The sequence below is a fragment of the Paenibacillus sp. V4I3 genome, assembly GCF_030817215.1.
Lineage (GTDB): Bacteria > Bacillota > Bacilli > Paenibacillales > NBRC-103111 > Paenibacillus_E.
On sequence record NZ_JAUSZA010000001.1, the window covers coordinates 606200 to 836885 of the forward strand.

A 230686-nucleotide genomic window follows, 5' to 3' on the forward strand; every position below is an offset into this window, starting at 1 on the left:
ATACTGCGAATCAACAGATCATGTTTGCCAAAGGAAAGCGGCACCTCCACCTGAAAGCTGCCTTCTTCCGCGAGCTCCAATACCTGCCTCCCATCCAGCCAAACGGTTAACGGACCTGCCGTATGACCCTTCAACAGGCAGGATTCTTCACCTGAGCTTACTTTGTTCAGCTTCGTCCACGCGTACGCCTGCTTACCAGGCTGTAAGCCGAATAAACGCTCGCAAACAGGCTTCGCAGGCTCACTCTCACTCCACTCACAGGTCGGCAGCCAGCGAAGCCCGTACTCTTTCTCTGACGCCAAACCATCTGGCAGCGGCCTACCCTCGAATAGATCGGTGTCTACCGGAGCAGAGTACACCCATCCCGCCTGACCACTCCTTTCAGCAAACGGAGTAAGCACATTCAGAATCCGTACCTTGGCTTCATCAGATCCGAACAAGCAGCCGAAGCCTGCCGCCGTATGCTTAGCTTTGATAAAAAGTCGGTTCCAGCCTTTCACAAAGTTCAGATTAAGCTTAACGCTTGCATCTGGCTTAATTTCATCTATTACGTTGGAGCGATAGGTACGCTCATCATTGAAATAGAACTCAATTGGCCCCAAACAGCGGAACAACACATCCAGATTTCGTTCACCATCGCTCCATACTAAACCATAGGCATATGAAAATTGACCGGGTCTTGCTTCGGGAAATCTTCGCCCCAGATTAAAATCAAACATCCCTTCCTCGTTCTGCAAAATACCAGATCGGTAAAAGGCCCGAAAAGCAAACGGAACGGGTGGATTAGCCCCAATGTAGCGGTCCGCAAGCACCTTCAATGTTCGGTTATCATCGTCTCCTAAGCGGGACTGTATACTCTCTTGTTCATTAAAATAAGTCGTCATCTCCGACCTTCCTTTCTACAGTAGGCGAACCGTAAATGTCCGGTCGAACGGCGTCACCAAGTTCACATGGACGTATTTGCAGCCGGTTGGATGTTGATCTTCACGAAGCACAGGCAGCAAATGCTCGTAGGCGCCTGTTGAAATCTCTATTGCATCTTCATCCACTTCATATTTCACAGATCCGTTTTTCAAGAAATATTTTCCTGACTCGGCTTCAACGAGATCACTGCCGCTAACTGTACCCTCATCTCCCAGAATAAAGGATAACTGCGTGAAAACATCTTCTCGCTCATCGGAAAGGATACGAATCGTCCATTCCGCGTCTCCTTGTGTAATTTCTGCTTGAAACTCAAGGGTTTGCAGATGTGTCATCGGCCTATGCTGATGCGGAAGCAAGTACCAAGGACTGAGTGTCGATCTCTCCGCTGACTCCGGCAGAAATTGACGCGGAATCGGTCCGTTATATCCTTTTTCTAATACGATTCCTAGCTTATAAACGCCTTCCTCCGCAGTTAGATGTGCGAACTTCACAATCCCAGGTGAGAAAGATGTAGACAGCTTGATGCCCAGCAGCCTTACTTTGCCATGGCGAAGGGAGAAGAATGACGGCGTCAGCGGCATAATCGTGACGCTCTGGTCTAGCTCTCGAATGCGTACAAGCGGAGCGCCGAAGGCTAAGTGCATGCTGCTGTGCTCGATTTTCATATGGTGGCCCACGCCATCGATTTGCGTCAAATGCTCATTGATCGGATGGTGCTCATTGATAACTTGGACATAACGATCGGGAAGCGGAGTGCGCTCCAAATCGGAAATATCTGCTTCGGGATACAGCAATAAACCCAAGAGTGCATTGTTATTTACCGCTTCCGTATGCTTAATAAAGGTACCTGCATAGTCTGACATCGCAGCGAACAAAGGATCTTTATCATGCGCAGCCATTAAACGATAAATCAGGAAGTAAGTCGCCATATCAAACGTCTGCCCGAAATCCTGGCGTCCTGAATAATCCGTTACCACCTCACCAGACGGATGGATCAAATACACCATCATGCGCAGATTGCGGCGCACACATTCTAATAATTCTGGACGGTTTAGCACACGACCTGTGTGATATAAAGCGATATCGCTGACGGCATTATAGATGCCATTGCTACGCTCCGTCCATTCGCCGTCATGTGTGATATCCATACCTTCTGCCAACCATTCATCCGCTCTAGCTATCAGCTCAGGCATTTGGAAAATCTCATACAGCAATGAAAGTGCCGCTGTAATAACCCATCGATGATTCGGTGTATGACACCCGCCTGTCAGCATAGCGGGTATCGTACGCTCCAGAAAAAGCCTCAGCTTGGCGGAGGCAGGCTTCACAGCCGCCCAGTCATGCGCCTCAAGCAGTTGATAAATTTGTGTAATTCCACCTACGACAAAGGCTGTGTCTGGGGGGGAATTATAGTTTGTTGAACCTAACGATATCGTACCGTCGGCATGTTGACGGTTCAAAATAAAATCCGCTGCTTTATCGAATGCGGTCAAGAGTGTCTCATCCTGATAGTAACGTGAATCTGGATTAACTAATGCGGAAGCCCATACAGCCAAAACGCTCGGCGTGCTGAGATGATTGACACGGGCGATGCCCGTCTCATCAATAATTCCGCCAACATATTTCGATGTAGGATCCAGCACCTGCCGCTGCAGCATAGCTGCTGTATGTTCGTCATAAATGTGTACCAACTGTTTATAAGTAGCGTCCATGCTGATCACCTTTTAACCTTTCATAGCTGCAATTTTACTTGTAATAAGCTTGTGACTTTCGTCAATCTCGTCCGGCTGGCATACAGCCTTCAACTCATAGACTTTGACTTTGGCGAAATCAATCGCTTCAAGAAAATGATCAAAATATTGCAGATCTTTACTGTGTACATAAGGACACCAATGATCAGACAGTTCTAGTGTTTCATGGATGTGTACGCCATAAATATAGCGCTTAACTTCCTGCAGCTCCTTGAGATTGTCATACAAGCCCATCCGATCCATCATCATGGCATGGCCGATATCGTACCATAAGTAAACCGGACCGCCTTTCAGGTTCTCGCAAATGGTCTTCGCCTCCATTAAGGTCGGCATCTGATAAGACCTTGAGCGTGTTTCGATGCCAATGGCTACTGACCATCCTTGTTTGGCTGCATGCTCACTTACTTCCTCCAGACTGTCTTGAATTCGCTTGGTATAGAGTGGACTCAACCGCTCCCGTCTTTCGGACATGTCCTTCCACAGCTTTTGATATTCCGGTGAGTCCTTCCCATGATCCCTGTACAGCTTTTTCAAATCCAAATCAATATTATATTCGAAAGGCACTTCGCCTGGATGTACGACAACGGCCTTCGCTCCATAGCGGTTCGCATATTCCATAGACCGGATCAACAGCTCTACGGATCGCTTGCGCTTCACCTCATCATCGAAACCAAGCATGACGGAATCTGTATCGTAATCTTTATCATCGATGAAAGGGAACACATTGTGTACACTGGATACGCCAATTTCTCCTTTTTCGATCATCGGCTCAATTGTCTTCATCATCTCTTCCGTCACGTTATAGTTCAATTCCACCTGACGAAAACCGAGCTCCTTGATCTCCTCTATCATGTTCCTTCCAATCGTATGCTTCTTAATATTCCAACAGGTAGAAAATGAGTATTCCCCTTTGTCCAACATGTTTGTTCCTCCTTTGAGCTTTGTTGACATCATTTCCCTCAAATGAAGAAAAGCCAGATTACCCTTATTTCTTTGCAGGGAATGATCTGGCCTTTCTACAAGGAATCCTCTTTATTCCACCAGGTCACTCAGCCTACATACAGCACCTGAGCGTGCCGATAAAGTCGAAGCTTCCATTAAACGGGTCAAATCAAGGGCTATTTGAATATTTTCGGAGGCTGTCGTTCCATATGTAATATGGGAGACCCATTGTTCAAAAGCCGAAGGGAGACTTGGCAGATCCATCACTTCTTGCCACCCTTTTGCTGCCTCGCCTTCCAGCTTAGCGCTGCGTATCAACAGTTTGTCATCTGTTCTGGTGTACATCAGGCTGCCCTTGGTTCCTTGCACCTCGATATCGAATTGAGAATAACTGTTCACGAAACCAGCTTCCACTATGCCTAGCGCACCGTTCGGATAACGTAAGATAGCTACCGCACTATCCTCTACCTCCCGCTCCGTGATATAACCGAAGCTTGCACTAACACTTTCCGGTAAGCCTAGGAATAGGCGTGTCAAGTACATCGGGTGGCAGCCAAGGTCCATCAATGCCCCTCCCCCGCACTCCTCTAAGTTGAAGAAATGGGATGGGAGTGAACCATTCGGATTTTTCTCGGTTCGTAACGCGCCGTTATGAGCAAGCCGTATACGAACTGTTGTTATCGTTCCAAGCAGCCCCTCCTGAATGAAGTTGCGTGCTGCTTGCGTAAACCCCGTATACAGACGAGGAAGGGAAACCGTTAGCTTGACCCCAACCGTCTCAACCGCAGCCAATATCTCATTACATTCCTTCGTCGTGGTAGCTATAACTTTTTCTGTGAAGATATGCTTACCCGCTTTGGCTGCTGCGATGATGACGTCCCGGTGCCGATTCGTCGGCGTATCCACAATAACGGCATCAATATCAGGCTCTGCCAAAAGTTCATGCAAATCTTCGTAAAACTTAACGCCGTGCTCCTCTGCCTTCTGTCGTCCTCGTTCGGGAATTTCATCCCATACAGCCACGATTTCAGTACCCGGGTGCTCGGCAGCTAGACGTGCATAATCTTTTGCATGAACATGCCAAAAGCTCAACATCGCTACTCTAATCATGAAGGAATGGCCTCATTTCCGGTTATTTCAGTCAAAATAGACCGCTTCTCCCGTTCTATTGGATTCGTAAATTGCTTCAAGAATTTCGGAAACTACACACGATTGCTCTGGTGTTACAACGGGTTGTTTATCGTTGATTACGGCGTCAATCCATAGGCGGATTTCTTTATCCTGCATACTCTCTTTTTTGCCATCGTAGAAGTCTGCGCCTTTGGCTTCGAACTGAAGCTGGTTTACGTACAAACGACTATGGTTTTCACCATTAATGCGTAAGCCATCCTGCATGTCGGCTCCGCCTTCTGTACCGCAAAGTGTACATTTCGCTTCCTTCGTATCCAATGTATTCAAGGCCCAACTCGCCTCCACCATCACAGTCGCGCCGTTTTTCATCACGATCATCGCAAAGGCGGAGTCTTCCACTTTGAATTTCTCCGGATCCCAAGGACCCCAGGAATTAGCGGCATTTTCTTTCCGTGAAAGCTTATGATAAGCAGCGCCAAGCACCACCTTAGGTTCGTAGTTGTTCATCATCCACAGCGTCAAGTCAAGCGCATGTGTACCGATGTCGATCAGCGGGCCTCCGCCTTGTTTTTCTTCATCCAGAAATACACCCCAAGTGGGAACTCCACGTCTACGAACAGCATGCGCTTTGGCAAAATAGATCTCGCCCAGATCGCCGTCTTCGATTACCTTTTTCAAATACTGACTGTCCGCACGGAAGCGATTGTTGTAGCCAATAGTTAGCTTCTTACCTGTGCGCTTTGCCACCTCGACCATACGGCGAGCGTCTGCAGCGGTTTTGGCCATCGGCTTTTCACACATGACGTGTTTGCCTGCTTCCATAGCTGCGATCGAAATCTCTGCATGCGTATCATTCGGGGTACAGATATGAACGACGTCAATCGAAGCATCAGCAAGAAGCTCATAATAGCTCTCAAACACCTTCGCTCCGGGAGCACCAAACTTCTCGGCCGCTTGGTGTGCACTTGCAGGATTGACATCAAAAAAACCAATAATTTCCACTTGCTCAATTTTACTTAAGCTGGGCAAATGTTTACCTGTTGCAATGCCGCCACAGCCAATGATAGCTACCTTAACCTTATTCATTCCTAGTTCCCCCTATAATGCGATCACCGAATCTAAGCTGACGAATAATGAATGAAGCTGGACATCCAAGCGATGCCTGCATGACAGGCACTCGCATATCCATGTCCAGCTCCCTCATTTAAATCAGTTACTTCACTTGCTCCATTTGCTGTCTCGCAATTGCCATAATATCCTTAGCAAGGAACGCTTTATCTTTATTTTCCGCATACCATTTGTTCATAAAGTCTTCAAGCTGCTTGCCGCCGCCTTTATCCCATGCCGCTTGTGCGTCTTTAATGGCTTGTTCCGGGCTGTATTTCGCACCGCTGATGGTGGCCTTAACAAAAATGTCGGTTTGCTCTTTAAGAATTGTTGCGTTAATCGTTTGGAGATCAGCAGGATAGACCGGCATATGTTCCCCATGGGTCAATCCAGGGTATTGTCTTTGCGGATCGAAATAAATTTTCTGAAATTCTTTATACATGTCCGAACCGGCTTTCTGTTCAGGTACCGCAGTATTAAATCCGTTTAGAGTAAAGTTACACTTATCTGTTCCTCCAGAGTAGAACATTTCATAGTCTAAAGCATAGCCGACTTCATTTTTCGATTTCAATGGATCGATGGTCTCACGGCAGCCATTGGCGCTCTTCTTCCAATGTGTCCCTTCGTCACCGTTAATAACCTTCAAAGCGGTTTCCGGTTTCATCATGAAGTCAAGATAGCGACCGACAGCTTCCGGCTCCTTCGCCTTGGCGTTCACAACCGTCGTCATTTGCACTGGATTATCTAAAACACCGGTAAATGTCCCCAGCGGTGATTTCGGATAGCCTAACGGAGCAATTTCCGCACTTGCCACATTTTTCTTCAGCGTAGCAAAGTCGTTCATAACAAAGTCATACATGCCGCCGGAAAATTTAACGTAAATGCCGATTCTGCCGTTCAGGAAGTCTTGTTTGGCCTTGTTGCCGTCTTTATCATTGATATAATCTTTATCGATAATGCCCTCGTCATAGAGCTTCTTCTTGAAGGTCAGGGAGGCCAGCTGATTGTCCCACAGAGGGATTATTTTTCCATCCTTAGTTCCCCAGGCAATCAAATCCTTGGACGAATTTTCACCGAAAATCTCGTTGATGGCTTGTTCAGAATAGTAGCTCATGTTCATCCCGTACGTATCTTTCTTACCATTGCCGTCGGGATCTTGTTCAGCAAATGCCTTGGCTACTTTCATTAGCTCTTCCGTTGTTGTCGGCATGCTCAAATTCAGCTTTTTCAACCAGTCGGTACGAATTATTAACATGTGCTGTAGGACTGCTTCTTTTACTTTACCGACTTCATACAGCTTGCCGTCCGGTTTCGTTCCCGCTTTCTTCAACTGAGGATACTGGTCCAGCAGCTTCTGGTATTCAGGCATGTATTTTAAGATGTCGTCAATGGGAAGCAGCTGCTTTTGATCATACAGACTGTTACGGAAAGGCGTGTTGTACTCGTTTACTATATCAGGCGCAGAACCGGAGGCAAAAAGAACATTCAATTTTTTCGTAGACTCGCCTCGGAGGACAGGAATGTATTTCACATTCACAGGACCGTTTTGATTGATCCACTTGGTCCAACGATTTTCTTCGTAGCTCCCCTCCGACGCAGGTACACCACCCCGATCATACATGGAAACGGTAACATTTCCTCGTTTGGCTGGCGCTGACTCCTTCGGAGCATTCGTAGCCGTAGTACCGGCTGCCGCTCCTTCTTTCTTCTCGCTGCTGCAACCAACTAGCGTTGCCCCTAATGCTACGACCCCTATTGTCATGCCCATCCACAGCTTTCTTTTCATGCGCAAACCCTCCTGTTTATATTGAAAAGTTTTGGTAAACGTGGAACCCCATTTGGTTTAACCCTTAACAGAACCAAGCATAACGCCTTTGACAAAATATTTTTGCAGAAACGGATAAACGATCAGCATCGGAACCACCATAACGACAACACCGACAGATTTGACCATTTCAGTAGCAACCATTAGCTGCTCCTCTGGTGCCAGGGAAGGTGAATTCAGGATATCGTTTTTTTGCAGCATCGCTTGGACAATGACCGTCAAATTCTGCATGTCACTCTTATTGATGTACATCAGAACGCTCATAAATGCATTCCAATAGTTAATCCCATAGAACAGGGCTAAAGTGGCCAGCATCGGAAGCGATAGCGGCAATATGATTCGAATGAGGAGAGATACGTCGCTGCATCCGTCAATTCGCGCTGCTTCTTCCACTTCATGAGGAATATTCTCAAAGTAGCTTTTCATGAGCAGCATATTGTAGGTACTGATAAACCCCGTGAGCCACAGAGACCAATAGGAGTCGATTAAAGACAGGTTCTTTACGACGAGATAAGTAGGGATCAACCCTCCTGAGAACAACATCGTAAACACCATGGCAAGCACAAACTTGCGTCGTCCTATCAAATAGCTTCTCGACAACGGATAGGCTGCTAATACCGTCCCCGCCATACTAAGTGCAACACCGACAAGCGTAATGATAATGCTATTTTTAAATGCTGAGAGAGCCGGAGTTGTTAGGAAGAAAACCTTATATGCCGTAAAATCCAAGCCTACCGGCCAGAAGTAAACATGTCCCGAATCTACGGCCGAACGCTCACTCATCGATAGCGCTATGATATGAATAAATGGCAGTATACAGGTTAAGGCAATTGCCCCGAGCATAAAATAATTGACTGCGTAGAAAATTCTTTCACCTTTTGTCGCTTTCATGCGGACGCCCCTCCTCGTTATCAGAATAAAGCTTGGTCGAATTTGCGGGCGATCCTGTTAGCTACCAGTACGAGCGCACAGCCAATGACGGATTCGAACAGCCCCATCGCCGTAGTTACGCTAAATTGCGCATTTCCCAAACCTATTTTATAAATATAAGTACTTATGACCTCTGACACGTCAGCAACTGCTGAGTTCTGAAGGTTATATATCTGATCAAAGCCGACCTCCATCAATTGACCCATAGCCAAAATGAGCAGCAGGATGATCGTGTGACGAATGCCTGGAATCGTAATGTGCCAAATTTGCCTCCACTTCGAGGCGCCGTCCATACCTGCTGACTCGTAAAGGGCAGGATCTATGTTCGTGAGAGCGGCCAAATAAATAATTGTGCTAAACCCCATCTCCTTCCAAACCCCCGAACCAACGAATACAGCAACCCAGGATTTTGACTCGTAAAGAAAGGTTATAGGTTCAATATTGAATAGCTTGAGTACCTTGTTGATCGAACCGTAATCCGTTGCAAATAAGGATAACACGAGACCTCCGACGATGACCCAAGAGAAAAAATGCGGCAGATAGACGATCGTTTGAACCCATTTCTTGAACCATGTCTTCCTCACTTCATTAAGCAGAATGGCGAGGAAGATGGGAACCGGGAACCCGACAAGCAAATTCAAAAAGCTGAGCCAAAAGGTGTTCCATATAATCTGGATCGTACTGGCGCTGGAAAACAAAACTTTAAAATTTTTCAGGCCAACCCATGGACTGTGCAAAATACCATCAGCAAAATTGTAATTTTTGAAAGCGATCACAAGTCCGCCCATTGGCCAATATTTAAACAGAATGTAGTAAGCAAAGACAGGGACAAGCATGATAAAAAGCGGAATGTTTTGTTTCAATCTTCTTCTTCGTCTCAACTGCAAAGCTTTATGCTCACTTGTCGTTATGGGTAGTCTAGGAGCTTCATTGATATTTCCGTTCAAGGCTGCTTCACTCCTTACTTCAATGTTATAAACCTATAATATAAGTTTTGATCCCAAAAACCCTTAAAAAATTATAGGAAAATCTATAAATTCATTGGGTATGTGTCCAGATTTGCTTGCTATGCCGCGCTCCGTTTAATGTTGTATTTTCTACAAATTTAGGCATGTTTACCCGCGTTTTCCACGCAAATATTGCATAAAATACACAGTTTCAGCCAAAAATAGCTATATAGCCGTTAAAAAGGTTAAATTGTTGTACAACCTACAACAGCCCTAAGCTTGCGCAGAAGAAATCAAGGAAATTATTGTACGCTGTACAACTTGCATTCCTAGTTATCCATTTTCCCAAAAACTGAAAACAAAACACTGGGATAATAAAGCTACTTACCGAAAGCTAACCATACTAAATAGGGGCAAGCTCCGCCTCACACCCAACTATAAAAATAGGTGCTCTAATGAACACAAAAAAAGCTGCTTCCCACAAAAGGAAGCAGCCAAATAAGCTACATATAAGCTAATCACATTCCGTTGGAGCCGCAGTTGATTGCCTAACAATCAGCTCGGGACGCATCACAACACGTTGTTTGGCTTTCGATTCTTTCTTCAATTCCTGGATCAACAAATCGACGACCATTTTCCCCATCGGCTCAATCGGCTGAGCGACAGTCGTAAGCGGCGGATCTGTCACTGATGCCAGAATCGTGTTATCGAAACCGATCACAGACAGATCCTCTGGCACGCGCAAACCAAGCTGCTTAGCGGCCTGAAGCGCACCAATGGCGAGCAAATCGTTACAACAAAATAGCGCGGTCGGTCGAGCTGGGTTCGATTGTCCCAACAGTTCAAGCGCTTCACGCTTTCCATCCGCTACAACGTAGTGGCAGTTGCGTACGCGGTTTTCCGGCAGCCCAACCCCTGCTTCTTCCAGCTTACTCTTGAAGCCTCGCACCCTTTCACGGCTGCTGCTTACTTTCGAGTGCTCAGCCAGTATGGCCATGCGCCGATGACCCAAATCGAGTAGATGCGTTGCTGACAACGCACCTCCGATAAAGTCATCCACCACGACTGTATGAACGTCGAGATCAGGCATTTCCCTTGCAATCATAGCAATAGGGATCGCTCTCTCCATCAATGGAGTCAGCATGTCTTTATTGTCCATCCCCGTACCAATGATCATGGCATCCACGCTTTTTTGCTGTAGCAAATTAAGATATCGCTCTACCCGTTCATCTTTATTGTCGCTGCTGCAAATGACCAAGCTATAGCCCATATGATGGCCTTGGTCCTCAACAGCTCGAGCAATTTCCGCAAAAAAGGGATTGGAAATATCGGGCACAAGCAGACCTAGTGTATAGGTCTTTTTACCAGTTAGCGCTGACGCGATAACGCTTGGCTGATAATTGAGCCGCTCCATAATTTTTATGATTTCACCGCGCCGTTCTTCACTTATTTTTCCTTTGCCGTTCATGACCTGCGAGACCGCCGCAATAGACACACCGGCCTCTCTTGCCACATCATAGATGGTTGCCTTCATCCTACTACCCCATTTTTCTTGAAGGATACTTTTTTTCTTCCATTATGAAGGGGCTGACGGGAACTTGCAAACCGGCTTACGCTTCGCGCGGCTTCGTCATGATCCAGGCATGTTCCGGATCATTATGAAACTTCCATGTTCGAGTAGGTCCCGCCATAACGTTCAGGTAATACACATCATAGCCTGGAGGAGCAGAAACAGGGTGATAACCACGCGGAACGAGCACGGTTTCGCCATTCTTAACAATCAGCGTCTCATCAAGTGACCGGTCGTCCGTGTACACACGTTGAACCGCAAAGCCATGCCCCGGATCGACGCGATAATAATACGTTTCTTCCAGAAACGATTCGTCTGGAAGCGCATCGCGATCATGCTTATGTGGCGGGTAGCTCGACCAGTGCCCATTCGGTGTGAAGACTTCAACCACTAGCAAGCTATCCGCTGGCTCCTGCTCTGGCAATATGTTATGGATCTGGCGCTCAATATTGCCATAACCACGCGTTTCTACCCCAACCTGATTAGGTGCAATCAGACGTGCCTTATGGTTGCCAGTACCAGGAGCAGAGCAAATAGCAAGCTCAACCGCTGTCAGTGCAATAACTTCGTAGCGATCATCGTTAGGTACATAGACGGAATATGGCGGTATTTTCTCAAATACGCTCATCCGCTGCCCAATATTTGTCCACTCCGCTTGCTTGGTAGCCACATCGGCTTTGCCGCTAAGTAGGACAAGACAAACTTCCAGCCCAGCTGTCTCGCGGCTCAAGATTTGTCCCTCCGCAAGCTGTATAACTTCGAAACCAACATACTTCCATCCTGCTGATTCCGGAGTTACTGTTAAAAGGCTGCCTTCCTCATTCGGGGAGGAAGCAGGCGTTACAATCAGTTTGGACCTGTTCATGTCAACGTCTCCCTCCCTTACTGAGATACCGAGGTCTGTTTAAGCAAATCTAATGCCTCGCTCACTTTCACTGGCCGACCCAAACGGGAAGACAGCTTAGCGGCTAAAGCGATCCGCTCCGCCTGCATACCGTCATAGCCACTCACTGGTACAGGCTTATCATTCAATAGACAATCGATGAAAATTTGTGTTTCTTCCATATAAGCAGCTTGATAGCGTTCCAGGAAGAAATGCAGCGGCTTTTCACTAACAATAGCATCTGCCGTACTAACTACGGCCGTATTAGGGTGATCGTTGGCAACCGCTACACTGCCTTTGGAGCCAAACACTTCAACCCGTTGATCATAGCCGTATACCGCTTGACGGCTGTTATCGATGACACCGAGAGCACCGTTTTGGAACCGCAGCGTTACAATTGCGGTATCGACATCGCCGTGCTCAGCGAAAACGGGGTTAATGAGCACATTACCCTGCGCATACACTTCCTCAACCTCGCTTCCCGCTACATAGCGAGCCATGTCGAAGTCATGGATCATCATATCCATGAAAATGCCGCCCGACACCTTGATGTAATCAGCGTGTGGTGGATTCGGATCACGGGATGTGATTTTCACGATATGCGGATCGCCAATTGTTCCTCCTTGAACAACCTCGCGAACCCGCTTGAAATTGTGGTCAAATCTGCGGTTGAAACCGATTTGCAGCTTCACACCTGCCTGATTAACCGCTGCAATCGCCGCTTCGGTTTGGGTAATATCCATGCTGATTGGTTTTTCGCAGAAAATATGTTTACCCGCCAAAGCAGCCAGTTGAATGAGCGGGACATGTGTATCCGTGGATGAGCAAATAAAGATGGCGTCAATGTCTGGGTTATCAATAAGCTTATGGCTATCCTTTGTAACCGTCTGAATCTGACGTGAAGCTGCCCATGCCTCTAACTCAGGACCGGCAAACAAATCGCTCACCGCAATGATTTCAACCCCGGGTATTCGCAGCAAATTGTCTGCGTGGATTTTACCGATTCTGCCGGCACCAATAATACCGATTTTAATTTTATTCATCATGCGTTCCCTCCCGCTTTGCCCGTTGAACCGAACAATTGAATTTTGGCTCTAACGGAGGCGATGATCGCTTCCCGTGCCGGCACTAAATAGTTCCTTGGATCGTATGCTTCTGAATGATCATTCAAAAACGAACGGATAGAAGCTGTAAAAGCGATTTGATTATCTGTATTCACATTGATTTTGGCTGTACCGCAAGCGATCGCTTGACGGATCTCTTCATCTGGCAGACCGCTTCCGCCATGAAGCACAAGCGGCAGTTCAGTCAGCGTTCTAATTTCCGCCATTCGATCGAAACCAAGCTTTGGCTGTCCCCGATAAGGACCGTGAACGGATCCAAGGGCAGGAGCTAAACAATCGATCCCCGTCTCCCTCACTAAACGAACACAGTCCTTAGCAACAGCGTACATGCCTTCAGCTTCGTCTACGACTAAGTCATCCTCGCGTCCGGTAATCCGGCCCAGCTCCGACTCCACCGATACACCCAGCACATGCGCGGCTTGTGTCACCTGACGAGTGACCTCGATATTATGCTCCAGCGTATGATGAGAAGCATCGATCATGACAGAGGTAAATCCGGCGTGGATCGCACGAATACATAGGTCATAGCTGGTTCCGTGGTCTAGATGAAGAGCTACTGGGACGGTTACCCCATAGTGCTCAATCAGAGATTTCACCATTCCTACAATACAAGGCAGTCCACCCATATAAGGGATGTAAGCTTCACTAACGCCTAGAATGACAGGCGCTTGTTCCTGCTGAGCAGCCTGTAAGATCGCTTGTGTAAATTCTAGGTTATTCAAATTAAACTGCCCGACTGCATATTTTCCTGCCAAAGCCTGCTGCAGCATTTCTTTCATAGAAACGAGCGTCATGAAGTTCACCTCTCCTGTCGATAAGGTCTAACCCGCTGTTACCAGCGAGCAGTGACCATTTTCTTGCGCGTATAGAACTCCACGCCGTCCGTCCCATTCGCATGCAAATCGCCGTAGAACGATTTTTTCCAGCCAGAGAAAGGGAAGAAAGCCATTGGTGCGGGAACTCCTAGGTTAACGCCGAGCATACCGGCATCGATATTTTCACGGAATTGACGTACATTACTGCCATCCTTTGTAAAGAGGCATGCGCCATTGGCAAAATCAGAGCGATTGGAGAGCTCGATCGCTTCTTCAAGAGTAGCCACTCTAACGATGGAAAGAACAGGAGCAAAAATCTCATCCTCCCCAAATTTTCATACCGCACTCTACTTGATCAAAGATCGTAGGTCCTACGAAATAACCTTGTTGATCCGAAGCAGCGTCTTTGCGCCCGTCCCGGACCAGAAGCGCTCCTTCGGTTTCGCCGATTTCGATATATTTTAGTGTTCTTTCTTTATGCTGACCGCGGATAACAGGCCCTAAGAAAATGCCTTCCTCCAAACCATTGCCAATCGTAATCCGATCAGCGGCTTCAAGCAGCTTGCCTACAAGCGTATCGCCGACTTCTCCGACCGCCACCACGACGGAACAAGCCATACAGCGCTCGCCCGCAGAACCGAAGGCTGCATTGACGATTTCCTTCACAGCAATATCCAAATCAGCATCCGGCATAACGATTGAGTGGTTTTTAGCGCCTGCAAGCGCTTGAACGCGTTTCCCATTCGCAGAAGCTGTTTTGTAGATATATTCCGCAACTGGCTGGGAACCAACGAATGAAATGGCTTTAACTTCTTTATGTTCAAGAAGGCCATTAACCACGTCATGTGCGCCATGAACGATATTGAGAACACCAGCTGGTAAGCCCGCTTCATGGAATAGCTCAGCTAAGCGGTTTGCAAGATGAGGTGTGCGTTCAGACGGCTTCAGCACGAAGGTATTGCCGCAGGCAATCGCAAGCGGGAACATCCAGCAAGGCACCATCATCGGGAAGTTGAATGGTGTGATACCACCGATAACACCGATTGGATAACGATACATACCGGATTCAAGATTGGACGCGATATCTGGAAGCTGTTTGCCCATCATTAGCGATGGCGCCCCAGCGGCGAATTCTACACACTCGATGCCCCGAAGCACTTCTCCGTAAGCTTCATTGTAGCTTTTTCCGTTTTCTTGCGTAACGATCCGCGCCAGCTCATCCCAATGCTCCACCAGAAGCTGTTGGTATTTGAATAATACGCGGGCTCTACGTGGTACAGGTGTGCGGCTCCAGGTCTGGAATGCCTCTTGAGCTGTACGAACCGCCTGATCCACATCTGCCTTCGTAGAAATTGGAATAAGAGCAAGAATCTCTTCTGTAGCAGGATTATATACCGGTTCTGTTTGTGTGGATGTTGAAGCGACCCATTCGCCGCCGATCCAGTTTTTCAAAGTTGTTGTCATATGTGGACTCTCCTTTAATGGTTCGAATAAGTTAAGATGCTGTAATTTCGCCGCGGTTGCAGCGCTCGATATAGTCATTTACTTGATCAGTTGTCGGCATCGCATCGGAGCAGCTGTGGCTGGAGATCACGATACAAGCTGCTGCACTGCCGTATTCCATACTTTTTTCAATCGTCCAACCTTGCATAATGCCATAAATAAAGCCAGCTGCATAAGAATCGCCTGCACCAAACGTCTTGACAACCTTAGCTGGGAAGCTCTTGGCACGATGACCAACACCGTCTGGCGTATAAGCGATGGAACCTTCCTTACCATGCTTGATAATGACAATCTTCGCCGAGTAATCGAACCATTTAGCAGCCGTGATACGGTCATTTTTTTCTGGATTGCTCTCAAAGCGTTCCATCATATCGAATTCTTCACGGGTACCCAGAATGATGTCACATTTCTCAGCCGCCAGATTGTAGTAAACAGCCGTCTCTTCCGGAGTCGTCCATGTGTATGGACGGTAATCCAGATCAAAAATGATGACAACCCCATGCTTCTTCGCGTAATCCAGCGCCTGAAAGACGGCTTCGCGGGACGGGCTTTGCGCAAGTGCTGTACCAGAGATAAGCAATACCTTCGCTTCAGCAATCAGTGATTCTTGTACTTCGGCTGGTGTCAGCAGGAGGTCAGCCACATTGTCACGGTACATAAGAATGCTGCATTCCGTTGGGCTTTTGATTTCTGTAAAGGCCAGTCCTGTAACCGCGCCGGTATTATCTGTCACGACATTCGTTGTATCGATGTTGTTCCGCTCTAAATAATCAGCGATGAAACGTCCCATTTGATCGTTGGCGATTTTGCCAATAAAAGCTGTATTCATGCCCAATCTTGCCATGCCGATCGTAATGTTAGCGGGTGAACCCCCTACATATTTGGTAAACGTCATGGTCTCTTCCATGGGACGATTAATTTCATTCGCATTCAAATCTATACATAGTCTGCCAATGGCTACAAAATCCAGCGGCTTCGACTGTGAAAAGGAAACATAGGTCATAGGATCATTACCTTCTTTCTTGTGGAATGAGGGATTCTATATGTTGAAGTGCTTGCTTAGCGTATTCATAAGGGTTGTGTGCAGCCGGATCCTGCTCGCCTTCCAGCATCGCCCATCCTGCATATCCTTGTGCCAGCAGCTCCGCAAAAATAGGCGCAAAGTCGATACAGCCATCACCAGGAACGGTGAACACCCCTTTGCGGATACAAGTCACAAAGTCGACCTGCTCGGCGCGAGCTTCGTCTAACACGGATTGCCGAATATCCTTCAAGTGAATATAAGCGACCCGCTTCTCGTGCTTGCGCAGCACAGTGAGTGGATCCGCCCCGCCATAATAGGCATGACCAGTATCAAAGAGCAGGTATACGAGCGAAGGATCCGTGAGCTCCATCAGCTTATCGATTTCTTCCGGACTTTCAACAACCGTTCCACCATGGTGGTGATACGTCAGCTTCAGACCGTATTCCTGCGCGATGGCTCCCGCAAGGTTCAGTCCCTCGGCTAAGCTTTGCCAGCCGGCTTCATCTAAACGCAGTACTTCCTTCTCGTTCGGGGAGCGGCGCGGGTCGAAGTGGAGCGAGCCCCCAACTTCTGCTGTGCTAATGACCGTACTGCCCATTTCTTTGAGAAACTCGGCATGCTTCCTGTAGGCTTTCAGTTCCTCTTCCCTGTAAGCAGGATCAGAGAATAGCACGGACTTCCACTGTGACACGAGTCCTATCCCCCGCTTATCCAACTCCTGCTTCAGCACTGCAATATCGGTCGGATATTTACGGCCCATCTCGGTACCTTTCAGCCCCAACGCCTGAATATCATCTAGAATTTGTTCATATGTGGTATCCGCGCCATGCTCTTTGACGTCTTCTCCCACCCAATTAATTGGATGAATACCTAGCTTAAATGGCAGGTCTTTCATAGATATGTTCGCTCCCCTTTATCGTTAAATGGGTCTAGCCGCTTGTATGTTTTTCTTCATCTCTTCGTGCGCTGCAATCACTTTCTCGCTCTCGGAAACTTCAGGAACACCTACCTGCCACCAGGATTCATAACCCTGTGTGTTGGTTCCCGGAACAACAGGAATCTCGATCAGCGTCGTGACTGTTTCTTCCTTCGCTTTAAGCAGCGCTTCCTTTAGTTCTTCAGGTGTGTTTGCTTTGTACGCCTTCGCGCCTAAGCTGCGAGCATGCGCTGCGAAATCAATAGGCATATATCCACCTGTCAACTTGCCCGTAGCAGCTTCACGATATCGAAACTCATTCCCGAACCCGTCGCTGCCGTGACCCCTTTGCAGATTATGAATGCATTGGAAGCCATGATTATCGAACAGCAGCACAGTAAATTTCCTGCCCTCTTGTAGGCTTGTAACCATCTCGGAGTGCAGCATCAGGTAGCTTCCATCACCGACCACAGCATAGACCTCTCGATTCGGCTCAGCCAACGCTGCCCCGAAAGCACCGCTAACTTCATAACCCATGCAGGAGAAGCCATATTCCATATGATAGGTTTTAGGCTCCGATGATCGCCATAAGCGGTGTAAGTCCCCCGGCAAGCTCCCCGCTGCGCAAACAATGACAGCTGAAGGATCAATCGTTTGATTAATCACCCCAAGCGCGCGAGTTTGGGCAAAACCCTCTTCACATTCCGCATTGTACAAACGGTCAACCTCGCCATCCCACTCCGCTTTCAAAGAACCTATGTAACCGTTCTCGTAACCGCTAACATAGTGCTGTGCCGTCAAAGCATCTTTCAGTGCACTTAACGCTTCCTTCGCATCAGCCGTAATGCTAATCCCGCTCATTTTCGAAGAATCAAACCCACTCACATTTATATTAATAAACTGCACCTTCGGATTTGCAAAAGCCGATTTAGATGCCGTTGTAAAGTCGGAATACCGCGTCCCTACGCCGATAATCAGGTCCGCTTGCTTCGCCAGCACATTGGCTGCGAGCGCGCCCGTAACACCAATAGCGCCAACATTCAGCGGATGGTTCCAAGGCAGCGAGCTTTTACCTGCTTGCGTTTCTGCTACAGGAATCCCAAAGGCAGCTGCAAATTCCATTAATTCCTTCGTCGCATCTGCATAAAGGACTCCGCCGCCTGCAATAATCAACGGACGCTGTTTGCCTACTATGCAAGCCAAAGCACGATTCACTGCTTCTCTTGCTGGCGGACGTCTATCTAGATAGTGGACTTTCTTATCGAAAAAGGCTTCCGGATAATCGTACGCCTCTGCCTGCACATCTTGAGGTAAAGCTAGAGTAACCGCTCCTGTTTCTGCAGGGTCTGTTAACACTCTCATCGCCTGTACAGCTGCACTCATCAACTGCTCTGGGCGAACAATCCGGTCCCAATATTTACTGACCGATTTGAAAGGATCGGTGGCCGAAACGGTATAATCACCCACAACCTCAAGCTGCTGCAGCACTGGATCCGGCTGTCTTGTGGCAAAATTGTCTCCTGGCAGCAGCAGCACCGGAATTCGGTTGACTGTGGCTGTTGCCGCGGCGGTCACCATATTAAGAGCACCTGGCCCAATCGATGTGGTGCAGGCATAGATTTGCCTACGGTTTTGCTGCTTGGCGTAAGCCGCGGCGGCATGTACCATTCCCTGCTCATTTTTGCCTTGTATATAAGTAAGGTCGCCTGCGCTCCGTTCCAAGGCTTCTCCAAGTCCTGTCACATTGCCATGACCGAAAATCCCCATGACACCACGAACAAACTTGGTCTCTTGTCCATCCACTGACACGTATTGTTGGTCCAGAAAACGAAGCAGCGCTTGTGCCATCGTTAGTCGAATCGTACTCATGACCATCTTCCTTTCACGATAAGGTTAAGCGCTTAATCTATCGAGGTTAAGCGCTTAATCCGATAGTACAACATATTTATTTCGACCGCAATGCCTTTTACAAAAAAAACTTATGGACAAAGCAATGGCAATGGCAGGGTGTCATCCTGTAGCTCTTAAACTTATGATGACACCCTGCCATTCCTGTATTCCTTGGGTGACATTTGGAACTGCTGTTTGAAGACATTCGTAAAATAATTCGGCTCATCAAACCCGATGGCAGAAGCGATCTCGAATATTTTCATATCGGTATTTCGGAGCAGCAAAGCCGCCTTATCCATACGGAAACGGGTAACGAAGCGCGTAAAGCTTTCCCCTGTGGCTTTCTTAAATACGACGCTGAAATAGCTTGGATTTAAATGAATATGCGATGCCACATCGGTCAGTCGGCATTCTTCATTGTAGTGCTCCTCAATATACTTGACGGCTCTCTCGATTAGATTGTCACTTTTGGCCGCCTGCCAGTTGTTAAATTGCTGCAAGAAGTTCTTCACTTGCTCGGCAGCCCAATGAAGGACTTCCTCAGAAGTCCAATGCGTCTGCGGCATTTCGTTAGGGATCCCGGCTAGCGCATTGTTATCGTCGGGATCAAATTGCTTCTGTATCGTTCCAAGCAAAGCAATGGAGAGTGATAAGGCCCCTATTCGCATCTCCTCTGGCGATGAAAGAGATAGCTCTGCCAGCACCCGATCCAAAAGAAGCTGAAGGCTGTCCTCCTGACCGACCAGAATGGCAGACATCAGTTGAACTTCCATCTCTCTAACCCTCGCTTGGTTCAGCGATAGCATAATCCCGGATCCTGCTTCACTTCCAAGCTCAGGAAAGCTATCAACAGACCCGTAAACAACCCCTTTAGTCAACGCATATAACTCCGCCAACTCATTGGCTGAAGGGGCGAGCCCCATTGGAATCATATGCAAACGAATTTTCAAATACTCGAAAGAAGCACTTTGAATGGCTTCTTGCAAACTCTCTTCGACACCATGTTGTGCCGCAACCAGTACAAAGCTGTCATGTTCCACCAATAGCAGTTGCGCCTCCAGCCCCGCTCCATTCACCAGCTCTAGGGCGATATTGGAGAAAGCAAACTGCAGCAGACTCATGTCGCTTTTCCCATACGCTTTATTTGCCAAATCCTCACTGTTCATTTGCAGAAGCCACAGCTCCCTACCAGCCAGACCATCGGTTAGCCTTGCTGCTATGCTCTTCTCATATGGCAAGTCCAGTAAAGCAGCTCGAAGCTCCTGATCTTGCTGGAGCCGCAGCTGCACTTGCTGCTTCTGCTGCTGCGCATATTTAACATAGAACCGCTCGGATGCCTTATTCATCACCTGACGAACATCCTGTTCCGTGCATGGTTTGATCAGAATATCCAGCGCACCATGTCGAACGGCCGCTTGTGCATACTCAAAATTTTTGTATCCCGTCAAAATGATGACAAGCATGTCGGGATGATTCTGCCGCAAATGCCCTACGAATTCGATCCCGTCCATGATGGGCATTCGGATATCGGTCAACACCAAATCAGGCTTAAGCTCATCCAGCAGCGCTAATGCTTCCTGCCCGTTGCTAGCTTCGCCAACCACTTCCCAGCCCAATTCTCTGCCCTCTAACATCTTCATCAACCCTTTTCGAAAATTCGGCTGATCTTCCACTATCAATACTCTCCCGATTCTCATGCTACTGAACCTCCTGTCTCGACGTTGTTTACAAAAGGCAAAATAAGACGCATGGTGGTTCCGCTTTCAATCACGCTATTGATTTCCAGACGATTAGGCGTACCATACACCAGCTCGATTCTCCTTACAACACTGCGAACCCCGAGACTTTCTCGCCCATCTGAACGCTGCGGCAAAGATGAGCCCTGAAAGCCTAGTATCTGCGAAATGGCTACTTCGTCCATACCGCAGCCATTATCCGTTACTTCAATCTCTAGAAAGCCATCGCGACTGCTCGCTTTAATCAACAGCACTTTATGCGACACTTTGTTGCGAAAGGCATGCATAAACACGTTTTCGACTAATGGCTGGAGAAGAGATCGCATAACCTGGCCGTTCAGAACGTCATCATCCGCTTGAATAATCGTCTCCAAGTCCGTTTCGAAGAGCTCCTTTTGCACCTTCAAATAGTTACGGATCTGCTGAAATTCTTCCCTCACAGTGGTTAGGGTACGCACAGGCATCAACGAGTACTTGAGCATTTCCGATATGGCCGCGATCAATGCCGCCGTTTCGATCTCGTCTTGCAGATAAAGCTTCCAATAAATTTCGTTAAACATATTATGCAGAAAATGTGGATTCAATTGGGCCTGAAGCGCTTTAAGCTCTGCTTCCTTCTCACTTAACTGCGTCAAATACACTTCCTTGATCAGCCTTCCGACTTGTTCCGCCATTGCGTTGAAGCTCTCTCCGATATAAGCCAGCTCATCTTTGGTTCGAATCTCGATGCGCGTATCGAAATCACCAGATCTTACCTTGCGCAGACCCTGCAGCAAATCCTTGAGCGGCCGCAGCAGATTGCCTGTGGAGAGTACGATCAACACACTGGTAAGAAGGATGCTGATCAGGCCAGAGTATACGATTTTCTGGAATAAATCTCGATTCTTGCTTTGAATGGCCGTAAGAGAAGTTCCGCTGACCAGCTTGAAGGAAGTCACTTTCGACTGTGCTTGAACGAACAGATGATTATCCATTAGCTGAGTTTGATTCAAATTTTTCAGCCGTTCCCGTTTATCTACCGAGCTCTCCGGCGAATTGCTAAATAACAGCTCATTATTCTTGTTGAACAAATAGACTTCGCCCTCTCCATTCTTCGTCAGTTCCTTGAGAGAACCTGAGAAGAACGATTCATCAAAAGCCATCACGAGCACACCATACGTGTTCAAAGCGCTATTTTTCATCCATCGAGCCACAATGATTGTGTTTCTGAATCCGCTTGGCTCCACGGAGGATGGCAATGGCATATTAATCCATACGAGGTCCCCGTAGGTGTCGTTGACTTTAGAACGAATTGCGCTGAATACGCTCTCATTCGGCATATTTATTGCCGAGGTGGTATAACTGAAATATGAAGGATTTCCTTTGAGGTCATATAAGTACATACCAGTAATGTACGGCGCATCCGATTTAATCTGGAAAATCTGTTCTTCAATTTGCTTTTTATTGTAATACAGATTAAATGGATCGGAATCTTCGCTCGAATTGATCCGTGTTATGACCTTTTCGATTTCAGGATTAAATACGACCGTTTGTGAGATCCGTACAACCTCCTGTACTTTCAGGTCCATCTTCGCCAGTGCCTCTTCGTTCGTACTTGAAAACTGCTTACTGATTTCTTCTTCAAACAGTGTCAAGTTATAGCGATACGTTAAATAACCTGTTATGCCGAAGGTCAGCAAAATGATGACGGATAAGCTGAGAATCAGTTTTACCCTGAAGCTGCGGTTAATGCTTAGTAAAAGTCGACTCCATGATCTCATCTCATTTACCCCTATATCTTCGTATTGACCAATCCCTTGACGACATTATAGCAACTTCATTCGTGTTCTTGCTATCCTTTTAGTCATATAGGAAGAAATTGAAAAAAGTTTAGTTCATCGACCATGAACTAAACTTCTTGGTAAAGTGCTGTGTTCTACAGCTCTTCGAATTTATTTTCGAATTTATTTTCAACCGGTTGCAGGAGCTCATCATCGTTGTTGTCACGCACCGTTTTTTGGAGAACAAAGGAGGACATCGTCAGGAACAAGGCCGTAACAGCGTAATAGCCTTTGACAGAGAGCAACTGCTCTAGATTAATAATCCCGATAAACATACCCAGAAGCGCTAGAGCGAACGAGCTCCATGCCAAGAAGGTGAAAGCCGCTGTGTTGCGTTTGCGTGATCCGTAGCCATCCTCCAAATTATCACGAATGACCTTCTGTAAGACAAAAGCCGACATCGTGAGAAATAACGCGCATACTGCGAAGTAACCTTTGACACTCAGTGCTTCTTCCAATGTATAAATCCCGATGAACATCGCCAGGAATGCCCCAATGAAGGATGTCCAAGCCATAAAAGTAAATGCTGTCGTGTTCCGTCTCCGATTATCCATCATCTCAAAAGCCCCCTGTGGTTGCTGTCGCAACGCTTTAGTGTCTTGCTCTTGTGTCTTATTATAGGAGATAGTTCCCCTCCCAGATAGTACTATTTACCAATAGTACCCGAATGCTTCAGCATTTAAAATACAGCTCACCATCGTTCTTGGGCGGAGTGTGGTAAAATTGGCGCAAAGCACATTACGCTGCTCAAGGCGTAAAAGCTTCCTCTGGCTTATCCGGGTAATGTTGTACGTTGTACAACTTGCCTTCTTAATTCCCACTTTCCACTAAACAAACAATTATCAAATAATCAAATAAACAAGACAAACCAGACAAACCAGACAAGACAACCACACAAACCACCAACACCAAGAACGCATAGACACTTACTGAATAATTAAGCACGTATCCACAATCTCACTCAATCAACAAACAACTCCAACGCATAGTCACTCACTAAATGATTATGCATTGTCTCCACAATCTCACTTAACTCTGCAAACTCCATAGCTAAATAGGGGTAAGATTCCGCCTTCCCCGTACCCCAACACATCAAAAATAACCCATTCGAGCGTTGACTCGCACGGGTCTTCTTCTGGTTTTTACACAGCAAAAATTCATTCACATATGGCTACACCAAAGGCATGATGCTCCCAGAAGACAGCCTGAATTTGCTTGGTTTCCTCTTTGATGCAGGCGACAAGCACAATAACTTCCGTAATTTTGTCTCTGGATGGGAGATTGGCTTTCTTCTTTTTTTTATGAGCAATATCAATTAAGACTCCAATGATGAAACCCACAGCTGCGCCAATAAGGCCCCAAAGTATGGCCCCTCCCTTTAAAATAAAGCCATAGGAAGAGCCAATTACTGTGAGCGCCGTTGCCAGGGCAGTCCCGGCATCAAATAAACTAACGCCATCGGAGCGATGGATCGTGTCGAACATTTTCGGTTTGTTGGGTCTCCCTTGCAAAGAAACAGCATAAATGTGTTCTTTTGGTATACCCGCCTCTTCAAGAGCAGTAATCGCCAGCTCCAAATAGATCGAATGTTCAAATGATGCTATTACATGCATGGTGTCACCCTCATTTTCGAAGCGAAGATTTAGGAAATGGAAATTGGGGATACTGATAATCCTCTCGCAGCAAGATAGCCTGCTCATGATCAAATAGCTTGTTATATTCGACCGTATTTACATAAGCATCGTAGACAGAAAAACCGTAAAGAGAAGGTAAAAATATAAGCCAATGCATACTCACCACACTAGCCGACTGCGTTAAGTCCCACATGAGTAAATAATGAATTCCTTCGAGCAAATGTGAGAAATAGGCGAGCAAAATCCAGCTCACAAGTATAAAAAAAGCATTGATAATCCGATGCGAATAAAGCTGTCCCATTCCCGGCATCAACAAGGACCAGACCATCGCTAGCCATGGCGAGCGTTTATCTAGGTAGTTAATTTCCATACCCGACATTTTAAAAGAATCAACCGGAGCATTCTCCCTTTTGGCCAAAATAAATTGATGATTCAAATCCACGGAGGTTCGATAGCTGTCGTAGATCGCAAATAAATAAACTGGCACATAGAGTGACATCCACCGAATATTTAGCACTTCATTGGCTTTCTCGAATTGACCAGTGAAGGTGTAGACGATCGCTTCGTTCAAATGCATCTGGGTATTAATGAACATTTCCCATCCAATGAGGATAAAGCCGCGAAAATATTTGGATAGCAGTAAATGACCAAAGCCCGGAAAGGCAGCGGCCCACCATACAATAATGAATGGATTGCGCAAATGCAATTGGGTAATTCCTAATACACTGACAAAAGCAATTTGACGGCGAGGCTTGGTTCTCATGTGCAGCATCCTTAAGAATCAGTTTCCAATAATGCTATTATCTTCTTTCGCATGTAAGATATACATATCGGATTTGACAATTGATTTTTAGTACCCTATAGTACTATTTATGAAAAAGGAAAAGAGATTAACCAACCGTGATCTTGTGATTCAAGTGGCAACGGACTTGTTCCTGACAAAAGGCTATTTAGCAACCAGCATGGACGAAATCGTTGCAGTGAGCAAAGTGTCCAAAACGAACATTTATTATTATTTCAAACGTAAAGAAGACCTGTTGACCGCAATTCTCGAACAACTAATACACACCTATAACGAGATGATTCAGGAGACCGTGTCACGTTCGGGATTAAGTGTGCAGGAGCGCTTCACTGCTCTCTTACAAGTGCTGACAGGACTTGAATGGACTTCCTTAGGCGGATGCCCGTTTCTCACTCTGTACACACAGATGCCGCAGGATGCAAATGTACTACGGGAGAAAGTGAGCGTTTTTTTCCGGGACCAAATGCTTACGGTGGAAGCCCTGCTCATCGAGGGTGTTCATAACAAGGAGTTTTCATCCACCCTACCGACAAAAGCCACGGCTCAATTGATCGTTTCGACGATAGAAGGCGGGCTGTTCCTGCAGCATGCAAGCCAAGACCCAGCTATGTTGAGTCAAACTCTTTCTACTTTAGCCTTGTTGCTAAAGTAATTTTTTTAATCATCATTAGTACTATTTAGTACTAAAAAAATAATGAAGGGCAGGCAATTAGATGGCACATATTTTCATTACAGGCGGTACTGGGTTCATAGGTTCGTATACGTTAGAGCAGCTATCTCGTGAGGATCATACCGTTTCGGTGCTCGTTCGTTCCAAAGCTCGATGGGAGCAGATCCGCAAGCAATTAGGTTGGCTCAGCGGTGATGGTCAGAGGGAAACTAGCGTGGGAAATGAGCGATTTTCCCCGGTTATAGGAGATTTAAGCTTACCCGGCCTTGGATTAAACGCACCTGCCATGGCGTCAGTGCTAACGGCAGATGTAATCATTCACGCGGGTGGGCCGATGGATATTCGGATCGGGGAGTCTGAGGCCCGTGCGGTTTTCCTGCAAGCCGCCGAGGAATTGCTAAGTTTGGCTTCGCAAATTCAAACGCGTAAAGGTTTGCAGCATTTCATCCATATTGTCGGCTTTAAAAGTCCCTTTACAGAGGATAATTTCCACAATCCAGCACCTATTATCGCTAGTTTAGAGCAGGAATCTCCTTACGAGCTTATGAAATTTCTAGCTGATTTGCGCATTCGCCAAGGAGCGAAGCAGCTAAATTTTCCTCTATCTGTCGTCCATCCAAGCGTTCTAATTGGCAGCTCAAAGCACGGGGACACCCCGCAAACAGGAGGACTCGGTATTCTCGTGCGGGCCACCGCACGCAAGTTGATGAGTATTACACCCGGTGGTAACTCCCATTGGCTGCCCCTCTTTCATGTCAATCACGCTGCTGAGTTCATTAGCGCTCTGGCGAAGGAATCGAATCCCGTTAGCCAAACCTACTACTTACTGGATGAGAAGAAGCAAAGTCCCTCGATGACAGAGCTCGTGTCGGGCATAGCCAAGGAACTTCGTGTCAGTAATCCATGGGGAGCGATCTCACCTAAATGGTTGTCAAAGATTCTTGGGAGTCATCTTGGACGGAAAATCGGAATTCCTAAGGAATCCCTCGATTTTATCGTAAACGTCAATCAGGCTTATCCACTAACTGCCTCACAAGACATGCAGCGAAAGTACGGATTGGAGCACGCGATAAACTCCTCGATTATGCCCTATACCATCTCAGATCTCGATTTTCGTCTCGTTCATTCGCACTCTCAGGCAGATGGATATATACGGGGTAAAAGAGGGCCTTTGGCCACACTGGAACGGGCGGGATCAGCCAAAGGGAAGCCTCCGATCCTGTTCGTTCACGGCACTCTAAGCGGAGCCGATTGCTTGCTTCCGCTGGCCGAGCAATTCCCTGAGTTTTCCGTCTGCCTGGTCGATCTCCCAGGCTTCGGCCGTTCGCCCTATCACCACGGTGCGGATGTGATAGAAGGGCATATCGAATCGCTTGTCCAGGCGATTCGGGCTTTCGAGACCCCGGTTACGCTCGTGGGGCACTCGCTGGGCGGACTGCTCGCCGCCCACGCCTACGCTCGCGTACCGGAACAAATCCACAGGCTGCATCTGCTGCAGCCTGCTTTGCACAGCGCTGCGCGGAGATACCGCAGCGCGCGAATCAACGAAGCCGCGCTGCGCATGCTGCGTGCGCCCAGCTTGCGGAAGCAGCTTCAGGCGCAGAGCTGCTTCACGGACATAAGTGACATACCGCCCGCGTATGTCACTTATGTCCTGGCCGAGCTGCAGTCGCCGCGTGTGCGGAAGACGACTGCGGAGACCCTCTCTGCGCTGACGCGCGCAGAGAGCTTCACCCAGCTGCAGCCGGGTGCGCTGCTGCTGGGTGAGGCGTCGATCCTGTGGGGAACCCAGGATCGGGCGTACCACCTGCCGGAGCGCTTTCGCTCCGCCCGCACGGTGGAGATAGCGGCTTCTCACCACTTCCCTATCTCGCATCCGGCAATGACCGCTCAGCTCCTGAGGCAGCAAGGTCTATAATCTTTATCGCAAGAACTCGATTCTCCCTGCCGCAGCGAGGCAAGGATGTCAATCGAGTTCTTTGCTTTTTCCAGTAGACATACACCCATCTCCTTCCCTTCGAATAAGGTAAAGAAAAAGTAGGCTCGGATATCACGCCTTTGCTTACGAAGAAAGGGAGGAACCCTATGCAAATCCACGTTGTCCAGAAGGGACAGACGTTATACCGCATTGCGCAAACGTATGGAGTGTCGGTGGATACGATCACAACAGCCAATGAGATGACCCCAAGCCAATCCCTGGTCATCGGACAGGCATTGGTCATTCCGATTGTTGGCTCGTACTACTGGGTACAGCCCGGTGAAGGGCTCTATTTGATTGCCCGAAAGCTCGGAATCGACCTGCAGACTCTCGCCTCCGTCAATAGACTAACCATGTATCAATCTTTACCTGTTGGCTTTCGGCTCTATATTCCACCAACCCCTCGTACGCAGGCAGAAGTTAATGCTTATTTAGAGCCTCGCGGGACTGACGTATCGCCCGTTCTCATTCAATCCGCCAAGGAAGCCGCCCCTCATCTTACGTACTTAGCTCCATTCAGCTTCCGTATTAATCGGGACGGCACCCTCCAAGCCCCACAGTTGGACGATCTTCGCGGGATTGCCTCACAGCATGGCGTTACCTTGATGATGGTTGTGACCAATCTCGAACATGACCAATTCAGCGCTGAGCTCGGACATATTATCCTCACCGACGACACCGTTCAGAATCGTCTGCTTCAGACCATTAAAAGCACCGCCAAACAATATGGATTCCGCGATATCCATTTCGACATTGAGCATCTGTTCCCCGATGATCGTGACGCCTACACACGCTTCCTTCGGAAAGCGGCGGCACAACTCCATCAAGAGGGCTACTTGATGTCCACGGCGCTCGCGCCGAAAACAAGCGCCGCTCAAGCTGGCGCCTGGTACTCTGCGCATGATTACAGAGCGCATGGCCAGATCGCCGATTTCGTCGTCATCATGACGTACGAGTGGGGCTACAGCGGCGGCCCCCCTATGGCCGTCTCCCCCATCGGTCCCGTGCGCAAAGTGCTGGAGTACGCCATAAGCGAGATGCCCGCATCCAAAGTCATGATGGGCCAAAATCTGTACGGCTACGACTGGACGCTGCCCTATGTCCCAGGGGGCGCCTTTGCAAAGGCCGTCTCTCCGCAAGCGGCTATTGATCTGGCCCGCAAGTATAATGCGCAGATCCTATACGATTACACGGCGCAAGCCCCGCACTTCAACTACTGGGACGATGCTGGCAAGGAGCACACAGTCTGGTTCGAAGACGCACGCTCCATTCAAGCGAAATTCCGCTTGTTGAAAGAGCTTGGCTTACGCGGGATTAGTTACTGGAAGCTTGGTCTTAAATTTCCGCAAAACTGGCTGCTCCTTGAGGAAAATTTCAAAGTCGTGAAGCGATCATAACATCGGATGGAAGCGACGCACTTATAAAGAAATAAAAAAAAATAGCTTCCCCCGTCCTTGGTTGAGAGTGTTTATAAAGTTTGATGCAAAGCAATCTACGCCCCAAGTCAGCTAGAGAAGCATAGTTACTTACCGAATGATTATGCAAATCCACAATTCACTTAGCTAGCAAAGATCCGTAGCTAACTATCCTAAATAAGGTAAGCTTATTGACTAGTATGCTTATCTATTAAGGAGGATCCCATGACGGATCCTCCTTTTTCTAACCTCGACCTGCCTCTATAAAGAATAACAACTTGCTGCAACCTTTGTTTGCAGCCTCCCGTCTAAGCTTAAGTAATTTTTACCAATTGCATAGGTTGGACTTATATTCATCAGTAATCTGGCGCACAAACTTGCTGGCAATTGTGGAATTTAAAACTATTAGTCCATGGATGTATTTGGGAATTTATTGTGAAAAGTATTCACTTTCAGCCTCTAGATTCCGATAATAAACAGGTTCCATAATTTTCATATACATAATCATTGAGGAACATAATCGGAGGGAATCAGAGCAATGAAGTCCAGACAAAGCAAGTGGTTATCCTTGGTATTTATCTTTATTCTAGCTACGCAATCCTTAGTAACAGGAACCGCTTTTGCAGCTGATGAGATTTCTAAACTCGTCCTGAATAAAAACGAGCTTGCCTTGCAAGTCGGAGATACAGCCAATCTGACAGCAACCGCCATCTTCGTAAGCGGCTCCACCGAGAATGCAACCGTCAAAACCGATTGGAATTCAGGTTCAACCGATGTTGCCTCCGTCTATGCGGGTGTGGTGACAGCCAAAAAAGAAGGCAAGGCCGTAATAACTGCCACGTATATGGGTAAGACCGTAATCGTTAACGTTGATGTTACCAAAAAGGTAAAATCGTTAACCAAAGATAAACAGTCCCTGGCTCTTCGCCTTAATGCGACTGATCAAGTTAAGATTACAGCTTTTTACGATGACGGCACTTCCGAAGATGTAACGAGCAAGGCTGATTACACCGTTGATACGAGCTCTATTGTGACGGTAACGAATGGATTAGTGAAGGGACAAAATCCCGGCAGTGCAACGATTACGATTAAATACATGAATCAATCCCTGACATTGCCAGTCGATGTTGAAGTTGTAAGGCGTATTGATGCTGTGAAGTCCAGTATATCCCTACTTCTTAACGGAACAGAACCGATCGTACTGAACGCTACGTACCCAGATGGTACAGACGCAGACGTATCCGCCAAAGCCGTATGGACCACTGACAAACCGAACGTTGCTGATGTAATTAATGGTTCAGTTAAAGGTTACGGTGTAGGTACAGCTAATTTAACTGCCACATACGGTACTAAGTCGACAACGGTTAAAGTTGATGTGGACAGTACGTTGAAACTCACATTAGATCAACCAAATGTCTTAATGAAGAAAAATGCCATTAAAGATCTGAAATTAGAAGCTACCTACATCGACAGCGCTACACCCGTTGACTTTACAGATCGAGCCGAATGGGCTTCGAGTGATGAAGATATCGTCCAAGTCACCAAAGGTAAGCTAACTGCCATATCCATAGGTGAAGCGACGATTTATGCCAAGTACGGCGATAAAGTGATTACGGCTAACGTTGACGTTGAAGTTCCTCGCCGTTTAGTCGTTAGTACCGACCTTCTCTCTATGCAAGTAGGTCAAGTGCTTCCTGCCCTTACTCTGACGGCTACTTATGCCGATGGTACAAGCGATAATACCATCGCAGATAGCGCGGCTTGGAGCGTGGATAACGACGCCGTTGCATTTGTCAGTAAAGGTTTAGTTAAAGCTTATAAATCCGGTGAAGCCACTATAACCGCGAAATACGGTGGCAAAACAACGACAACCAAAGTCGAAGTCGATATCCCTACGACCATCAAAGCAAGTAAAAAAGCCGTTAATTTACAAAAAGGCGGGTCCGATAAAGTCACGTTGACCGCTTATTTCAAAGACAACAGAGAATTGGATGTCACATCCCTGGCAGAATGGACGACCGGCTCCAAAGATATCGCCGAAGCTCGCAGCGGAGACATTACAGGTATCGCTACTGGCGCAACAACGATCACAGCCAAATACGGTACACGTACAACCGTCATTCAAGTATCGGTAGGCGTATTAAAGAGTCTAACGGTCAGCCAAGAAAAGCTCGTTATGAAAAAAGACGATACGGTTAATTTAACAGCAGAAGCTATATATACAGATGATACAAAAAACAGTAACGCAGCCGCAGATGTCATTTGGACAAGCAGCAACGTCAAAGTAGCCACTGTTGACGGGGGTAAAGTGAAAGCTGTAGCTTCAGGAGAAGCCACCCTGACCGCTCAGCTGGATAGTAAGACTGTGACCATAACAGTCCAAGTCGATATGGCCAGTGATCTATCGGCGAATGTCGCCAATTTAGTTTTTGACTTAAATGAAACAAGATCCATCGTACTGACGGCTACAGATGCAAGCGGCGCAGCTCGCACTGTAACTAATGAGGCTGAGTGGAAATCAAGCAGCAGCACCATCGCGCTAGTATCCAAGGGTGTTGTAACACCAGTTTCCCGAGGTAAAGCAACCATAACGGCAACTTATGGCGGTAAAAGTGTATCCATTCCGGTTGAAATCGGTGTGATTCAGACACTAGTCGCTGATAAATCTTTCATCGTCACCAAAAGCGGCGATCAAGTTCAAGTGAAATTAACCGCTACTTTAGCCGACGGCACTACCAAAGATGTCACAGAAACAGCAACCTGGAAAGTCATGGCCTACAAGCTAGGAACCGTTACGGATGGGCTTTTCACAGCAACTGCTTCAGGTAAAACAACGATCACCGGGTCCTTCGGCGGCAAAATGGTCGCTATTCCCGTCGAAATCGATTCACTGAAATATTTGAAAACAGATAGCGTCAAAATCGAGCTGCAAGAAGGCAAAACAGCTAAGATTGAGGCGTTGGCTACCTACACAGACGGGTCTGAAGAAGATGTAACCAAGCCTGCTCTATGGACGTCATCGAACATCATGATTGCTGATGTGAAGGATGGTATCATCCGTGCAACCGGTAAAGGGACTGCTAGAATTACGGTCACGTATTCCAACATGAGAACGACCGTACAAGTGACAGTTACGAAGTAATACCAATGAAACCGTTGTTCCCAAATTGGGGAACAACGGTTTTTTTTCAATTTTACAGAAAGCAGCATAAGTTCTTGCACATAGGGGAATATATCCATACCTACACTTACAGAACCCATTCAACAAATCTTGGAGGTATGGATCATGGTTTCTAGATTTATGAAGTTGGGGATGGTTTCTTTTTTGTCAATCACAGCCCTCCTTGGGGCTCATCAGTATCATCGTATGCATTCTCCTGACCAGCAAATGATTTCGCAAGCAGATAGTAGGGAAGCTGCCAAACAAGGCTCACCAACTTTCTTTGACACGAATCCTTTCGGCATGCCTGGTGCGGATGGAAATTTGCGTACAATGGGCAGTATGAATAGTCATGCAGCTGCATATGGACTTACACCGCCAACGTCGATGAAGACTTTAACTGTCCATGCCCAGGCAGCAAGTGGAGCGAACGACGAAGCTCCGCCCTGGTGGAATTACCTCGGTCTGCTTGGTTTGCTCGGACTGCTCGGACTCCGCAAACGTTCCCGGACTTCTTAGTGTGAAATATGAGGATTGGTTTAAGAGCCTTGTTCCTGGTATAGGGGAAGGCTTTTTTCTGTTTCGTCAGATTGTTTACGGACATTTGTTTATACAATAGACATTTGTTTTTGTTTGCGTTAAACTAAAGGCAGTTATTCGTTTGAAAGGAGCTTTTCATGGATCGTGAACAGCAAATTTTAGCACTCATACGTCAAAATCCATTCATTTCCCAAATTGAAATTGCCAGTGTCATAGGTATTTCCCGATCTGCTGTTGCCGGCTATATTGCTGCGTTGACCAAGAAAGGTACGATCCGAGGCCGCGCCTATGTCACATCTGATGAGCAAACCATCATGTGTATCGGCGGCGCGAACCTCGACAGTAAAGCGGCCAGCAAGCAGGCCATTCGTCTGGCCTCCTCCAATCCGGTCACGGTCACCGAGTCCTGCGGCGGTGTTGCGCGCAATATCGCGGATACACTAGCTGGTTTATCCTGCCGGACAGCACTCCTAACTGTTGTCGGTGACGATAAGGCCGGCCAGTGGGTGCTTGAAGAAACACGTAAGCGCGGTGTTGATGTCAGCCAAACGATTGTCCTACAGGGCGAGAACACAGGTACCTACACGGCACTGCTCGATGCCTCGGGCGAGATGTTTTTGGCTTTTGCCAATATGGAAATTTACGATAAATGTACACCCCAGCTTTTGATGGACAAATGGTCCCATATTGCCGCTTCACAGCTCGTCATTGCCGATACGAATTTGCCTGCGGATACGCTCCAAGAATTAATTAAGCGCTGTAAAGAAGAAGGCATCACGCTATTCATTGACCCTGTCTCTTCCGAAAAAGCGAAAAAGCTCCCACAGGAGCTTCATGGTGTTACAGCAATCTTCCCTAACCTTGAAGAAGCCCGTCTGCTTGCTGGTTCCTCGGTAGATACTGATCAAGATTACGACAAGCTGGCTAGAGCTATTCAGGCACGGGGTGTGAAACACGTATTCATTACACTCGGCAGCGTGGGTGTCATGTATGTTGGCGAGGAAGGTGAGCAGCTTTTCCCTCCTATTCCTACCAAAGTCGTAGAAGTAACCGGCGCAGGCGATGCTCTCGTCGCTGGTATCGCATATGGTGTTATGCATCAACATACCTATATCGACGCCTGCTCCTATGGTCTCGCTGCGGCACATATTACGCTTCAAACCGATCAATCCGTAGCAAGCGAGCTAACCGAAGAACGACTGCAACAAACTATACTAACCATAACTAAAGGAGACTGATCCCTATTATGAATACTTCCTACCTGACATTTACCGACGAAGTGAAAGATGCTCTCGCGAACAATAAGCCAATCGTAGCCTTGGAGACAACGATTATTTCCCACGGAATGCCTTATCCGCAGAACATTGAAATGGCTAAAAAAGTTGAGCAAATTATCCGCGACAACGGCGCCGTTCCAGCAACAGTTGGTATTATGGATGGCAAAATCAAGATCGGCTTGAACGAGCAGGAGCTTGAGGCTTTCGCGACAACGGCCAATGTAGAAAAAGTTAGCCGTCGTGACTTCCCTTACATCCTATCATCAGGCAAAATCGGCGCAACGACTGTTGCTGCAACGATGATCGGCGCGGCGCTTGCCGGCATCGAAGTGTTCGCTACCGGCGGTATCGGCGGTGTTCACCGCGAAGGTGAAGTAACGATGGATGTCTCCGCCGACTTGACGGAGCTGGCACAAACGAACGTCGCTGTCGTCTGCGCAGGCGTGAAGTCGATCCTCGATATTGGCCGTACGCTCGAGTATTTGGAAACCCACGGCGTACCCGTGGTTGGTTACAAAACGAGCGAGTTCCCGTCCTTCTACGCCCGCGAAAGCGGCTACGGCGTAGACTTCCGTCTCGATGAGGCAGCCGATGTTGCGGCCATGCTGCGCACCAAGTGGGAGCTGGGCCTCGCTGGCGGCGCCATCATCGCCAACCCGGTCCCCGCGGAATCCGCGATGGACCATCTCGCGATCGAAGGCGTCATCCAGCAAGCACTGGCTGAGGCCAAAGATCAAAACGTGACCGGCAAGAAGGTCACGCCTTTCCTGCTAGCGCGCATCAAACAGCTGACCGAAGGTCGCAGCTTGGAGACGAACATCGCGCTCGTTTACCACAACGCGCAAACGGCCGCGCGGGTTGCGGTTGCGCTTAAGAAATAAGTTATGACACTCTCGTTGTCATAACAAGGACAAAAAAAAGACTATTTTTCACCGTTACACGTGAAAAATAGTCTTTTCTTATATTTGGGGCTATTCGCTTACCCAAATCGTCTTCTGCGCGAACGGCACCCGTGCTGCCTTCGGTATTTCCATGTCCGGGTAGCCGATGTAGATGAATCCGACCAGCTCCTCTTTTCCCACTAGACTGAACGTCTCCCGCATCTTCGGATGATAGGTAGGTGCACCCGTGCGCCATATCGTTCCTAGGCCTAGTGCGTGCGCTGTAAGCAGCATATTCTGCACAGCGGCATGCGCAGCCGCATATTCCTCGATCTCCGGAACTATTGGCTTCACTGAAGGTGTTACAGCCACGGCAATAACAACAGGAGCACGGAACGCTTTCTTCTCCTGAGCGCTTTTCAGCTTGGATAACTCCTCCTCAGAAAGTGTCGGATCTGCTTCTGCAGCGGCAACCTCCGCGTAGCCTCGCCCTAGCAATCTTCTGCCTTCACCGGTCATAACCCAGAATTTCCATGGCTCTGTATGACAATGGTTAGGGGCCCATATGCCTGCTTCAAGGATTTCTTCGATTAGCGGTTTGTCGACAGGATCCTGGTTGACCTTCCCGATACTGCGGCGATGGCGAATCGCTTCTTTTATATCCATGAATCTCACTTCTCTCCCTTTTGCTTATTCTATCTCTATTGTTGCACGACCCAAGCACCCTCTGCAAACCTACATTGGAAGCATCGTCCTAATAGCTATGAGCTTTTCCTGTACCTCAATGAATCATGCTTTCACTGCATTTTGCGGCAGCTCAATATCATGCAAATTCAGCTTTTTATCAGTCGGAAGAAGGCTGCTAACAATCCGATTAACGGTAAAAAGGCACAGAGCTTAATAACAAAGGTAATGCTTGTTGCATCCGCCAGCGTCCCCAGCACAGCTGATCCGATCCCGCTTAAACCAAAGGCCAATCCGAAGAACAATCCTGATACCGTACCCACTTTGCCTGGCAGCAGTGGAATTTTCATCCTATTTTTTACAATGTGACTTTTAATGTTCCTAAAAGATCTCGGTAAGCTTCCTTAGAAAAAATTAAGGAAATTGTTGTACGTTGTACAACTTGCCTTCTTAATAGACGACATGAAAAAAAGGACTTCATCGAATTTAACATTCGCGGAAGTCCTTTTTTACCTATATTTATAAGACTTATTTGTCTTTTTTAGCGTGTGAACCGTCGCAGTTACCTTCAGTGTTTTGTGTGTTTCCGCATGCGCATTTACCCATGATGTCAGCCTCCTCACTTGTTTGTGCGCTGAGGTAATTATATCCATTACACTTACATTTATAAAGCGAATAATTAAAAGTTGGTAATTGAGTTTACTTATCATTCTCATTGCACTCGTCCGCACTTTTTTAGCACTCTCCTACCGAGACTGCCAAGAATTTGACAATGACGTGCTCCATCATGCAAGGTATAGTTATAGCAACAGAACATGAACGATAGTTTGCTAGATTCAAAATTTATTTAATTAACCCTTGGGAGGTACTATGAAATCCACTAAACTCACGATGATCGCGACGGCCGCAATGGCTTTCTCCTTATTTACTTCAGCTGCACTTTCTCTTCCAGCTTCCGCTGCAGCCAAAACAAGTGCTGATTTTACAGATTTGGCCGGTAGTGATGCCGCGCTTAAAGCTAAGATTGATGCGATGATTGCAGCTGGTATTTTTGAAGGTGTCTCAGACAACACATTTGGCATTACGCAAAATATGACTCGTGCTCAATTTGCCAAAGTAGCCACTTTGATTTACAACATCACCGTTGATCCTGCCGTTAAGGTGTCCAGTTTCTCTGATGTTAATGCCAATGATGCAGCAAATGGATGGGCTATCCCTTATATTGAAGCAGCCAAAAAAGCAGGCCTCATAGACGGTGTTACAGACACCACTTTCGTGCCCGGCGATTCTGTAACAACAGCTCAGCTGGATACCGTACTGCTTAAAGGTTTAGGCAAAAAGATTTCCATGACAGGCTCACCTTGGTACGCAGATGCTGTGAAACAAGCAACAGAACTTGGTATTCACCCTATTAGTAAATCTGGCGACCAGCCTGCCAATCGCGCTGACCTTGTTCTAAGCTCTTACACAGCTCAGCAAGTTTTCGGGGATCAAACACGCATTTCGATTACGAAAACACAAGCCTCTTCTTCCGACAATAAGAAGGTTCAAGTTACTTTCAATAAAAAAGTGGATGTTAGCAAAGCAACGCTCACTTTGAAAAATGGTTCAACTGTCGTCCCTACAACCACAGAGTGGGCTAGTGATGGTCAATCGGTAACATTAACGGCTACTCTTGCGCTCGCTGCGGGCGATTACACAGTAACGCTTGGCGGACTCGATGCTTCCACTGTCCAAACAACAACTGGCAGCTTTAGCGTTACAGCTCCTAGCGCAGGGAACATTTCGATTAACGGCACCTATACACTAGCTAGTGTGCTCGATAGCGGTCTAACAGATGCAGCAACAGGATCAAACGGTCTAGTTAACAAAATAACTGCTGAAGATCCAACGCTCAGTAAATTAGCTAAAGAAATTGAAATTAAAGTGACATCCGCTAGTGGAGATCCCATTGCTATCCCTGGAGTTGTTCAATCCGTTCATTCCTCTGATTCTAGTATTGCTAAAGTAGGTCTTACTTCTGACCATCATGCTTACGTTCTAGGCAACAAGCCAGGAACTGCAGACATCAGTGTCCTTGTCCAAATTGGAAATGGCGAGGCAAAGCAATTACACGTTACTGTCACGGTTAAAAACGACGCGATCACTGCCAAGGAAATAAAAGCAGGACAAACTTCCATTGATAAGACGGTAATGACGGTAACAGGGGGCGTTTATAGCTTCAATGCTTATTCGGCAATGGACCTTACCATCACTGATAACTACGGTATTACGTATAAAACTGCGGACATTAAAGGCTATAATTTCGCACTAGGCACCCTTTTCATCACGAATGATATCAAAGGAAATGCTGCTGTCGGAGCTGTTGGAACCGTTAGTATCGATCCAGACGGTACCGTACGTGTAACTGGGAATGTGACTTCCTTCGAATTAACCGCGGTTACCTCAACAGGTGAAAAAGTAACAAGCTATGTGACGCTTAACTAAGTGTAGAACCAACGAAAGACCGTCAGGGACACCCTGACGGTCTTTCGTTAATTATGGCTTAAACGCCTGCAGTGCCTCTCTAACCTCGGCCGCCGTGTCCATCTCCAAAATCCTTTCAACTAATGCCTCGCAATCGCTATGGTTCAAATCCGTAATGACTTTCTTCACCTTAGAAAGCGATGAAGCCGCCATACTCCATTCATGCAGACCTAAGCCGAGCAATAGCGGTGCAGCAATCGGGTCACCTGCCATACTACCGCACATTCCACTCCATTTGCCTACAGCATTAGAAGCATCGATAACCGTCTTGATCAGTCGAATGACGGCGGGATGGAAATAATCGTATAAATAAGCTACCTTCTCATTCATACGATCGACAGCAACCGTGTACTGCACAAGATCGTTCGTCCCGATGCTGAAGAAGTCTACTTCCTTGGCAAATCTGGAAGCGAGCAATGCTGCTGACGGAATTTCAATCATAATTCCCAATTCTACAGAATCCGCATAAAGGATTCCTTCTTGGCTAAGCTGTTCGCGAGTCTGCTCATAGATTTCTTTGGCCTGACGCCATTCTTCCATACCCGAAATCATCGGAAACATGATTTTCACATCACCGTGAACTCCCGCTCGCAAAATCGCACGAAGCTGGGTAACAAGCAGCTCCTTACGGTCCAGACAAAGTCGAATGGCTCGGTAGCCAAGAAAGGGATTCATCTCCTTCGGCAAATCCAGATAAGGAAGCTCCTTATCGCCACCAATATCGAGCGTACGAATAACAACAGGACGTCCCTTCATTGCTTCTGCTACTTGCCGGTAAGCCTTATATTGGGTTTCCTCGTCAGGCATCTGAGATTGTCCCATAAATAAAAACTCTGTACGGTAAAGTCCTACCGCTTCAGCCCCTTGGCTTAGCAGGCTTGCCGATTCTTCCACCGTACCGATGTTTGCAGCTAGTTCCACACGGAAGCCGTCCTTCGTGACAGCGTCCCGTTCCACATAGGCCAGCAGCTCGGCCTTCTCTTCTTCATCACGCTGCATGAGATCGTAGTAGGATTCTTTGGTTGGCACCGATGGGTTTAAGATACAATTTCCAGTCGAGCCATCAATAAGAAGCTCATCTCCATGCTGAATCTGATCAATCCCATCCCCCAATCCTAAGATTGCTGCGATCCCTAATGAATTGGCCAAAATAGCGGTGTGGGAAGTCTTACCGCCTATACGAGTGACAAACCCGAGCACCAAATTTTTGTCCAACTGGACCGTATCGGAAGGTGTCAGATCATCCGCTACGAGAATGACAGGCTCTCCAATATCGGACAGCTGTGTTCCTTTGCGTTCACATAGCTGAGCGAACATCCTGTTTCCTACATCGCGAACATCTGCCGCGCGCTCCCGCATATATTCATTCTTCATACTTTCGAACAGAGCAGCAATCTGCGTGACAACTTGATGAATCGCGCTTTCTGCTGTCCACTGCTCGCCTACAATTAAGTTCTCCATGGGTGGATAAAAGGTTGGATCTTGCAAAAAGCTGATCTGCCCTTTCAGAATCACAGCCTTTTCTTCCCCAAGTGTACGCTGCGCCTTCTCAATCAAAACTTGCAGTTCTGCCTGGCAAGCAGCCTTAGCTTCCCGAAGCCGTTCAACCTCAGCGGTGGCATCTTGCGTTTTCTTTTTCTCCACGTCAGTTAGTCGCACTGGAGCGTAAACGAATGCTTTCCCTGTGCGAATGCCAGCGGATACCCCTAGTCCTTGCAGTACTCTCTCCGTCATGCTAGCATCTCCTATCCCTCAAGCTGCTATAAGCAGCTCTTATACTTCTCCAAAGCCACTTTCCACCAATTCAGCCAAAGCATCCAGCGCTGCTTGTTCATCCGGTCCTTCTGTTGTCAGGGTAATGACCGATCCCTTCTCCAACCCAAGCGTCATAAGACCAAGGATACTTTTCCCGTCTATGATCGCGATATTAGGTTCATTCTTATATTCAAGCTTTACAGTTGATTGAAAAGATGCCGCTTTTTCCGTAAACAGTTGGGCTGGGCGAATATGAAAGCCGGAATCGTTCCGGATCGTAAGTTCTTTTGAAATCATGATTTTCTTCTCCTCTTAGATGGTTTGTAGAATCGTTATTAATTGCTGCGCTTCGGTCACTTTCAACAAGCTTTCACGAAACTCCTCATGAATCAGCTTACGGGAGAGAGCGATTAAAATTTGCAGATGCTCATTACCTGCGGCGGCTTCCGGTACGGCGATCATAAAGACGATGCTTACAGGCTGATCATCTAGTGATTTCCAATCAAGAGGTTGTGTTAACTTGGCAAAAGCAACGCCCGGCTTACTGACTCCGTTCGACTTCCCGTGAGGAATAGCCACCCCAAAGCCTATACCCGTCGAGCCGGTTTCTTCCCGCTTCAAAACCGCCTCCAGGTATGCTGCCTTATCCGTAATACAGCCAGCGGCTGCAAGTCCGTCGATCATAGATTGCATGCATTCTTCTTTGCTTGTTGCTTCCAATGGGATCAAAATGCTTTGTTCATTCAGCAGTTCTTGAATATTCATATCCGTATCCTCCCTAAATATAAAGGGGGAAGAGATTCCCCCTGCGTGATTAGTTTTAATTTGTGTAAAGATTAGTCTTTTACTGGCTTCTTCAATATATTCAGCATAATGGCTGTAACAACCGTTCCTGCGACGATAGCTAAAGCATACAAAGCCAGGTGGCCAACGGCATTCGGGATTGGCAGAACGAAAATCCCTCCATGCGGCGCGCGCAAAGTAGCGCCGAACAGCATGGATAAAGCGCCTGTTAAAGCGGAGCCGACCATGATCGAAGGGATCACGCGGAACGGATCGCCTGCGGCAAACGGAATGGCACCTTCCGTGATAAATGAAATTCCCAGAACGGAAGCCGCTTTACCGGCATCCCGTTCCTCCTTCGTAAATTTCTTCGGAGCAAGTAACGTTGCCAGCCACAAACCAAGCGGAGGTGTCATACCAGCAGCCATTACCGCTGCCATCGGACCGTATACACTGCTCGCCAACAAACCTACAGCGAACGTATACGCCGCTTTATTCACTGGGCCACCCATATCGAAAGCCATCATCGCTCCCAGTAGAACACCGAGCAATACGGCATTCGTGGAACCGAGCGATTTGAGCCATATTGTCAAACCATCCATAATTGCTTTTACGGGTTCGCCAATCACGTATATCATTAAAAGTCCTGTAATACCAGTAGCCAATAAAGGAATAATCAGAATCGGTTTCAAGCCTTCAAAATTCTTAGGCATTTTGATATGATCTTTCAAAAGCTTCGCGACATAACCCGCAAGAAATCCGGCGATGATACCGCCAAGGAAACCTGCTCCCATTTTTGAAGCGAGCATCCCACCAACAAGACCCGGCGCCAAGCCCGGCTTTTCCGCAATGGAGAAGGCGATGAATCCCGCCAAGATCGGTACCATCAAAGCAAAAGCTGCTCCGCCACCAATATCCATCAAAGCTGCGGCAAAAGTACCCTGTTCTTTAAATGCCTCAATTCCGAATATGAAAGAAAGTGCAATGAGCAATCCGCCAGCAACAACCAATGGAAGCATGTTTGAAACACCTGTCATCAAATGCTTATACGCGCCTGTTCTTGAAGCGCTGCGCTGAGATTTCGACTGCTCTACTTGCTTCAGATAATCATCGGCAGAGGCCGCTTCTTTGTTCATTGCTTCATCGAGAAGGCCTGCCGGATTTTTGATCGCCTGTGCCACAGGGACTTTAACAACCGGCTTACCAGCGAAACGGGATTCTAACACATCCGTGTCCGCAGCTACAATAATGGCATGAGCCTCGGCAATCTCTTGCTCAGTAAACTCATTTTCTACACCGACAGCTCCTCTGGTTTCTACTTTAATCGAAATACCCTTTTCTCTAGCTGCTTTTGCTAAGGACTCAGCAGCCATATACGTATGTGCAACACCAGTTGGACAAGCAGTAACAGCAAGAATCTTTTTCATAGACGCCCCCGCCTTCAATTCGAATTTGTTGTTTTTGGAATAGACCATATGTTCACACTACCTAGTTTTTCTTCCACTTCAGCAAGCGTACAAACCTGTGTTCCTGGCTTCAAAGCCGTTACAGTTCCTGCAGTTGAGCTCCACCTTGCAGCTTCTTCCAGCGACATGCCATGCAGCATGCAATAAATGAGCGCGGCTACCATCGAGTCCCCAGCCCCTACTGTACTTAGGGGAGTAATTGGAGCAGGTTTGGCGCGAATGGCCTCCGTCTCCGTTACAAGAATCGATCCCTCTCCACCTAAAGAAACGGCCACATAAGCAATTCCTTTAGAGATTAATCTTCTTGCCGCATCGATAATCTCTTCATCCGTCCGGAAGGACTCTCCGAAGAACGACTCGAGCTCATGAATGTTCGGCTTGATCGCGTAGGGAACAGCCTCAATACCATGGACGAAAGGCTCACCATCGGCATCCAACACGGTCCGAACACCAGCCTCATTCGCAATCTGGATAAGTGTCTTATAGAAATCACCCGGTATTCCCTTTGGCAAACTGCCCCCCAGGACAACCAACGATACATGACGAACATCTGTTCTGAAACGATCAAGAAATTGATTTAAGACGTCATCGTCTACCGTGAATCCTGGCTCATTCAACTCCGTTGTTTCCCGGGTATGTTCGACGTACACCTTCAGGTTCGTTCTCGTTTCACCCTTCGCTTGAACAAACCAATTCGGGATGCCCAGACTCGAAAGTGTATCTGTCAGCACATTCCCCTGGCGCCCTGCACACAAGCCCCAAGCTGTTACATCAACGGAAAAATTCTTCAATACTTTGGCGACATTGATGCCCTTTCCTCCAGCATCCATTCTCCAGTCTTTAATCCGGTTCAATCCGCCAAGAACAAAGTTTTCTACCGTTACCGTTTTGTCTAAGGCCGGATTCAATGTAATTGTCAAGACAGGTAGCTTCATGACTTCCTCCCACCCGTCTGTACGACTGTAACGGTAACCCCAGCCGTATCTAGCTCCTTCAGTGCATTGTCCGATATACCGTCATCCGTCAGAAGCTGGTCAATCTCGGTTAATGCCGCAACCTTAGCAAAAGAAACTCTTCCATACTTGCTATGGTCCATGAGTAAAATCACTTGTTTGGTTGAACGGAAAAAAGCCCGTTTGGTCGAAGCCTCCAACATATTCGGTGTTGTCAATCCAATGACAGGATCCAGACCATTGATAGCCACGAAGGCTTTATCAACATGCACGGATTCCAATGCCTTCTCGGCTAACGGACCTACCATTGCCAGCGTTTCATGACGCAAGGTGCCCCCTGTAAGAATCAAATCGATTCCCGTGTTAGCAGACAATTCTTGAGCTACCGCAACGGAATTGGTTACCACCGTAAGCTTTTTGAATGTTTTCAATTCCTTAGCCAAATAATAAGTTGTAGTTCCCGAATCGAGTAGGATAGAATCGCCTTCCCGAACCATGGACGCGGCTTCTTTGGCTATCAGCTCCTTTTGTAAACGATAGCGATCTTCTTTTTCCACAAAAGTAGGCTCTGAATTGTCGCTGACAAAGGCTACGGCTCCTCCATGTGTGCGGCGAAGCTTGCCTTCTTCCTCAAGAATCTTCAGATCTCTGCGGACTGTTGATTCAGATACCTGAAAATGCTGCGCCAGCTCCTGAACGGACGCACGCTCTCTTTCTTGAACATAATCGGCGATCTTCTGCTGACGCTCTTCTTCAAACAGCATCACGATCCCCCCTATTCCACTCCATAGATTTTGTGCATATACGGTCATACATTTGATTGTTTGGTCTCATTTATGATTATATGTGATCGATATTTATTTGTAAAGCGCTTTCTAGAGGTAATTACTTTCATATTAGTCATATTTGATCACAACATAATAAGCTGTCGCGCATGAAAAACCCACCCTCGAAGGGTTGGGTTTTTAGAAGCTTCTATGATGAGGTCACTTTCGCTTTTCTCCGAGTTTGGGTTGAAAACGTCCAATTCACGAAAAAAATACCGATAAGGATGAGTGTTCCCCCTACATACACGAACCATTCTATGACTTCACCAAGCAGCAGCCACCCTGATACAACCCCGAAGAACGGGGCGAGGAATAAGAAGGCGCTCGTTTTACCGGGATCCCCTTGTTTCAATAAGAAGAACCATGAAGCGAATTGCACGATGGAGGCCATGATTGCAAGCCATAATAGAATCAACACAGCGGATACGCCTAGGATTAGCTTCGGAGTTTCTATGGTCAGACTCATAACAAGGAGAAGGAGACCGCCGAACAGCATTTGGTATGCGGTTAGGACCCACACATCGAAACTGGCTCCCCATTTCTTAACGAGCAGTGTGGAGATAGCCCACGAAATCGCAGATCCCATCCCAAGCAGCGTACCCGTTTGCAACTGCATGTGAACACCCAGCGTGATAAACACGCCAGCACAGCCGATCATGACTCCAATCCATTGGGAAATTCGGTATTTTGCACCTAGAAACAGCGTTCCCAGCACGATGACAAGCAGTGGATTGGTGAAAGTCAAAATCGATGACTCACCAGCGGTAATCGTGCGTAAGCTTAGAAAAATGCAGCCCATGACGCCAGCTGTTTGGAACAGCCCCACGCTCATGATTTTGCTCCAGTCTAGAAGATCACCTGGACGCGGCCTTTTTCTCACAAACAGAGCCATAACTAGTCCCGCCAGTGTAAAGCGACAACCTACCAACAGAAGAGGTGAGAAATAGGCCAAACCCATTTTACCCACAGCGAAGGAAGATCCCATTAGTGATGTTGTGACAACAACCATTAAGCCAAATAAATAGCGATTCATAGTATCCTCCCATAGGCTGCATACACTTTCAGGATGACTGTTGTCTTCACACTCAAATTTCGCTTATTATCGAAGTATGACTGTAAAAAAACTAACCTTTGTATATGATCGATTATAAACTGAATTGGTTTCGTTCTGTATCGAAGTATGATTGTATGAAGCGGAGGCTGATATGGATGTGTACGAATCCAAATATTGTGGAAGTGGCTTCACTGATAGGCGAACCATCACGCATCACGATTCTGCTGAATCTTCTCGGCGGCAAGTCGCTGCCCGCAAGCGAACTCGCGCGATTCGCGCGCATTACGCCTCAGACAGCAAGCTCCCACCTATCGAAGATGGTGGAAGGCGGTCTGCTCGTCCATGAGTCGTATGGACGGCACAAGTACTACCGGCTGGCGAGCGCCGAGGTGGCCTACGCTCTGGAGGCGCTGCAAGCGATCGCCTCCCCAAAGCCGATTCGCTCGCTGCGCGAATCAGATCAACTAAGGGCGCTGCGCTATGCGCGCACCTGCTATGATCATATAGCCGGCCAGATTGGCGTAGCCCTGACGGACCGGCTTCTTGAGTTAGGCCTGCTGCAGGAGGCAGGCAAGGATTTCATCCTCAGCACTGCGGGTAAGCAGCGGCTGGAACGATTCGGCGTCGAGGTCGAGGAAGACCGCAAACGCAGGCGCCATTATGCGCGGCAATGCCTCGACTGGAGCGAGCGCCGCCATCATATCTCGGGTACGCTTGGCGCTGCGCTCACACGCCGGCTGTTCGAACTTCGCTGGATTGAACGGCTGCCCGATAGTCGGGCTGTGCGCGTCACCCCTGAAGGTTTGCAAGGGCTTGCCGATGAATTCGGCGTTGTGCTGTGACTCCTGACAAATACATAAATTACAGGAACCACACCAGCCCCCATCCACATATATTGGTATAGCGCATTTCTGGCAAAAAACTTTAAGGAGATCATCCATGAATTATCCTCCTTCCTATTACACATCCCCCTATGATCGTCACCCTATTCCTGCTGCTTACTACCCTGCTCACTGGGCTTGGCATCGTGATTTCCCTCCTGTCGATACGAAAATACTTGTGCATTCCATTACCAGCTTTCAGCGTCTGGTGGAAGATGCCTCGCTCGTACTCAAAAAGCTTGCCGAACCATCCATCGCCCAACAAATAATGACGGCCGCCCAGACAGGCAATCAGAAGGAAGTGGATCGGATTGTTCACTCCTTCGGCTGTGAATCTGTCGTTACGACCAGCTACACACCCAGTAGCGTTCAATTCACGATATACCCACACGTGCAAGGAATGCCATGCTGCAACTTATCAATGTCAATGAAATGGGGCAAATAAAAAATAAGCAATCTAAACCAACTTGTGCGTTGGCTTGGATTGCTCTTCATAATTCTTATCGGACGTCCGCTGCATTCAAGAATGGCCATACTTTCCCCAGCCAATTAGCAAGAATGACGAGCACAATCCAATAAAAGATATAATAAACATCTAACATCGAATAGAAAGATACATAATAATAAGTCCGTTTTTTTTGCGCGGAAAAACGCTTCGCTTCCATTGCCACAGCTGTCCGGTGAGCGCGGCGTATGCTCTGGGCAAGCAGCGGAATGGCATACATTCGCAGCGTCGTATACCATCCAGTGATGGGATTACGCTTCTTCTTGCCCCGCACCTTCAGCGCATGGCGAAGAGTTTGGAATTCTTCGAGGATGAGCGGCAGCATGCGCATCGCGGCGAGGAAGCTGTAGGCGTATTTCGGCGCGACCTTCCACTGCTGCATCATGGCATAGAAAAGCGCAACCGGCCGTGTGGTCAAGCTGAACAGCAGCCCGACCGCGGCCACCTGAAGGCCACGAAAGCCCAGATGGATGCCGCGATAGAAGCTTTCTTCGGTGATTCGGATGAAGCCCATCTGGTACCACAGCGTATCTCCGCTGCCGAACATCATCATCCCCGTGGAAGAGGATAAGAAGATAAGCAGAAACGGTGAGGCATACAACAACAGCCGCTTCATTGGATGGCCTGTGAATAAGAAGAGCGGCACCAGTGCGGCCAAGGTCAAATATATCATAGCATTCAGATTATGCGTGAACACAACAACAATAAACAGAAATATGGACAGGATTAGCTTCACACCCGGATTTACCCGGTGCAGCCAGGTTTCACGATACGCGAATGTTATTTGCATAGCATCGCAGCTCCTTCCGGAGCATGTGCGGCGGAGGCCGGCAGATTCTCAGCCGGCCATTCCTCCACATGCCCATCTTCAACCTGCCAAACGCGCGTAGCACAGCGTTTCACAATCTCTAGATCGTGCGTGACCATCACGATCACAGTTCCGCTCGCCCGCAGCCGTTCCAGCTGCTGCAAGATGCGCATCGTACCGCGCGCATCAAGCCCGAAGGTGGGCTCATCCAGCAGCAGAATGCGTGGGCCGCGCACCATCGCGGATGCTACGCTTAAGCGCCGCTTCTGGCCCATCGACAACTGGAACGGATGCCTCTTGCGCAGCGCAAGCAGGTCGTATTCCCTAAGCAGCCGCTCTAGAGCCGACCGCTGCTCATCCCGCCCCTGCTCCGCCTCTGGCAAGGAGTAGGCCAGTTCTTCCTCCACCGAATTCGTGACGAATTGGAATTCGGGATTCTGGAACACAAAGCCGACTTGCTCCGCAAGCTGCTCGACTTTGCTGCCCTTAACCCCCTCGATCCAGCAGCTGCCGTGGGTCGGGATGAGCCGCATAATGGCTAACAGCAGCGAGCTTTTGCCAGCGCCGTTGGCACCGACAACGGTAATCCAGTCACCAGGATAGACGCTCAAGTTATCCACAGAGGTCTTGATCTGCCCTCCGCGTAACCCTACAAAATCGCGTAGGGTCATGACCGGCGCCGCAGTCTGAATGAAGGGGGCCGCTTTGTCCTCATTCTTGTCCCCAGACACTAACTCCATCTCATTATCGTCCCAAACACCAGGGTACCAGATCCCGTAGTCGATCATTTGCTGTTTGTAAGCTTCGAACACCTCTTGAGGTTGGCCATCCGCAAGCAGTCCTCCATCTGGCGACATGACGATCAAGCGGTCGATGAGTCCCAGGATGCCGCTTATTTTATGTTCCACGATAACCAGTGTCTTCTCAGCACTAATCCTTCGGATCGTTTCCCATACCTGCTCAGTGCCTATTTCATCCAGAAGCGCCGTAGGCTCGTCAAGGAACAGTACTTCCGGCTCTAGTGCGAGCACACTGGCAATAGCCAGCCGCTGCTTCATCCCTTGCGACAGATTCCTAATCAAGGTATGGGTATCTCCTAGTTGAAGTCCCACCAACTCCAGATAATACGCGATACGAGCAGGCATCTCCTCACGAGGGACTTGTAAATTTTCCAAGACGAAAGCAATTTCCTCATCCACATACGGCATGCAGAACTGTGTTTCCGGATCTTGAAAGACATAGCCTGAGCTGCTTGGGGTTTGAATGTTATCTGTCTTGAGCGGAATCTCAACAATATTAGGGACAATACCGCTTAACACTTGAAGCAGTGTTGATTTACCGCAGCCGCTCGGCCCTAGAAGCAGTACCTTCTCTCCAGGCTCAATCGAAAAGGAAACCCCCTGAAATAACAGGGGGGCGTCTTCTCCGGGATATTTTAACCTTAGATTCGTAACGCTCATTCCTTCGCTCATCACGTTACCCCAATGCGTCGTAATCTTTCTTCGAAACAGGACGTACAAGACTGAGCACACCGGTACGAGCCAATGCACCCGCTAAGTAATAAGCGAACACGCCAGCGATCAAAGCGCTGCCCAAGAGACGAAGTCCAATGAATAAGCAGTAATTCCAGAACGTGAGTTGATCAATATAGCCATAATAGTTATCCACGAGCAAGGATAACGCTGCGGATGCGAATGAGGCTAGGATTGTCACGTCAACGCTTGCACGGCGGTAAAGGAAAAGGGCAAAAACGAGTTCAGCACCAAGCCCCTGCAGCAACCCATACACAAGCGTTGATACACCCCAAGAGCCACCAAAAAGTGCCTCAATCGTCGCCGCCGCTACCTCAGCCAATAAAGCAACGCCAGGTTTACGAATAACGAGGAACGCGAAGGTCGCTGCCATAAACCACATGCCATAGCTCAATTGCTCCGCGTGAAGTCCGAATGGTTTCAAAATATCGTACATCGGCCCCCAAACGCGATAAATCACACCAAACACCGCTGCGATCACAATGGTGATCAAAATATCCGTCAATTTCAAACCCTTTGCTGCTGTTTCTTTTTGCGCCATCTGTTTGTTCGACTCCTTTTCATAGATAGATCTGTAAAATGAATAGGCGAACACGAAAAAAAGCCCACCGGGTAGCGGCAGGCATAAAATTAGTGCGGAAAGGCACTTCATTCTCTACGCTGGCATTACCCAGATCAGATTAACGGTCAGTGGCATGGGGCCACTATCTCAGCCTGACTTCATCAAGCACCCGTGTTGCTATTCATTTGGCTTAACTGTAGCGGATTACCAACTTTTTGGCAATCCTTTTTTTTGAACATTCGCTCTATTTTTCAATCAAATGCTGCAAATCATGCGCTGCAGGTTCTCCGCTTGTTCCATGACTTCAGCCGTATTATTGTTGATGACTTCGAACAACTGATCAACGTTCTCAGCTGATTTCTTAAAGCCTTTACCATGCTCACCTGCGCGAGCAGCCTCGATGGAATACGCAGAAATTGACTTCTAGGTAATAGTGTAACTACAATATGTAGTGTTGATATTTTAAATTTAATCTAAGAGGAGATCAATTATAATGGATCATTCAACCATGCAGCACGGACCTGATTTTACGGCTATTTTGCTCTATATAGGCTTGGCTATTTTTGTTTTGTCGATTATTGGCTATGTGTTGGCCGCGAAAGCGCACAAACAGAACACAAGTCGATTGAAAAAGGTGGAGAAACAGGTTCTGAAAAAAAAGCAAAAGACCTGGCTGCTTCTCTCTCACACTCTCGTTATTATCGCGATATGCTGTGTGGGAACCTCGCTTATTCAGCAAAATTCCAGCAAATACAGTGTAGAAAAACTGAATTTTAATACTCCTATCCAGGTTGTGACAGATAAAGATTACGGACGAGGGCATGCTGAGGGTACACTTTCCTATGAAATGAAAATCCCGACCTCCGGTACACACAGTCCACATGACTTAAAGTTCGGTTTTTATAAGGAAAGACCCTCTTATGAAATGCTTGTTCATAATTTAGAGCACGGCGATATCATCATTCATTACCACCCAGATGCTCCTAAGGAACTGCTAGATCGACTCGACTATTTAACGCATTTCAAGAAAGCCGGCGCCGGTGTACTAGCTGTACCGAATCCAGATGTACCTAACGATCAAGAGGTCGTTGTAACCGCATGGACGAAAACGATGCAGCTTACAAAGTTTGATGAAGCAAGTGTTGGAACATTCATCTACCAGAACATTGATAAAGGACCTGAACAAATCCCTTCCGAAGTACGCCGAGGCGGCGGTACGATGTAAGTAAAGTACTACTTGCGAATCGTTTCACGGTCGGATACTAAATCCGTTGGCACTAAGCCGGTTAGACGCCTGAATACACGGTAAAAATAAGACGGGTCATTGTACCCGATGAACTCGGAGATCTCGGTCACTGACAGCGCAGAATGTCTTAGCATGTAAATGGCCGTTTTGATCCTTGTGGCATGGACGAACTCGCTGATCGTTTGACCTGTCACTTTGCGAAAGAGTGCCGCCGTGTAGTTCGGAGATCGGCTTATGCACGCGGCAAGCTCGTCTTTGGTCACGTGCTCGCGGTAATGGTTCTGAATGTAGCCTTTCATCTGCTCCACTAGCTGCGCCGTAGCGGTAGTTGTTGTATCTTGGTCCCACTCTCTATGAAGATAGACAAACAGCTCTTTGAGCAAAGCTTCACACAGCGTTTGGTAATAGGATTGCTTGTCTTGCCACTGCTGATGGATAAGGCGCAAACGATCGACAATTAACTCGTATTTACCCGTTAAACGACTTGTGTAATGCGGCAGCTGGAGGAGAGGGAACTGTTCAGATGCTGCTCCGGCGATGAATTGAACAACGTACTTTTCATGGATCTGGGTCGGCACACTTCTTCCATAAAAGGGAGTTTTACTCGGAATAAGCAGCCATTGACCTTTCTCAACGACTTGCTTCTTCTCATTGATCCAATACACACATCGGCCATAGGTAACGAGAACGAGCGTCCAATGGGAGCATCCCTCCAACTCTTCCTTGTACCAATTACTGCTCTTGTCGTACGTAAAGGTTATTACCTGCATAATGGCACCTTCCTGAATACTATAGTACATACATCATACTATAGTTCATAGAACTTCGGCTCATTTAGGCATATAATGAAGCCAAAATTCATTCGTCATTATTGAAAGGAAGTTCTAACACCATGCGTAAAACAAAAATCATTTGTACCATGGGACCTGCTTGTGATTCCGTCCCTACTCTTAAAGAATTAATTCGCTCAGGCATGAGCGTCGCAAGATTGAATATGGCTCATGGCGATTTAGATGAGCACCGGGGACGCATTCAGCGCGTACGTCAAGCAGCTGGGGAGCTTGGTGTCATCATCCCTATTCTGATGGATATTAAAGGTCCGGAAATCCGCATCGGTCAATTGAAGGATGCTTCCTACGATTTGCAAAGCGGCGATCACATTGTGCTTACAACTGAACAAATTATTGGCGATTCCAGCCGTGTTTCCGTGAATTACCCTGGCCTTCCGCAGGATGTTCAGCCGGGGAATCTCATTCTTATCGATGACGGCTCTATCGAGCTGCGTGTAGAAATGATTGACGGTACTGAAGTAACTTGCAGCGTTTTGAATCAAAGTGTTTTGAAGCAGCGTAAAGGCGTTAATTTGCCGGGCGTGCGCACCTCCCTGCCCGGTGTAACTGAGCGCGATGTGATGCATATTAAGTTCGGAGTCGAAGAAAATATTTCCATCATCGCAATGTCATTCGTACGAAATGGAAACGATGTTAGAGAAGTTCGCGCAATTTTGGAACAGCATGGCGCAGCGTTTACACCGATTATTTCGAAGATTGAGAACGAAGAAGGCATGACGAACTTCGCTTCGATCCTTGAAGCTTCCGACGGCATCATGGTCGCGCGGGGAGATCTAGGCGTCGAGATTCCGACGGAGGAAGTTCCGATTGCGCAGAAAGACATGATTCGCGCTTGTAATTTAGCTGGCAAGCCTGTTATTACAGCGACGCAAATGTTGGATTCCATGCAGCGCAACCCTCGCCCAACACGCGCAGAAGTGAGTGACGTGGCGAATGCGGTGCTCGACGGCAGCGACGTTGTCATGCTTTCCGGCGAAACAGCTGCAGGCAAGTATCCCATCGAGTCCGTGACGATGATGGCGACGATCGCCGAGCGCGTAGAGCAAACCATGGAGCGCAGCTCCTTGATCGACGCGCAGCTTCAGTCGAACAACGAAGTGACTGAGGTGCTGTGCCAAGCGGTTGTATCATCCGCTAACAAGCTGCACGCTGCAGCGATCTTGACGCCAACGGAGAGCGGCTTCACAGCTCGGATGATCGCGAAGTACCGCCCAGTAGCGCCGATTATTGCTGTGACGTCCAATGAATATGCGATCAACTATCTGAGCATGGTGCAGGGCGTTATCCCGATCCTTGGCGAATTCTGCGACTCCACTGACGCGATGATCCGCTCTGCCATCGGGCAAGCTGAGACGCTCGGCTACGTGAAGAAGGGCGACATCACCGTCGTCTCCGCCGGTATTCCAGTGGGGAAATCAGGCACGACTAACCTGTTGAAGGTTGAGCGGGTTTAGTCATTTAGAACAACCGTCTGGTGTTTCATTCACCAGACTTATACGGAATGTTCTGCAAAAGACACCTCAGGGTGTCTTTTTTTGTTGGGTAGCTTGTGAAGAATCTCCCCTGAATTTCGCCCAAAAGGCTGAAAACCCTCGTAATCGGGAAAATTTGATGTAGGAAATGCAAATAATCTACGCGGTAAGTGCAGCTACCGTGAAATTTGATGTAGGTTTTGCAGCAAATTTGTTTGAACAAGCTCCACTTGGTCCCTGACGTGCTGGGCCTCCCCCGGATCGACGTCATGATCGAAGCCAAAATGAAGGATCTAACCTTGTTCCGGCTCGCGGAGCATCTTGGAAAAATTCGCGGCGTGAAACGAGTGGATGGTGGCGTTTTGACATGGTAGAACAAAAAACCGTTTCTGACCAACAATCAGAAGCGGTTTTTATTCGCTGTCGTATCCTTTTTATCCAATGGAACCGTATGAATCTGGCTCTTCACATGCCTTATCGCATTGATTTCACCGCCAATGATAATGATGAGCGCCGAAATATAGAACCACGTCATGAGCACGATAATACCTCCGACACTGCCATAAGTCGCGCTGTAGTTGGTGAAGCTGTTGACATAGAAGGAGAAGCCGAGGGATGTTAATTGCCACCCAACTGCCGCGAATATCGCTCCAGGAAGGATGCTTTTGCAGGTTAAGCACGTATTGGGCGCTATATAGTAAATACCGATGAAAACCACAAACACGATGACAAAGTTTACGATCCAGCGCAGGTTGTTCCATAAATCTACTTGCTTCGATGAAATCGAAATGTTGGCAAGTGTCCAATCCCCGATCCAATGGCCAAACACACTGAGCAGCAGCGCTGAAGCGATGACAATGAGCATGCCAAGCGTCAGCATCACGGCGAGCAAGCGCGAGTGAATGAAGCTTTTTCGCTCCGGCAGCCCATAAGCTTTATTAACGGCAATGACGATCGCGTTCATCGCTGCGCTGGCACTCACCAAGGCCAATATTAATCCGAAGGAAAGTGTGCCTCCTCTTTTCACATCAAGCAGATTGCTAAGCGTTTCCTCGATCCAGCCGGCAACTGCCCCAGGAATATATTCTTTAATAAGCCCTATGACATCGTCCGAAGAGAAGGGTAAATACCCCAATAAACTCAGAATAAAGAGCAGAAAAGGGAACAGGGATAGCAGAAAATAGTAGGCGCATTGGGCTGCAAGCCCTGTGGCATCGTGCTTTTCGAACTGATTCCAAAGCAATTTTAAGTAAGATATCCCCATATGTATATAGGTCCTTTCATCGGTCTATAAATGTGATAGAATAGGTAGTCCAGTATTGCTATGAAACAGGTGATGATTTTGACTTCTCTTTCTATTTACCCTACACCATTAGGTACGAAACAAACCACGGAGCGGCCTATCCCGCATGCGCGTATGGCGCTTTTAACGAATAGTTCTGATTTTGTGTCCGATGCCGATCGTGACGCTTACTTTTTCCGCGACTTGGAAAGCCATCAGATTCTGCTGAATGAAGCACAGGTTCAGGCTGTGCGCCATTTCAAAGGTCCCTTACTTACCCTAGCGGGAGCCGGTTCTGGGAAGACAACTGTTCTAGTGTGCCGAGTGGCTTACTTACTTCGTGTCCACCGGGTCCATCCGTCGAATTTGTTGTTGATTACTTTTTCGAAAAAGGCTGCCGAAGAGATGCGTGAACGCCTCACGTCCATGCCGGGCCTTGATCATAGTATGACCAATACGATGCAGGTGCGTACATTTCATGCTTTTTGCCTAAGATTACTGCGAATGAACGGGTTACAACAAGAGATTCTGAGTGATGGCCGATATCAGCAAATCGTCTTCAAACGCATCATGCTGGGCATGGGGCTGCAGGATACATACCAACCTGAAGTGCTCATTTCCTTGCTTTCTTCTTATAAAATGCAGCTGATCGAGGTCGACGACCTGCCTGAAGGAACGGAAGAAGATAAAGAAGTGAAGCGGATTTTCATGCAGTATGAGCAGTGGAAAATGGAACAGCAGAAGATTGATTTTGATGATATTTTGATCAAAGCCTACCACTTATTGCAGCAAAACGCGGATGTCCTGCGCTCGCTGCAGCGAAAGTTTACTTATATCAGTGTCGATGAGTTCCAGGATACGAATACCGTGCAATACGAAATCATTCAAATGATTGCAAAGAACCACGAGAATTTGATGGTTGTCGGTGACGATGACCAGACGATTTATTCGTTTAATGGTGCGCGAAATGAATTTATTCTACAGTTTCATGAGAAGTATCCTGCTGCCACGACGGTCACTCTTGATATTAATTACCGTTCTACTTCAAGCATCGTCGGTCTGGGGAATGCCATCATCAAACACAATGTGCAGCGGAAGTCGAAGACCCTTCTCGCCACGAAGGAAAGTGATCGGAAGCCGCAATATGTGAAACCCACGAATAGTGACGAGGAGGCCGATTGGTTAATTAACGATCTTCGGATCAAAGTAGCCGAGGGTGGCAGCCAGTATGGCGATTTCGCTATTTTGTATCGGACAGCCAGCAATAGTCGGGCGATTATCGAGCAGTTGATTCTTCATAATTTGCCTTTTGTGGATTACGGTAGTAATGACTCCTTCTACGATCAGTGGATGGTGAAGCCGATTATCGATCACTTAAGGCTTGCCCATGAGCGGCGCAATTTCGAAGCCATAGAAGGTGTCCTCCCTTCATTATATATAGGACGAGACCAAGGCATGCGGATTATTCAAGATCAAGAAGCGATTCAGGCGAAAAAGTGGCCGCTTATCCACCTGCTCGGTCTACCTCAGCTGAAAGATTTTCAGAAAGAAAAGCTCAAAAGCCGCATCCGTCTTATTAAATCGCTTGCTGAAATGAAGCCACTCGCTGCCGTTCAAGCGATTCGCAAGGATTTCTATGATGCTTTTCTAGAGACGAACAAGCGCAGCAAGCTGACGAGTCACAGAGAGATGCTGAAGGAAACGCTGGACGAGCTGGAATCTTCTGCCAAGCGGTTCGATACTGTGGAGCAATTTCTTTATTTTATCCATGAGGTCGCGGAAAAACGCACAGAAATGAGTAGGCTCCAAAAAGAACAATTCGCGAATAAAATTTCGCTCATGACGATTCATAAATCGAAGGGACTGGAGTTCCCGATCGTGTACTTGCTCTGTGCGATTGAGGGCAATATGCCGCATAGCTCGGCACTCGATGCCAGCCATCTGGACGATGTTAAGATGGCTGGAGTTGCGGTGCGCGACAAGGGAACCGCCGCGCTGGAGGAAGAGCGACGGCTGGCTTACGTCGCCGTCACGCGCGCCAAGGCTGAGCTGCTGATCAGCTCGCCGGCGTTTTATCGCGGGAAGAAGGCGGAGCCTTCCCGCTTCCTGCTGTCCGCGTTCCCTGGCGCGGACCCTGTTGTCAGCCGCAAGCCTGCGGCGGCTGTGGGTGGAGCAGCGGTGTGGCGCCCGGCCGCTGCTGGGAAACCCGCCGCCGCGACTGAGCGAGTCGCGGCGTGGATCTGCGAGCAGGCCGGCTGCAAGGCCTGGTCACGCATCTCTTCGCCGCAGGAAGCGAAGCTTGCGGCGAAGGCGTGCCCCTTGTGCAGCGCAGCTATGGTCAAGGGCAGCCGCATGGTATCGCTCACTCACTAGCTGAGCATTGCCTGCATGCTCCCTTCTAACAAGGGTAAAATTCACCCGTATCTGTTGAAGGGATTACCTGGGCTCCAGCTATCAGCTGGGATTCACATGTGAAACAATAAAACCGGCTTACGCCGTCCTTGGGCGAGAATGTTTGTTATAGACGTATTTGTTGAAACATCCACTTGCTCATCCGTGTAAAGTTGTACGTTGTACAACTTGCTTCCTAACCAGAAAAACCTAGTCACTCACCGAGCCGATGATTATGCATTGAATCGACAATCGCACTCAGCTTAGCAAAAAATCCATAGCTAAACATGCTAAACAGGGGGTAAGCTTCACCTTACCCACTAACTTAATAAAAGCAGCAATCCCTTTTGGGAATGCTGCTCTCTTTAATAACTCTTTTAAACAAGCACTCGCAAAGCCTCTAAAGCCGCATCATAATTCGGATGCTCCTTCATCTCTGTTAAATACTCCACATAACGAACTGTATTGTTCTCATCCAAGATGAATATCGCACGCTGATCGAGCTGAATCTCTTTAATCAAGACACCATACGCTTGACCGAAAGCGCGGCTTTTATAATCCGATAAGGTTACGACTTTATCAATGCCTGCAGCCCCGCAGAAACGACTCAGTGCGAAAGGAAGATCCACCGAAATCGTCAATATAGCGACATTATCTCCTAGCTTATCTGCTTCCACATTGAAACGCCGCGTCTGTGCATCGCATGTACCTGTATCCACGGAAGGGACGACCGAAATCAGCTTCACTTTCCCTGCATAATCCGATAGGCTTACCTCTGTCATCAAATCCTTATTTACCTTAAAATCTGGCGCTTGATCCCCAACCTTGATTTCCGGTCCCAACAATGTAACTGGATTTCCTCCAACTGTTGCTACCCCTGTGCGTTCTTGTACCTGTGTCATATACGTATTCCTCCTGTGATTTTATATGTTTTAAAACGTAGATTTGTTGTTTGTTATGCTTTCTCAATAACCGCTTTAAGCTTCTCTTTGGTTTGTACCCCAACCATCTGATCAACCAGTTGACCATCCTTGAAAACAAGCAATGTAGGAATACTCATGACGTTATATTTGGAAGCGGATTCTGGGTTATCATCCACGTTGATTTTTACAATCTTGGCCGCATCGCCGATTTCAGCAGAAAGTTCATCTAAAATGGGAGCGATTATTTTACAAGGTCCACACCAAGGGGCCCAAAAATCTACAAGTACAATACCCGCTTCAATTTCATTGTTAAAAGTGGCATCGGAAATTTGTTTAACTGACATGGCTAATTCCTCCTAAAGGTTCTTTTATATTAAAATGCATTAAGCATGCTGTTCTGAAATAAATCGTTCACAATCTAACGCCGCCATACAACCGCTTCCTGCTGATGTAATCGCTTGGCGATAAATGCGATCCTGCACATCCCCACAGGCGAATACGCCAGGTACTGTCGTTTGTGACGTTCCGGGAATAACCTGCAAATATCCGAGCTCATCGGTTGGCAGCTGTCCGCCTAGGAAGCTAGTATTCGGAGTATGTCCAATCGCCAGAAAAATACCGTCTGCCTCCAGCAGCTCTTCCTCACCAGTAACGTTATTAAGCACCTTAAGTCCAGTTACTCCAAGAGGGCCAGCAACGACTTCAAGCGGTGTCCGATTGAGACTCCAGGCCACTTTTTGATTGCCGCGGGCGTGATCCTGCATGATTTTCGATGCTTTCAGATCGTCACGACGATGCACTACGCGCACTTCAGAAGCGAAACGAGTTAAGAACTGCGCCTCTTCCATCGCTGTATCCCCACCGCCAATTACGATAATCTTCTTGTTCCTGAAGAAAAATCCATCGCAAGTTGCACAGGTGCTAACACCTTTACCAATATTGTCGGATTCGCCGGGGATGCCCAATTTCTTGGCCGTTGCCCCTGTGGAAATGATCAACGAATCCGCCGTCAATTGACTTCCATCCTCTAAAAACAAGGTGAATGGGCGTTTGGACATATCGACTTCTGAGACCCGACCCGATTGAATCGTAGCGCCGAAACGCAATGCCTGTTTGCGCATGTTGTCCATCAACTCCGGCCCCGTGATGCCATCCGGGAATCCTGGGAAGTTGTCTACTTCTGTAGTGGTAGTTAACTGCCCACCAGGCTGTATACCTTCTATGACTAAAGGCGACATGTTCGCCCTTGCCAGGTAAATTGCTGCGGTTAACCCTGCTGGTCCAGTTCCGATAATAATCGCTTTGTGATGCATAAGAACGCCTCCTCTGATGCTTCATGGTAATGTATGATTTCATTTTATTTGTTAGCAATTTAATTTGAAACAACTTTATGAATGAATCATACCAATTCCATTTATAATTGTCAACAATTAATTTGTATACAATTTAAATTCAGGGATGCCCCCTTTGTTAATGGCAAATTCAGCCTATCCATTCATCAAACTTTCAGTCAGCTTTCAAGTGGGCTTCAGTTTCAATCGGCATAATAGGCATCAGGTCAAGTCATTCAAATTACTGAAACCGAAGGGAGCATTCATAATGAATAAACATATATCAGCAAATCGTACATGGAAATGGGTATCTTCTCTCCTGCTACTCAGTCTTATCGCTTATCTCATCGTCTATCCACCTCTTAAGAAAACAGACCAGGCGGCATCAGCAGCCGTGGCTAAGGTTAATGGCGTCAATATCAGCACTGACCAGCTCTATGAAGCCATGCTAGTCAGTAGCGGTGACCAGACACTGGACTCTTTAATCACTGAGGAACTTATTAACCAAGAAGGACAGAAGACGGGCGTTCAAATCACAGATGAAGATATTCAGAAAGAAATCTCATTCATGCAAGGTTCCTACTCTTCTAATGATGAGTTTCAGCAAGCACTCACCTCTTATGGCATGACTTTAGACGATTTAAAGAAAAATATGAAGACTCAAGTTCTCTTGAAAAAAATTCTAGAACCTCAAATAACGATTTCCGATGATGAAATCAAACAATATTATGATGAAAATATCGAATCACTGAAGGTCCCTGAGCAAATTCAGGCTTCTCACATCTCGGTCACGACCATAGAAGAAGCAGATGCGATTCTAGCTGAGTTGAAAAAAGGTACTGACTTTGCCACGCTTGCCAAAGACAAATCCCTAGACACAGCAACCAAAGATACAGCCGGAGCTCTTGGTTACATCTCTAGCGGTAAAATGGAGGAAACCTTCGACAACGCGGCCTTCGCTTTAGCTGTAGGTGAAACAAGCAGTGCTGTTCAGACAAGTACTGGATACGACATTATTAAAGTAACCGACCATAAAGCGGCCTACACGCCTACAATGGAAGAGAAAAAGGAGGATATTAAAACATCATTAACCAACCAAAAGTTGTCTACCTTATCTTCTACATGGCTGCAAGAGAAGAAATCGCAATCGACTATTGAGAACTACTTGAACAAAGATACTTAATGTCGATATACACAAAAGAAGGATGCCCCGTACCAGGGCAACCTTCTTAGCTTTTATGGCGTCCGACTTTGCATCTCATCAAGACTCTTGAACTGGTAGCCCTGACTCTTCGCATCGTCAATGATTTTGGCCAGTGCCTCCGTGTTATCCTTGGATACCGAATGAAGCAAAATGACAGCACCTGGATGCAGCTGCGCCATCACATTTTTGTACGCATACTCCCAGCCCTTCTGACGCTTTGGTTCCCAATCGCGGTAAGCGACGGACCAAAATACGTTCGTATAGCCTAGCCCTTGGCTAACCGCTAACGATTGGCCACTAAATATCCCCCGCGGCGCGCGCAGATAGCGCATCTCCTTTTGTCCAGTGACGGCGCTGACCTCATCTTTCACTTGATTCAGTTCTTTTTGGATGCGTTCTGCTGAGATTTGACTCATATCCGGATGGCTCCAAGAATGGTTGCCAATTAAGTGACCTTCTTGTGCCATCCGCTTTAACAGTTCAGGCTCCGTCTTGATATAATGCCCCGTCACGAAGAAAATCGCGGGTACTTGCTTCTCCTTCAGCACATCCAAAATCTTACCGGTATAGCCCTGCTCATAACCATTATCGAAGGTTAAGTACAATTCCTTGATAGCTGGATCTCCTGTAAAAATAGCCCCTCGCTGCTTCAAAAGACCTTTGAAGCCTTCTTCATCAATCGACGGAGGCTGTCCGTTTACGCTTTTCTTAAACCCAAAATGATAAGTTCCATCGGCAGATGCCACCGTCGCTTGCCCGAGCAGCATAGCGAGCACGATCGTCAGAATTCGCATGTATTTCACGGTTAAACATTCACTCCTTGCCTTCTGTGGAATGGTACAGCCTACTTAGACTGTTACTAATATGCCACAAGTTAGACGAAGATTATGTGTTCTTTTTCAATCTATCACCTTCCCAAAAGCGTCCACAATGTCAGCTCGAAAAGCATGTCCGACTAGCTTCTGAATTTCAGCGTAAGCTTCGCGCTGCGACGTGGCTTGTCTATATGACCGCGGCGTCGTCATGGCGAGGAACACTTCCACTAAGCCGAGCATCTGCGAAAGCAGCGGTATCTGATCACCTGCAAGACGATACGGATAGCCAGTGCCATCTACTTTTTCATGATGATAAAGGAACGCTTTCTCGACCTCTAGAAAATCGGGGATGCCCTCACACAATTCCTTCGCCATGAAACAGTGCTCCTGCACCACTTCGTACTCGAACTCTGTCAATTCCTCTTCTTTTTCAAACATATAATCCGGCAGCTTGACCCTGCTTACAAAATGCAAGAGTGACAATAAATCAATCTCCCAATCTTGCACACGCAAGCTTCCATATTCATTCACAAGTGCTTTGAGCAGAACACTCATTTCACCTATTTCTTTACGCGATGTTTGTGTTTTCCGTTCTCCTACTGGGATGAAGCATTGCAAAATGTTAATCACTTGTTGTTTTTGCTGCTGAAAAGCTGCGGCCTCAACGCGCCATTTATGTTGATTAAAGGATGTAATAATAATTCCGCCTAAGATCACGCAGCCTAATGCATATACACCTTTTGTCGTCGCCATAATAATAGGAGAGAACCCGTCGTCATTCCCATACGTGGGACCAAAAATTTGAAAGAGTAAGAAATACAGTGAAAAAATGATAGAACCATATACATACACCCTAAATTCCACCAATAAACTGAGCATAACAGGGAAAAAGATAAGAGCAACCCACATTTGATGCAGAGCCACAGGGTTGTACAATGTGATAATAACAATTACTAAGAATAGTAATGATGGGGTTATCAGATTCACATATGGACTGTCTTTTGGCATACTTTTCTGAATCGCGTACATCGCCCAAGCAAAAAGAGAAACGGTAAACGAGGTCATCATATACAGCTTAGACTCGGAGTTACCGCTAACCAACCAATATGACAAGCCACTCAGTGCACAAATAGAAGACATACTACCAATGATAGCCATCAATAGTTGATGAACTGGCAGTTGGCCGAATCGTTGTAAATTCATCATAGTGAACTCCTTCTTGAATCAGGTTGATCGCTTATATTCTCCTTCGACTGGAAGATAGAGGCACCTTTCATGACATCCTCAATGGTGGATAGAATCACTTCAGGACTCGCATCTTTCATCAAGTACCCGTCAATCCCCGCTTTGAAAGCCCGATAAATATCCTCACTCTCATCAACAGCTGTTAAAATGATAATTTTCATGTGCGGATACATATGCTTAAGGGTCTTAGCCCCCACTATAATAGAAGTGCCGGGCATCTTCAGATCTGTCAAAAGGAGATCGGGTAATAACGCTAACGATTGCGCAATAGCTTCATTTCCGTTCGTCGCCTCACCCGTAACCGCGTAACTCCCACAGCTGTTGAGCAAAATATGAAGACCTTCTCTTACGATACAATGGTCATCAGCAATGACTACTTTATACATAGGCGATACTCCTTTCACGTGGGATGTAGGCTGTAACCGTCGTACCCATGACAGCTTCGGATTGAAAAAAAATCGCTCCATTCAAGGCTTTAATCCGATTCTCCATGCCTCTCAGCCCAAATCGCCCCTGCTCGTACACCTCGGATATCTGCATTCCGATGCCATCATCCTTAATAATAATCGACCATTGTATACTCGTGACTTCAATTCTCACATGGATATGTTTAGCTTTGGCATGTTTAATGACGTTGTTGGCTGCTTCCTCTACCAAGTGATAAATCGCTTCTTCGATATCAAGCTGCTCATGCGCTGCCCAACCGATGTTCTCAAAGATCGGCACCACCTCGGTATGTTCAGTAACACGGTGCAGCAGCTTCTCAATGGCACTATGGAGATTGAATTTTCTCTTCTCATCCTTAAGCTCGATGATGAATTGACGAATTTCACGATGACTTTCTTTCACTTTTTTCTCGATCTCTGTCACATAAGGAAGCGTCTCCTCGCGAACATCCGGGGGAAGCGCATTTTTCAATTGAAACAGCTGAATAGAGATAAAGAAAAGTTCCTGAGCGATACCATCATGAATATTTTGAGCAATAGCATCGCGTTCGAGGGCAACAGCAGTTTCTTGAGCATCTAGCAATTCCTCGTTGACGAAATGGAAAGCTTCCAGCTTCATAAGTATTAATTGAATATAAATTTTGTGTGAAATAGACAATTCGTTTTTGCCTGATTTAACAAGCAGCCAACCATACTTTTTCCCACTACGGTCCAGAAGGACTTGGATGTAATAAGGCAAAGCTTCACCTGTAGGTGATGGTAATTGGGTGTAAATCTTCTGGCTGCGCGGCCTATTTTGTTTCATATAATTCGTAAAATACGTATGCTTCCAACTTTGAACCTTTTCGTAACGAGAGGCACTTTCCACGCAAAGGATCACTTCCCGCTCATCTAAAATATGCTGAAGCAGTTCCTCTACATAGGAAATCGTTCCTTGCTTCATTGGCTGTGCGGTCATGTGACGAGAAGAATAGATCATAACTAGCTTACGAAATTGTTTCCATAGATTTTGCAGCACATAGTGCACTAGACTTACTACACAAAAGAAAGCGAATACGATAAAGCCGTAATCAAAATGAGCCAGCACATATCTATATATGAGAACATCTGACCTCATAGCAAACAGAATGGGGATACCGGTTACATAAAACAGGATAATCGGATAGTACTGTCTCCAGCTCACGAATTGTTTGACCATCCAGAGACCTGTAAAACTAAAGATTAAAAACGGACTGGAAAGGCCGCCCGTCTGCCCAAGCAAATAAATCCCAAAGGATAAATCCGCGATAGCGGCCATAATCGCCGCTTTTCTACGCATTTTATTTAACTGTAATAGGCTGTATATCGTCTGAAAAAGAACCGCGGCCAACAGCAGTCCAGGCGTTACACCGCCATCCTTTGAATAAAGGATGAGCCCATACAGCAGCAACGCCCATCTGCAGCCAACAAATAAATATAACCCTGTTCTGTTATGTAAAGACATGCCCAACTTCTCCTAAACTTTATGAATTCTTAATGGTCTTTTAGCATATTTTGTTATACAATGGAGCCAAATGATAAACGTAGGTAAATAGTAATAGGTATTTGGTACTATTTTAGTATAACATAGCTGAGATCTTTTTGGAGGGAACCCGCTTGGTTAATATGATTATCCTTGATGATCATCCGCTTGTTCGCAAAGGAATTCGTACGATTATATCATCCGGCCAATCGATGAATGTTGTTGGGGAAGCCACGAATGCGAAGGAGGCTCTACGGCTCCTTGAGCAGACAAAGCCTGACCTTGTACTCGTTGATTTAAATTTGGGGCACGAAAATGGACTGGACTTGATTCGAGAGGCTCGACGATCAGGACATACTTGTAAATATATCATTTTAACCTCATCGATAACCCGAAGTGAGCTTCAATTAGCACAATCCTTACAGGTTGAAGGCGTCTGTTTGAAAGAAGCATTTCCCGAAGACTTGTTATATGCGGTTGAAAGCGTTACCCGTGGTCGTAAATACTATGACCCTGTCCTAATGGGATCTATGATGGGTGATAAATCCCGCAGAGAAGAGCAGGAGCTCTCTGAACTAACACCTAAAGAGCTAGAAGTCCTTATGTCTCTGGGCAAGGGATTTTCTAATAAGGAAATCGCCAGCGCCCTCTACATTACAGAGTTTACGGTGAAAAAACATGTGAGTCAGGTGTTAGCTAAATTAGTTTTAGCTGATCGTACGCAAGCCGCCTTATATGCCCTATCCAAAGGACTAGTGCAATTCGAAATGCAGCGATAAATACAAGGAAAGATCCGGCGGGATAACCCGCCGGATCTTTTTGCCTTATAGGTCAAGCGGTTCCGTGATACTATGCATAGGAAGTAACGAGAAGACCGCATAACCTTTCACATCTTTGATATGAACAGGCCCTAATGAAGGATCCCGACTATCCTTGCTCTCACCCAAATTCCGATTATCTCCAACAACGAACAGGTGTCCACTCGGAATCGTCTGCAAAGCCATATCTTCCGACTTCCCAGCTGTATATAGCTCAGGCAGCGGAGTTTCGTTCACGAATATGACACCATCACGAATGAGTACGCGATCCCCTTGAACCGCTATAACACGTTTGATAATGCTAAAACCTAGTCGCTCATCCTTAATGACGACGACATCTCCATATTTGGGCGTTGAAAAGAACAACGATATTTTATTCATCAGCAGCACATTGCCGTTCTGTAGCGAAGGATTCATGGAATTACCCGAAACTCTCGTAAGCCCAATCATGTTATTAATCAAAATAAAGGCCAAAGTCAGGAGTAGAATGAATCGAATCCAACCCCATACTTCACTTTTTTTCTTAATTGCGGGCTGTTTAAGCTCCAAGATTTCTTCCGTCATATCTGCTCTCACCTCAATTATTGTTGGTTGTACGTGACATGAACCACGGTTGCTGGTTTTGGTTGCTGCCCGTAGACATCATCCGTTACTGTTGGCGGCTGTGGCGCAGGTACTGGTACTGGTACTGGTACTGGTACTGGTACTGGTACTGGTACTGGTACTGGTACTGGTGGTTGCATAGGTCCTGCTGGCGCAGGCAGCGGTGTCGGTGCCCCTGGTGGCAGAACTAAGACAACCGGCAGGCTCGGCGTGAACACGAGTGCAGGCGGAACAAAGCTGTTCGCTAATGTATCCATCGCTCCCTGTGCACTATCCACAATGGCTTGGAGCTTATTCAAGATTTGCTGACGATCTTGTGCGGTCTTGATATCCGTGCTGGCGAGCAAAGATTGCGCATACTGTCCAAGAGCCTGAAGACGAATTCGCTTCTGCTCCTCCGTGAATGATTCCAAAATTCTGGAAGATGCTTCGAGTCGAAGCTGCAATTCTTTCTTCAACAGTTCCTTCTGCGTTTCGGTCTCTGACTTCATCGATTGATCCAAGCCTTGGATGACTTGCTCTGTTTTCTTATTGAACCAAGAAGCCATGGAGCCCGCAATATCAATATCCGCATAGGAAATTCCGGCCGACGCCGTAAGTACAACAGTTAAAGAAACAATTCCAGCTGCGACAATCCGTTTGGATTTCAGGTTGCGTTGCTTTTCATTTCTGGTGACCATTTTAATTCCTCCTTCTCCTCTTAGTGAATAAAAGTAAGCTTGAGGCCCCGTCACCGGGACCTGTTCGCCTATGTTATTATTTCAATCCGTTGATTACGATATTTTCCAATGCTGTTTTACCAGCAGCTTCAAGGGAAACACCTTTTTCATTGATACCTTTTTTGTTTGCTTCTTCCAAAGAATCAGCAAGTGCTTGAAGTTCTGCTAATTTAGCTGTGATTTTTGCAGCTAAGTTGTCTTTAATTTCTTGGGATGCAGCTGTTCTTTCAGCAGCAAGCAACGTGTTCAGTTCTGTTTTTGTAGCTTCAATCTTCGTAGTCAAAGCTGTTGCTGCTTGAGTTTGAGTTGTACCTACAGCCGTAGTCAGGTTGTTGATGGATGTTTTTCCTTGATCATTAACATCTTTTTTGATGTCTGCTTTGCCAACTTCGCCAAGTCCAATTACAGCAAGATTATTCCAGAAGTTTGCAGTATCTACAACATTGTCATACTCTCCTGGCATGCTGCCTTTAATGCTTGTGTTTTTACTGTCGATAGCAGTCGTGTATGTGTTCAATTGACCGTTAATGGAACCTTGTACACGAGTCGTTTCAGCTGTTCCTGCTGTTTTCACATCGTTAACTGCTGTAGTATTAATATTTTTGTAATCCGTAACCATTTTTTCTTTGTTAGCAGCTACATAGCTTGCAACGTCTCCAGCGATTAATCCTTTTGTGATGGCTGATGCTGAGGAGTACCAGCTTTGAAGTTGGCCACCAGCGTCTGTTGCTGCGAATGCTGTACCCATACCTGCTACTAAACCTGTTGCAATAACACCAATTGCTAATTTACTTTTCAATGCTTTCATCATTCATCAATCTCCCTTTAAATAGTATATTGTTTCATTGCGCTCACCTGAAGTGAACCCATAACTCACCATGACTGACTAGTTGCCCAGCTTCGACGTTAATCCTTGAATCGTTTCCTGAGCCCATTGATCGATTTCACGGTCATTCGCACTTTTCGAAGCACTTACGTACTTGTCGAAATCTGCCGCTGCACCCGTCTTAGCAAGCTCTGCCGCGCTTTCGATTTGACTAACATAGAATTGGCGAGCCGCTTCTATGCTGCCGATTGCGTTATGACTAATGTCATCTGCCATCTTCTTCAAGTTGGCATTTGCCTTGGATGCCGATTCATTCACCGATACGCTCAAGGATTGAGAAGCTTCGTCCAACCCTTGTTGGACCATAGAATTCACTTCTTTCGTCCCCTGCTGGAAACTTGCTTTATACCAATTTTGCAGAGGCGTACTTACATCAGAGTAGGCGTAAGCCGTACCCATAACGAGGAAAGTTGAGAGGCCCAATGAAACGATCATCACTTTGCGTTTCAAACGAATCATCGTGCTGCCCTGCCTCCTTCTTGTTCTGATCTCGCTTACAAACCTATTGTATCCCGCCATACGATTCGTGACTTCGTCCTTTAGAGTAATTTATGCCTACTACTTTCGCAGTGTTTAATGGTATACTTTCGTACCAGATGTTTTTATAAATAAGCTTTTACAACCAAGAAACTACACGATACAATGCTCCTAACACCTAATCCACTATTAATGGGGGCTACAATCTTGAATCTATTAGAAGTGAACTACCTTGCCGTACTTGTGGCGACATTAAGTACCATGGTACTTGGTTTCCTGTGGTATTCGCCAGTCTTATTCGGAAACGCATGGGTCAAGCTGCGAAATATGAAAATGGAAGAGATGAAAGGCGGAGGCCCCATCACTTACATCCTCACGGCACTAACCGCATTAGGGGGCGCCTTTATCTTGGCACTTCTCTTGACGCTTGTCAGTGAGACAACTTGGTTGACAGGGCTTACGATAGGCCTACTTATCGGGCTGAGCATTTCGCTGAAAATCGGGATGAATTATTTATTTGAGAATAGCAAGCTGCAGTTGTATTTCATTACCATCGGCTACCACTTGGTATCCTATTTGATTGCTGGCATTATCATTGGAGCCTGGCAGTCTTAATGTTATTTAGATAGACTCAAAAGAGCGCCTCCCCGGGGAGACGCTCTTTTTTTATTGCCTCTAACTTGTTTCAAAATCGTCTAAATCGTTTATTCAGGTATATCCCCCCATTCCACTTGGCATTTACTCGAATATACTGGAGCACAAGATCTTTGGGGGTGGAGATAGTGCTTCAACTTAATGGAATCGTTGGCGGTAGCTCACCAATCTCGGTTGGCGTTGGGAAAACGATACTGCTGCAGCAAATACTTATTCGTGTAAAAAGTAAACAAAAGTTAATTTTGAGGGATATCAACTTCTTGTTTAACAACGAGGCCTTTGCTATCAAAATAGAGGCAGAACCTTCGCCGGGCGTCTTTATAGCCAGAGGGGGAGCTGGTGATTTAACGCCTCGTAAAGTATTAGTTAATAATACAACTGGCGAGGATTTGCTTATATTTCTACTCGTAAGTGCTGTAAATAAAGCCAAGAACTCACGATCCTTGAGTCGTTCAGATAGTTGGCACATGACCTTTGTACGGCGATAAGCATGATGACCAAATGTTTGATCAGTAGAAAAGAGGATACAATGAACCGGAAGCAAATGCTCCTGATCAGTACAATGGCCCTTACCTTAAGCATGGGTGGAACCACATGGATTGATCCTTTAAGAGTTAGTCCAATTGCAAATAAACAGAATACTGTTCCTATAAAAGAAGATCTGCTGCATGTACTGGGGCTGTCCTCAGAGGAAGACATTTACATTGCCCAGTATAATGGGTTATCTCTTGCAGATATTGCCGAAGCCAACAAGGTTGACGTTCAGAAGGTCATTGAGCTTCAATTAGCAGAGTTAACCGAGCAATTAAATTTACGGCTGTCCAGCGGCAGCATTACGCCTAAGCAATATGAAGCACAACGTGCAGAATTACCTGAAATTATTATCAAAAGTGTATACGCCATGTGATAAACGACTCCGTCATCCTACAGGGACAACCGTGTTTGACAACTAAAAAAGCGCCCGCTTGGGCGCTTTTTTATGTTACTAACTTGTTGTGAATACATATCTATGTCACTATCAAATAAAGAGAAGCTCATTAGGAAAGGACTACGACTTGATCATGAATTTTCATCAACTTATTATCGTACGTCGCGGACACATCACGATACTTGGCCATGATCAAGAACCAACCGTTTGTTCACAAGCCTATGCCTGCCATCCGGATCAAGGTGCCTATTCCATCCAAGTTCCCAAAACCAAAACCGCGGAGTACGTTATCATCACTTACCGAATGCTCCCTGACGGAAATACATGGACTTTACAAGGCCAACTCACCACGCTCAGCGAGATCAAAATTCACATAGCCGATGTAGATAACCGGAAATACCCACCGCAGCTCAAGTCCCACCAAACCTAGAAACTAGAACCAGTCCGGAGATAAGCGGAATTAAGATCTTCATGAGGCTTTCCAACCGAACCTTCGGGGAGTATCGCTGAAAAAGGATTCCCGCGCTCCAGAAACGGAACGGTTCTATGCGATGACGATTTCCTTTCAGATCATCTCTTTAAGGCGAACAGTGACAGATCTACTCCTTATTGGGATCTCTCATGCTCTTGCGTGCCACCCCTGTACGATAGGCAGCTTCAACAACAGCCTCCCTTACCTTTTCAACCACTTTCTGGTTGAAAACGCTCGGGATAATATAAGTCTCGTTCAATTCTTCATCGGTTACGACGGATGCAATGGCCTGAGCAGCCGCCAGCTTCATTTCCTCATTAATCTCACTCGCCCTGCAATCCAAAGCGCCACGGAAAATACCGGGAAAACAAAGAACGTTATTGATTTGATTCGGCTTATCAGATCTCCCTGTAGCCATCACTCTCACATATGGCTTGGCAAGCTCAGGATCGATCTCCGGCATTGGGTTCGCCATCGCGAAGACAATGGGGTCCCTCGCCATGGATCGGACATCATTTACCGTTAAAATGTTCGGAGCGGAAACGCCAATGAATACATCCGCATGCTGGATAACGTCGGACAAGCTCCCTGCTTCCAAGTTCGGATTCGTCATTTGGGCAAACTCGGTCCAATGCGCATTGTCGTACTGTGTATTTCGGTTAATAGCGCCATAGCGGTCCACTCCGATCAAGTTACGCACTCCGGCGGCTAGCAGCATCTTAGAGCAAGCGATACCTGCAGCCCCAATGCCGTTAACAACAACTTTAATGTCCGACATTTGTTTACCCGTTATTTTCAACGCATTCAACAAACCGGCCAGCAGCACGACTGCTGTGCCGTGTTGGTCATCATGAAACACGGGAATATCGAGTTCACGCTTCAGCCGTTCTTCGATCTCAAAGCAGCGAGGCGACGATATGTCCTCTAGATTGATGCCTCCGAACGCCGGAGCTATCGCTTTGATGATGCTGACGATTTCGTCCGGGTCCTTCGTGTCAAGGCAGATGGGGAATGCATCCACGCCCGCGAATTGTTTGAACAGCATCGCCTTGCCTTCCATCACCGGCATCGCGGCCAACGGTCCGATGTCGCCAAGCCCAAGTACAGCCGTACCGTCGGATACCACCGCGATCATATTCCGTTTGATCGTCAGCAAATAGGCTTTGCTTGGCTCTTCCGCAATAGCGGTACAAATTTGAGCGACCCCAGGGGTGTACACCCGGGACAAATCGTCACGGTTTTTGACTGGAATTTTCGAATTTATCTCAATCTTCCCACCTAAGTGGACAAGGAAGGTCCGGTCCGATACGTGAATCACCTTTACACCGCTTAAACTTTGAAGAGACTCGCCGATAAGCTGGCTATGTGTTTGATCGAAAACATTCACAGTAATATCGCGGACAGTACTCGTGCGACCAGAAGAAATGACGTCTATGCCTACAATGTCTCCCCCTGTCTTTTCAATGGTAGCAGCGATATCGCCGAGCGAGGTTAACTCTTTATCGATTTGAAGCCGAAATATCATATACGTTGTTGCACCGCTTGGAACTGACATGTTCCTGTTCACACTCCCTTTAATTTTGCTCTAATCGAGCCTTTCCTTTTAGCTTTATTGCTTGCCTTCCAGCAGCTCAGCTCCCGCGATCCCGGGGTTTGTCATCTCATACGGATCGAGAATAATCTGCAATTCCTCTTCCGTCAGAACATTGTAGATCAGACAGAGCTCTCTAACAGGCTTTCCTGTTAAAATGGCTTCACGCGCAATTCGGGCCACCACTTCATAGCCGAGATGTGGATTAAGCGCCGTAATCACGCCTACACTTTGTTCCACATATTGTTTGCAGCGCTCCTCATTAGCTTCGATCCCTTCCAAACAATGCACGCGGAATGCTTGGAATACCTGATTCATCATGCTAAGCGATTGCAATAAATTGAACACCAGCACAGGCTCCATCACATTAAGTTCAAGCTGTCCCGCCTCGGACGCCAGACATATCGTGTGGTCGTTGCCTATGACTTGGAATGCTACTTGATTGACGACCTCCGCCATCACTGGATTCACCTTGCCAGGCATAATAGAAGAGCCCGGTTGGCGCGCAGGCAGCTGAATCTCCCCGAGCCCGGCGCGAGGTCCTGAAGCGAGCAATCGCAAGTCGTTGGCAATCTTGGACATATTGATCATGCACACCTTCAATGCAGACGACACTTCGGTGTAAGCATCCGTATTCTGCGTCGCATCCACCAGATGCTCGGCATTGATAAGCGGTAGTCCACTCAGCTCGGCGAGCACTTCCACAACCCGCTTAATGTAGCGTGGATCTGCATTTAGGCCAGTTCCAACGGCTGTTGCGCCCATGTTGACTTCATATAAATGATCACGTGTTTGCTTAATCCGCTTAATATCGCGAGCCAGCACCCGGCTATATGCCTCAAACTCCTGTCCCAGTCGAATGGGTACGCCGTCCTGCAAATGGGTCCGGCCCATTTTGATAATACCGTCGAATTGAACGGCTTTGATGCAAAACGCCTCGAGCAGCTCTTCCATCGTCACAAGCAGCTTCTCAATCTGAGAGAGTGCGGCAATATGAATCGCGGTCGGAAACGCATCATTGGTTGACTGAGCCATATTCACATGTGTATTGGGACTTACTGCAAAATAATCTCCCTTAGTACCCCCGAGCAGCTCGATAGCACGATTGGCGATGACCTCGTTGGCATTCATGTTAATGGACGTACCTGCTCCGCCTTGTATCGGATCGACGATGAATTGATCGTGCCATTTACCATCTATAATCTCCTGTGCCGCTTGAACGACAGCATTCCCGATTCGAGGGTTCAACTGCCTGATCTCCATGTTCGCTACTGCTGCCGCTTTTTTCACAGTCGCCATCGAACGAATTAATTCTTCATGAATGCGGTAACCTGTTATCGGAAAGTTTTCGACTGCACGCAGTGTTTGAATCCCGTAATAAGCATCTATAGGCACTTCCTTTGAACCAAGAAAATCTTTTTCCACCCTTAACTGAGCTGTTGTCATTGTCTTATCCCCCAAGTGATTTCAATTACGCAGCTTTTTTAACAGATTCTACATATTGCTTGCCTTTTTTCTTATCGTACTGCCCTTCCCACTTCGCCATGACAACCGCGGCAATGGAATTGCCGATCACATTGACTGCCGTGCGGGCCATATCCAGAATACGGTCAATTCCTGCGATAAAAGCAAGTCCTTCGAGCGGAATCCCAACCGATCCCAGCGTAGCCAGCAGCACGATAAATGATGCACCCGGCACACCAGCAATTCCTTTGGATGTGAGCATAAGAGCAAGCATCAAGGTGATCTGAGCGCTGATCGACATGTCAATGCCATACATTTGAGCAATAAATAGAGCAGCTATGGCTTGATACAGCGTAGAGCCGTCCAGGTTGAACGAGTAGCCCGTAGGAATGACAAAAGAGGTGATAGCCTTCGGTACACCGAATTTCTCCATTTTCTCCATCATCTTAGGCATTGCCGTTTCGGAGCTTGCTGTAGAGAAAGCGAGGATCAGCTCGTCTTTTAGAATGCGAATAATGGTCATTACACTGGTGCCGCAAAGCTTCGAGATCAAGCCGAGCACGACGAACACGAACAGGAACATCCCAAGGTACACAGCAAGCACCAGCTTACCCAGTGGAACCAAGGAGCCTACCCCGAATTTGGAAACCGTCACACCAATCAATCCGAAAACACCAAGCGGTGCGAATTTCATAATTTGGTTGGTCACCCAAAACATCGATTCTGAGAGTCCCTGAAAGAAGGATAAAACCGGCTTCCCTTTCTCACCAACTGCGGCAATACCCAAGCCAAGAAATACCGAGAAGAAAATAATGGCCAGCATATCACCTGCAACAAAAGATTCAAACACGTTTCTCGGAACGATATTGACGAACGTATCAATGAAGCTATGGTTGGTCATCTTCTCCGTCGCTTCGACGTACTTGTTAATATCCGTCTTGGCAAGCGCAGACATATTGACGCCCGCTCCAGGCTTCAACAGATTGGCCACGACTAATCCAAAAATAATGGCGATCGTCGTTACGATTTCAAAATAAAGAATCGTCTTTCCGCCGAGCTTGCCCAGCCTTTTCATATCCCCAACGCCCGCTACTCCGACAACAAGCGAAGAAACGACGATAGGAACGACAATCATTTTAATCAAACGGATGAAAATATCGCCCAATGGCTTTAAGTAGCTCTCAACAGTTGGGTTTCCAAAAAATATAGCTCCTACGATAATCCCCAAAATGAGACCAAACAAAATTTGAAATGCTAATCCGAACTTTTTCATGATGATTCCCCCTCTTGTTAAGCGCTTTCTTTTTCATGAAAGCTTTTGGTGGCGCTTTAATAGTTTTCATCTTAGCGGGGAATCTACAGAAAGCTAGACGAATCTACAATTTCTCATTAAATTTTTCAAAATATATTCGTGTGTAAAAGCAATCTATAGGTATTGAAGGAATAACGCAAACTATGTCGAATGACTTTTACTTCATGTGAGAAGGAGGGAACAAGACACTTTGAAGGAAAAATGGTTCCTGCTAATACTCATGATTATTTCGGTTCCCATCGCAGGGGAGTTGAATTTCTATCCGTTTCGAGATGAGTTTCGGGTCAGCTTAGGCACCCCCACCTTCTTCCTTTTCCTGTTGTGGCTGCGGACTCCTTCCCCGTATATCTCAGGTCTTCTTGTCGGGATATCGGTTGCAATCTTTCGCACAGGGCTTCAGGCGTTCCTTAACTCGGATTGGAACTGGTCCGCTTCCTTTCATCATCATTATCCAGTATTCTTCTACTACCTGACCTATGGAATCGTCTTCACGGCGGTTCGTATGAACCGGCATCATAATCGGCCTCTTATAGTCGGCTTTCTAGGCGTTTCGATTGAAATTGCCGCGACGTCGGCGGAACTACTATTTCGATATACATCCATCACCGAGATGACTTCACTTACCACCTGGAATCAGATTGCCTTAATTGCTTTTTTTCGCAGTTTTTTCGTACTAGGAATTTTCAATATCGTGAAGTTGCGACATTCGAGGGCAGCCGAAGAGCAGCAGCGCAAAGAAAACGAGAAGATGCTCATGCTTATTTCCGAGCTATATGAAGAATCTATTCAGTTGAAGAAAACGCTGCACAATGCGGAATATATAACGCGGGTTAGCTATGAACTGTATCGGTCTTTAAAGGATGTACATCAACCAGGGCTTGATGACCTGTCGCAAAAAGCGCTCCGAATCGCCGGTCAGGTTCATGAAATCAAAAAAGATAATCAGCGGATTTATGCGGGGTTGTCCGGATTAATTTCACATGATAGCGATTACATGCCGATGGATGAATTGGTTGGAATCGTCTTACGTTCTAATGAGAAATATGCCAGATCCCTCAGCAAGAAGATTGCATTCTCGCTGAAGAACGATGGCGAATTCCCATTATGTCACGTGTATGCCACCCTATCCTTACTCAATAACCTAGTGACTAATGCCGTTGAAGCAATTCGGGAATCGGGCTATATCAGGATTAGCGTGATACGAAGCGGAGATGATATCGTTATCAGTGTAATTGATAACGGTCCGGGTATTGCGCCTAAACATCAGGATCGAATCTTCATGCCAGGGTTTACTATGAAATACGATGAATCCGGCAACCCTTCTACAGGTATAGGACTCGCTTACGTGAAACAAGAAGTCGAGCTGCTTCATGGAACCATACGAGTTCAAGCCGGAAGTGACGGGGTTGGTGCTAATTTCATCATCACTTTGCCAGTGAGCCAGATAGGAAAGGAGGAATAGCATGATGCGTTTTTTTATTATCGATGACGATCCGGCCGTACGTTCCATGCTGGAGCTAATTATTGAGGATGAGGATTTGGGAAGCGTAGTAGGTGAAGCCCCAGATGGGGCGCACATTGACAGCGATCTACTTGCCCTCATGCAAGTAGATATCGTTCTTATCGATTTATTGATGCCTGATCGTGACGGCATAGAAACCGTGCGTGAGATTTCCGGTAACTTCGAAGGCAAAATCATCATGATTTCTCAAGTAGAGTCGAAGGAAATGATTGGGTTGGCTTATTCCTGTGGAATTGAATATTACATCACGAAACCGATCAACCGATTGGAATTAATCGCCGTTATTCGTAAGGTTTCCGAGCTGCTTCGGCTGCACCAATCCATAAGAAACATTCAGAAATCACTAAGTGCCCTCGGCATTAACGGTGCCCTTACGGAGAAAGATTCGTCTTCCAGTGCAAAAACAATAGTAACAAGCGGGAATTATGTCTTATCCGACCTTGGATTAATCGGTGAGTCCGGCTGCAAGGACTTATTGGAGATGCTTGATTATCTGTATCGTACCGATATGAAACATCCGCTCGCGCTTAACTTTCCGCCGCTTCATGAAATTTTTCAAAAAGTCGCCGAAAAAAAAATAGCCCCCTCAGCCTCCGGAAGCGATTTGAGAAAAGAAGTCAAGGCAGCCGAGCAGCGGGTACGCCGGACTGTGAACCAAGCGCTAACAAACCTTGCCTCCCTGGGATTGATTGATTATTCGAATCCGAAGTTTGAGGAATACTCAAATAAATTTTTTGACCTAAGCGATATCCGCAAAAGAATGAGGGAACTGGAGAACAAGGAAGATGAATCTCAGAGTATAATCCGACAAAATACAAAAAAGTTTATTCAGGTGCTTTATTTGGAAGCCAAAAAATTGATTAGCCAGCTGTGAGGAAGTTCCGTATAATTTGACCCGGAATATTCAATCAGGGAGTCAGTAATCGATCGCAAAAAAAAATGGCAGAGCAAGAATAAACCTTGCACCACCATTTTTCTGCTTTTCTAACATTCTTGACAATCGAACTATCTCTCGAGCGAAATCATTCTACTTTCGAGGCAGCTCCTTTCACTATAAAGGAGCGGCACTATACTCGGTAGTTATCGCTTCTCCAGCTCCTGATCGACTTTTTGATCGCGTCAGGTGCCAACTGCTCCGCGGCAGCCTTCTTACAAAGTGTAGGAAACTCCTCATCGGAAGCAAAGCGTAGAGCCGCAATTTGCCCTATCGTGAGCTTGGCATCCAACAGCTTCTGGGTCAACACATAGTGCCTTAGATTCTCTTCTGCCCGTATCGCGCGATCCTGCGCTTTTAACGGATAGGACCGTACAAGCAGGAATACAATGACTAAAATGATAGAAATGAGCAGAAAAATAACCGCGGGCAGTATGTCTACCCCGGATTGCACTGACCTAACGAGCTGGATAAGTGATAAAATCACTAAACCCAGCGCCAGCACACTGTAAACAAAGTGAAACAGCGGATGCATTCTACGATGATTCGCATAGTTTTGATGTCCGTTACTCATAATTTCTCTACGATTTCATCGATCTCACTTTTTAATAACAGGTAGCGATGAACACTTCTCATAATTGGCACTTTGGTTAACTTGTTTTTGTCCACATACAGTTTCATCTGATCTTTAGAAAGACCTAATGATTCTCCTGCTTCCATAACGGTTAGTACTTCTTCATTACTTGTAGCGTTGAACGTTGACTTCACTTTCTGATTCCAGTCTTCAAAAGTATTCATTTACACGCACCCTTCTAATTCCGTTACATTGATTATACCACAGAAATTAAAAGAGGCATCATCCAATTAGCGGATACTACTTCACATCCTCATCATTTAAAAGCTCCAGCAGCGCTTGTGGCAGAGCAAATTGCTGATTGTTAATAATAATTCGATTCAACTTATCGTCCATTGTTTCCGATTGCTCTTCTTTAATAACTTCAATTTCGGCATGCAAGCGTTCCATTTGCAGATCCAAGGCTGACGCGGCTGCAGCCGCTTGCTTTAATTCATCCAGAAGCCGCGCTGGTACAGCTTGATTGCCTTGATTGAACTTATAATAGATTTTATGCTCCAAACTGGCCCAAAAGTCCATCGCAATCGTTCGAATCTGAACTTCGATGCACACACTTTCTAATCGATCCGACATATGTACAGGCACTTCGATGATCAAATGAAGACTTTGGTACCCATTAGGCTTCGGGTTCTTAATATAATCCTTCTCATCCAGTACTTTAAGGTCGCCTTGACTCTTCAGCATCTGGCTTATGACATAAATATCAGAGACAAACGAACACGTAATCCGCATACCTGCAATGTCCTTAATGCTCTCCTTAATCCCTGAGAACGAGAGGTCGCCTCCCTTTCTATTGAGCTTGTGAAAGATGCTTTCCGGTGACTTCAAGCGAGATTTGGTATGTTCAATCGGATTATATTCATGCAGCATTTCGAATTCCTGCACGAGAATTTCAATTCTAGTCTCTATTTCATCCAGTGCAAACTTATACGTCATCATAAATCGTGTCAGTTCGTTTTTGAATCGTTTTAAATCATTGATCGAAAGTTGATTCATCATGATTGTTCCATCCTTTGGTCGTGGTTATTTTACCAGTCCTAGCTAGTGTAATTCACATGTATCACTTGGCGCAAATTTGGTGTTCTATTGACATCTTCCGTGGCGTCTTGGTATAGTACTCCTATCATATTCGAGTGAATACTTACGACGGAAGCACCCGTAAGATAAGGCCGATGGCCTTTCTTGCAGGTGCTTTTTTTGTTGTATTCACATCACACTTTCAAATTTGAAGGAGGTTGTCTATTGAAAAATTTTACCGCTTTGCTCACCGCTTTAGCCCTCGCCTCTGCTATTCCAGCCGAGTTAGCTTCAGCCGCTTCATTCGAAATCACAACCACGATTCAATCCTCTCTCGACAAAACGATTGCCGCCGCGACTCAAACCCAAGCCAGTAAAATCAGTTCGCTATACACCGAATTCCTCAACCTTCAGAAGCAAGAACAGGACTGGGAAGCCAAGATCAATACGCTACATAGCAGAAATAAGGATACATCGGCAGAGCTTAGCAAACAGGCCAAAGATATCGATTCCGCCAAATTGGCGAAATTGGAGGAGGAGATCTCGCGAACAAGAGCTCGGCATCAGCCCTTATTATCTCAGTACGCCGCGTTAAACAAACAAATCGAAGCCGCCCGAGCACTGAAAAGCAAGAGCTTGAGCGCCCTGCTAAGATTCCAAGCTGCTGCTATGAAAATCCCCGTACAACTAGCTCGTATGGATATAAGCGCCAAAGTAAAAGCTTCCCAAGCTGCTAAAGACAAAGCATCCAAAGCGACGAAAAAAATCCGCAGCAGCCTGAATGACATTGACCCCATAAACGTACAGATCAAAGCTAAGCAAGGTGCTATCAAAACGATCCAAAACAGCCTCTCCCCGATATGGACCGCATTTAAACAAGGAGCAAAAAAAGAAGATACGAATGCTGTTCAAAGCTCACTCACCTCCATGATTTCTCTTTCACGCCAAATGAATGCAGAAAAAGAAAGCATCTTCAAGCTTGAAACGAAGATAAGTGATGCACTCACTGCGATTAAGGCTCAAATTCCGTAGGACAGATTCGTTGATATTTTGCACATAGGGCTATTCCAATATAACTTGTATAATTGTATAATTGTTATAACAACTGAATAAGATAGTAAGGAGTTGATTATATATGAGCAAGGTGATGGACATGGAGCGTAAGGTTTCGAAATTCGGCAATAGTCTCGGCATAACGATGACGGATGCTCTTAAGCAAATTGGTCTTGAAGTTGGTGATACCGTAAAAATTGATGTGCGAGAAAACGATGGAGAAATCGTCATCAAGAAAGTAAACAAAGTTGCTCTTCCCACTGGGATTAGTCCCGACTTTCTTGACACACTCTCTCAAGTCATGGAGGAGTATGACGAAACATTGAAAGGTTTAAAAGATAGATAATGAACACAATTCGCTATTTGACCACACAAGAAGCCATAGCAATTAATGTTGCTGTCATTCAAAAATATAGTTTTGGCGAACATATAGGTGTAAAAGATAGCCATATGCTGGAGTCTGCTTTATTGCGCCCGCAATCATCAGCCTTTGGAGATGATGCTTATCCCAGCATCTATCAAAAAGCAGCAGCTTTGTTCGAATCCTTGGGACAAAATCACCCCTTTCAAAATGCGAACAAACGTACAGCCTTTACAGCACTAGTCATCTTTCTCCGTTACAACGGTTATCGTTTCTCGATGAACAACAAAGCTGCGGAAGATTTGACAGTAGATATGGTTAACCACAGATATGCTTTCGATGATGTAGCTGAGATAATCAGGAGTCATTCGGTGCCCATTGAATAATGGCGCTTTCAAAAGTAATAAATCCACTTAGTGGCAAAAAAAATGAGAAGGCAAGGTTATTCTTGCCTTCTCATTTTTTGTTTTCTGTCGATTGTAAAGGAAAGTCACCTGACCTTTAGTTAGCGAAGCGACGTTCCCTCGGAAAATTCCGGTTACCTACAAAGGAATACGAATCTTGAACGTACTGCCCTCTCCAAGCGTGCTTTCCACATGAATAGTGCCCCGACTTGCATCCACGATATTCTTGGCGATCGCAAGCCCAAGACCATGGCCGCCGATTTGACGCGTTCGTGACTTATCCTGGCGGTAGAAACGGTCGAAGATGCGCGGAAGTACTTCGGCCGCAATGCCGATCCCATTATCCTTCACTTCGATGGTGAAGCTGCGAGCCCCTTTTTCCTTGCCGTCTGCAAGCACTACATGTACGGTTCCCTTGCCCGGCGTATACTTAATCGCATTATCGATTAGCAGGATGAGCAGCTGCGTGAATTTCTCGGCGTCCCAATTCACCGTCAGCTCATGAGGGACATGCAGCTCAATGTCGATGTCCTTGGCTTGAGCAAATGGCTGTAGCTTACTAATCGCTCTTGCGGCTGATTCACTTAGATTAAATGCGGATCGATCCAGCTCGAATTCGCCAGAATCAGAGCGGGCAAGGTGCAGCAACTCGCCGGCAAGCTTCGTTATGGAGTTAACCTCCTCTTTCATGCCATTTAGCACGTTCTTCGAAAAGGGGTCGCTCTCGATGCTTTCTTCAAGCTGAAGCGCCTCGATCGATGTTAGCATGACACTCAGAGGTGTACGCAGCTCATGGGAAGCGTCTGCTACGAACTCACGTTGTTTCGCATACGCTTTGGCAATCGGTATAATCGCTTTGCGTGCCATCAGATGGCTGAACCATAAGGCTAGAGCAAAGAAAAGCAGCGCCATCCCGATCAACAGAATAAGCAGCAGGCGGAACAAATCGTTCTGGAACGTAACTTCCTTCCCTAGATATAAGGTGCCGATCCGCGCCCCATTCCATAGCAGCTGACGGTCCGAAACAAGAAACTTGGCATTCTCCCCCAGTTTCGGGCGTCCTAAGTCGTCTGCAGACGGCTTATCGAATGTTTGCAAGGTAACTTTCTCGATTCCTTTCCCCCTGAAATGTCCCTTCGCAATGGCCTCTATCACCTGATTACGCAATTCCGGCTGAATCTCATCACCTAACTGTATGTTCCCATTTTCAGCAATCAAATAGTAGAACGATTGGTCCGTGCTGATCGAGAAAGCATCCTCTATTGAGCGCGGGGGACGTCTATTCGGATCGCTGTCTTGGTCGGCCCACTTTTGCAAGGTGCGAATTTCACTGTCAGCAAGCTCATTCAATCCCGTTCGTTGATCGTTCCAGATGAATAGATAGAGTAGGACATAAACAATGATGACGAACAAACTCAGAAAAGCAATAAGTACACCGCTGTATTGCAGCGTCAACTTATTGCGCGTTCGGTCGAACAAATCACCTTCGGATAGCCGATTTTTTAAAGAGCCCCAGTTATGCTTCAATTTTATAACCTACGCCTCTCACGCTCTGAATGAGCTCCCGTGAGTAGGAGGGCTCGAGCTTCTTTCGGATTAACTTCACGGTAGCGTCGATCGTCTTTAGATTCACTTCGGCATCAAGACCCCATACTTTGTCCAGGATGACCTCGCGGGTCAGTGTACGTCCTTTGTTCTGCAGCAGCAGGTCTAGAATTTGAAATTCACGCGGGGATAATTGGATTTCTTGGTTGTCTCGAATGACGATTTGACTCATCCGCTGCAGCTCCAGATCACGGATCCGGATAACATCCTCCTGAAGGGGAACGAAGTTTCTGCGCATCAGTGCTCGCAAACGTGCCAGCAGTTCGTCCATCTCGAACGGCTTAACCAAATAATCGTCGGCTCCCGCATCGAGACCTTCAACACGATCCTGCAAAGCATCCTTTGCAGTCAGCATTAGAATCGCACCGAGATAGCCCTTTTTACGAAGTTTGGCACACGTTTCGAGGCCATCCCCCTCCGGCATCATCCAATCGAGCACGACAACATCGTAACTGGAAGCCGTCGCATAGTCGAACGCATCACTGCCCGTCTTCACCCAATCAACGGTGCATCCAGACTTCTTTCTCAACATATGCGCGGTCAGTTCACCCAGACGAATATCATCTTCCGCCAATAGAACCTTCATTTTCCTGCCCCATTTCCCGACTTACCATCTTCATAAAAGTATAACCGAAAGCTTTCGTGCTTTCACCATACTTTCACCAAGTCCAAGTAATATAGGTTTCAAGAAACACACAATTTAATAAAAAGAAGGGAAGAATGACGATGAACATAAAAATGAAAATGATCACCACTAGTACGCTAGTGGCCGTAATTGTAGTAAGTGGAGGTATAGCATTGAGCAGTAATAACACGGTGTTAGCAGCAGCAAATAATAAAGCGGTTAAGGATGTACCTCCAAGAGAAGCAGGCAACAAAGGGGGACTGAATTGTAAGCCCGATCCCGTTCTAGCTCCCCCAACAAGCCCAACTCCATCTGCGGGCACAACGAATGGCAGTAATCCTGGTCAAGCAGCTAATTCCGTCGTGATATCGGGTGGTTTTAATACAGATCCACAGGACCACGGTAGACCTGTCGTACTTATTGCCGCGGCCCTTGGGGTGCCCACTGAGGTTTTTAGAGAAGCATTTCGCGGCGTAACGCCTGCAGGACTGGATAGTGGCCCAAGCTCCGAACAAGCTCAGCAAAACAAAACAGCTCTCCTTAAAGTTCTGACCCCCTATGGGATCACGAATGAACGCTTAGATGAGGTGTCCAACTATTACCGTTATAACGGAAGAAAAAGTGATACATGGCAAAAGACGCAAGCAACTGCAACCGCAATAGTTACGAATGGCATTGTGACTGGTGTAACCATTACGAATCCAGGGGCAGGCTATTCTTCCAATCCAACGATCACCGTAACGGGACCAAACGGTACATTCACTGCGACAGCTACATTAGCCTACACGAAAGACTTTAAAACAAATGGAAGCATTTCTGCTATCACTATCAAATAACCTTGCATAAACTTCCCTTGCTTTAACGCCCATACAAATAAAAAAGCACCCTCTCCGGTGCTTTTCTTGCTTATCTAGCAAAGTACTGCTTAACGCCTCCTAAACTACTTTGCAAAGGCTTCTGGTTTGAAATACGGGGGTGCTTTAAACCACCCTTTTCTCATTAATACATCTTTTAACGTTATTGCATATGTAAACTTCTTCATCTGAAATTTAGCGAACATTGCCGCAACATCCGGCCGTACTGCCTCTGTCATGCCCCGGCAAGCATAATTTATACCCAGTACAATATTGAAACTTAGAAGACTTGCTATTTCTTCATCAGACAGTTTGGAGCCCTCCGGAATATTCCGAAAATCGCCTATCGGTTTATTCGGCGACGCCTCGGGTATCGGGACACCTTCTACTTTTAAAAACTCAGTTAACTCTGCAAAAATTGGACCATGAACATCGTTAATGACTTCTTTCAGCTTCTCCTTAAGTTCAAGATCCTCTACAATATTATAAGATACCTGTTCGCCCCGCATGGTTTGTTCCGTTGCAGTCAAATAAAACCACAGATTCATGACTTCTCCGACGTTTAAAGGCGGCTTTTCACCATCCAGAAACGGCTTAATCGCATCATTGAGTACTTCCATGATATTCATGTTGGCAGCTCCTTTTTGCTAATTAGCGTTCCCTTCTTCCTGGTTTTTATTTTAAGCTTTTATTTAAAATATTTCTCGGCCATTTTGTCAGCAGTGCGAGTAGCAAGAGCTTGCGTTGTAAGCGTTGGATTGGCCCCACCCAATGCGTTAAAATGCACACTATTATCAGCAATATATAACCGCTTTGTCTGATAGGATTCACAACTGTCATCTACGACAAATCCCATCCTCATGGTGCTTTCCATATGTATCATCAGAGAGGCCGGCCAGTCGGTTCGAAGCACCTTCTTGGCTCCTGCTTTCCGCAAAATGTCCACGGCGATTTTAACAAGTTCGTTGCGATTCCTACTTCCTCGTTGTCCAGAAACATAGCTCACCTTCGGGACAGGTCCATGTTCATCCTTATTTGCCGGATCAACCGTAACTCCGTTTCTATAATTAACCTCATCGTCAGCAAATATAACGATGCTTAACGTTCTTCGATAGTTTTCCATCCACTCCTGCAGCTCGTGCCCTACGACTCGGCCTTTTGCATACCATGGCATACTGGTAAGAAGCGGCTGCAAGGAGCTGTATCCAGACTGACTTAATCCATAGCTCATGGAGGCGGTTAATCCGGGGCTCATCCCAGTAACCAAAATGGATCCAAGTCCGGGATAGTCGAGCCTCCCCCCTGATGTATGGCCTACAAAGGGATTGATATCCGGGCTTCCCAGAATGGCGATCAGATCTCTTTCATCGAACATTCCCGTGACCCAGTCAAAATAATGATTAACCAATCCCCGTCCTACCCATGGATTACTGGGCAAACCAGAATTTAGCCAAAGCCGGGGACTTTCGATCGTTCCCGCAGCCATGACCACGACTCCGGCTCTAATCTCTTCTGTCTCCCCTGACCATGTATCCCGTATGCGTACACCAATTGCTCGCAACCCTTCCGTCAGATGGGTCTCCGTCATGATTTGGGTGACAAAGGCATTGGGCCTTATGGTTACACGGCCTGTCTTTAAGGCTAGCGGGACATAACTAACGTTGGTTGAACGCTTTGCAATTTTATCCACAGTGGGCCCGTGCGGGCATCAGTTGATACAATGACCGGCAAGGGTACAGCCCTGCATCCAAGACAACTGTTCAACGGAATAGTCTGGACGGGTAAGGTTCTTATTTGGAGGCAAAATGGCGTTGGGCTGCGGGCGATAGCCAGGAACTGTCACATCCAGAGTAGGAATCAGCTGCCAACCGGCCTTTTTTGCTCCATAAAAAAACAGTTCCTCTTTGGAAGTCATAGGCGCAAACTCAACCGGCAGCGTCGCTTCGACTTTTTCATAATAAGGAATAAGCTCGCGATAAGAAATCGGCCAAACATGGTCAACCGTCACAGGAAAAGCTCGCGGAGAATTGGCAAGATAAGATTGTGTCGTCCCTCCTACTCCGGAATTTTGCCAAACAAACCCCCGCCTCGTTACATTCCGAAACCACGGAGAGCGATTCCTATCCGCAGGCCCCCAGCGAAGTCTGCCTGTAATCAAGTCATTCATTTCTCCTTCATCCTTGGTGTATTGTTCCTTGAACAAAAATATATTCAAATCATCCGACTTGGAGCTGTTTTGGGCTCCCCGGTTCTTATTCGGGTCAGGCCACTGTGAATTCCCATACCAGGGGCCAGCCTCCAACACCAAGACCTGAAGGCCCTTTTCCCCAAGCTCTTTGGCAATTACAGCTCCACCGCCACCCGAGCCGATCACAATAACATCCGGGTCAGTCATTCGGATATTCCCCCTTAGCATGAGGATACTTCAATAAAAATCCACGAAAATCACAGTATCCGAATGCTGGCCCGGGATAACCGACCAAACACCAACCAGGTGGAAAAAACTCAACCTGCCGGTAGTCTGGAGGAGAGAGACGGGTTGTTCCATACCCGAACCATTCTGAATAGTAACCGAACATCGTTAATTGAGTTAACGAATCTATCATGGTTTGAATCATTCCGGGATTGTTTTGATAAGGAGGAGGCACCAAGTGGAGAGGGACCTCAAGCCGATCCAGTAGAGCCAATGTTTGCAGCCTATCTTCGCGGGACAGAGCGGAAAACAGTCGGCCTCCGGGGAAAATCCAAGGGCTTAAGGGATGTTGGGCTAGCCCTCTCCGAATTAATTGCTCAGCCCCCCTATCAAGTAATTGAGCAGTTGACTTTGAAAGAGGCATCTGAGTTGGATACTCGTCATTTACAGGAACAAATTGCGAATGATCGATCTCGTTCATCACGAATTCATCCACACAGAGCTGAACCGCCCCGGCTGCAGGTACCGTTCCTACCACCTCTACTTGTCGTAGTGTAGGCGGAATTATAGTATCCACCAGTGCTTGAAAAGTCGCCCTGATGTATATATCCCCTGTGCCTTGGCTTCCATTGGAACGCGACACTGAACTCACCACCCCATTTAGTCGAGCCGCTTCGTATACTATCTACATATATTTGAATCTGTGCTCACTATGTCAAAATAATGGACGATAGGTGTACGCAGAGCGAAATATTGGTGCTAAATACAATAAAAGAGCCTGCCAACGTTCACGTAGCAAGCTCTTTTTTGCGGCTTAAGGCATCTCTCCATTACCGCCCCTATCGGACTCTAACAGTCGAACCCCTCTCCGAATTACTCCCATGGATACTCCGTCACCAAATAGTCAGCGAACTTCTTGCTTTCCTCTCGTCGGTGTTTCCTCATTTCCGTTCTATGTTCAGCCGTTTCATGCAGCTTTTTTTCTTCTTCAGTCTCAGGTATGATGCGAGGTACAAATATCGTCTTATTTTGCTCATCCAAAGCAACAAAAGTAAGAAAAGATGTCGCGGCGATCTTCCTCTCACCACTTCTTAAATCTTCTCTGATCACTTTCACAAAAACCTCTATCGAACTCTTGCCCGTCCATGTGACGAAGGACTCTAAGGAAACAGAATCCGTTGGCCGAATAGGGTGTAAGAAATCAACAGAGTCCGTAGAAGCTGTCACAGCTGTCACACGACATAATTTGCTAGCAGATATGGAAGCAATATCGTCGATATATGACATTAGCTTGCCTCCAAACAATGTATTATGGTTATTGACATCCGTTGGAAAAACTCTAGAAATTTTAAAACATCGAGTTTCTCTTATATATTTCTTTTCCAACATTTCCACACAACTTTCTTACAAAATGTAGTCACTTCGGACATTTTTCCCTGATCATGATTCCGCTATGCTTAATTAAAAAACACTACCCAATTCATATGAATGGATAGTGTCTTATTGATTTAGTATGGAGGTATGCTCCCTCCGCTTTCACTTAGGTATTAACAGATTTTCCACCTACAGAGGGAAGTCTGCTATCTCTTTTCTTTAAAGTCCCTATCACAATACCAACCGTGGTAAGAAGAAAGGCCACAACGTGAATCCAACCAATTTTTTCATCCAAAAAAATAATTCCCCCAACCATACTGGCAAAAGGCAGCCCGTTTAGAAACATGGCTGTTTTGTTGGCACCTAGAAATTTTATACCATGATTCCACCCTAGAGTACCCAGTGAAGATGCTCCCCAAGCGGACATCAACATAACGGCCCAAGCCATGGCTGGCAAATGAATCTGAGCATACGACGAAGGCCCAAAGAAAGTCACCGTACCCAGATTTAACATGATTCCCCCAATTAACGTTGAATAGGTAGTGACAACTAAAGTCGGCATGGAGGTTGTCGACAACTTCTTGATGAACAATGCACCAACAACATAAGCCAACATGGATAGAAGCATGATGACATCTCCCCATCCGGATAAACCAACCGAACTATCTGCCGATTTGGAGGTTACGACCAAAACGACCCCTGAGAATCCAAACAGAATACCGAGGCCTAATCTCATACTGAATTTTTCCCCAATGAAAATGGATGCAAGTAGAGCGGTAGTTAGCGGATTTAATCCTAGGATCAGCGATGCATTAGTAGCTGTAGTTGTTACAACCCCATAAGCTAAAAACAACTGATGAAAGAAGATCGATGTTAGCCCTATAAGAAAAAGAAGTCCCCACTGCTTTGCATTAGGCTTATAGAATCCATACTTTTTAAATACAAATGGAAGCAACACAATTCCAGCGAGCGGCATCCTAATTGCGGCTACAAGCATGGGCGAGATAAACTGTGTAAGGTATTTAACCATTACAATATTTAAACCCCACGAAATGACCACCATAGCTAAGATAAAATAAATGGTTTTCTCCGACTTTACCAAGATGATGCACGCCTACTCTCTATCGATTATTAACTAATATAATCTTATTACACCACAAAAAGACACCTAAGACGGTGTCTTCTAGTACCTATCATCTTACTACACTCTTTGCTTCCATTCTAATAGATCATATAGTAACTATACTTGTTTCCTACTAGCGTGCAATTCATAGTTACTTCTATGAAACTTTTTAACCATATCTTTATAACAATTATTTTCTTGTTCACTCAAACCAAACTGATTATCTTTAATAATCAGATTTCCAATGATACGTTTCAAAATTTCGCTCCTGCGTCCTAACATCTCTGTATAGTTCAATCCCGCCAACTCCTTGCTTATTTTTATTTCGTATCGGTCCTATTAAGTATAACAAATAGCATTTTGGGTGAAAAACCGTCTATGGATACCTAAAGCTAAGTATTCCGCCCTGAGAATGGATTTGAACTAACCAAGGCTATGTATTCGAAAACATCCTACCCTATCCTCCCAATTAAGTACCTCATAAAGCAAAAGACACCCTCTCGGGTGTCTTCATAGATCACAATTCGTTGTTGTTGAAGGTTATCTCGTCGGAAGTTAAACGGAACGATTACGCGGATGCTCCGAAAGAATGGAGCTAACCAAACTCCTCACACTGGGGTGTGGCGATTGAAAAAACTGCGATTTATCTTCGCACAACTCGACCACTTCCCCTTTTTCCATCACAGCCAGAACATCAGATATCGAGTAAGCAGCTTTAATGTCATGAGTGATAAATAGGTAAGAGAGGCCAAACGCCGATTTCAGGTCGCTCAACAGCTGCAAGATTTTCGTTTGATTCACCATGTCCAGGCTGCTTACCGCCTCATCGAGTACGATCAGCTTCGGTTTTAAGGCAATCGCTCTTGCAATGTTGACTCTTTGCAGTTGTCCGCCGCTAAATTGATGAGGATACTTGTGCCTGTCATCCAATTTTAACCCGACTGTTTCCAGAAGCTCTCCGATCGTTCGTTTGTGCTCCTTCAGAGATAATGTCTCGTAGTTTTGCAGTGGCTCTCCGATAATTTGTTCTGCATTCATTTGCGGATTAACGGCCGAATAACAGTCTTGAAAAACCACTTGAAGATCTCGACGAAGCCTCCTGCGGGTAGACGAGTCCGTATTGTAAACATCAACCCCCTGAAAAAAAACCTGTCCCTTCTGCGGTTTTTCAAGTCCCAGGATGACCTTGCCCAGCGTGCTTTTACCTGCTCCGCTCGTTCCGAGGAGGCTTAAACACTTGCCATGTTCAATGGAAAGAGTAACATTGGAAAGCACAGTTGCCCGCTTCTTCTCCTTAAAGAACTGATGGGGTGCTGCATAACTATGAGTAACGTTCTTCACCTGAAGCAAACTCAATTCCTCACCCCCTGTTTAGACATTAGTAGGATAAGTAGCAGGGCAGCTACCCCGATAACTACACAACCGGAAAACATGACTTCGTACGAATACGCATTCGCAATCAGACTCATCCCCCAAGTACCTACCGATGTTCCGAAATCGGCTGCTGCGATGAACAGCCCGATCCCTCTGCCTCTGAACCGTTCTGGCACAATGAACGAAACATAGGTCAGCAGCGTCGGATACAGCATCGACAAAGCAACTCCGTTGCAAACTGCGGCAAGCAGGATAACAGGCAGCGATTCAGCCATTCGAACCAAACATACGGCGACTGTTATGAGCAATATGAGGAGAGTAGCTGCACGAACAGGAAATCGACCGTTTGTCGGAATGAGTTTTCTGCCGAAGAAGCGCAATGTAATAAGAACAGCGGTTTCGGTCATGAAATAATATCCTGCATACGGTAACTCGCGTCTCTCTAGATAAAGCGGGAGAAAGGCCACCACCGTTCCGATGATCGCCGAAGCTAGAAGCATCGTTAGGGATGGAAGCAGCAGCTTTCGATCTTTCCATCCTTGGTAAAGTTCCTCGCTTCGCAAATTCGCAGCAGCTTGCGAACCGATAGGCTTGTTATTTCGACGCACGGGCAGCTTGATGTTCACACCAATGAGGAGTGTTATCACACTGATCGGAATCAAGGCCATTAAGATGTAAGGTATGGGTACTTTTCCCGCAAAATAAAGAGCAAGAAAGGGTCCGTACGTGTAAGGCAGCATCGACGAGAGTGAGAAAAGGGAGAGGCCTTGCCCACGAGCTTTCTCCGACAAAGCCTCGATGATCATCAGGTGTGATACCATCGAAAAGAAAGCAAGGATCACGCCCTGTGCAATTCGAAGCATAGCGTAAACCCACAGCTCCTGAATAAGATACATGGAGATGACTACTACATTAAGAATTAACGCTGCGGCGAGTATCCGCTTTGCACCAAGTTTATCAACAATTTTACCGGCAACGGGCCGTAAAAACATCGAAGTAAACATATAAGCACCCATGATCAGACCGATCTGCGACGGGCTCGCTCCAAGCTTGTACGAGCTAAGCGGCAGCAGAATCAGAAGGATATGGCTGCTAGTGAAAAACAAGGCGGTAACGAGGTAAATCTGCATCGCTTTCGCCCCAAAGGGACGACCCTGCGAAGCAATCTCAGATTGCTGCATAGCATTCATGACAATACAAACTCCTTGGTCGGTTGGTTGATCTGTTGGTTAATCTGCAGCTTGGGTCTGGCATCGAGCAATTCCTTCGTATACACATGCTGCGGATGATCAAATAACTCGTAGACGTCTGCTTTTTCAACAATCCGTCCATGCTGCATAACGGCAACATCGTCTGCCATTTCCGCGATGACCCCCAAATCATGAGAAATCAATAGAATAGACGTACCGTATTCGGAACGAATACGATTGAGTTGACGCAGCACCTGCAGTTGATTGGTCACATCCAGCGCAGTGGTTGGCTCATCAGCAATAAGGACAGATGGCCGCATGCACATCGCAAAGGCAATCATAACCCGCTGCAGCATCCCCCCGCTCAGTTGAAACGGGTGCCGCCTCATAAGCTCGGAGGAATCCGGTAAATTCACATCCTGCATAGAGGTCACCGCTAATTCGAATGCTTGTTTTTTAGTGAGGGCCGTATGCGTGCGGATCGTTTCGACGAATTGATCACCGATCGTAAACACAGGAGAAAAGGCGTTCATCGGATTTTGCATAATGAAGGCGATTTCTTTGCCACGAATACGCCGCATTTCCTCGTTTCCGAGCCCATTCAGCTCGCGACCGTGCAATCGGATACTGCCTTCCACGCTCGTTGTTTTTCGGTCCAGCAACCGTAAGATCGACAGACACGTGACTGATTTGCCGCTGCCACTTTCTCCAACAAGACCAAGCACACGGCCAGGCTTCAGCTCTAAATCGATATTATGGACAAGGGGAAGCGTTCCATCCGCCGTCTTGACCTTCACATGCAGGCTGCTTACCTGCAAAACATTCTGCGATTCTCTCAAGTTTTCTCATCCCTTTTCAAAACGTCGCTTAACGCCAAACCGATCCGACAAAGCTTCACCTAATACATTGAATGACACCACGACAAGCAAAATCATCATTCCCGGATACAGCATTAATTCGGGATTACTGCGAATAAACGCCTTTCCCTCGTGAATCATCGCACCCCACTCCGGCGTTGGCGCTTGAATGCCAAGTCCTAGGAACGAGAGAGCGGATATATCCATGATCGCCCAGCCCATCTCCAGTGTTCCCATAACGACAATCGGGGGAAGTACATTGGGAATAATGTGCTGTCTAATAATCTTCCATTGCGAGGATCCACTGATTCTGGCGGCGGTAATGAAGTTCCGCTCCTTCAAGCTGAGAACCATACCTCGGAACATCCGAGCGTAATAGACCCACTGCACCAGCATCATCGCCAAAACAACCTGCACCAGTCCAGGGCCGAATATCCCAATCAGCCCAAGAATGAGTACGAGATTCGGAAACGACATGACGCCGTCACAGAACCTCATCAGCACATGATCAACTAGGCCTCCTTTGTATCCGGCAATCGATCCGATGAACAAGCCAATACCTAAAGAGGCAATTAAAATCAGAAACGCAAAGCCTAACGAAACGCGAGCGCCGTATAAAAGACGAGAAAGGTTGCAGCGCCCCAAATGGTCGGTACCCAAAGGATAATCCAGCGATGGTGATTGAAGCTTGAGCGCCAAGTTTACCTGAATCGGATCATGAGGCGCGATCCACGGAGCCAACACGGTAAGAACAAAGAAAATAAATAGAAGGCCCATGCATACGATAACGGTCTTCTGACTCTTAAGTCCGGTGCGTATCCTCATGATCATGGGCTCGTACTTCCTTTCCTAGAAATCCGAGGGTCCATAGCCATTTGCAGAAGATCAACGATCAGGTTACACACAATAAATGTACAAGCAACGAGAAAAACATAGCATTGGATAACAGGGATATCCCGGTTAAAGATGGCATCGATAAAATAACGTCCGAACCCTGGCCAGGAAAAGACCTCTTCCACAATAATCGTCCCCGCAAGCAATTTCCCCATATTCATACCCAAACCGGTAATCATCGGCGAAATTGCGATTTTTAGTACATGCTTGCCCATAATGACCGACTCTTTGATGCCTCTGGTTCTAGCGTATACGACATACGGCTCCTGCATTTGTTCGAGAACGCTGGTACGCAGCAGACGAGTGTAGATTGCGATCAGCCCCAAGGAGAGCGTTAACGAAGGAAGAATCAGATGAGCCCACGTACCTCTTCCTTGCACAGGAAACAAATCCAGCTTGACCGATAAGAAAAAAATCAATAAGTACCCTAGCCAAAATTGCGGGATAGAAGCACCAATAAAAGCAAGCAACCGACTGAGATGATCAATCACGCTGTTTTTATAAACAGCCGATAGAAAGCCGATAGGCACACTGACAAGCACGGCCATGCAAAGGCTGCTGAAGGCAAGCTGGAGTGTAGCCGGCAATCGGTGCGCGACCTCCTGCCAAACCGGCTCCTTCGAAACATAAGATGTACCGAAATTTAGTCGGCACATCTTCATAAGCGACTGAACATATTGAACATACAGCGGCTGATCCAGGCCGAATTCATGTCTTACCTCGGCTAGTACCGCTTCCGTTGGGTGTATATGGGCTGCGCTCAAGTAAGCTTCAGCTGGATCAACCGGTGACAGATGAATGAGAATGAAAGAAAGAAGCGTAGCAAAAAGAAAGATGGGAATGATGGCAAGAAGCCGTTTCCCGATATAGCTGAACATAATAGCCTCCCTGCCGTTTACTTCACAATGTCGAGTCCGAGGAATGGATTCGCATCCCGATTGGCTGGGAATACGAAACCTTTCACATCTTTTTGATAAACAGCCGTCTTCTTAATATACGAGATCGGCAGAAAAGATGCCTGCTCCTGCAGCGTCTTCAAGATAGAAGCGTACAGTTGTTGGCGCTTGCTCTCATCGGTTGAAAGAAGAGCGTCCTTCACTTGCTGATCCAACTCTTGTTTCATTGGCAAGCTCGAGAGCGACTCCGAGATGCCGAAGCCTTTTTCAGCAGCAATATTAATAAAAGAGTGCGGGTCATAAGGCGATCCGTAGTTGCTCCAGAAGTCCAAATCAAAATCAGCAGCACGTAGGCGTTTAACTTGTGTGGCGAGATCAAGCCCGGTAATGTTCAGCTTGACGCCGATGGCTCCCCATTCGGATTGAAGTGTCTCCGCCATCGGCTTTTGAACTTGATCCGTCTTCTCATATATCAGTTCCAGTTCAAGCGCTTTGCCGTTTTTCTCACGAACGGTTTTCCCTGCAGGTAGCTTCCAACCCGCTTCATCTAATAAAGCTTTCGCCTTGTCTACATTGTATTCCAGCGGCTTAACGTCAAGATTTGTGTACGGGAGGTTTTTGGATAAAATGTTGTCTGCCTTCTCCTCTAAACCGGAAGTGACTCCATCCACCATAGCCTGCTTGTTAAAACCGTGATGAAGAGCCTGACGTACTCGCAAATCCGAAAGCGCATCCTTCATCGTGTTCATAACCAGTTCTCTCGTTGCTATGGGCTCGGAAAGACTTGTTTCATATTTGCCAGATGCTTTCAACTGCTTGAAGGCATCCATACTGATCACGCCTTCACCGTAGATGAGATCAAGCTCCTTCTTCTCAAAAGCAAGTACCCGCGTTTCTCCGTCTGGAATAATCTTGATGACCATCTTGTTAACCTTCGGTTTATCTCCCCAATAATTCGGATTACGGGTAAACTCCGCAGATTCATCTTTCTTGTAATCCGTCAGCGTCCACGGTCCAGTTCCGATCGGTTTTTTTACACTCTTCGATGTATCACCGTCATCTGGGAACCCGGCTTCACCGAGAAAACGTACCGGACGGACAACCGACAACTCCTGTAAGGTCGGATAATAGGCCTTTTTCAGAGTCATTTTAAACGTATACTCATCCACGACTTCCGTCTTATCAAGCATATTAATAAACCCAAGCCAGCTATGATTTGTGAAGTTTTTCATTACCGCATCGAAATTCTTTTTGACGATAGCAGCGTTAAACGGCGACCCATCAGAGAATTTCACATTTTGCCGAAGCTTGAACGTGTATTCTTTCCCGTCCTGCGAGATAATCCAGGATTCTGCCAGATGAGGTTCCAGCTTGCCTCCTTCTTTGTAGCTGACCAGCGGTTCGTAAATCATCGATTGCGCAATTAATTGCGAAGGATTATAAACATGCGGGTTCATCGGCCCGATATCTCTTGACCACGAGAACGTAATCGTTTTATCTTGCTGAACCTTTTCAGACCCAGAGGTTTGCCCTGCATTTTGTTTGGAGCAACCCATAATTGTAATAGTCAAAATAAGCAGCATAATGACTAGTATTTTACTTTTTAATGCAAACATTAGACGTTTTCCCCTCTCAACACTTATACGTGATAATGATTATCACTATCAATGAATACTATACGATAGGCTCTCTCCTGTCAATAAAATTGTTGCTTTTTCCCTTCGAATGATTCAAAAACGCGGATATAACAAAAAAGCTCCAACCACTTGGTGGTTGAGCTGCTTTTTTGATTTCCCATATGTGCATAGACAAGCTAAACAAATCATATTTATGAAAGAGAATTCCCTGGAAGGATGCGATTTACTACGTATGGAACACCTTTTACCATTACAAATAGAACTTATTCTGCAGTTTGGGATCGTCTTTTTTTGGACAATCGCTTATATATGGGTCATTTATAAAGGATTCCGGGATCGAACCTGTGGAATGCCAATAGTAGCCCTATGTGCCAATATTACTTGGGAATTTCTGTTTTCCTTCGTCATGCCTTTCCACCCACTCCAGCAAATCGTAACTCTACTATGGTTTTTATTAGATTGCATCATCCTGTTTCAATTTCTCTATTATTCAAAAAAACTATCTCCAAAATGGCCTACAAAACCTATAGTTCTCTCCTTACTAGTAATTGCTCTGCTGCTTCACTACGGAATGGCTATCGAATTTCATGATCCTGAGGGCAAGTATTCCGCATTTGGAATCAATCTAATGATGTCCATACTTTTTATAAAAATGCTACTGAAACAAGATTTACACGGCCAATCCATCTACATCGCTTACTCTAAAATGGTCGGCACCCTGTGTGCATCTATTTGGTGCTATTCCCTAAACCCGCATTCAATCTTGTTAACTATGATGTATATACTTATATTTATTCTAGACGTCGTTTACATCTCGTTGGTTTATCGCAAGTCAGTTAAGATCATTCATAGATCCACTATAACTCACCGTTCCTTCTACTAAGGGGCTATAATCTTCATTGATTTTTCGTTGTTGTCAAATTGATCAGCCGCATTGCGAGCCCTAATGAGAAAATAATAGGTTTTCCCGGATGTTAACCCTTCCACCTTATCCTCGTAGGGGTAGCGTTTGGTCCGATCACCTCGTCCAGCATAGTCTAGTGGAATGCCCAATTGCAGTGGATTGGCCTGTATATCTTGATTCTTCATGTCCTGTGAAATGGGACTAGCCTGAGAATGTGCCACATCCCACTGAACAAAGACATTTTTTCCTCGGATATCTTATCATCCAACCTTCGAAGGATATTAGCAATTTTGAAATCAAGGACATTTTAATGATGGAGGTGAGGGGAGTATTGAAATATCCTATCTAACCTGCTGACGAAGCCAACTCACCGATGATAACCCTAGCGGTACATTTCAATGCCGTGCTCCCTACGCTCACGCTCCGGTCCGCGCGGGCGAACCCTTAGGGGCCCCTTCTCCCTAATCATTAAAATACAAGAGACACCCTCTCGGGTGTCTCTTGTATTTTAATGGAGGTGAGGGAGTCGAACCCCGATACATAAAAATTTGGATGTATTTGCATCCCAGCTTAACGGTGTCTGCAAATAACCCAACGCATCGGGATCCCTCCACTCAAATTGGGACACAACTATGCCATTGGACGCCCTGTACAGATAAAAACCGCCTTCAGGCGGTGAATGAGTACTTACATCAGTTCGCTTGACGATGGTTATGTTTAGCTTTAATGATGCGGTAACAGAGCTTTATAAGATTCGGCACGGAAAGCACTTTATCTATAAGATATGACAACGCTGAACGGTTTCCTCGTTTCGTGTTGCATTCAATGCAAGAAGCGAGTAAGTTTTGGGGAAGATCTGAGCCACCTTTGCTTGAGGGGACAATATGATCTACAGTCGTTGCGGGACGCCCACACCACAAACAAGTGTAATGATCCCGTTTTAATGCAGCTATTCGATAGTCTCGAAATGAAAATGGGTTGTAAAGTAATTGGATTGTCTGCTCGTCGATCCAGACGGCACGGGCTCGATCAACTTCCCTCCAAGCCCGGTGAAGCAAACATGGGGTTAGTTTTTGGCCATCCAGATTGAGCACTGTTATCATAGTCAATCGCCTCCTAAGGCTAAAGTTAGATAATAACCACAGACAAATTGATTATTTGATTCGTGGTTATGTATATTGGAGACGAGACGAGTATCGGATATCTAGATTAACTAAGAAGGCGAACCACAATTCGCCGCCACGTGATGATTCGGATGTTTGATGAGGTGGCTTGACTCGCCATTTCCCCAAGAGGAAAAGAACATATCCTTTAGTATTGAAGCAACATAGTCAATCTCGTCTAGCGATTAGCAATAATTCTTGAATCGTTAGATATTTCGTTTAAGACCAGTGATCCTACAAAATAACTTCGAGTAAAACACCGCCTAAAGCGTCACCAAGACGCAACTGACGATATTTTTATTTTCATATTCAATTAGAGCCCCTTGGACTTTGCGAATCTGGGCCTGCATAAGACACTCGGGGAGCTCTAGCTGTGTAACTGCATGATCATTCTCCTCATGATCTCTATCAGTCCCAATTAAATTGCAAACATAAGCTACTGTAAATGACTTTGCGTTGCCATAAATCATCCACCACATGTAGACATCACGTCTACAAGGTTAGTCTCTATCTAACCACCTAAATATCTGATGTCTACATTTAGTCTACAATGTCTTCCTTGAAAAGGCGAAAACCCGCTCTGTGAGCGGGTTCCTAGTATGGAGGTGAGGGGAGTCGAACCCCTGTCCGAAAATATCGCCACACAGGCATCTACGGGTGTAGTCACAGTTTTGATGTCACCCGAGCATCGCCCCGTAACCGGCTATGCGTTGGGTCAGCCTGATTGTCTTCCTACGTCCGACCCCAGGCGGAGACCAAACGTCGTATCCCACTATAGTTGAGCCCCTATCCCAGTCACATGGGCGATGCTGAGGAGGAGCACGCTAACAGGTTATTAAGCTGCTAAAGCGTAGTTGTTTTGTGTTTTGCCATTTAATAGGCTTTAGCGTTTTATAGTGGACGCGGCCCCACTACCCGCAACCCGTGCCCAAACTATCCCCGTCGAATCCAAGAACACCCCCGGATTGCCTTCGTTGCCGTCATAGACGGTGAAGGTAAAAGAAAAGCAGGATAATCATTTGAGCCAAATTGCTTTCAAATCTTTGCTGCTAAATTAGTATAACACATGCTGGGGAAATATGAACGACTAGGTTCATGGAAGTTGAGGTGTTGCCTTCCAGTATGGGCTGGCCACCTATCTGGCAATCTTCTGCTTCTCACGCAGAGCACGTTGAATGTCTCGCTGTGCATCCTTTTTCGCTGCAGATTCACGCTTGTCGAACTGCTTTTTCCCTTTGCCTATGCCGACCAATAGCTTGGCGTAACCATTTCGGATATACACCTTCAGTGGAACGAGGGTATAACCTTCTTGCTTCGCCTGTCCTAGCATCTTGGCAATCTGCGCCTTTTTTAAGAGCAGCTTCCGCGTCCGGGTTGGATCTTCAGGATTGCTTCGGTTGCCTTGATCAAAAGGACTAATATGCATGTTGTGTACAAATGCTTCGCCATTACGAATAGTCGAAAAGCTATCGCCTATGTTTGCTTTACCTGCCCGTAAGGATTTGATCTCCGTGCCGGTCAGGACAAGACCGCATTCATACGTTTCTTCAATAAAGTAGTCGTGTGAAGCCTTTTTGTTCTGGGCGAGTAATTTGCCATCTGCCTTTTTCGTTGCCACGTGAGATCCTCCTCCCGCACGTTTAATGCAGGTAAATACTGCTACAATGTGCATCCTATTGTAGCAAGATAAAGGCGGAAAAGCAAGAAGCGGCGTTATCTCCGCCGCTTCTTGCTACCATCGCCGTCGTCACTCCGACGACGACCACCCTTGGCGAGCGCGTTCACGCCGCTCGCCCAATCACTACCGCCTGTGCTGCGCTCAGCAGCAGGCGAACCGCCACCCGCTTGGGCTTCGCCCCCAAGCGCGATCCCACCGCGGCCGCGCTTGCTTTCGCCGCGAGCTGCACCACTCTCTGTCCGCCCTGCGCCGACAGATTCAAGCCTTGCGCTCAAGCTGCCGCCTTCGCTCAGCTTAGGACCGCCCGCTTTGCCGCGGCCAGCACCACCTTTGCCGCGCTTCTCGCTCCACGGCGTGCTCCCTGCCTTACCGCGCCGGGATTTGCCTTGTCCTGCTCCACCCTCTGCGCGTCCAGAGCCTTCACCGCGCCCTTGCTCTGCTCCGCCTTCCGTGCGTGCCGCCGCTTCTATTCTGCGAGCTGCGCCACCTGCAGCACGTCCCGCACCACGCCCTTGACCTACTCTTTCAGCTCTTTCCTTGCCTTCTGCCGTACCACCGGCTCCTACTCTTTCAGTTCTTTCCTTGCCTTCAGCCGTACCTCCGGCCCCTGCTCTTTCCTTGCGCTCTCCACCAGCAGCACCAGAGCCTTGAGCCTTCGCATAGCCGCCCTTGCCCTTAGCGGCAAATCCGCCTTTTCCTTTTTCAGGTTTGCCTTTATCGGATCCCCCGCGGAAGCCTTTAAATCCAGCCGCACCTTTAAATGAAGGTTTTCCACCACGGTTTGAACTTCCTCCACCGCGATTAAACCCGCCCTCTTTGCGAGGCTTCATATCGAGCAGTTCAAAATCAATCGTATGCTCATCCATATTGACACGAGCAACACGAATCTTGATCTCATCGCCGATTCGATAGATCTTGGACGTACGTTCACCAATGAGAGCAAACTGTCTCTCATGGAAATTGTAATAATCGTCGGTCAAATCGCTAAGACGAATCAAACCTTCAACCGTATTGTCGAGCTCCACGAACATACCGAAACCGGTAACGCTGGAGATAATACCTTCGAATTCCTCGCCGACTTTATCCAGCATGTATTGAGCTTTCTTCAGCGCTTCCGTCTCACGTTCAGCATCAACGGCAACTCGCTCACGTTCCGATGATTGCTGCGCAATATCACTCATCCGCGACGACAAATATTCATGACGCTTATCGGATAAGGTACCGCCGCTTTCCAGCACTTCGCGAATCACCCGATGAATAATTAAATCGGGGTAACGACGAATCGGAGATGTAAAGTGAGAATAGAATTCCGCTGCCAAGCCGAAATGCCCTAAGCTCTGCGCATCATAGCGAGCCTGTTTCATGGAGCGAAGCATAATTTTACTAAGCACCGTCTCTTCGGGAGTTCCTTTAATCTCTTCCAAAAGCGCCTGTAACGCCCGTGGATGTACCGAATTCCCTTTACCTTTAACCGAGTACCCGAAGTTCGTCACAAACTCCATAAAATTCATCAGCTTTTCTGCATCAGGGTCTTCATGAACACGGTATAGGAAAGGTACTTTCATCCATGAGAAATGCTCAGCAACCGTTTCATTGGCGGCTAGCATAAACTCTTCGATCATCATTTCAGCGACGGAACGCTCTCTTTTCACTATATCCGTAGGTTTGCCTTCGGAATCGACGATAATTTTAGACTCCTCGAAGTCAAAATCTATCGCCCCACGCTTCATCCGTCTGGAACGCAGCCTTGCAGCCAGCTCTTCCATTCGTTTGAAATCTTCCATCAAGTAGTCATATTTCTCGACAATCTCCGGTTCGGCTTCACCTGTCAGAAGCTTCCGCACATTCGTATACGTCATGCGCTCACTAGTTTTAATAACACTCGTGAAAATTTCGTGGTTCACCAGTTTTAAATCCTCATCGAACTCCATCTCACAAGACATGGTTAAACGGTCTACACGAGGATTCAGCGAGCATATTCCGTTAGACAATCTATGAGGCAGCATCGGGATAACACGATCAGTCAAATACACGGAGCAGCCGCGATTATATGCTTCAATATCAAGCGCAGTGCTTTCCCGCACATAATAGCTCACATCGGCAATATGAACGCCTAAACGAAGATTCCCGTTTTCCAAAAGCTCCACATTTACCGCGTCATCCAAGTCTTTCGCATCTTCACCATCAATGGTTACAATGCGCTTAGAACGAAGATCCCGCCGTCCTTGACCAATAATCTCTTCTTCACTGATCGAATCCGGAGCTTTCTCAGCCTCTTCAATAACTTCCTCTTTGAACGCCTCAGGCAGTTGGAATTTACGAACAATGGCAAGGATATCAACGCCTGGATCATCTTTGTGACCAAGGATCTCGATAACTTCCCCTTCAGCCGCAGAACGGCCCTCTGGATAGTTTACAATCTTGACAACGACTTTTTGCCCCGTAACAGCGCCCATGAAAGCATGCTGAGGGATGAAAATATCCCGAGACACACGCTTATCATCCGCAATAACGAACCCAAACGTCTCTTGACTCTGAAAAACGCCAACAATTTGTGTATTCGCACGCGTAATAACTCGCACGACTTCGCCTTCCAGCCGGCCTCCGCCTTGACTCCTCGCGGTTACCTTTACGAAGACAATGTCGCCATTCATCGCGGTATTTAGATCATGTGCATTAATATATACGTCCGGGTGGTCCCGATCATCAGGAATTAAGAAACCGAAGCCTTTGGCATGAGCCTGCAGCTTACCTCTCACCAAATTCATTCGTTCAGGAACGCCGTAGCGGTCATTTCCGCCTCTGACAATGTGACCACTTTCCTCTAATTGATTTAACAATTTAATAAAATCCTTAAACTCATTCGCACTTTCAATCCCGAAATGCTTTTCAAGCTCCTTATAGGACATAGGCTTATAAGCCTCTTCTTGCATCAAACTTATGATTTTTTTATCTGTCATCATTCTCTCTTCACCTTCTTGTTGTTGTTGAGCCTAGCTTTCTAATTCGCCGTACTGGTTTCCTTTACTCCATAGTATGCCACTTTAAGGGAAAGGATAAACGCAGTAATATCGGCATAGATAAGCTCTCTCTCTTGATCCAGCAGCATTCCGTGGGATGACTCTGGGTAATAACGAAGTTCTTTCACTTGGGAACTAATGCGCTTATGTAAAAACGCTGCGCTTTCCTGATGGACCACGCCATCCTTGCTCCCTTGACCGATCCATATCGGTGCTTCGACTTGAGGCAGCAAGCTTTTAACTTGTTTCAACAGCTTACGTAGACTTACGACGCAACGAATCGGCGTTTTGGTATATGCACATGACTCATCTAATAACGTAGAGATTTGTTTGGGTTTCTTAGCTACATATTTGATAAAATATTGCAGCAGTACGGCCAGTGCCGACTTCCTTGACGTTAGAAAAATAGGTGTAGCCAGCGAAATAACCCCAGCTGCACGACGTTCCACAGCCAGCTTCAAGGCGAGCAGTCCGCCCATTGAATGTCCCATAACAACAACGCTTTTGCATTTAGCTGCAAGTTCGTCATAACTCTCCAGCACATGCCCATACCAATCCGTCCATCCGGTTCGTATCATTTCTTCGGGTGAGGTACCGTGTCCTGGAAGCTTTACAGCTTGGATGGTGTAGCCTTCATCTCTGAGCACATACCCAATCCGTCTAAACTCCGAGGGCGACCCCGTGAATCCATGGATCATCAGTATGCCTGTCTCTTGATTATCTCCACTTCCTGACCAAAAGAATGGTTCTGTCGACTTGTAAATTCTGCTCTCGATGGTAACCAGCTCCATTCCTAACACCCATTTAAAATGAAAAAACAGCAGGAGTAGATTTCCCCTGCTGTTATCGTTTTATGTGTGTTAGGCCTTCACTACGTATGCTACGACAATGGAAAGAATGAAAAATGCAGCAGCAAGCCCCATAGTAAAACGGGACAAAAATAGTTCCAAACCGCGTGCTTTTTGCTTACCAAATAAGTGTTCTGCACCACCGGAAATGGCACCGGACAAACCTGCGCTTTTACCTTTTTGTAAAAGTACAATCGCAATTAATCCAACCGAAGCTATGATTAACAAAATTTTCATAAAGATTACCATGTTATTAGCACCCCAATTGCCTGTTCTTTGCCTTATACAACTAGCATGAGTATTTTAACACAGTTCGTCCTAGAATACAACAAAGAGGCACCCTAGTGGTTCCCCTCTAGTCTCGGTAGGACGGTGTTGGTGATTGTCGGCTAGAGCTCCTTGCACGCTTATTACGTCCTAGAAATGCTTGCACGGCCTGTTTCGCACACCACAATGCAAATAACGTAAATAGGACGGCCCATACGATAGCCGGAATACCGGTATGCAGTGCCAAATTCGTGGCATCGCCCGCTTGTCGCGCATTTCCCCATGCGTAGATGATCAAGGAGAACGGGCCAAACACAGACTCTTCTAAGCATAAGAAAGCAAGCAGTAAGTAGTAAAAATCACGCAACCACTTTGGTGTAAGCGCCAGAACAATGATCGTCAGCGCAATGAAACCGACTAAGAACATGATTCCGAAACCATTCCGGACGAACAATATTAACGAGAGACCAGACAGCACGATCATAACCTGCAAACCTAAACGCTGCTTACCCTTCGAATAAGCCGAGAACAGGAACCAAGCAAAGAGTGATGCCGTGATATAACCTGCTAAGGCTACCGGGATGATCGCCCATTGCTTCGTAATTGATGAATAAGTAACCCCGCTATGATCCTGATAGAGCTCAATATACATCACTTTTCCCGATAGGGCCAAGGTCACCACAGCATGCCCAAATTCATGAACCATCGTGTCTATATTACGAAAAAAAGAAGAAGGGATCCAGTGCGTGAGCAGCGCGGAACCTATCAGAAATAAAATAGTTTTCACCCAGTTGCTCATACAGCGGACCCCCTTGGTATTTAATTAATTACTACGAAATATATTACTTGAAGTTTCTCAAGTTATAGAATGCTTTTTTACCAGCGTATTGAGCAACAGTGAACAACTCGTCTTCGATACGAAGAAGTTGGTTATATTTCGCTACACGGTCCGTACGGGACGGAGCACCTGTTTTAATTTGACCAGCGTTGGTAGCAACAGCGATGTCAGCGATTGTGCTGTCTTCGCTCTCACCGGAACGGTGGGAGATAACCGCTGTATAACCAGCGCGTTTTGCCATTTCAATCGCATCAAAAGTCTCAGTAAGCGTACCGATTTGGTTAACTTTAACCAAGATGGAGTTACCGATGTTTTCTTCGATCCCTCTGGAAAGACGCTCAGTGTTCGTAACGAACAGATCGTCACCAACGAGTTGAACTTTGTTACCCAATTTCTCAGTAAGCAATTTCCAACCTTCCCAATCGTCTTCGGAACAACCGTCTTCAACTGTGATGATTGGGTATTTATCAACCCATGCAGCAAGGAAGTCAACCCACTCAGCGGATGTGAAGGATTTGCCTTCGCCTTCAAGGTGGTATTTACCATCTTTGAAGAATTCTGTGGAAGCAACGTCCATACCTAAGAATACGTCAACACCTGGTGTATAGCCAGCTTTTTCAATTGCTGTAAGGATAGTTGTGATAGCTTCTTCGTTGGAAGTGAAGTTAGGAGCGAATCCGCCTTCGTCGCCAACAGCTGTGTTAAGGCCTTTTTCTTTCAAAACGGATTTCAAGCTATGGAAAATCTCAGCGCCAATGCGAAGAGCTTCTTTGAATGTAGGCGCGCCTACTGGCAGAACCATGAACTCTTGAACGTCAACGTTGTTATCGGCATGTGCCCCACCGTTGATGATGTTCATCATAGGAACTGGAAGCGTCTTAGCGTTGAATCCGCCAAGGTATACGTAAAGTGGAACATCCAAAGCATCAGCTGCTGCGCGAGCAACTGCCATGGAAACAGCTAGGATCGCGTTAGCGCCTAATTTTGCTTTGTTAGGAGTACCGTCAAGCTCGATCATTTTGTGGTCAATGCCAACTTGATCAAGCGCGTCTAGACCGATGATTTCAGGAGCGATGATTTCGTTCACGTTCTCAACGGCTTTCAGAACGCCTTTACCAAGGTAACGACCTTTGTCACCATCACGAAGCTCAACAGCCTCGTATGCGCCTGTGGAAGCGCCTGAAGGAACGATAGCGCGGCCGAAAGCGCCGGACTCTAGATATACTTCTACCTCTACAGTTGGGTTACCGCGGGAATCCAATACTTCGCGTGCATAAACATCAGAAATAATCGTCATTGTTAGAAAACACTCCTTTAATATTATGTTTGAATTACCGCTTTATGATGGTTGTCCCGGTCATTTGTTCCGGTTGTGTAACCTCTAAGAAGTCTAGCATCGTTGGGGCAATATCTGCCAAAATTCCGCCGTCTCTTAGTGTAACAGATTTGTCCGTAACAATAAAAGGCACAGGATTCGTTGTATGTGCTGTGTTACGTGATCCATCTGCATTCGTAACCACATCAGCATTACCATGATCGGCTGTGATACAGACTACGCCGCCTTTGGCGAGGATCGCTTCTACAACTTGACCTAGACAAGCATCTGTTGCTTCGATTGCTTTAACGGTAGGCTCCAGCAAACCGGAGTGACCTACCATGTCAGGGTTAGCGAAGTTGAGAATGATCACGTCATGACGCTCATCTTCGACTTCCTTTACCACAGCAGCTGCCAACTCATATGCGCTCATTTCTGGTTGCAAATCGTACGTAGCTACTTTCGGCGAAGGAATAAGAAGACGGGTTTCACCTGGCAATTCCGCATCCCGACCACCACTGAAGAAGAAAGTTACGTGTGGGTATTTCTCTGTTTCCGCTGCACGAAGCTGCTTCAGACCATTCTGAGCCAGCACCTCACCGAGGGTATTGTCGAGATTCTTAGGCTTGTAGGCAACAAAGCCTTCTACGGATTCACTGAACAGTGTCAGACATACGTAGTACAGGTTCCTAGCTGCTTTAGGACCACGGTCAAAACCGCGGAAATCTTCATTTGTGAAGACTTGCGAAAGCTGAATCGCACGGTCAGGGCGGAAGTTGAAGAAGATAACCGCATCCCCTGATTCTACAAGACCTACCGGCTTGCTATCATCACCAACGATAACCGTTGGCATAACGAACTCGTCGAAGACCGATTTCTCATAAGATTCAATAATAGCCTTCATTGGATCTGTATAGGTAGGGCCCTCGCCATAAACCATGGCACGGTAGGATTTTTCCGTCCGCTCCCAACGTTTATCGCGATCCATCGCATAATAGCGGCCTTGAACGGTCGCAATATGCCCTACGCCGACTTCCATGATTTTGTGCTGCAGGCTGGCCATATAACTCTTTGCAGAATCTGGAGCCACATCGCGGCCATCTAGGAAAGCATGGATGTACACATCATCAAATTGTTCTTTTTTAGCCAAGTCCAGCAAAGCGAACAAATGCTGAATGTGACTATGTACGCCGCCATCGGAGAGCAGCCCGTAGAGGTGCAGCTTTTTTCCGTTTTCTTTTGCATGGCGAAAAGCGCCTAGAATCGTTTCATTATCGTAAAATTCACCATCACGAATCGATTTGGAAATCCGCGTCAGATCCTGATAGACGATACGGCCTGCGCCGATGTTTAGGTGTCCTACTTCAGAATTCCCCATCTGGCCTTCTGGCAAACCTACGGCCTCACCGCAAGCGGTAAGGGTTGTATGTGGATAACTTGACCAGTAACGGTCGTAGTTAGGCTTTTTGGCATGAGCAACCGCATTCCCCTGCTCTTCCGAGCGGAGTCCGAAGCCATCGAGAATGATGAGTGCTACCGGTTTCGGTCTGGACATGTTACTTCGCCCCCTGAACGAGCTGGATGTAGGAAGCTGGCTCTAAGCTCGCTCCGCCAACAAGTGCGCCATCAATGTCAGGCTGTGCCATGTACTCAGCAATGTTATTTGGCTTCACGCTGCCGCCGTATTGAATGCGAACCGCATCAGCTACGGACGCGCCGTATAGACCACTTACCAGCTGACGGATGTAGCCGATAACATCTTGTGCATCTTCAGCAGTGGAAGATTTACCTGTACCAATAGCCCAAATCGGCTCATAAGCGATAACAACTTGCGCTGCTTGCTCTGCGCTAAGACCAGCAAAAGCTGCTTCTGTTTGCACTTTACAAACATCTTTCGTTTGACCCGCTTCGCGTTCTTCCAGCTTTTCACCTACGCAAAGGATCGGAGTTAAGCCGTGTTTGAAAGCCGCAACGACTTTCTTATTTACGATTTCATCTGTCTCAGCGAAGTAAGCTCTACGCTCGGAGTGACCGATAATGACATACTCCACACCAAGATCCTTCAGCATAACGCCGCTGATTTCTCCTGTGTATGCGCCATTGTCTTCAAAATGCAAGTTTTGCGCTCCAACGTGAACGTCTGTACCTTTCACAGCTTCAACCAAAGCAGGCAGATTCGTAAAGGGGGAGCAAATTACGCTCTCAACGCCTTCTACAGTGCTGCCTTTTACTTCATTCACGAAGCTAACTGCTTCGGAAACGGTTTTGAACATTTTCCAGTTACCCGCGATAATCGGCTTTCTACTCATTGGATATGCTCCTTTACAATCAATTATTTATCGTTCAAGGCTACTACGCCTGGCAATGCTTTACCTTCCATGAATTCCAAGGAAGCTCCGCCACCTGTGGACATATGGTTCATTTGATCAGCCAAGTGGAATTTCTCTGTTGCTGCAGCGGAATCGCCACCACCGATAACTGTGTAACCCTCAGTAGTTGCACAAGCTTGCGCTACGGCACGTGTACCATGGGAGAAAGGCTCAATTTCGAATACGCCCATCGGTCCGTTCCAAACAACGAGTTTGGATTTCGCGATAACGTCTGCATATAGTTCACGTGTTTTCGGTCCGATATCAATACCTTCCCATTCAGCGGGAATTCCGTCAGCGCCAACGATTTGCGTGTTCGCATCTGCGCTGAATTTATCAGCAACAACAATATCAACTGGAATCAAGAAGTTAACGCCTTTTTCTTTTGCTTTTTCAATAAAGCTAAGCGCCAGGTCGAGTTTCTCGTTATCCACGAGAGATTTACCGATTTCGTGACCTTGTGCTTTCAGGAATGTATAAGTCAGACCACCGCCAATAAGGACGTTATCTGCAATGTTCAGGAGGTTCTCAATGACAGCGATCTTGTCTTTCACTTTGGATCCGCCAACGATGGCTGTGAAAGGACGCTCTGGATTGTTTAATGCTTTACCTAGAACATCAAGCTCTTTCTCCATCAATAAGCCGGAAACCGCTGGAATGAAGTGTGTGATTCCTTCTGTCGAAGCGTGCGCACGGTGAGCAGCACCGAATGCATCATTGACGAACAGGTCTGCAAGCTCAGCAAAAGCTTTTGCCAATTCAGGATCATTCTTCTCTTCGCCTTCATTGAAACGAACGTTTTCAAGCAAGAGAACGTCACCATTTTCAAGAGCATCCGCTTGCGCTTTCACGATTTCGCCAACCGATACATCCGCTTTAATCACGGATTGTCCAAGCAATTCAGCCAGCTTTGCAGCTACAGGTGTTAAACGCAGTTCTTCAACGACTTGACCTTTTGGACGTCCGAAGTGACTTGCAAGAATGACTTTCGCACCTTTTTCGACTAAAAATTTAATCGTAGGGAGTGTTTCTCTGATTCGTGTATCATCGGTGATTTGACCATTCTCTACAGGTACGTTGAAATCAACGCGAACAAACACTCTTTTACCAGCTACTTCAACATCGCGAACACTTTTCTTACTCATAGGTCAAAGCCTCCTGAACGTGTATGGTATACTTCCGGTCAACCTTTTATGTGGGAAAATCGCACATAAAGAGGAGAATCTCTTCTCCCCTTCATATGGTTTTTGTAATGATCTATGAAATTACAGACCTTTTTTAGCGATGAAAGCTACCAAGTCAACAACACGGTTGGAGTAGCCCCACTCGTTATCGTACCAGGAAACCACTTTCAGCATGTTGTCGCCAACTACCATTGTGGAAAGAGCATCAATTGTGGAGGAAGCTGGGTCACCATTGAAGTCACTGGATACAAGCGCATCTTCTGTGTAGTTCAGAATGCCTTTAAGTGGGCCTTCGGAAGCTTGTTTCAGAGCTGCGTTTACTTCGTCAACAGTTACGTTAACTTTCAATTCAACTACCAAGTCAGTAACGGAAACGTTAGGTGTAGGAACACGCATAGCCATACCGTTCAATTTGCCTTTAAGTTCTGGAAGAACAAGACCGATTGCTTTTGCTGCACCAGTGCTGGAAGGAATGATGTTCTCAGCTGCTGCGCGAGCACGACGAAGATCTTTATGAGGAACGTCAAGCACGGATTGGTCATTTGTGTAAGAGTGAACAGTTGTCATCATACCTTTTACGATACCGAAGCTATCGTTGATAACTTTCGCGAAAGGAGCCAGACAGTTTGTTGTACAAGAAGCGTTGGAGATAATTGTGTGAGCTGCTGGATCATATTTATCTTCGTTAACACCAAGTACGATTGTGATATCTTCGTCGGAAGCTGGAGCGGAAATGATAACTTTCTTAGCTCCGCCTTTCAAGTGAAGGGATGCTTTTTCTTTAGCTGTGAAAATACCAGTAGATTCGATTACGATTTCTGCGCCTACAGATGCCCAAGGCAGGTTCCCAGGGTCACGCTCAGCAAAAACTTTGATGGAACGACCGTTAACGATCAATTCGCCTTCACCAGCTTCAACTGTTGCGTCTAGTTTACCGTGAGTTGTGTCATATTTGAGCAAATGAGCCAATGTTTTAACGTCAGTCAAATCGTTTACTGCAACGATCTGTACTTCTGAGTTGTTCAAAGCTGCACGAAATACGTTACGACCAATACGTCCGAAACCGTTAATACCTACTTTTGTTGTCATAGCTGATTCCTCCTAAGATTAAATAAATAATTATATTTCAAAACGCAGCTGATGAAGGCATACGTTATGATGTCTTTCGTCTTCTTTAAACATGCTTCATAATTTCTAAAGCTGCTGCCTCATCGGTTACAAGAACATCTTCCTGTCCATGACGAAGCACGGAAGCGATCGCTTCCCCTTTACTCTTCCCGCCGGCTACACCAATGACGACTTCAATGCGCTGAAGATCCTCCAGACGAAGTCCTAAGGTTGGCATCTTGTGAACCACATTTCCTTGGCGGTCAAAATAGTACCCTAACGCCTCTGCGAGAGCACCCTCGGCTTCCAGACTGCGTGTCGTCTCGGCGTCGACCTTACGTCTTCGTGCCATAACCATAGCATCCCCGATACCGTGTACAACAATGCGACAACTGCGAACAGCGTTAACAACTTCTTGAATTTGTGGATCTTGGATGAGCGATTGGTACGCTTCTTCCCCGAGATGATCCGGTACATGCAGCAATCGGTATTTACCGCCAGTTTTCTTGGCCATAATTGAAGCAATGGTGTTCGCCTGCATATCCACACTTTCACCAAGTCCACCTCGAGCAGGTACAAACCAACTGCCTTTCATCGATGAGGATATCGCCAGGTTATTGGCAATCTGCGCCATCGTAGATCCGCCGGTTACTGCGATGATATCATCTTTGGACACGTACTTGCGGAGCGCTGCTGCACCTGCACGTCCTAGCTCCTTCTTCGTAAATACCGAAGTGTCGGAGTCTCCTGGGACAACAATCACTTGCGAGATGCTATACGACTTAGCAATGCTTTCCTCTAAGTCCGTCAATCCAAAAGCCATCTTAATGATGGGCTGCATGTCTTCAAGCAATTGACGGCCGGACTCACTAATCTTCATCCCTGTGGCATCCGATTCGAGAAGTCCGAGCTCCTTAAGGAAATCAACTTCCCCGCGCAGCACGCGTTCAGTCATATCGAGCGAAGAAGCTAACGTTCTGCGTCCGACAACACCAGAGACTAAGATATGATGTAGAATCGAGTACCGCTTCTTCATGATGTCCATGAGATCCGGCAAGAGCTGTTTCTGAATGTCAAGAATTTCTCTCATATGACGACTTATAACGCTCCTGATCCGTCTATTGGACGTTTTATGTCCCGGGTATACATTTTGTGTCCCACCCGGGCGAAAAAAAAGTTTCTTGCACAAATCTTACATCAGAAAGATGAAATCACTGAAAATTGTTCAGCGTGAATGCTTTCTGATAGCTTACTTTCTCATTATAACCAATAATCTTTCCAGATTCAACATTTGTTCAAACATTTTTCACCAATATGGGCTGAAAGGGCTTACTGTCTTGCTTTTTCTGGTTGGCTGACATATAATAACCCTTGCTTCACTTTTTAACTTTTTATGCGCCCGTGGTCCAATGGATATGACGTAGGCCTCCGAAGCCTGAGATAAAGGTTCGATTCCTTTCGGGCGCGTTCATAAGAATTGCAGTAGAATCAGCATCAGAATGGCCAAAATCAGCATCCCTGCTGATTTTTTTTGTTGTTAGTTTGACCTTTCTTGACCTTCAGAGGTTTTTTCGTTATCATACTTGTAGATACTGTAAACAGTATGTACACGGGAGATCAATTTCATAATTCAATGATGACATTGATTCCACGCATCAAACTTTTAAACCATCTACCCACCCCAAGGAGGTCATTCTCATGAGTTTTATCCCTATGGTCGTCGAACAGGACGCGCGCGGTGAAAGAGGGTATGACATCTACTCTCGCTTGCTGAAGGACCGCATTATTTTCTTAGGCACGGGTGTCAACGATGTTGTGGCTAATTCCATCATTGCTCAGCTACTTTTCTTGGCCGCACAAGATCCTGATAAAGATATCTCGCTTTACATCAACAGCCCTGGCGGTTCCATTACAGCCGGTATGGCTATCTTTGACACGATGCAGTTCATTAAGCCAGACGTATCTACGATCTGTGTTGGTATGGCTGCTTCTATGGGAGCATTCCTCCTCACAGCAGGTGCCAAAGGCAAACGTTACGCTTTGCCTAACAGTGAAGTCATGATTCACCAACCACTAGGTGGTGCTGAAGGTCAAGCCTCAGACATCGAAATCCGCGCTAAGCGTATTTTGAAAATGAGAGACAACCTGAACAAAATCCTAGCAGAGCGCACGGGCCAAACTTTTGAGCGCATCGAAAAGGATACAGACCGCGACAACTTCATGAGCGCTGCGGAAGCGGCCGAATACGGACTCATCGATAAAGTCATCGAGCGCGTCTAATTTGTAAAATAAAAAACCAGCCTGCAGTGACTGCTCGAACGAGCGGCCGTGCGGCTGGTTTTTTTATTGGATCTCCTCACATTCTACTTCTCTCCGCCGCCGTAAGCTTGGAAACCGACTTCTCAGCCCTCACAACCCAGCCTCATCTTGGGTTGAGCTTACTGTAGGCTAGGTTTCCGAGCTTATTACCCATCTCCTCACCGCTGCTTCAAGCTTGCAAACAAAATAAGAGCCTCCAGAGACCCCAGTGTTATGCTGTTAAGCAACACTAGGATCTCCAAAGGCTCTTATCTTTCAAACTTACCTTACTTCTTCTCATCCAACGGATAGAAAATCAGGTCAATCGGGAATGCCGATCCAGCCGGAGGCGTAAACTCGATGTCCAGCGCGTCTTCCGTACCCGTTGTACGAGCCAGTACTTCCATTCCGTCAAATGCCGTAATGACACCGGAATATGGAACTGGAATGATTTCACCGTTTATTTTGAACGGTCCTTTGAACACACCGCCTTTGGCCATGATCATAACAGCCATCTTGCGCGGCTTATCCGAATGGATTTTATAGACTACGCCATAATTACCGCCGTTCTCCACATTCTGCTTACGCATCACGTCATACCCTTTAACGAACGGATCCGTCTTGTTATCCCCAATCGTTAGTACCGACGTTTTCGTGAAGCTTGTGGCGTCTACATCCCATTTAATCTCTGATATCGGGAACGTCCCGCGTACGTGGCCAGTGAAGCCTAATAACGGAAGCTCTTGTGCTATCGTTGGCGTCAGCATGCGATCCGTCACACCGAACGAGATTTGCAGCTCACCATCTGTTTCCACATCGTAAAATAAGTTCACACCCTGCCCCGGATAGAAGTCCGGAAGCTTCGCATATACGTAAGTCTCATGAGGAGGCACCGTCAGTTCGTCCGTGTACACATTGCCTAGAAGGAAGTCTACGGATGCTTCGCTACCGATCAAATTCGCATAAACGGAAGGATACACCTCCCCTTTATTTGTTGTCTTGATCTTAACCGGCTTATCCGAGTTATTCGTTGCGAATATCGCCATGGTCATTTTCTGCTTCGTACCGTTGATATGATCGGCATACAGTCGCGCCTTACCATTGATGTTATCACGGTACAGAATACCACTCTCTGTAAATTCTTCCGGACTGTCGCTCACTAGCAGCGTACGCCCTGGAACTTCGGTTACTTTCTTAGGCAAAGGAGCCATCTCATTGAAATGAGCCCAAATCGTGCCCCAATCCGACTTGATGAAACCACCAACCGGCTTCATATAAATCGGGTATTCCACTTCAGTCAAATAAGGTTCATTAACCACCGTTACAAAGCTTTTGAACAATTTACTTACATGTCCGTGACCATCTTTCACCGTCAAAGTAACCGGATATTTACCTGGTTTGAAAAAGGCTTCTTGATTACCTGCCCAATCATAGGACGCAATACCTTCCGCATCGGGATCATAGCTAAGATCGAGATACTTCACAGGCTCTCCAAGACGGTATGTAGGCTTTGCTGTTGCGAACTTTGCTACAGGTCTGGAGTTGCTATCCTGGTCAATATAGATGCCCTCAGGCGTCTTAAAGTGTACGATTTCCACTCGACGGAGTTCATTATTATATTTATACTTCGCGCCCATATAGTCTGCTAACCAAGTTAGCTTCACTAGAAGCTTCCCATTTACGATCGCAGCAACCGTGTTGAATGGTGTATCTACCCCATTGGTGGTCACGGTCTTATGATCCGCATCGAGAACGATGTCGTAACCCGGAGGGGTCATCTGAATAGTCCGTGAAGCATCATTCCACTCCACCTTGAAACCCATCGTATCCCCAAGGAACTTAGCAGGGACAAATGTACTGCCATTGATAATCGTGGACGGAGACTCCAAATGGATTTGCTCCTCATTTACGAACGCTTCTGACTTATCGATATAAAGTAAAATGAAGGACGAGCTTGTCGATACCGCGTGAGCTGCCGGTGATACGATCGTACTAGCAAGAAACACGATCAACGCAAGCAGGAGGGTAACCTCTTTTTTTAGCGAATTCAATTTCATTCTCTTCTCTGGCTCCTTTAACATTTGAATGCAGCCGGCAGAAATGGCAAATAGCCCTTTCCTTCGTTGGCCACGTTCATTAGACGTCGACAAGAGAAAAAGGTTGCTAATTTCCCTAATTGTTAACAAATTTGACACTTATTAAACTTCGCTGTACTGTACGGCCACTTCACTCGCAAAAAAGCCTCCTCGAAAGGAAGCTTTTGAAGGATTATTGGTTTTCCAATTCTTCCTTGCTAACTAATGTGACTAAAGCGTTTACAGCCTGCTCGGCGTCCGAACCTTCTGCACTTATGAAGACTTCGGTCCCTGTACTGATCGCAAGACTCATAATTCCCATGATGCTTTTCGCATTCACTTTCTTTTCATCTTTCTCAACAAAGATCTCAGATGAAAATTTATTCGCCTCTTGAACAAACAATGCCGCAGGTCTGGCATGAAGTCCTGTTCTCAACTTCACAACGACTGGACGTCTGGACATGGAACTAATTCCCCCTAATATGGAGCTTATATGAATTACTATTGATAACAGTGCTATACCCTATGTTTTAACATTATAGCATTTTTCCCTGAAGTACACTAGAAAAAATGAGAAAAACTTATAGATGCGCTGTACAGGGCCATCTTATCTACGAATTCCGCTGTTTTTCAGCCAATTCGTCGATTTTTCGTAGACGATGATTGACGCCAGATTTGCTTACACTGCCCTTAAGCATGTCGCCAACCTCCTTGAGATTCAGATCGGGATGCTGAAGTCTAATCTCGGCAACCTCTCTTAGCTTCTCAGGCAAGCTATCCAGTCCGACCTCCCTTTGCAGGAGACGGATATTTTCGATCTGTCTAACGGCTGCGCCAATCGTCTTATTGAGGTTCGCTGTTTCACAATTGACAATACGATTTACCGAGTTACGCATATCCTTCATGATCCGGACATCCTCAAAGCGCAGCAGCGCTTGATGTGCCCCAATGATACTTAGAAACTCAATAATCTTCTCGCCTTCCTTGATATACAAGACGAACCCTTTTTTGCGCTCGATGCAGCGGGCATTCAAATCGAATTTGTTCGCAAGCTGTGACAACGCCTTGCAATGCTCCTCGTAAATCGAGGCAATCTCGAGGTGATAAGAAGAACCCTCGGGATTATTCACCGAGCCTCCAGCCATGAATGCCCCACGAAGATAGGCACGTTTGCAGCAATTGCCTCGAATGATCTCTTTATTAATTCCCGTAGTGAAGATGAACCCTTCGGAAACAATTTTTAGATCACTGAGCAGCTCCTGGACCTGACCGGGAACTCTAACAATATACACGTTATTCTTCTTCAAACGCATTTTTTTACGCACGAGCAGCTCAGTGTGCAATTTGTACGTCTTTTTGATGAGCGTGTATATCCGCCTAGCAATAGCTGCATTCTCGGTGGAAATATCAAGTACGACGCGTTGGCTGGTTAGCTGCACAGATCCATTCATTCGAATCAAAGCCGACAGCTCCGCTTTTTCACAACATGCTTCCGCATCTGTAATTAACGTCAATTCTTTTTTGGTTGTTGCCGCAAAGGACAAGGGACTCACTTCTTCCTTAACATCCAGCTTTCGACGAGCTGATAAATATGGTCACTCAATTTCTCTGCATCATGACGAAGGTAGGTACGAAATAGCACGAGTCGATCAGCAATAATCCGATACCCTCTCTTCGTGACTTCTTCTAGGTCCAAATGAACCGCTTTCGAACCCTTTTCCGCATATTTCGCCTGAACTTGCGGAGGGATTTCCCCATTGTTCACAATCACATAGTCAAACAAATGTTGGCCCAGGTGATCATAAATGGCATCCAGATGATCGCTGACCGAGTAGTCGTCGGTTTCGCCTGGCTGTGTCATCACATTGCAGATGAACAACTTTACAGCATTCGATTTCACAATTTCTTCCGCGATCCCAGGGACAAGTAGATTCGGCAGTAAGCTGGTATATAAACTACCAGGGCCGCATAATATGGCATCCGCTTCGCGTATAGCTTGAACGGCTTCAGCTAGCGGTGTCACGTTAGTCGGCTCGATGAACACACGTTTGATGCGTCCATCTGCTTTTGGAATCTTGGACTCGCCTACGACTAAGGTACCATCTTCCATGATCGCTTTCAACACGATAGCTTGATTCGATGCGGGGAGCACCCGGCCTCGGACAGCAAATACCCGATTCATCTCTTGAACCGCAGTGACAAAGTCACCTGTAATATCCGTAAGAGCTGCTAGTATTAGATTTCCCAGACTGTGTCCAGCTAAACCTGTACCCACTTGAAATCTATATTGCAAAATAAGCGACAGTAAGGGCTCGACATCAGCAAGGGCCGTTAGTACGCTGCGAATGTCACCTGGAGGAGGCATCTGCAATTCATTCCGGAGAATGCCAGAGCTTCCTCCATCATCCGCTACCGTCACAATGGCTGTAATATCAACCGGTTTCTCCTTCAATCCTCTAAGCATAACCGAAAGACCTGTTCCACCGCCAATAACGACTATTCTGGGCTTGCGTTGTAATTCAACATGTTCCATACTTCTTTCACCCTCTTAATCGTAGGACTGCTTATACACGGTCCCGCTCGGCGTCTCGATGACTCAAACGCACGGTTTCGGTTTCGCTATTCCCCATCACTTTGCCGAGATATTCCGTGATGGCGACGGATCGGTGTTTACCTCCAGTGCAGCCTATTCCTACAACAACCTGGCTCTTGCCTTCTTTCTTATATTGAGGCATTAAGAAATGCAGCATATCGAGCAGCTTATTCAGGAACTCTTGCGTTTCGCTCCACTTCATCACGTAATCATACACATCGGGATCTTGACCCGTCTGTGGACGAAGCTGTTCGACATAGTGTGGATTCGGTAAGAAGCGAACATCGAAGATTAAATCAGCATCAATAGGGACACCATACTTAAATCCGAAGGAGATTACATTTATAGATATGCGGTTTGTTTCCAAATTGGTAAACCGGGAAATAATTCTTTCTTTGAGCTGCACCGGCTTAAGCGTGCTTGTGTCAATAACCTGTGTGGCTAAGCCTTTCAGCTCTTCAAGCAGTTTACGCTCAAGACCAATACCTTCAAGCGGCGCTCCATCGGGAGCTAGCGGGTGACGGCGGCGGCTTTCCTTATAACGCTGTACTAGCGTCGCATCGGTAGCATCTAGGAATAGAATTTCATAACTAAGCGTGTAATTCTCTTGAATATAACGAAGCGACTCCTGAAGTGCAGTGAAAAATTCACGCCCTCGCAAATCAATCACCAGTGCCACTTTGCCGATTTTCCCCATCGACTGCTCGATCAACTCAGCAAATTTAGGAATCAGCACAGGAGGCAAATTATCTACGCAGAAGAATCCTAAATCCTCTAGACTCTGTACAGCAATCGTCTTACCTGCACCTGACATTCCTGTAATTATGACCAGTTTCGCTAAAGGGTGGTTTTCTTCCATGAATGACACCTTCCTTTGGAGTGCTTCTCGCAGGCCAACTCAGATCCGCTAACCATACGAACAGTACGTTTTACGACTATCTTAAATTCAAACCAGCAGCGCCCACGATGCCTGCATCGTTACCGAGTGTTGCAGCAACGATCTCAACACCTTCTGAGGCTGTCTCTGGCGTGTATTTCTTAAAGGTTTCACGAATCGGTTGGAATAAAATTTCTCCTGCTTTAGAAACACCACCACCGATAATGAATCGTTTCGGGTTAATAATAACAGCCAACGCAGCCATCGAACGTCCAATATAATATGCAGCACGGTTCACGATGCGCAGGGATACTTCATCTCCGCTCTTGGCTGCATCGAAGACATGCTTCGCTTCAATCTTCTCATGAAGAGCTAATGACGTTTTCTCGCCGCGTTCAACCGCTTCATTGGCCATACGAACGATGCCTGTCGCCGACGAAACTGTTTCTAGACAACCCATTTGTCCACATCCACACTGAATCGCTTCAATGTCGGGCACAACGGACATATGACCAAGCTCTCCAGCCATACCCGTAGAACCTTGATAAATTTTCCCATTAATAATAATCCCGCCGCCAACACCTGTTCCGAGCGTATAGCAAACTATATTTGGAATTCCTGCTCCGCTGCCTGCCCAAGCTTCGCCTAAAGCAGCTACATTAGCATCGTTGTCAATCTTAACTGTTTTACCAAGAAATTCTTCCAGCATTTTCTTCGCAGGGACATTATGCCATTGCAAATTGGGAGAGAATTTGACAAAGCCTTCCGGAATATCCATGAATCCGGCTAAACCTGCGCCAATACCAGCCACTTGCTCCCATTCAAACGGAGACTCTTCGACAATTTGGCGTACATACTGCGCAATTCGCTCAATTACAAAATCAGAACCATTTTCCGCACCTGTAGGGCCTTCAAACGTATGCAGCAGTTTCCCCTGCTCATCGCAGATACCCACTTTGATATTCGTACCGCCTAAATCTACACCGATATAAATCTGATCTGACATTGCAAGGTCACCTCATGAATATTCATATAATTTTCGGATATTTTCCGGGGTCCCCGCAAAAGTAATCGGAATATGCTTCGAAGGCTATGCGTCACTTTGTGGGGTTTACTTATGCTCCTGTTCCAACTATAAGTCAAGCCTGGAAACTGGTCAAGATTCAACAGCTCCCAAAGAAATGAGAAAACGTGGAGAGATTAGCCCTCCACGTTTGCTGTAAAGACTCCAGACCACTTACAGCGACTGGCTCCAATCGTGTACGATGCTTCCTTCTAGGAACTTTTCAGCTTCCAGGGCAGCTGCACATCCACTTCCTGCCGCTGTAATCGCTTGGCGATACTTCGTGTCTTGCACGTCACCACAAGCAAATACACCAGGGATATTCGTTTCCGTCGTGCCCGGCTTCACAATAATATAGCCGTGCTCATCCGTATCAATTTGTCCACCTAAGAACTTCGTATTCGGTGTATGGCCAATAGCTACAAAGATACCGTCCGTTTCGATGATTTCATCTTCACCGGTTTCGTTATTTTTGACCTTCAGGCCTGTTACACCTTTTTCACCAGCTACAACTTCAAGCGGCGTATTATTCAGTGCCCATTTTACTTTTTCGTTGCCGCGAGCACGGTCCTGCATAATCTTCGAAGCGCGAAGTTCATCGCGACGGTGGACTAAGCGAACTTCCGAAGCAAAGCGAGTAAGGAAATTCGCCTCTTCCATGGCTGAGTCACCACCACCAACGACAACAATCTTTTTGCCGCGGAAGAAGAATCCGTCACACGTTGCGCAAGTACTTACGCCGCGTCCGATGTTTTCTCTCTCATTGGTAATTCCCAGCAATCTGGCAGAAGCACCCGTGGAGATAATCAGTGTTTCTGTCTCGATCTCGCCAAGACCTTCAACTTGCAGTTTAAACGGACGATTCGTCAGCTCAACAGAGTTCACCCAACCGGTTTTGAATTCGGCGCCGAAACGTTCTGCTTGCTTACGCATATTCTCCATTAATTCAGGACCCATAATCCCTTCAGGGAAGCCGGGGAAGTTCTCTACTTCGGTAGTAGTGGTTAGCTGTCCCCCTGGCTCTGGCCCCTCAATAACGAGCGGGCTAAGGTTGGCACGCGCTAAATAAATGGCTGCTGTTAGACCGGATGGTCCTGTTCCTACAACGACTGATTTGTACATATGGTTTCCCTCCTAGGTGCTTTCCTTAGGAAAGCTATCTACGTAAGCATCGCCTGCGTTTTGCTTCAGCAAGACAGCCTTCGTATGCTCCGCTTTATTGTGCTTCCATGCGAGCAGTCGAAACCGCCTCTTTATTTATGTATGAAAGCCAAGTCTTTCGACAAGGCAAAAGACTGGCTATCAAATACTCGTGAATTTGTTAAAAATAGCTTCCATCTTCTCACGTAAACCGCACGTGTCATCAATCAACTTTACATTGCGGCTTACTGTTGAGACTGTAACGCCATAGCGTGTAGATACTTCCTGGTAGGAAATAGCTCGGCGATGCATCTTAGCGATCAAATATTCTAACGCTGCCGCCCAGCCCTCGGATTTATGAATCTTAGGCACGCCCGGGTAGATCTTCGTCAGAAATTCAACCCATAAGATTTCCAAATCATACTGTTGAACCATATCATAGCGCTTGTGCATATGGGAAAGCGCCGTTTCCATCACACTCTGCCATTTGGCATCCCAAATAGGCAAATGCGGCGAGTAAGGAGAGGCCTCTACCGTAATCTCTTGGTTCTCAAGATAGGCGGGAAGTGACTCTCGGATCCCCATACTGCGAAGCACGAAAATGGCGACTCGTTTCAAATAGTCATCCTCTTGACGATCTAGGATGAAATCCTGCAAAGCATCTCTCACTTCATTATCAGCAATTAAGCCGAACGCTTGGATCACCTGCAGCTTCGTCTCGATATCACCATGGCGCAAAGCCCAGAAGAAGGAAGAACGCACTAGCGGATCTTTCTTCAATTGGTCTGGGATTCCTTGCGTGGATTTCTCCAACACCCTAAACTGCTCTTCGAAAGGCAGATGGTAGTGATAGCTCCACGTTAGCGGCCCTTCGACCTTCTCGCGTGAGCGCAGCTGCTCCAAGTAAAACTTGGAAATTTCGGCGCCGGGATCAAGCTTCTCGGCTTGCTTCCAATATCGGTAAGCCTCGCCGAATCGACCGATATGGCTGGCTGCTACCGCTGCATAATGATAGAGGCAAGGGTCTGCTGTACCGTCTCCTGCTTTAAGCAGGCGCTTAAACAAGTGGTATGCCTTCTCATGCTCAGAAAGGATGCCCATCGTTGTAGCAAGCTTGAAAACATGATCCTGCTGAAAAGGAAACGTCTTGCACAATAGAGATGTTAGCTCTGCTAACTCCTCCTTGTTACCGAAATGCTGATGGAAAATGGCCATATTACATAGCGCATGCAGATTTCCGGCATCGATGTCGAGCACCGCACGAATCGTTTCCATTGCCTTCTCAAACTGACCCATATAGTAATAAGCAAGGGCCAGATTGTTGCGGGCAGCTGTGAAATCAGGTTGATTCTTCACCAATTTCTCTAACTGCCTCACAGCTTCAGCGAACTTACCCTCTTCGAGAAGCGCACGGGCTTTATCATGCTCGAAGAGCCCTTCTCGACTCTTAATGCTAGTGAGAGGGGCGGGACGTTCAAGCTCGTAGCTTAGCATTTCCATCATTTCTTCGGATTCATCCATGAATTGACCTGTTGGGTCCGTCTCCAAGTATCGAACCAACGCTTGTTCAGCCTGCTCGAAATTTTCCATGTTGGCATAGTTGTTTGCCATATAAAAGTGACATTCCGTCATCTCGGGATCGATCATATCAAGGACATGCTGCAGAATTTGGTTCGACTCGTCATAATTGCCCATTTCGGAGAGAACTCCTGCGAGATTGCAGTGATTCACAGGGTTATCCTGCTCATATTCTGCAGCTCGCCGGAAATATTTCAATGCCTTATCATAATGAAACCGATCCAAAGATTGAACCGCTCTCTCGAAAAAGAATGCGGCATCCATGTTAATTGAGATAACTTTAGGCTTTGGCGCTTCGGACACACGCTTAATCTTTTCCATAGCAAGACACCTCCGGCAATTTGATTACACTCAAATTATACCATAGATCGCTTGGAAGCCAAAAACATAATCCGAAGGTAAGATCTGGTCTTGATTTTGCTCTTGAACTTTGCTCTTTGAACTTGCTCTTGCCCCTTGTGCAATAGTGGCTTTAAAAGTCGGCTTTCAAAACCGAGAAGGTTGGACGAAATCCGAGGAACGAGGAACGGAGCGTAGGTGAGCCTACGTGAGTACCGCAGTTCCCGGATTTCGTTCAAGATTCGACGCCGAATCCACTTCCCTGCTTAATCCTCGTTTTCAAAGTCGCCTTTTAAAGCTTCCTTATACGCCGCCGTATTTGAATAGGGAGGATAGGGATCCACCTTCATTAATAATGCGAATTGCATCAGACAACAGCGGAGCTACTGAAAGCACATTGAATTTATCGGAATGTCCTTCTGGAATCGCAATGGAGTCCGTGATGATGACTTCCTTAATGCTAGGGTGATCTAAACGCTGCAGGGCAGGTCCGGAGAACACAGGATGTGTCGCACAAATATATACGTCATGTGCTCCTCTTTCCTTCAGACTCTCAACAACGTTGACAATCGTCGTACCGGTATCGATAAGATCCTCGATAATGATCGGAGTACGTCCTACAACATCACCAATGACGTGGGTAATCACCGACTCATTGTGTTCTGGGCGCTTCTTAATCATCATCGCGAATGGCGCATCGAGAATGTTTGCCATTTTTTCAGCAGTTGTCGCACGTCCCGCATCCGGAGATACGATGATAGGGTTAGGTAAATTCTTTTTCTTGATGCAATCACTGATAAGATCAAGGGCTGTCAGATGATCCACCGGAATATTGAAGAAGCCTTGAATCGCAGGTGCATGAAGGTCAATCGTTACAACACGAGTTGCACCTGCTGCACTGAATAAGTCAGCTACTAATTTAGCAGAAATCGGCTCACGCGGAGCAGCTTTACGTTCTTGACGAGAGTAACCATAGTAAGGGATGACAAGGTTGATCGTTCTTGCAGAAGCTCTTTTCGCCGCATCCATCATGACCAGAAGTTCCATCATGTGCTCATTAATCGGATGGGAAAAAGTTTGTACCAGGAATACGTCACAGTTACGAATCGTTTCTTCGTAAAGACAGTAAATTTCTCCGCTTTTAAAACGGGAAAGCTTAATTTGTCCAAGCGGCTGGCCGAGCTCTTTACAAATACGTTCCGCAAGCTTCGGATTCGAAGATCCGGAAAAGATTTTAACATTGTCGCTATGCATGGTTAATGGTTACCTCCGAAGGTTCATTAAATAGATTATACAGTTCCTACTCATTATACATGAAACATGTCGAAATTAAAAAGTCACAAGATGTCGTTTTCGGGCAGAAAATGTGGCTATTTCGTTAAATCCAATGGATTTCAAGAGTTCCCTAGCTTCGTCCAAATATTGGGACAACCGATCCGGCTGGTGCGCATCCGAACCTATCGTCAATGGAATTCCCACCTTATGACAATATTCCAGCATTCGGCGGCTCGGGAACATCTCTTTACACGGATGGCGCAAGCCCGAAGCATTCAGCTCGATCGCAAGCCCACATTCTTTCACAGTGTCCAATGCCGCCTTCTCCAACTCCCACGGATCACGATCCGGGACGTAACCAAATCGTTTAATCATATCTATATGACCAATATAGTCATACAGTCCGGTTCGGACTGCTTTCTTCACTGCCTCGTAGTATTGCGTATAAATAGTATAAATATCCTTGCCATCCCAACCCGCAAGCTGCCTAAAATCAGAAATATCCCACTCGCCAAGGAAATGGACAGAACCGATAACATAGTCCCATGGGTATGCTTTGATGATTGCGGCAATCTCCGTCTCATAGCCCTCGATATAATCGCCCTCTAGCCCGACACGGATATCAATCTGATCTTTGTACTTCTCTTTAAGATGCAGACACTCCTCGACGTAGCGAGGCAGTTCTTCCATCGGCATGGCCATTTCCGGCCAATAAGTCGCAGGGTCCACATGCAAAAGCGGCATATGATCCGAAAGCCCCAACTGTGTGAGCCCGATCTCGATGCCGCGTTTGACGTAATCCTCCAGTTCCCCAGAGGCGTGACCGCAGCGTACATGATGTGTATGATAATCAATCAACATCGTGAATTCACTCCAGGTCGTTTTTATTTATTTTTTGACGTGCCGATTAGCCAGCTCTTTCATAATATCATCCAAAGGCAATTTATTATTACGTAAAAGGACCATTAAGTGAAAAATAAGATCACTCGCTTCATAGCGAAGCTCTTCGTTATCTTTGTTTTTGGCTGCGATAATCACTTCGGCCGTTTCTTCGCCGACTTTTTTGAGAATCTTATCGACACCTTTTTCAAAAAGATACGTTGTATAAGCGCCCTCAGGACGCTCAGCGTCACGCGAAGCAATCACAGCTTCCAACTCGCCAAGGATCGCGAAACGATCACCAGCAGAGGCAGCAGGTGCGACTTCTTGCGCAGAACCTTCATCTCCCAGAGGAATGTTAGCTGTGAAGCACGTATAAGTACCATTGTGGCAAGCAGGTCCCACTTGTTCCACGAGAACCAGAAGCGTGTCTGCATCGCAGTCGTACCGGAGTGATTTTACCTTTTGTGTATGACCGGAAGTTGCCCCCTTGTTCCACAACTCTTGACGGGAACGGCTCCAGAACCAAGTATCACCCGTTTGTATCGTACGCTGTAATGACTCGCTATTCATGTAAGCAAGCATAAGCACTTCTTTGCTGACTGCGTCCTGCACGATGGCAGGTACAAGACCCTGTGCATCATAAGTAATTTGATCTATTGAAAATGTCATCGGATTTCAACCCCTTTACCTTTAAGGTCGTCTTTGACCCCTTGAATCGTTAACTCTTTATAGTGAAAAATGGTTGCCGCCAGACCTGCATCGGCTTTGCCTTCGGTAAATACATCGTAGAAATGCTCCGCTTTGCCCGCTCCACCGGAAGCAATCACGGGAATCGTGAGAAGTTCGGACACGGCACGCGTTAGCTTCAAATCAAAGCCGTCCTTCGTCCCGTCGGCATCCATGCTGGTAAGCAAAATTTCTCCTGCGCCAAGCCCTTCCATACGTTTCGCCCACTCCAACGTCTTGATACCAGTGGCGTTGCGTCCGCCATGTGTGAACACTTCCCACTCGCCCCACTCGCTATTGTACTTCGCATCAATGGCAACAACAACACACTGGGAACCGAACTTCCGCGCTCCATCCGAAACGAGCTGAGGATTGCGAACTGCTGCGGTGTTGATACCGATCTTATCTGCTCCGGCGCGAAGCAGGCGTTTCATGTCATCCACACTGGAGATGCCGCCGCCTACGGTGAAAGGGATCGTAATCTCCCCTGCCGTTTGACGGACAACCTCTACCATCGTCGCCCGTCCTTCCACTGAAGCCGAAATATCGAGGAACACCAGTTCATCCGCGCCCTCTTTATCGTAAATCGCTGCCAGTTCCACCGGATCACCAGCATCGCGCAAATTAACGAAATTAACGCCCTTGACCACCCTGCCATCCTTGACGTCTAGGCAAGGAATAATTCTTTTCGCTAACATGATGGGCACTTCCTTCCTTACCTGATTATCTAAAAGCAAAAGAGCAAACTATTTGCACATTTTCAGAAAATTATTAAGCAGCTGCATGCCGAAATCCCCACTTTTTTCGGGGTGAAACTGCATGCCATATACGTTGTCTCTGCCTACAATGGCCGTCACCGGCTGATGGTAATCCGTTACCGCCAACAGGTCGCTTTCGCGCTCCGGCTTCGCATGATAGGAGTGGACGAAGTAAACGTGCCCTTCTTCGATACCTTGGAAGATAGGACTCGCATTTTGCTTGTAGACTAATCCATTCCAACCCATATGCGGCACTTTGTAGTCGCCGCGAAAGCGAACGACCGAGCCAGGCAAAAGGGCAAGCCCCTCATGATCCCCATGCTCCTCGCTGCTGGCGAACAACAACTGCATACCAAGGCAAATGCCTAATAGAGGCTTACCCGATTCCGCATAACGGATGACGACATCATTCAGCCCCGACTCGCGCAGCTGCTCCATCGCATCCCCGAATGCGCCTACACCTGGTAGGATAGCACCCTCAGCTGCAAGGATCTGATCGGCATCCCCTGTTACAACAGCTTCGTAACCTAGACGCTCGACAGCCTTGCTTACGCTGTGTAAATTGCCCATTCCATAATCAATAATAGCGATCATTCTTACAGCACCCCCTTCGTCGAAGGAACCCCCTGTACACGAGGATCAATCGATGTCGCTTCATCTAACGCTCGGCCTAAAGCTTTAAATACAGCCTCAATCATGTGATGCGTGTTTTGTCCGTAATGTACGATAACATGCAGCGTGATACGGGCTTCCAGAGCAAACTTCCACAGAAACTCTTGAACAAGCTGCGTATCAAAACTGCCCACAGTTTGTGAAGGATACTGCGCACGATATTCCAAATGCGGTCGGTTGCTAATGTCGATGACAACTTGAGCAAGGGCTTCATCCATAGGGACGAATACGCTAGCATAGCGTTTAATCCCTTTTTTATCGCCTAGTGCTTCACGAAGGGTTTGACCTAAACAAATGCCAATATCTTCAACCGTATGATGATCATCGATCTCGATATCGCCTTTAGCAACGACATTCAGATCGAACTGTCCGTGTTTTGTGAACAAATCAAGCATATGGTTCAAGAAAGGTACATCGGTTTGGATCTCAGAAACCCCTATTCCATCTACTTGAAACGCGAGGGCAATGTCAGTCTCATTCGTTTTGCGGGCTACACGCGCTGAGCGAGTGATCTCTTTATCTTGTTCAGCCATTATTTCAACTTCCCTTCCTTCTTGAGTCGGATCTCTACCGCTCTTGCATGACCTTCCAACCCTTCGTTACGGGCTAGCGTCATAATCATTTCGCCGTTTGCGATCAGTGCTTCCTTGCTATAGTGAATAACGCTTGATTTTTTCAGGAAATCGTCCACATTCAGTGGCGATGAAAAGCGGGCTGTGCCATTCGTTGGCAGCACATGGTTAGGTCCAGCGAAATAATCGCCGACGGGTTCCGTGCTGTAGGCTCCTAGGAAAATAGCTCCTGCATTCTCAATGCGAGGCAGCAGATTAAAAGGCTCCTGCACTAACAGCTCACAATGCTCCGGCGCCAAGCGATTGACAACGTCCACGCCCTCGTCCAAGTTATCCACAAGGAGTATAGCTCCTTTGGTCGCTGTGGACACAGAGGCGATCGCTTTCTTCGGCAGTACATCCAGCTGCCGCCATAGCTCTAGCCGAACCGCTTCGGCAAGCTCTCTTGATGGTGTGACCAGAATTGACGGTGACATTTCGTCATGCTCGGCCTGTGCCAGCAAATCGGCCGCGACATATTCAGGATCGGCGTGCTCATCAGCAAGCACGACAATGTCCGTTGGTCCGGCGATCATGTCGATATCGACGACGCCGAACACGAAGCGTTTCGCCAGCGCGACGTAGATGTTGCCGGGCCCGACGATCTTATCGACCGGCGGGATCGATTCCGTGCCGTAGGCCAGCGCAGCTACCGCCTGCGCCCCGCCTACGCGGTAGATCTCTTTCACACCCGCTTCGGCTGCTGCCACGAGGATATGCGGGTTGATGCCCTCTTCCCCCGCGGTGGCCGGAGGCGTCACCATCGCGATCTCCGGCACCCCCGCGACGATCGCGGGGATGGCGTTCATGAGCACGGAGGAAGGGTAAGCCGCCTTCCCTCCGGGCACGTACAATCCGACCCGCTTCAGCGGTCGGATGATTTGGCCCAGCAGGCTGCCATTCGCCTGCAGGTCCATCCACGACGTGCGTTTCTGCTTCTCATGAAACGCACGAATGTTGGCGGCGGCTTGTCGCAGCGCCGCCAGGAACTCGGCGTCGACCTGCGCGTACGCCGCTTGGATCTCCTCGTCGCTGACGCGAAGCTCAGCGACGGTGACGCGGTCGAACTGCTGCGCCATGCGTCGCAGCGCGGCATCTCCGTCCTGCCGCACCTCATCGATGATGCGGCGGACGGTCTCATTTTGCTCGGGTGAGCCGTATTCGACCTCGCGGTTCAATTGAAATTCCGAGGCGGGAAGTATCCGCATCTTCATCATCCTCTCTTGATCGTCTTACTTATCTATATCGATTGCACCGTAGCTACTTATTTGCCCCATTTTCTGCGCTTACGATTCCAGGTCCTCCATGAGGGGAACGTGGATGCGTTATTTGCCGGAAAACAGCCTATTTTCATGCATTCGAGGAACGAGGATCCCTTATTTCGTTGTTTCTGCCTCTTCAAACCCTTATTTCGCTCAAATAGAGGATCGTCGTTCCTCTAAAGTGCGTTTGCTCTACGCCTTAATCACAGGCAAAACAGCCTGCAGCATATCACATAACCGCTGAATAGAATCATTCTTCATGCGGTAACTCACACGATTCGCAATTAAGCGGCTCGTAATCTGAAAAATCTCCTCTTGCTCCACAAGTCCGTTCTCCCGAAGTGTCTCTCCCGTTTCGACCATATCCACGATCCGGTCAGCAAGGCCAATCAGCGGCGCAAGCTCGATTGAGCCGTTTAGCTTGATAACCTCAACCTGCTGCCCTCGCTCGCGAAAATACTGAGAGGCGACGTTCGGATACTTCGTCGCGACGCGCGGATTGATCTCTTGCTTCCAATCCGGCAGTCCAATAACCGACATCCGGCAGCGTGCGATGCCCAGATCCAGCAGCTCGTACACGTTGCGGTTCTCCTCCATCAGGACATCCTTGCCGACAACCCCGATATCCGCTACGCCATATTCGACATAGGTAGGAACATCCACCGGTTTCGCCAAAATGAATTCCATTCTTGCTTCATGAACAGGAATGATTAACCGGCGTCCTTCTTCCAGGTCCTCTGGAATCGGCAGACCCGCTTTATGAAAAAGCTTTGCTGCTTGTTTATATATACGGCCTTTCGGCATCGCTACTTTTAGAATATCATCCACCGTTCCAACCTCCTTCAAACTTCAAATCAACGGAGCGAGACCCATTCATGCATTTGATTTCATTTTCCTGCAATTAATTCTGCATTCAATTCGGCGTTCACTTCTGCATTTTCACTTATATTGCATTTGTCCTGCTCCCGATCTTGCACTAGCTCTCTCAACTCGTTTAAATATTTCCAATCAAACCGCTATATCAATCATCGTAATAACATCACTATAAACCGTTCCGCCAAGCTCGTAGCTGTCTCCCTTATTCAACAACTCATTCGACCAAGCTTCATACTCGCTCACCAACTGCGTGATAATGATAACTTCATCATCACTGCTGCGCATAGCCTTCGCCAGCCGCAGCGCTTCTTCACGATGCTCAGCATCGTAGGCTATCAGCACACGCCCTGGCTGCTCCACGTTCTCTTTTCCTGTAACCTCTAGGATTCGGTTCGTCTTGAGCGCAAACCCCGTTGCCGGAGCCGGACGCCCAAACTGACTCAGCAGATTATCATATCTGCCGCCGCTGCAGACCGGGAAACCTAAATCAGACGCATATCCCTCAAAGGTCATACCTGTATAGTAGGAGAAATCTCCAATCATTGTTAAATCAATCACTACATGCTCACTAACTCCATAGGCTTTCAATACATCCCATACTTCGCATAAATGACGAATCGCATCCTGCGCGATGGGGTGCTGAGATACCATACGAGCTTGCTCACAAATTTCATCTCCGCCTCTAAGTCTTAATACACCACCCAGCTCACGTTCCACTTCCGGTGTAAGGGCTAACGACTTAATGGCTTCGCGGTACCCCACATAATCGCGACTGAGCAAATGCTCCTTCAGCGCGAGCTGTGCATCACTGCGTCCTTCCAGCGTTTCCTGAAACAAACCGTTCAGGAAGCCTACGTGACCGAGCGCAATCTTGAATGCACCTACGCCAGCCGCTTGCAACGAAGCAATCGCTAACGCTACAACCTCAGCATCCGCTTCGGATGAAGCATCTCCAATAAGCTCGACGCCCGTCTGGAAAAACTCCGAATCCCGCCCAGCTTCTTCTTCAATCGAACGAAAGACATTCGAATGATAAGATAAGCGTAATGGAAACGCATGTTCTTTCAGCAAAGAAGAAGCTACACGCGCTATTGGCGCTGTCAATTCAGACCGCAAAACAAGTGTCTTTCCCTTACGGTCAAGCAACTTAAACAGCTTCTTGTCTTCTGTGGAGCTCGCAACACCAACGGTATCGTAATATTCGAGTGTAGGCGTAATGATCTGGTTATAACCCCAGCGTTCCATACAGGCCAATACACGGAATTCAATATTTCGCAGTTTCGTAACCGCTTCGGGCAAATAATCTTTAACCCCTAACGGTTTTTCAAATACTTTTGGCTTTGACACCGTCTCACCTCAACATGTAGGAATTCAATTTCCTCTTTATTCACTTTAACACAGTAACGTGCTACCATACTACCAAAATAAAGAATGTACGGCTATTTTATCACGTAAGCTTAGGACCGTCAATCGTCTTTCCCCTGATTATCCGCTCTTGATATCCTCATTCATGCGCAAAAAAAAAGAGCTGTACAGCTCTACAGCATACAACTCTCATTTCTCATTAAATCTTTCACGAATCGTCTGAAGTGGATTCCCTGCCACAAAGCTGTACGGTGCTACATCCTTGTGCACAACCGAACCCGCTCCAATAATAGCATAGTCTCCAATCGTCACACCGGGTAGAATCGTCGTATTGGCGCCTACCATCACATGCGATCCAATATTTACATCCCCGAGTCTATACTCTTTAGTTAAATATTCATGGGCTAATATTGTCGTGTTATACCCAATAATCGTATTGCTTCCTACATGAATCTTCTCTGGAAAAAAAACATCCACCATTACCATCAAAGCAAAAGCGGTATGCTCACCAACCTTCATCCCCAATACATGTCGGTATATCCAATTTTTCATACGCAGCGAAGGCGAGTACCGCGTTATTTGAATAAATAAGAAATTCCGCATCGCCTTCCATTTGCTTACGGTATGATAGATTTGCCATAAAGCATTAGGTCCATCTACCGGATACTTATCCGTTTTTCTCAAACAGCATCCACATCCGACGTCAGCCCCACAATAGGAAGCAGGTCAAGCATATCGTCGATCAAATGATCCGGGTTATACTGCTCTAAGTAGGAGCGCCCTTTCCAGGACCAGGATACGCCAACAGATATGACGCCCGCATTTTTGGCAGCCTCAATGTCATAATGGCTATCTCCAACCATTATCGCTTGGTCCGCAGTACTCCCTAACACCTTAAGCGCTTCAATTATGCCTTCAGGATGCGGTTTAGGCTCCTTTACATCCTCAACGGTCACGATGGTACTAACGAAAGTATCCAGTCCATAAAGCTTTAAGCCCATCAAAGTGGTTTGCCTAATCTTGCTAGTTACGATCCCGATTTTAATCCCGTTTGCGTGCAGCTTAGCCATCGCCGTATGTACATTCGGGAATTCTTTGACCAGCTCATCATGCTTGGATAAGTTGAAGGTCCGATATTTCTTTATGATCTCTTCAACCTCCTTCCTGCCTGTAAAAAATTCCATTTGTTCAACAAGGGGACGCCCCATATTCGGAATGATTAGCTCCCGACTGACAGGCTCTGCCGTCTCGCCTTCCAGGCTATGCAAAAAAGATTGCACGATAAGCTCATTCGTATCAACAATCGTTCCATCCAGATCAAACAGTACGGTTTGAATCATAGTCTGCTCCTTTATCTATCTCTTGATCTTTCATCACTTTGTTTTTCTCTTCGGCTTTCGTGGAAACAATCGGGTCGGCGTAACGCACATTCGCGTATCCTTTTTTCCTTCTCACGATAATAACAATAACCATTCCTATCACGATCAGAAGCGCTAATAACTGCGAGAATCTCACATTGCCGCCATAGGTAAGTACGCCCGGTTCAAAAACAACTGTCATTGGTGACCACAGTGTATTCAAGAGCGACGCAAGCCACGTGGGACCAGTGAAATCGAGACTATCTGTACGCACACCTTCGATAAAGAAACGACCAATGGAATACCAGATAAAATAACTGAAAAATAGTTCCCCTGCTCGAAGGAAAGGCCTGCGACGAAGCCAGAGTAGAACCAACAGCCCTAAGAGATTCCAGATAGATTCATACAGAAATGCCGGGTGATAAAAAGTACCCTCAATGTTCATTTGATTCACGATAAAATTAGGCAGGTGTAAAGAGTCTCGTAAGAATGACTCCGTGACAGGGCCTCCGTGGGCTTCCTGATTCATAAAGTTGCCCCAACGTCCTATCGCTTGTCCTACAATTAAACCTGGTGCACAAATGTCCGCGATTCTCAAGAACGAGTACCCTTTGGCTCTTACGTAGAAAAAAGTACCGATAATCGCACCAATTAGTGCTCCATAGATGGCAATACCGCCGTGCCATATCATAAAAATTTCAGCTAAATTATCCTTATAATCGGACCACTGGAAGGCTACATAGTAAAGTCTAGCGCCAACAATCGCTGAAGGCACCCCAATTAACAATAAATCCATGAAAAAGTCAGGAACGATTCGGAACCGCTTCCCTTCTCGGATTGCCAGTAACAAACCAATTAACGCAGCTGTACCTAAAATAATGCCATACCACCTGACGTGTATCGGTCCCAAGGAAAACGCAACACTTTCGAGCATAGTTTCACTCCTTCATTATTATTATATAAAATACTGCTTAATCAATCGAAATCCTCAAAATCTTCGTTCAGCGACTCCGTCAGTTTATTCGTAAACTGAAGTGCCGCGTTGTATCCCATTCGTTTTAAACGATAGTTCATCGCGGCCACTTCCACGATAACCGCTAAGTTTCGTCCTGGTCGAACAGGAATCGTGACGAGCGGCAGATCCGTATCAATGATGCGTGTCAATTCCTCATCGAGACCCAATCGGTCATACTGCTTGTCCTGCTGCCAATTTTCCAATTTAACAACAACTGAAATCTTCTTTACATTACGAATGGCACCAGCTCCGAATAAAGTCATCACATTAATGATACCCACACCGCGGATTTCAAGCAAATGACGAATAAGCTCAGGAGCATTTCCTGTCAGCACCTTATCGCCATTTTGACGAATTTCTACTGCGTCATCAGCAATAAGCCGATGGCCTCTTTTTACAAGCTCAAGTGCTGTTTCACTTTTCCCGATGCCGCTGCTCCCAGTAATGAGCATACCAATTCCGTATACATCGACAAGTACACCATGGATTGTCGTACTTGGAGCTAATTTATTCTCTAGAAACCCTGTTAAACGACTAGCAAAAATCGTCGTAGACATTTGGCTTCGAAGTACGGGGAGATCACGCTTTGTCGCTTCTTCCAGTAATTCAACAGGAACATCCAATCCTCTTGTCACGATGATACAAGGTGTTTCCTCCGGCGAGCATAGCTGCTCTACCCGATTCCGCCTAACACCCGTCGTTAACATTTCCATGAAGGTGACTTCCGTCTTCCCTAGCATCTGGATACGTTCTCTTGGATGGTAATTAAAATATCCGGCCATCTCAAGACCTGGACGGTACAGATCACCGGTTGTTATAGGGCGTTTCAGTCCAGATTCACCTGCAAGAACCTCCATATGGAGTACCTCCACCAATTCGGAAACCTTCACTTTTTTGGCCATCGTCCTATCTCCTCCGAGTTTCGCCTGTGCAAAACGTGCTTCATCTGCTATTATTCTTTCTTTTCAATAGTTTCATCGTAATGGAATAGTTAGTTGAAATCAACTAAAGTGTTCGTGAATCTGTATGAACATACAAAAAGGCCAGCCGATAACGGCTGGCCTTTCTGTTAAAAACTTATAGATTAGGGTTAACCAAGATGGACAATGTTGTATCTTTATCGAAGAAATGAACTTTGTTCATGTCTAGAGCCAATTTAACATTTGTGCCTTCTTTAATTCCAGAGCGACCGTCAACACGCGCGATTACAGTGTTAGCGCCGATACCGTTCAGGTACAAGTACATTTCGTGACCCAAGTTCTCAGTCAACTCAACGTTAACATTGAATACTGTGTTCGGGGATGCTTCCAAGAATACAGGCTCTTCGTGAATATCTTCTGGACGAACACCTAGAATGACTTCTTTACCAACGAAACCTTTATCTTTCAGTACTTGTGCTTTTCCAGCTGGAACTTCAACGTTCACAGTACCTGCTTTGAAGAAAATGCCGCTGCCTTCTTGTGTTAATGTACCTGTCATGAAGTTCATGGATGGGGATCCGATGAAGCCCGCAACGAAGATGTTAACAGGGAAGTTGTAAATTTCTTCAGGTGTAGCCGCTTGTTGAATGATACCTTTATCCATAACAACGATGCGATCGCCCATTGTCATTGCTTCGATTTGGTCATGCGTTACATAGATCGTTGTAACACCAAGACGTTTTGTTAATTTTGTAATTTCCGCACGCATTTGTACACGAAGTTTCGCATCCAAGTTGGAAAGCGGCTCATCCATTAAGAATACTTGTGGCTCACGAACAATCGCACGACCCAAGGCAACACGTTGACGTTGACCACCGGAAAGAGCTTTTGGTTTGCGATCAAGCAAATGAACAATATCCAAGATTTTCGCTGCTTCACGAACGCGAGCATCGATATCTGCTTTTTTGAATTTACGAAGTTTCAAGCCGAATGCCATGTTTTGATAAACAGTCATATGTGGATAAAGGGCGTAAGATTGGAAAACCATCGCGATATCGCGATCTTTTGGAGCTACATCATTTACAAGGCGGTCGCCGATGTAAAGTTCACCTTCAGTAATTTCCTCTAATCCTGCGATCATACGAAGAGTTGTGGATTTTCCGCAACCGGATGCTCCAACCAATACAACGAACTCTTTATCTTCAACTTCAAGATGGAAATCTTTAACTGTGGATTCTTCTGCACCAGAATATCTTTTAACGATATGATTTAAACGTACGCCTGCCATGGTTTCATTCCCCCTACGATTTATCGATCATATGCTTGCTGATCAACTTTTCAATATACTCATCTTACCCTACGAAGTCCGGACTGACTATGCACAAACCCTACAAAAAAATCACTTTCTTTTCGTTACTTTGTACAATAGTAATGCAAGTCTCACTAAAACCGCATGATTGAACGTTCTCACATCGAGTCCGGTCTCATTTTTAAACTTGTCCAAACGATAGAGCAAGGTATTACGATGTATATATAACTTCTTCGCTGTTTCACTAACGTTACAGTCCAGTGTGAAGAAATGTTCCAACGTGATGACTGTCTCTGCATCCAGCACATGGTCTATGCCGCGAAGTACCTGTTCTAGGAATTCTGCCTTTTCCTCTTCGTCAATCAAGTGCAGCAGCTTCTCCAAACGAAGCTCCCAACGAAGATGAATAAAGCTCCCTACATGAAAGGAACGCCCTAACATGATGGTTTCCCTCAGCTTGAGAATCGTGGCAAACAGCGATTTCGAAGGCTTTACCGGATAATCAATAGCCAGGTGGCATTCGCCAACCCACTCATTAGCGAGCATTTCATACAGCCCTGAGCCGAGAGCGTCGAGTATCTGCTCTACGCTTTCTTCCTCATCGCCTTCTCGCTCTTCGCTACCACTGGTTAGCAGACCTTCGGGTGCTAGGATCAGCCACTCTTTTTCTAGTAAAGGAATCAGAATAATCTCCGATTCAAAGAAAGACTCCAACAATTTCTTCAGTTCCGCATAGGAAACGCGCTGATTTTGAGAATAGTCTCCATATAATAACAGCGGAATTTTCGTTGAATATAGAGAGGATTGTGAAGCAAGCGCATCCGGCAGCTCAGCATGGGTTGAACCGCGTTCCATCTGCTGCAGCAGCCAATCTCTTAATTGGTGCGCCTTTCTTTCATCTTCAGATAGAAAGACTCCCCACTGCTTCTTTTCTAATGTCATCTTAGACTCTACCGTTAACTCCACAAGCTTGCGTTCTGAAGATGTTAGTTTGGCTTTGGAAACCTGCAGAATGCGAATATCTTTATGTTCTTTGGATAAATAAAAAATCACATCCTGACCACGCACAACACTTCGATTAAAGCTCTCAAGATTCTCTGCCTGTTCTTCCGCCAAATGCTCCCAATCTGCCTCGGGTATCAAGCTAATCTGCATAGGCGACTGTAAAACCGCTTCCAAACGCTCTTTTACACGCTCCCAATCCATCTGCCTCTCTCCCTTACTCCCATATATCTTCTATATCTATCTCCTTATTGTAACATATGTGCCCCCCCTCATGTGAATGTGAAAGACCCCTCCTGCAGCAACTGCAAAAGGGATCTGTTTAGATTGCCGGAATCCACAGTTGTGAAGAAAACTAGATCTCCGGTTTGCACATTACTTTTGCTAACAAATGTACCTTCCTTAGCTTAATCACGGGAAACACGCGGCAGTGGTAAATATGGCCAAATAAAACCAACTCATAATCTTTGGTAATTTGGAAATAATTGTACTAGGGTGATTTCAACCTATAGGAGGATCTGCTTCTGGTTTGGCGTCATTCAAGGAATAATCGGCTTTATATTTCACATCAAAGGTGTTCAGAAACGGGTAGGCGGCTTAGCATTGTGAAATTTTCTTACGGGTCCGCCGGTGATGATGCCTTTACTATTTTCAGTCATTAGCATTTTTGGTCTTACTGCTATCTATGGAGGATGACTTACCATGAAAAATCATACCTATTATCCGACCTACAACGTCATGGATGAGCAAAAGGAATGGGATTCCCATACTCGGTCCATAGTGACCTCCCGACTGGTGCGAGAACATTCTTATCATTTTCTAACCCCGGTAGAAACGGAGACATTACGGGCTTGGTGCGCTTTGCTCATGGATGATTATCGAGGAGATATTGTTCAAACGATCCTTACTCATATCGATCAAACATTGACAGAAAATAAAGGGGAAGGACAGCGCAAGGTCAATGTGCCCCCCATTCAAAAACTCCTGCGTCAGGGACTTAAAGCTATTGACGAGGCTGGATGGATAGCCGATAGCCGACCTTTCTTCCAATTAGATGAAACTGCTCAAAAGCACATCATGCTCCAAATCAGCGATGCCAGCTACCCTCCAACGGAAGCTTGGGATGACATTCCACAAAAAGCACTGTTTCATAAACTCCTTCAGTTAAGTGTAGAGGCCTATTACTCACATCCTTTAGTTTGGTCGGAGATCGGTTTTGGTGGCCCTGCCTATCCTCGTGGATATGTAAGAGCAGAACCTGGCCAACTTGATCCTTGGGAGGCAGTGAGGAAGCCATGAAGTGGAGACATGAACATGATGCTGCTGATATCGTAATTGTAGGTGCAGGTGCAGCAGGCGGTGTACTAGCCAAAGAGTTGAGTGAAGCTGGTCTGAGTGTTGTTGTGCTCGATGCGGGCCCTTGGCGGGATCCTCAGAAGGATTTCGCTAGTGACGAGCTGAGCATGCAGAGTTTAGCTTGGGAGGATACTCGTATTGTTGATGGGACGGAACCATTTGGATTGGGGAGCCACAATTCGGGTAGGGGGATAGGCGGCGGGACACAGAACTTTACCGGTGTTTTTTTGCGCTTTCATGAATCAGATTTCAAAACAAAGTCCATTGATGGCGTTGGTGAAGATTGGCCCATTCACTACAAGGATCTGGAGCCTTATTACAACAGAATTGAAAAAGAAATTGCTGTTTCCGGGCCGAAGCATTTCCCATGGGGAAATTTCAATGGTCCTTACCCTTATCCAGAGCGTGACCCCCTAAGTCCTAATGCCTATTTATTTCAAAAGGGCTGCGAAGCACTTGGCATTCAATCCGCGGTTACACCGCTTGCTATTCTATCCGCTCCTTTTGAAGGACGTCCTCCCTGCACCAATCGTGGCTTCTGTATCCAAGGCTGTATGCCGAATTCCAAGTTTAGTACCTTGATCGTTCATATCCCTAAGGCCGTTCACGCTGGAGCCGAAATACTACCGGATTGTATGGTTACGCAAATCGAAGTTGATAAAGAGGGGCATGTCAACAGTGTTCTCTTTGTTCATCAGGAGACAACCTATCGTCAACGAGCCAAAACTGTTATTTTATGCGCACATGTTGTCGAGACCCCTCGCCTGCTGCTTCACTCCGCTACTCCTCAATTTCCTGACGGTTTGGCGAATTCCAGCGGCTGGGTAGGCCGCGCGATTATGACGCATAGCAGTAATGATGTCTACGCCAAATTTGAGCAAGAGGTTCGTTTGTACAAAGGCACACCTGTATTAGCCTCCACACAAGATTTCTATGAGACTGATCCGCGCAGAGGCTTTGCGCGTGGCTATACGATTCACTCTCACGGCTCGAGACCTATAGATATGGCTCAGGGGATCAGCAAATCGTCTCACGAGCCCATCTGGGGGCAGCAGCTTAAGCAAATCATGCTTGATTACAACTACTATGGGCGTTTAACCATGGTTGGAGAAGTTCTTCCGCAATGGGACAACCATATCTCCTTATCCTCTGAAAAAGATGAAAACGGAATGCCTCGTGCCTCCGTGACCTTCCATTACGGGGATAACGATCTTAAATTAATCGATCACGCTGTAGAGAATATGAAACTCATCCTCAAAGCAGCCGGAGGCGAGGTTGCCCACGTAGTATCCGACACTCAGCATCTCATGGGCGGCTGCCGCATGGGTAATGATCCAGCTACCTCCGTCGTCAATTCTTACGGTCAAAGCCACGACATTCCAAACCTGTTCATTTGCGATGCGAGTCTCTTCGTAACATCCAGTGGAGGAAATCCCACCAACACCGTAATGGCGCTTGCTGCAAGAACAGCCGATTATATTATTGACCTTGCCAGTTCTTAATTGGCGAAGTTAGCTTCACGGTGAATTGCATTGCCTGTAGTCACTCATCTACAATAGAAGAGAGCTTTACAAAATGAAAGGAGAAGTGACCTCCATGGCTATCGCAGAATTCACCATTATCCCTATAGGAACAGCCACCACCAGCCTCAGCGGTTATGTCGCAGATCTGCACAAAGAACTAGAAAAACATGCCGATATCGCTTTTGAAATGACGCCTATGGGTACCATCCTAGAGGGTCCTTTAGATCGTCTGCTAGAAGTCATTCGTGCCGTTCACGAAGTCCCTTTTACGAATGGTGCTGAGCGAGTCTCCACATCCATCAAAATCGACGATCGCCGTGATAAACCGGCTTCTATGAAGCAAAAAATGAAGTCAGTTGCAGACAAGTTGATATAGAAAAAAGCATCCTGCTTATGGATGCTTTTTCTTTATGCATGGGTGGGACTCTACCTTTTGGGGATTATATAAAAAAAATAAAGACCTCACGGTCTTCTACGTTTACTAATAAAAGTGAGTCATGTAGGATTCGAACCTACGACACCCTGATTAAAAGTCAGGTGCTCTACCAACTGAGCTAATGACTCAAGGTAAAATGGAGGCTGATGGATTCGAACCACCGAACTCGAAGAGAGCAGATTTACAGTCTGCCGTGTTTAGCCACTTCACTAAGCCTCCAGATGAGAGATAACCATACTGCATTGTTGCAGCACAACCATCTCAATGGCTCGGGACGGAATCGAACCGCCGACACGAGGATTTTCAGTCCTCTGCTCTACCGACTGAGCTACCGAGCCTTATGTAATTGTTTTTAGCTTGTCCTAATTAAATCAAAATAATAAATGGCGGAGCTGACGGGATTCGAACCCGCGGTCTCCTGCGTGACAGGCAGGCATGTTAGGCCACTACACCACAGCTCCATGCTAAAAATTATCGGGGCCCCCGGAAAGTAATAGGAAACTCCATCATTGAACCATCTTCAAGTAACATGGTGCCGTCGAGAGGACTTGAACCCCCAACCTACTGATTACAAGTCAGTTGCTCTACCAGTTGAGCTACAACGGCATAAAGATAAAAATGGTGGAGGCTGACGGGATCGAACCGCCGACCCTCTGCTTGTAAGGCAGATGCTCTCCCAGCTGAGCTAAGCCTCCGACTGGTGTTGGTTTTATGGTAGCGGCAGAGGGGCTCGAACCCCCGACCTTACGGGTATGAACCGTACGCTCTAGCCAGCTGAGCTACGCCGCCACATAAAAAGTATATATATTTGGAAACTGGCGGAGAGAGAGGGATTCGAACCCTCGCACCACTTACGCAGTCTAACCCCTTAGCAGAGGGTCCCCTTATAGCCACTTGGGTATCTCTCCAAGATATATATACATCAGGAAATATTATTCCCTGAAAACTAGATACGAAACATTTGTAAAGTAATCCTTAGGTTTCAAGCAGAGAGACTTTAATCTACGATTAAAGATCCCTAAGAGACTTTTGACTACGTCAAAAGATCCCTATATTAGGTTAAGCCCTCGACCGATTAGTATTCGTCAGCTGCATGCATTGCTGCACTTCCACCTCGAACCTATCAACCTCGTCGTCTACAAGGGGTCTTACATACTGGGAAATCTCATCTTGAGGGGGGCTTCGCGCTTAGATGCTTTCAGCGCTTATCCCCTCCGTACATAGCTACCCAGCGATGCCTCTGGCGAGACAACTGGTACACCAGCGGTACGTCCATCCCGGTCCTCTCGTACTAAGGACAGCTCCTCTCAAATTTCCTACGCCCGCGACAGATAGGGACCGAACTGTCTCACGACGTTCTGAACCCAGCTCGCGTACCGCTTTAATGGGCGAACAGCCCAACCCTTGGGACCTACTTCAGCCCCAGGATGCGATGAGCCGACATCGAGGTGCCAAACCTCCCCGTCGATGTGGACTCTTGGGGGAGATAAGCCTGTTATCCCCAGGGTAGCTTTTATCCGTTGAGCGATGGCCCTTCCATTCGGTACCACCGGATCACTAAGTCCGACTTTCGTCCCTGCTCGACTTGTAGGTCTCGCAGTCAAGCTCCCTTATGCCTTTGCACTCTGCGAATGATTTCCAACCATTCTGAGGGAACCTTTAAACGCCTCCGTTACATTTTAGGAGGCGACCGCCCCAGTCAAACTGCCCACCTGACACTGTCCCCATACCGGATCACGGTACCAGGTTAGAACTCCGATACGATCAGGGTGGTATCCCAACGATGCCTCCACCCAAGCTGGCGCTCAGGCTTCAAAGGCTCCCACCTATCCTGTACAGATCGTACCAAAGTCCAATATCAAGCTGCAGTAAAGCTCCATGGGGTCTTTCCGTCTTGTCGCGGGTAACCTGCATCTTCACAGGTATTAAAATTTCACCGGATCTCTCGTTGAGACAGCGCCCAAGTCGTTACGCCATTCGTGCGGGTCAGAATTTACCTGACAAGGAATTTCGCTACCTTAGGACCGTTATAGTTACGGCCGCCGTTTACTGGGGCTTCAATTCATAGCTTCGGAACCGAGGTCCCTAACCACTCCTCTTAACCTTCCAGCACCGGGCAGGCGTCAGCCCGTATACTTCGCCTTGCGGCTTCGCACAGACCTGTGTTTTTGCTAAACAGTCGCTTGGGCCTTTTCACTGCGGCCCCCTCGGGCTATTCACCCTACCGAGGCACCCCTTCTCCCGAAGTTACGGGGTCATTTTGCCGAGTTCCTTAACGAGAGTTCTTCCGCGCGCCTTAGAATTCTCTTCTCACCCACCTGTGTCGGTTTGCGGTACGGGCACCTTCGCCTGGCTAGAAGCTTTTCTTGGCAGTGTGAACTCATGACCTTCGGTACTTAAAGTTTCCCTCCCCATCACAGCCCAGCCTTACGATGTGCGGATTTGCCTACACATCAGCCTCACTGCTTGGACGAGCATCCATCAGCTCGCGTCACTATCCTTCTGCGTCACTCCATTGCTCATAACGGCTACGGTGGTACAGGAATTTCCACCTGTTGTCCATCGACTACGCCTTTCGGCCTCGCCTTAGGTCCCGACTTACCCTGAGCGGACGAGCCTTCCTCAGGAACCCTTAGGTTTTCGGCGGATCAGATTCTCACTGATCTTTTCGTTACTTATACCGGCATTCTCACTTGTATGCGCTCCACCTGTCCTTACGGTCAGAATTCAACGTACATACAACGCTCCCCTACCCATGCACTAAAGTGCAAGCCATAGCTTCGGTGGCGTGTTTAGCCCCGTTACATTTTCGGCGCAGAGTCACTCGACCAGTGAGCTATTACGCACTCTTTCAATGGTGGCTGCTTCTAAGCCAACATCCTGGTTGTCTGTGCAACTCCACATCCTTTCCCACTTAACACACACTTGGGGACCTTAGCTGATGGTCTGGGCTGTTTCCCTTTTGACAATGGATCTTAGCACTCACTGTCTGACTCCCGGATTTAAGTTTGTGGCATTCAGAGTTTGACTGGACTTGGTAACCCTTGGCGGGCCCCGCACCCAATCAGTGCTTTACCTCCACAACTCAACATCCGAGGCTAGCCCTAAAGCTATTTCGGGGAGAACCAGCTATCTCCGAGTTCGATTGGAATTTCTCCGCTACCCCCACCTCATCCCCGCATTTTTCAACATGCGTGGGTTCGGGCCTCCAGTGAGTGTTACCTCACCTTCACCCTGGACAGGGGTAGATCACACGGTTTCGGGTCTACGTCCACGTACTAAAGCGCCCTATTCAGACTCGCTTTCGCTGCGGCTCCGCCTTTTCTGGCTTAACCTCGCACGGGAACGTAACTCGCCGGTTCATTCTACAAAAGGCACGCCATCACCCATATAGAGGGCTCTGACTTTTTGTAAGCACACGGTTTCAGGTTCTTTTTCACTCCGCTTCCGCGGTGCTTTTCACCTTTCCCTCACGGTACTGCTTCACTATCGGTCACTAGGGAGTATTTAGCCTTGGCAGATGGTCCTGCCGGATTCCGACGGGGTTTCACGTGACCCGCCGTACTCAGGATACCTCTAGGGGTTTCGTTCGATTTTGGCTACGGGGCTTTTACCCTCTATGCCGGACCTTTCCAGATCTCTTCGCCTACCGAACTAACCCCACAACGAGGTCCTACAACCCCAAGGAGCAAGCTCCTTGGTTTGGGCTATTCCGCTTTCGCTCGCCGCTACTGACGGAATCACTTTTGTTTTCTTTTCCTCCAGGTACTTAGATGTTTCAGTTCCCTGGGTATGCCTCCAATGCAGCTATGTATTCACTGCATGGTAACTGCGCATTACCACAGCTGGGTTCCCCCATTCGGACATCCCCGGATCAAAGCCTGCTTACGGCTCCCCGAGGCATTTCGTCGTTCGCCACGTCCTTCTTCGGCTCCTAGTGCCTAGGCATCCTCCGTGTGCTCTTTCTAGCTTAACCTAGAAAAAACTTTAAAGATTTTTGCATGATCCAAAAGAATCACACAACCTAAGTTCTTACTTTACGTTTTGTTTCGTTATCTAGTTTTCAAGGAACAACTTATATCTCTGTGATTCGCTTTTCTTTGCCCTATTTCAGCGGCGAAAGTTATCTTATCACATCTTATTACTTCATTTCAAGTCGAAATTTCTTGGAAATTTCTGTCTTAAAATGTGGTATTGGTGGAGCCAAGCGGGATCGAACCGCTGACCTCCTGCTTGCAAGGCAGGCGCTCTCCCAGCTGAGCTATGGCCCCATAATGGGATAAACTTATATGGTGGGCCCTAGTGGACTCGAACCACCGACCTCACCCTTATCAGGGGTGCGCTCTAACCAGCTGAGCTAAGGGCCCATAAATGATACATTTTCGGGAAACTTTCCAAAATAAAAACCCACCTACGAGCTTTCGAAGAAAGCTTTCTTCGAAAGCTTGACGTGGGCTCGCTTGGCAACGTTCTACTCTCCCAGAACCCTGCGGTTCAAGTACCATCGACGCTGGAGGGCTTAACGGTCGTGTTCGAGATGGGAACGCGTGGGTCCCCTCCGCCATCATCACCAAACGAGTGCAACATGGTGTTAACCATCCTGCAGAAAGAGGCTTGCTCTTTCAAAACTGAACACGAGTGAGTAAGCGATTTGTGTACTTACGTACACTTGACTGGTCTTATCAAGACCGAGTCTCCATAGAAAGGAGGTGATCCAGCCGCACCTTCCGATACGGCTACCTTGTTACGACTTCACCCCAATCATCTACCCCACCTTCGGCGGCTGGCTCCCTTGCGGGTTACCCCACCGACTTCGGGTGTTGTAAACTCTCGTGGTGTGACGGGCGGTGTGTACAAGACCCGGGAACGTATTCACCGCGGCATGCTGATCCGCGATTACTAGCAATTCCGACTTCATGCAGGCGAGTTGCAGCCTGCAATCCGAACTGAGATCGGCTTATAAGGATTGGCTCCACCTCGCGGCTTCGCTTCCCGTTGTACCGACCATTGTAGTACGTGTGTAGCCCAGGTCATAAGGGGCATGATGATTTGACGTCATCCCCACCTTCCTCCGGTTTGTCACCGGCAGTCATCTTAGAGTGCCCACCCGAAGTGCTGGCAACTAAGATCAAGGGTTGCGCTCGTTGCGGGACTTAACCCAACATCTCACGACACGAGCTGACGACAACCATGCACCACCTGTCTCCTCTGTCCCGAAGGCCTACGATATCTCTACCGTATTCAGAGGGATGTCAAGACCTGGTAAGGTTCTTCGCGTTGCTTCGAATTAAACCACATACTCCACTGCTTGTGCGGGTCCCCGTCAATTCCTTTGAGTTTCACTCTTGCGAGCGTACTCCCCAGGCGGCATACTTACTGTGTTAACTTCGGCACCAAGGGCATCGAAACCCCTGACACCTAGTATGCATCGTTTACGGCGTGGACTACCAGGGTATCTAATCCTGTTTGCTCCCCACGCTTTCGCGCCTCAGCGTCAGTTATAGGCCAGAAAGTCGCCTTCGCCACTGGTGTTCCTCCACATCTCTACGCATTTCACCGCTACACGTGGAATTCCACTTTCCTCTCCTACACTCAAGTCAACCAGTTTTGGATGCGAACCGGGGTTGAGCCCCGGGCTTAAACACCCAACTTAATTGACCGCCTGCGCGCGCTTTACGCCCAATAATTCCGGACAACGCTTGCCCCCTACGTATTACCGCGGCTGCTGGCACGTAGTTAGCCGGGGCTTTCTTCTCCTATACCGTCACACAAAAGGCAGTTACTCCTCTTGCTGTTCGTCTAGGGCAACAGAGCTTTACGATCCGAAAACCTTCATCACTCACGCGGCGTTGCTCCGTCAGACTTGCGTCCATTGCGGAAGATTCCCTACTGCTGCCTCCCGTAGGAGTCTGGGCCGTGTCTCAGTCCCAGTGTGGCCGTTCACCCTCTCAGGTCGGCTACGCATCGTCGCCTTGGTAGGCCGTTACCCTACCAACTAGCTAATGCGCCGCAGGCCCATCTATAAGCCACAGATTGCTCCGTGTTTCATAATTCTCTCATGCGAGAAAACCAGTTATCCGGTCTTAGCTATCGTTTCCGATAGTTATCCCAGTCTTATAGGCAGGTTACCTACGTGTTACTCACCCGTCCGCCGCTAACTTATCCCGAAGGATAAATCCGCTCGACTTGCATGTATTAGGCACGCCGCCAGCGTTCGTCCTGAGCCAGGATCAAACTCTCCATAATAGTAAAACTATTTGAAAGCTTAATTGCTCATTTGCGTTGCTAGCGAGATTTTGCAATCTCTTTTTTGAACGATTTCTCATTCGTGCTTACTCACTCGTTGTTCAGTTTTCAAAGATCAATTTCTCTTGTTCAGCCCGCTCTCTTTCGAAAGCCGGAAGACCAATATACCATACCGAGAATTACTTTGCAACTTATTTTTGTAAGTTGTTTTTGTTAAGCTTTTTGTTGTCTCAGCGGCAACTTTTATAAGATACCACAGACGCCATGGACATTGCAAGTACTATTTTAAAAAGTTTCGAGACACCTCTCGGTGCCTCGAAACTTAAGCAATTATTCTCCTTGACGTTCACGCATAAGCGGAAACAACAGTACATCACGAATGGACGGTGCATTCGTCAATAGCATAACCAGACGGTCAATTCCTATTCCTAGACCACCCGTTGGAGGCATTCCGTACTCAAGCGCACGAATGAAGTCTTCATCCATCTCATGTGCCTCGTCATTGCCTTGCTCTTTCTCACGAAGCTGAGCTTCAAAACGCTCTCTTTGATCAATAGGATCGTTAAGCTCCGTAAATGCATTAGCATGCTCACGCGCTACAATAAAGAGTTCGAAGCGATCCGTGAAGCGCGGATCCTCGGGGTTCTTTTTGGCAAGCGGTGAAATTTCTAATGGGTGTCCGTAAATAAAGGTTGGTTGTATCAAGGTCTCTTCTACAAATGTTTCGAAGAATTGATTCACAATATGACCGAATGTCATATGAGGCTCAACCTGCACATGATGCTCTTTGGCCAAGCGATGAGCTTCCTCGTTCGACATGTGAACGCTAAAGTCCACGCCCTTAACTTCTTTAATGGCATCCACCATGGATACACGTCTCCAGCCAACAGCTAAATTGACTTCATGATCGCCATATGGAACTGTTGTACCACCAAGAACCTCTTGCGCAATATGCGCAATAAGTTCCTCCGTAAGTTTCATGATGTCTTTGTAGTCAGCATAAGCCTCATAAAGCTCAATCATCGTAAACTCCGGATTATGACGCGTAGAGATACCCTCGTTACGATATACACGCCCAATTTCGTACACTTTTTCTAATCCGCCAACAATCAGACGCTTCAAATGAAGCTCAATCGCAATACGCATATGGAGCTGCATGTCTAAAGCATTATGATGTGTGTTAAAAGGACGCGCAGACGCTCCACCAGCTACGGAGTGTAATGTTGGAGTCTCCACTTCTAAATAGCCCAGAGAATCCAAGTACCTACGCATGGACTGAATAATACGGGAACGAAGAATAAATGTTTGCTGTACATCTTGATTCATAATCAAGTCAACATAACGTTGGCGATAGCGAAGCTCTACATCACTAAGACCATGGAATTTATCCGGCAGCGGAAGCAAGGATTTGGTCAAAACTTCAAGCGATTTCACTTTAATAGAAGTTTCGCCGGTTTTTGTTTTGAAAACAACGCCCTGAACCCCAACCATATCGCCTAGATCCAGAAGATCAAAAGCCTGGTATTTGTTCGCGTCTAGTGCATCTTCACGCACATAGATTTGAATTTTGCCTGTAATGTCTTGAAGATGTGCGAAGCTGGCTTTACCCATGCCTCTTTTTTGCATAATACGTCCGGCGATACTGACCTCATGGTGCTCAGCATCCAACTCTTCTTTGGTTTTATCTTGGTAGGCTGTAAGGATTTCTTTGGTTGAATGCGTTCTTACGTATTTGCTGCCAAAAGGATCGACTCCTAGACCGCGAAGCTCGTCCAATTTATTACGGCGAATGACGAGCAATTCGTTCAATTCCAATTCCTGGCTCATGCTTTCATCTCCTACTTATTAGTAAAGGGTGCTAAAACCGGAAAAAAGCTTCCGAAAGGAAGCTTTCCAAAGGAATGCGGCTGCACGCTACTTTTTAATATCAATAATTTGATACTGAATGACGCCAGCAGGAACGACAACGTCAACGTTCGCGCCCCTTTGTTTACCTAAAATAGCTCTACCTACAGGGCTTTCATTGGAAATCTTATTCATCAACGGATCGGATTCCGCCGTACCTACGATGTTATATTCAACCAAATCACCGAATTCCAAGTCCTTCAGCGTTACGATTGAGCCAACACTCACGGTGTTGGTATCGACATCATCGTTATTAATAATACGCGCATTGCGCAGCAATTTTTCTAAAGTAATGATTCTGCCTTCAATAAAAGCTTGTTCGTTTTTCGCGTCTTCGTACTCTGAGTTCTCACTGATATCGCCATATCCGATGGCAACCTTGATTCTCTCAGCTACTTCCCGGCGCTTCACTGATTTCAGATGCTCAAGCTCATCTTCGAGCTTTCTTAAACCTTCTGGTGTAAGAATGACCTCTTTTTCAGCCATTTCCAACTGATCTCCCGTCATGTGAAAGATTTTCATATCGTTGAATCGATGCTTCCTGCTAGGAGTTGGGTCTTAAAAGAGCTGATTCAAGTAGTATGAATTCACGTTTCTTAAATAAGTTAGTTGCTCGTTTGTCTTTCAATATATGCAGGAACACATTAATATTGACTGATTATATTGCAACGGTTTCAAAATGTCAATCTCAACCATAGCTGCATTTTTTATTGTAGTACGGCTGATTCTTCAATCGTGGTTGCATATAGATGCTCGACATAATCATTCAAAGCTCGCACCATTTCATCACGCTTCAACATCTCCATAATCGTATCCTTCACACGTGCCGATCCTGTCATCCCCTTGAGGTACCATGCCATATGTTTGCGCATCTCTTTCACAGCAACATGTTCACCCTTGAGAGCAATAAGTCGGTCCATGTGTAATATCGCGATACGGATCTTCTCTTCGGGTGTCGGCTCAGGCGGTAATTCACCATTGGCAAGGTATTGTACAGTACGGTAAAGCATCCAAGGGTTACCTAACGCGCCGCGCCCAATCATCACGCCATCTACACCCGTATGGTCTAACATGCGTTTAGCATCCTCCGGTGTCACGACATCCCCGTTCCCGATAACGGGAATCGATAGAGCTTGCTTAACATCACGAATGATGTCCCAATCCGCTTTACCTGTATACAGCTGCTCACGTGTACGCCCGTGGACACTAACAGCGCTTCCGCCGCCTCTTTCGACAGCTTTAGCATTTTCTATGGCATAAATGTGCTCGGAATCCCAACCGATACGCATCTTCACGGTTACTGGTTTGCTTACTGCCGCAACAACAGTCGCGATCATTTCTTCGATTTTCTCAGGTTGGAGCAGCCATCTTGCACCCGCATCACACTTTGTGATTTTCGGTACTGGACAACCCATATTTATATCAATAATGTCTGCATTCGTCTGTTGGTCAACGATTCTAGCCGCTTGTACAAGCGTTTCGGTATCGCCACCAAAGATTTGCAGACTTAGCGGTTTTTCTCGATCATCAACATAAAGCATTTCCATCGAGCGGGAATTCCCGTGAACAATGGCTTTATCACTAACCATTTCTGCACAGACTAATCCTGTACCAAATTCTTTGGCTATGAGTCGGAACGCAGGGTTACATACACCCGCCATTGGGGCAAGCACGACTTTATTGGGAGCTTCGACATTTCCTATTTTCAGCACCGAAGATTCCACTCCTCTCATCTCGCAACCGTTGCGACTAACTCATCCGGTTCAATATTCAGAACTTGCGAGATTTTATTTATTATTTTGGTATCCGGTTTACGAGTACCTCTTTCAATAGCACCTAAGATGGCAATCGACACACCGAGTAAATCAGCTAATTCGTTCTGAGTGTACCCTTTTAACTTACGAAAAGCGCGTATACGCTGAGCTACTGAGCTTTTTTCCATAGGATGACGCCTTCCTTTCCTTCCAGTTTCTCCAAATGCGCGGAGATGAATTCAAATGCAGCATCTTGTCGCTTGTAGAGAACCTCAGTGAGAGGAACTAATACAAAAGCCCGCTCATGCATCCGCGGATGCGGAATGATCAAGTCGGGGGTTGTAAGCTGATGGTCGCCGTAAAGGAGTAAATCCAAATCGATCGTTCTCGGGCCCCAGCGCAGATCGCGCGTTCGACCCAGTCTTTTCTCGATGGCAAGCATAGTGAACAACAACTCTTCTGCAGGTAAAACGGTAATGATTTGAATAACCATATTAAGAAAAGCAGACTGATCTACATAGCCAACCGGTTCGGTTTCGTAGATGCTGGACAATCCAGTCACCGTTATGCCCGATTCCTGATTCAGCGCTGTAATCGCATCCTGCAAATAGTGTTCACGATCATCTATATTGGATCCCAATGCGACATAGGCTATCGTGCCTTGTTCTCGTTCTTCGGCTGTCATTCATTTGCCCGCTTTCGGTTAATCTCTACAGTTACCCCGTCAAAAAATACGGCAAAGGGCGGATGCGGCTTAATGACGCGAACCGTCACTTCATTGATACTAGTATAAGTATGCAGCAGCTCGGATGCAATATTTTCTGCTAAAGCTTCAATTAATTTATAAGTGCGGCCTTCCACAACCTCTTTGACTTTGAAAAATACTTCCCCGTAATTAACCGTATCATCCAGATGATCCGACTTGCCGGGTTTGTCCAGCGGAAGCATAAGCTCTACATCTACATAAAAGCGTTGACCGAGCTTATTCTCTTCCGGAAAAACACCATGATTACCAAAAAACTGCATGCGGGAGAGTGTTATTTTATCCAATGTAAGAGCCTCCAAAGTTTAGGTTAACTGCGAACGAATGATGGCATCAGTCATAACCGCTAAACGTTTCATCGCTTGAATATCGTGTACTCTGATCATCCCACAGCCTTGGGCAATTCCAAGCACCACGGTCGATGCAGTTCCTTCCAAACGTTCCTCAGGAGGCAGATTGAGCGTTAGGCCAATGACGCTTTTACGGGATGTGCCTAAAAGGACCGGATATCCGAGACCGACGATCGCACGCAGATGATTCATGAGGAACAGATTCTGCTCGTAGGTCTTGGCAAATCCGATGCCCGGATCTAAAATAATACGCTCTTCCCGAACGCCAACTTCTCTGGCTTGATTCGCATAGAGCTGTAAGTCGGTAGAAATGTCACGGAGAAAATCAGAATAAGTCGGGTTCACACGATTATGCGTAATGATAAACGGACAATCGTAGCTTGCCGCAACTTCTGCCATTCGAACGTCGGCTTGGCCGCCCCAAACATCGTTGATGATATGCGCCCCGGCTTCTAATGCTTGCTTGGCGACATCCGCTTTGTACGTATCTATAGAAATAGGAATGTTTACTTCCTTACTTAGTGCCTCAATGACCGGAATTACCCGTTGCAGTTCTTCTTCTTGCGAAACCTTGGCAAAACCCGGTCGGGTTGATTCTCCCCCGATATCAATGATGTCAACGCCTTCGGCTACCATTTGGCGCGCTCTGCGCACCGCATCCTCTACCCTCACGTAATTCCCACCGTCCGAAAAGGAGTCCGGGGTTACGTTTAATATGCCCATAATGATCGTCCGATCACCAATGGGCAGCTCATGTCCTCTAAAGGATAACACTTTCATTGCCATTCACTTCCTGTTGTTTTCAAATATTAGTTATAAAGCTCGCTAAGTTGGCGGGTTATTGGACCTACAATACCCTTTCCAACAGCGTGAGATTGTCCACTGGGTGTGAACAAAGTCGTAATGGGTACGATCTCTTGTATGGAATTAACGAGAAACACCTCATCGGCTTCCATGAGATCTTCCCATCGGTATAGGCCACCCTGTGTTGGAATCTGCTGCTGCTGTGCCAGCTGTAACACATAAGCCCTTGTGATGCCAGGTAAAATGCCTGTATCAAGCGATGGCGTGTAGCAGGTTTCGTCCTTTATGAAAAAGATGTTGCTCACAATACCCTCAGCTACGTAACCTTCTTCGGTCAGCATCAGGCCTTCTGCGCCAGCTGCCCAGTCATACTTCTGTAATTCTCTTTTGGCCAAGATATTGTTCATATAGTGAAAGGACTTAAATCGGTATAGACCTTCCGGCGTATTACGAGGCAATTTTAGCAGCTGCAGCGCTTTGCCCTGTGCATAAATCTTCTCGTCCCTTGGTGGAAGCGGCTTGATGTAAATGATCTCTGTAGGGTTTTGATAGACGTCTGATGGCAGCCCAAGGATATCAATTCCGGCCGAAACGGAGTATCGGATATATGCATCCTCAAGGTTATTGGCTTTAAGCAGCTCATCAATCAGACGCTGAATATGTGCAAGGTCCGGCTTATAGCCAATCCCAAGCTCACGGCAGCCCTCTGTTAGACGCCGAAGATGCTCGGGCAGCAGGAACGGTTCTTTCTTATAGGTACGAAATGTCTCAAAAAGGCCAAGGCCGTAAAGAAAGCCGTGATCGTAAACCGAGACCACAGCTTCCTTATCATCCGTCAGAATCCCGTTGACACTAATAATCATAGATTAAACTCCTGTTTTGGCCGTGCGGCGAAGAAAATTCCGCAGAATCTGATGACCATGCTGAGTAATGATCGATTCTGGGTGGAACTGCACACCTTCAATTGGATATTCCTTATGGCGTAATGCCATAATTTCACCCTCATCTGTACGAGCACTGACTTCCAAGCAATCAGGAAGCGTCTCTGTTTTCACAATTAAGGAATGGTAGCGAGTTGCAATAAAAGGGGATGGAAGCCCTTCGAACAAGGTTTTACCATCATGGAAAATCTCCGAGGTTTTACCATGCATTAAGCGCTCTGCGCGAATGACGTCGCCGCCAAAAGCTTGACCAATCGATTGATGGCCTAGACAGACGCCGAAGATGGGGATTTTACCCTTGAAATGGTCGATCAGTGATAAGCTAATTCCGGCTTCATTCGGTGTGCAAGGACCCGGAGATATTAAAATATGATCCGGCGACAAAGCCTCAACGCCAGCTAAATCAATTTCGTCATTGCGACGAACGACGACTTCTTCACCGATCTCTCCCAAATATTGGACGAGGTTGTACGTAAACGAATCATAATTATCAATCACTAAAATCATTCTAAGCTCCCCTTTCGTCAGCCCTGCTAGGGCTTAAGCTCGGCTCATGCTCCGCTCGCTATATTCTATCGCTTTCCACATCGCTTTGGCTTTATTCAATGATTCAATATACTCACGCTCAGGAATAGAATCAATGACGATACCAGCCCCTGCTTGAATATGACCCATCCCTTGAACAGCTACCAGCGTTCGTATAATTATATTAAATTCCATATTCCCATTATAGTCAATCCAACCCATGGATCCTGTGTAAGGTCCGCGGCGAACTGGCTCTAATTCTTCAATAATTTCCATGGTGCGAATCTTCGGAGCGCCTGTGATCGTGCCTCCTGGGAAGGTCGCCGCAATGACATCATAGGCGTCCTTCCCCTCTGCGAGCTCGCCGACGACTTCCGAGACGATATGCATCACATGGGAGTAGTATTCGATGACCATAAAGTCTTTCACATGGACGGAGCCGTACTTCGAGATGCGGCCAAGGTCGTTGCGCTCGAGATCGACCAGCATGACGTGCTCGGCGCGCTCTTTGTCGTTGTCGATGAGCTCGCCGGCTAGGCGCAGGTCATCCTGCTCGTCCTTGCCGCGCGGGCGCGTGCCAGCGATAGGACGCGTCCGCAGGACGCCGTCCTCGAGCTGTACGAGCAGCTCTGGCGAGCCGGAGACGAGGGCGAAGCCTGCGAAGCGCAGCAAGCCCATGTAAGGCGAGGGATTGACGATGCGCAGCGCCTCGTAGATCTCCTCCGGCGTCGTGCGCAGCTGCCGGCTCTGTCTAACGGACAAGTTGACTTGGAACACGTCACCTTGGGAGATGTAGGCTTGGATGCGCTGCACCGCCGCGATGTAATCGGCTTTGCCGAAAGCAGGCTGGATGCCTGCGATGCTCTCGACGTCGATGTGCAGCTGCTCGCGCGCGATCGCCGGTTGGTCTGCACCGCTCAGGTGCGAGCCTGACCAGCTGCTGGAGCGGATCGCATGCCAGCGAGCGAGCATCGCCTCAGCCTCAGCGTGCGCCTGTGCGTAAAGCCGCCGAAGATAGATGTCATCGGCTGCACGACTCTTCTCAAGCGGCATATGCACCGCAATGTATAGGCTCTTATCGATATGATCCAAGGTCCATACTTGATCATACATAGCGAAGCTATAATCCGGAATCGGCAAGTCATTTGCCGCTTGCTCCGGGAGTTTCTCAATGGTGCGGATCACGTCATAGCTCCAATAACCTACACAGCCGCCAAGAAATTTAGGGGCTCCTTCGACTTTGGGGCTGTGGTAAGCTGACATCCATTGCTTCACGATATCGAGGGGTTTTCCTTGTAGACGTGATACTTCCGTCTTGCCAGTAGGACTTTTTTTATTGATCATCGTCATTTCCGCATCCAAACCGTTTCCATAAACCGTAGAAAACGGCTGTAGACCGAAGCACGTGTAACGCCCCCCTTTGCCGCTTTCTAAGACAAAAGAATCAGGCGCGGCTTCTTTCCACGCTTCTTGCCAAGAAGCGATCCGGTCGTCGGCAAGTCCCAGTTTAATGACATAAGGCAGCATCGTGTACGTGGAGGACCAATTACGCCACTGTTCTACTGTTGTTAGGATCATACTTGCCCTCCTTCCTGTGACATCCGATGATTAGTTGTCCATTAGTATACTCCAACCTTACACAGAAAAAAAGCCCCCAGCTGCAGCAGCTGAAGGCTCGTTTGTAGTAAGTAATCTTATTGCTCTTCGAATTGATACAATGGCGTAGAAAGGTAACGCTCACCATTACTTGGAATCACAGCAACTACACGTTTGCCTGCGCCAAGTTCTTTAGCAACTTTAAGCGCTGCAAAAATCGCTGCACCTGAAGAGATACCACCAAGGATACCTTCTTCTTTGGCTACACGACGTGAAGTTTCGAAAGCATCTTCGTTTTCTACGGCAATAATTTCGTCGTAGATGCTTGTGTTCAGAATATCTGGAACAAAGCCTGCGCCGATACCTTGAATTTTATGAGGACCTGGCTTGCCGCCGGAAAGTACCGGGGATGCAGCAGGTTCAATGGCATAAATCTTAATGTTCGGGAAGTTTTCTTTCAGTACGCCACCTGCGCCTGTAATTGTTCCGCCCGTACCGATACCCGAGATGAAAGCGTCCAATTTGCCATCGTGAGCATTAATCGCTTCAACGATTTCCGGACCTGTTGTTTCACGGTGAACCTTTACGTTTGCTTGGTTTTTGAATTGTTGCGGGATGAAGTAGGAAGGATTCTCTGCTTGAAGCTCCTCAGCACGTTTGATCGCGCCTTTCATTCCTTCTGCTCCTGGCGTCAGAACCAGCTGAGCCCCATAGGCACGAAGCAGGTTACGTCTCTCCAAAGACATCGTTTCTGGCATAACCAGAATCGCCTTATATCCTTTAGCAGCTGCGACTAAAGCTATTCCGATTCCTGTGTTACCGCTAGTTGGTTCAACAATCGTATCGCCCGGCTTCAATATACCTTCTTGCTCAGCTACTTCGATCATGGAGATGGCAATACGGTCTTTTACACTGGCGCCTGGATTTTGGTACTCAAGTTTCACATAAATCTCTGCGCTTCCTTCTGGAACAACGCGGTTTAGACGAACAAGCGGTGTATCGCCAATCAAATCTGTAATGCTTTGTACTAATCTTGCCATACTATTTCCCCTCCAGGTTAAATAATCGATGATTTCCGAGTTAATTAGTCGGTATTAATACATTCATCTTATCAATGCACTTACTGGTTGTCAACCATATTTTCACAAAATGTCAACGCAATTGAGGGTCAAGAATGCTAACTTTCCATTTCCCTCGAAGCTGCTGAACATAATCCTTGAGAGGCGGCGCTTCCCGAAGCGCTAGCTCTCTCCGCACATTTTCTCGAACGAAAGCAAGATCTGGATTTACTTTCTCTCGCCGATTTTTCAGCTTCACAACCGCGAATCCCTGTGGCAGAGGGACTGGCTTACTCACTTCTCCAACCTTTAAGAGTTTCGCCGCCTCAAGAACGGGAGCAGCAACAAAGGGATCGTCTCCTTCAATCCAACCCAAATCACCGCCGGTGTTATTGGTTGCATCATCCAGGGAACGATCTCTGGCAAGGGTCGCAAAACTCTCTCCTTTTGCCAGCTCCGCAATGACTTTATTTGCTTGATCTTTGGTTGACACGATAATTTGAAGGATATTATATTCGGTATCTTGCTTGAATTCATCGGCATGCGTCTTCATATAGTCTTCTACCTGAGCATCCGTTATCTGAATATGTTTGGTTGCGAGCTTCTCGAGTAACAACTTATTGGTTACATCTTCCTTGATTTCTTGCTCTGACAACCCTAACTGATTTTGCATGGATGCATAAAATTGTTGTTCACTCTCGTAACCTTGCTGCATCCGTTTCAACTCACGGTTAATCTCCGCGCTTCCAATCGAAGTCCCTGTCTCGTTTCCTTCCAGACGTATCACTTCACGATCCAACATTTGACCCAGCAGTTCTGCCCCATAATGACGTTCAAGAGCTGTTTGAAGCTCCAGAATGGTCATATCACGATTTCCAACTTTGGCGACTACCCGATCATTCTTCTGCTCACCCTGCTTCTCAGGTTCTGGTGGTTGACTTGGTTCTGATTGGTTTATGGTATGGGTGACCAGCAAGGATGCGAGCACGAGATTACCTACAGCCATCACGATAATGACTCCCCACAATCGCTTCACGTTCTGCATCCTGACTCCCTCTTTACATCTATAATGCTGCTTGCTCTATAGTTCAATCATCCGCTTCAAATCATCTTCGTTAAAGCGATAAGCTTCATTGCAGAAATGACAAACGACTTCAGCAAACCCTTCATCTTCAAGAATTTCTTGCAGCTCTGTCTTCCCTAAGGAAATAAGCGTAGTTTCAACTCTTTCACGACTGCATTTACAGCGGAACATGACATCCATCTGATCAAGCTTCTGGAAAGATGGTAGTACCGTTTGGAGGATTTCTTCTAGATTCAAACCACCACCGAGCATACTTGTGAAGGATGGAATACGAGAGAGCATCTCTTCAATGTCCCCAATTTCATCATTTGTTAATCCTGGGAGCAGTTGAATAACGAATCCGCCTGAGGCAAGAATGGAGTGATCTGTATTGACCAATACCCCTAATGCAACAGCTGAAGGCGTTTGTTCAGACTTCGCAAAATAATACGTGAAATCTTCAGCCAATTCTCCTGAAACGAGAGGAACGCTGCCTTTATAAGGCTCTTTCATACCTAAATCTTTCGTTATGTACAGAAATCCATCAGTTCCCACTGCAGCAGCTACATCTAGCTTGCCATTCTCCTTAAGGGGAGGATCAACCAACGGATTATCAACATAACCGCGCACCTCACCCTTCGCATTAGCATCGACCACAATTTGACCGATGGGTCCATCGCCTTTAACTTGAACAATGAGATGCTCTTCACCTTTGAGCATGGCTGCAATAAGAAGACTTGCAGCTGCCGTTCTTCCTAATGCGGCCGTGGCCGTTGGTGTTGTTTGGTGTCTTCGGCTAAGTTCTTCTGTGAGGACAGTCGTTTCCACGGCAAAAGCGCGAACTTTTCCCTCTAGCGCCGTTCCTCGAATTAAATAATCGCCCATGTTAAATCCTTTCCTTAAACAGCTTATGCATTTTTCTCATAAATCATTTGTAGACCTTGCAGGGTCAGCAGTGGATTGACGATCTGAATGGTACGAGATTCACTGGATATCAGCTCCGCAAGGCCACCTGTAGCAATAACTGTTGGATTGACATTAAATTCTTGAATGACACGCTCGACAATCCCATCAACTTGGCCTACATAGCCGAAAATAATCCCTGCCTGCATTGCCGCTACGGTATTACGACCGACGACGCTCTTCGGTTTGACCAGCTCGATGCGCGGCAGCTTCGCCGCCTTTTGATATAACGCTTCCGTTGAGATACCGATTCCCGGTGCAATCGCGCAGCCAACAAGCTGCTGGGAAGGATCGATGTAGTCGTATGTGGTGGCCGTCCCGAAATCAACAATGATACAAGGTGCCCCGTACAGTTCAAGAGCCGCGACAGCATTTACTATACGATCAGCGCCGACCTCTTTGGGATTGTCTACACGCACGTTCAGTCCTGTCTTAATGCCAGGACCAACGATGAATGGCGTCCTTTTCAAATAGTGTAAGCAAAGGTTTTCCATTACATTCATAAGCGGAGGAACAACGGAAGAGACAATGACACCTTCCACCTGCGCAAATGAGATGCCCGAGTGTTGAAAAAGGCTATGCAGCTGCATCCCATACTCATCGACTGTCGCTGAACGGTTCGTACTAACCCGCCAGTGATGAAGGAGCGTTCGCTCTTGATAGAGGCCGAGTACAATATTCGTATTCCCAACATCGATAACAAGAATCATAGCGCCGTCTCCTTCCGCTCATTCAGATCTAATGAGATATCCAGCGCTGCAACTGAATACGTCAAGCGCCCAACGGAGATCACATCGACGCCCGTTTCAGCCATCGCTTTAATGGTCTGAGGTGTCACAGAACCTGAGCCCTCTACTACAATATGCGGCGCTTTACTTTTAATTATGGAAACTGCTTCTTTCATCTTCGCAGGAATCATATTATCGAGCATGATGATATCCGCACCAGCCGCTAATGCTTCGTGTAATTGGTCAAAATTCTCGACCTCCACCTCAATCTTCATCGTGTGGGGGATCTGCTGTCGAGCCGCTTGTATAGCTTGTGTGATGCCGCCTGAGCCTTTAATATGATTATCTTTAATCATCACAGCATCGTAGAGTCCGAATCGGTGATTATGACCGCCACCCACTCGTACAGCATACTTTTCAAGCAGTCTGTGTCCCGGAGTCGTCTTCCGTGTATCGACAAGTCTAGTCGGCACGCCTTCTAAAGCATCGACAAACTCACGAGTCTTGGTCGCAATTCCTGATAATCGCTGCATCAAATTAAGACTTAATCGTTCACCTAGCAGAATACTGCGCGTATTGCCTTCCACTTCAGCTAGTATGGTCCCTTTATAAACAGACGATCCTTCAACTACTTTTGTTTCAAAACGAAGAGAAGCATCGACTACTGCAAAAACTTCTTGGGCGATTCTGAGTCCACAGACTATTCCGTCTTCTTTGACGTGGATAATCCCTTTGGACGCATGTTCCAAAGGGATCGTTGTCAGAGTCGTGACATCGCCGGTTCCAATATCCTCTTCCAGCCAAAGCCGAATATGTTTACGAATGAGTTCCATATTTAAATCGAGCATGTTAAATCCACTCCTCAATGCTATCTTCCCCGCGCTTAAAAACAATATGCTTCTTCCATGCTTGATCATCCCGTTCAGGGAAATCTTCCCGGTAATGACCGCCACGACTTTCCTCCCGCGCTAGGGCCGCTGTTGTCGTTAGAAGTGCACAATTAAGTAAATTCGCAAACTCATAATCTTCACGTTTCGTCATCAAAGAACCGAAGATGGAGAGTTGTCTTGCCAATTCATCATACCCTTTTTGCAAGCCTTTGGCTGAACGTTTCAGTCCCGCGTAACGCAGCATAACCTTCTGCAGCTTAAGCTTTTTCTCGACAACAGCTTGATTCGGGATTTCCGTTCTTGGCGCTTCCGATTCAGCACGTATTTGAATATTACCTTGCAAAGGAGGAAGCTCTTGAATCCGTTCAATGATTCTTCTGCCGAACACAATAGCTTCAGATAAGGAGTTACTGGCTAATCGATTAGCGCCATGTACACCTGTAGAAGACACTTCCCCACAAGCAAAAAGACGGCGGACGATCGTTTCTCCGTGAAGATCAGTCTTGACGCCGCCCATCATATAATGAGCTGCGGGAGCAACCGGAATCCAGTCGGTGCTCATATCTAGACCATAGTTAAGACAATATTCATATATCGTTGGGAATCGATGTTTAATTAACTCTTCGGATTCATGCGTTATGTCGATATAGACGAAGGTCGATTTGCAATTCTCCATCTCGTCGACAATGGCACGGGCCACGACATCCCTAGGCGCTAGCTCAAGCTGGGGATGATAAAGCTCCATGAAGCGCTCCCCCTTGATATTGCGGAGATAAGCCCCCTCGCCGCGCACCGCTTCCGAGATCAGGAAGCGCGGAGCACCAGGGTAGCAAAGCGCTGTAGGGTGGAATTGAATAAATTCCACGTCCTGAATTTGCGCACCTGCGCGATGAGCAATAGCAATCCCATCGCCTGTGGCGATGTCAGGGTTTGTGGTGTAGCGGAACAGCTGCCCGGCCCCACCGGAGCAAAGGATCGTGGCATTGCCGCGGACGAATACCCGCTGGCCGCCAGGCTTCTGTACGAGTGCACCATAGCACTCGCCATCTTGCGTGATCAGGTCGATCACGAAGTGATCGTCCCAGATCTCAATGTTCGGATCTTGCTTCGTGCGTTCCGATAGAGCTCGTACAATTTCAGCACCAGTGGCGTCGCCATGCGCATGCAAAATGCGACGCTGACTGTGTGCTCCCTCTTTAGTCAGAGCAAACTCCCCGTTCTCAAGATCGAACTGGGTACCCATCCGAATGAGATCCTGAACGCCGTTGGGACCTTCATGAACGAGAACGTCAACTGCCTCCGGCGAACATAGACCAGCACCTGCGATCAGTGTATCCTGCATATGATATTCCGGTGAATCCTCGTCGGATATAACAGCAGCAATTCCGCCTTGCGCATAGCGTGTGTTACTGTCGAGGAGCGATTTCTTCGTAATCATCAGCACTTTCTTATTTTCACTAGCGCGTAGAGCTGTGAATAAACCTGCAATGCCCGCGCCAATCACAATAACATCTGTATGTACATGAGGAATGGAATCTAAATCTACATCTACGAGGTATCTAGGAATCATGCGTTTCACCTGTTCTTCACCATTAATAGCTCGCAAAGCAACCGATATCCGATGGATTAATCGAATATTGGCATGCTTCGCGAGAGTACCCAACCTATTAAACAAGAGAGTAGCGCATGCTACTTTACTTGTAACATGCGCTCTAAGGACAATCTTGCTTTATCGGCTACATCTTCTGGCACGTAAATCTCTGGTTGCATCGTTTCAAGACATTTCACAATTTTCTTCAAATTGTTTACTTTCATATTCGGGCATACCAAGTATTTGGTTGCAAAATGGAACTGTTTATCTGGACTGTCCAGACGAAGCTGGTATCCAGTTCCATCTTCTGTTCCAACGATAAACTCTTTGCAATCGGACTCTTTGCAATATTTGATAATCGCTGTCGTACTACCAACGAAATCTCCCAGTTTGACTACTTCTGGACGACATTCCGGATGAACAACGAACTGAGCATTCGGATATTGGGCTCTCATTTCTTCCACATCTTTAACGGTCAGCATATCATGTGTATTGCAATAGCCTTCCCAGATGATCACTTTTTTGCTTGTGAATTTTGATACATAGTCACCCAAATTTTTATCCGGCACCCAGATGATCTCATCTGAATCGACGGAATTGATGACGTTGATGGCATTTGCCGATGTACAGCAAATATCTGTTTCTGATTTCACATCCGCAGATGTGTTAATGTAAGCAACCACTTTGGCATTAGGATGCTGGCGTTTCAGAGCACGTAAACCTTCTACATTCACCATATCCGCCATCGGGCAGCCTGCACGTTCGTCAGGAATAATGACTGTTTTGTTAGGAGCAAGAATCTTAGCACTTTCCCCCATGAAATGTACGCCACAGAATACAATTACATCTGCATCGGTTTGCGCTGCCTTCTGAGCAAGCAGAAAGGAATCCCCCCGGAAATCGGCAACCTCTTGAACTTCGTCACGTTGATAATAATGAGCAAGAATAATAGCATTCCGTTCTTTCTTAAGCTGCAGCAACCGTTCTTTGAGTTCGCGGTTCTGCTCCGCTTTGCGTTCTAATGCTAGAGCTTCCATGTGCTTCCTCCCCTGTCTGGGATGTATAATGTACTTCTTGTCTATCTAAAAATAGGATTAACAGTAGTATGTTCTAATCGTAATAAAATTAGAGATTTACAACTAATTTACACATTCTCACATCCCCTGTCAATGCGCAAATATACCGAAAAAACCAGAAAATCCGGGTACACCTGACGTGTACACCGGATTTACGAGTTGCTATTGCTTGTTACTCTTCGGAATGATCCGAATTGGAATCTTTATCTTTGTTTAACTCTAATTTGTTGCTTTCGCTAGATTGGCTTTGTCCTTGAATGTTCACTTTGACCTCTTCGTCATCCGCGCTTGCATTCAATTTGCCTTTCTCTAGAAGCTCGATGATTTCGTCTTTATCGAGTGTTTCTTTCTCAAGCAGCGTTTTGGCTACGAGATGAATCTGATCCGCATGCTCTGTAAGCATCGCACGAGCACGTTCGTAACAAGTGCGAATAAAGCTTTGCATCTCTTGATCAATCTCATAAGCAATCGCATCACTATAGTTTTGCTCATGTCCGATATCGCGGCCTAAGAATACTTGGCCTTGCGAGCTACCGAACTGCATCGGTCCAAGCTTATCGCTCATTCCGTATTCCATGATCATGCGACGAACAATCCCGGTTGCTTTCTGGAAGTCACTATAAGCCCCAGTGCCAATTTCTCCGATAAATAGTTCTTCGGAAACACGACCTCCCAGGAGTCCTGTTACTTTATCCAGCAATTCGTTCTTCGTCTGCATCATGCGATCTTCGCCTTCTTTGGGCAGCATCATGACATAACCGCCAGCGCGTCCACGCGGAACGATCGTGACTTTGTGCACCATATCGGCATTCTCTGCATAATAACCAATGATCGCGTGTCCGGCTTCATGATAAGCAACAATGCGCTTCTCAGACTCACTGATAATCCGGCTTTTCTTCTGCGTACCTACAATAATACGGTCAAAAGCTTCCTCGATCTCAGCCATCGAAATGTCTTTACGGTTACGACGAGCAGCAATCAAAGCTGATTCGTTCAATAGATTCTCAAGATCTGCACCTGTGAATCCAGTTGTGTAGCGAGATAAGGCGTCCAGCTTCACGTCTTTGGCAAGTGGTTTGTTGCGAGCATGTACTTTCAGTACAGCTTCGCGGCCTTTGATGTCAGGACGATCTACCGTGATTTGACGGTCAAAACGACCTGGACGCAGTAAGGCTGGGTCAAGGATATCTGGGCGGTTAGTCGCTGCAACGATAATGATACCTTCGTTCGCGCCAAAGCCGTCCATTTCTACCAGCAATTGATTAAGTGTTTGTTCACGCTCGTCATGTCCGCCGCCTAAGCCAGCGCCACGTTGACGACCTACAGCATCGATCTCATCGATAAAAATGATACAAGGTGAGTTCTTCTTCGCATTCTCGAACAAGTCACGAACACGGGAAGCACCGACACCGACGAACATCTCAACGAAGTCAGAACCAGAAATACTGAAGAAGGGTACGCCTGCTTCACCAGCGACAGCTCGTGCAAGAAGGGTTTTACCGGTTCCTGGAGGACCATTGAGCAGAACACCTTTAGGAATTCTAGCACCAACAGCTGCGAATTTCCGTGGATCTTTGAGGAATTCGACAACCTCGATCAATTCTTGCTTCTCTTCGTCAGCTCCTGCCACGTCTTCAAATGTGACACGTTTTTTCTCCTCATTATATAAGCGGGCACGGCTTTTGCCGAAGTTCATCACTTTGCCGCCGCCACCTTGAGCCTGATTTAACAGGAAGAAAAACAAGATGAAGATAATGACGAATGGGATGATGGAAGTTAGGAAACTAATCCAAACGCTATCCCGTTCCATAGTCTCGTACGTTTCGGATGGAACGCCATTCGCTTCAATCAGCTGGACGACCATAGGCTCGAACGGAGCATGGGTTTCGAAGCTCTTCTTATCAGCACCACTTGGTGGGTTAATGTACTTACCTTTAATCAAATATGTGTATCCATCAAACTTTAAGGTCACGGACTCCACATTTTTGTTAACCACCGCTTGGCGGAATTTATCGTAAGTAATTAACTCCTTTTGCTCGTTTTGGGTACTAATGAAATGGACGATACCTACAGTAACCAAAAATATAAGTAAATAAAAGCCGGTATTCCGGATAATTCGATTCATCCCGAGCCTCCTCTCAAACGGCACACGTTTATTATTTTACCACATCCCGGTAAAGCACTACAACATAACAGCGCTGATGAGTCTGCGGGAAATGATATTAGCTACTGTAGATCTCTGGTTTCAATATGCCGATAAATGGAAGGTTGCGATATTTCTCTGCATAATCCAGACCATATCCGACTACGAACTCATCTGGAAGCACATAACCTGCATATTCAGGTTCGAGGTCCACAGTTCTGCGTGCCGGTTTATTAAACAGCGCAACGACCGAAATCGTCTTAGCATTGCGTCGCTCTAGCACATCTATCAGATAACTCAGCGTTAAACCACTATCGATAATGTCCTCCACGATAAGAATATGACGTCCTTCTACGGGAACATCAAGATCTTTGATAATCTTGACTACACCAGAAGATTTCGTGGATTGACCATAGCTGGATACAGCCATGAAATCAAGTTCCAATGGTACTCTGATTTGCTTTACAAGATCAGCCATGAAAATGAAAGCTCCCTTAAGCACACAGATAACCAATGGGTTCTTACCTTCGTAATCGATGGAGAGTTTCTCCCCTAATTCTTTAATCTTGTCTTGAATCTGTTCTTCACTGTAAAGAACTTCTTGAATGTCGCTGTACAAGGATGAACCCCCCAGTTTATATTATGAATCCTTATAAATTTACATTCTAGAAGAACGAAATTTACGCATATTACTTCAGCACTAGCTTCATATGAAGTACACGTACTGTATCTGGTCCAACCAGAGCGTGCTTGGACCTACGAAAGCCAGCAATCCAGAGAATTTGCCCGGAAGCATCGACCAGCAGTGGAATGACATCACGCCGGCTTAGCGGCATTTTGGCATCAATGAACATATCCTTTACTTTTTTGGATCCATTTAAACCATGCGGCTCAAACCGATCTCCTGACTTGCGACTCCTTACAACAAGCGGCAAGTTAAGTTGATCCAGATCCAAAAACACGTCCGTTGCAGATGAGAAATACGCAGCTGTCTCCTTCGAACTAACCGGCACCCATGAGCAGATCAGTTTGGCTTCCACTTCCGGCAGGCTCAGCTCGCTTGTATCTAATCCAACCTCATAAGAATAAGGCTTTGGAGAAGGAGCGAAGGTCTGAAATTGAATAGATTCATATTCTCTCACAATATAAACCTGTTCATCCACCTGAAGGACTTGATTAGAAACTTGATCCTGTAAAATCAACTCACGCATACTTTCAATCCGTGTAAAATCCAACCGATCTCTTTCCAAACAAAGACAGTTTAATATTAATTTAATCAAACGCCTTTGTAAAGCAACGTGCAGCTCAGTGAAATCACGTCTTTCTATGCGGCAGCAGGCTTGCTGGAAAGTAGTTATTCGGCGAAAAACCTTTTCGGCTTCTTTGGCCAAATAATCATCCTCAGCTCGCATCAAATCCGTCAATCGATTCAGTGACTCCGGAAGTTGTTCATTATACTGCTTCAGCATCGGCAGCACATCAAGCCGAATCTGATTGCGAAAATACTTCCGCAGCTCATTGCTGCTATCCTTACAATACGCCATTTCATGCTGAGCACAATAATTCACAATATCTGTTTTGTATATACGTAAAAACGGACGAATCAGTTCCACTTTTTTTTCACGCCTGCGTTCCGGCATGCCAACCAGGCCTGAAGGGCCTGTCCCTCTCAGAATCCTCATCATGACGGTTTCGGCTTGATCATCCGCATGATGAGCGAAGGCAATACGCTTAGCGCTATATATCGCTGCGATCTGATGTAGAAATTCGTAGCGCTTCTCACGTGCCGCGGCTTGTCCATTCAGTGACGTTTCCTCTATATAGGCGGGCACATCAATGACGCCGATTTCACATGGAAGCCCTAGGTCATCTGCAAGCTTTCCTACGAAATAGGCTTCCGCATCTGATTCCGCGCCACGGAATTGATGATTCACATGCGCAACAACGAGTTGCCAGCTATAACGCTCAGCAAGGGAAAAAAGGACATGAAGCAGCGCCACGGAATCAGGTCCTCCTGAAACCGCAACGACCACCACATCTCCTGGATCGACGAGCTTTTCTTCATTTATTCGCTGTTCCACCTGGGCAACAAGATCGATTTCCATCGGGTATTCCTTTCTATTCCTACACTTTCCGTCCTGCTACCAGTACATATAGAGCGTTGCCCCAAAAATAAAAATAGAAGCGGCGAAGCATATTTTCAGCCATGGCATTTGGAGTGTTGACTGCGTAATCTTCTTACCTGAGACCAACGTTCTCCAGTACTGATAGGCTTCTTGCGAAGAATTAAACTCACTATTTAAAGCTTTATGAAGAAATGGCGCGATATGGGCGGCAACTGCATTTTCACGCATAATGGCTGTTAGTTGATCTAAATCTCGGTTTTGAGGCAGCATTTTGGATAAACCAGCGAAGCGTTTACGCTGATCGAGCGATTTTAATAGTAAAATGGCAAATGAAAATAGATCATAGCTTTCTTCCGCAACCCGCTCCCCCATATTCCAAAAGCCACGGTCATACACTTCGGTTAACTGTTTAATCGCTCTGCCTTTAGGAGTCACACCCCCAAAATCAATGAGATCCACATCGCCATAATTGGAAACGATCATATTCTCGATCTTCAGATCACCGAAAACATAGCCGCTCTTATGAACTTCCGTTAACTTTCGAAGCATGTTAGAACCAATCACATAGATCCAATCCTGACCACGTTTATGTATAAAATGAGAAATCGTCATTCCCTCAATATATCGCATGACATAGAAAGAAACTTCTTTTCCATTTATTGTCATATCATCAGCATCTATTAAAAAGTTCTTGAACGAGGTTTCTGTCAGCGAAATAGCAAGCAAGGAATTAATCTCCGATTGATGATCAACCGTTTCATGACCTGCCTTAAGCGCAAATCTAGCTGTTCCTTTTCGTACGAGAGCCACTACACCGTTGGAACCAGCACCTAATAAACGTTCGACCACATACATCCGGCCGTTCCATTTCCCTTGGATTTCTGACCCTGGACGGAAGGCGTCTTCATACCACGTAGTCACTCAGCATCCCATCCTCGGTCTTTGATAAGATAGGCTTCTCCGTTATGAACTGCAAAGTTTGCAGTAACGCCGGACCTGTCGGAGTTGTACCCTTCATGTTTATTTTATAGAACATCTTGTCTAAATTTGCAAGTTGATTCGTCCAACTGAGATCCATTTCTAATTCCTGATCCCTTGTTTTGGTTGACGGAAAGTGGAAAACTGCTAGCTCACTCTTGCCGCTACGGGCTCTAAGACTAAGCAAAAGATCATGAATCGCTTCACGCACCGCTGCATGCTTAGGCTTCATACTAGCACTAGCATCTATTAAAAGTGCAACGCGGAGTGAGGTAGTTTCACTCATGGTATCGATCACTTGAACCACTTCAGCACGCTTCTCTGGTGGTAATTGTTCCAATTGATTAAATCCTAGAATACTTTGCAACTCCTTGCCTACTGCATGCTGAATCGTTGTAGTGACCGTTTTGCGCGTCATCATCTGAACCGTCTGGGAAAGTTGGCCTGAATTCACGATTCGGCTCATCCCACCGCCTGCCGCAGCAATTTCTTGAATCTCCTCAGAGCCTAGCACCCCTAGCTCCCCATGGTCTATCACACCGATGACATTCACGGTAACACCTTCGGTATGTGCTTGTGCTGCTGCTATTACCGGACTTACCCCAACATTGGAACATCCATCTGTAATTAAAAGAATCTGCTTCATCATGATATCTGCCTCCCTGGCCCAAGAAAAGATTAGCTCTCTAGTAGTTCTTCTCCTAGTTTTTCCATTTATGAGAGAGTCTAATCACGGGCTAACTGTGCAAAAAAAAGACAGCCCTGCCCAATGGTAGTGGCGGACTGTCTTAAGATTGAAGATTTACCGAGTGAATCTCCTTCTTAGGATAAGACCCTAGTAGGATTAAGGTGATACCTGCGATTTCCACGTACAGATGGCTGGATTCCCCTGTCTTCGGGAGGGTCTCTGGTTTAGTGATAGGCGGAATTCCCCCTAAAGGCACATCATTATCAGTATCAATCGGAATGTCCGGCTCCGGCGGTTTGGAACCTTATAGTTATATCGGCTTTTCGGAACACGTATTTAAGCGGCTTCGTGACATTTTTTTCATGTTAGCAACCCCACCTTCATCATAATGGAAATTGGAGGAAATGATAGAAAAAAGCTATAACAGCAAATGAGCTGTCACAGCTTCAATCAAACTTTAATATTCTCCATCAACTAACCGTCTTGGGACGCTCCATTCGCGTAATTCCTGGCCAGCGGAATGTGGCCCACTCGGGCTGCCTCTTCTCAACTCTTGCCACAACGACGGTCATATCATCTTGAATTTCGCCATGATGGTGGCGGAAAATCCTTTCTAATAAACAGTCCGCAAAATCCTGCGGCATCGTCGTATCAATTTCCTGAATCATCCGCTTCATCCACATCTCTTTGTTTACCGCATGTCCCGGTGCATCGTAGATCCCATCTGTCATCATGACAAGGATATCACCCGATTGGAGCGGAATCGAGACCAGATCAACATCAATCTCGCTCAGGATACCGACCGGCAGATTATTAGCCGATATCGAAATCACTTCCGTTCCGCGCTTAATGAAGCTAGGGGTTGAGCCAATCTTCATGAACGTTGTGTTTGCGCTGTACATATCGATCAAGGCCATATCTACAGTCGCGTACATCTCATCCGAAGAGCGCAGCATCAATACCGAGTTCAGCGACTTGATCGCCAGCTTCTCGTCCATCCCTGACTGCAGCAGCTGCTGCAGGATGCTCAGAGCCGTTTGGCTCTCCGCACGCGCTCGCTCGCCGTTACCCATGCCGTCGCTAAGCGCCACGGCATACTTGCCATTGCCCAGCTCCACCGTGGAGAAGCTGTCGCCCGAGAAGAGGTCGCCCCCTTTGGCTGCGCCGGCGACCCCGGTCTCAACCTCGTATTCCTTGGCGGAGCCGAATACGACCGTGCTGTAGCCCTCGCCGCGCGCATGCATCTCTTCACGCATGACGGCGACGTTCTCGCCGATAATTTCGCTCAAGAGCGGCGCAATGATTTTCCGACATTCATCGAAGCCCTTCGTGTATTGATGAATGATCTCAATCTCGATATTTCCTTCATCCAAGGAAATGATATCGATGGTATGGATGGATAGGCCCAGCTCCTCCAGGGCATTACGAATTTGCTCTTCTTGAAGGAACAGCTCCTGTCCTTCCCGTTTAATCTCCTTGGCCAAGTCCTCCATGACTTGGGACACGCCCGAAAGCTGATCAGCCACGAGATGCCGACTATCCATAATCTGCTTTTTCCAATGCAAATCATTCTTGTACAAGCCATACTGCTGCTTCATCACATCCAGCACTTGATCCGTGCGAATACATACCTTCCTCCACTCCGGTGGAATATTCTTCTTCGTCATACTCTCCTTCATCTCAATTTGGGTCATCATATCGGTCATATACGTATAGGTTTGATAAAATTTCTGATCCCAGCACTGGCTCTTCTTCCAGCAGGAATCACAAGCCTTCTGCGCAACCGCATTCATGAAATGTCCAACTTCCTCCTCCTTGCGGCTCACCGCATCATCGGTCGTCAACTGCTTAAAGCTGCGCGCCAGCTGGCGGAACACTTCAGAAAACTGTTCCACACGTCCTGCCGTAACATCCCTAACCCGTTTCGCATAGTCCTGTTGGGATTTCAGATTTTCCTGCGTGCCGGGCACATATTTAGCAAGAGTCAGAATCAGACTCCGCGGCGTCAACAGGAAGAGTGCAACGGCCGCAAGCGACTCCCATGTGGAATTGATCACATCAACCCCTGTTCCCATATAGAAGGCAAGTATCGATGACCCGAGCAGCATTCCGAAAGCAACAGCCAATCGATTACCATCTTTGAGAAGCCCTGCTAACATACCCGAGAAAGCCAGTAAACTCATTTGATAAACCGCATTGCTGTTCGCAAGACTTAGGATTAATCCCGTAATGACACCTACCGAAGCTCCGAAAGGCGCTCCTCCCACCAGCGCAAATAATAGAATTAAATACCGGGACAGCACGTGTTCTACGGTGATTGGACCAACGACCCAGCTCACCGTTCCTGTCATCACAGAAGCCAACAAGATAATCAGACAAATAATTTCCTCATGTTTCAAATGATAGTTCTTACGGGTAAGCGTAAATACAGGAATCGCTTGAATAAAAATTAGCGTCAGTACTAGACTTAGCAGTGCCTCTACGGAGACCATCATGAGTGTATACCAGCTTAAGTTGGAGACTACAAGCTCCGCAAAGAGCTGAACCAGCAAGGTCGAGCTGAATACAAGCAGCGGTGCTAAAGAAATATCGGAGCGTTCAAATTTCTCCAAAGCTTTTTGGATGAGTAAGAAAACGATGATCTCCGTAACCAGATAACCCGTATTCGAACTCAGCGAGAATAAGCTTCCCGCAAATGCAGCGACACCTACCCAGTGTAAAATATCTCTCCTTGTAAAATAAATGACAGCAATGAACGCAAGCGCAAACGGAGATAGCTGTTCCAAAATCATCGCACGACCGAGTAAGAAAGCCATCACGATGAGCAGTAAAGACCACTTCTTAGCTACAAAGGCTTGTACGAATCGATTTTCTACGGCAGCGCTATGTGCGCCTGTTTTCGCTTTCTGCCACAATCCCGACCAACCGCCACCAATCACTGTGCCTAAGCTTCTTCTCTGCATGTTTTCGAACACCATCCATTCATTCCTTATTTGTTTCTCTAGTATAGAGACAATCTAGCAGAAAGTTTGTCAGAATGAGTTGATAGATTCAAAGAAATTTCCGACAAGCCGCGTTCGCCTTGTCACCATGCCTCAGCCCTTGCCTAGTCTCGTTTTACCATATCGAAAACGTTTCCAAAAGTCTGATTGCCTCGAACTTTCGCCCTGCGTATGAGGGAGATACCCGTAATTCCATGTCGATTGTTCTTTACGTTATTTTAACTATTTGATGATTGGACAAAAAAAAACCACACCCGCCTAAGCGAATGTAGTTCGTTATTGCATCTATTAGTCTCTTCTTCCGCCTCGGCCACCGCGTTTGGACTCAGTGTTCTTTTTCAAAGACGAAATCCGCTCTTCACTATCTTTAAGGAACCGAGATACTTTATCTTCGAACGAAAACGGTCTAGCTCCGCCTTGCTGCTTGTTAAAGCCGCCGCGACCACCACCACCGCCTCGATTGAAGCCACCGCCGCCACCTGGACGACCGCCACCACCACCGGGACCACCGCTTGGAGGACCACTACGTTCTCCGCCGCTACTTGGACGACCACCTTGGTAGCCTCCTGGACGATCTCCACTTGGACGTCCTTGATAGCTGCTGCCACCTGTACGTTCAGGACGAGCTGGTCTTTCCTCAACTGGCTTGTCAACCGTCTGCTTGATCGACAGTCCGATCTTGCCATCCTTGTCCACGTTAATCACTTTGACCAATACTTTGTCTTCCAGCTTTAAATGGTCATTAACGTCTTTCACATAATTGTCCGCGATCTCCGAAATGTGAACAAGACCGGTAACTCCTTCAGCAAGCTCGACGAATGCTCCAAAGTGAGTAATCCCCGTCACTCTACCCTCTAACTTGGTGCCAACTTCAATTGCCATAAAGTAAAATGTTCCTCCCTTAAAATGTTGAAAACACTGGCTACGCCGATTATAACCGATGCAGAAACCACGGTCAACACGGCAACAGCCTCTTCTTCTTGTTGATTTTTATTGCGACTTTGAGACACTCAGTGGCGTCTCTCCGGTTTTACTATAATGAAAATCTCGACGAATAATTTGATCCAAATATTCGTCATTATGAAGTCGAGCGATTTCTTTCGTAGTTTGCTCTTTGAGTTTTTTCGACTCAACAAGCTGTTGCTCCATATTCGCTACGACACTACTCTTCTCTTGCAGCTTAGCGAACTGCCCCCAAATGTTCACAGCAGCCCAGCTCATAAAACATAGGACAAAAATCATTAGAAAACGCAGTCTTCGTTTCGAGCCTACACTGTTGCTGCGCTTGGATGGAACGGTTGCTTTAGCATGCATGAATAGGAATGCCTCCTACTTTGAGAATAACCTGCGAAAGATTAATATGATATTACCCTTAAGTTTCTTCAACCAAACAGGGATAACAAAATATTTATGCACAGGCCGAGTCATCCAAAGGAGTAATCTCCACACAGGATAAAGCAATTGTAGCACAATTCTATAAAGGAATATAGCTACAGCTAGTAAAAAGCCTAAAATAATCACAGTTAGACGATATAAGCCAATAATCGGTTTAATCAGGATAATTTCGACAGTTTTAGCAATGAAACGGTAGATAGCAATTGTAATTCGGATGAGAAGCAATGTAAGCCGGATGACCCAAGTGCTGAGGAAGGCGAAATAAAAACAAATGCCAATCCCCATCCCCAGAAAAATAAATACACGAACTTGTCCTTCATTACTGTAAATGAGCAGACGGAACACGAGGATTGTCGCCACAATCCAAAAAACCATATCAATGAACGGAATCGTCCATCGCGGCAGTCTCAGCTTGCCAGAGAGCACACGAAACACATCGAAGATCGCACCTATGGCGATTCCGCTCAGGAACATCATGAAGATCGTATGGAACTGAACGTTCAGGGTCACTTGAATAACTTACCAAGGAACCCCTTGGATTTCTCCTGGGTATTTCCGTCCACATAAGCTAATTCGTGAATGATTCCTTCTATGGCGACCAAACCTTGTTCCAAACTTAAGTTCTTGATGTGCAAATTCTGTCCTTTAATCATCAAGTAGCCCATTTCCGTTTCAAGGAGGAACTCTTCACTGTCAAAGCTTTCTACGTTCAAAACTCCGGAGATCTCCAAGAGCTTGCGATTCAGCATTTTAATTTCTTGCCGCTTATTCGTGTTTTTCACGGGTTCAATCATGGCCTGTACCCCTCCTTCATCTATCATTACGATATGGGAGGATGTCCTATTTTAGAACCATGTACAGCTGTCATTCAAATATAAAAATAGCCCAAGACCCCTATTCAGGAATCTCAGGCTATTTCACAACTTGCAGGGTTATTCGGATTGAAAAGCTTCTTCCTTCAACAGCGTGTACATCTGAGCAGCGTCTTCCTTGCGGGTTGACTCCGACAGAACTTCCACTCGAATCGTCACCTTTTTCTGACCGAATTGAATAGAGAGCTCATCTCCGACTTTCACGTGTGTACTCGCTTTGGCGTCTCTACCGTTAATCCAGACACGCCCTTGATCGGACACATCCTTCGCCACGGTGCGACGTTTAATGAGACGAGATACTTTGAGAAACTTATCGATACGCATTATTTTACAGCGTCTTTAAGCTTGTTGCCCGCTTTGAAAGCAGGAACGTTGGATTCCGCGATCACGATTGGGTTGCCTGTTTGCGGGTTACGGCCTGTACGACCAGAACGTTTGCGAGTTTCGAAAGTTCCGAAACCGATTAATTGAACTTTATCTCCGGATGAAAGAGCGTCGGTTACTTCACCAAGGAATCCGTTAAGTACAACTTCAACGTCTTTCTTAGTAAGTCCGCTTTTTTCTGCAATGTTGTTGATCAAATCTGTTTTGTTCATGTGGTTTCTTTACCTCCCAAAAATGTTTGAAGATCTAGTCTTCTACTATGTACCCATTTTGCAAAGCTGAGAGAATTTGAACAAAGTTCAAAGATCCCTATATTATATTTCCATATTCAACCTTACACCAAATTTAGTATTCTGCTTTTTTCGGCAAAATCCTTCTATCCCCGATCAAGTTTTGCAACTTTTTTTGCTTCCTGCCATAAATTTTCCATCTCTGATAATTCAGTTTGTTCAAAAGAAAGCCCTCTTAAACGTATTTGATCTTCGATATACGAAAATCTTTGGACGAATTTGCGGTTCGTCTGCGCGATCGCCTCTTCCGGATCAACCTTCAGGAATCTAGCGACATTGACGATGGAGAAAAGGACGTCGCCCAACTCCTCGAGCCGATCTTGAGCCCCTACCTCGGATGGATTAGCGATGGCTTCACGAAGCTCAGTTAACTCTTCTTCCACCTTATTCAGGACATCTTCCAGCTCTGACCAGTCAAAACCAACTGTCGCTGCCTTCTTCTGCAGCTTTAGCGCCTTCATAAGGCCTGGCAGCTCGCGTGGCACACCATCCAGTACGGATTGCTTCGTGACATCAATACCCTTCTTACGCTTCTCTTCCGCCTTCATGGCATTCCAGTTCACAAGAGCTTCGTCTGCATCCTCAGCCTTGTTCTCACCGAATACATGGGGGTGACGGCGGATGAGTTTCTCATTCAACGCGGCAATGACATCATAAACGGTGAACGCGCCAATTTCCTCTTCCATCTGTGCATGCAGCATCACTTGTAAAAGCAGATCGCCGAGCTCTTCACACATGTGCTCCGGATCGTCTTCGTCAATTGTTTCAAGAACCTCGTACGCTTCTTCGATGAGATTTTTGCGAAGGCTGGCGTGCGTCTGCTCTCGATCCCAGGGGCATCCTTCCGGGCTGCGCAGGATTTGAACAATTTCATGCAATCGGCCAAAAGTACGATAATAATCTTCATCCTTTTCACTCTTCGGTACCCAGACAAGGGAAAGATTGCCGTATCCCTTCACATGATCGAGCTCATGCAGGGGTACTTCGATAATCTGTTCCTCTCCTGCCACACCCAAGGAATGACCAACGATAACACGGTAATCATCCGAATAAGTATCCATGAGGCTAATCTTAAGATCTGATGCCGTAAGGCTATCATACACTTGTCCAATAACAGTGTGAAGCTGCGGATTAAGAGTATAACGGCTCAGGCTGGTCGCGTCAAGCAATTGAAATCCATCAATCGGGTCAAAACCAAAACGTAGAAACGCTTGATCCAGAAAGCTCTCCCCGCCGATGATTTGGAGCGAGATGCCCTCGGATGGACAGCGTTGTTTCAGAAGCTGTACCGTGTATTCCGCCACCATCGGATGGCCTGGCACTGCATAAATAACCTCCGAAGATTGCGTCTTGGCCGATTGAATGAGCGCCTCTGCGATCGATTCGTACACTTGTTCGAATGTTTGGTGCGCTAGGTAATTCTCGTCGAATGTTTGGTAAGGAATCTGGTTCTTATCCAGCATCTGAACCATCGGATGATCTTTCGTTCGCAGGTATAGCACGGCTTGCTCCTTGGCAGCCAGCTGCAGCTTTTTCCAGACACCTAGTGTGAGCTGGTCTTCGTCTCCCGTTCCGAGTCCGAGAACGGTTATTTGCGGGTTGGTCGTTGACATGTAGGAAACACCTCCTGATTGTTGGTTAACTGCTATGTGTAAGGATGGGTTTTAAGGATTATGCAAAAGTTCATTTGCTGCAGATAGTGCAGGTAATCTGAGCAAACAACCCATATCCAGCAAGTTTTTCTGCAATATGTGCAGCTAATTTAGAGGAAATCAGCCGATTCGGCTGTTTGTATGAAAATTAACTGTAGGAAATGCAGCTAATGGATGGAAATACAGGAGTTGGCGTTAATTTTTCTGTAGTTTTTGCAGCTAATTAATCATAAAGGAACCATTAGCCATTAACCACAAGGGCACCATTAGCCTCGGTCGCGGGGGCCGGAGGATGCCTTCTCCGGCCATAGCTTCGCCAGGACCGGCGCCAGCTTCCGGTCCAGCTCCGGCATAAGCCGCAGCTCCTCGCGGCTTATGCTGCCGCTGCGCAGCAGCGCGAGCGCGTAGACGGCTGCGCCGCCGACTACGCTTATTACAGCGATTGCGCTAGCGCTCAATCGCTCAGGCACTGGCCATGCCGCCACAGCGGGCATGGCCAGCAGCTGCAGCGCTGCGAGGCAACCGCCCATCAGCCCCACGCCCAGCGCGGGACTGACGGCGTACGGCCGCAGCGCGAAGCGCGCCCCGGTGCAGCGGCGCAGCTGCACCAGATTCAGCCCCGCCGCAGCGGCATAGGCGATCACCGCGCTCAGCGCGGCGCCGTCGATGCCCCAGCGGGGCATGAGCACCACGTTGCCGAGTGCTTTCAGCACGATGGCAACGAGCAGGGCCTTCACCGGCGTGCGGATCGCGCCGGCGCCCTGGAGAACGCTGGCCGAGACAGCGTTCAGCGTACTAAATAAGGCCGTGAAGGCAAGCACGGCCATCGTCCAGCTGGCCTCATCACTTTTGTATAGCATCACGTTAATCGGCACTGCTGCAAAAGCAAGTCCGAACGAGGCTCCGAGCCCGATGAGCCAAGAGAGCCTTATCGCCATCTCAGCCCTAAAGCGGATGAGTTCGTCCTGCCTACTTGCCTTGGCCTCTGCAAGAGCAGGTACTAGCACTGCTGACATAGAGGAAGCGATCATGACAACGAGCTGAACGAGAGGAAGCCCTCGGTTATAAAGCCCGAACTGCCGCATGGCCTCCCCCTCACTCCCATGCGCAGCCTCAAGAAGACGCGGCATTGTAAACGTATCGACAAGCGTGAGCAAAGGAACCACGATAGCACCCAAACAAACAGGAATCGCATAAGCGGTAATCCGTTTCGCCCACTCCCAGGAGGAGAATTTCTTCGGCGGCAGAATACCTTCCTTGACCCTTCCATCATTCACTCCCTGCTCCCGATCCCATTCCCGCTCCTGTCTCATCGCCTTCCGCCAATAAACATACATCACGATCAGCCCAGCCGCAGCACCTGTCACGGAGCCAAACGTAGCCCCTGCAGCTATCCACTCCTCATCATAAGCTAAGGCCACCATATAGAGCAGCAGCGCGACCATGGTGATCACTCTTATAAGCTGCTCAATCACTTGTGAAACAGCCGTCGGCACCATATTCTGATACCCTTGGAAATAACCGCGCAGGACAGCAAGCATCGGGGATAGCAGCAGCGCGAAGGATACGCTTCGGATCGCCCTTTCTGTCTGGCTAATTCCAATCCAGCTGGCAATTTCACTTGCTCCGAAGTACAACAAAACAAATAATACAAAACCGGAACTTATTAATATCGCTGTGGAGACACGGACAATTCGTTTAGCCCCTTGATGATCACCATCCATAGCTCGTTCGGCTACGAACTTGGATACTGCTACCGGAAATCCGGCTGTAGCCGCAAACAAAATCAGAATATAGAGCGGATAAACCGCATTATAAATACCAAAAGCTGAATCACCGGCTACATTTTGCAGCGGAATCTTCTGCAGTGTTCCCAATAGTTTAGAGAGAATAGCGGCAGCCCCAAGGAGAGCAGCACCTCTTAATAGCTTGGCACCCTGTTTACCGACATTCCTCTGGAGCCCCTCTTTATAACCTTGATGCCCATTGTCGGTGTCCCCCATCTTACTTCTCCTCTACCCTGACTTCACGCATATAGACATATTATAACGAAATCAGTCATGGCAGACAAAAAAAGCTTCACTTACAGATGCGGGGGCATCTCGGTAAGGAAGCCTTTATGTCTTATTTTTCTTTCATTGCTCCATCTGCTTTGCCAAAAATCCAGCCGCTGTCTCTACCATCTTAACTTCCATATTCCCCATTTTCACATTCTCATCTTTGGAGAGCAAAATGACACATCCAATAGGGTCGCCACCGGCTACAATCGGAGCGGCAACGAAAGAAGTAAATGTTTCACTTGTATCCTTGATGAGCTCAAATTGACCACTGCCGCTTTCCAGAATCGCTTTGCGATTTTCCATACAGGATTCAACGATCGATCCAACCGACTTTTCGAAATAGTCCTTTTTGGACCCCCCAGCCATCGCAATAATGTTATCTCGATCTGAGATCAGGGCCACATGATTCGTGCTTTCAAATAACGATTCCGCATACTCCTTGGCAAAATCACCAAGTTCACCAATAGGTGAATACTTCTTAAGAATCACTTCACCATCTCGATCCACGAAAATTTCCAAAGGGTCACCTTCGCGAATGCGTAGTGTGCGTCGTATTTCCTTGGGAATAACAACTCTCCCTAAATCATCTATCCGACGGACAATTCCAGTTGCTTTCATACCTCTAGATGCCTCACTTTCCGCTCAGTAATTAGATACGACAGGAGCATGAAATCTTGTATGCTAGATCGGGATTTGGTGGGAACTCGAATTCTATCCATAGTATTCTTCACTTCCCATTCTTCTATGCAGACGCTTTTACTACGGAATTTACTTTATTTAGCTTTGCATCCTGCTGCGTTTATCATGTCCAAAAATAACAAATAAAAACAGGATGCCCGTTATCGGACATCCTGGTAAGTTCTTACTTTGCAGCTGGGCTTGCCGCCGGGCTTGCTGCTGGACTTGCAGCAGGAGCTGGGCTCGCTTCCGGTTTCGGAAGATTGTTGGTTTGAATCAAGTTCGGGTATTCTTTCTCTGCAAATTCAGACAGGGATTTCTCCGCAAGCTGAGATTTGATTTGTGTTTTGAGTGTATCATCCAGTGGCTTCGTGCTTCTGGACTCCACTTTCATCACGTGGTAACCGAAAGAGGATTCAACAGGATCACTGATTGTGTTCAAAGGAAGCGTACTTGCTGCTTGTTTGAATTCAGGCACCCATTGATTGATGTCTGCATCTTTATACGTACCGCCAGTGTCTTTGGAACCTGGATCGTCGGAGAATTCTTTCGCAAGTGCTGCGAAATCGCCGCCTTTATCCAGTTTCCCTTTCACTTCTTTGGCTCTTGCCAAAGCTTCTTCTTTAGTACGCAAATCTTTTTGTGTGGCTGCATCCTTCAAGGAGATCAGAATGTGGCTAACTGTTGCAATATCAAAGGCATGAGTAGCTGCTTGTTCTTTGTAGGCATCCTGAACAGCTTGATCGGTAATTTTACTTTCCATGCTGCCCATCGTGTAGAAGCTCATTTTCATTAATGACTCGATATCCTTAAGCTCGATGCCATTGTCTTTTAACTGCTTGTCCATTCCGCCTTCTTGCTTACCGAAGTAATCAGTGATGGCTTTCATTTGCTCTGTCACTTGTTTATCAGCATCAGCTTTCACTTTATCGTCAGCTTTGGCTGATAGAACACGGAAAGTAACCATTTGTTTCAACATATCTTGTTGAAAAGCTGGGTCTGTCATGAATTGCGCCAGCTGCGGTGAAAACATTTTGTTCACATTGATGAAAGAGTCAAACTCGCCGCGTGTAATTTTACCGCCTTCTTTATACGTTGCAATCACGTCACTCGGGTTACCTGTAGCCGCTGCAGTAGAGGCAGGTGAAGGTGAAGCTGTTGCTGCACCTTCCTTTTTACTTCCACATGCACTTAGCACTGAAAATGCAAGGAGCAATGCTACCATGCTTAAAATCCATTTTTTTGAAAAACGTCGTTGTTTACTAGTATCATTTGGCAACATCCTGTAATTCCCCTTTCGTTTTCAGAACATCCTTATATTGTACCAGAAACTTCTCCACCAATTCGATGGAAGCTTCTGGTTTCATGCCTTTACATCGAATAACGATATGAAGCTGAGGGTCCGCGTTCAACTTGATTCGACCATCAAAGCCTTTGGACAATGCGATAAGCTTCTGTCCTTCCAGCCTGCCATTCTGGTCAATATGCACCTTGATTAGGTAATCATCCCCTTTTTGGCTGATCGTTTCTATCCGGTACTCCGAACCGTATGCTTTCAAACGAGCCACTGACAGTAAGTTGAACACGGCCTGCGGCAGATCGCCGAAGCGATCAACAAGCTCATCATGCAGATCCGCGGCTTCTTCCAACGTTCGAATGGCGGCCACTTTTTTGTAGATTTCGATTTTTTGCATGCTGTCGTAGATGTAGTCGGATGGTAAGTACGCATCCAATTGTATATCGATGGAAGTATTCCACTCCGGTTCCGGAATGACCGCTTCCCCATCTATTTCTAGTTTCAGCTTTGCAATTTCTTCCGCTAGCATTTGGGAGTATAAATCAAATCCGACAGATGCAATGAAACCATGCTGCTCTGCGCCAAGCAAATTACCAGCACCACGAATAGATAAATCCCTCATCGCAATTTTAAAGCCTGATCCAAGTTCTGTAAACTCTTTAATCGCTTGAAGGCGTTTCTCGGCCACTTCCGTGAGCACTTTATCACGCTGATACGTGAAATAGGCATACGCTACGCGATTAGATCGTCCTACACGTCCACGCAGCTGATACAGCTGGGACAGCCCCATTTTATCCGCATCGTGAACAATCAGTGTGTTTACATTCGGAATATCGACACCGGTCTCGATAATACTGGTGCTTACCAGCACATCGTATTCCCCATCGAGGAAATCAAGGATCGTCTTCTCCAGCTCTTGCTCACCCATTTGTCCATGTGCCACAGTAACGCGGGCATCCGGAATCATCATGGAGATCTGATCAGCGATCTGAGTGATACCTTGTACACGGTTATATAAATAGTACACTTGACCTTCACGCGCTAATTCCCGCTCAATCGCTTCTCGAACAAGCGTTGGTCCGTACTCGACCACATAGGTCTGGACAGGAAAACGATTTTCCGGCGGAGTCTCGATGACCGATAAATCACGAACACCTAACATGGACATGTGTAAAGTTCTCGGAATCGGTGTTGCCGTCAGGGTTAGCACGTCCACATTCGTCTTGAGCCGCTTCAGCTTTTCTTTGTGGGACACGCCAAAACGCTGCTCCTCATCGACTATCAGCAAACCAAGATCTTTGAACTGCACGTCCTGCGACAATAGCCGGTGAGTACCAATAACGACGTCAACCGTCCCTTTCTTGACACCTTTCATAACTTCGGTCTGCTCTTTCTTGGAGCGGAAACGACTTAATACTTTTACGTTAAAAGGATAGCCTGAGAACCGTTCACGGAATGTTTCGTAATGCTGCTGAGCCAAAATCGTCGTCGGCACCAACACAGCAACCTGTTTGCCGTCGATCGCTGCCTTGAAGGCAGCGCGTACCGCAACTTCCGTCTTCCCATAGCCCACGTCGCCGCAAAGCAAACGGTCCATCGGACGCGCTTTCTCCATGTCTCCCTTAATTTCTTCGATCGCGCGAAGCTGATCCCGCGTTTCATCGTAAGGGAACATTGCTTCGAATTCGTTTTGATAGGAGCTGTCTTTACTAAATCCGTAGCCAGTTGCAGCTTGACGCTCTGCATAGAGCTTGATCAGCTCATCGGCAATATCCTTAACGGATGCTCGCGCCTTGCTCTTCACTCTAGCCCAGTCAGCGCCTCCGAGCTTATAAACCTTCGGTTCCTTCTCTTCGGAACCTACATATTTCTGGATCAAATCAATTTGATCAATCGGTACAGACAGCTTATCGCCGCCAGCATACATGATGTGGAGGTAATCCTTATGAATACCGCCCACTTCCAAGGTGCCGATCCCAACATACTTCCCGATCCCATGATTCACGTGAACAACATAGTCGCCAACCTTAAGCTCTTGATAGCTTTTGATACGCTCAGCGTTCTCCAGCTTCTTCTCGACCTTACGTGCTTTACGCTGTTTCTGTGTGAAGATCTCGCCTTCTGTGATGACAACCAAATGGATCGAAGGCATTTCAAACCCCGTCTGCAGATTCCCATCTACAATTTCGGGGACGTCAATTTGGTAGTCCTGCAGCACCCGCCGAACACGTTCAGCACGGTCCTCCCCGTTCGCAAGCAAAATGACATTGCTTCCATTTTTCTTCCAGCGTTCCATCTCCGCTTTGAGGAGATTCATTTGTCCATGGAAGTTTTGCATGACGCGGCAAACGAAGTTTACGATATTTTGTGGTTGAATCCCTGCCACTTGGCGCAGGAATAGCGATACATATAATGTCGGGAAAGGCCTGCGATGCAGCAGAGTTTCATACGATTTGGACAGCACAAAAGCCGGCAAGCTCTTCCCCTCTGTCAGCGCATGCATCATCCACTCTGCCTCGTCGCGTTCCAGCTGCTTTGCTGTCTCCAGCAATCGAGCCGGTTCGTCGATGATTAGCACAGTATCCTTAGGCATGTAGTCCATGAGGGTCTGTCTTTCCGTATATAAAAGCGAAATATATTTATAAATACCAGGAAACGTCTGCCCTTCACGAAGCAGTTCAATATCATGTCCGATGCCTTCAAGCAGCTTGTCTTTGGCTGATCGGTCCGTCATTTTCTCCAGCTGCGCTTGAAGCAGCTCATAAGCATGCTGCGCGGCTGATTGTAACCGCTTTCTATCCGCTTGAATCTCGCGGCAAGGGGGAATCGTTATCGCGTTTAATTTATCAATTGAACGCTGATCACTTACATCAAAAGTACGAATAGAATCAACTTCGACATCGAACAGCTCAATCCGAATGGCATTCTCCGATGTTAGCGGAAATAAATCCAGAATTCCGCCGCGTACGCTCATTTCACCTTTGGTCTCAACCCGCTCCACGCGTTCGTAACCCAGGCTGGATAAAGCGCCTAAGAGCTCATCCAATTGCACAGTATCCCCTACGTTGACCGTAACGCGGGATTCCTCAAATACTTGCTTGAGCGGAAGCAGTCGACGCACTCCAGCAAAAGGCGCAATCACAACTCCACGGAAACCGCCAGCTAACTTGGTGAGAACGTCAATACGCTGCGCTAGCATCTCAGGGCTGGAAGCCGCTTCTTCTGTCGTCAGAAGTTCTTGAGATGGGTAGAGCAGCACTTCATCTGGTGATAGACATTCTAGTAAATCCTCCGCTATTTTCTGAGCGGCGAACATATTGTGAGTAACAATGAACAGCGGGCGCGCTAACTCTCGCGCAAGAGTGGCAATCATCACCTGCCTGGAGGAACCGGTAAGTCCGGCAACGAGCTGCTCTTTCATTTCGGACCTGAGGCCTGTCACGATCGTTTGAAAGTCGCTATCCGTAGAAAAAGCTTGAATTAAAGCTTGCAAACAAGTACACTCCCCTCACAAAAAGAAGCCTCGGCACACTTGCCTCGGCTATTAACTCTTTATCTTCATCAATTTTACTGCAACGGACTTGCCAGCAGGGACAGTTCTGGGTTTGCATCTAGCGCCTCACGACAGTAGTCGCAAACGACCCTTACCGTAACATCTCCATTCGTGTTATACGATATTATATCTCTACGCTCATCGGGGGTCAAGAAATGGAAGCCTAACTGCTGCTCCGTGATCGAATTCTGATTAATTTCCCCGACAAAGGTATGACAATGTCTGCAAATATACTTAATCATATATGTATGCCTCCTTCGACTATTCGATTACATCCTAGTATGACCATTCTTCGGAGAAATTAGCCGAATGTGCTATTGTCATTTTCGAATAGAGAACTTGCATACAATGAGTCTGAAGCGGATGGCTTCACTTATTTATTGAACTTCGCCATCGTCTTTTCGAATGACTCACTCAGACTGAAGAGCATGGCTTCGCAGGTAAGGTCCAGTACTTCATCTATCGACTTCATCTCGTCTTTGGAAAAGTTAGATAAGACATAATCGGCAATATTATAACCGGGCGCAGGCCTGTTCACACCCACACGAATTCGGTTGAAGCTTTGCGTTCCAGCGTGCTGAATAATGGATCTAATCCCATTGTGACCACCAGGGCTGCCTTGATACCGGAGTCGAATTTGACCGAATGGAGTATCCATATCATCATAAACAATCGTAACGTCTTCCAGTTTTGCTTTATAAAAGTCCAAGAACGCTCGCATGGATTCGCCCGAAAGATTCATATAAGTCATCGGTTTAAGTAAATAAACCTTCGTACCATTCACTACCCCTTCACCTAGAAGCCCCTTACCTTTATTTTGAAAAGAAGTAATACCCCATTTGGCAGCAAAACGGTCAATGGCCATGAAACCAACATTGTGTCGATTCATCTCATATTGTTTTCCCGGATTACCCAGTCCAATAAAACATTTCATCTTCTTCTAAATCCTCCTAAAATTAAACTAAAAAATCCTTTGCGGAACCATCATCTAGAGGTTATTGTTTACCTATATGAAAAACTAACCATCAAATTTAAAGCTGTGGGTGATTCAGTCATATGTATTTAAATGGTCAACAGCTTACAACCGATCTTCATTTTCAAGATCATGCTGAATCCTGTATTCCCGTCCAAGTATACTATCAAAATGTACATAAGGATATAGGCTTCATTGAAATCTATACCTTGTATTTTATCAAAGTAAATAATATATTCTACAACCGCAATACTCACGTTTTTCTTTCGCGACCCGGATATTAAGCGCTTACATCACAACGATTAAGGATACCCTCCACATATCGTTGAGGGTTCCTTGTTGTTCGTTTGGACTATACCGGCTGTCCTTCAGTCGCAGCCTCGTTCGATGTTTCCGCTTGTCCAACCTTCTCTTCATTATTTGCTGGCTCTTCGACAGCAGTCTCTTTCTGAGGCGCAAGAACCGTGAGAATTAAATCATTAGACTCAGACTTCACTTCAATCCCCGCTGGGATAGTGAGTTGGTTTACTAATAAGTTATCTCCGAGCCCGATATTCGAAATGTCCACCTTGATCGAACTTGGTATCTGATTAGGCAGACATCGAATCTCCAGCTCATGCATTTGAATTTGAACAATACCGCCTTCTTTGGCCCCTTCTGCTTCACCGATAAATTCCAAGCTGACAATCGTTTTAACAGGCTCATCCATATTAATTTGATGAAAATCGATATGGAGCAGCCGCTCCCGTTTTAGTTTGTCCCGCTGGATCTCGTTGATCATCACGGGTTGCTTGCCACTGCCGTCTGGCATTTCCAAATCAATAATAGCATGAGGATTTTGGCGTAACAGCGCTATTAATTCTTTCTGATCAACTGTAATGACCGCAGAGCCCACCTTTTCGCCATATACAACTGCAGGCACTCTACCTTGGATACGCAGTTGTTTAATATCTGATTTCGTTGTTTCTTTGCGGGATTCCGCTTTTAATGAAAATGCCATAAGAAAAAGAACCTCCTAAGAGTTTTGCTCAGCACGCTCGATTAATAAGCAATGCCAAGTGGGTAACAGCTAGTTCATAGCCTACCCAACCTCAAGAAGTTCCATCCAATTTCATCCTCACAAAGTGAGATTTACCGTTCCTAGATCGTGCATTTACTCTTTAGTCTCTTTGTTCTGTTTATTTTCCTTCTTCGCTTTTGCTCGCGCTCTAATTTTATCAGCATAGCCAGGCTTGTTGGATTGTCTCTCACGGGCAATCGCTAAATCGCCATCATCTACGGAATGCGTAATTGTAGAGCCTGCAACAACATAAGCGCCCTTGCCAATTTTCACAGGAGCAATCAAATTCACATTACTTCCCACAAAGGCATCATCGCCAATTTCCGTTAAACTCTTATTGAATCCATCATAGTTCACGGTAATGGCGCCGCAGCCGATGTTTACATTCGTACCAACAACCGCATCCCCTACATAGCTTAAGTGAGAAACTTTCGACCCCTCACCCAGCGTGGCGTTCTTAATCTCAACAAAGTCGCCAATTTTCACTTGCTTCCCAATATTAGCGCCAGGTCTTAAATAAGCAAACGGCCCCACACTAGCCTCATTATCCACATAGGCATCCTGAAGGACGGATTGTTTAATCGTAACCTCATCCCTAACAGTCGAGTCAATAATTTCCGTTTGCGGTCCAATTATACATTGTTCCCCAATAACAGTGCGCCCCCGCAAAATAGTACCCGGCAGCAGTACGGTATCCATGCCGATAGTTACATCTTTTTCAATATACGTATTAGATGGATCTACAATCGTAACCCCGTTCAGCATGTGCTCACGGTTAATACGCGCTTTGAACAATCGCTCGGCCTCAGCAAGTGCCACACGATCGTTCACACCGATCGACTCTGCGCTGTCCTCCATGCAGTAGCCTTGAACAACTTCTCCTCCGCCTGTCAAAATCCCAATGACATCAGTCAAATAGTATTCATTTTGCGTATTATTGTTCGTAACCGACGCTAAGGCTTTGAATAGTTTCTGATTATCGAAAATATAAGTGCCTGTGTTGATCTCCTGAACAGCTGCTTCCTCACTGCTGCAGTCCTTCTGCTCAACAATCCTTGCTACTCGGCCGTTTTCCCCGCGAATAATACGACCATAACCATGCGGCTCATCGAGTTTGGCTGTCAGAATTGTCGCAGACGCTCCAGAAAGCTCATGCAGCTCAATGGTGCTCATCAAGGTGGCTTCCGAAATCAACGGTGTATCGCCGCAAATGACAACAGTCATCCCTTCCTCTTCGCCTAGAGCATCCTTCGCTTGAAGAACAGCATGACCTGTTCCTAACTGCTGTTCCTGTAAAGCGTACTCCACTCGATCTCCCAGATGTCCCTTCACGGCTTCCGCCCCGAAACCAACGATGACGAGTGTCTTTGTTACTTCTATATGCTGCAGCGTGTCCACAACGTGTTCCACCATTGGCTTACCTACAACCGGATGAAGCACCTTGTACAGCTTCGATTTCATGCGTTTTCCTTGTCCTGCGGCCAGTACGATCCCCATGAGTTTCAACTAACATCCAACCCCTTTAATATAAATAGTTACAGACTACTATATGTATAATCGATGAGTTCTCCACCAAATATAGCATCAATACCACCCAAAAGAAAAGAGAGCCCAAGGGCTCTCTCAATAATCTGAATTATGCGCCTTCTTCTATTACCTCTTCTTCTACAGCCGCGCGATCGTATTCAGCTAGTACGGCCGCTTGAATTTTCTCGCGTGTTGTGGAAGAAATCGGATGAGCGATATCACGGAATTCACCATCCGGTGTTCGTTTGCTTGGCATAGCCACGAACATCCCATTATTACCGTCGATGACACGTATGTCGTGAACGACGAACTCGTTATCAATGGTAATGGAAGCAATCGCCTTCATCCTCCCCTCGGAGTTGACCCGGCGGAGTCTTACATCTGTAATTTGCACTTGTGTTCACCACCTTTTTCCATCTCTGAGACTTGGGTGTAATATTCCACATCGTCGTGCAAATTCCTTCTTCTTTTTTTGAAATTTTCGATAATTTTATACAATCTTAATGTTACTGTTAAATTTCGACAGAAATCACAGCAATTAACTCAATTTCGACAAAAACATCACGGGGTAATCTGGCCACTTCGACAGTGGATCTAGCCGGTTTATGGTCTCCGAAGTACGATCCATAAATTTCATTCAGCTCTGCAAACTGATTCATATCCTTCAAAAAAACCGTTGCTTTCACAACTTGATCAAATGATGAACCTGCTGCTTCAAGCACACCCTTCAAATTCGCGAACACTTGATGGGCTTGTTCCTTAATTCCACCCTGTACAATCTGACCATCTAAGCCAAGTGGAATTTGTCCAGAAGTAAAGAGAAGGTTACCTAGCTTTACCGCTTGCGAGTAAGGTCCGATAGCAGCAGGTGCTGCTGTTGTTGAAATAAGCTCCATCGTTTTACGAATCTCCTTTTTTATTATCAAAATAGTTGCCTGGCTCTACAGTGATTTGTTTCGTCTTGGAATCTACGCCGTATAACCGTGCAAGCGATACGTAGTGATCGACTAAATGCTCTTCAACCTCACAAGACTCCATAAATACACCAACCCCTTGAACCGAGGCTTTGAATTCCGCTAACAAATCCATCATACCGTGAATCGTACCGCCAACATGCATGAAATCATCAATGATAAGCACCTTCGATTCTTCTTTCAAAGCACGTCTCGCGAGTGACATCGTCTGGATTCGTTTGTTGGAACCTGAAACATAGTTGATGCTAACCGCTGATCCTTCCGTTACTCGACTGTCCCTGCGGACAATCACAACGGGCAGATTCATATAAGTTGCCGTCGCATAAGCGAGTGGAATGCCTTTCGTTTCTACCGTCATAATCACATCAATATCACGGCCAGCGAAAGCGGATGCAAACGTCTTGCCAATTTCATTCAAATATTGGGGCTGCCCCATAATATCTGACATATACAAATAACCGCCTGGAAGAATCCGTTCTGGCTGCTGCAGTTGTAAACAAAGGTTCTGTATAAATATCAATGATACTTCCTTAGGCACCTTTGGTGAAAATTTCACACCTCCAGCAGCACCCGCAAGCGTATTCAGCTCACCAAGTCCCTCTTCTTCAAATACTTCCTTGATGATCGCTAAATCTTCACTAATGGAGGATTTAGCAGAGTTGTAACGCTCGGCAAAAGTCGTTAAAGGGATTAACGAATGGGGGCGAAATAACAAATATTGCGTCATTTCCACCAGCCTAGCGCTCCTTTTCAACTTTTTCATCGCACTACCCCCAAAAATCCGAATATTATAATGAAAATATACCATTTTTATACGTATTTATTCAAGCTTCTCATGAAAATTATATTAACATCAACTTAACATCAATCTAACACAGTTTATGAAAGTGGTGAGCCTTAGTCAAACCCCTATTCAATGAAAAAGAGCCCTTCGCGGGCCCTGCAACCGTCCTACTTCATCTACGTCAACATCCGCACTGCGTAAACATCCTTACAAAATCCACGCAGCCCGTTATAAATCCGGGGCACCTTCGCTTCCTTGGATACGAGACCGAATACCGTCGGCCCGCTTCCTGACATCAACACACCATCTGCACCAAGCCTCTGCATGCATTCTTTGAGATGTCTCACCTCGGGATAAAGGTCCAACGTCACTTCCTCAAGCACATTGCCGAGGCTTCCGCAAAGCTGATCGAATCGCTTCTCCCGAATCGCGTTTAGCACACCTTCAGTCGAAGGATGATGCTTAATCTCGCGCGCATTCAACTTCCCATAAATCTCCGATGTGGACACATTAATGGGCGGCTTCGCTAGTACGACCCAACACTGAGGCGGCGAAACGATCGGTTCCAGCTTCTCTCCACGTCCTCTAGCGACAGCCGTCCCTCCCGTTACACAGAAAGGTACATCCGAGCCAAGCTCCGCTCCAAGCACCTGCAGGTCTTCCATAGGGATGTTTAAGTTCCAAAGCCGATTTAAACCTCTAAGCGTCGCTGCCGCATCGCTGCTGCCCCCCGCTAGACCCGCTGCAACGGGGATCTGCTTGTCCAAATGGATGTATACGCCCTGTTTGACGTCGTATCGATCCTTAATAAGGCGTGCCGCCTGAAAGGCTAAGTTCTTTTCATCCAGCGGAATATACCCCGCCTGACTGGATATGATGATGGTGTCACGCGAGAGCTCCTGCATTTCGATCCGATCTGCTAGATCTACCATCGTCATGACCATCTCAACTTCATGGTAACCGTCTGATCTTTTATGTAAAACATCAAGGGATAAATTGATTTTAGCCGGTGCTTTTTCAAAAATCTTCATCAGATCACCTTCTTTTGCTCGTTTGCCGTTAAAATATTATAACAAAAGCGCAAAAAAAAAGCTAAAGCATTCGCTTTAGCTGTTGTAGGGACGCTGTTCCGCTTGCTTTGTCTGCTGCGATCCAGCAATTATTTGATTTAAAACCGCCGCATTAGGCTGTATTGGATTAGAAGATCTATAGGTATTTACATTGGTCGTATTCGGCATGTAGGCAGCAGGTGTATAGGAAGATTGCGTTTGCTGCGTTCGGCTGTATACGTTCTGATTAAAGCTCGATTGAGGCTGCGAATAGGTTTGTTGGGAAGATACAGATTGATAGGTGGACTGATTATAATTCGACGGAGTGTAGCTAGATGGATTGGAAGTAGGTTGACTGTAGTTAGTTTGATTGAGGTTAGGCTGACTGTACGTTGATTGCGTCGTTGAATGCATCTGATTGATTGTAGAAGCCCCAGGGTTATACTGTTTCACCAGCTGTTCCTGGGCAATTTGGATCGCCCGCTTCACCATGTTCCCTGCATCCTTCGTTCGAATACCCTCCCAGCCCTCACGCTGCACCACATCATAAAACCCTAGATCTTTGGCTAATTCATATTTAAAGCTTTCAGACATGATCCCTCTTCTGCGACTCATATTTGGAACCTCCTTAGAGTTTTGCTATAGTATGCCCAACCCGATAAGGTCCATTCAAATGCAAAAACAGACCCTCTGGGTCTGCTCATATAGGAATGCATTAAGCTAATGTTGGATGTAGGTGATACGAACCTGACCATCGTCATTACACACGGTAACTTCAACGGATTCGGTAAGGATATCGGCGTAGCTGTACGACACTCGTTTAAAGGCGTGGGATTCTTGATCTAATTTCACAATAAACACAGAAGGGTAGGTTTCTTCTAAAACACCAGAACGCTCGACAGTCTTACGACGGCCACCATTCGCTCTTAACATGATCTTCTGCCCAACGTGGGGCTCCAAACTGCGTTTGATCTCCAACAGCGCATTTTTTGCCATTGTCAACTACCACCTCTTTCCTAGTTAATTATAACCCATTCAGACAGGCATGTCAAACGCGGTCAAATATTATATCAGCACCACATTCCTGTTGTCAACGGCATTTTTGCTGAATTTTCGAAATCCCTCTCTTACAGGTTGTCTCCAAAGTTCGCAAATTATTCACACTTTTCCACTAAAAAAAGAACACTTACCCAGTCAGCCTCCTCCAAGGAGTCAAATGACAGGTAAGTGTTGCTACTGCATACCATATGTTTTGTCGGATCATGTTGTTTTTACATGTACCATAAGAATATTTAAACATGATCTTCCGATTGTTGAATCCCCGGAACCCCCATGCGATAGCTCCCTCTCGTCTCTACCCCACCCAACCCATCCAAACCTGTCACTGTCAAGTCAACGATATCAAGCATCGATATGGTATCCTTCACGGAAGTATACGACAGTTTAGCCGCGATACAAAGCGGATCTAAGGCGTGAATGAGGATACGAGCAGGAGAACTCGCAAAATTAGCACCAGCCCTAAGCAAGGCCTCAAAATGAGACTGACAAGCACCAGCCACGATAATCATGGAGTCCCGGTTTCGCTCATACTGCCTAGCGATCTGAACAGCATTTACGAAGTTTTGTGAATTCTTATAGCTGGCAAGGTTGCTTGGACCTCCACCTTTACGTTGTTTAAGTATTCCGTCATGACCGGTAACGACAACAATGTCCGGCTTAATTTGTGGAAGCAGCCTGTGAAGAGCATCCGCCATTTGTGCTTCAGGAATATAAAATCCCTCGGCAGGCACACGCAATTCCCCATAAATCTGCATACTTTTACGTAAGTAAGTAGGATCGCCATCTAAGTGCAGCACTTTGCCAGGCACTTCGAAGTAGGTTTTATTGGTATTTTGTTTATGGTTTATAGAGAGTTGGTTCTTCTCCTGCAGCTGCACCTGGGATACTGCCAGACGCCGGAGCGACTCCCGAAATTCGGGTGAGCTCGATCGCGGATGATCCATGACATCTGTCGGATTTGAAATGGTCAAATCAACTAACGGCGCATCTGCGAGCAGCCTATAATCTACACCACGCAGAATAGCCTTCAGCTGCTCTATGCGCTCAATCTTAAACATGACGTCGCCGCCATAGGATTTACGGGTAACAAAGTCTCCTTGCCTCATCGCACAAATCCCCTCCTAGGGGTATCCTATGGCGAAACTAGGCATTTGGTGCGGGTTATTTGCAGCCGTACGCGCGAAGAGCCGAAGACAAGCGCGCGAACTCTTCCATACTGAGCGTTTCGCCGCGACGCGAAGGCTCTATGTTAATGCCGAGCAGCAGCGCTTCCAGCTCAGGCTTGTTTTCTTTCGTGAAGAACCGTGCAGCTAGGTTATTGTAAAGGGTTTTGCGCCGCTGGACGAAGGACGCTTGGACGACGGCGAAGAAGAAGTCCACGTCCGCCACCTCAACCGGCGGAGTTTTGCGCACACGCAGCCGGATCACGGCGGAGTCGACGTTCGGCTGCGGCACGAAGACGGTGCGCGGCACGATCGTGACAAGCTCCGGCTCGCAGTGGAACTGCACGGCAATGCTGAGGCTGCCGTAATCTTTGGTGCCCGGGCGAGCCGCCATGCGGTCGGCCACTTCTTTTTGAATCATCACGACGATATTCTCCAAGGGAAGCTTCTCTTCGAGAAGCTTCATGATGATCGGCGTCGTGATGTAGTAGGGCAGGTTGGCGACGACACTGACGCCGTTCATGCCCTCGAAGTGCTGCCGGAACAATTCCGGCAGGTCGGTCTTCAAGATGTCCCCATGGACAACGGTAGCATGGGGATAGGGCTCTAGCGTCTCGTCCAGGATGGGCAGCAGACGCTGATCGATCTCGACGGCCAAGACGCGGCCAGCGAGCTTGGCCAGCTGCTGCGTGAGCGCCCCGATGCCGGGGCCGATCTCAAGCACAGCCTTGTTCGGTCCGAGCTCAGCGGCCATGACAATCTTGCTTAGGATATTTTGGTCAATCAGAAAGTTTTGACCCAAGCTCTTTTTGAGCACCAGACCATTTCTTTTAATAATTTGTTTCGTTTTACTTGGTGTAGCCACGTCATCTGCTGTTACAATCACTTCATTGTTGGGTACATTCATGATATAGACCTCATTATCTATAGGTTCTGGATTTCACATTCTTCATTTTCATTCAAATGCTCATTAAAACTCTGCACCAAATCTCATTCAATTATTTTCTAAGTGGCATCTTTCTGAAGACCGGTATGCATAGTCACGTAAGCTCGTGAGAGCTTCCTGTATGAGTACATACTTTCAGTTGGATAATGTTGCAGGAAATGCAACAATTGCTGCTCAAATCCCGTCTCTACTACTAGAATGTTGCATATTGTACAACTCTTGGGACTAAATACAGACTTTTCTCCACAAATGGGTCAAAAATGTTGTACGAATTACAACTTCAACTTGCAAAATAGCCATTTGGAATAGGATTTGTTGTAGAAACTACAACAACGGCAACATCCATTTTAATTATCAGCTTCCAAATACTCCAAAGCAGCCTCAAATTCCTCACGCGAGATCTGAAACATCGCACAACGCTTATAAAACTGCTTGCCATTGCAATAACCAATTCCTAACGCTTTACCCACGATCAGCCGGCGAGACGCCGCCTCAGCATGAACAATCAACCCTGCGGCCATGAGATCCTCCATGGTCAGCTGTGAGACAGCACCATCATATTCTGTCCGAAGACTCTGAAGAGCTTGACGGATCGTCTCAGGCGTCGCATTCTCAACGCCGATATCACCCTTGTACTCGGCCTGCTCCTGCGTAATGAAAGCATGCTTGCAGCCAGGCACCCTGGCTGCTACAATCTTCCGAATCCGTTCACCTGCGTGATCCGGATCCGTGAATATAATAACGCCTCTGCGCTGCTGTGCAAGTGCAATACGCTTTAGTACGGCTTGTCCGATCGCAGAGCCGCCTGTTTCAATCGTATCCGCCTCTACCGCTCGGCGAATAGCAGCTGTATCGTCTTTGCCTTCGACGACAATCACTTCTTTTATCATAAGCGGTTCCCTTCCCGGTACCAAGGATAAACGACTCCGTCGTCCTTCAGAGACGAGCGCGTTTGTCAAGGTTGATGCGGAGCTAAAGTATAGAACTTATACATTCTTATTCAACGCAGAAAAAGAAGAGGGGTCCCCTCTTCTTTCGCCCAGGTTGTTACCTGGCAACGTATATATGACATTCTTCCCGCTGAAACAGACGTTTACACGTTAATTTTCAGACGGCTTTTTTGGTCCTACCACATACACGGTGTACCCTTGTTTCGTTCCGAATTTATTGGCATAACCATGATCTTCAAAGTAGACATCAATCATTTGACCTTTCACACCGCTGCCAATATCTTCGGCACGGCGGAAGCCAATGCCCTCAATGTAAACCCACCATCCGAGCGGGATTACTTTGGGATCAACCGCTATTGTCCTGCCTTCTGACACGGTAGTCCCTGTATAGGTTTTACCAAAGCCAGGAGATCCTTCGGATTTACCTGTAGATGCCACGTCCGCCGAATAAGCAGTCAACTTCACATTCTTCAGGATTTGTTTATACCCAAACGTTACACCATTCTTCGAAACCTCATCCACACTAGGCGATGAAGACGAGAGAACAACAACAGGATTTTTCGTGCCCACAGACACGACTTTATTAATACTTTCCGTTTGTACTTCTTCACCCACAACTGCTTCCGCGACTAAAACACCATCTTCGAAAGTCTTTTCTTTCTTCTTCAAGAGTACGCCCTCTTTACCTTCTTGGACGACTTGCTCTTTGCCTTTGAGCAGCGATGCGTCGCTCTTCTTTTCCGTATCGAACGCAATCGGCTCAGTTACTTCCTCCGTCTCTTTTTTCACACGGACGATTTTGATTTCATCGCCCGAGCTCAGAGCGGCTGTCGGTTCGGGAGTTAATCGATCGTTCTCCCCAAGTGCAATATGTAAACGTTGCAATGCACTTTCTACCGTTCTTGCAGTTGTGTAAACAGTGGTGGTCTTTCCATCAGCAGTCAATTGAATCGGTGAGGCATGTTCGATGACAATTTTGTCTCCACCCTTGATTGTTGTCGTTGGCGCAGCAGAAATTTCATCGTGTTCACCAATCTTTATGGCTTGTTCATCCAGTAGGCGTTGCAGGACCCATTGCTTCGTATGCACAACGGTTTCTTGTCCATTCACAACCACGGATACGCTCTTGGTAGCCGTACCGTACAACAACACCAAAAACATGAAAGTCATTGCGATTGAAATTATGGCTAAGCTTAAAATCAAACGCAAGTTTTCATGCTTCCATCGCAATGCGAAGGACATGCTGGATGATCGTTTTACATGGGTCTCGCTAATAGAGATACTGCCCACTTCTTCGGTCCTCCTTCAAAGCCTCGCCGCCAGGTTACAGCATGATTAGATTTGACGCGACTAAGGTTTTTTAGTTTAACTTAACGCGTTCGCCATCAGCAGTACGGTGCTAAACCGCTGCCTTCTGGTCGTCCCACACCAGTTTGCCTATTCAACATTCATATGAATTCCGGGCAATTTTTAGTCGTCCGAAATGTGTATAGCCCTTTATGAAGACAAAAAGCCAGCAAGAAGAGGACTCTTCTCGCTGGCTTAGTTTGTATAGTAAAATACACAAATAGCACGCACGACAATCGTTACCTCTCTTACGCTTACGAGGTTAGCTGACGGATTCGGACGTGAGAGTCGCCCTACTAAGAGCATACGAAGTATACTCAAAGATTCACCCCTGTTACTCACTCTGTTCACTCAAGAAGCATGCTTCTTCAGCTTACAGTGGTTCCCCCGTTCCCATAAATGGAACTCAGCGAATGGAAAAATGGCAAATTGGTTATTAAGTTATTATGAAAAGTATATTACGCTGTTAATCTTAACCTGTAAAGGGATTAACACCTACTAAAAAAGGCTAAATCGACTAAAATTCGCTTAAATGAACAGTTAAATAGCTCTATTTCTACTTATATCTCACTTTCACGTACGTATACTAACTATTTTCAACTTTTCGCCCCTAAACTAGGCTTAAATTACAAATTTGTTTATAATGATCGTATAGGAAAGCAATTCATAAATACCAATAATTTGCTAATCAGGGAGGCAATGAGATGGGCTCCATTCTACAAGTTGACTCTTTATACGGGGGGTATTTACCAAATAAACCCGTTCTTCATGACCTAACCTTTTCTATCCGTCAAGGTGAAATGATGGGTCTGATCGGACTTAATGGTGCGGGTAAAAGTACGACGATCAAAAACATTCTCGGCCTTCTTCAACCGCAAAAAGGATCGATTCGAATCAACGGACTAACTTTAGGTGAGAATCCTTTGTCTTATCGAGCAACCTACGCTTATGTACCCGAAAGTCCTGAGCTCTACGAAGAGCTTACGATCCGCGAACACCTTGAGCTAACCGCTATGGCCTACGGCTTGTCGAAGGACGACTATTTGGCTCGATCCAGCTCCCTTTTGGAGCAATTTCAAATGAAGGACAAGCTTAACAGCTTCGCCAATCATTTATCCAAAGGAATGAAACAAAAAGTCATGATTATGAACGCATTTCTGATCGAACCCTCGTTATATATTATCGATGAACCCTTTCTCGGTCTCGACCCTTTAGCGATCCGTTCCTTACTAGAATTAATGGTCAAAATGAAACATAAAGGAGCATCATTCCTCATCTCATCGCATATTTTGTCTACAATTGAAAAATATTGCGATAACTACGTCGTCCTTCATCGAGGTCGTATGGTTGCTCAGGGTGATTTAGTCGAATTACGCGGGCAAACCGAACTCCCGGGAGCGTCACTAGACGACATTTTCTATAAGCTTGTACAAGGGGATTCGTTATGAGAAATATGGACATCAACACCCGTACCTTATGGCAGCAAAGATTCGAACATTATATGAAGGAATCCATAGGCTATTGGCAATACGCAGCGCGTAGTAATTTCATCGGTCTCGTGTTGTTTCTTGTCATCATTTCTTCCTATTATTATGCAAAAATACTACAGCGTCTTCCGACAGATTATCCCTATCTGTGGATCGTGCTTTTGCTGCTCGTTCCGCTTCTATCTTCAAGCCCCATTCGTACATTGGTAAGGAAAGCAGACCGCATGTTTTTGTTACCGATCGAACATCAAATGGGCGCTTATTTCCGAAGTGGATTCATGTACAGTTTGACACTGCAAGCTTTTTGGACATTTATCGCCTGGGTTATTTTATGGCCGCTTTATCATCACTGTCTTGGCGCTTCAGAGCAGCATTTCTTACTGATGCTCGCACTACTTCTTCTATTAAAGATAGCTAATTTATTAGCTAGTTGGCAGGAAAGTCGTTTTACTCATGAGCGTACCAGATTAGCTTCGGGTAGCTTTCGCTGGATTGCAACAACCGCTCTCATTTCACTGCAATTTCTCACCAGCATTTTATGGGCAAGCGGCACTGCTCTGCTACTCATTTTCGTATGGTTAGCAGCCGCTCATTTCGTATCTAAATACGTCATCGGTTGGGACTACTTGATTTCCAAGGAGAATCAACAGCAAGCTCGGCTTTATGCCTTTTTCAGCTGGTTCGTCGATGTGCCTCAGATGGGAACGAGAATAGCCCGCCGAAGTTGGATCAGCGGGCTAACACGGTTCATACCTTTTAGACAAGATGCTGCCTATTTGTACCTATATATGAAGACATTGTTGCGTACAGAGCTGTTCGCGATCGTACTGCGTCTCACCTTATTAGGGATACTAGCTATAGTCGTTTCAAGCAGCGGTACTGCAAGGAGCTTAATCTTTATGATTTCCCTTCTGATTTCCCTTGTTCAGTTATCGTCTCTCGAACGCGCTCATCGCTATACGTTCTGGCTGGAGATGTACCCGCTCAATCAGAATTCGAAAGCCGGTTCATTGGCTTTTATCATTTGGTCAGTCTTGCTGCTAGAGCTATGTATCCTGACGATTCCTTTTATGATTCGCTCTTCACCAATCTATCTACTCGTTCCACTCATCAGTCTTATCTTTATTTCTTTCAGCTGCGGTATTGTGCTTCGCCGCAAGTTTGAGAAAAACGCTTTACTTGAGACCTAACAATCGAATGGCATTGTTTGTTGTTATTTCCGCAATTTCTTCCAAAGTCATACCCCGAATTTCCGCGGCTGTCTCAGCTACCAAGCGAACATAGCCGGTTTCATTGCGCTTGCCGCGGAAAGGATGCGGGGTCAAATAGGGAGCATCGGTCTCAATTAATAAACGATCTAACGGAACTTGCGCCAGCACTTCCTTCGGTTGCCTAGCGTTCTTAAACGTAACTGGACCTCCAAAAGAAATATGAAAATTCATATCCAGACACTGCTTCGCCGTCTCCCAGCTTCCTGAGAAGCAGTGCATGATTCCCCCCACTTCCTCGGCCTTTTCTTCTTTTAAAATGTGCAAAATATCATGATGGGCATCTCGATTATGTATGACAATGGGCATCCCCAATTTACGCGCTAGACGAATTTGCTCCCGAAATACCCGCTGCTGTACATCCTTCGGCGACTTATCCCAATAGTAATCTAGTCCAATTTCTCCGATAGCGACAACTTTCTCATGCTTGCACAACTCTTCAATCCATTCTAAATCGCCAGGCATCATATCAATCGCATCAACAGGATGCCAACCTACCGTAGAATAGATGAAATCATACCTCTCAGCGAGGGCGATTGAACTAGGTATGGTCTCCCGGTTGAAGCCTACATTCACGATTCTTGTCACTCCGGCATCCAATGCCCGCTGAATCACTTCATCTTGATCTTCGTTAAATTGTTCCGCATTTAAATGTGTGTGTGAATCCGTTAGCATCTTTATTCTCCCTTAAGTTGAAATATTCTGCTTTCTGCTGCACTTATTTTTCTAGCTAATCTTGCTCACCAAGCAGAGCCCATAATTCAGGATAATTGGTTGCGTTCAAACGTTCCAACAGTTCCTCCGGATAATAAACATGATGTTTGCCCATTTGGAATCCGCTGATGGACTGAACAATCTCAGATCGATGCGTAATTTCCGTTAAAGTCTCCTTATGATCCAGCAGAAAAATAGGCAAATTATCATCCGTTTCCCCCGGTCTATACACGTCATAGGATTGATTTGACGGAAAATCAATTTCCATATAATAGGTAGGATCGAATCCGACCTCAGCCATTACTTTTTCCATTAGCTTGATCACACGTTGATTAGACTCATCAAAGGTGCTGTATTTGTACAACTTACGATCCAAAAACCGTTTACACATATCACCTAATATAGGATCTTTCTCATTACTCCAGAAAGTTAGCATCGTCTGCATAACAGACTCATCCAATATTAAATAATCTTCGAGCGAAATATTATTCTGAATCAGATGCAAAATAGGCTCAACCATAAATCCAAATGTATAATTTTCTTCGTATAAATGTTTAGCACGCGCAAAAATTTTGTGCAGCAAAATTTCCGCACTACGTGTCACAGGATGGAAATAAACCTGCCAATACATTTGATAACGGGACATTAAATAATCTTCTACGGCATGCATGCCGCTTTCCTTGACAACAATATGCCCTTTATAGGGCCTAATAACACGAAGAATCCGCTCCAGATCGAATGTGCCGTAATTTACACCAGTGAAATAGGCGTCGCGCAGCAAATAGTCCATGCGGTCCGCATCCAACTGACTGGATACAAGGCTAACCACAATTTCTTCGCTATACGATTTACAAATAACACCCGCCACTTTTTTCGGAAAATCAGGTGACACTCGGCTGAGGACTTTGTTCACATCCGTATCTCCAAGGACAATTCTGCACGACCAGTCTTCATGTTTCGTTCCGAAAGCTTTTTCAATGGAATGCGAGAAGGGCCCGTGACCCAAATCATGGAGCAATGCCGCACATAGGCAGAGCAGACGTTCCTCTTGAGGCCAATCCTCATAGTGATTGCGTTCGAATTGTGAAATAATTTTTCGAGTGATTTCGTACACACCGAGTGAATGAGAGAATCTACTATGCTCAGCACCATGAAAGGTTAAATAAGAGGTGCCTAATTGCCTTATGCGGCGCAGTCTCTGGAACTCTCGCGTATTAATTAAATCCCAAATCGTATTGTCCTGCACGTAAATATATTTATGAACCGGATCTTTAAAAACCTTCTCTTCCTTCATCCATTCACAACCTCTCTTTAGCAAATTTAAATAATTTCGACAATACCCTTTGTTACTTCGACAATAAATGTCGTATTTTGTCGAAATACTTATTCCAATTTCTCTGTCATACTAGGCTAATCTTTATCTTCGTAATTTTTGAGCTTTTCAAGAAGGACACACGTAATATATTATTTACATTCCCTTATTCTACTTGGTTTTTCTCATATTTTAAACAAATAAAATATTTAAAATTTTTTTGAATTATAAGCTTAAATAGATGAAAATATGGTTGACTATTTTGGGAATCGTTGGTATCATTAGCCAATAAGATATGTCGAAACATGACGATATTGATAAATTTTTGATAAAATCGAAAGGGGTTTATATATATGATGAAATCTACGGGAATTGTAAGAAAAGTTGACGAATTGGGGCGCGTTGTTATTCCAATCGAGTTGCGCCGCACGTTAGGTATTGGTGAGAAAGACGCTTTGGAGATTTATGTAGACGGCGAGCGCATCATGTTGAAAAAATATGAGCCTGCTTGTATCTTCTGTGGTAATGCTGAAAACGTCTCTTACTTCAAAGGGAAAATTGTTTGTCATATTTGTTTAGCAGAAATGCCAACACCTGTGACAAAATAAGAAAAGTAGTATATAATAGAAGTAGCACTTATCCTATTGGTAATTCTAACCTTTTTCATATCTCCTTTAATCTCTAATTTGTTGGCTTCGGCCACGGATTAGAGATCTTTTTTTGTCCGAAGAAAGATTTAGCGGAGAGTGCGGCGGGAACGATGCACTTCCCGCGCGCCTTAGCGCTCGAGTAGTGCATTATATACATCGCGCTTAGAAAGCCCACGATCGCTCGCGACCAACTTCAGTGCATCCTTGCGATCGCTCCCGCTTTGCTCGTAGTGCTCAACATGCTCGCCCAGCGTCATCGCCTCCCACCAGCCATCGGCTGCTTCGCGGGCTGCCTTCTCCGATGCGCCTTCGGCGATTACACAGTACTCGCCCTGAGGCGGGTACTGCTCTAAGTGCGCGAGGCACTCAGCAATGGTGCCCCGCAGGAACTCCTCGTACCGCTTCGTCAGCTCGCGGGCGAGACACACCCGGCGCTCCGCCCCCCACACTTCCGCCATACGGGTAAGTGTTTTCTCTACGCGGTGCGGGGACTCATAGAACAGCAGCGTGTCCTGCACGTGCTGAAGCCCTTCAAGCACCTTCGTCTGATCCTTTTTCTCCCGGGGGAGAAACCCGACGAAGGCGAAACGCTCTGTCGGCAAGCCTGATGCAATCAGCGCCGACAGGGCCGCATTCGCGCCGGGGATGGGCACCACCGGCACGTTCTGCTCTACGGCCATCCTCACCAGGTCGTAACCTGGATCGGAGATGGCCGGCAGTCCCGCATCGCTGACCAGCGCGATGCTCTGCCCTTCAAGCAGCAAGCGGACAAGTTCGGGTCCGCTTGCTTGCTTGTTGTGTTCGTGATAGCTGACGAGTCGCGTAGCGACCTCGAAGTGCGTCAGCAGCTTGCGTGTTTGCCGCGTGTCTTCGGCGGCAATCATGCTCACTTCCTTCAGGGTGCGAATCGCACGGAAGGTCATATCTTCTAAGTTGCCTATCGGTGTGGCAACAAGGTACAGCGTCCCTACACCGCTTCCATCCTCGCGATAGCTCTTTTGCACATTCAAGCTCACTGTTATTTCCCTCTTCACTTTTTTATGATTATTCTTACGGAAACTCTAAGGTTATGCTTACGAACCTAGTTTCCTTACGAAAACTCTAAGGAGCTTCTGCCCCCGTAGTAAATTTCTTTCAGTTCTTTACAGTACTCTTGATTGTCATCATAAACAATAAGCGGCGGTAAGGTACGGATCTCTGGCTTTCCATCCTTCATACCCTCGATCAACACCATCATCGCTTCTTCCCCAGCACGTGCATGCACATAGCGAATGCGCTTCGGTTCAAGACGATACTGCCTCATTAAGCAGCAGATATCGATTAAACGCGTAGCCCGGTGGACCATGGCCACTTTGCCACCAGCCTTCACCAGCTTTGCGCTCGCTGCAATAACATCTTCCAAATTGCAATATATTTCATGACGAGCCGCAGCAAAATGCTCATTGGTGTTCTGTTCACCATTAGGTACTGGTAAATAAGGAGGATTCACCGTTACGGCATCAAATTGGCCATGACCCAGGGTTTCATGAATCGTTTTCAGATCCCCTTGGAGCATATGCAGCCGGTCTTCCAACCCATTAATCTCTGCATTGCGTACCGCCATATCCACGAGCCGTTCTTGAATTTCAACGCCCCAAATCTCAGCGCGTGTCCGCGTTGTTAAGAGCAAGGGGACGACCCCATTGCCTGTACACAAATCAATCATGCGCCCCTTGGGAGCCACACTACAGAACCGACCTAGCAGGACGGCATCTAATGAAAAACTGAACACTTCATCACTCTGAATAATTTTCAAATCATACGTCAATAAATCATCAATTCGTTCGGTAGGTCGTAACTGTACTTGCTTCATACGTATTCTCCGTCATTTCCTTTCTAGTCTGCTCATTATGGAAAAAAACCGTAAGGTATACACCCCTACGGTCAAAATCACTTATTTATTTAAAAAGGATAAGCAAAACAAACAATCTCCCTCGGTCCGAAGGTGTCCATAATACACATTGCAAATATGAAAACCTTCATTATACAAGCGAGTCAAATTATCATAACCTGCTCCAGGTAACGGAAGTGGTTCCTCCGCCTCTCCTACTGGCTGCTCGACAATTGTTTCCTCTTGTCGGATCAGTTTGCGGAGCTGCTGATTTTCTATGCTTAATCTCTTATTTTCTTCGATGAGGTTAATAATTTGTTTCTTTAAGGCACCCAACTCGGCATAAGTGGCACCCATACGCTCTTCGATCCCATCTATTTGTCCAAAAATATCTTGTTTATCCACGCTTTCACCTCTAGTGCCATGCATGCTTACTGGCCAGCGCCTCCTTGGATACTTTGCCGCTACTCTTGTTCAACTACATCATCGAAAGGTAAATCAAGTGCTTTACCAAGGTCAAACAATTGAACCTTTGCTGTACGTTCTTTGATATTCAGTCCAAGTACTTTACCATTCCCAAAAGAAGTGATTACATGTCTACCTACAGTTGGCAGTGAATCCTTCGCGCTCTCGTAGTTATCATGTTCATATTTCAAACAACACATTAACCGTCCGCATAATCCCGAAATCTTCGTTGGGTTAAGCGACAAGTTTTGGTCTTTCGCCATCTTGATGGATACGGGTTCAAAATCACCTAAGAACGAGGAACAGCATAGAATTCGCCCACACGGACCTATACCTCCAAGCATCTTCGCTTCATCCCGTACGCCAATTTGACGCAGTTCGATTCTGGTCCGGAAAATACTCGCCAAATCCTTCACGAGCTCTCGGAAATCAACGCGCCCTTCAGCCGTAAAATAAAAAATAATTTTATTGCGATCAAAGGTATACTCTACGTCTACGAGCTTCATCTTAAGACTATGGTCTTTAATTTTCTCGTGACACGTTTGGAACGCATCTTTGGCTGCTTTCTTATTTTCTTCAACCAAATCAGCATCCGAGTCATCCGCAAGGCGAATCACCTTTTTGAGAGGAAGAACAACGTCATTTTCTTTGACATTCTTTTTTCCAACAACAACTTTGCCGTATTCAACTCCGCGAGCGGTTTCAACAATAACGGCACTTTCTTTCTCAATTGGCAAATCAATCGGATCAAAATAATATATTTTACCCGCTTTCTTGAAGCGGACGCCAACTACCGAATACATCTTACACCCCCTGCATCTCCACGAGCATTTTCTCTATAACCAGCTGAGAATTGGCGTTGAAACGCAGTCGCTTTTGTAAATCTACGGCTTGCTCCATCATACGCACCCATACTGAGACATCCCGGCTGAACGCGAGGGAGCTCATCCAGTCCAGCTGATCATTATAAACAAGCTTATCTCTGCGCTCCAGGCGCAACTGCACCATATCTTTAAACCAGAGAATCAACAAGTCGAAAAGACTCGACATATGATCCGCTAGCTCCGTTTTCACTATCCGTTGCTGCACCGTAATCATGGAAGTAGGGAAACGTGTGAGCGTCTCCTTAGCTAATTGTAACACTACGGTTCTCATTTCTGCAAACCAATTCGCAGCGATTAAGTCCCTAGCTGCTTGCAATCCTGCCGTTAAATGTGCGGCGGGCTGTACTAGCGATGCGGGATGACCCTCTTGCAATAGCGTCAAGACCATTTGCTCACGCGGCATTGGCGTGAAATTAATCCACTGTGCCCTCGATTGAATCGTCGGCAGCAGGGCATTGCCATTCTCAGTAATGAGAATAGCGACCACACGTGAGGTCGGCTCTTCTAGAAACTTCAACAGGCTATTAGCAGCCTGTACCGTCATTTTATCCGCATGATACAGGATATATATTTTAGTTCCGGAGGCTGTAGCGCGGTAAGCAAACTCCTTTTGCAGCTCACGAATTTGCTCGATCTTAATCGAAGCTCCATCTGGCGTAACCATGTGTAGATCCGGATGATTACGATGCTCGACCTTGCGGCATTCCAAACATTCACCACATGCCTCATCGGTCCCGTGCTGGCAGTAGATAGCTTTAGCCAAAGCTATGGCCATCTCCGAGCGTCCAGTTCCTACTGGCCCACTAAAAATATAGGCGTGAGACAGCTTGTCTTGCCGAAGCCCGTTCTGCAGAAGCTGCTTTGCCGCTGCTTGCCCCGGTATGGCTTGAAAGGACATTAGAAATACGCTCCATCCCGAGGATAAACGGCTACACTGTCCTTCCAGGACGAGTGTGTTTACCCAGAAATATTAACATCATATAGCGTGAAACATATATTTTCTTATATTTTAAAATAACAAGTTAATCAGCATCCCTCGGATTTCTCCGATTTTGTGCAAAATTTCAATTCGACCCTGCTCATTTTCTAGCAATTCATCTGCTAATGAAAGCAGTTCTAGATCGATTTCTTCCAAAAGCTTATATCGCTTCGAACGGCCGCGGCGATCCCAACCCTTCGTATCTCTTAAATTAACACCACGGCGAGCGGTCTCTTCTAGAAACTGCTTAATCAGCAGCTTGTATTGTAGAAGCTCTCTCACCGTCATTGCCCGCGACAGACGATCACCCTGCAGCGTAATTTGCTGCACCATTTTGGATAACTGCTCCTGCGTAAATTTCTCATCCTGCTGCTGCATAATGTCAGAGAAATTCCGGGGGGCCATCTGTGGCGGCGGGACGTTCTCATTCACTTTGACGTTCTTACCGATGGGCTGCCACCCCGGATTAATTTTCAAGACGCATCCATCCTTGTGTATGTCTAATTAGTAATGCTCGAAGCGCTCTACCGGCAATACGAAAACCGCGGCTCCACCCACTTGAACTTCCACAGGAAATGGAATATAGGAATCCGTCGTTCCTCCCATTGGAGAAACCGGTGTAACAAGCTGTTCCCGAATTTTGCAATTGGTGCGAATGACCTGCATGACCTCTTGCACCCTCTCATCTTCCGTACCAATCATAAAAGTCGTGTTTCCCGCACGTAAAAATCCACCGGTACTTGCCAGCTTCGTGGCGCGAAACCCTTCTTTTATTAAAGCATTAGAGAGACGGTTACTATCCTTATCTTGTACAACGGCTACGACTAGTTTCATGGGTGATTCCTCCCTTTTATTATAAACTAAGAATGGATTTTCTGCTTTAACCGGAAATATGTTCCTTAAGCAAATGATTACTATCCGTCCATATATCTTTTGCAATCTCACCTTCGTTACGGTTTGCATTAATAACTCGTACCCGTTCAGGATGATCTGCTGCAATCTGATGAAAACCTTCCCGTACCCGGCTGTGATAATCGACATTTTTCTGTTCAATGCGATCCAACTGCTGGGCATTCGCGCCCGTACCCGATGCTCTATGGTGAAGTCTCGCCAAGCTTACTTCCACTGGCACATCTAAGATGTATGTTCGGGTTGCTTGTAGTCCTGAACTGGCATAACGCGAGATGGCTTTTACCATATCTACATCCACGCCAAGTCCGTAAGCCTGATAGGCAACGCTTGCATCAATGAAGCGATCACATAGCACAATTCGGCCAGCTGCGAGTGCCGGAAGAATTAACTGATGCACATGCTGTGCTCTAGATGCTGCGTAAAGCAAAACTTCCGCTTGATCTACCATCTCCTTATTCACAGGGTCAAGAATAATACTGCGGATTTGATCACTGATTGCCGTTCCGCCCGGTTCTCTCGTAACGAGGACGTTATGCCCTTGTTTCTTAAGCTCCTCAGCCAATTTCTTAAGCTGTGTTGTTTTCCCAGCGCCGTCCGGCCCTTCAAACGTTATAAATATTCCGTTCACGCTTCCTCCTGCATGCTGCTTTACCAGATCATATAATGGTTTATGTGTATATCTTTAGCTTTTGTGTCTGCCCAAATTCGGTTCCTTGAAACTTGATTCCGTTTGCGGCCAATTGCAATAAGGCTTCGGCTATGGAAGCCGAGATGATTTCGCCAGGGTATAAATAGGGAATTCCCGGTGGATAAGGGATTACCATATCCGCAGAACGCTTCCCGACCGCCCCCTGAACGCTCACCTCACTAAACGCCACGTCTGCCCGTGATGCTTTGGAGATAACTCTCATATCAAAAGCAACTGGAGAAGAGATTGGTGTATAGTAGGGTAATTTAAGTATATTCGAGATAGGCGCTTGAAGTTCCTTCTTTTGTACAGGAACGTCCACACAAATGTTAGTTAATGCTTCGACAATTCTTAACATATCCGCTCTGGTGGAAGCAGGGGTGAATACAAGTAGTACTTGACGTCCGTCCGTCATTTCGACAAAACAGCCTTGAGCTTCTAGCCTTTCTTTGAGTTCGGTGCCAGATAACGTATTCGTCACATCATAGATGGCTATTTTAAACGGATCTGCCGTTTGACCCTCTTGACTTTGATTCCCCAGAAGCTCTCTTGGGTGATATCTGAATGCGGTAAGCTCATCAAGCAGCGACCTGAACTCTTTTACAACAGCAAGTCCTTGTTCTAGCCAGTTCCTGCCTTCTGTATGCATCCTCTTCCTCGCCAAATCTAGTGACGCCATTATAGGATAAGAGGGACTTGAGCTCTGCAGCATAGCTAGAAGTTGTTGGATAGCCCTTCGGTCTATCCGCGATCCTTGGACATGCAGCATAGCCCCCATGGTCATTGCGGTTAGCATCTTGTGCGTGGATTGTACCACAGCATCAGCCCCTTGTGATAAGGCGGAAGCCGGCATCTCATGATGAAATCCATAGTGCGCCCCGTGTGCTTCATCCACCAGCAGCAGCTTCCCATGTGCATGCATCAATTCCGCGAAAGGCTTGAGATTGACACCATTACCATAGTAATTTGGATTAGTTATAAACAGCCCCTTAGCCTCTGGATAAAGCAATAGCGCTTGCTTAACATCATCGATATATAGACTTGTGGCAACACCTGTTTCCGGATGGATTGCAGGAGCTATGAACACTGCCTTAGCACCAGCTAACATAAGCCCGTGAATGACCGACTTGTGTACATTTCTTTGCACAAGAATGATATCATCCTTCTCACATACGGCAGAAATCATGGCTAAATTACCAACTGTACTCCCACCTATCAGAAAATACGTTTCCTCAGCTCCAAAGCAATCTGCCGCTAGCTCCTCGGCTTCACTAATGACACCCTCTGCGTGGTGTAAATCATCTAGACCCGTAATTTCTGTATAATCGATCGACATCACCGTCTTTAGGAAGCTTGTCCCTTCATCTAACAAGCCTTGTCCGGATTTATGACCAGGTACATGGAAACTTGCAGGGTTCTTATCGTGGTGGGCGACCATTGCTTCAAAAAGCGGCGCACGTGACTTTTTTGAATGTTGGCTGCTCATGTTGACACGACTCCTTGAGCTCCGTGAGCTTTCTATTTTATACCCTTATAGTAGTGGATTGACGCTAAAAAAACAAAAAAAGCTTCCATAAGAAGCTTCTCCCACTAGTTCATATATTGTTTCGAATTGCCCATATAAAATACTTTCTTCATCTGTTTCACAAAAAACGGATATTTCTGATCATTTACATTCGTTTTGACCATTTCACTGCTGCACTCATCACAGATAAAGGCCATAATAATATGAATTCCGCCCATCCGTTGCTGTTCGCAGATCATACATACCCCTATTCGGTTCTCCTCCATATGATCACCCCACGATCTTTTACTATTAGTATATCCGAATCGCAATTCTCCTAAACTAGCTAAACGCTCATATTTTGGAAGGCATGTGCCGATATAGTCTTATATCAGGTTAACCGCCTTGCGGAGGTCATCAGCATGTCAACTAAACAGGAACCAAGTCTCTCCAAACAATCTACCATTTATAGCTATACTTTAATGAAGCGAATATATCATTCCTTGTATAAAATAATTGTTTATTTTATGCTTCTGATACTAGCGGTCTTTTACAAATTTGACCCTTCGAACTGGCTGCCGCTCTTATTCAGCTATCCGCTTCTTCTTATCTTCCATTCTTTGCTCATCCGGATCTATTTTCAGTTTACGATTGGAATGGCTATGAGGGGCTGGTCTTACCGTTGGGGTGTCTTTTGGTGTGGATTCTTGCCAGAAGGAAATGCCTCCATACGATTGGTATCCAGAATTCAGCTTACTTTATTTTGGATTGGTCTTGCTATGATTACACTTCTTTATCCATGGATACCTGACAAATGGTTAATCCATCTCACGATTTTTCATTTCTGGATGCTTATGCCGCGGCTGTGGATGCTTTTCCGGTTTCGCCCGTACCGTAAAGCTGGATTGATTAAGATCACAGATAAGGACACATCTTGCTACATGCAGTAGCTATTATTGAATTGCAATAAGAGCCTCTAAGGGCTCTTATTTGTTATAAATAATGAATTGAGGGCGGAATAGCAGTCTTTAGGAGCTTTTATTCTGTTGTTAATCGCTGATTTACACTATTTTTTAGGAAATAGGAGCCTCTAATGTATGCTATTTCCTTGATTTCACTAAAAACAAAGGAAATAGAAGCCTTTAGGGACCCCTATTCGGGAGATTGGTTCTGTAAGACCTCTACCTTTGGTCTTTGATTATTTGGGCATATGAGCTGTTAGTTTTGCGCGCCACTTCGTCTATTTGTACAAATAGAAAAAACCTTACAAGGAGAAATCCTCGTAAGGTTTTTTAGTGTGCTTGGCAACGTTCTACTCTCCCAGAACCCTGCGGTTCAAGTACCATCGACGCTGGAGGGCTTAACGGTCGTGTTCGAGATGGGAACGCGTGGGTCCCCTCCGCCATCATCACCAAACAGTCAAAGCGTGGTTTGCGCCTTGAAAACTAGATACGAAACTTACGTAAAGTGAACATTTCAGGGTTTTGGTTAAGCCCTCGACCGATTAGTATTCGTCAGCTGCATGCATTACTGCACTTCCACCTCGAACCTATCAACCTCGTCGTCTACAAGGGGTCTTACATACTGGGAAATCTCATCTTGAGGGGGGCTTCGCGCTTAGATGCTTTCAGCGCTTATCCCCTCCGTACATAGCTACCCAGCGATGCCTCTGGCGAGACAACTGGTACACCAGCGGTACGTCCATCCCGGTCCTCTCGTACTAAGGACAGCTCCTCTCAAATTTCCTACGCCCGCGACAGATAGGGACCGAACTGTCTCACGACGTTCTGAACCCAGCTCGCGTACCGCTTTAATGGGCGAACAGCCCAACCCTTGGGACCTACTTCAGCCCCAGGATGCGATGAGCCGACATCGAGGTGCCAAACCTCCCCGTCGATGTGGACTCTTGGGGGAGATAAGCCTGTTATCCCCAGGGTAGCTTTTATCCGTTGAGCGATGGCCCTTCCATTCGGTACCACCGGATCACTAAGTCCGACTTTCGTCCCTGCTCGACTTGTAGGTCTCGCAGTCAAGCTCCCTTATGCCTTTGCACTCTGCGAATGATTTCCAACCATTCTGAGGGAACCTTTAAACGCCTCCGTTACATTTTAGGAGGCGACCGCCCCAGTCAAACTGCCCACCTGACACTGTCCCCATACCGGATCACGGTACCAGGTTAGAACTCCGATACGATCAGGGTGGTATCCCAACGATGCCTCCACCCAAGCTGGCGCTCAGGCTTCAAAGGCTCCCACCTATCCTGTACAGATCGTACCAAAGTCCAATATCAAGCTGCAGTAAAGCTCCATGGGGTCTTTCCGTCTTGTCGCGGGTAACCTGCATCTTCACAGGTATTAAAATTTCACCGGATCTCTCGTTGAGACAGCGCCCAAGTCGTTACGCCATTCGTGCGGGTCAGAATTTACCTGACAAGGAATTTCGCTACCTTAGGACCGTTATAGTTACGGCCGCCGTTTACTGGGGCTTCAATTCATAGCTTCGGAACCGAGGTCCCTAACCACTCCTCTTAACCTTCCAGCACCGGGCAGGCGTCAGCCCGTATACTTCGCCTTGCGGCTTCGCACAGACCTGTGTTTTTGCTAAACAGTCGCTTGGGCCTTTTCACTGCGGCCCCCTCGGGCTATTCACCCTACCGAGGCACCCCTTCTCCCGAAGTTACGGGGTCATTTTGCCGAGTTCCTTAACGAGAGTTCTTCCGCGCGCCTTAGAATTCTCTTCTCACCCACCTGTGTCGGTTTGCGGTACGGGCACCTTCGCCTGGCTAGAAGCTTTTCTTGGCAGTGTGAACTCATGACCTTCGGTACTTAAAGTTTCCCTCCCCATCACAGCCCAGCCTTACGATGTGCGGATTTGCCTACACATCAGCCTCACTGCTTGGACGAGCATCCATCAGCTCGCGTCACTATCCTTCTGCGTCACTCCATTGCTCATAACGGCTACGGTGGTACAGGAATTTCCACCTGTTGTCCATCGACTACGCCTTTCGGCCTCGCCTTAGGTCCCGACTTACCCTGAGCGGACGAGCCTTCCTCAGGAACCCTTAGGTTTTCGGCGGATCAGATTCTCACTGATCTTTTCGTTACTTATACCGGCATTCTCACTTGTATGCTCTCCACCTGTCCTTACGGTCAGAATTCAACGTACATACAACGCTCCCCTACCCATGCACATACGTGCAAGCCATAGCTTCGGTGGCGTGTTTAGCCCCGTTACATTTTCGGCGCAGAGTCACTCGACCAGTGAGCTATTACGCACTCTTTCAATGGTGGCTGCTTCTAAGCCAACATCCTGGTTGTCTGTGCAACTCCACATCCTTTCCCACTTAACACACACTTGGGGACCTTAGCTGATGGTCTGGGCTGTTTCCCTTTTGACAATGGATCTTAGCACTCACTGTCTGACTCCCGGATTTAAGTTTGTGGCATTCAGAGTTTGACTGGACTTGGTAACCCTTGGCGGGCCCCGCACCCAATCAGTGCTTTACCTCCACAACTCAACATCCGAGGCTAGCCCTAAAGCTATTTCGGGGAGAACCAGCTATCTCCGAGTTCGATTGGAATTTCTCCGCTACCCCCACCTCATCCCCGCATTTTTCAACATGCGTGGGTTCGGGCCTCCAGTGAGTGTTACCTCACCTTCACCCTGGACAGGGGTAGATCACACGGTTTCGGGTCTACGTCCACGTACTAAAGCGCCCTATTCAGACTCGCTTTCGCTGCGGCTCCGTCTTTTCAACTTAACCTCGCACGGGAACGTAACTCGCCGGTTCATTCTACAAAAGGCACGCCATCACCCATATAGAGGGCTCTGACTTTTTGTAAGCACACGGTTTCAGGTTCTTTTTCACTCCGCTTCCGCGGTGCTTTTCACCTTTCCCTCACGGTACTGCTTCACTATCGGTCACTAGGGAGTATTTAGCCTTGGCAGATGGTCCTGCCGGATTCCGACGGGGTTTCACGTGACCCGCCGTACTCAGGATACCTCTAGGGGTTTCGTTCGATTTTGGCTACGGGGCTTTTACCCTCTATGCCGGACCTTTCCAGATCTCTTCGCCTACCGAACTAACCCCACAACGAGGTCCTACAACCCCAAGGAGCAAGCTCCTTGGTTTGGGCTATTCCGCTTTCGCTCGCCGCTACTGACGGAATCACTTTTGTTTTCTTTTCCTCCAGGTACTTAGATGTTTCAGTTCCCTGGGTATGCCTCTACTATTGCTATGTATTCACAATAGAGTAACTGCGCATTACCACAGCTGGGTTCCCCCATTCGGACATCCCCGGATCAAAGCCTGCTTACGGCTCCCCGAGGCATTTCGTCGTTCGCCACGTCCTTCTTCGGCTCCTAGTGCCTAGGCATCCTCCGTGTGCTCTTTCTAGCTTAACCTAGAAAAAACTTTAAAGATTTTTGCATGATCCAAAAGAATCACACAACCTAAGTTCTTACTTTACGTTTTGTTTCGTTATCTAGTTTTCAAGGAACAAATGTGTTGTTTCCCCTGCGCCTCTCAGCGGCAGGTAATATATCTTATCATGCCATCTCAACATCGGCAACAATCAAAAATTACCAGTCGCTGAGGTGAATCATAAGTTATACAGATGGTTTGCTTTTCATCGGCCTAGTGTCAACAACACCGCCTTATCGGCGGCGGAAGTATGCATTAGGTTAATGGTGGAGCCAAGCGGGATCGAACCGCTGACCTCCTGCTTGCAAGGCAGGCGCTCTCCCAGCTGAGCTATGGCCCCATATTGATGAGATACACTTCGAATGAAGTGTACAAGCTCCATCAAAACTGAACAAATGAAATGAGTAATCAGCGATTTGTGTGAACAATGTGAGACTTTGATCTACGATCAAAGATCCCTATATATCACTTGACTGGATCTATCAGATCCGAGTCTCCATAGAAAGGAGGTGATCCAGCCGCACCTTCCGATACGGCTACCTTGTTACGACTTCACCCCAATCATCTACCCCACCTTCGGCGGCTGGCTCCCTTGCGGGTTACCCCACCGACTTCGGGTGTTGTAAACTCTCGTGGTGTGACGGGCGGTGTGTACAAGACCCGGGAACGTATTCACCGCGGCATGCTGATCCGCGATTACTAGCAATTCCGACTTCATGCAGGCGAGTTGCAGCCTGCAATCCGAACTGAGATCGGCTTATAAGGATTGGCTCCACCTCGCGGCTTCGCTTCCCGTTGTACCGACCATTGTAGTACGTGTGTAGCCCAGGTCATAAGGGGCATGATGATTTGACGTCATCCCCACCTTCCTCCGGTTTGTCACCGGCAGTCATCTTAGAGTGCCCACCCGAAGTGCTGGCAACTAAGATCAAGGGTTGCGCTCGTTGCGGGACTTAACCCAACATCTCACGACACGAGCTGACGACAACCATGCACCACCTGTCTCCTCTGTCCCGAAGGCCTACGATATCTCTACCGTATTCAGAGGGATGTCAAGACCTGGTAAGGTTCTTCGCGTTGCTTCGAATTAAACCACATACTCCACTGCTTGTGCGGGTCCCCGTCAATTCCTTTGAGTTTCACTCTTGCGAGCGTACTCCCCAGGCGGCATACTTACTGTGTTAACTTCGGCACCGAGGAATCGAATCCCCGACACCTAGTATGCATCGTTTACGGCGTGGACTACCAGGGTATCTAATCCTGTTTGCTCCCCACGCTTTCGCGCCTCAGCGTCAGTTATAGGCCAGAAAGTCGCCTTCGCCACTGGTGTTCCTCCACATCTCTACGCATTTCACCGCTACACGTGGAATTCCACTTTCCTCTCCTACACTCAAGTCAACCAGTTTTGGATGCGAACCGGGGTTGAGCCCCGGGCTTAAACACCCAACTTAATTGACCGCCTGCGCGCGCTTTACGCCCAATAATTCCGGACAACGCTTGCCCCCTACGTATTACCGCGGCTGCTGGCACGTAGTTAGCCGGGGCTTTCTTCTCCTATACCGTCACACAAAAGGCAGTTACTCCTCTTGCTGTTCGTCTAGGGCAACAGAGCTTTACGATCCGAAAACCTTCATCACTCACGCGGCGTTGCTCCGTCAGACTTGCGTCCATTGCGGAAGATTCCCTACTGCTGCCTCCCGTAGGAGTCTGGGCCGTGTCTCAGTCCCAGTGTGGCCGTTCACCCTCTCAGGTCGGCTACGCATCGTCGCCTTGGTAGGCCGTTACCCTACCAACTAGCTAATGCGCCGCAGGCCCATCTATAAGCCACAGATTGCTCCGTGTTTCATAATTCTCTCATGCGAGAGAACCAATTATCCGGTCTTAGCTATCGTTTCCGATAGTTATCCCAGTCTTATAGGCAGGTTACCTACGTGTTACTCACCCGTCCGCCGCTAACTTATCCCGAAGGATAAATCCGCTCGACTTGCATGTATTAGGCACGCCGCCAGCGTTCGTCCTGAGCCAGGATCAAACTCTCCATAATAGAAAAGCTGAAATGCTCATTGACTTGCTAGCGAGATTTTGCAATCTCAATTGTAGTCACTTACGTGACTGAATTTGCTGATTTGCTTCATTCATTTGTTCAGTTTTCAAGGAGCTTTATTGCGTTACCGTTTAAAGCGTTAATGTATCGCTCTTGCGGTGACAAGAAGTAATATTATCAGGTTTCAAAACGAAATGCAAGCAATTTTATACATCCATTATCTTACATCTTCACAAACCCCGTAGAGATGCTGTTACGGCGCCATATATCCTTTTTCCCAAGCAGATGAACACCGCCAATCCAATCATCAATGCCATTTAGGTACAGATGGTCAAGCTCACATGTATGAACTAGTTTACCCATGTCCGTCCTATGTAATCGCCATTTTTCAAATTGAGGCGGCAGCGCTTCGCTGTAACTAGGCAGCTTGTCCCCTCCAGTAAGATGGACCAATGGAGCCTCACATTTGCGGATACTATCAACAATAGTCCAGAACTGCAAATCACCGAGGCCGTATTGACTGGCCGTTTGGCTTACTTTTTTAAATAACGATAGAACGAGCACCTCACCGTCCCCTATGAACTCAAGAATGAGCTGTTGGATGGTGTTCAAGCCATTTTGCATAGATGGATAGCGTTCAAAATTGGCCTCTAGGGCTTTTTGAAGAAAAGGCAGTGCTGATAGATCCTCTTCCAATAAAGTCGCCATAAAAAGGGGCTCAGAAGCTGAGTAGGCCATCCAAACCTTGCAGGCCAAAAGAAGTTGGTCTTCACTTACAGGCAACCACTTGTCGTGCAGCTGAGTAATTTGATTGACGTTTAATTGTCCTAATCCATGAAAGAACTCAACGCCAGGAAATTGATTGATACTTAACAAAGATAGTTTAAAGGATGGACTAGGGAGAGCGAATAATCTCGTTAGCAAATAACAAAGCATCAATTGGTCATATAAATCATGCTCAAACCACAGGACAATTTCGTCTACATCCTCTGCGGGCTTGTCCAGCGCTTTCTCCTGCTGTAAGGTAGTGGACTTGAACATTTCCTTAGGGATGCCGTGCCGATTATTCATATAAGCTGCCCTCATAGATAAAAGGACACTATCAGACATCTGTATGCCGATAGGTCCTTCACATAGTGACTCGCGCCACACCAATATGTCTCCATCGATACCCGAAGCACGCAGCTTATCTCCAAATGCGTTCCCATTCACGATATGAAGTTTTTTCGGCATGGCACTGTCCCCTTATTAGTCATTTTATCCTTCACCTAAAAGCTGTAAAAGCTCCTGTTCATCCTCAATGATCCGAATGCCAAGCTCTTGCGCTTTCGTCAGCTTGCTTCCAGCGCTTTCCCCTGCGATCACGATGTCCGTTTTCTTAGAAACACTGCCGGTAATCTTAGCTCCTAGCGCTTCCAACTTCTTGGCACATTCGTCACGACCCATGGTGGATAGCGTTCCTGTGAGGACAACGGTTTTGCCAAAGAACGGATTATCAGGGTTAGCCAATACAACCGCAGGCTCTTCAGCTATTGGATTGACGCCAGCAGCGAGCATACGCTCAATACTGGACACCATCACAGGGTCACGGAAGAATGAATAAATACTCTCAGCTACTATACCGCCTACATCTGGAAGCCCAATTAGCTCCTCAGGCGTAGCCGCCATAATCTTCGTTAGGCTGCGATAGTAGTCTGCCAGCACCTTGGTCGTGGTTTTACCCGAGTTGGGAATGCCTAGTGCATAAAGGAACGAAGCTAGATCGCGTGTTTTGCTTTTTTCTAGGGCATCAAGCAGGTTTCGGGCCTTCTTCTCGCCAAAGCGATCGAGCTTGACGAGGTCCTCGAATTGTAGGGTGTACAGATCCGCAGGATCACGGACATCCAGTTCTTGATGCAGCTGTGAAGCGGTCATTTCGCTGAAAAATTCAATGTCCATCGCATCGCGCGAAGCAAAATGGGCCATACGCCCAACCAGCTGCGGACTGCAGCCGAGACGGTTCAAGCAGAACAGATGCGCACCGCGCATCTCAAGCTCACTTCCGCAGGAAGGACAATGCGTCGGAGCTACAATTTCCTCGCCGTCATTCTCCTCGGTTACTTTACCGAGAATCTCAGGAATGACGTCATTGGAGCGACGGATATAGACGAGGCTGCCTAAGGCGTGCTTGAGGTTTTTCCGCTCGATGTCACCGACATTGTTGAGCGTGCAGTTCTGTACGGTTACGCCAGCGAGATCCACGGCTTCAACGCGGGCTAACGGTGTAATTTTGCCTGTGCGGCCAACTTCCCAAGATACACTTTGCAGGATTGTTGTCGCTTCTTCGGCTTCGAACTTATAGGCAATCGCCCAGCGAGGGAATTTCTCGGTGTAGCCGAGCACTTCTCTTGTTCGCATGTCTGTAATCTTGACGACACTTCCATCAATCAGAAAATCAAAGCCAAGGCGCTCTTCGGCAATCTGCTCCAGCTCTGCACTCACTTCTTCAATTGTGCTGAAATACCGCGTGCGGTTGCTCACTTTAAAGTGGTTGTCACGAAGAAACTGAACCATATCGAAATGATTATCGAATTGAATGCCGTCTGAGTAACCCACATTATAGAAGAAAGCGTTCAACTTACGCTCTGCCGTCACTTTGGGATTGAGATTACGCAGTGCTCCGGCTGCTGCGTTGCGGGCATTTTTGAGCGGATCCGTCGCAGTTTGGTTGTACGCCTCGAGCACGGAGAGAAACATCATGCCCTCGCCTTGCACTTCAATGGTCCCCTGATTGTAAGGAATCTCCAGTGGGATCGACTTGATCGTCTTGATTTGGGCTAAAATCCCCTCACCAACCGTACCGTTTCCTCGCGTGGAGGCTTGAACAAGCTCTCCTTGCTTATAGGTAAGGTTCAGCGTGAGCCCGTCGAACTTTAATTCCACCACATACGTCGGGTCAGGTAACGGGTTCTCTGGATTTTTGCTGTTGTAATCTGCAATTAGCTTAAGCACACGTGTGTGCCAAGTCTGCAGATCTTCGGCATTCTGCGCTTTGTCCAAGCTCCAGAGTCGGGCCAGATGCTTGTGTGGATCAAAACCTTTGAGAATGTCGCCGCCCACGCGTTGGGTTGGAGAAGAAGGCAGGGTAATCCCTGTCTCTTTCTCTAGCGCGGTCAATTTATTGTATAAAGCATCCCACTCGGCATCGGAAATCGCCGGTTGATCAAGCGTGTAGTAGTTATGATTGTGCTTGTTGATTTCTTGGATGAGGGTTTTCATTGCCGCGATGGCATCTGTCATTACGGGCTCTTCCTCTCTAATGGGTAATAGGGTGGGTCCGGCAAATAAAGGCGAAAAGCGGCTCCTATTCTTTCGTAATAGGAGCGAACTTCGCGAGCAGGCGCTTCAAGCCAACAGGCGCCGGGAAAGCAATTTGCAGCTCGGTATCATCACCCGAGCCTTTCACTGACACAACGGTGCCGATGCCCCACTTGCCATGCGACACTTTGTCGCTGGCTTTGTAGTCCGGCACCGCGCCGCCTGCGGCAGGCTGCGGAGCCCGGAACGCAGCCGGCTTCGCCCCGGCTGCAGGGCTTGGCGCAGCCGCGCCCGTACTAGGCCGTCCGAACGAGGACGGCGTGCCCCAAGCGGACGAGCCGGCGGAGCCGCGGCCCGCTTGTGAGGCAGTGGCGCTGCTGCCACTGCTGCCCCACGAGCTGGTGCTAGTGCGGCCAGCTCGCGAGAAGCCTCCACCGATGGAACCGCCCATCGAGACATTCTCCAGGAGCTCCTTCGGAATCTCCTGAAGGAATCTCGATGGCGCGTTCGCCGCGGTGCGGCCAAAGAGCGTGCGCATACGGGCGCACGTGAGGAAAAGCTCTTGCTCGGCGCGCGTGATGCCGACATAGGCCAAACGGCGCTCCTCTTCTAGCTCTTCGTTATCGGCGAAGGCACGGCTATGCGGGAAGACGCCTTCTTCCATTCCGATGATGAATACTACCGGGAACTCTAGGCCTTTGGCGCTGTGCATCGTCATGAGCACAACGGCGTCCTGCTCTTCCTCGCTTTTTTCTTTATCCAGCGTATCGATATCGGCGATAAGCGCCAAATCGGTCAGGAACGAAATGAGTGACTTGTCCTCGTTACGTTTCTCAAAGTCCATCGTCACAGACAGGAACTCCTCGATATTTTCGAGACGAGCCTTGGATTCAATCGTATTCTCGCGCTGCATCTCTAGACGGTACTGCGACATCTCCAATATTTTCTCGGTGAGTTCAGTTACAGATAAGTATTCAACCATGCGGTTCAGGTTATCAATCATTTCGCGGAAATCTGCTAAAGCGTGCTTAGCCTTCGTCGTGATCTCTAATGAATCGACTTCCTCCAGCATGGCATATAGTGAAATACCTCTTCGCCCTGCCATATCGGCCACTCTGTCCATCGAGGTGTCACCAATGCCCCGCTTCGGCACGTTCACGATTCGACTCAAGCTGATATCATCGTCCGGATTGGAGATGAGGCGCAGATACGCCAAGATATCCTTAATCTCTTTCCGGTCGTAGAACTTTACGCCGCCAACGATGGTGTATTGGATATCGGATTTAATGAGAATTTCCTCAATTACCCGAGATTGTGCGTTCGTCCGGTACAAAATAGCGTGATGACCGAACTTTTTACCATTCGACTTATTCTTATTAATTTCACTAGTAACGAAGTAGCCTTCTTCGTGCTCGGAATCGGCTTGATACAGCTTAATCCTTACGCCGCCCTCTTTATCCGTCCATAAGTTTTTGGGCTTACGGCCCGTATTGTTGGCGATGACCTTATTGGCAGCCTGCAAAATATTAGATGTGGAGCGATAATTTTGCTCCAAAAGAATAGCTGTTGCATTCGGATAATCTTTTTCAAAATTAAGGATATTAGAAATGTCAGCCCCACGCCAACGGTAAATAGACTGATCACTATCTCCCACAACGCAAATGCGCTGATGTTTGGCCGCAATCATTTGACACAGCATATACTGCGCTCGGTTCGTATCCTGATACTCATCGACATGGATATATTGAAATTTATTTTGATAAAACTCCAGAACCTCTGGAACTTCATTAAACAAATGAATGGTTGCCATAATTAAATCATCAAAATCCAGGGAATTGTTGCTTCTAAGCTTCTTCTGATAAAGCGTATAGATTTTCGAGGTCAACCCGTCGAAGTAGTCACCGATTTTATCCTCAAATTGTTTAGGAGAGATGAGTTCATTTTTGGCTGTAGAAATGGCCGCTTGAAAGGTCTTAGGTTCGAACTTCTTGGTATCAATATTCAGTTCTTTGCAGCACGTTTTGATGACCGACAACTGATCACCGGAATCTAGAATGGTAAAATTCGAGGTGAAACCGATGCGTGAAATATCTCTGCGCAGCATGCGTACACACATGGAGTGAAACGTGGAAACCCAAATATCATTCCCACTGCCGCCAACCAACTTGCCGACACGATCCTGCATCTCACGTGCCGCTTTATTCGTAAATGTAAGGGCCAAAATGCTCCATGGCGCCGCTTTGCGCGTGCCGATTAAGTAAGCAATACGATGCGTCAGCACCCGTGTCTTCCCGCTTCCCGCTCCAGCCATAATCAGAAGTGGGCCGTCGACAGCTTCGACTGCTTTGCGCTGCTCGGGATTCAACCTTTTAATCGCATCTAAAATATTGACTGTCTCGTTCATAAGTTACCTTCCTGTTCTATCAAAGTTCACGGTCTGAAGCGCCTGCTCCAGATCACTATAAATAATGTTACCGACGACGATGGTATCTGCGACCTCCGCTGCTTGCTGCGCTTTATCTAGGCTGTCAATGCCGCCACCATACAATAAACGGGCATTCTCCAGCACTTGTCGCGTCCGCCGCACCAACTCCATATCTCCAAACACACCGCTATATTCCAAATAAACAATAGACATGTGAAATAGCTTGTCCGCCATGCGTGCATATGCAGCAACATCCTTGGCATCCAAGTTCGTACGAGCCGATGTTAATTGCGCAGCCATAGCTTCGCCATTTAGAATAATGTAGCCTTCAGCTATAATTTCGTCCCAATTTAGCATAGAACCATATTCCTTCAACGCCTCGTGATGCTGCCCAACGATCCATTTCGGATCATCCGCATTCAGCACAATCGGGATTAGGAATAAATCAAACCCTGGAACGATGGCCTCTTGATTGGATATCTCCAGCACACAGGGCACCTCATACTGACGAATCCGAGATAGAAGATCTACCGTGTTATCAAAAGTTACTCCCGTTGAACCACCCACCATGATCGCATCTGTCCCAGACTGGCATAGCCGATCGAGCGCTTCATCTGAGATTTCCCGATCTGGGTCAAGCTTAAATACATGCTTCCACTTGCGTATATCGACGATCAATTGTTTCCCTCCGATTAGGCGGCAATACTGCCATACTATCAACAGTCTATGCTACGTATCCAGGTGTGTCAAATGACAAAAGACGGGCTAAGCGCCCGTCTTTTCAAGGAATATGAACGTAATGTTATCTGATCTGCGTTGAAGCTTGATTTCCGACTAAATACGCACAAATGTTCCCAATTATTTGACTTCAATATTAAGAATTTTCTCTACATTGATATCCTTATGATCATTTTGCTGAAGCTCGAGTCTGATCTCATGTTTACCTGCCGCTAAATTGGTCAGTGTTAATGGACCCGTTTTGCCAATCATCGCTTTCTGCTTACCATCCACGTACAAATGCAAATGTCCTTCTCCCTGTACGGCTTTCTGATCCATATGATCCGCTATCTGAAAGTTACTTGTCTGATACGTGATCGTAACGTTTCTGCCCTCTACTTTATAATCGGCATCGATGGCTGGCTTGGCGCCCGAGACCACCGTCTTCACACTGCTTTCCGTCTTCCCTTGAGCCACTGTAGTCGCTGCCTTGGGATCCTTCAAGCCTGCTGCACCGCTACTAGCAACTTCCTCTTTGGAACCGCATGCTGTAGTTAATGCTCCTAGTACAATTAAAGCAGCTGCGCCGTAAATCCACGTTTTTCTCATCAGCATTTGCACCCTTCTCCCATAAGTTTGGACATCCTATGTTCCTTATATATGAGTGACAAGCTGGTTCCATTCCATGATTATGAGAAAAGTGGGACAAAATAAATAAAACATATTTTGGAGCGATGGGATGTTAGATAAAAAAAGACGCCCCTTAGCTATAAGCTAGGACGTCTTGGTCTTGAGGGAGAAATGCGATTTAGAAGCTGTATTTACTTCCCTCATGTTGTTGTTTACTGAGATAAGAGCTTTCACCTGCCGTCGAGGTCTGAGTACCTGTTTGACTGCGGGAAGCGCTGGTAGAACTTGCTGTTTTGCTAGCAATGCCAGCATTTTCAGATGCGCTGTATCCGGATGATGCGGAATAACCTTGAGATTGACCGTAGCCAGATTGTCCGTAATTCTGGTCTTGAAAATTTTGTCCTTGCTGGTTGCTAATATAGGCTTGCTGTTGACTTGTCTGGTTTGGTGAAGACTGTGTATGGGTTGAATAGCCTTGCCCTTGATTATTGTATACCGCATTAGGATATTGGGAGGCACTAATCATCGGTTGAATTGGTGTTTGTGTTTGGTATAAAGCTGCAATTTGGTTTTGTTGTTGACTCTGCTGCTGATGTTGTTGCTGCTGGGCTATAGTCATCTGGTCTTGCTGCTGAAAGCTCGCCGCGTTGGATTGACTCAAATTTTGTTGTACAAAGGACTGCAGCTGAGCTGCGGTCTGGCTTTGTTTCTGCAGCTCTTGCTGAATTTGCTGCTGAGGAGCAGCTTGAATCTCATATTGGCCAAGCTTCTGGATTTCCTGAAATACGGCAGCTTGATCCTGCAGTGTCTGTTGCAGTAACGACTGGAAGGTCTGCCTGATCTGTGGATTAGCAGCCTCCAAAGCTGCAGTCGTATATTCACGAGCACAGCGTTTCAACTCATTTAAAACAAAGTTTGCAAGGTCCTCGTCTTTTAATTGTACTTGTTGCTGGTGAGATTGCTGCTGCTGTTGTTGATACGGGTTTTGCTGATACATGCTTCTTACACCTCCTATTTATGTGCGAATTAATGGGTAATGCCTGATTGCTGCTGTAGGGTGTTGATGAGGACGCTAATGTTTTGCAGTCGCTCCTGAGAAAGATGAGACAAGGTTTGTTTCAAGGACTGACTTTGGCTGTTCACCGCTCCTTGTACACAAAGCTTTGCTAACAACTCCTCATTTTTCAGCGTATCCGCTAGGTATAAAAGCTCTTTGCCGGAAATGTTTTGGTTCCCTTGATTGCTGTACATGTGAATGTTACCTCCTTTCCATTCCTTTCTCGTAGGTTTCCCAAAATATTCCGTTTTATGTACCGTTGGTAAAAAAAGTTAATCAAAATCTTGAAAAACTAGGTCTCATGCAGCTTCAGCTGTATCAAGGTTGTACATCATACAACTTTGGTGAAGCTAATTGGTGCTATCTACCCGATTGTTGTAAAAAATACAACATGTCCGGCCTAAAATGAGCGCTTTGAACAGAATTGGGTAAAGTTCTTGTACAAATCTCGACTCCCCACTGGGAAGAAAACAAGAAGAAAAACTGCCCCCACAGCACGTTTGAACTGTAGAGAGCAGTTTTCCTGTTAAGAGGCGGGCTGAGCCGGTTTGCCGGCATAGGCATCCACCAATTTCTGTATTTCTGCGGATGTAAGCAGGTACGCCCACTGACCGCCTTGCTTCGCCAACCAGACTTGATCTTGGCTTAGCTTGCCTTCATAGATCTCGGTGACCTCTTTGCCATCTACAGACAATCCAAGCTCTACTTTGAGCTCACCGCCCGCAGCTGGCTTCTGAGCCGCTGGCTGTGGAAGCTCAGCACTGTGCAGGAAGATCAGCTCATCCAGCAGCGGATTCGCCTCCGCGCCTTTCAGCTCTTTATCACCAAGCTTCCAGTTCGCCTCAGCAGCCACCTTGTCTTTGTCTGTTTTGGTAAGCGTCCAGGTCTGACCTTTCCACGTCAGCTTTACGCTCTGCACCTTGTCGCTCTCGAATTGGAATGGACTAGCATCAGTAAAGTCTACCGGTTCTTTGCTGAGGGCAGAGAGCGACTGATCACTCACCTGATACACAGCAGGAGATCCCTCCACCTGAACATAGGAGAAGCCTTCAATAGGAAGAGCCGTACCCACCAGCAGTCCTTTCTTCGAGCCGTCTTTTAACGTAACTTCATAAGTTCCAAGCGGCTTATCTAACCCATAGTTGGATAGATTACTTACCTGATCTTCAACTAGTTTCGTTGATGTCACCAGTCCGAGGGCATCCAACCATGAACCCACTTGATTCGTATTGATCGGCGCTGCTGCAGGGCTTTTCATCTCCCATCCGCTGCCGCTCCGTGCTAATTCGATCTGCTGCGCCTCTGTTTTTACATGAATGGACTGCACGTCTTCTTGCTTAAGTGTGATGAGCGATTTCGGGTCATCTTTTTTCTCTTGAAAGAAGTCTTTGCTCGAAGCGTACCAAAAACCGCCGATACAAATAACGACTAACAGAATCGTAGGAATAAACCGTTTCATCCTCGTCTCCTCCTCCACCAGATCAAGCCGCCAATGACTAGGAACAAGAGCGGTAAGAACACGATCGTTACGAGGAAAATAGTATTCGCTTGGCTAGGCGTAATCATCGCTTGTTGGAACGCATCCCCTTGACGCGGACGGATCGTGATCTGATCCTTCTGTTCCTGCAGCCAGCCGATACTGTTCAGAGCAAAATCCTTGTTGCCTTGATTCTGAATATCTTCATCTAGTACAAACGTAGATCCGCCTAGAATGACAGCTTTAGGCTTGTTATCCTTGTTAGCAATCGCATAACCCAGATTCAGCGGTCCTTTGACATCTGTCGCATCCTGCTTAGTTTTGGATTGTGCAAGAAGGTTGATATCTGTTTCCCCGTAAGCTTTATCTGTTGTTTTCAAAAGCAGAGACTGGGTGTAGTCTGGTGCACTTTCATCCGCATTCAAACTTACAGCCAGCGACAACATCGTAATCAAATTATTGCTGGACAGCTTGTTGGTAATGTCATGGGGGCCATACTCCGGAATAATCGTCAACGGATCATAGAGCGACGTTTGTTTCGCTTCAATCGCAATCGCATGTTGATCCTGAATGCCGTATGTTTTCATGATCGCATCGATATTTTTCCACTTGGTCGCCATATCTTTATTGAAGCCTAACGCCATATAAATCTTGCCTTTATCCTTCAAATAAGCCTGGATCAGCGCAGCTTCTTTATCATTCAGGTCATTTTGCGGGCCAAGCAGCATGAGCATCTGCGCATCGTCCGGTATTTTACCCTCAACGAACAGATTAAGGTCCTTCACGACATAATTAGCGGCTTCCAGACTGCTTTTCAAAATGGTCATGGCATTCAGTGGATATTCCTGATGACCGGAAAGCAGATAAACCGTGTGCTTCTCTGTGGACGTGAGGCTCTTAATTGCCTGGGTGAACTTCTCTTCTCCTGAGAACGTGTAGGAGCCATCCTGTTGGCCTACAAACAATTCATAGAAATTGATATTCTGCTTTTTAGAACCCATTTCAAAAATAATCGTTCCGCCTTGATCGACACCATACTGCTTGGCCATCGAAGGTTGTTTCAGCATATCGTATTCATCATACGTAATCTTACCGCTTTGCTTCTTATATTCGGTCACCATATCGGTGACTTGTCGCGTCACAAAACCGTTGTTGTCCCCACTATTCGTAAAGGCAACGATGTGAATATCTTGATTTAAGTTTTTGAGTGTGGCAACTGTTTGCTCGGAGAGCGTAAAGCTCTTATTTTTCGTCAAATCGACCTGAAAGCCTTTCAGCGAATGAAGGAAGATCGTCAGTATAATGAAAATGCCGATAACGGCGATCGATAAAACAGTCGCATTAGTTCCCCGTATCCACTTATTCATCCCGCTCACCTCCAACGCTTTCTTTCAAGGACTTGTATGCAAAGAACCAGGAACACAGCTGTTAATGTGATATAAAAGAGGATGTCTCCACCGTGCAGGACGCCCTTTTGCAAGTTCGTCAGATGGCTCGTCAATGAGAATTGAGCGACATAATCCTTCAGCTTGCCTGTCATGCTGCCGCTTACCCAATCAAGCAGCCACAGCAAAAGCAGTATAACAAAGCCTGAAATACCGGCAACCATCTGATTGTTGGATAAACTGGAAGCGAACAAGCCAATGGCCATCATCGCGCAGCCTAATAGGAACATACTTAGATAGGACAGCCACATAACTGGCTTATCCAACGTTCCGAAGGCAGACATAATGAGCGGGTAGATCAAGCTGATCCCCACTAGCCCCACTTGTACAATAAAAGCAGATAAATATTTACCCAGCACGATTTCACCAATACCTGCTGGTGAAGTCAGAAGCAGCTCATCGGTACCTTGACGGAACTCATCTGCGATGAGACGCATCGTTAAAAGCGGGATGATAAATAGGTACACGAATGTGGTATTTCCAACAACGGAACGCGCATCCACAATCGGTGGCTGGCCGTTAACGAAGTTGATGTAGAAGAAGAAGCTCGATAGCAGCACATAGAAAGCGAATGCCACGTAAGCAACAGGTGAAAAGAAATACATTTGCAGCTCTTTCGAGCAAATGGCCCAGACTCTACGCATCGGTGTCTACCTCCTCCTTCGGAGTGCTATCGGCTTCGGCAGGTTCATCCGTCGTCAACTTGAGGAAGATATCCTCTAAGCTGAGGCTTTCCCGCTTCATCTCTAGGATCGGGTAGCCTGCGCCTGCCAAGCGGAAGAACAACGCCTCGCGGATATCGGAGCGATCCGCGGAGGTGACGAGCAGCTTCACAGTATCGGCTGCTGCTGGTGGTTCAGTCGTCGCTTCTTTCGATGCCTCCTCGCTGATGAACACATCCTGCGCAGCAGGCGCAGCGATAGTTGCAGCGTCGCTCGGCGCGCCGACTTCTTTCACTTCTGCGACCGCCTCTAGGCTTCGCAGCTCCGTCAAGATCCGCTCGCGAGGTCCCTTGACCTCGAGCGACACCTCGAACGTCTCGCCCATCGTGCGGCCGAGATGCTCAGGGCGCTCGTCGAGAACCACGCGGCCTTGGTTAATAATGAGAACGCGGTTGCAAATCGCGTTAATTTCCGGGAGAATGTGCGTGCTCAGCAGCACCGTATGGTTCTCCCCCAGCTCATGAATTAGCTGGCGAATCTCGATGATCTGCTTCGGATCGAGGCCAGACGTGGGCTCGTCCAGGATAAGCAGATCCGGTTGGTGCAGAATCGCTTGCGCGAGGCCCAAGCGCTGCTTGTAGCCCTTAGACAAGGAGCGGATGATTTGCTTCTCGCGGCCTTGCAGACCTAGCTTGTCGATCGCTTCGCCGACACGCAGCTTCTGCTCCCGTGCAGGCACATCGCGAAGATTCGCGATAAATCGTAAGTAAGCTTGCACCGTCATCTCTGGATAGAGAGGCGGCGTTTCGGGTAAGTAGCCGATTTTGCGGCGTGCTTTCTTCGGGTTATCAGCCATGGAGTGACCATCCACCCATATTTGACCATGCGTAGGGTTCAAATAACCCGTAATCATGCGCATCGTCGTTGTTTTGCCAGCACCGTTCGGCCCTAAGAAGCCAACGATCTCACCGCGCTGCATCGAGAAATCGATGTTATGTACGCCGCGATCATTTTCGTACAGCTTGCTGACTTGTTTGACCTCAAGCATCCAAGATCCCCCATTTCTACTCGTTCATATAACCATCATCACTATACCCGTGGAACAATAAACCAACCTTAAGCAAATCTGAAAAATAGATTAAAAATTTGTGTCTGAATTGTGAACGAATAAATGGGAGGAGGGGATGATGGAAGGCTAAATCGTCGAATGCTAGAAAGCCAGCTGAAATGTGTATAAATAATAGAACTCCCTAACTGTTAGGGAGTTCTATTATTTATGACATCATGATGAGGATTAAATGATAGCCTAGAAACCTAACATTTTAGAGATCTTTTCAAGTAGTCGTTGCTGTGATGTCAATTGTTGAGATATGTCATCATAGCGTTTGTTTAGTGATTCCGTAGTAGCAAGCATTTCACTTCGGATTTCTTGTTCCAACATTTCACTTACCTTTTGCGTGTGAAGATGAATTAAATTACGCAGGTCCTTTACATCCTCCGAAACGCCTTCATATCGTTGGTTCAGTAACTCCGTTGTGGCAGTAAGTATTTCACCTTTGGGATCTTGATCCGAAGCTTCAGTTACCTTTTGATGAACAGTTTCGATTACTTTTCGCAGCTCCGTTACCTCTTTAGATATGGTGTCATATCGTTGGTTCAGTAACTCTGTTGTGGCAGTAAGTATTTCACCTTTGGGATCCCGATCCGAAGCTTCGGTTACCTTTTGCTGAACGGTTTCGATCACTCTTCGCAGTTCCGTTACTTCTTCAGATACGGTGTCACATCGTTGGTTTAGTAACTCCGTTGTGGCAGTAAGTATTTCACCTTTGAGATCTCGATCCGAAGCTTCAGTTACCTTTTGCTGAACGGTTTCGATCACTCTTCGCAGTTCCGTTACTTCTTCAGATACGGTGTCATAGCGTTTGTCTAGCGATTCTGCAGTAGTAAGCATTTGAATTCGGATTTCTTGCTCCACCACTTCGCTTACCTTTTGCGTGTGAAGATCGATCAGATTGCGAAGGTCCTTTACATCCTCTGAAACACCTTCATAGCGTTGGTTCAGTAACTCTGTTGTAGCAGTAAGAACTTCACCTTTGAGATCTCGATCTGAAGCTTCAGTTACCTTTTGCTGAACGGTTTCGATCGCATGCTGCAACCCTGTTACTTCGGTAGAAACACCCTCAATTTGTCTTTTCAGCAATTCAATTGTGGAAACAACCTCACTCTCTGATTTCTTGTTCCAACATCTCACTTATCTTTTGCGCGTGGAGATGAATCTCATTACGCAGGTTATTTACATCAGCTGAAACGACTTTATAGCGTTGGTTCAGTAACTCCGTTGCAGCAGTAAGTATTTCACCTTTGAGATCTTGATCCGAAGCTTCCGTTACCTTTTGTTGAACGATGTGGATCGCATTCTGAAGCCCCGTTACTTCGGTTGAAACACCCTCAATTTGTCTGTTCAGTAATTCAAGTGTGACAGCAACTTCACTTCGAATGTCCTGTTCGAACACATCAGATACATGTTGGGTTAGAATCTGGATCACGTTTCGTAATTCCGTTACTTCTTCAGAAACGCCCGAAACTTCAATAACCTTTTGTGAAAGCGAATGGATGGTGCTACAAAGTTCCGCGACTTCATTAGTTAATTGAACGAACTGAGCGTTTGAATGATCCACAATAGGTGGTAAAAGCATACTACCTGCTATAGTCGATATACCAACCTTTTGATTCAGGTCGATATGGTCCTTTAAATTCCTTGGGGATTTATTCGCTTCTATCTTTCGCGTGAGGAGCTGTACCCTGTTACTTAATTCCATTGTTTCTTTGCTTAATTGCAAGTTGGAGTTGTTTACAGAAGGAGGTAAATTGGAGCTAGGAACAATAGTAGGTGTAGGAGGTAACGACTTTTCATCATTGAGTGCGATAATTGCCTTCCGACGCATTTCCTGTAAATGTTCTTTTATAAATCTAAGCGGCTTATTGGCATCGCTCATCTTGGAAATGATCTCAAAAATTTCGATGGCTTCTTCTGTGTACCTTAGGGATCCCCCTACAGCTTTAGTCGGAAGAAATTCGCGAAAATAATTTGACCATTCCACCACAGCCGCTCGCGTTTTTCCGATCTTACCAGCGATCTCAGTGAATTTATATGTCCTTTTCATTGTTATCTATCGCCATCCTTTCTTCTTATGTCCATTAGGCTTAGGCATTAGCTGTAACATATTATTCAGGACATTAAACAAATGACAATAAATGAGGGAAATATTTAGCACTGCGCTTTTTTTCTCCAGAAAACAACAAACCCAGTACCTATGCGGCACTGGGTCTGTTTTCCACACTATAGATCCTCTACTTCACCAATTGACCGCGAGTTACACCAAGTTGGTTCGTCGCTTTCAACGAACGCCATACTTGCGTACCGCTAATCTCACCGTCAATCGCACGGCGGTACAAGTCAAGAATTTCGCGCACCTTGTCTGACGTCTCTTCAAGGAACTCAACACGGAAGGAACGGATGCCCAGATCCATGAAATGGCTCAAGTACTCAGCACCAGACTGATCCACGGCGTTGTACACCGTATTACGGCAGCCTTCATCGACACGAACCGGATGGGACATACCGACACGGTCTTGCAAAGAAACGCTGTGATCCTCACAAGGACGACCGCAGTTTGTAAAGTCTGTGCCCTCGCTCAGGAACGTACAGTACACGCAGTGCTCTGTATGGAACATCGGCATGTGCTGATGAATAACAACCTCAAGCTTCGAGGTCTCAGTGCGGCGAAGCAAATCGACCATTTGCTGAATGTTTAAATCGTACGAAGGTGTAATCTTCGAAAGACCCGCTTCTAGGAACAAGGCAGCCGTTTTGTGGTTGGCCACATTGAGCGAGAAATCCCCGATTAACTGCGGTTTCGGCGCGTCCGGATTTTCCAACCGATGCTTTAAGAAGAAGTAAGCTGCGCCCGTATTGCGGATCAATACTGCATCTGGATTTAGCTTTAATATATGGTTAAAATAGCCCGTCTCCCCTGGCATGTGAATACGCGGTGTCACCAAGGCAATTTTGCGACCGGCTGCACGAACAGCTTCCACGGCCGCAGGGAACTGCTTAATAAATTCGAAATCCGCATATATAAACTCGATTTCCGTTGTTTCAAGAACAGCCTTCACCTGATCCAAGTTACGGCAAAGCGCAGTAAGCTCTACAGCCTTGCGTTCCGCTAGGGAAAGCGCAGGAGCATTCGCGGCAGCGTTGGTGATAGCTGCCTCAGCAGCTGACTGGATCACGTCGTCATACACGCCGATTTCACGCTTCAAGTAAGCCGGTGGCTTCTGCCGCTCGTCTTCCATCAGCTCGACAGCCATGCGGCGCATACTGTTAAGTTCACGCATCGGCACGATAAGCTCGCCGGTCAGCTGCAGATCCAGCTGACTGAGCTCATAAATCGTTCCGCCAAGGCGTCCGAACTGCTCCGTAAAGAGCTGTTCGTCCATCGGTCTTTTCTCCGCGCGAACCAGCGGAAGCTCGGATTGTACGAAGACGGTATGTCCCCCTTGAATATCCGTCCACCAGCTTTTGAGCGGCTCGCCTTCTACGCCGCTTACCTTCACGCTTACCGGGAAAGTCCGGTAAGGCTTGTCTGTCTCGAACGTCTGGCGCAGGCGCTTGTCCAGCTGTGGATCATTCGTCTTCCAGATGCGGTCCCCGACATGCAGACGGCCTAGCTCCACATCATTGCGTCCCATAATGATCTCGATGAGTCCGCCCTCGGCTTCACCTTCGAGCTTCTCTCCCTTGCGGCGCAAATCGTAGATGCGCCCGCCTTCTTCCTTCTTCGTCGGATCCCCGGCGTCGAAAACAAGCCCGTCACCGCGTTTGAGCGGCGCCTCTAGCTCACAGATCACCCCATCGCGCAAGATCTGCTTGATGCGGCCCACGAAAACCCCACGGCTCTTCGGAAACGTGCCGTCGACAAGCTGTTTATTGTTGGTTCCATTCAAAAAACCAACCGTAAATCCACGCGAGAAGCTTTGCTGAAGCTCACGAACCTCTTCTTTGGTCGGACGAGCATCCTCCCCATCGAAATAACGGTCAATCGCACGGCGATACTTGCTCACGACATTGGCCACATATTCAGGGGTTTTCAGACGCCCTTCAATTTTGAAAGAGCGTACGCCGGCTTCAATAAGCTCCGGAACGATCTCTATCGCTGCCAAATCCTTTGGCGACAGCAAATACGTGACATCGCCCATCGGCTTTTGCACGCCGTCGACCATCAGATCATACGGCAAGCGGCATGCTTGTGCGCATTCTCCACGGTTAGCGGAACGTCCGCCCCACATTTCAGAAGTCAGACACTGACCGGAATAAGATACGCAAAGCGCACCATGCACGAATACTTCCATCGGAAGCTTCGCTTGATCGCCGATTTGTTTAATCTGCTTCAAGTTATTTTCGCGCCCTAACACAACGCGTTCAATATCGAACGGCTTCGTAAACTCAACCGCCTCAGGCGATGTAATCGTCATCTGTGTGGATCCGTGAATCGGGAAATCCGGAGAGATCTGACGTATCATTTTAACCAGACCAAGATCCTGTACAATGACCGCATCCACACCGGCGTCCACACATGCAT

207 protein-coding genes, 12 tRNA genes, 6 rRNA genes, 1 other RNA gene, 5 pseudogenes and 1 riboswitch (2 of these 232 cut by a window edge) are annotated in these 230686 nt (G+C 46.8%); of the genes and pseudogenes, 36 read left to right on the top strand and 195 right to left on the bottom strand.

Annotation, left to right across the window (positions count from 1 at the left end):
* The 22 genes and pseudogenes from QFZ77_RS02885 to QFZ77_RS02990 all read right to left on the bottom strand — a co-directional run.
* On the bottom strand, positions 1–884 hold the beginning of the coding sequence (locus tag QFZ77_RS02885) for a glycoside hydrolase family 88/105 protein (protein ID WP_307435900.1). 1369 nt of this gene lie to the left of the window's left edge; only the first 884 of its 2253 coding nucleotides appear in the window; the start codon lies at positions 882–884; its stop codon lies beyond the left edge, outside the window.
* Between the two features lie 15 nt (positions 885–899).
* The gene (locus tag QFZ77_RS02890; protein WP_307435903.1) at positions 900–2636 is read right to left on the bottom strand and encodes a hypothetical protein; all 1737 of its coding nucleotides are present in this window, start codon (positions 2634–2636) and stop codon (positions 900–902) included.
* Positions 2637–2648: 12 nt separating this feature from the next.
* Complete coding sequence (locus QFZ77_RS02895; protein WP_307435906.1) at positions 2649–3596, bottom strand: sugar phosphate isomerase/epimerase family protein; 948 nt, start codon at positions 3594–3596, stop codon at positions 2649–2651.
* A 111-nt stretch (positions 3597–3707) separates the two neighbouring features.
* Positions 3708–4727 (bottom strand): Gfo/Idh/MocA family protein, encoded by a 1020-nt coding sequence (locus QFZ77_RS02900; protein ID WP_307435909.1) that lies wholly within the window; start codon positions 4725–4727, stop codon positions 3708–3710.
* A 27-nt stretch (positions 4728–4754) separates the two neighbouring features.
* A complete protein-coding gene (locus tag QFZ77_RS02905) occupies positions 4755–5834 on the bottom strand; it encodes a Gfo/Idh/MocA family protein (RefSeq protein WP_307435912.1) in 1080 nt (359 codons plus the stop codon).
* A 127-nt stretch (positions 5835–5961) separates the two neighbouring features.
* Positions 5962–7641 carry a type 2 periplasmic-binding domain-containing protein gene (locus QFZ77_RS02910; RefSeq protein WP_307435915.1) on the bottom strand — a complete coding sequence of 560 codons (1680 nt, stop codon included), beginning with the start codon at positions 7639–7641 and terminating at the stop codon, positions 5962–5964.
* Positions 7642–7698: 57 nt separating this feature from the next.
* A complete protein-coding gene (locus tag QFZ77_RS02915; RefSeq protein ID WP_307435918.1) occupies positions 7699–8571 on the bottom strand; it encodes a carbohydrate ABC transporter permease in 873 nt (290 codons plus the stop codon).
* Between the two features lie 20 nt (positions 8572–8591).
* Positions 8592–9446: an ABC transporter permease gene (locus QFZ77_RS02920; RefSeq protein WP_307449203.1), complete on the bottom strand. Its 855-nt coding sequence runs from the start codon at positions 9444–9446 to the stop codon at positions 8592–8594.
* A 625-nt stretch (positions 9447–10071) separates the two neighbouring features.
* Positions 10072–11091 (bottom strand): LacI family DNA-binding transcriptional regulator, encoded by a 1020-nt coding sequence (locus QFZ77_RS02925; RefSeq protein WP_307435922.1) that lies wholly within the window; start codon positions 11089–11091, stop codon positions 10072–10074.
* 76 nt (positions 11092–11167) lie between these two features.
* Positions 11168–11992 carry a 5-deoxy-glucuronate isomerase gene (gene iolB / locus QFZ77_RS02930; protein ID WP_307435926.1) on the bottom strand — a complete coding sequence of 275 codons (825 nt, stop codon included), beginning with the start codon at positions 11990–11992 and terminating at the stop codon, positions 11168–11170.
* Positions 11993–12009: 17 nt separating this feature from the next.
* Positions 12010–13053, bottom strand: a complete 1044-nt coding sequence (iolG, locus tag QFZ77_RS02935; protein WP_307449206.1) for an inositol 2-dehydrogenase — start codon at positions 13051–13053, stop codon at positions 12010–12012.
* Positions 13053–13928, bottom strand: coding sequence for a class II fructose-1,6-bisphosphate aldolase (fba, locus tag QFZ77_RS02940; RefSeq protein WP_307435931.1), 876 nt, complete (start codon positions 13926–13928; stop codon positions 13053–13055). Before fba ends, iolG begins: the two co-directional genes overlap by 1 nt.
* Positions 13929–13966: 38 nt before the next feature.
* Positions 13967–15413 (bottom strand): annotated as a pseudogene (locus QFZ77_RS02945) (CoA-acylating methylmalonate-semialdehyde dehydrogenase).
* Positions 15414–15444: 31 nt separating this feature from the next.
* Positions 15445–16455 (bottom strand): 5-dehydro-2-deoxygluconokinase, encoded by a 1011-nt coding sequence (iolC, locus tag QFZ77_RS02950; RefSeq protein WP_307435934.1) that lies wholly within the window; start codon positions 16453–16455, stop codon positions 15445–15447.
* 7 nt (positions 16456–16462) lie between these two features.
* Positions 16463–17371, bottom strand: a complete 909-nt coding sequence (iolE, locus tag QFZ77_RS02955; protein ID WP_307435937.1) for a myo-inosose-2 dehydratase — start codon at positions 17369–17371, stop codon at positions 16463–16465.
* A gap of 24 nt (positions 17372–17395) precedes the next feature.
* Positions 17396–19261: a 3D-(3,5/4)-trihydroxycyclohexane-1,2-dione acylhydrolase (decyclizing) gene (iolD, locus tag QFZ77_RS02960; protein ID WP_307435940.1), complete on the bottom strand. Its 1866-nt coding sequence runs from the start codon at positions 19259–19261 to the stop codon at positions 17396–17398.
* Positions 19262–19422: 161 nt separating this feature from the next.
* Entirely contained in the window at positions 19423–20979 is a 1557-nt protein-coding gene (locus QFZ77_RS02965; RefSeq protein WP_307435943.1) for a response regulator transcription factor, read from the bottom strand.
* Positions 20976–22778 (bottom strand): sensor histidine kinase, encoded by a 1803-nt coding sequence (locus QFZ77_RS02970; protein WP_307435947.1) that lies wholly within the window; start codon positions 22776–22778, stop codon positions 20976–20978. Before QFZ77_RS02970 ends, QFZ77_RS02965 begins: the two co-directional genes overlap by 4 nt.
* A 155-nt stretch (positions 22779–22933) precedes the next feature.
* A complete protein-coding gene (locus tag QFZ77_RS02975; protein ID WP_281367747.1) occupies positions 22934–23200 on the bottom strand; it encodes a YiaA/YiaB family inner membrane protein in 267 nt (88 codons plus the stop codon).
* Positions 23192–23392, bottom strand: a pseudogene (locus QFZ77_RS02980) (YiaA/YiaB family inner membrane protein); the annotation flags it as partial. The gene QFZ77_RS02975 and the pseudogene QFZ77_RS02980, both read right to left, overlap by 9 nt.
* A 603-nt stretch (positions 23393–23995) precedes the next feature.
* Positions 23996–24451 (bottom strand): hypothetical protein, encoded by a 456-nt coding sequence (locus tag QFZ77_RS02985; protein ID WP_307435950.1) that lies wholly within the window; start codon positions 24449–24451, stop codon positions 23996–23998.
* Positions 24452–24461: 10 nt separating this feature from the next.
* On the bottom strand, positions 24462–25235 hold the full coding sequence (locus tag QFZ77_RS02990; RefSeq protein ID WP_307435952.1) for a hypothetical protein: 774 nt from the start codon (positions 25233–25235) through the stop codon (positions 24462–24464).
* Positions 25236–25344: 109 nt separating this feature from the next.
* Here QFZ77_RS02990 and QFZ77_RS02995 point away from each other — a divergent pair, with 109 nt between their 5' ends.
* The 7 genes from QFZ77_RS02995 (at position 25345) to QFZ77_RS03025 (ending at position 35195) form a co-directional block, all read left to right on the top strand.
* The gene (locus QFZ77_RS02995) at positions 25345–25926 is read left to right on the top strand and encodes a TetR/AcrR family transcriptional regulator (RefSeq protein WP_307435954.1); all 582 of its coding nucleotides are present in this window, start codon (positions 25345–25347) and stop codon (positions 25924–25926) included.
* Between the two features lie 61 nt (positions 25927–25987).
* Positions 25988–27862 (top strand): alpha/beta fold hydrolase, encoded by a 1875-nt coding sequence (locus QFZ77_RS03000; RefSeq protein WP_307435957.1) that lies wholly within the window; start codon positions 25988–25990, stop codon positions 27860–27862.
* 167 nt (positions 27863–28029) lie between these two features.
* A complete protein-coding gene (locus tag QFZ77_RS03005; protein WP_307435960.1) occupies positions 28030–29319 on the top strand; it encodes a glycoside hydrolase family 18 protein in 1290 nt (429 codons plus the stop codon).
* Positions 29320–29875: 556 nt separating this feature from the next.
* Positions 29876–32479, top strand: a complete 2604-nt coding sequence (locus tag QFZ77_RS03010; RefSeq protein ID WP_307435963.1) for an Ig-like domain-containing protein — start codon at positions 29876–29878, stop codon at positions 32477–32479.
* A gap of 144 nt (positions 32480–32623) precedes the next feature.
* A complete protein-coding gene (locus tag QFZ77_RS03015) occupies positions 32624–33016 on the top strand; it encodes a hypothetical protein (protein ID WP_307435965.1) in 393 nt (130 codons plus the stop codon).
* A 158-nt stretch (positions 33017–33174) separates the two neighbouring features.
* Positions 33175–34275: a carbohydrate kinase gene (locus QFZ77_RS03020; protein ID WP_307435966.1), complete on the top strand. Its 1101-nt coding sequence runs from the start codon at positions 33175–33177 to the stop codon at positions 34273–34275.
* An 8-nt stretch (positions 34276–34283) separates the two neighbouring features.
* Complete coding sequence (locus QFZ77_RS03025) at positions 34284–35195, top strand: pseudouridine-5'-phosphate glycosidase (RefSeq protein ID WP_307435970.1); 912 nt, start codon at positions 34284–34286, stop codon at positions 35193–35195.
* Positions 35196–35285: 90 nt separating this feature from the next.
* Here the strand turns inward: QFZ77_RS03025 and QFZ77_RS03030 are convergent, their stop codons facing one another.
* Together QFZ77_RS03030 and QFZ77_RS38130 are read right to left on the bottom strand one after the other, a co-directional pair.
* Positions 35286–35861 (bottom strand): nitroreductase family protein, encoded by a 576-nt coding sequence (locus tag QFZ77_RS03030; RefSeq protein ID WP_307435972.1) that lies wholly within the window; start codon positions 35859–35861, stop codon positions 35286–35288.
* A 123-nt stretch (positions 35862–35984) separates the two neighbouring features.
* Positions 35985–36217 (bottom strand): annotated as a pseudogene (locus tag QFZ77_RS38130) (hypothetical protein); the annotation flags it as partial.
* Positions 36218–36749: 532 nt separating this feature from the next.
* Here QFZ77_RS38130 and QFZ77_RS03040 point away from each other — a divergent pair.
* Positions 36750–38366 carry an S-layer homology domain-containing protein gene (locus QFZ77_RS03040; protein WP_307435974.1) on the top strand — a complete coding sequence of 539 codons (1617 nt, stop codon included), beginning with the start codon at positions 36750–36752 and terminating at the stop codon, positions 38364–38366.
* Positions 38367–38417: 51 nt separating this feature from the next.
* On the opposite strand, the gene ptsP is transcribed toward QFZ77_RS03040, so the two are convergent.
* The 7 genes from ptsP to QFZ77_RS03075 all read right to left on the bottom strand — a co-directional run bounded on the left by ptsP (position 38418) and on the right by QFZ77_RS03075 (position 45222).
* Positions 38418–40139, bottom strand: a complete 1722-nt coding sequence (ptsP, locus tag QFZ77_RS03045; RefSeq protein WP_307435977.1) for a phosphoenolpyruvate--protein phosphotransferase — start codon at positions 40137–40139, stop codon at positions 38418–38420.
* Positions 40140–40178: 39 nt separating this feature from the next.
* Complete coding sequence (locus tag QFZ77_RS03050) at positions 40179–40457, bottom strand: HPr family phosphocarrier protein (protein ID WP_307435980.1); 279 nt, start codon at positions 40455–40457, stop codon at positions 40179–40181.
* Positions 40458–40472: 15 nt separating this feature from the next.
* Positions 40473–40925 (bottom strand): PTS sugar transporter subunit IIA, encoded by a 453-nt coding sequence (locus QFZ77_RS03055; RefSeq protein ID WP_307435983.1) that lies wholly within the window; start codon positions 40923–40925, stop codon positions 40473–40475.
* Between the two features lie 71 nt (positions 40926–40996).
* Entirely contained in the window at positions 40997–42370 is a 1374-nt protein-coding gene (locus QFZ77_RS03060) for a PTS fructose transporter subunit IIC (RefSeq protein WP_307435986.1), read from the bottom strand.
* A 14-nt stretch (positions 42371–42384) separates the two neighbouring features.
* Complete coding sequence (gene pfkB / locus QFZ77_RS03065; RefSeq protein ID WP_307435989.1) at positions 42385–43344, bottom strand: 1-phosphofructokinase; 960 nt, start codon at positions 43342–43344, stop codon at positions 42385–42387.
* A complete protein-coding gene (locus QFZ77_RS03070; RefSeq protein WP_307435991.1) occupies positions 43341–44126 on the bottom strand; it encodes a DeoR/GlpR family DNA-binding transcription regulator in 786 nt (261 codons plus the stop codon). Before QFZ77_RS03070 ends, pfkB begins: the two co-directional genes overlap by 4 nt.
* A gap of 211 nt (positions 44127–44337) precedes the next feature.
* Positions 44338–45222, bottom strand: coding sequence for a DMT family transporter (locus QFZ77_RS03075; RefSeq protein ID WP_307435993.1), 885 nt, complete (start codon positions 45220–45222; stop codon positions 44338–44340).
* Between the two features lie 176 nt (positions 45223–45398).
* Between QFZ77_RS03075 and QFZ77_RS03080 the strand changes: the two genes are divergently transcribed.
* Both QFZ77_RS03080 and QFZ77_RS03085 read left to right on the top strand, forming a co-directional pair.
* On the top strand, positions 45399–46085 hold the full coding sequence (locus QFZ77_RS03080; protein WP_307435996.1) for an ArsR/SmtB family transcription factor: 687 nt from the start codon (positions 45399–45401) through the stop codon (positions 46083–46085).
* Between the two features lie 97 nt (positions 46086–46182).
* Positions 46183–46569 carry a YuzC family spore coat inner layer protein gene (locus QFZ77_RS03085; RefSeq protein WP_307435999.1) on the top strand — a complete coding sequence of 129 codons (387 nt, stop codon included), beginning with the start codon at positions 46183–46185 and terminating at the stop codon, positions 46567–46569.
* A gap of 55 nt (positions 46570–46624) precedes the next feature.
* Here the strand turns inward: QFZ77_RS03085 and QFZ77_RS03090 are convergent, their stop codons facing one another.
* From QFZ77_RS03090 to QFZ77_RS03100, 3 genes are read right to left on the bottom strand one after another with little or no spacing between them, the layout of a single operon-like run.
* Positions 46625–47419, bottom strand: coding sequence for an energy-coupling factor transporter transmembrane component T family protein (locus QFZ77_RS03090; RefSeq protein ID WP_307436003.1), 795 nt, complete (start codon positions 47417–47419; stop codon positions 46625–46627).
* Complete coding sequence (locus tag QFZ77_RS03095; protein ID WP_307436005.1) at positions 47410–48909, bottom strand: ABC transporter ATP-binding protein; 1500 nt, start codon at positions 48907–48909, stop codon at positions 47410–47412. The genes QFZ77_RS03090 and QFZ77_RS03095 overlap by 10 nt, the downstream gene beginning before the upstream one ends.
* Before the next feature lie 4 nt (positions 48910–48913).
* The gene (locus tag QFZ77_RS03100) at positions 48914–49510 is read right to left on the bottom strand and encodes an ECF transporter S component (RefSeq protein ID WP_307436008.1); all 597 of its coding nucleotides are present in this window, start codon (positions 49508–49510) and stop codon (positions 48914–48916) included.
* A 514-nt stretch (positions 49511–50024) separates the two neighbouring features.
* Here QFZ77_RS03100 and QFZ77_RS03105 point away from each other — a divergent pair.
* Complete coding sequence (locus tag QFZ77_RS03105; RefSeq protein ID WP_307436011.1) at positions 50025–50756, top strand: DUF3105 domain-containing protein; 732 nt, start codon at positions 50025–50027, stop codon at positions 50754–50756.
* 8 nt (positions 50757–50764) lie between these two features.
* Here the strand turns inward: QFZ77_RS03105 and QFZ77_RS03110 are convergent, their stop codons facing one another.
* A complete protein-coding gene (locus QFZ77_RS03110; protein ID WP_307436014.1) occupies positions 50765–51547 on the bottom strand; it encodes a helix-turn-helix transcriptional regulator in 783 nt (260 codons plus the stop codon).
* A gap of 122 nt (positions 51548–51669) precedes the next feature.
* Here QFZ77_RS03110 and pyk point away from each other — a divergent pair, with 122 nt between their 5' ends.
* Both pyk and QFZ77_RS03120 read left to right on the top strand, forming a co-directional pair.
* Positions 51670–53082 carry a pyruvate kinase gene (pyk, locus tag QFZ77_RS03115; RefSeq protein ID WP_307436016.1) on the top strand — a complete coding sequence of 471 codons (1413 nt, stop codon included), beginning with the start codon at positions 51670–51672 and terminating at the stop codon, positions 53080–53082.
* A gap of 233 nt (positions 53083–53315) precedes the next feature.
* Complete coding sequence (locus QFZ77_RS03120; RefSeq protein ID WP_373462558.1) at positions 53316–53474, top strand: hypothetical protein; 159 nt, start codon at positions 53316–53318, stop codon at positions 53472–53474.
* A gap of 26 nt (positions 53475–53500) precedes the next feature.
* Here the strand turns inward: QFZ77_RS03120 and QFZ77_RS03125 are convergent, their stop codons facing one another.
* Complete coding sequence (locus QFZ77_RS03125; protein ID WP_307436019.1) at positions 53501–54364, bottom strand: YihY/virulence factor BrkB family protein; 864 nt, start codon at positions 54362–54364, stop codon at positions 53501–53503.
* Positions 54365–54424: 60 nt separating this feature from the next.
* Here QFZ77_RS03125 and QFZ77_RS03130 point away from each other — a divergent pair, with 60 nt between their 5' ends.
* The gene (locus tag QFZ77_RS03130) at positions 54425–56755 is read left to right on the top strand and encodes a UvrD-helicase domain-containing protein (RefSeq protein WP_307436021.1); all 2331 of its coding nucleotides are present in this window, start codon (positions 54425–54427) and stop codon (positions 56753–56755) included.
* 395 nt (positions 56756–57150) lie between these two features.
* Here QFZ77_RS03130 and tpx read toward each other — a convergent pair whose 3' ends face one another.
* Genes tpx through trxB (QFZ77_RS03145) form a run of 3 tightly spaced genes read right to left on the bottom strand, consistent with a single transcriptional unit; the run spans position 57151 to position 59009 of the window.
* A complete protein-coding gene (tpx, locus tag QFZ77_RS03135; protein WP_307436024.1) occupies positions 57151–57675 on the bottom strand; it encodes a thiol peroxidase in 525 nt (174 codons plus the stop codon).
* 53 nt (positions 57676–57728) lie between these two features.
* Positions 57729–58040 (bottom strand): thioredoxin, encoded by a 312-nt coding sequence (gene trxA / locus QFZ77_RS03140; RefSeq protein ID WP_307436026.1) that lies wholly within the window; start codon positions 58038–58040, stop codon positions 57729–57731.
* A 39-nt stretch (positions 58041–58079) separates the two neighbouring features.
* Complete coding sequence (trxB, locus tag QFZ77_RS03145; protein ID WP_307436029.1) at positions 58080–59009, bottom strand: thioredoxin-disulfide reductase; 930 nt, start codon at positions 59007–59009, stop codon at positions 58080–58082.
* A gap of 286 nt (positions 59010–59295) precedes the next feature.
* Between trxB (QFZ77_RS03145) and QFZ77_RS03150 the strand changes: the two genes are divergently transcribed.
* Positions 59296–60210: a peptidylprolyl isomerase gene (locus QFZ77_RS03150; protein ID WP_307436032.1), complete on the top strand. Its 915-nt coding sequence runs from the start codon at positions 59296–59298 to the stop codon at positions 60208–60210.
* A 53-nt stretch (positions 60211–60263) separates the two neighbouring features.
* Here the strand turns inward: QFZ77_RS03150 and pdaA are convergent, their stop codons facing one another.
* From pdaA to QFZ77_RS03170, 4 genes are all read right to left on the bottom strand, one after another.
* Positions 60264–60998: a delta-lactam-biosynthetic de-N-acetylase gene (gene pdaA, locus QFZ77_RS03155; protein WP_373462722.1), complete on the bottom strand. Its 735-nt coding sequence runs from the start codon at positions 60996–60998 to the stop codon at positions 60264–60266.
* 132 nt (positions 60999–61130) lie between these two features.
* Positions 61131–62252, bottom strand: a complete 1122-nt coding sequence (locus tag QFZ77_RS03160; protein ID WP_307436034.1) for an HD-GYP domain-containing protein — start codon at positions 62250–62252, stop codon at positions 61131–61133.
* Positions 62249–62677 (bottom strand): response regulator, encoded by a 429-nt coding sequence (locus QFZ77_RS03165; protein ID WP_307436037.1) that lies wholly within the window; start codon positions 62675–62677, stop codon positions 62249–62251. Before QFZ77_RS03165 ends, QFZ77_RS03160 begins: the two co-directional genes overlap by 4 nt.
* Complete coding sequence (locus QFZ77_RS03170) at positions 62670–64220, bottom strand: ATP-binding protein (protein WP_307436040.1); 1551 nt, start codon at positions 64218–64220, stop codon at positions 62670–62672. Before QFZ77_RS03170 ends, QFZ77_RS03165 begins: the two co-directional genes overlap by 8 nt.
* 161 nt (positions 64221–64381) lie before the next feature.
* Between QFZ77_RS03170 and QFZ77_RS03175 the strand changes: the two genes are divergently transcribed.
* Positions 64382–65017, top strand: coding sequence for a response regulator (locus QFZ77_RS03175; RefSeq protein WP_307449215.1), 636 nt, complete (start codon positions 64382–64384; stop codon positions 65015–65017).
* Positions 65018–65062: 45 nt separating this feature from the next.
* Here QFZ77_RS03175 and lepB read toward each other — a convergent pair whose 3' ends face one another.
* From lepB to QFZ77_RS03195, 4 genes are all read right to left on the bottom strand, one after another.
* Positions 65063–65620 (bottom strand): signal peptidase I, encoded by a 558-nt coding sequence (lepB, locus tag QFZ77_RS03180; RefSeq protein WP_307436042.1) that lies wholly within the window; start codon positions 65618–65620, stop codon positions 65063–65065.
* A 17-nt stretch (positions 65621–65637) separates the two neighbouring features.
* On the bottom strand, positions 65638–66339 hold the full coding sequence (locus tag QFZ77_RS03185; RefSeq protein WP_307436044.1) for a hypothetical protein: 702 nt from the start codon (positions 66337–66339) through the stop codon (positions 65638–65640).
* Between the two features lie 76 nt (positions 66340–66415).
* Positions 66416–67189: a hypothetical protein gene (locus QFZ77_RS03190; protein ID WP_307436047.1), complete on the bottom strand. Its 774-nt coding sequence runs from the start codon at positions 67187–67189 to the stop codon at positions 66416–66418.
* Positions 67190–67264: 75 nt separating this feature from the next.
* Positions 67265–67723 (bottom strand): hypothetical protein, encoded by a 459-nt coding sequence (locus QFZ77_RS03195; RefSeq protein WP_307436050.1) that lies wholly within the window; start codon positions 67721–67723, stop codon positions 67265–67267.
* A 225-nt stretch (positions 67724–67948) separates the two neighbouring features.
* Between QFZ77_RS03195 and QFZ77_RS03200 the strand changes: the two genes are divergently transcribed.
* From QFZ77_RS03200 to QFZ77_RS03215, 4 genes are all read left to right on the top strand, one after another.
* Positions 67949–68356: a DUF1761 domain-containing protein gene (locus tag QFZ77_RS03200; protein WP_307436053.1), complete on the top strand. Its 408-nt coding sequence runs from the start codon at positions 67949–67951 to the stop codon at positions 68354–68356.
* Between the two features lie 167 nt (positions 68357–68523).
* Complete coding sequence (locus QFZ77_RS03205; protein ID WP_307436056.1) at positions 68524–68883, top strand: hypothetical protein; 360 nt, start codon at positions 68524–68526, stop codon at positions 68881–68883.
* A 41-nt stretch (positions 68884–68924) separates the two neighbouring features.
* A complete protein-coding gene (locus QFZ77_RS03210) occupies positions 68925–69302 on the top strand; it encodes a hypothetical protein (RefSeq protein ID WP_307436060.1) in 378 nt (125 codons plus the stop codon).
* A 154-nt stretch (positions 69303–69456) separates the two neighbouring features.
* Positions 69457–69753, top strand: coding sequence for a hypothetical protein (locus tag QFZ77_RS03215; RefSeq protein WP_307436063.1), 297 nt, complete (start codon positions 69457–69459; stop codon positions 69751–69753).
* 169 nt (positions 69754–69922) lie between these two features.
* Here QFZ77_RS03215 and QFZ77_RS03220 read toward each other — a convergent pair whose 3' ends face one another.
* From QFZ77_RS03220 to QFZ77_RS03230, 3 genes are read right to left on the bottom strand one after another with little or no spacing between them, the layout of a single operon-like run.
* Positions 69923–71350 (bottom strand): NAD-dependent malic enzyme, encoded by a 1428-nt coding sequence (locus tag QFZ77_RS03220; RefSeq protein ID WP_307436066.1) that lies wholly within the window; start codon positions 71348–71350, stop codon positions 69923–69925.
* A gap of 54 nt (positions 71351–71404) precedes the next feature.
* Complete coding sequence (gene aspA / locus QFZ77_RS03225; protein WP_307436070.1) at positions 71405–72832, bottom strand: aspartate ammonia-lyase; 1428 nt, start codon at positions 72830–72832, stop codon at positions 71405–71407.
* A 25-nt stretch (positions 72833–72857) separates the two neighbouring features.
* Positions 72858–74123 carry a cation:dicarboxylate symporter family transporter gene (locus tag QFZ77_RS03230; protein WP_307436072.1) on the bottom strand — a complete coding sequence of 422 codons (1266 nt, stop codon included), beginning with the start codon at positions 74121–74123 and terminating at the stop codon, positions 72858–72860.
* Between the two features lie 229 nt (positions 74124–74352).
* Between QFZ77_RS03230 and QFZ77_RS03235 the strand changes: the two genes are divergently transcribed.
* Both QFZ77_RS03235 and QFZ77_RS03240 read left to right on the top strand, forming a co-directional pair.
* Positions 74353–75624 carry a sensor histidine kinase gene (locus QFZ77_RS03235; RefSeq protein WP_307436075.1) on the top strand — a complete coding sequence of 424 codons (1272 nt, stop codon included), beginning with the start codon at positions 74353–74355 and terminating at the stop codon, positions 75622–75624.
* Positions 75625–75628: 4 nt separating this feature from the next.
* The gene (locus QFZ77_RS03240; protein ID WP_307449217.1) at positions 75629–76558 is read left to right on the top strand and encodes a DNA-binding domain-containing protein; all 930 of its coding nucleotides are present in this window, start codon (positions 75629–75631) and stop codon (positions 76556–76558) included.
* 193 nt (positions 76559–76751) lie between these two features.
* Here the strand turns inward: QFZ77_RS03240 and QFZ77_RS03245 are convergent, their stop codons facing one another.
* The 3 genes from QFZ77_RS03245 to QFZ77_RS03255 all read right to left on the bottom strand — a co-directional run bounded on the left by QFZ77_RS03245 (position 76752) and on the right by QFZ77_RS03255 (position 78248).
* On the bottom strand, positions 76752–77192 hold the full coding sequence (locus QFZ77_RS03245; protein WP_307436077.1) for a DUF6526 family protein: 441 nt from the start codon (positions 77190–77192) through the stop codon (positions 76752–76754).
* Positions 77189–77416 (bottom strand): hypothetical protein, encoded by a 228-nt coding sequence (locus tag QFZ77_RS03250; protein WP_060646304.1) that lies wholly within the window; start codon positions 77414–77416, stop codon positions 77189–77191. Before QFZ77_RS03250 ends, QFZ77_RS03245 begins: the two co-directional genes overlap by 4 nt.
* Positions 77417–77492: 76 nt before the next feature.
* Positions 77493–78248, bottom strand: a complete 756-nt coding sequence (locus tag QFZ77_RS03255; protein WP_307449220.1) for a GTP pyrophosphokinase — start codon at positions 78246–78248, stop codon at positions 77493–77495.
* A 246-nt stretch (positions 78249–78494) separates the two neighbouring features.
* Here QFZ77_RS03255 and QFZ77_RS03260 point away from each other — a divergent pair, with 246 nt between their 5' ends.
* The 3 genes from QFZ77_RS03260 (at position 78495) to QFZ77_RS03270 (ending at position 80069) form a co-directional block, all read left to right on the top strand.
* Positions 78495–79301, top strand: coding sequence for a hypothetical protein (locus QFZ77_RS03260; protein WP_307436081.1), 807 nt, complete (start codon positions 78495–78497; stop codon positions 79299–79301).
* A gap of 103 nt (positions 79302–79404) precedes the next feature.
* Positions 79405–79668 (top strand): AbrB/MazE/SpoVT family DNA-binding domain-containing protein, encoded by a 264-nt coding sequence (locus tag QFZ77_RS03265; protein ID WP_307436084.1) that lies wholly within the window; start codon positions 79405–79407, stop codon positions 79666–79668.
* The gene (locus tag QFZ77_RS03270; protein WP_307436087.1) at positions 79668–80069 is read left to right on the top strand and encodes a type II toxin-antitoxin system death-on-curing family toxin; all 402 of its coding nucleotides are present in this window, start codon (positions 79668–79670) and stop codon (positions 80067–80069) included. Before QFZ77_RS03265 ends, QFZ77_RS03270 begins: the two co-directional genes overlap by 1 nt.
* 156 nt (positions 80070–80225) lie before the next feature.
* Here QFZ77_RS03270 and QFZ77_RS03275 read toward each other — a convergent pair whose 3' ends face one another.
* A complete protein-coding gene (locus QFZ77_RS03275) occupies positions 80226–81614 on the bottom strand; it encodes a sensor histidine kinase (protein ID WP_307436090.1) in 1389 nt (462 codons plus the stop codon).
* Positions 81604–82278 carry a response regulator transcription factor gene (locus QFZ77_RS03280; protein ID WP_307436095.1) on the bottom strand — a complete coding sequence of 225 codons (675 nt, stop codon included), beginning with the start codon at positions 82276–82278 and terminating at the stop codon, positions 81604–81606. Before QFZ77_RS03280 ends, QFZ77_RS03275 begins: the two co-directional genes overlap by 11 nt.
* Positions 82279–82412: 134 nt before the next feature.
* Between QFZ77_RS03280 and QFZ77_RS03285 the strand changes: the two genes are divergently transcribed.
* Positions 82413–83153, top strand: a complete 741-nt coding sequence (locus QFZ77_RS03285) for a hypothetical protein (protein WP_307436098.1) — start codon at positions 82413–82415, stop codon at positions 83151–83153.
* A 104-nt stretch (positions 83154–83257) separates the two neighbouring features.
* On the opposite strand, the gene QFZ77_RS03290 is transcribed toward QFZ77_RS03285, so the two are convergent.
* From QFZ77_RS03290 to nikA, 12 genes and pseudogenes are all read right to left on the bottom strand, one after another.
* On the bottom strand, positions 83258–83800 hold the full coding sequence (locus QFZ77_RS03290) for a DUF3231 family protein (protein ID WP_307436100.1): 543 nt from the start codon (positions 83798–83800) through the stop codon (positions 83258–83260).
* Between the two features lie 59 nt (positions 83801–83859).
* Positions 83860–85566, bottom strand: a pseudogene (locus QFZ77_RS03295) (GMC family oxidoreductase N-terminal domain-containing protein).
* The gene (locus tag QFZ77_RS03300; protein WP_307436103.1) at positions 85559–86227 is read right to left on the bottom strand and encodes a gluconate 2-dehydrogenase subunit 3 family protein; all 669 of its coding nucleotides are present in this window, start codon (positions 86225–86227) and stop codon (positions 85559–85561) included. The pseudogene QFZ77_RS03295 and the gene QFZ77_RS03300 overlap by 8 nt, the downstream one beginning before the upstream one ends.
* Positions 86228–86457: 230 nt before the next feature.
* Positions 86458–86973 (bottom strand): acyl-CoA thioesterase, encoded by a 516-nt coding sequence (locus QFZ77_RS03305; protein WP_373462559.1) that lies wholly within the window; start codon positions 86971–86973, stop codon positions 86458–86460.
* Positions 86974–87124: 151 nt separating this feature from the next.
* A complete protein-coding gene (locus QFZ77_RS03310; RefSeq protein WP_307436106.1) occupies positions 87125–88060 on the bottom strand; it encodes a DMT family transporter in 936 nt (311 codons plus the stop codon).
* 138 nt (positions 88061–88198) lie between these two features.
* Positions 88199–88378: a hypothetical protein gene (locus QFZ77_RS03315; RefSeq protein ID WP_307436109.1), complete on the bottom strand. Its 180-nt coding sequence runs from the start codon at positions 88376–88378 to the stop codon at positions 88199–88201.
* Between the two features lie 258 nt (positions 88379–88636).
* Entirely contained in the window at positions 88637–89437 is an 801-nt protein-coding gene (nikE, locus tag QFZ77_RS03320; protein ID WP_307436110.1) for a nickel import ATP-binding protein NikE, read from the bottom strand.
* Positions 89434–90645, bottom strand: coding sequence for a staphylopine family metallophore export MFS transporter CntE (gene cntE, locus QFZ77_RS03325; RefSeq protein ID WP_307436113.1), 1212 nt, complete (start codon positions 90643–90645; stop codon positions 89434–89436). The genes nikE and cntE overlap by 4 nt, the downstream gene beginning before the upstream one ends.
* Positions 90642–91484: a nickel import ATP-binding protein NikD gene (gene nikD, locus QFZ77_RS03330; protein WP_307436116.1), complete on the bottom strand. Its 843-nt coding sequence runs from the start codon at positions 91482–91484 to the stop codon at positions 90642–90644. Before nikD ends, cntE begins: the two co-directional genes overlap by 4 nt.
* Before the next feature lie 6 nt (positions 91485–91490).
* On the bottom strand, positions 91491–92333 hold the full coding sequence (gene nikC / locus QFZ77_RS03335) for a nickel ABC transporter permease subunit NikC (protein ID WP_307436118.1): 843 nt from the start codon (positions 92331–92333) through the stop codon (positions 91491–91493).
* Positions 92330–93274: a nickel ABC transporter permease subunit NikB gene (gene nikB, locus QFZ77_RS03340; protein ID WP_307436122.1), complete on the bottom strand. Its 945-nt coding sequence runs from the start codon at positions 93272–93274 to the stop codon at positions 92330–92332. The genes nikC and nikB overlap by 4 nt, the downstream gene beginning before the upstream one ends.
* Positions 93275–93291: 17 nt before the next feature.
* Positions 93292–94908: a nickel ABC transporter substrate-binding protein gene (gene nikA / locus QFZ77_RS03345; protein ID WP_307436125.1), complete on the bottom strand. Its 1617-nt coding sequence runs from the start codon at positions 94906–94908 to the stop codon at positions 93292–93294.
* Positions 94909–95161: 253 nt separating this feature from the next.
* Between nikA and QFZ77_RS38135 the strand changes: the two genes are divergently transcribed.
* A complete protein-coding gene (locus QFZ77_RS38135) occupies positions 95162–95812 on the top strand; it encodes a transmembrane-type terpene cyclase (RefSeq protein WP_483874772.1) in 651 nt (216 codons plus the stop codon).
* A gap of 713 nt (positions 95813–96525) precedes the next feature.
* Here the strand turns inward: QFZ77_RS38135 and QFZ77_RS03350 are convergent.
* The 13 genes from QFZ77_RS03350 to QFZ77_RS03410 form a co-directional block, all read right to left on the bottom strand.
* Positions 96526–96936, bottom strand: a complete 411-nt coding sequence (locus tag QFZ77_RS03350) for an HNH endonuclease (protein WP_307436128.1) — start codon at positions 96934–96936, stop codon at positions 96526–96528.
* Between the two features lie 657 nt (positions 96937–97593).
* Positions 97594–97958: a transfer-messenger RNA gene (gene ssrA / locus QFZ77_RS03355) on the bottom strand.
* A gap of 173 nt (positions 97959–98131) precedes the next feature.
* Positions 98132–98614: an SsrA-binding protein SmpB gene (gene smpB, locus QFZ77_RS03360; protein WP_047679001.1), complete on the bottom strand. Its 483-nt coding sequence runs from the start codon at positions 98612–98614 to the stop codon at positions 98132–98134.
* Positions 98615–98709: 95 nt separating this feature from the next.
* On the bottom strand, positions 98710–101637 hold the full coding sequence (gene rnr / locus QFZ77_RS03365) for a ribonuclease R (RefSeq protein ID WP_307436136.1): 2928 nt from the start codon (positions 101635–101637) through the stop codon (positions 98710–98712).
* A 38-nt stretch (positions 101638–101675) separates the two neighbouring features.
* Complete coding sequence (locus QFZ77_RS03370) at positions 101676–102485, bottom strand: alpha/beta hydrolase (protein ID WP_307436139.1); 810 nt, start codon at positions 102483–102485, stop codon at positions 101676–101678.
* Between the two features lie 69 nt (positions 102486–102554).
* Positions 102555–102791 carry a preprotein translocase subunit SecG gene (gene secG, locus QFZ77_RS03375; protein WP_029196004.1) on the bottom strand — a complete coding sequence of 79 codons (237 nt, stop codon included), beginning with the start codon at positions 102789–102791 and terminating at the stop codon, positions 102555–102557.
* Between the two features lie 106 nt (positions 102792–102897).
* Entirely contained in the window at positions 102898–103608 is a 711-nt protein-coding gene (locus QFZ77_RS03380; protein WP_307436144.1) for a M50 family metallopeptidase, read from the bottom strand.
* 43 nt (positions 103609–103651) lie between these two features.
* Positions 103652–104944, bottom strand: a complete 1293-nt coding sequence (gene eno / locus QFZ77_RS03385) for a phosphopyruvate hydratase (RefSeq protein ID WP_307436147.1) — start codon at positions 104942–104944, stop codon at positions 103652–103654.
* A gap of 34 nt (positions 104945–104978) precedes the next feature.
* The gene (gpmI, locus tag QFZ77_RS03390; RefSeq protein WP_307436150.1) at positions 104979–106517 is read right to left on the bottom strand and encodes a 2,3-bisphosphoglycerate-independent phosphoglycerate mutase; all 1539 of its coding nucleotides are present in this window, start codon (positions 106515–106517) and stop codon (positions 104979–104981) included.
* A gap of 1 nt (position 106518) precedes the next feature.
* Positions 106519–107271 carry a triose-phosphate isomerase gene (gene tpiA, locus QFZ77_RS03395; protein ID WP_307436153.1) on the bottom strand — a complete coding sequence of 251 codons (753 nt, stop codon included), beginning with the start codon at positions 107269–107271 and terminating at the stop codon, positions 106519–106521.
* A 23-nt stretch (positions 107272–107294) separates the two neighbouring features.
* A complete protein-coding gene (locus QFZ77_RS03400) occupies positions 107295–108476 on the bottom strand; it encodes a phosphoglycerate kinase (protein WP_307436155.1) in 1182 nt (393 codons plus the stop codon).
* 120 nt (positions 108477–108596) lie between these two features.
* Positions 108597–109604: a type I glyceraldehyde-3-phosphate dehydrogenase gene (gap, locus tag QFZ77_RS03405; protein WP_171641362.1), complete on the bottom strand. Its 1008-nt coding sequence runs from the start codon at positions 109602–109604 to the stop codon at positions 108597–108599.
* 85 nt (positions 109605–109689) lie between these two features.
* Positions 109690–110712 carry a sugar-binding transcriptional regulator gene (locus QFZ77_RS03410; protein ID WP_307436160.1) on the bottom strand — a complete coding sequence of 341 codons (1023 nt, stop codon included), beginning with the start codon at positions 110710–110712 and terminating at the stop codon, positions 109690–109692.
* A gap of 305 nt (positions 110713–111017) precedes the next feature.
* Between QFZ77_RS03410 and QFZ77_RS03415 the strand changes: the two genes are divergently transcribed.
* Both QFZ77_RS03415 and clpP read left to right on the top strand, forming a co-directional pair.
* Positions 111018–111089 (top strand) — tRNA-Arg (locus QFZ77_RS03415).
* A gap of 231 nt (positions 111090–111320) precedes the next feature.
* A complete protein-coding gene (gene clpP / locus QFZ77_RS03420; RefSeq protein WP_029195996.1) occupies positions 111321–111902 on the top strand; it encodes an ATP-dependent Clp endopeptidase proteolytic subunit ClpP in 582 nt (193 codons plus the stop codon).
* A 305-nt stretch (positions 111903–112207) separates the two neighbouring features.
* Here the strand turns inward: clpP and QFZ77_RS03425 are convergent, their stop codons facing one another.
* The 23 genes from QFZ77_RS03425 to QFZ77_RS03535 all read right to left on the bottom strand — a co-directional run bounded on the left by QFZ77_RS03425 (position 112208) and on the right by QFZ77_RS03535 (position 135820).
* Positions 112208–113977: a stalk domain-containing protein gene (locus QFZ77_RS03425; RefSeq protein ID WP_307436165.1), complete on the bottom strand. Its 1770-nt coding sequence runs from the start codon at positions 113975–113977 to the stop codon at positions 112208–112210.
* Positions 113978–114188: 211 nt separating this feature from the next.
* Entirely contained in the window at positions 114189–114458 is a 270-nt protein-coding gene (locus tag QFZ77_RS03430) for an HPr family phosphocarrier protein (protein ID WP_028555561.1), read from the bottom strand.
* A 148-nt stretch (positions 114459–114606) separates the two neighbouring features.
* Complete coding sequence (whiA, locus tag QFZ77_RS03435; RefSeq protein ID WP_029195994.1) at positions 114607–115539, bottom strand: DNA-binding protein WhiA; 933 nt, start codon at positions 115537–115539, stop codon at positions 114607–114609.
* A 5-nt stretch (positions 115540–115544) separates the two neighbouring features.
* A complete protein-coding gene (locus QFZ77_RS03440; protein WP_307436176.1) occupies positions 115545–116528 on the bottom strand; it encodes a gluconeogenesis factor YvcK family protein in 984 nt (327 codons plus the stop codon).
* Between the two features lie 31 nt (positions 116529–116559).
* Positions 116560–117447 (bottom strand): RNase adapter RapZ, encoded by an 888-nt coding sequence (gene rapZ / locus QFZ77_RS03445; protein ID WP_056833528.1) that lies wholly within the window; start codon positions 117445–117447, stop codon positions 116560–116562.
* A gap of 76 nt (positions 117448–117523) precedes the next feature.
* Positions 117524–118471 (bottom strand): ROK family glucokinase, encoded by a 948-nt coding sequence (locus QFZ77_RS03450; RefSeq protein WP_307436182.1) that lies wholly within the window; start codon positions 118469–118471, stop codon positions 117524–117526.
* A gap of 231 nt (positions 118472–118702) precedes the next feature.
* Entirely contained in the window at positions 118703–119650 is a 948-nt protein-coding gene (gene trxB / locus QFZ77_RS03455; RefSeq protein ID WP_307436184.1) for a thioredoxin-disulfide reductase, read from the bottom strand.
* A gap of 180 nt (positions 119651–119830) precedes the next feature.
* Positions 119831–121567, bottom strand: coding sequence for a tetratricopeptide repeat protein (locus QFZ77_RS03460; RefSeq protein ID WP_307436186.1), 1737 nt, complete (start codon positions 121565–121567; stop codon positions 119831–119833).
* A 321-nt stretch (positions 121568–121888) separates the two neighbouring features.
* A complete protein-coding gene (locus QFZ77_RS03465) occupies positions 121889–122839 on the bottom strand; it encodes a ribose-phosphate diphosphokinase (RefSeq protein WP_057302624.1) in 951 nt (316 codons plus the stop codon).
* 75 nt (positions 122840–122914) lie between these two features.
* A complete protein-coding gene (gene hisJ, locus QFZ77_RS03470; RefSeq protein WP_307436189.1) occupies positions 122915–123721 on the bottom strand; it encodes a histidinol-phosphatase HisJ in 807 nt (268 codons plus the stop codon).
* 27 nt (positions 123722–123748) lie between these two features.
* The gene (gene hisIE, locus QFZ77_RS03475) at positions 123749–124411 is read right to left on the bottom strand and encodes a bifunctional phosphoribosyl-AMP cyclohydrolase/phosphoribosyl-ATP diphosphatase HisIE (protein WP_307436191.1); all 663 of its coding nucleotides are present in this window, start codon (positions 124409–124411) and stop codon (positions 123749–123751) included.
* Positions 124408–125166, bottom strand: a complete 759-nt coding sequence (hisF, locus tag QFZ77_RS03480) for an imidazole glycerol phosphate synthase subunit HisF (protein ID WP_307436194.1) — start codon at positions 125164–125166, stop codon at positions 124408–124410. The genes hisIE and hisF overlap by 4 nt, the downstream gene beginning before the upstream one ends.
* A 48-nt stretch (positions 125167–125214) precedes the next feature.
* Positions 125215–125820 carry an imidazole glycerol phosphate synthase subunit HisH gene (gene hisH, locus QFZ77_RS03485; RefSeq protein ID WP_307436196.1) on the bottom strand — a complete coding sequence of 202 codons (606 nt, stop codon included), beginning with the start codon at positions 125818–125820 and terminating at the stop codon, positions 125215–125217.
* Positions 125821–125822: 2 nt separating this feature from the next.
* Positions 125823–126431: an imidazoleglycerol-phosphate dehydratase HisB gene (gene hisB, locus QFZ77_RS03490; protein WP_307436199.1), complete on the bottom strand. Its 609-nt coding sequence runs from the start codon at positions 126429–126431 to the stop codon at positions 125823–125825.
* The gene (hisD, locus tag QFZ77_RS03495; RefSeq protein WP_307449226.1) at positions 126431–127717 is read right to left on the bottom strand and encodes a histidinol dehydrogenase; all 1287 of its coding nucleotides are present in this window, start codon (positions 127715–127717) and stop codon (positions 126431–126433) included. The genes hisB and hisD overlap by 1 nt, the downstream gene beginning before the upstream one ends.
* Before the next feature lie 246 nt (positions 127718–127963).
* Positions 127964–128599: an ATP phosphoribosyltransferase gene (gene hisG / locus QFZ77_RS03500; RefSeq protein ID WP_057302649.1), complete on the bottom strand. Its 636-nt coding sequence runs from the start codon at positions 128597–128599 to the stop codon at positions 127964–127966.
* 180 nt (positions 128600–128779) lie between these two features.
* Positions 128780–129994, bottom strand: a complete 1215-nt coding sequence (locus QFZ77_RS03505; protein WP_307436202.1) for an ATP phosphoribosyltransferase regulatory subunit — start codon at positions 129992–129994, stop codon at positions 128780–128782.
* A gap of 207 nt (positions 129995–130201) precedes the next feature.
* Positions 130202–130696, bottom strand: a complete 495-nt coding sequence (locus QFZ77_RS03510; RefSeq protein ID WP_307436204.1) for an acyltransferase — start codon at positions 130694–130696, stop codon at positions 130202–130204.
* Positions 130693–131352, bottom strand: a complete 660-nt coding sequence (ppaX, locus tag QFZ77_RS03515; protein ID WP_307436209.1) for a pyrophosphatase PpaX — start codon at positions 131350–131352, stop codon at positions 130693–130695. The genes QFZ77_RS03510 and ppaX overlap by 4 nt, the downstream gene beginning before the upstream one ends.
* Entirely contained in the window at positions 131330–132304 is a 975-nt protein-coding gene (gene lgt, locus QFZ77_RS03520; protein ID WP_307436213.1) for a prolipoprotein diacylglyceryl transferase, read from the bottom strand. Before lgt ends, ppaX begins: the two co-directional genes overlap by 23 nt.
* Positions 132305–132345: 41 nt before the next feature.
* Entirely contained in the window at positions 132346–133287 is a 942-nt protein-coding gene (gene hprK / locus QFZ77_RS03525) for an HPr(Ser) kinase/phosphatase (protein WP_047678955.1), read from the bottom strand.
* Between the two features lie 175 nt (positions 133288–133462).
* Positions 133463–134593 carry an ABC transporter ATP-binding protein gene (locus tag QFZ77_RS03530; RefSeq protein WP_171641331.1) on the bottom strand — a complete coding sequence of 377 codons (1131 nt, stop codon included), beginning with the start codon at positions 134591–134593 and terminating at the stop codon, positions 133463–133465.
* A 111-nt stretch (positions 134594–134704) separates the two neighbouring features.
* Complete coding sequence (locus tag QFZ77_RS03535) at positions 134705–135820, bottom strand: PucR family transcriptional regulator (RefSeq protein WP_307436219.1); 1116 nt, start codon at positions 135818–135820, stop codon at positions 134705–134707.
* A 498-nt stretch (positions 135821–136318) separates the two neighbouring features.
* On the opposite strand from QFZ77_RS03535, the gene QFZ77_RS03540 reads away from it, so the two are divergent.
* The 3 genes from QFZ77_RS03540 to QFZ77_RS03550 all read left to right on the top strand — a co-directional run bounded on the left by QFZ77_RS03540 (position 136319) and on the right by QFZ77_RS03550 (position 138871).
* Complete coding sequence (locus tag QFZ77_RS03540; RefSeq protein ID WP_307436222.1) at positions 136319–136915, top strand: gluconate 2-dehydrogenase subunit 3 family protein; 597 nt, start codon at positions 136319–136321, stop codon at positions 136913–136915.
* Entirely contained in the window at positions 136912–138474 is a 1563-nt protein-coding gene (locus QFZ77_RS03545; RefSeq protein WP_307436224.1) for a GMC family oxidoreductase, read from the top strand. Before QFZ77_RS03540 ends, QFZ77_RS03545 begins: the two co-directional genes overlap by 4 nt.
* 94 nt (positions 138475–138568) lie before the next feature.
* On the top strand, positions 138569–138871 hold the full coding sequence (locus QFZ77_RS03550) for an MTH1187 family thiamine-binding protein (protein WP_307436229.1): 303 nt from the start codon (positions 138569–138571) through the stop codon (positions 138869–138871).
* 115 nt (positions 138872–138986) lie between these two features.
* Here the strand turns inward: QFZ77_RS03550 and QFZ77_RS03555 are convergent.
* From QFZ77_RS03555 to QFZ77_RS03855, 62 genes and pseudogenes are all read right to left on the bottom strand, one after another.
* Positions 138987–139059, bottom strand: a tRNA-Lys gene (locus QFZ77_RS03555).
* Between the two features lie 9 nt (positions 139060–139068).
* A tRNA-Tyr gene (locus QFZ77_RS03560) sits at positions 139069–139150 on the bottom strand.
* A gap of 46 nt (positions 139151–139196) precedes the next feature.
* Positions 139197–139269, bottom strand: a tRNA-Phe gene (locus tag QFZ77_RS03565).
* A gap of 46 nt (positions 139270–139315) precedes the next feature.
* Positions 139316–139392: transfer RNA gene (locus tag QFZ77_RS03570), tRNA-Asp, on the bottom strand.
* A gap of 69 nt (positions 139393–139461) precedes the next feature.
* Positions 139462–139537, bottom strand: a tRNA-Thr gene (locus tag QFZ77_RS03575).
* Between the two features lie 13 nt (positions 139538–139550).
* A tRNA-Val gene (locus tag QFZ77_RS03580) sits at positions 139551–139626 on the bottom strand.
* Positions 139627–139643: 17 nt separating this feature from the next.
* Positions 139644–139720: transfer RNA gene (locus QFZ77_RS03585), tRNA-Met, on the bottom strand.
* 27 nt (positions 139721–139747) lie between these two features.
* Positions 139748–139839 (bottom strand) — tRNA-Ser (locus QFZ77_RS03590).
* Positions 139840–139986: 147 nt separating this feature from the next.
* Positions 139987–142907 (bottom strand): 23S ribosomal RNA (locus QFZ77_RS03595).
* Positions 142908–143126: 219 nt separating this feature from the next.
* A tRNA-Ala gene (locus tag QFZ77_RS03600) sits at positions 143127–143202 on the bottom strand.
* A gap of 19 nt (positions 143203–143221) precedes the next feature.
* Positions 143222–143298, bottom strand: a tRNA-Ile gene (locus QFZ77_RS03605).
* A 91-nt stretch (positions 143299–143389) separates the two neighbouring features.
* Positions 143390–143506, bottom strand: a 5S ribosomal RNA gene (rrf, locus tag QFZ77_RS03610).
* A 127-nt stretch (positions 143507–143633) separates the two neighbouring features.
* Positions 143634–145177 (bottom strand): 16S ribosomal RNA (locus QFZ77_RS03615).
* Together the 16S, 23S and 5S rRNA genes with 10 tRNA genes alongside form the textbook arrangement of a ribosomal RNA operon.
* 330 nt (positions 145178–145507) lie before the next feature.
* Positions 145508–147004, bottom strand: a complete 1497-nt coding sequence (gene lysS / locus QFZ77_RS03620; protein WP_307436231.1) for a lysine--tRNA ligase — start codon at positions 147002–147004, stop codon at positions 145508–145510.
* 87 nt (positions 147005–147091) lie between these two features.
* Positions 147092–147568 carry a transcription elongation factor GreA gene (gene greA, locus QFZ77_RS03625; protein ID WP_056833844.1) on the bottom strand — a complete coding sequence of 159 codons (477 nt, stop codon included), beginning with the start codon at positions 147566–147568 and terminating at the stop codon, positions 147092–147094.
* Between the two features lie 221 nt (positions 147569–147789).
* A complete protein-coding gene (dusB, locus tag QFZ77_RS03630) occupies positions 147790–148794 on the bottom strand; it encodes a tRNA dihydrouridine synthase DusB (protein ID WP_307436235.1) in 1005 nt (334 codons plus the stop codon).
* A gap of 17 nt (positions 148795–148811) precedes the next feature.
* On the bottom strand, positions 148812–149024 hold the full coding sequence (locus QFZ77_RS03635) for a helix-turn-helix domain-containing protein (protein WP_047682939.1): 213 nt from the start codon (positions 149022–149024) through the stop codon (positions 148812–148814).
* Positions 149006–149521, bottom strand: coding sequence for a 2-amino-4-hydroxy-6-hydroxymethyldihydropteridine diphosphokinase (gene folK, locus QFZ77_RS03640; protein ID WP_307436240.1), 516 nt, complete (start codon positions 149519–149521; stop codon positions 149006–149008). Before folK ends, QFZ77_RS03635 begins: the two co-directional genes overlap by 19 nt.
* Positions 149518–149886, bottom strand: a complete 369-nt coding sequence (gene folB / locus QFZ77_RS03645) for a dihydroneopterin aldolase (protein WP_171649103.1) — start codon at positions 149884–149886, stop codon at positions 149518–149520. The genes folK and folB overlap by 4 nt, the downstream gene beginning before the upstream one ends.
* An 18-nt stretch (positions 149887–149904) precedes the next feature.
* The gene (gene folP / locus QFZ77_RS03650) at positions 149905–150729 is read right to left on the bottom strand and encodes a dihydropteroate synthase (protein ID WP_307436243.1); all 825 of its coding nucleotides are present in this window, start codon (positions 150727–150729) and stop codon (positions 149905–149907) included.
* A 29-nt stretch (positions 150730–150758) separates the two neighbouring features.
* Positions 150759–151616, bottom strand: coding sequence for an aminodeoxychorismate lyase (gene pabC / locus QFZ77_RS03655; protein ID WP_307436246.1), 858 nt, complete (start codon positions 151614–151616; stop codon positions 150759–150761).
* 3 nt (positions 151617–151619) lie between these two features.
* Positions 151620–152201 carry an aminodeoxychorismate/anthranilate synthase component II gene (pabA, locus tag QFZ77_RS03660; protein WP_307436249.1) on the bottom strand — a complete coding sequence of 194 codons (582 nt, stop codon included), beginning with the start codon at positions 152199–152201 and terminating at the stop codon, positions 151620–151622.
* Between the two features lie 33 nt (positions 152202–152234).
* Complete coding sequence (locus QFZ77_RS03665; RefSeq protein ID WP_307436253.1) at positions 152235–153797, bottom strand: anthranilate synthase component I family protein; 1563 nt, start codon at positions 153795–153797, stop codon at positions 152235–152237.
* A gap of 116 nt (positions 153798–153913) precedes the next feature.
* On the bottom strand, positions 153914–154855 hold the full coding sequence (gene cysK, locus QFZ77_RS03670) for a cysteine synthase A (protein WP_307436256.1): 942 nt from the start codon (positions 154853–154855) through the stop codon (positions 153914–153916).
* A 112-nt stretch (positions 154856–154967) separates the two neighbouring features.
* Positions 154968–155918 carry a peptidyl-prolyl cis-trans isomerase gene (locus tag QFZ77_RS03675; RefSeq protein ID WP_307436259.1) on the bottom strand — a complete coding sequence of 317 codons (951 nt, stop codon included), beginning with the start codon at positions 155916–155918 and terminating at the stop codon, positions 154968–154970.
* 36 nt (positions 155919–155954) lie between these two features.
* Positions 155955–156821 (bottom strand): Hsp33 family molecular chaperone HslO, encoded by an 867-nt coding sequence (gene hslO, locus QFZ77_RS03680; protein ID WP_307436262.1) that lies wholly within the window; start codon positions 156819–156821, stop codon positions 155955–155957.
* 23 nt (positions 156822–156844) lie between these two features.
* Positions 156845–157609 (bottom strand): type III pantothenate kinase, encoded by a 765-nt coding sequence (locus QFZ77_RS03685; protein ID WP_029197793.1) that lies wholly within the window; start codon positions 157607–157609, stop codon positions 156845–156847.
* The gene (gene nadC, locus QFZ77_RS03690) at positions 157606–158475 is read right to left on the bottom strand and encodes a carboxylating nicotinate-nucleotide diphosphorylase (RefSeq protein WP_047682967.1); all 870 of its coding nucleotides are present in this window, start codon (positions 158473–158475) and stop codon (positions 157606–157608) included. The genes QFZ77_RS03685 and nadC overlap by 4 nt, the downstream gene beginning before the upstream one ends.
* A 1-nt stretch (position 158476) precedes the next feature.
* On the bottom strand, positions 158477–160087 hold the full coding sequence (gene nadB, locus QFZ77_RS03695) for an L-aspartate oxidase (protein WP_307449228.1): 1611 nt from the start codon (positions 160085–160087) through the stop codon (positions 158477–158479).
* A gap of 119 nt (positions 160088–160206) precedes the next feature.
* Entirely contained in the window at positions 160207–161145 is a 939-nt protein-coding gene (nadA, locus tag QFZ77_RS03700) for a quinolinate synthase NadA (RefSeq protein ID WP_047682971.1), read from the bottom strand.
* 211 nt (positions 161146–161356) lie between these two features.
* Positions 161357–163309: an ATP-dependent zinc metalloprotease FtsH gene (gene ftsH / locus QFZ77_RS03705; RefSeq protein WP_307436275.1), complete on the bottom strand. Its 1953-nt coding sequence runs from the start codon at positions 163307–163309 to the stop codon at positions 161357–161359.
* Positions 163310–163406: 97 nt separating this feature from the next.
* Positions 163407–163946 carry a hypoxanthine phosphoribosyltransferase gene (hpt, locus tag QFZ77_RS03710; RefSeq protein WP_307436277.1) on the bottom strand — a complete coding sequence of 180 codons (540 nt, stop codon included), beginning with the start codon at positions 163944–163946 and terminating at the stop codon, positions 163407–163409.
* Positions 163947–164016: 70 nt separating this feature from the next.
* Positions 164017–165432 (bottom strand): tRNA lysidine(34) synthetase TilS, encoded by a 1416-nt coding sequence (gene tilS / locus QFZ77_RS03715; RefSeq protein ID WP_307436280.1) that lies wholly within the window; start codon positions 165430–165432, stop codon positions 164017–164019.
* A 36-nt stretch (positions 165433–165468) separates the two neighbouring features.
* Positions 165469–166374, bottom strand: coding sequence for a protein kinase domain-containing protein (locus tag QFZ77_RS03720; RefSeq protein WP_307436283.1), 906 nt, complete (start codon positions 166372–166374; stop codon positions 165469–165471).
* The gene (locus QFZ77_RS03725; protein WP_307449230.1) at positions 166358–167077 is read right to left on the bottom strand and encodes a vWA domain-containing protein; all 720 of its coding nucleotides are present in this window, start codon (positions 167075–167077) and stop codon (positions 166358–166360) included. The genes QFZ77_RS03720 and QFZ77_RS03725 overlap by 17 nt, the downstream gene beginning before the upstream one ends.
* Before the next feature lie 142 nt (positions 167078–167219).
* The gene (locus QFZ77_RS37710) at positions 167220–167375 is read right to left on the bottom strand and encodes an LPXTG cell wall anchor domain-containing protein (protein WP_373462560.1); all 156 of its coding nucleotides are present in this window, start codon (positions 167373–167375) and stop codon (positions 167220–167222) included.
* A 214-nt stretch (positions 167376–167589) separates the two neighbouring features.
* The gene (gene spoIIE, locus QFZ77_RS03730; protein WP_307436286.1) at positions 167590–170082 is read right to left on the bottom strand and encodes a stage II sporulation protein E; all 2493 of its coding nucleotides are present in this window, start codon (positions 170080–170082) and stop codon (positions 167590–167592) included.
* 327 nt (positions 170083–170409) lie between these two features.
* On the bottom strand, positions 170410–171003 hold the full coding sequence (locus QFZ77_RS03735; protein WP_307436289.1) for a S1 domain-containing RNA-binding protein: 594 nt from the start codon (positions 171001–171003) through the stop codon (positions 170410–170412).
* A 108-nt stretch (positions 171004–171111) separates the two neighbouring features.
* Complete coding sequence (locus tag QFZ77_RS03740) at positions 171112–171435, bottom strand: FtsB family cell division protein (protein ID WP_171649120.1); 324 nt, start codon at positions 171433–171435, stop codon at positions 171112–171114.
* 15 nt (positions 171436–171450) lie between these two features.
* A complete protein-coding gene (yabQ, locus tag QFZ77_RS03745; protein WP_307436290.1) occupies positions 171451–172026 on the bottom strand; it encodes a spore cortex biosynthesis protein YabQ in 576 nt (191 codons plus the stop codon).
* Entirely contained in the window at positions 172023–172310 is a 288-nt protein-coding gene (gene yabP / locus QFZ77_RS03750) for a sporulation protein YabP (RefSeq protein WP_029197777.1), read from the bottom strand. Before yabP ends, yabQ begins: the two co-directional genes overlap by 4 nt.
* A 138-nt stretch (positions 172311–172448) precedes the next feature.
* Positions 172449–172712 carry an RNA-binding S4 domain-containing protein gene (locus QFZ77_RS03755; protein WP_029197990.1) on the bottom strand — a complete coding sequence of 88 codons (264 nt, stop codon included), beginning with the start codon at positions 172710–172712 and terminating at the stop codon, positions 172449–172451.
* On the bottom strand, positions 172712–172984 hold the full coding sequence (locus tag QFZ77_RS03760; RefSeq protein WP_029197991.1) for an HU family DNA-binding protein: 273 nt from the start codon (positions 172982–172984) through the stop codon (positions 172712–172714). Before QFZ77_RS03760 ends, QFZ77_RS03755 begins: the two co-directional genes overlap by 1 nt.
* 164 nt (positions 172985–173148) lie before the next feature.
* Positions 173149–174675, bottom strand: a complete 1527-nt coding sequence (gene yabN, locus QFZ77_RS03765) for a bifunctional methyltransferase/pyrophosphohydrolase YabN (RefSeq protein ID WP_307436299.1) — start codon at positions 174673–174675, stop codon at positions 173149–173151.
* Positions 174676–174980: 305 nt separating this feature from the next.
* Complete coding sequence (locus QFZ77_RS03770) at positions 174981–176717, bottom strand: putative polysaccharide biosynthesis protein (protein ID WP_307436302.1); 1737 nt, start codon at positions 176715–176717, stop codon at positions 174981–174983.
* Between the two features lie 132 nt (positions 176718–176849).
* Positions 176850–177392, bottom strand: coding sequence for a stage V sporulation protein T (spoVT, locus tag QFZ77_RS03775; RefSeq protein WP_307436305.1), 543 nt, complete (start codon positions 177390–177392; stop codon positions 176850–176852).
* 244 nt (positions 177393–177636) lie between these two features.
* On the bottom strand, positions 177637–178734 hold the full coding sequence (locus QFZ77_RS03780; RefSeq protein WP_307436307.1) for a peptidylprolyl isomerase: 1098 nt from the start codon (positions 178732–178734) through the stop codon (positions 177637–177639).
* Complete coding sequence (mfd, locus tag QFZ77_RS03785; protein WP_307436311.1) at positions 178721–182242, bottom strand: transcription-repair coupling factor; 3522 nt, start codon at positions 182240–182242, stop codon at positions 178721–178723. The genes QFZ77_RS03780 and mfd overlap by 14 nt, the downstream gene beginning before the upstream one ends.
* A 74-nt stretch (positions 182243–182316) precedes the next feature.
* Positions 182317–182544, bottom strand: a complete 228-nt coding sequence (gene fin, locus QFZ77_RS03790; RefSeq protein ID WP_029197996.1) for an anti-sigma-F factor Fin — start codon at positions 182542–182544, stop codon at positions 182317–182319.
* 131 nt (positions 182545–182675) lie between these two features.
* Entirely contained in the window at positions 182676–183236 is a 561-nt protein-coding gene (pth, locus tag QFZ77_RS03795; protein WP_307436317.1) for an aminoacyl-tRNA hydrolase, read from the bottom strand.
* Positions 183237–183627: 391 nt separating this feature from the next.
* Entirely contained in the window at positions 183628–184275 is a 648-nt protein-coding gene (locus QFZ77_RS03800; RefSeq protein WP_307436320.1) for a 50S ribosomal protein L25, read from the bottom strand.
* Between the two features lie 153 nt (positions 184276–184428).
* The gene (gene glmU / locus QFZ77_RS03805) at positions 184429–185841 is read right to left on the bottom strand and encodes a bifunctional UDP-N-acetylglucosamine diphosphorylase/glucosamine-1-phosphate N-acetyltransferase GlmU (RefSeq protein WP_307436323.1); all 1413 of its coding nucleotides are present in this window, start codon (positions 185839–185841) and stop codon (positions 184429–184431) included.
* 130 nt (positions 185842–185971) lie between these two features.
* Positions 185972–186256 carry a septation regulator SpoVG gene (gene spoVG, locus QFZ77_RS03810; RefSeq protein WP_028557369.1) on the bottom strand — a complete coding sequence of 95 codons (285 nt, stop codon included), beginning with the start codon at positions 186254–186256 and terminating at the stop codon, positions 185972–185974.
* A gap of 118 nt (positions 186257–186374) precedes the next feature.
* Positions 186375–186758 (bottom strand): RidA family protein, encoded by a 384-nt coding sequence (locus QFZ77_RS03815; protein ID WP_047683005.1) that lies wholly within the window; start codon positions 186756–186758, stop codon positions 186375–186377.
* Positions 186759–186762: 4 nt separating this feature from the next.
* Positions 186763–187599 carry a pur operon repressor gene (gene purR, locus QFZ77_RS03820; protein WP_307436337.1) on the bottom strand — a complete coding sequence of 279 codons (837 nt, stop codon included), beginning with the start codon at positions 187597–187599 and terminating at the stop codon, positions 186763–186765.
* A gap of 197 nt (positions 187600–187796) precedes the next feature.
* Positions 187797–188651, bottom strand: coding sequence for a 4-(cytidine 5'-diphospho)-2-C-methyl-D-erythritol kinase (gene ispE / locus QFZ77_RS03825; protein WP_307436340.1), 855 nt, complete (start codon positions 188649–188651; stop codon positions 187797–187799).
* A 462-nt stretch (positions 188652–189113) separates the two neighbouring features.
* Positions 189114–189284, bottom strand: a pseudogene (locus QFZ77_RS03830) (small, acid-soluble spore protein, alpha/beta type); the annotation flags it as partial.
* Between the two features lie 105 nt (positions 189285–189389).
* Positions 189390–189665 carry a biofilm formation stimulator Veg gene (gene veg / locus QFZ77_RS03835; RefSeq protein ID WP_028557365.1) on the bottom strand — a complete coding sequence of 92 codons (276 nt, stop codon included), beginning with the start codon at positions 189663–189665 and terminating at the stop codon, positions 189390–189392.
* Positions 189666–189961: 296 nt separating this feature from the next.
* Positions 189962–190834 (bottom strand): sporulation peptidase YabG, encoded by an 873-nt coding sequence (gene yabG / locus QFZ77_RS03840; protein WP_307436343.1) that lies wholly within the window; start codon positions 190832–190834, stop codon positions 189962–189964.
* 55 nt (positions 190835–190889) lie between these two features.
* A complete protein-coding gene (rsmA, locus tag QFZ77_RS03845) occupies positions 190890–191798 on the bottom strand; it encodes a 16S rRNA (adenine(1518)-N(6)/adenine(1519)-N(6))-dimethyltransferase RsmA (protein WP_307436346.1) in 909 nt (302 codons plus the stop codon).
* Positions 191799–192184: 386 nt separating this feature from the next.
* Entirely contained in the window at positions 192185–192727 is a 543-nt protein-coding gene (gene rnmV / locus QFZ77_RS03850) for a ribonuclease M5 (protein ID WP_307436349.1), read from the bottom strand.
* A gap of 210 nt (positions 192728–192937) precedes the next feature.
* Positions 192938–194077, bottom strand: a complete 1140-nt coding sequence (locus QFZ77_RS03855) for a resuscitation-promoting factor (protein ID WP_307436354.1) — start codon at positions 194075–194077, stop codon at positions 192938–192940.
* Between the two features lie 293 nt (positions 194078–194370).
* A riboswitch (cyclic di-AMP (ydaO/yuaA leader) is annotated at positions 194371–194556 on the bottom strand.
* A 282-nt stretch (positions 194557–194838) separates the two neighbouring features.
* Between QFZ77_RS03855 and QFZ77_RS03860 the strand changes: the two genes are divergently transcribed.
* Entirely contained in the window at positions 194839–195582 is a 744-nt protein-coding gene (locus QFZ77_RS03860; RefSeq protein ID WP_307436358.1) for an ABC transporter ATP-binding protein, read from the top strand.
* Positions 195579–196811, top strand: coding sequence for an ABC transporter permease (locus QFZ77_RS03865; RefSeq protein ID WP_307436361.1), 1233 nt, complete (start codon positions 195579–195581; stop codon positions 196809–196811). Before QFZ77_RS03860 ends, QFZ77_RS03865 begins: the two co-directional genes overlap by 4 nt.
* On the opposite strand, the gene QFZ77_RS03870 is transcribed toward QFZ77_RS03865, so the two are convergent.
* Together QFZ77_RS03870 and QFZ77_RS03875 are read right to left on the bottom strand one after the other, a co-directional pair.
* Positions 196797–197564 carry a TatD family hydrolase gene (locus QFZ77_RS03870; protein ID WP_307436364.1) on the bottom strand — a complete coding sequence of 256 codons (768 nt, stop codon included), beginning with the start codon at positions 197562–197564 and terminating at the stop codon, positions 196797–196799. The genes QFZ77_RS03865 and QFZ77_RS03870 overlap by 15 nt on opposite strands.
* A 55-nt stretch (positions 197565–197619) precedes the next feature.
* Complete coding sequence (locus tag QFZ77_RS03875) at positions 197620–198897, bottom strand: HD domain-containing protein (protein ID WP_307436367.1); 1278 nt, start codon at positions 198895–198897, stop codon at positions 197620–197622.
* Positions 198898–199268: 371 nt separating this feature from the next.
* On the opposite strand from QFZ77_RS03875, the gene QFZ77_RS03880 reads away from it, so the two are divergent.
* Entirely contained in the window at positions 199269–199523 is a 255-nt protein-coding gene (locus QFZ77_RS03880) for an AbrB/MazE/SpoVT family DNA-binding domain-containing protein (protein ID WP_028557356.1), read from the top strand.
* A 170-nt stretch (positions 199524–199693) separates the two neighbouring features.
* Here QFZ77_RS03880 and rsmI read toward each other — a convergent pair whose 3' ends face one another.
* The 10 genes from rsmI to QFZ77_RS03930 all read right to left on the bottom strand — a co-directional run bounded on the left by rsmI (position 199694) and on the right by QFZ77_RS03930 (position 207154).
* Positions 199694–200581, bottom strand: coding sequence for a 16S rRNA (cytidine(1402)-2'-O)-methyltransferase (gene rsmI / locus QFZ77_RS03885; protein WP_307436370.1), 888 nt, complete (start codon positions 200579–200581; stop codon positions 199694–199696).
* A gap of 74 nt (positions 200582–200655) precedes the next feature.
* A complete protein-coding gene (locus tag QFZ77_RS03890; protein WP_307436373.1) occupies positions 200656–201417 on the bottom strand; it encodes a tRNA1(Val) (adenine(37)-N6)-methyltransferase in 762 nt (253 codons plus the stop codon).
* A gap of 81 nt (positions 201418–201498) precedes the next feature.
* Complete coding sequence (yabA, locus tag QFZ77_RS03895) at positions 201499–201840, bottom strand: DNA replication initiation control protein YabA (RefSeq protein ID WP_029198494.1); 342 nt, start codon at positions 201838–201840, stop codon at positions 201499–201501.
* Positions 201841–201899: 59 nt separating this feature from the next.
* The gene (locus QFZ77_RS03900) at positions 201900–202703 is read right to left on the bottom strand and encodes a PSP1 domain-containing protein (protein ID WP_307436378.1); all 804 of its coding nucleotides are present in this window, start codon (positions 202701–202703) and stop codon (positions 201900–201902) included.
* A 1-nt stretch (position 202704) separates the two neighbouring features.
* A complete protein-coding gene (gene holB, locus QFZ77_RS03905) occupies positions 202705–203682 on the bottom strand; it encodes a DNA polymerase III subunit delta' (RefSeq protein ID WP_029198492.1) in 978 nt (325 codons plus the stop codon).
* A gap of 111 nt (positions 203683–203793) precedes the next feature.
* Positions 203794–204240: a YaaR family protein gene (locus tag QFZ77_RS03910; protein ID WP_029198491.1), complete on the bottom strand. Its 447-nt coding sequence runs from the start codon at positions 204238–204240 to the stop codon at positions 203794–203796.
* 27 nt (positions 204241–204267) lie between these two features.
* Positions 204268–204597 (bottom strand): cyclic-di-AMP receptor, encoded by a 330-nt coding sequence (locus QFZ77_RS03915; RefSeq protein WP_029198490.1) that lies wholly within the window; start codon positions 204595–204597, stop codon positions 204268–204270.
* 46 nt (positions 204598–204643) lie between these two features.
* Positions 204644–205303, bottom strand: coding sequence for a dTMP kinase (gene tmk / locus QFZ77_RS03920; RefSeq protein ID WP_307436384.1), 660 nt, complete (start codon positions 205301–205303; stop codon positions 204644–204646).
* Between the two features lie 40 nt (positions 205304–205343).
* Positions 205344–206849, bottom strand: coding sequence for an aminotransferase class I/II-fold pyridoxal phosphate-dependent enzyme (locus QFZ77_RS03925; protein ID WP_307436387.1), 1506 nt, complete (start codon positions 206847–206849; stop codon positions 205344–205346).
* Positions 206850–206953: 104 nt separating this feature from the next.
* On the bottom strand, positions 206954–207154 hold the full coding sequence (locus QFZ77_RS03930) for a sigma factor G inhibitor Gin (RefSeq protein WP_307436389.1): 201 nt from the start codon (positions 207152–207154) through the stop codon (positions 206954–206956).
* A 135-nt stretch (positions 207155–207289) separates the two neighbouring features.
* Here QFZ77_RS03930 and QFZ77_RS03935 point away from each other — a divergent pair, with 135 nt between their 5' ends.
* Positions 207290–207817: a hypothetical protein gene (locus QFZ77_RS03935; protein WP_307436391.1), complete on the top strand. Its 528-nt coding sequence runs from the start codon at positions 207290–207292 to the stop codon at positions 207815–207817.
* A gap of 349 nt (positions 207818–208166) precedes the next feature.
* Here QFZ77_RS03935 and rrf (QFZ77_RS03940) read toward each other — a convergent pair.
* The 18 genes from rrf (QFZ77_RS03940) to QFZ77_RS04025 all read right to left on the bottom strand — a co-directional run.
* A 5S ribosomal RNA gene (gene rrf, locus QFZ77_RS03940) occupies positions 208167–208283 on the bottom strand.
* Positions 208284–208351: 68 nt separating this feature from the next.
* Positions 208352–211271, bottom strand: a 23S ribosomal RNA gene (locus QFZ77_RS03945).
* Between the two features lie 283 nt (positions 211272–211554).
* Positions 211555–211630, bottom strand: a tRNA-Ala gene (locus QFZ77_RS03950).
* 162 nt (positions 211631–211792) lie between these two features.
* Positions 211793–213334: ribosomal RNA gene (locus QFZ77_RS03955) — 16S ribosomal RNA — on the bottom strand.
* Positions 213335–213556: 222 nt separating this feature from the next.
* Positions 213557–214567 (bottom strand): DUF1835 domain-containing protein, encoded by a 1011-nt coding sequence (locus QFZ77_RS03960; protein ID WP_307436394.1) that lies wholly within the window; start codon positions 214565–214567, stop codon positions 213557–213559.
* Positions 214568–214591: 24 nt separating this feature from the next.
* The gene (gene ligA, locus QFZ77_RS03965; RefSeq protein WP_307436396.1) at positions 214592–216613 is read right to left on the bottom strand and encodes an NAD-dependent DNA ligase LigA; all 2022 of its coding nucleotides are present in this window, start codon (positions 216611–216613) and stop codon (positions 214592–214594) included.
* 64 nt (positions 216614–216677) lie between these two features.
* On the bottom strand, positions 216678–219035 hold the full coding sequence (pcrA, locus tag QFZ77_RS03970; protein WP_307436399.1) for a DNA helicase PcrA: 2358 nt from the start codon (positions 219033–219035) through the stop codon (positions 216678–216680).
* A 3-nt stretch (positions 219036–219038) separates the two neighbouring features.
* Positions 219039–219734 carry a heptaprenylglyceryl phosphate synthase gene (gene pcrB, locus QFZ77_RS03975; protein ID WP_307436402.1) on the bottom strand — a complete coding sequence of 232 codons (696 nt, stop codon included), beginning with the start codon at positions 219732–219734 and terminating at the stop codon, positions 219039–219041.
* A 180-nt stretch (positions 219735–219914) separates the two neighbouring features.
* Positions 219915–220388: a DUF6130 family protein gene (locus tag QFZ77_RS03980; RefSeq protein WP_307436405.1), complete on the bottom strand. Its 474-nt coding sequence runs from the start codon at positions 220386–220388 to the stop codon at positions 219915–219917.
* A 193-nt stretch (positions 220389–220581) separates the two neighbouring features.
* On the bottom strand, positions 220582–221400 hold the full coding sequence (locus tag QFZ77_RS03985; RefSeq protein ID WP_307436407.1) for a spore coat protein: 819 nt from the start codon (positions 221398–221400) through the stop codon (positions 220582–220584).
* Positions 221401–221429: 29 nt separating this feature from the next.
* Positions 221430–221654 (bottom strand): hypothetical protein, encoded by a 225-nt coding sequence (locus QFZ77_RS03990; RefSeq protein WP_307436410.1) that lies wholly within the window; start codon positions 221652–221654, stop codon positions 221430–221432.
* 332 nt (positions 221655–221986) lie between these two features.
* Positions 221987–222919 (bottom strand): DUF4340 domain-containing protein, encoded by a 933-nt coding sequence (locus tag QFZ77_RS03995; RefSeq protein ID WP_307436413.1) that lies wholly within the window; start codon positions 222917–222919, stop codon positions 221987–221989.
* Complete coding sequence (locus tag QFZ77_RS04000) at positions 222916–224304, bottom strand: GldG family protein (RefSeq protein WP_307436415.1); 1389 nt, start codon at positions 224302–224304, stop codon at positions 222916–222918. Before QFZ77_RS04000 ends, QFZ77_RS03995 begins: the two co-directional genes overlap by 4 nt.
* Positions 224305–224309: 5 nt before the next feature.
* The gene (locus QFZ77_RS04005) at positions 224310–225026 is read right to left on the bottom strand and encodes an ABC transporter permease subunit (protein WP_056832306.1); all 717 of its coding nucleotides are present in this window, start codon (positions 225024–225026) and stop codon (positions 224310–224312) included.
* Positions 225019–226092 carry an ABC transporter ATP-binding protein gene (locus tag QFZ77_RS04010; RefSeq protein ID WP_307436418.1) on the bottom strand — a complete coding sequence of 358 codons (1074 nt, stop codon included), beginning with the start codon at positions 226090–226092 and terminating at the stop codon, positions 225019–225021. The genes QFZ77_RS04005 and QFZ77_RS04010 overlap by 8 nt, the downstream gene beginning before the upstream one ends.
* A 258-nt stretch (positions 226093–226350) precedes the next feature.
* Positions 226351–227244: a hypothetical protein gene (locus QFZ77_RS04015; RefSeq protein ID WP_307436421.1), complete on the bottom strand. Its 894-nt coding sequence runs from the start codon at positions 227242–227244 to the stop codon at positions 226351–226353.
* 19 nt (positions 227245–227263) lie between these two features.
* Positions 227264–228208, bottom strand: coding sequence for a hypothetical protein (locus QFZ77_RS04020; RefSeq protein WP_307436424.1), 945 nt, complete (start codon positions 228206–228208; stop codon positions 227264–227266).
* Positions 228209–228395: 187 nt separating this feature from the next.
* A protein-coding gene (locus tag QFZ77_RS04025) for a U32 family peptidase (RefSeq protein WP_307436426.1) crosses the window boundary here: on the bottom strand, positions 228396–230686 show its 3' portion. Its footprint extends 262 nt past the window's final position; the window shows 2291 of its 2553 coding nt (coding positions 263–2553); its start codon lies off the right edge, out of view — the gene reads right to left on this strand; it ends in the stop codon at positions 228396–228398.

Bases quoted from the DNA above. Each gene is read 5' to 3' on its own strand.
- tpx (WP_307436024.1), bottom strand. From the start codon at position 57,675: ATGACACAGGTACAAGAACGCACAGGGGTAGCAACAGTTGGAGGAAAT.
- QFZ77_RS03980 (WP_307436405.1), bottom strand. From the start codon at position 220,388: ATGCTGATGAGAAAAACGTGGATTTACGGCGCAGCTGCTTTAATTGTA.
- QFZ77_RS02925 (WP_307435922.1), bottom strand. From the start codon at position 11,091: ATGAAGGCAACCATCTATGATGTGGCAAGAGAGGCCGGTGTGTCTATT.
- rsmA (WP_307436346.1), bottom strand. From the start codon at position 191,798: ATGAATGTACCCAACAATGAAGTGATTGTAACAGCAGATGACGTGGCT.
- eno (WP_307436147.1), bottom strand. From the start codon at position 104,944: ATGACGATTATTTCTGATGTTTATGCACGCGAAGTATTGGATTCCCGC.
- pabC (WP_307436246.1), bottom strand. From the start codon at position 151,616: ATGATTATTAGTGTCAACGGGATTCTGACGGATGATAAGGAAGCTGTG.
- nikB (WP_307436122.1), bottom strand. From the start codon at position 93,274: ATGTTCAGCTATATCGGGAAACGGCTTCTTGCCATCATTCCCATCTTT.
- QFZ77_RS03425 (WP_307436165.1), bottom strand. From the start codon at position 113,977: ATGAAATTGAATTCGCTAAAAAAAGAGGTTACCCTCCTGCTTGCGTTG.
- QFZ77_RS03245 (WP_307436077.1), bottom strand. From the start codon at position 77,192: ATGAGTAACGGACATCAAAACTATGCGAATCATCGTAGAATGCATCCG.
- fin (WP_029197996.1), bottom strand. From the start codon at position 182,544: ATGATTAAGTATATTTGCAGACATTGTCATACCTTTGTCGGGGAAATT.
- veg (WP_028557365.1), bottom strand. From the start codon at position 189,665: ATGGCAAAAAATGCGCTGTTGGAGATCAAACGCAGTTTGGAGCCCCAC.
- QFZ77_RS03060 (WP_307435986.1), bottom strand. From the start codon at position 42,370: ATGAAAAAGATTCTTGCTGTTACTGCTTGTCCAACTGGTGTTGCACAT.
- ispE (WP_307436340.1), bottom strand. From the start codon at position 188,651: ATGAAGATTTTTGAAAAAGCACCGGCTAAAATCAATTTATCCCTTGAT.
- gap (WP_171641362.1), bottom strand. From the start codon at position 109,604: ATGACAACAAAAGTAGGTATTAACGGTTTCGGACGTATTGGTCGTAAC.
- QFZ77_RS03400 (WP_307436155.1), bottom strand. From the start codon at position 108,476: ATGAGTAAGAAAAGTGTTCGCGATGTTGAAGTAGCTGGTAAAAGAGTG.
- lysS (WP_307436231.1), bottom strand. From the start codon at position 147,004: ATGAGCCAGGAATTGGAATTGAACGAATTGCTCGTCATTCGCCGTAAT.
- rnmV (WP_307436349.1), bottom strand. From the start codon at position 192,727: ATGATAAAAGAAGTGATTGTCGTCGAAGGCAAAGACGATACAGCTGCT.
- QFZ77_RS03925 (WP_307436387.1), bottom strand. From the start codon at position 206,849: ATGAGCAGCCAACATTCAAAAAAGTCACGTGCGCCGCTTTTTGAAGCA.
- QFZ77_RS03185 (WP_307436044.1), bottom strand. From the start codon at position 66,339: ATGGTCACCAGAAATGAAAAGCAACGCAACCTGAAATCCAAACGGATT.
- QFZ77_RS03960 (WP_307436394.1), bottom strand. From the start codon at position 214,567: ATGCCGAAAAAACTTCATATCGTGAATGGGAACGCATTTGGAGATAAG.
- folK (WP_307436240.1), bottom strand. From the start codon at position 149,521: ATGACAGCCGAAGAACGAGAACAAGGCACGATAGCCTATGTCGCATTG.
- tpiA (WP_307436153.1), bottom strand. From the start codon at position 107,271: ATGAGTAGAAAGCCGATTATCGCGGGTAACTGGAAAATGTTCAAAACC.
- QFZ77_RS03900 (WP_307436378.1), bottom strand. From the start codon at position 202,703: ATGTATTCGGTAGTTGGCGTCCGCTTCAAGAAAGCGGGTAAAATATAT.
- trxA (WP_307436026.1), bottom strand. From the start codon at position 58,040: ATGTCAGTTAAACAAATTTCCGATGCCACTTTTAACAATGAAATTGAA.
- QFZ77_RS03050 (WP_307435980.1), bottom strand. From the start codon at position 40,457: ATGATTTCAAAAGAACTTACGATCCGGAACGATTCCGGCTTTCATATT.
- QFZ77_RS03540 (WP_307436222.1), top strand. From the start codon at position 136,319: ATGAAAAATCATACCTATTATCCGACCTACAACGTCATGGATGAGCAA.
- pcrA (WP_307436399.1), bottom strand. From the start codon at position 219,035: ATGAACGAGACAGTCAATATTTTAGATGCGATTAAAAGGTTGAATCCC.
- QFZ77_RS03870 (WP_307436364.1), bottom strand. From the start codon at position 197,564: ATGCTAACGGATTCACACACACATTTAAATGCGGAACAATTTAACGAA.
- QFZ77_RS03865 (WP_307436361.1), top strand. From the start codon at position 195,579: ATGAGAAATATGGACATCAACACCCGTACCTTATGGCAGCAAAGATTC.
- gpmI (WP_307436150.1), bottom strand. From the start codon at position 106,517: ATGTCCAGACCGAAACCGGTAGCACTCATCATTCTCGATGGCTTCGGA.
- QFZ77_RS03290 (WP_307436100.1), bottom strand. From the start codon at position 83,800: ATGAATATCATGGAAGTACTCAATGATGCGATTAAGCCGTTTCTGGAT.
- QFZ77_RS03930 (WP_307436389.1), bottom strand. From the start codon at position 207,154: ATGGAGGAGAACCGAATAGGGGTATGTATGATCTGCGAACAGCAACGG.
- QFZ77_RS03875 (WP_307436367.1), bottom strand. From the start codon at position 198,897: ATGAAGGAAGAGAAGGTTTTTAAAGATCCGGTTCATAAATATATTTAC.
- QFZ77_RS03460 (WP_307436186.1), bottom strand. From the start codon at position 121,567: ATGGAAAAGATTAAGCGTGTGTCCGAAGCGCCAAAGCCTAAAGTTATC.
- hisB (WP_307436199.1), bottom strand. From the start codon at position 126,431: ATGGCTGAACAAGATAAAGAGATCACTCGCTCAGCGCGTGTAGCCCGC.
- holB (WP_029198492.1), bottom strand. From the start codon at position 203,682: ATGTCCTTTCAAGCCATACCGGGGCAAGCAGCGGCAAAGCAGCTTCTG.
- QFZ77_RS03170 (WP_307436040.1), bottom strand. From the start codon at position 64,220: ATGTCTTTACATAACAGAACAGGGTTATATTTATTTGTTGGCTGCAGA.
- cysK (WP_307436256.1), bottom strand. From the start codon at position 154,855: ATGGCAAGATTAGTACAAAGCATTACAGATTTGATTGGCGATACACCG.
- QFZ77_RS03125 (WP_307436019.1), bottom strand. From the start codon at position 54,364: ATGGGGATATCTTACTTAAAATTGCTTTGGAATCAGTTCGAAAAGCAC.
- QFZ77_RS03130 (WP_307436021.1), top strand. From the start codon at position 54,425: ATGAAACAGGTGATGATTTTGACTTCTCTTTCTATTTACCCTACACCA.
- QFZ77_RS03985 (WP_307436407.1), bottom strand. From the start codon at position 221,400: ATGTATCAGCAAAACCCGTATCAACAACAGCAGCAGCAATCTCACCAG.
- lepB (WP_307436042.1), bottom strand. From the start codon at position 65,620: ATGACGGAAGAAATCTTGGAGCTTAAACAGCCCGCAATTAAGAAAAAA.
- folP (WP_307436243.1), bottom strand. From the start codon at position 150,729: ATGAAAGTGTTATCCTTTAGAGGACATGAGCTGCCCATTGGTGATCGG.
- ftsH (WP_307436275.1), bottom strand. From the start codon at position 163,309: ATGAATCGAATTATCCGGAATACCGGCTTTTATTTACTTATATTTTTG.
- QFZ77_RS03880 (WP_028557356.1), top strand. From the start codon at position 199,269: ATGATGAAATCTACGGGAATTGTAAGAAAAGTTGACGAATTGGGGCGC.
- QFZ77_RS03100 (WP_307436008.1), bottom strand. From the start codon at position 49,510: ATGGCGCAAAAAGAAACAGCAGCAAAGGGTTTGAAATTGACGGATATT.
- QFZ77_RS03040 (WP_307435974.1), top strand. From the start codon at position 36,750: ATGAAATCCACTAAACTCACGATGATCGCGACGGCCGCAATGGCTTTC.
- QFZ77_RS03915 (WP_029198490.1), bottom strand. From the start codon at position 204,597: ATGAAACTAGTCGTAGCCGTTGTACAAGATAAGGATAGTAACCGTCTC.
- QFZ77_RS02910 (WP_307435915.1), bottom strand. From the start codon at position 7,641: ATGAAAAGAAAGCTGTGGATGGGCATGACAATAGGGGTCGTAGCATTA.
- pyk (WP_307436016.1), top strand. From the start codon at position 51,670: ATGCGTAAAACAAAAATCATTTGTACCATGGGACCTGCTTGTGATTCC.
- pabA (WP_307436249.1), bottom strand. From the start codon at position 152,201: ATGATTTTAGTGATTGATAATTATGATTCGTTTACGTACAACCTCGTC.
- QFZ77_RS03015 (WP_307435965.1), top strand. From the start codon at position 32,624: ATGGTTTCTAGATTTATGAAGTTGGGGATGGTTTCTTTTTTGTCAATC.
- QFZ77_RS03280 (WP_307436095.1), bottom strand. From the start codon at position 82,278: ATGAAGGTTCTATTGGCGGAAGATGATATTCGTCTGGGTGAACTGACC.
- hisJ (WP_307436189.1), bottom strand. From the start codon at position 123,721: ATGTTGATTGATTATCATACACATCATGTACGCTGCGGTCACGCCTCT.
- QFZ77_RS03675 (WP_307436259.1), bottom strand. From the start codon at position 155,918: ATGCAGAACGTGAAGCGATTGTGGGGAGTCATTATCGTGATGGCTGTA.
- QFZ77_RS03740 (WP_171649120.1), bottom strand. From the start codon at position 171,435: ATGCATGCTAAAGCAACCGTTCCATCCAAGCGCAGCAACAGTGTAGGC.
- clpP (WP_029195996.1), top strand. From the start codon at position 111,321: ATGAGTTTTATCCCTATGGTCGTCGAACAGGACGCGCGCGGTGAAAGA.
- QFZ77_RS03410 (WP_307436160.1), bottom strand. From the start codon at position 110,712: ATGAGAGAAATTCTTGACATTCAGAAACAGCTCTTGCCGGATCTCATG.
- QFZ77_RS03890 (WP_307436373.1), bottom strand. From the start codon at position 201,417: ATGAAGCAAGTACAGTTACGACCTACCGAACGAATTGATGATTTATTG.
- QFZ77_RS03080 (WP_307435996.1), top strand. From the start codon at position 45,399: ATGTGTACGAATCCAAATATTGTGGAAGTGGCTTCACTGATAGGCGAA.
- QFZ77_RS03055 (WP_307435983.1), bottom strand. From the start codon at position 40,925: ATGAATATTCAAGAACTGCTGAATGAACAAAGCATTTTGATCCCATTG.
- yabN (WP_307436299.1), bottom strand. From the start codon at position 174,675: ATGTCAACGACCAACCCGCAAATAACCGTTCTCGGACTCGGAACGGGA.
- QFZ77_RS02895 (WP_307435906.1), bottom strand. From the start codon at position 3,596: ATGTTGGACAAAGGGGAATACTCATTTTCTACCTGTTGGAATATTAAG.
- QFZ77_RS03070 (WP_307435991.1), bottom strand. From the start codon at position 44,126: ATGCTGTTTGAAGAAGAGCGTCAGCAGAAGATCGCCGATTATGTTCAA.
- QFZ77_RS02965 (WP_307435943.1), bottom strand. From the start codon at position 20,979: ATGAGAATCGGGAGAGTATTGATAGTGGAAGATCAGCCGAATTTTCGA.
- QFZ77_RS38135 (WP_483874772.1), top strand. From the start codon at position 95,162: ATGGAACACCTTTTACCATTACAAATAGAACTTATTCTGCAGTTTGGG.
- nadC (WP_047682967.1), bottom strand. From the start codon at position 158,475: ATGCTCGATTTAAATATGGAACTCATTCGTAAACATATTCGGCTTTGG.
- QFZ77_RS03550 (WP_307436229.1), top strand. From the start codon at position 138,569: ATGGCTATCGCAGAATTCACCATTATCCCTATAGGAACAGCCACCACC.
- QFZ77_RS03995 (WP_307436413.1), bottom strand. From the start codon at position 222,919: ATGAAACGGTTTATTCCTACGATTCTGTTAGTCGTTATTTGTATCGGC.
- QFZ77_RS03465 (WP_057302624.1), bottom strand. From the start codon at position 122,839: ATGCATAGCGACAATGTTAAAATCTTTTCCGGATCTTCGAATCCGAAG.
- QFZ77_RS03725 (WP_307449230.1), bottom strand. From the start codon at position 167,077: ATGAAGCAGATTCTTTTAATTACAGATGGATGTTCCAATGTTGGGGTA.
- ptsP (WP_307435977.1), bottom strand. From the start codon at position 40,139: ATGACGGAGAGAGTACTGCAAGGACTAGGGGTATCCGCTGGCATTCGC.
- ppaX (WP_307436209.1), bottom strand. From the start codon at position 131,352: ATGATTCAAACCGTACTGTTTGATCTGGATGGAACGATTGTTGATACG.
- nikC (WP_307436118.1), bottom strand. From the start codon at position 92,333: ATGATCATGAGGATACGCACCGGACTTAAGAGTCAGAAGACCGTTATC.
- QFZ77_RS03545 (WP_307436224.1), top strand. From the start codon at position 136,912: ATGAAGTGGAGACATGAACATGATGCTGCTGATATCGTAATTGTAGGT.
- iolE (WP_307435937.1), bottom strand. From the start codon at position 17,371: ATGAAAGACCTGCCATTTAAGCTAGGTATTCATCCAATTAATTGGGTG.
- QFZ77_RS03450 (WP_307436182.1), bottom strand. From the start codon at position 118,471: ATGTCAGATCAGATTTATATCGGTGTAGATTTAGGCGGTACGAATATC.
- QFZ77_RS02990 (WP_307435952.1), bottom strand. From the start codon at position 25,235: ATGAGAACCAAGCCTCGCCGTCAAATTGCTTTTGTCAGTGTATTAGGA.
- trxB (WP_307436029.1), bottom strand. From the start codon at position 59,009: ATGCATCACAAAGCGATTATTATCGGAACTGGACCAGCAGGGTTAACC.
- QFZ77_RS03370 (WP_307436139.1), bottom strand. From the start codon at position 102,485: ATGGAGCTGGTTACCATCGAGAGCAGAATTTACAAGTCGACAGAACCA.
- QFZ77_RS03350 (WP_307436128.1), bottom strand. From the start codon at position 96,936: ATGATAACAGTGCTCAATCTGGATGGCCAAAAACTAACCCCATGTTTG.
- QFZ77_RS03190 (WP_307436047.1), bottom strand. From the start codon at position 67,189: ATGATGAAAGCATTGAAAAGTAAATTAGCAATTGGTGTTATTGCAACA.
- QFZ77_RS03935 (WP_307436391.1), top strand. From the start codon at position 207,290: ATGTCAACTAAACAGGAACCAAGTCTCTCCAAACAATCTACCATTTAT.
- hisIE (WP_307436191.1), bottom strand. From the start codon at position 124,411: ATGACATTTTCAATAGATCAAATTACTTATGATGCACAGGGTCTTGTA.
- QFZ77_RS03270 (WP_307436087.1), top strand. From the start codon at position 79,668: ATGAACACAATTCGCTATTTGACCACACAAGAAGCCATAGCAATTAAT.
- QFZ77_RS03665 (WP_307436253.1), bottom strand. From the start codon at position 153,797: ATGATCCTAACAACAGTAGAACAGTGGCGTAATTGGTCCTCCACGTAC.
- nadB (WP_307449228.1), bottom strand. From the start codon at position 160,087: ATGATTCCTAGATACCTCGTAGATGTAGATTTAGATTCCATTCCTCAT.
- QFZ77_RS03075 (WP_307435993.1), bottom strand. From the start codon at position 45,222: ATGAATCGCTATTTATTTGGCTTAATGGTTGTTGTCACAACATCACTA.
- QFZ77_RS03010 (WP_307435963.1), top strand. From the start codon at position 29,876: ATGAAGTCCAGACAAAGCAAGTGGTTATCCTTGGTATTTATCTTTATT.
- hisF (WP_307436194.1), bottom strand. From the start codon at position 125,166: ATGTTAGCGAAAAGAATTATTCCTTGCCTAGACGTCAAGGATGGCAGG.
- QFZ77_RS03195 (WP_307436050.1), bottom strand. From the start codon at position 67,723: ATGATTCGTTTGAAACGCAAAGTGATGATCGTTTCATTGGGCCTCTCA.
- QFZ77_RS03530 (WP_171641331.1), bottom strand. From the start codon at position 134,593: ATGGCAGGCGTACGTTTAAATCATATCGTTAAAAGATATTCTGGTGCA.
- pth (WP_307436317.1), bottom strand. From the start codon at position 183,236: ATGAAATGTTTTATTGGACTGGGTAATCCGGGAAAACAATATGAGATG.
- QFZ77_RS03160 (WP_307436034.1), bottom strand. From the start codon at position 62,252: ATGATGAATTTACAACGATTCGGCCAACTGCCAGTTCATCAACTATTG.
- rapZ (WP_056833528.1), bottom strand. From the start codon at position 117,447: ATGGAAGAAAACCACCCTTTAGCGAAACTGGTCATAATTACAGGAATG.
- QFZ77_RS02995 (WP_307435954.1), top strand. From the start codon at position 25,345: ATGAAAAAGGAAAAGAGATTAACCAACCGTGATCTTGTGATTCAAGTG.
- QFZ77_RS03440 (WP_307436176.1), bottom strand. From the start codon at position 116,528: ATGGAACATGTTGAATTACAACGCAAGCCCAGAATAGTCGTTATTGGC.
- QFZ77_RS03110 (WP_307436014.1), bottom strand. From the start codon at position 51,547: ATGCAGGTAATAACCTTTACGTACGACAAGAGCAGTAATTGGTACAAG.
- iolB (WP_307435926.1), bottom strand. From the start codon at position 11,992: ATGAACAGGTCCAAACTGATTGTAACGCCTGCTTCCTCCCCGAATGAG.
- QFZ77_RS03685 (WP_029197793.1), bottom strand. From the start codon at position 157,609: ATGATTCTTGTTATCGATGTTGGGAATACGAATATTGTACTCGGCCTC.
- rnr (WP_307436136.1), bottom strand. From the start codon at position 101,637: ATGATGACAGATAAAAAAATCATAAGTTTGATGCAAGAAGAGGCTTAT.
- hslO (WP_307436262.1), bottom strand. From the start codon at position 156,821: ATGGGCGATTATTTAATTCGAGGAACGGCGCTAGAGGGAAAAGTTCGC.
- QFZ77_RS03285 (WP_307436098.1), top strand. From the start codon at position 82,413: ATGACGATGAACATAAAAATGAAAATGATCACCACTAGTACGCTAGTG.
- QFZ77_RS04020 (WP_307436424.1), bottom strand. From the start codon at position 228,208: ATGAAAAGGACATATAAATTCACTGAGATCGCTGGTAAGATCGGAAAA.
- QFZ77_RS03085 (WP_307435999.1), top strand. From the start codon at position 46,183: ATGAATTATCCTCCTTCCTATTACACATCCCCCTATGATCGTCACCCT.
- QFZ77_RS02970 (WP_307435947.1), bottom strand. From the start codon at position 22,778: ATGAGATCATGGAGTCGACTTTTACTAAGCATTAACCGCAGCTTCAGG.
- QFZ77_RS03030 (WP_307435972.1), bottom strand. From the start codon at position 35,861: ATGGATATAAAAGAAGCGATTCGCCATCGCCGCAGTATCGGGAAGGTC.
- QFZ77_RS03380 (WP_307436144.1), bottom strand. From the start codon at position 103,608: ATGAGCAACTGGGTGAAAACTATTTTATTTCTGATAGGTTCCGCGCTG.
- yabP (WP_029197777.1), bottom strand. From the start codon at position 172,310: ATGATTGAACCCGTGAAAAACACGAATAAGCGGCAAGAAATTAAAATG.
- iolC (WP_307435934.1), bottom strand. From the start codon at position 16,455: ATGACCTATGTTTCCTTTTCACAGTCGAAGCCGCTGGATTTTGTAGCC.
- yabG (WP_307436343.1), bottom strand. From the start codon at position 190,834: ATGAGGCAAGGAGACTTTGTTACCCGTAAATCCTATGGCGGCGACGTC.
- cntE (WP_307436113.1), bottom strand. From the start codon at position 90,645: ATGAATGCTATGCAGCAATCTGAGATTGCTTCGCAGGGTCGTCCCTTT.
- QFZ77_RS02920 (WP_307449203.1), bottom strand. From the start codon at position 9,446: ATGCTTGTCCCTGTCTTTGCTTACTACATTCTGTTTAAATATTGGCCA.
- QFZ77_RS03000 (WP_307435957.1), top strand. From the start codon at position 25,988: ATGGCACATATTTTCATTACAGGCGGTACTGGGTTCATAGGTTCGTAT.
- pdaA (WP_373462722.1), bottom strand. From the start codon at position 60,998: ATGCTGCTCGGGCAAGCGACGGTGGCATCTGCCGATGGAACTTATCAT.
- nikA (WP_307436125.1), bottom strand. From the start codon at position 94,908: ATGTTTGCATTAAAAAGTAAAATACTAGTCATTATGCTGCTTATTTTG.
- QFZ77_RS03210 (WP_307436060.1), top strand. From the start codon at position 68,925: ATGAACCGGAAGCAAATGCTCCTGATCAGTACAATGGCCCTTACCTTA.
- QFZ77_RS02900 (WP_307435909.1), bottom strand. From the start codon at position 4,727: ATGATTAGAGTAGCGATGTTGAGCTTTTGGCATGTTCATGCAAAAGAT.
- QFZ77_RS03095 (WP_307436005.1), bottom strand. From the start codon at position 48,909: ATGAGCGAAGGAATGAGCGTTACGAATCTAAGGTTAAAATATCCCGGA.
- QFZ77_RS03635 (WP_047682939.1), bottom strand. From the start codon at position 149,024: ATGGAAAAAAGCTCAGTAGCTCAGCGTATACGCGCTTTTCGTAAGTTA.
- aspA (WP_307436070.1), bottom strand. From the start codon at position 72,832: ATGACAACAGCTCAGTTAAGGGTGGAAAAAGATTTTCTTGGTTCAAAG.
- QFZ77_RS03025 (WP_307435970.1), top strand. From the start codon at position 34,284: ATGAATACTTCCTACCTGACATTTACCGACGAAGTGAAAGATGCTCTC.
- spoVT (WP_307436305.1), bottom strand. From the start codon at position 177,392: ATGAAAGCAACTGGAATTGTCCGTCGGATAGATGATTTAGGGAGAGTT.
- QFZ77_RS03090 (WP_307436003.1), bottom strand. From the start codon at position 47,419: ATGCAAATAACATTCGCGTATCGTGAAACCTGGCTGCACCGGGTAAAT.
- QFZ77_RS03800 (WP_307436320.1), bottom strand. From the start codon at position 184,275: ATGGCATTTTCATTAAAAGCGGAATCCCGCAAAGAAACAACGAAATCA.
- QFZ77_RS03230 (WP_307436072.1), bottom strand. From the start codon at position 74,123: ATGAAAAAGTTCGGATTAGCATTTCAAATTTTGTTTGGTCTCATTTTG.
- QFZ77_RS03220 (WP_307436066.1), bottom strand. From the start codon at position 71,350: ATGTCAGTTCCAAGCGGTGCAACAACGTATATGATATTTCGGCTTCAA.
- nadA (WP_047682971.1), bottom strand. From the start codon at position 161,145: ATGGAAGCTCTAGCATTAGAACGCAAAGCGGAGCAGAACCGCGAACTC.
- QFZ77_RS03105 (WP_307436011.1), top strand. From the start codon at position 50,025: ATGGATCATTCAACCATGCAGCACGGACCTGATTTTACGGCTATTTTG.
- greA (WP_056833844.1), bottom strand. From the start codon at position 147,568: ATGGCTGAAAAAGAGGTCATTCTTACACCAGAAGGTTTAAGAAAGCTC.
- QFZ77_RS03175 (WP_307449215.1), top strand. From the start codon at position 64,382: ATGATTATCCTTGATGATCATCCGCTTGTTCGCAAAGGAATTCGTACG.
- hisH (WP_307436196.1), bottom strand. From the start codon at position 125,820: ATGATCGCTATTATTGATTATGGAATGGGCAATTTACACAGCGTAAGC.
- QFZ77_RS03020 (WP_307435966.1), top strand. From the start codon at position 33,175: ATGGATCGTGAACAGCAAATTTTAGCACTCATACGTCAAAATCCATTC.
- QFZ77_RS03240 (WP_307449217.1), top strand. From the start codon at position 75,629: ATGCGTTTTTTTATTATCGATGACGATCCGGCCGTACGTTCCATGCTG.
- QFZ77_RS04000 (WP_307436415.1), bottom strand. From the start codon at position 224,304: ATGAATAAGTGGATACGGGGAACTAATGCGACTGTTTTATCGATCGCC.
- QFZ77_RS03755 (WP_029197990.1), bottom strand. From the start codon at position 172,712: ATGCGTATCGATAAGTTTCTCAAAGTATCTCGTCTCATTAAACGTCGC.
- QFZ77_RS03780 (WP_307436307.1), bottom strand. From the start codon at position 178,734: ATGTTGCCAAATGATACTAGTAAACAACGACGTTTTTCAAAAAAATGG.
- spoIIE (WP_307436286.1), bottom strand. From the start codon at position 170,082: ATGCAGAGAAGAAGCTTAGGCACAGTGATTGGTGGCGGTTGGTCGGGA.
- lgt (WP_307436213.1), bottom strand. From the start codon at position 132,304: ATGCTCGAAAGTGTTGCGTTTTCCTTGGGACCGATACACGTCAGGTGG.
- ligA (WP_307436396.1), bottom strand. From the start codon at position 216,613: ATGACAGATGCCATCGCGGCAATGAAAACCCTCATCCAAGAAATCAAC.
- QFZ77_RS04010 (WP_307436418.1), bottom strand. From the start codon at position 226,092: ATGCTTGAGGTCAAACAAGTCAGCAAGCTGTACGAAAATGATCGCGGC.
- QFZ77_RS03255 (WP_307449220.1), bottom strand. From the start codon at position 78,248: ATGAATCAACTTTCGATCAATGATTTAAAACGATTCAAAAACGAACTG.
- QFZ77_RS02985 (WP_307435950.1), bottom strand. From the start codon at position 24,451: ATGCATGTAATAGCATCATTTGAACATTCGATCTATTTGGAGCTGGCG.
- QFZ77_RS02890 (WP_307435903.1), bottom strand. From the start codon at position 2,636: ATGGACGCTACTTATAAACAGTTGGTACACATTTATGACGAACATACA.
- QFZ77_RS03815 (WP_047683005.1), bottom strand. From the start codon at position 186,758: ATGGAGCTTATTTCAACAACAGCAGCACCTGCTGCTATCGGACCTTAC.
- pfkB (WP_307435989.1), bottom strand. From the start codon at position 43,344: ATGAAGCTACCTGTCTTGACAATTACATTGAATCCGGCCTTAGACAAA.
- QFZ77_RS03535 (WP_307436219.1), bottom strand. From the start codon at position 135,820: ATGGATTGGGAGCGTGTAAAAGAGCGTTTGGAAGCGGTTTTACAGTCG.
- QFZ77_RS03770 (WP_307436302.1), bottom strand. From the start codon at position 176,717: ATGGGGGACACCGACAATGGGCATCAAGGTTATAAAGAGGGGCTCCAG.
- iolD (WP_307435940.1), bottom strand. From the start codon at position 19,261: ATGAGTACGATTCGACTAACGATGGCACAAGCGCTGCTTCGTTTTCTG.
- QFZ77_RS03430 (WP_028555561.1), bottom strand. From the start codon at position 114,458: ATGTCCAGACGTCCAGTCGTTGTGAAGTTGAGAACAGGACTTCATGCC.
- QFZ77_RS03215 (WP_307436063.1), top strand. From the start codon at position 69,457: ATGAATTTTCATCAACTTATTATCGTACGTCGCGGACACATCACGATA.
- QFZ77_RS03265 (WP_307436084.1), top strand. From the start codon at position 79,405: ATGAGCAAGGTGATGGACATGGAGCGTAAGGTTTCGAAATTCGGCAAT.
- QFZ77_RS03150 (WP_307436032.1), top strand. From the start codon at position 59,296: ATGAATAAACATATATCAGCAAATCGTACATGGAAATGGGTATCTTCT.
- QFZ77_RS03165 (WP_307436037.1), bottom strand. From the start codon at position 62,677: ATGTATAAAGTAGTCATTGCTGATGACCATTGTATCGTAAGAGAAGGT.
- secG (WP_029196004.1), bottom strand. From the start codon at position 102,791: ATGGTAATCTTTATGAAAATTTTGTTAATCATAGCTTCGGTTGGATTA.
- QFZ77_RS03860 (WP_307436358.1), top strand. From the start codon at position 194,839: ATGGGCTCCATTCTACAAGTTGACTCTTTATACGGGGGGTATTTACCA.
- QFZ77_RS03305 (WP_373462559.1), bottom strand. From the start codon at position 86,973: ATGTTGGAAAAGAAATATATAAGAGAAACTCGATGTTTTAAAATTTCT.
- hprK (WP_047678955.1), bottom strand. From the start codon at position 133,287: ATGGCCAAAAAAGTGAAGGTTTCCGAATTGGTGGAGGTACTCCATATG.
- iolG (WP_307449206.1), bottom strand. From the start codon at position 13,053: ATGAATAAAATTAAAATCGGTATTATTGGTGCCGGCAGAATCGGTAAA.
- QFZ77_RS03990 (WP_307436410.1), bottom strand. From the start codon at position 221,654: ATGTACAGCAATCAAGGGAACCAAAACATTTCCGGCAAAGAGCTTTTA.
- hisD (WP_307449226.1), bottom strand. From the start codon at position 127,717: ATGCGGATACTTCCCGCCTCGGAATTTCAATTGAACCGCGAGGTCGAA.
- QFZ77_RS02915 (WP_307435918.1), bottom strand. From the start codon at position 8,571: ATGAAAGCGACAAAAGGTGAAAGAATTTTCTACGCAGTCAATTATTTT.
- tilS (WP_307436280.1), bottom strand. From the start codon at position 165,432: ATGGAAATCGATCTTGTTGCCCAGGTGGAACAGCGAATAAATGAAGAA.
- trxB (WP_307436184.1), bottom strand. From the start codon at position 119,650: ATGTACAAATCAGTCGTTGTAGGAACAGGACCATCCGGTCTAACAGCA.
- purR (WP_307436337.1), bottom strand. From the start codon at position 187,599: ATGAAAAAGTTGAAAAGGAGCGCTAGGCTGGTGGAAATGACGCAATAT.
- QFZ77_RS03250 (WP_060646304.1), bottom strand. From the start codon at position 77,416: ATGAATACTTTTGAAGACTGGAATCAGAAAGTGAAGTCAACGTTCAAC.
- QFZ77_RS02905 (WP_307435912.1), bottom strand. From the start codon at position 5,834: ATGAATAAGGTTAAGGTAGCTATCATTGGCTGTGGCGGCATTGCAACA.
- QFZ77_RS03005 (WP_307435960.1), top strand. From the start codon at position 28,030: ATGCAAATCCACGTTGTCCAGAAGGGACAGACGTTATACCGCATTGCG.
- fba (WP_307435931.1), bottom strand. From the start codon at position 13,928: ATGACGCTCGTTTCTATGAAAGAAATGCTGCAGCAGGCTTTGGCAGGA.
- QFZ77_RS04005 (WP_056832306.1), bottom strand. From the start codon at position 225,026: ATGCGTAGAGTCTGGGCCATTTGCTCGAAAGAGCTGCAAATGTATTTC.
- QFZ77_RS03735 (WP_307436289.1), bottom strand. From the start codon at position 171,003: ATGGCAATTGAAGTTGGCACCAAGTTAGAGGGTAGAGTGACGGGGATT.
- QFZ77_RS03760 (WP_029197991.1), bottom strand. From the start codon at position 172,984: ATGAACAAAACAGATTTGATCAACAACATTGCAGAAAAAAGCGGACTT.